Origin of the sequence: Lentzea sp. NPDC051213, from assembly GCF_044455585.1 — a bacterium.
Classification (GTDB): domain Bacteria; phylum Actinomycetota; class Actinomycetes; order Mycobacteriales; family Pseudonocardiaceae; genus Lentzea.
The window spans coordinates 719384-941345 of sequence record NZ_JBITEX010000002.1 but is presented as its reverse complement, the minus strand read 5'-3'; the positions used below and the strand labels follow the sequence as shown (position 1 = coordinate 941345).

The window sequence follows — 221962 nt, the reverse complement described above, 5'->3', positions numbered from 1 at the left end:
TCCGCGTAGCCGAGCCGGTCGAGGGCAGATTCGATGGCGTTCCAGGCGGTCTGCCCCAGACCGCAGATGGACGAGTCCCGCATGACCTGGCCGACCTCCCGCAGCAGCTGGAGATCGTGAGCGCTCGTGCTCAACGGGCGCTTGCCCACCAACCGGTGCAGCGCCTCCTCCTGGCGCACGGTGCCGATCCGGCACGGCACGCACTGCCCGCACGACTCGTCGCGGAAGAAGGCCGCGATGCGCAACAGGAAGCTGCCCAGATCCGCCGTGTCGTCCAGCACCAGCACGACACCGGAGCCGAGCGTGGTGCCGGCGGCCCGCGCGTCTTCCAGGGTGAGCGGCAGGTCGAGCTCGTCCGGGCGGACGAACCCGCCTGCCGCCCCGCCGAGCAGTACCGCTCGCAGCTCCCGGCCTGGCGGCACGCCACCCGCCAGATCGAGGAGTTCCCCGAGCGTGGTGCCGAACCGCACCTCGTACACGCCCGGACGACTCACATTTCCCGACAGGCAGAACAGCTTCGATCCGGTGGACGCCTCGGTGCCGACGCGGGTGTAGGCCTCGCAGCCCTCGGTGAGGATCACCGGCACGTTGACGAGCGTCTCCACGTTGTTGACCACGGTCGGCTTGCCGAAGAGCCCCTTCTCCACCGGGAACGGCGGCTTCGACCGCGGCTCGCCGCGGAAGCCCTCGATGGAGTTGAAGATCGCCGTTTCCTCGCCGCAGATGTACGCACCGGCGCCGCGGCGGATCTCGATGTCGAACGAGAAGCCCTCGTGGCCCATGATGTTCTGGCCGAGGAAGCCTCGTTCGTGGGCTTTCGCGATCGCGCTGCGCAGCAGGTGCAGCGCCAGCGGGTACTCACCGCGCAGGTAGAGGTAGCCGCGCGAACACCCGGCGGCGAACCCGGCGATCGTCATCGACTCGATGACGGAGAACGGGTCGCCCTCCATCAGCAGCCGGTCCTTGAACGTGCCGGGCTCGCTCTCGTCCGCGTTGCACACCAGGTAATGCGGCCCGACGGGCTGGCGGGCGGTCGCGTCCCACTTGCGTCCCGTCGGGAACGCCGCGCCACCGCGACCCATCAGCTTCGCGTCGGTGACCTCCCGGATCACCCCGGCCGGCCCGAGCAGCAGAGCCGTCCGCAGCGCCGCGTAGCCGCCGGTGGCCCGGTAGTCGTCGAGACTTTCCGGATCCACCACGCCCACCCGCTTCAGCAGCCGCAGGCCGGGGGCACCGGCCTGCGGCACCTCTGCCCGCCCACCGTCCACAGGGGAGGGACCAGCGGCCGCCACCGCGATCACCTCACCGGCGTGGGTGGGCGCCAGGAGCTGCTCCTTCGCCACCTCCCCCGCTTCGAACGCCAGGGCGGCAGGAGCCTTCTCGCACACCCCGAGACAGGGGCTGCGCAGCCAGCCGCTCTTCGCACCGGCCGGCCCGAGCTCGTCGGTGAGCCGGTCGCACAACGCCTTCGCGCCGTTGACCTGGCAGGCCAGGTCGACGCAGACGTGCACGACCTTCGCCGGGCGTTCGGTGAGCGAGAACAGCGAGTAGAAGCTCGCCACCCCGTACGCCTCGGCCGGTGGGATGTGCAGCACGCGGCAGATGTGGTTCAGCGCGCCCTGGCTGATCCAGCCGACCCGGTCGTTGACCGCGTGCAGGGCGGGCAGCAGCTGGTCGCGGCCCATGCCGGTGAACAGGTCGACGACAACGCGTTCAGCTTCGGTGGGATCGACGTCGAGGAGCTTGAGATCCAAGTCAGCTCACCGCCCCGGAAGCAGGCACAGGGATCTTCTCGATGCGGATCGCAGCCGCCTTGTACTCGGCCGTACCCGCGATCGGGCAGGTCGCCTCGATCGTGATGATGTTGACGTCGATCTCGTCCGGGAAGTGGAACGTCATGAACACCAGCCCCGGCGTGAGCCCGTCGTCGATCCGCACCGGCGCCTGGATCTGCCCGCGCCTGGACGTGATCTGGACTTCCTCACCGGCACGCACCCCGAGCGCTGCCGCGTCCTGCGGGCACAGGTCGAGCGTCTCACCCATGCGCAGCGGCGACTCGAACCCGGCGGACTGCACGCCGGTGTTGTAGGAGTCGAGCCGGCGCCCGGTCGTGAGCCGGAACGGGAACTCCTCGGTCAGCTCGTCGACGGGCGGGCTGTGCGGCACCGGGGAGAACGTGGCGGGCATGCCGCGCTTCACCGGGTCGTCCTCCCACAACCTCCCGTGCAGGAAGCTGGGTTCGAGGGAGTCCTCGCTGGGGCACGGCCACTGGATGCCGCCGAGCTCCTCAAGTCGTTGATAGGTCATGCCGGTGTGGATCGGCGACAGGCTGCGCAGCTCGTCCCACACGTCCTCGCCGGTCTTGTGCTGCCAGTCGGCGCCGAGCCTGGTGGCGATCTCGCCCATGATCTCGATGTCGTCGCGCGCGCCCTCGGGCGGCGTGAGAGCTTTGCGCACCCGCTGAACCCGGCGCTCGCTGTTGGTGAAGGTGCCATCGGTTTCGCACCACGCTGCCGCGGCAGGCAGCACGACGTGCGCGAGCTGCGCGGTCTTGGTGAGGAAGATGTCCTGCACCACCACGTGGTCCAAGTTGGACAGTCGTTTGATCGTGTGCTCGCAGTCGGCCTCGGACTGCACCGGATTCTCACCGATGATGTACACGGTGGTCATGTCACCGCGTTCCATCGCCTCCAGCATCTGGGTGAGGTTCCAGCCCTTCTGGGCCTTGAAGTTCGAGCCCCACGCCTCGTTGAACTTCTTCGCGACGTTCGGGTCCGTGATGTCCTGGAAGCCGGGCAACCGGTCGGGGATGGCGCCCATGTCGCCACCACCCTGCACGTTGTTCTGGCCGCGCAACGGGTTCAGCCCCGCGCCGTAGCGCCCGACCTGACCGGTCAGCAGCGACAGGTTGATGAGGCTCAGCACGTTGTTGGTGCCGTTGTGGTGCTCGGTGATGCCGAGCGTCCAGCTGAGCTGGCCGCGGTCCGCCTTGGCGTAGGCGTGCGCGAGCTCGCGGATCAACTCGGCCGGCACGCCGGTCTCCAGTTCGGCGACCGGCAGCGTCCACGGCTCGACGGCCTTGACGAACTCCTGGAAGCCCTCGGTCGCGCGCTCCACGAACGACATGTTCGTGAGGTTGGAGGCGATGATCTCGCGGGCGATGGCGTGGGCCAGCGGGATGTCGGTGCCGACGTTGAGGCGCAACCACCTGTGCGCCCACTTGCCGGTGCTCGTCAGCCGCGGGTCGACGACGTACAGCTTCGCGCCCTTGTGCACGGCCTTCAGCACGTGCTGGAAGAAGATGGGGTGCGCTTCCCGCGCGTTCGACCCCCACAGCACGATCAGGTCGGCGTCCTCGATCTCCTTGTAGGAGGAGGTACCGCCACCACTGCCGAACACCTTGGCCAGACCCGCCACACTCGGCGCGTGGCACGTGCGGTTGCACGAGTCGACGTTGTTCGTCCCGATCACCGCGCGGGTGAACTTCTGGGCCATGTAGTTCATCTCGTTGGTGGCCCTGGCGCAGGAGAACATGCCGAACGCGTCCGGGCCGCCTGCCTTGACGTTGCGTGCGAAGCCTTCGGCTGCCTTGTCCAGGGCCTCGTCCCAGGTGGCTGGACGAAGGATGCCTGCGTCGCGCACCAACGGCTGGGTCAGCCGGACGTAGGGCTCGGTCTTCTTCCGCCTGCTCATCACGACACCTCCTGGGTCCATACTGTATGCAATCTGCGGTATGCGCTAGCCCCAGTTGTGGTTTCTTGACGACGCGACTCGGTCTCAGCCCTTGGCCAGGGACTCGGCGAAGATCGGCACCACGGAGGTGAGCTGCGCCAGCGCGGCGTCCTGACTCCGGCCGGACGCCGTCACGGTCGCCAGAAGCGTGCCCCGCGCCAGAACCGCGTGACAGGACCACGGAACCAGCGCGGGGTCGTTGTTCGCCTCGCAGTACGCGTACGACTCGTCGACGCCTTCCGGCCGCACGAGCGACACGTCCGGAACCACCGTCCGGAGGGGAGAAACGCCACCAGGGCTGTACGACGTGCAAAGACGAGACCACCGCTGCACCGTCGTCAGCAGCACCGCGGCCGGGAGGTCTGACATGGCGTGCACCCGTTCGAACAGGTCCACCCCACCCGCCCAGGCCCGGCTCCGCGAGACCGACGTGCCGCTGTCGACGCGCAGGTCGTGGCTGCCGCAGGCGGTGCGGACGATCTCCTGCTCATATCCCGGCTCGCTGTCGTCGCCAGGATAGTTCCGCTCCACCCTGCCACCGAGGGCGTCGAAGGCACCGGCCGGAGCCAGGGCCTTCTTGGCACGCAGATCCAGGTCCGCGGGCGAGGGCGGTGCCGTCGAGCTGGTAGTGGGCGGCGGAGCGGCGGCCGGTTGCGCACCGGTGCACGAGGCGGTCAGCACGGCCACGGCCACGGCAAAGATCCTGATGTTCACGTCGCTCCCCCAGAGCCGAACGTGCCCGTTGCGCGGGCATCCCCGCCGAGTCAACCACTCCCGCACGCCGGGCACGTCCACCACTCGACGTTCGCGGTCAGCCCCGGACGGCGTACGAGTGCGCGCCCGTGCCCGCCAGCTTGCCGCCGTCCACGATCAGATACTCGTCGCGGATCGGCGTGCCGGCGAAGAACGACTCCAGGATCTCCCTGGTACCGGCGGCATATCGGGCCTGCGCCGACAGCGAACTGCCCGAGATGTGCGGGGTCATGCCGTGGTTCGGCATCGTCCGCCACGGGTGGTCGGCGGGCGCGGGCTGCGGGAACCACACGTCGCCCGCGTACCCGGCCAGACGACCGCTCTGCAGGGCGCGGACGACGGCGTCCCGGTCTGCGATGCGGGCGCGGGCGGTGTTGATGAGGTAGGCGCCGCGCTTCATCGTGGCGAGCAGCTCGTCGTCGAACAGGCCCTCGGTCTCCGGGTGCAGTGGCGCGTTGATGGTGACGACGTCGCAGTGCGGCACCATGTCCGCGGCCGATTCGTGGAACGTCAACCCGAGTTCCTGCTCCACCTCGCGGGGCAGCCGGTGCCGGTCGGTGTAGTGCAGGTGCACGTCGAACGGCGCCAGGCGCTTCAGCACGGCCAACCCGATCCGCCCCGCGGCGACAGTGCCGACGTGCATGCCCTCGACGTCGTAGGAGCGGGCGACGCAGTCGGCGATGTTCCAACCGCCGTTGAGCACGGTCTGGTGCGAGGGCACGAAGTTGCGGACCAGATTGAGGATCGACATCACCACGTGCTCGGCGACGCTGATGCTGTTGCAGTACGTCACTTCGGCGACCGTGACGCCGTGCTGGATGGCCGCGTCGAGGTCGACGTGGTCCGAGCCGATGCCCGCGGTCAGGGCGAGCTTCAGGCGCGGCGCGCGGGCGAAGCGTTCGGCCGTCAGGTAGGCGGGCCAGAAGGGTTGGGAGATCACGACGTCCGCGTCGGCCAGCTCGCGGTCGAACTCGGAGTTCGCGGAGTCCTTGTCGGAGGTCACGACCAGCTCGTGGCCCTGGGACTCCAAGAATTTCCGCAGACCCAGCTCGCCGGACACGCTGCCGAGCAGCTGTCCGGGGGTGAAGTCCACCGAGGACGGGGTGGGCAGGGTCTGGCCGCCGGGGTAACCGGCGAGCGCGGGCAGGTCGTCGCGGGCGTAGGTCGCCGGGTAGCCGGTCACCGGGTCGTCGTAGAGAACGCAGAGAATCTTCATGCCCTCCAGCATCGGAGCGACGGACCCTCGGCGTCCAAGCGAAAGTTCCTATGCCGTCATAGGTCGCGTCTATCAAGATGCTTGTGCAGCATGCGATCCAGCTCGCCGCGCACGTCGAGGCCGCGCGTGAGACCTAGCATCGCCCTCGCCAGCATGGAGACCTGTTCGCCGGTGACCAGCCCGATCTGCGGCACGCGCCGGGGGTCCTCGATCCGCACCACCCGCATGCCCTCGGGCGTACCGAACATCTGCAACCAGGCGTGGGCGATGACGCTCGACCACTTGCGGGTCGCCACATGTGCGTACAAAGTCGCCACGGTGTCGGCCTCGATCACCGGCACGGGCTGCACGCCGGAGTCCGCGAAGATGCCGTCCAGGATCCGGCGGTTGCGCATCTTCGAGGTCAGCAAGCAGAGAGGCAGCGCGGCCACGTCCGCCCACCGCGCCACCGGGCGGGAGGCGATCTCCTCGTCGGCGGGCGTGAGCAACACGTAACGTTCCTCGTACAGGGGCACGGCACGGTCCGAGCTGTCCACATAGGTCATCGCGATGTCGAGCTCGAACTCGTCCAGCCCTCGCACGATCTCCCGCGACGACAACGACTCCAGCGTGATGCGGACGTGCGGGTAACGCTCACAGAACGGCGTGGTCAGCAACGGAGCGGTGGGCAGCGCCGTGGGGATCGCGCCGATCCGCAGGATGCCGGACAACGACTCGCGCATGCGCGACAGGTCCTGCTGCAGCGCATCGCGGTCCGCGAGCATGCGATGCGCCCACAGCAGGACCCGCTCCCCCTCTGGCGTCAGCGACTCGAACCGCCGGCCACGGGACACGATCGGCACCCCGAGCTCGCGTTCGAGCTTGCTGATCGCCGCCGACAACGACGGCTGGGACACGTGACAGGCCTCCGCGGCGCGGGCGAAGTGGCGTTCGCGCGCGAGGGCGACCAGGTACTCCAGCTGCCGCAGCAACAACTCAGGACACCATCGACGTGCGCGAGAGCAGGTCGATCGCCGCGTAGACGTGCCGCAACGTCGGTGCCGGCACGCGGGTCAGCTCGGCGATCTCCACCACCGCGCCGATGATCGCGTCGATCTCCAGCCGTTTGCCGGCCTCGAGGTCCTGCAGCATCGACGTCTTGTGGTGCCCGACCCGCCGGGCGCCGTCGATGCGCTTGTCGATGGAGATCTGCGGATCACACCCCGCGGCACGCGCGATCGTCAGCGTCTCGGCCATCATCTGCGCCACCAGATCGCGGCTGTCGTCGTGCTCGCAGATCTCCACCATCGTCGCGCGAGTCAGGGCGCTCAACGGGTTGAACGCCACGTTGCCCATCAGCTTGATCCAGATGTCCTCGCGGACGTCCTTCTCCACCGGGCACTTCAGCCCGCCCGCGATCATCGCCTCGCTCAGCGCGACGCACCGCGGTGAGATGCTGCGGTCGGGCTCACCGATCGAGAACCGGGTGCCCTCCAGGTGCCTGATCACGCCCGGCGACTCGATCTCCGTCGAGCAGTAGACGACACAGCCGATCGCCCGCTCCATGGGCAGCACAGCCGTCACCGACCCGCCGGGATCCACGGCCTCGATCCGTTGCCCCTCAAGAGGATGTCCGGTCATGCCGTGGAAGTACCACCACGGGATCCCGTTCTGCGCCGCGATCACCGCGGTGTCCGGCCCCAGCAACGGGGCCAGCAGATCACCCGAGGACGCGTAGGAGTACGCCTTCAGGCCGAGGAAAACGTAGTCGACCTCGCCGACCTCGGCAGGATCGTCGGTCGCATGTGGATGCGCGGTGAAATCACCACGAGGGCTCAGCACCCGCACGCCGTGCTCCTGCAGTGCGGCGAGATGGGCTCCACGCGCGATCAGGTGGACTTCCACGCCCGCGCGATGCAAGGCCGCACCGACATAGGCACCGATCGCTCCGGCTCCGAGAACAGCGATCTTCATGGTCACGCCCCGCCCTGCTTGGTCAGACACAGGCACAATTGCATACAGTATACGGACAACACGACGAATCCTCTAGAAGTGCTTTTTGCATACCAAAAGCTGTATTCTGTCCGGCATGACCTCTTTGCCCAGTGGCCGCCGGGCCGCCCGCGGCCCGCTCAGCGCCGCGGCGAGCCGCCGGGTCGAACGGCCGGCACCGCTGCGACAGGCCGTCTACGACGCCTTGCTCGAGCTGATCGTCAACCGCACCCTCGCCCCCGGCCAGCACCTGGTCGAGGCCGAGCTCGCCGAGTACCTGGGCGTGAGCAGGCAGCCGGTGCGCGAGGCCCTGCAGCGGCTCCAGACCGACGGCTGGGTCGACCTGCGCCCCGCCCAGGGCGCCTTCGTGCACACCCCGACCGAGGAGGAGGCCGACCAGCTGCTCGCCGTGCGCAGCGTGCTGGAGACCTACTCCGCCAAGCTCGCCGCCGAGCACGCCACCTCGGTGGACATCAAGCAGCTGCAGAAGCTGCAGAAGGCCGGCCTGGCCGCGCTGGCGGCCTCCGACGTGGATCGCCTGGTCGAGGCGAACGCCGACCTGCACGCGGCCATCGCGTCGATGGGCCGCAACAAGGTCCTCGCCGAGATGATCGGCCTCGTCGACCGCCGGGTCCGCTGGTACTACACCCCGATCGCCCGCCCGCGCAGCCGCGACTCGTGGAACGAGCACGCCGAACTGATCGCGGCCATCGCCGATCGTGACGCAGAGCGAGCAGGCGAGGTCATGCACCGTCACGCGGAGCAGACCCGGCAGACCTACCACGACCGCAAGACCGAAGTGTCTACGCAGAGCGACTGAGACGTTACGCTCAGATCACCCGAATTCGGTCATTTGGTGCCACACGGGTGATCCGCGACACGATGCTCGTGGATTGCATACAAAACGCAGTATTCTGGATTGCAGCAAGGCAGGGGTCAACGAGGACCCGGAGTGGGTATCCCGTGACCTGAGACGTAGCCGCAGCCTTGCCACTCCCGTGCGACAGTGCTGAACGCGCCTGTGGGGCTTCAGCACGCCTCGGGAGCGACCATCGACAGGGAGAGAAGGAAGACCATGTCCCGCTGGACGAACATCGCGCGCGCTCTCACCGAGTCGCGCCAGGGCTTTTCCGCCGACGGCCGCACGCTCGGCCTCGGACTGGCCACCGCGCTGCACGAGCAGCGCAAGGACGCCGAGGCCGTCGCGGCCGTGGCCCAGACGCTCCGCAAGGACGCCGAAGGCCACACGATTCACGGCTGATTGTCCTTCACCGGAGCGTCCTCGCTCCTTTGTGCACTCTCCGCTCCCTCCACGGCGGAACGGGCGGCCCGCCGGGAGGTGTGCAGGCTCCACACGGTGGTGATCGCGAGCGTCACCATGATCACCCCGAGGGACACCGTGATCGGGATCTCCGGAGCCCACGAGACACCGTGGTGGTGCATCGCCTCGAAGATGAGCTTGAGGCCGATGAACGCGAGCACCACCGCGAGCCCCTTGCTCAGGTGCACCAGGCGATCCAGGAGACCGCCCACCAGGAAGAAGAGCTGGCGCAGGCCCATCAACGCGAACGCGTTGGCGGTCAGCACCAGGTACGGCTCCTTGGTGAGCCCGAAGATCGCCGGAATGGAGTCGACCGCGAACAGCAGGTCCGTGGTGCCGACCGCGACCATGACGATCAGCATCGGCGTCACGACACGACGGCCGTCGACGCGCGTCGTCAACGCGGCGCCGTGGTAGGTCGTCGTCGCCGGCACGACCTTCTTCACCGCGCGCAACGCGGCGTTCTCGGAGAACTCGGCCTCCTCGGTCTCCTCCTGCCGCAACAGCTTCCACGCGGTGTAGATCAGGAAGGCACCGAAGAGGTAGAACAGCCAGTCGAACCGTGAGATCGCCTGTGCGCCCAGGGCGATGAACACGGCTCGCAGCAACAACGCCAGGATGATGCCGACGATGAGCACCTTTTGCCGGTACTCCCGCGGCACCGCGAACCTGGCCATGATCAGCACGAACACGAACAGGTTGTCGACGCTCAGCGAGTACTCGGTGATCCAGCCGGCGAAGAACTCGCCGCCGTGCTGCGGACCGGCCAGCCAGGTGATGCCGAGTCCGAAGAGGACGGCCAGGCCGACGTAGAACACCACCCAGTACAACGACTCGCGGAACGACGGCTCGTGTGGTTTGCGCGCCACCAGGTAGAAGTCGAACGCGATCACCGCGGCGATCCCGCCCATGGTCGCGATCCACACCCAGACGGGCAGATCCAACATCCTTGGCTCCTTCGGCGGAAGGGAAGGTCAGCGGGCGGCGGCGGCACGCAACCGCAGGGCGATGCGTTCGTGCAGCCACAGGAAACCGATGGCCCAGCCGAGGCTCACGATCCCTTGGTAGGCGAGGAAACCGGCCAGGTCCGGGGGCAGCCGCACCTGGCCGGTGAGCACAAGGCTCACGGTGGTCTCGTGCACCAGCCTGGCCAGTGGGAACGCCACCAGCCAGTAGAGCGCCACCGGAGCGAACCGCCCGGCAGGGAGCCGGCCTGCCGCAACCAGCAGGCTGAAACCGCCGCCGAGCGCGCCCAGCGGCAGGCCGAGCGCGACCATCGTCACGAGTGCCCACCCCAGTGGCTGGCCGACGAGTGCGGCCAGCGCTCCCGCGATGAGTCCGGCGGCGAGACCGACGAATGCGCCAGGAATTGCTTCTCGGATCTGCATCTCAGCCCACCACCACGCCGAACTTGACGAGACTGAAGAACAGCATGCCCAGGTAGAACACCGCGCCGAAACCGATGATGACGTTCGTGATCAGCTTGGGGCGGATGGGTTTGGGCAGCATCCGGTTGTTCACCAGGAGCAGCACCACGCAGTAGGCGCCCATGGCGAACGTCGACAGGAACGCGAGCACGTCCAGGATCGCTCCCGGTCCGTCGGCCGGTCCGAACAGCAGGATCAGGATGCCGAAGGTGATGACGCCCCACAGGAATCCCGCGTAGAGGTGCGACATCCGGAACTTCTTGGCGCCGGGCACGAAGTGGTAGGTCATGTCCGCCTGGCCGCGCGAGAACGAGTCGAACAGACCCAGCGTGGCGTTCAGGCCGATCAACGCGATGAACCCGAGGAACACCCCGCCGAGCACTGGTCCGCCCGCGGACGCGAAGGCGTCCGACATGGCGTTCAGCGCCGCTTCGCGTTCACCAGACTCGATCAGCGCCTTGACGTCCGGTGAGGTCCGGCTGGCCGACTGCGCGAGGACCGTGAAGGAAACCGTGACGAGCATCGTGATGCCCCAGAACAACAGCAGGGCGTCGAACGTGACCCAGCGCCGCCAGCCCTTCCACTTGGCCAGCTCCGCCTTGTCCTCGGTGTCGAACATGAAGCCGCGGGCCGGCATCTTCTCTTCCTCGCCCGCGTGCCGCAACCCGCGCACCTTCGGGATGTGCGCGCCCATTCCGGCGCCGCTGTCGCGCAGGTGCAGCGTGTACCACATCTGCTGCATGCCGGACGGGCCCGCGAACGCGATCGAGCCGACGATGATCGGGAACCACTCCGGCGACAGGGCCTGGGCCGGGAAGTACCCGAACTGGAACATGCCCGTCACCGTGCTGGTCAGGTCGTCCCACGTGCCGACCATCGCGGCGACGACCGCCGTGCTCACGACGAGCAGTCCGATGAGGATGGACAGCAGGTTCTCGAGCAGGTTGTAGATGACCTTGGCCAGGCTGAACAGCACCCCGACCAGGATCAGGCCGACACACGCCGACACCGTCCAGGGTATGCCGGTGATCTTTTCCAGGGCCGCCGCCCCGGCGGAGAGATGACCCGGCCAGATGTAGACGAGTATCGCAACGACGAAGAAGAACCACATGATCGGCTTGAACACGCGTGCGGCGCCGAAGAAGATGCTCTCCCCCGTCGCCATCGCGTACCTCGCCATCTCGAGCATGACGACGGCCTGCAGCGTCACGCCGATCAGGAAGAGCCACCTGATGTCCGGTCCGAAGACCAGCACCAGGCGCGGCCACATGTAGGACTCGCCCATACCCACGCCAAGAGCCACCAGGAACACCGTGGGACCGAGCAGGTGAATCGACGGTGGCGCGTCGGGCAGTTTCCTGATGGGCATCGCTTCCAGCTTGCCCGCGGGCCAGACACGCTCCTTCTCAGGAGGTGTGCTGACATCTGTGCGGGCAGCCAGATTTGGATCATCCACGATTAACGACCTCCAGAGGACCGGCTGTCTTCGTTGACCTCCCTGGCGGGTTCGCGACCACTGGCGTGGTGCGGTCGCGGACGGGCCATCTCTCCCTTTTGGAGCAAACTCCCCGCGTCAGCCCAGGAGTCCGGCGGAGCGTGCCCACCGGTACTTCGCGCCCAGTACTGCGACAGGTTTCTCCGTTGTGTACGGATACGCAACCACCCCGTTCCGATACAGGTACTCGCTGGCCTCCTCCACCTGCACGTCGCCGGCGAGCGAGGCGACGATCGGTTTGTGGATGCCGTGCGCCCGGTACTCCTCCACGACGTCGACCACGAGCTTCGCGAACACCATCGGTGGCGTGACGATGGTGTGCCAGTAGCCCAGGATCAGCGAGTGGATGCGATCGTCCGCGAGACCGAGCGCGATCGTGTTCCGGTACGTGGACGGCGGTTCCCCGCCGGTGATGTCGACCGGGTTGCCCGCCGCGCCGAACGGCGGGATGAACTTCCGGAACGCCGCGTCCAGATCGCCCGGAATCTCCATGAGGCTCAACCCGTTGTCCACACAGGCATCCGAGAGCAGCACGCCCGAGCCGCCCGCGCCGGTGATGATGACGACGTTCTCGCCCTTCGGCGTCGCCAGCAGCGGGATGCCGCGCGCGTACTCCAGCAGGTCGTTCAGGCCGGGTGCGCGGATCACGCCGCTCTGCCTGAGGATGTCGTCGTAGACCCGGTCGTTGCCGGCCAGTGCGCCGGTGTGCGAGCTGGCCGCTTTGGCGCCCTGGTCGGTTCGTCCCGCCTTGAGCACCACGACCGGTTTCTTGGCGGAGACCCGCTTTGCCGTGTCCGCGAAGGAACGACCGTCCTTGAGGTCTTCCAGGTGCATCGCGACGAGCTGGGTGTTCGGGTCCTGCTCGAAGAACGTGAGCAGGTCGTCCTCGTCGATGTCCGCCTTGTTGCCGACGCCGACGATCGCGGAGACTCCCATGCCGGCGGAACGGCTGAATCCGAGGATCGCCATGCCGATTCCGCCACTTTGCGACGAGAGCGCGACACCGCCCTTGACGTCGTACGGCGTGCAGAACGTGGCTGAGAGGTTCTCCGGCGTGTAGTAGTAGCCGTAGATGTTCGGGCCGAGGATTCGGACGCCGTGCTTGCGCGCGATCGTGACGATCTCGTCCTGCAGCTCCTGGTTGCCCGTTTCACCGAAGCCGGACGGGATCATGATCGCGCCGGCGGCGCCCTTCTTGCCGACCTCTTCCAAGGCTTGGGGTACGAACTTGGCCGGGATCGCGAACACCGCGACGTCGACGTCTCCCGGCACGTCGGCGATGCTCGCGAACGCCTTGCGGTCGAGGATCTCGTCGGCCTTGGGGTTGATCGGGTAGATCTCGCCCTGGAAGCCGCCGTTGACGAGGTTCTTCATCACCGAGTTGCCGATCTTGCCCTCCTCGTTGGAGGCACCGATCACGGCGACGGCGGCCGGCTTCATGATCCGGTTCATCGAGGCGAGGATCTCGTCCTGGGTGAACCGGTGCGGCTCCTTGCCCGCGTTCTCGTCCACCAGGATCCGGACGTCGACCGCGGTCGCTCCGGAAGGCGTGGCGAGCACCGGGTTGAGGTCGACCTCGGCGAGCTGCGGGAAGTCCGTGACCAGATCGGACACCCGGCTGATCAGGTCGGCGAGCTTGTGCGTGTCGACGGCCGCCGCGCCACGCACCCCGCGCAGGATCTCCGCGGCCGCGATGCCGTTGACCATCGAGAGCGCCTCGCTCGCACTGGTCGGCGCTAGCCGGAACGTGACGTCCTTGAGCACCTCGACCAGGATCCCGCCGAGGCCGAACGCGACGATCTTGCCGAACGTCTCGTCCGTGGTGGCGCCGACGATGACCTCGTGGACCTCGTTGCCGGTCGGCAGCTGCTGCTGGACCTGGACGCCGGTGATCTCCGCGTCGGCCTTGTAGTTCTTGGCGTTGTGGATGATCGTGCGGTAGCCGTCGGCGACCTCGGTCGAGTTCTTCAGGCCCACCAGCACGCCGCCGGCCTCGGTCTTGTGCAGGATGTCCGGCGAGACGATCTTGAGGACGACCGGGTAGCCGATCTCCTCGGCGAACGCGACAGCGCCCTCCGACGACTTCGCCAGCGCCTCGGCCGGTGTCGCGATCCCGTAGGCGTCGCAGACCCGCTTGCCCTCCGGCGCGGTGAGCGACGACCGTCCCTCCGCCCGCACCTTCGCGAGTACGTTCTCGACCGCGGCGCGGTCGTAGCCGTTGTCCGGCATGAGCTTTCGTCTCCCTAGAGGTTCAGATGACGCCGGCGGTGCGGAGTTCGGCCAGTCGTTCGGTGCTGTAGCCCAGTTCGCCGAGCACCTCGTCGTTGTGCTCGCCGAGCAACGGCGGCCGCTGCACCTCGACCGGGGAGTCGGAGAGCTTGAGCGGGCTGCCGACCGTCTTGAACGAGCCGCGTTCGGGGTGCTCGACCTCGACCACCGTCTCCAGGGCGGCGAGCGTCTCGTCCTCGATGATCTCCTTTGTGGACAGAATGGGTCCGCACGGGATGTTGTGGGCGTTGAGCTTGTCCATCACCTCCCACTTGGTGTGCTTCTCCGTCCACTCCTCGATCAGCGCGAAAGCCTTGTCCAGCTTGTTGAGCCGCACCTCCGGCGTGGCCCAGGCCGGGTCCTCGGCGAGCTCCGGCTTGCCGAGCAGCTCGGTCAGCGGCTTCCACCCAGGCGGCTGGATGATCACGTAGATGTAGTCGTTCGGGCCGCCGGGGGCACAGCGCACCGCCCAGCCGGGCTGGCCACCTCCGGATGCGTTGCCGGAGCGGGGAACCTCGTCCCCGAACTGCTCGTTCGGGTACTCCCCGAGCGGCCCGTGGGTGAGCCGCTGCTGGTCGCGCAGCTTCACCCGGCACAGGTTGAGCACGGCGTCCTGCATCGCGACCTGGACCCGTTGCCCACGGCCGGTGTTCGTGCGCTGGTACAGCGCGGCCAGGATCGCGGCGACGAGGTGGATGCCGGTACCGGAGTCGCCGATCTGCGCGCCGGTGGCGAGCGGCGGGCCTTCCTCGAACCCGGTCGTGCTCATCGAGCCGCCCATGGCCTGCGCGATCACCTCGTAGGCCTTGAAGTCGGCGTAGCGGCCGGGGCCGAAGCCCTTGATGGACGCGTAGATCAGCCGCTCGTTGAGCTCGTGCAGCTTCTCCCACGGGTAGCCGAACCTGTCGACGACGCCGGGACCGAAGTTCTCCACGAGCACGTCGACGTCGCCGATGAGCTTCTCGAAGATCTCCTTGCCTTCAGGAGCCTTCATGTTGAGCGTGATGCTCCGCTTGTTGCAGTTGAGCATCGTGAAGTAGAGACTGTCCACTTCGGGCAGATCGCGCAGCTGGCCGCGGGTGATGTCGCCCCGTCCCGGCGTTTCCAGCTTGATGACGTCCGCACCCAGCCAGGCGAGCAGCTGGGTCGACGAGGGTCCGGACTGCACGTGCGTCATGTCGAGGACCTTGACGCCCTCCAAAGCCTTTGTCATGGCGCTCCACCTACTTGTACATCGTCTGGTTCATGGTTCCGGGCGCGTACACATCGGGATCGATCCACACGTTGATCAACGAGGGCTTGCCGGACTCGCGGGCGCGCTGCAGCGCCGGGCCGATGTCCTTGGGGTCGCGCACTTCCTCGCCGTAACCGCCGAGCATCTTGGCGAACTGGTCGTACTTCACGTCGCCGAGCGTGTTGCCGACGCGCTCGCGCTCCAGGCCGTACTTGGCGGCCTGGCCGTAACGGATCTGGTTCATCGACGAGTTGTTGCCGACGATGCCGACGAACGGCAGGTTGTAGCGGACGAGGGTCTCGAAGTCCCAGCCGGTGAGGCTGAAGGCGCCGTCACCGAACAGGGCGACGACCTCCTTGTCCGGCCTGGCCAGTTTCGCGGCCAGCACGAACGGGATGCCGACGCCGAGTGTCCCGAGTGGACCTGGATCCATCCAGTGGCCCGGCGATTTGGGCTGCACGACCTGGCCGGAGAAGGTGACGACGTCGCCGCCGTCGCCGATGTAGATGGAGTCCTCGGTGAGGAAGTCGTTGATCTCGCTCACGAGGCGGTACGGGTGGATCGGCATGTCCTCGGAACGCAGGTGCTCCGCGCGCTTCTGCCGGGACTGCTCCTCGACCGCCTGGAGTTCTTCCAGCCACACCTTGCGGCCCATCGCGCCGTTGTCCTCACGGCCGGACGCCGCCTGGGTGACGCTGGAGAGCACGAGGTCCGCGTCGCCGACGATGCCGAGGTCGACGTCGCGGTTCTTGCCGACCGTGCGGTAGTCGAGGTCGATCTGGACGACCGTCGCGTTCGGGGAAAGCCTGCGGCCGTAGCCCATCCGGAAGTCGAACGGGGTACCGACGATGACGATCACGTCGGCGTTGTCGAAGGCGTAGCGGCGCGACAGCTGGAAGTGGTGCGGGTCGCCGGGAGGCAGGGTGCCGCGCCCGGCGCCGTTCATGTAGGCGGGGATGTTGAGGGTGCGAACGAGCTCGATCGCGGAGTCCGTGGCCCGTGTCGTCCACACCTGGCTGCCCAGCAGGATCGCGGGCTTCTTGGCGTGCACCAACAGGTCCGCGAGCTTCTCGATGTCCGCCGGGTCGCCGACGCTGCGGGTGGACGCGCGGTAGTGGCCCGCCGCGGGGATGCGCGCCGTGCTGAGCGGCACCCTGGCGTCCAGGACGTCGCGCGGGATCTCCAGGAACGACGGGCCGGGTGCGCCGGCGTTCGCCTCGCGGAACGCCATCGACACCATGTCCGCGATGCGGGCGGTGTGCGGGACGTTCGCGGCGAACTTGGTGATCGGCGTCATCATGTCGACGTGCGGCAGGTCCTGCAGCGAGCCCATCTTGTGCTGGCTCAACGCTCCCTGGCCGCCGATCAGCAGCATCGGGCTCTCCGCGCGGAAGGCGTTCGCGACGCCCGTGACGGCGTCGGTGGTGCCCGGGCCGGCGGTCACGACGGCACAGCCGGGCTTGCCGGTGATGCGGGCGTAGCCGTCCGCGGCGTGCGCGGCTACTTGTTCGTGTCGTACGTCGACGACGGCGATGCCCTCGTCCACGCAGCCGTCGTAGATGTCGATGATGTGCCCGCCGCACAGCGTGAAGATGGTGTCGACGCCCTCGGCTTTGAGCGCCTTGGCCACCAGGTGGCCTCCAGAAATCGACTCCGGCTCCGCGGAACTCGTCATCGGCGATCAGCTCCCCTTGGCGCTCGACTGTAGATTGCATACCGTATGAGGTAGGCATATCGTTACTCCGCTACCAACCGGATGTCCAGTGATGGCCGCAAGTTTTCGGCGAGAGGACGTAGACGGTGGATCTTTTCGAACACGAGGCGCGGGACCTCTTCGAGCGGTACGGGGTCCCCGTTCCGCGTGGTCTCGTGGCGGACACTCCTGAATCCGCGCGCGAGGCGGCCGCGAAACTGGGGGGGACCGTCGTGGTGAAGGCTCAGGTGAAGACCGGCGGGCGCGGCAAGGCGGGCGGCGTGAAGCTCGCTTCGACGCCTGACGAAGCAGAGTCGGTGGCCCGCGCCATCCTGGGGATGGACATCAAGGGCCACACCGTGCACAAGGTGCTGGTCACCGAGGCGACCGAGATCGCAGAGGAGTACTACCTGTCGTTCCTGCTCGATCGCGCCAATCGGACGTTCATCAGCATGGCGTCGGCCACGGGTGGCATGGAGATCGAGGAGATGACGGACTCCATCACCCGGACGCCAGCTTCGGCCTTCGACGCATCAGCAGTGTTTTCACCGGAGGCCGCTGGAGAAGTCGCCGCCGCCGCTTCCGCTCTGTGGAAGGTCTTCGTTTCCGAGGACTGCACGCTGGTCGAGGTGAATCCGTTGGCCCGCACGAAGTCCGGCCGGATCGTGGCGCTGGACGGCAAGGTGACGCTGGACGACAACGCGGCGTTCCGGCACTCCCGTCCGGCCGCCGGTGCCGAGGGCGACCCGCTGGAGGTGCGGGCGGCCGAGAAGGGCCTCAACTACGTCAAGCTCGACGGCACCGTCGGTGTCATCGGCAACGGCGCGGGCCTCGTCATGTCCACATTGGACGTCGTGGCGCTGGCCGGGGCCGCGCCCGCGAACTTCCTCGACATCGGCGGCGGCGCCTCGGCCCAGGTGATGGCCGACGGGCTCGACGTCATCCTGTCCGACCCGTCGGTGCGCAGCGTGTTCGTGAACGTGTTCGGCGGCATCACCGCGTGCGACGCGGTGGCCAACGGAATCGTGCAAGCGCTGGGGATGCTGGGCGACCGCGCCGACAAGCCGCTGGTCGTCCGCCTCGACGGCAACAACGCCGAGGCCGGCCTGCGCATCCTCGACGACGCACGACACCCGCTGATCACCGTGGCGCACACGATGGACGACGCGGCCGGCCGTGCCGCCGCGCTCGCCGGCGCCGGTAAGGAGTCCTGATGGCGATCTTCCTCGACGAGCACAGCCGCGTGATCGTGCAGGGCATGACCGGGTCGGAGGGCGCCAAGCACACCCGCCGCATGCTGGCGGCGGGCACACGGGTCGTCGGCGGCGTCAACGCGCGCAAGGCGGGTACGTCGGTGGACTTCGACGACGTGACGCTGCCGGTGTTCGGCACGGTCGCCGAGGCGATGGCGGAGACCGGCGCGACCGTGTCGGTGCTCTTCGTCCCGCCCGCCTTCACGAAGGACGCCGTGATCGAGGCGGTGGACGCGGGCATCGGCCTGGCGGTGGTGATCACCGAAGGCGTGCCGGTGCACGACACGGCCCAGTTCTGGGCGCACGCGGCCACCAAGTCGACAACGCGGATCATCGGCCCCAACTGCCCCGGCATCATCAGCCCCGGCAAGTCCAACGCGGGCATCATCCCCGCGGACATCACCAAACCCGGCTCGATCGGGCTGGTGTCGAAGTCCGGCACGCTGACCTACCAGCTGATGCACGAGCTGAAGGACTTCGGCTTCACCACGTGCGTGGGTATCGGCGGCGACCCGATCGTCGGCACCACGCACATCGACGCGATCGCGGCGTTCGAGGCCGATCCGGAGACCGAGCTGATCGTGATGATCGGCGAGATCGGGGGCGACGCCGAGGAGCGGGCGGCCGAGTTCGTCCGGGATAACGTATCCAAACCGGTCGTGGGTTACGTCGCCGGCTTCACCGCGCCCGAGGGCAAGACGATGGGCCACGCGGGCGCCATCGTCTCGGGTTCCTCGGGCACGGCGGAGGCCAAGAAGCAGGCCATGGAGGCGGTCGGCATCAGGGTGGGCAAGACGCCGTCGGAGACCGCCGCGCTGGCCAGGGCGATCCTCACCTCGTAGCGGTGTCGCGCCGGTTCGTGCCGGTTCGTGTCGACTGCTACCGCCGACGCGAACCGGCTCGTCACGAGGCTTTCGCGGTGGGGAGCTTCGCCGAGCCGGTCTGGGCCTGCTCGCCGATGACCGACATGGCCTGCTTCACGACCTTCAGCACGGCCGAGGCACCCTCGACGAGCTTGATCAGGTTCTCCCCGCTGGCCAGCAGCTCGCCCAGTTTGGCGGCGATCTGCATCCCGCAGTCGACGGCGATCTGTACACACTGCGGGATGGCCACGGCGATGCTCTGCCCGAACGTCGCCGGTGCCGCCGCGATCGCCTGCGTCATGATCGGCACGATCTTGCCGATCGCCTCGGTGATCAGCCGGGTGACCTCGGCGACGACCTGGGCCACCACCTCGCCGGCCTTGATCATCGCGGTCGCGTTGGTCAGCGCGGTCTCGGCGACCGACAGCACCCCGTCGACGAGTTCCTTGCCGGTCTTGGCGTAGTCGGCCGCGCTCTCGCCGGACCAGCCGCTGGTCTCGCTTTTCGCCTTGTCCCGGTAGTTGTCCGCGAGGGTGGTCGCGTCCTTGCCCGCCTTCTCGAACTCACCGGCGCCGTTCTGAACGCCGTCCGGGTTGCCCTTCAGCTGGTTCAGCGGCTCTTCGAGGAACGAGATCATCGGCGTGAGGAAGCCGACGCCGGCGTTGTCCAGTGCCTGCAGCGGTTTCCCGTTCGGGCCGAGCTGGTCGAGCCCTGCCTTCGGGGTGCCGGCGAGGTCCTGGGACAGCCACTCGTCACCGGCGATGGCCTTGGTGGCGGTGCGCAGTTCGTTGAGCAGGGCGTTGATCGTGCCCGCGTCGGTCGCGGTGGTCATCGGGCGGCCCCGGTGAGGTTCGCGACGTTGTCGTCGTCGGTGCGCTGGTACAGGTCCGCCGTCTGCTTCATGCCCTCGCTCACTTTGTCCATAGTGGACGCGACGTGGGCGAAGGCGTCCAAGGTCTCCTTCATGGCGCCACCGAGGCCCGCCGTGAGGAACTGGGCGAAGTCGCCGAGCGTGTTCTGGCCGAGCTGGTCGGGCAGCCGCGTGCCCGTGTTCGCGAGCTGGTCGGCGTACCCGGCGAGGGTCGTCGCGTGCCCGCGCAGCTGCTCGTGGTCGACGGTGAACGTCATCGCACGGCCTCCGGCAGGTGTTTCGTGACCTGGTGCAGGGCATCGCTCTCGCCCAGATAGGCCGCCATCACCTCGGTCATCCGCGCGCTCGCCAGCCGTTGCGCCTCCCGTGCGGTGCCGACGATCAGCATCGCGAGCGTGTCCACGTCGAGCTTGCGCGCCGCCGGCGTCAGCGCGACGTCGCCGAGGACGCCAGCCGCGTTGACCGTCACAGTCACCTCACCGCGCGGCGACGTCGCGCTCGCCCCGACCTCGGCCAGGCTCGCACTCGCGCTCCGCGCACTGTATGCAGCCCGTTCGAGCCGCTCCTGGTAGTCCGCCAGCCACTGTGCTGGATCCACTTCTCCCCCTCTGCTCATGCTCGCGCCTGTGCGGCGAGCTCTCCGATCGCGCGCACCAGATCGTTGTGCCGCAACGGATTGACGCTGACCCAGCCGTCGTTCGTGTTCACCCTGACCCGCCCGCTCGTGCTGTCCAACCAGGACACCTCCGTGCGCTGGCCGTTCCTGATCAGCCCGGCCTGGCCCTGCCCGGTGAAGTCCAGCTGGGTGAACCGCGCGCCGGGTTCGAGCGTGATCGGCATGATCTGCGCGGGCTTCAGTTCAGGAATCAACGCCACGAGCTCGTCGCCGACCGTCTCGGCGTCGACGTACGTCACCCAGACCGTGCCCTCCGCGGACTGACGGCATACAACCGCCGCGTCCCCGCAGACCATCGCGACCGCGCCCACCGTCCCCGTCACGACGAGGTCGACCGCACTGCGGTGCTCGCGCAAAGCCACGACGAGTTCGGCGGCCATGCCGACCGGCCCGTGACTCTCAGCAAGCCCACGTGTATGCAATCCGTGGCCCGCCTCGGCGAGCAGGGCGGCCCGATCACCGGCTCGGGCGCCGAACGAGGGCACCCGCAGCGGGAACGGCCAGCGCACTCCCGCATGAGTGGCGAGCAGGTCCATCTCCACGAGGTCGAACGCGACCCCGGCCTCGATGGTGGTCATCGCGGCCTGGCCTGCTCGTCGGCGTCGAGATAGGTCGTCTTGATCTCGGCCAGCATCTGCTGGAACGCCCGCACCTCGCGCTCGGCCGCACCCACCTCGCCAGCCAGCCCCGACGCACCCTTCTGCAGGCGCTGCGAGAGATCCTGGGCGGGCGGCGCGGTACCGAGCGGCGGCAGGCGTTCGGCAAGCCGGCTCGCGGTCGCCACCAGGTCACCGGTCAACTCGGCCAGCCTGGTCAACGTCCTGATCCGGTCGTGCAACTCTTCCGGCGCGACCTCGTAGCCGTTCATGCCTGCACCTCCTCACCGATGACCGCCGGCGACACCCGCTCGTCCACCACGAACAGCCCGTGGTCGAGCGTCGGCATCTGGTTCTCGTGCGGTTGGTCGTCGTCCTTGCGCCCGGCACCTGCCGGTGGCGGCATCGCCCCGGCCTGCGCGGTTGATCGGGAGTGGGTGTCGGTGGTGAGCGGACCGGTCACGGTGAGCCCGCCGTGCTGGCTCAGGACGACACCGGTGCGCATGCCCGGGGTGAGCGCGGCCTGGCTACCTCCGGCCGGGGCCGAGCCGCCGACGAGGCGTTGCCACGGAACGCCGCCGGAGGTCCTCGCCGCGGGCGAGGCGGCGCGGGCCGGTGGTGGCGCGGCGGCCACCGCGCGGGTCCCAGGCGGGGCGGGCTGCGTGGTGGTCTGCCGGGTGGACTGCGGCGCGGCGCCGCGGGCGTCGTCGATCAGGCGGCCGCTGCCGTTCAGGCTGGACTCGTAGGTCTGCATCGTGCGCACGGCCTGGTCCTTCTGCTGGTCGGCCGAGGCGGCACCGAAGTAGAAGCTGAAGCCCGGCGTGAACGTCGAGGGCATGGCCGGCGCACTCGGCAGCGCCAACGATCCGGGTGCCGACGGCAGTGCGAACGGCGCCCCGGCGGGGGCGGTCGGCAGCGTGAACGGCGCGGGCGGCGCCGAGAACAGCCCACCGTTCGGCGCCGTCGGCATGCCAGGCGCGGGTGGCAGTGCGAACGGCGCGGCAGCAGGTGCCGTTGACGGCGCGAACTGCGCATCCGCAGGCACCGTCGACTGCCCGAACAGCCCGCCGACACGTCCGGGCGGCTGTGTATACGGCCCATCGGCAGGCGTCACGGGCGGCACAAACGACCCGTCGCCAGGCGCCATCGGCGGCACGAACGGCCCGCCTGCGGGTCCCGGGGGCGCGAACGGCCCGCCCGCAGGTCCCATCGACGGCGCAAACGACCCAGCAGGCGCCATCGGCGGCGCAAACGGCCCGTCGGCAGGTCCCGTCGGCGGTGCGAGCAGTCCGTCGGCAGGTCCCGTCGGCGGCCCAAACGGCCCGCCCGCAGGTGCCATCGACGGCACGAGCGGCCCGCCCGCAGGCCCCGGCGGCGACACAAACGCCCCACCAGCAGGCGCCGCCGGTGCCCCAGCCCCCGCCGGCAAGCCCGCGAACGCAGGCAAAGTCGGTCCCCCAGGCGGCGGTGGCGGCATCGCCGCCCGCGCCTCCGCCAGCGCATCGGCCGCGTCCTGCGCCGCCCGCTGCCCCGCCGCGGCCAGCGCGCTGATCTTCTCGATCCGCTCGGCCAGCGCCGTGAGCCGGCTGGCGGCCTCCTCGGCCGCAGCGCCGTGCCAGCTAGAAAGCAACGCCGCGCGCTGTTCGCGGAGCACCTCGGCATGCGTGTCCAGGGCGGCGCGGTGGCGGGTCCACTCGTCGGCGACCGTGCTCACGTCCCCGACATCGGCGTTCTGCCACAGCATGCGGTGCAGTTCCTCGTGGCTGTACGCCTCCCAGTTGATCTCGTGCGGCGGCGGTGATTCGTTGCCTGACACGCTTGCGTTCCCTCCCTCGTCCGGCGAGGCAAACGATCACAGCCGGGCCAAACGAAGGACAGGCCAGACGACCGGCCACATCTGGCCGGTCACCCTGATCAGGACAAACGCTCGAAGTATTCCTGCAACCGGGCGTGCCGAAATTGGTAGACCGCCCCCGCCCGCCGCAGCACTCCACGCCGGTAGGCGTCGTCCAGGAACGCCGGCAGGCCCCACGGCAGGCGTCCGGTCAGCGGCAGCCACACCCGCGCGAACACCACCCACTGGCCCCACGCGGTCAGGCTCAGCACGTAGGCCAGCCCGCCGCCGATGCCGCCGACGAGCCCCAGCGACAACGCCGTTGTCGGGCTCCACACGACCTCGAACCGCAGCGCCGTCAGCCCACCGGCGACCACTCCCGTGGCCGCCGCGACGAAGACCGCGAAGACCGGCACGAACAGTGCGACCAACCCGAGCACGTGGCGCCGGTTGGCCTCGATCAGACCGCCTGGACTGCCCGCCGAGCGCACATCGAGCGGCGCCTCCATGGCGGCGACCAGTGCGAAGACGAGTCCGGCGCCGAGCCCGAAGACGAGGGCGAACACGCCGATGTCGACCAGCACTCCTGCCGTCATCCGGGCACCCGGCGTGACCAGCCAGAACGCGAGCGCCCGCACCAGCCCGTAGGCACCGCCGATCGCACCGCCGAACAACAACCCGAGCCCGCCGCGCGGCCACACCCGCCGCCCTGCCCGTGTATGCAATCGGATCCGGGTCCGCACCGGCTCCAGCGGCGCCGAACGAACTGCATACAAGTGCGTCAGCCCGGACAGCGCGCCCGTCACCAGCCCGATCATCACCGCGAACACCAGTCCCCGCGCGGTGAGCGCCCCGACCAGGAGGGACTCGACCAGCAGGTCCGCCGCCCCGACCGTGACCCCGACGCCCAGCCCGATGATCGACGCGCGCCGCCGGGACGAGGTGCCGAGCTGCCACCACGCCAGGTCGTGCGTGCCGAGCGCAGACAGGTGACCGGCCAGGTACCCGAGCCACGGACGCACCTGCTCGAACGAGGTGCCGTACACCGCCGGCACGAACGAGGCGAGCAGGTGCCGTTCGATCTCGTCAGCCGTGTCGAACGACAGGAGCTCCAACGGATCGTGGTCAGGCGTGTCGCTGTAGATCCGCCGCGCGAGAGCCACCATCAACGGCGTGGTCAGCACGCGCGCGAGCGCCCCGCCGTTGCGCACCTCGTCGAGCACCGGCTTCCAGACGTTGCCGCCCGGCCCGGTCTTGCGCGTGGTCCGCGGCAGGTAGTCCGCCAGGTCGTCATCCGAAAGATCCGCCAGCACGCACGCAGCAGCGGAGGTGAGCACGTCCGTGCCCGCGACAGCATCCCGGTACTCGTCCACCCGACTCGTGAGCAGCAACGGCAGAGTGGTGGTGTTCAACGCGTTGAGCGCCGACCGATGCAGCCCACGAGCGATCTCGTCGAACCCGTCCAGCACCGGCAGGATCCGCTGAGCGTCGACCAGGGCCGCCGCCAACGTCCCGACGCCACCAGGACCGGGAGCCCCGAGGAACGGGTGATCACGGATCAGCTGCGCGGCGAGCCAGTCCCGCAGACCCACCCGGCCGGGATGCCACGAACCCACGCCGAAGATCACCGGCACCGGGTCCCGAACGTCCCGCGCCGCCAGCAGGTCCAGCACGAACCGCGTGGTCAGCACCGTCTTGCCGGACCCGGCCCTGCCGAGCACCACCAGCCGCCGCGACGCGACCCGCCGGTACACCTCGACGACCTGGTCCAGCCGCCCGGCGAGGTCGCACTCACCACCGATGTTGACCCAGGCGTCCTGCAACGACGAAGGCGCCGCGTCCCACCGGACCGGCAACGGCACCGGGTCGTGGATCTGCCGCTGCTCCTCCTCGCGCCGCCACCGCGCCTCGACGGCGACCTTCAACGTCTCCGCCGCCTCGGCCAGCGGGTCGAACCGCACCAAGTCCGATGAAGCTGGCTCAACAGGCACCGGCTCGTCCCGCCCGGCAGCGGCGAACAGCTCGGCCCGCTCGGCCCCGGTCAACTCCAACGCGTCGGCCAGCGACCGCACGGTGCCGATCCGCGGGTCGGTTCGCTCCCCCGTCTCCAGCCCGCGCACGGTGCGAATGCCGACAGCGGCACGCTGAGCGAGGGCCTCCTGGCTCCACCCCGCCCGCTGCCGCCACTCACGCAGCAGCATGCCGAACCGGCCGCTCACGCCGCCCCCTCGTCCCCCGGTGATCCACACCTTAGCGAGCGGCGTTCACTGCACGGATCCGGCGGGAGGGGGAAGATCGGGAATGTGCTGACCGAGTGGCTTCACACCGTCCCACCGCTGCTGGTCTACGTCGTCGTAGGCCTGGTGGTCGGCATCGAGAGCGTCGGGATCCCGTTGCCGGGCGAGGTAGTTCTGGTCACCGCGGCGCTGATGGCCTCGCACCACGACGGCATCTCACCGATCATCGTCGGCGTGGTCGCCTCCGCCGGCGCGATCATCGGCGACAGCATCGGTTACGCGCTGGGCAAGCGGTTCGGGCCCCGCGTCTTCACGTGGGCGGAGGACAGGTTCCCGAGGCACTTCGACGCGAGCAAGATCGGCCGCGCCCAGGCGCTGTTCGAACGCTACGGCGCCTGGGCGGTGTTCTTCGGCCGGTTCGTGGCGTTGCTGCGGATCCTGTCCGGACCGCTCGCCGCCACGATGGGTATGCATTATGGAAAGTTCCTCGCGGCCAACGCGGCGGGCGGCATCGCGTGGGCCGGTGGTACGACGGCGGCGGTGTATTTCGTAGGCGAAGCCGCGGAGCGCTACCTCGCCGAGTTCTCCTGGATCGCCCTGCTCGTCGTGCTGGTGGCGGTGATCGGGTTCAGCGTCCGAGGCCTGCTCCGCCGTTCACACCGATGACCTGCGCGGTGATGTGGCCGGCCTCGACCGAGGTCAGGAACGTCACCGCCACCGCGATGTCCGCCGGGGTGCCCGCGCGGCCGTTCGCGGGGTTGCCGACGAGCTTCTTGCGCCGCTCCTCGCTCAGCGTGCCGCCGAAGAACTCGGTGTCCTCGGTGACGCCGGGCGAGACCACGTTGACCGTGATCCCCCGCCCGCCCACCGCGAACGCCAGATCCGCGGTCCACGCCTCGACCGCCGCCTTGGCCGCGCCGTAGGCACCCGAACCACGCCGGCCCGCGATCGAGCCGATGGTGACCACGCGGGCGTTGTCGGCCAGCCGCGGCTCCAGCGCGGTCGTCACGAGCACGGCGCTGATCACGTTGGACTCGTAGTTCGCGAGCCACAGGTTCCGCACGTCGGCCAGGTTCTCCGGCGCGGGCAGGCGGCGGGTCATGTTGCCGCCCGCGTTGTTGACGAGAACGTCCACCTGGGACGGCAGGTCGCTCAGCGCGGCCTCGACCGAGTCGGGATCCGCCGCGTCGAACACCACCGCCCGCGCGCCGACCTCCGCGGCCGCCGCCTTCAGGACGTCCTCGCGCCGGCCCGTGATCACCACGTCCAGACCCTGCTCCACGAGCCGGGCCGCCACCGCCTTGCCGATGCCCGTGCCGCCGCCGGTCACCACTGCTGTTCGCGTCATGCGATCTTTGATAACAGCCGGATACCCGCAGGTCGATCGGCCTGTTAGCCCATCGGGGTTCACGTGTGTGACTAGGCTGCTCAGACCAGACTGACTGGGGAGAAAACCATGGCGACACACGTTCTCGAAACCGACAATGCAGCCATCACGTACGACGTCCACGGCGAGGGCGGCCGCCCGTTGATGATGATCGGCCAGCCGATGGACGCGAGCGGCTTCGTGGCACTGCGCGCGCAGTTCCCGGACCGCACCGTGATCACCTACGACCCGCGCGGACTCGGCCGCAGCACCCGTTCCGACGGCCGCACCGACAACTCACCCGAAACGCAGGCCGGCGACGTGCACGCGGTGATCGGGGCGGTCGGTGGCCCGGTCGACCTGTTCGCCTCGAGCGGCGGCGCGGTCACCGCCCTCGAACTCGTCGCGGCCTACCCGGACGACGTGGTCACGCTGGTCGCGCACGAGCCGCCGCTGATCGACGTGCTGCCCGACGCCGAGGCGGCCCGCCGCGCCCGCGACGGGTTCATCGACGCCTACTACGCCAAGGGATCCGGCGCGGGCATGGCGCAGTTCCTGGTCATGTCGAGCTGGCAGGGCGAGTACACCGACGAGTACTTCGCGCTCCCTCCCGCCGATCCCGCGCAGTTCGGCATGCCTGCCGACGACGACGGCAAGCGCGACGACCCGTTGCTCTCCCGCCGTTCGCTGGCGATCACCGACTACCAGCCGCGGGTGGACGCGCTCGCCGCCGCGCCGACGCGCGTGATCATCGCGGTGGGCGAGGAGTCGATGACGGTGTTCACCGGCCGCACGGCCTTCGCAACGGCCAAGCTGCTCGGGCAGGACGCGACGGTGTTCCCCAGCCACCACGGCGGTTTCCTCGACGGCACGTTCGGCTACGCGGGCAAGCCGGAGGAGTTCGGCGTCAGGCTCCGCGAGGTGCTCGGCTGAGTTGATCCTGGCGTTGCCGCTCGGCGAGCGGCAACGCCACTACCTCAGGAAGGCCTCGATCACCTCGGCCACGCGCAGCCCGCTCGCGAAGTCCGCCAGGTCGCGCGGGTGTTCTCCGCGCACGGCCTGAGCGAACAGCGTGAGCCGCGCGGAGTCGGAACCGGTCTGCTCCAGCGCGACCGGCTCCCAGGCGCCACCGTCCGAAGTGGACAGTTTCGCCCACTGGTCCAGCCGCAGCGACCGTTCGGTGCCCCAGGCCGTCCACTCGTAGATCTCGGGCCCGGCCAGCCCGGAGAACGCGGACACGTGCACCGGCACGTCACCGCCGCGCAGCACACCACGCGCGGCCACCTCGGCCGCACCGGCCTCCGGGAAGTCCGACGACACCGACTCCACCGTCAGCGGCCCGAGGAACCGGTCTGTGAGGTATACAAAATGCGACAGCACTTCGCGGACGAACCCGCCCTGCTCGGCCCGCGCGAGCCACGCCGCGTCCGCCTGGAACGCCCGCGGCCACACCGGGAACTGCAGCCTGATCTCCACGCCGCGCAGCTCGCCCAGCTCGGGCAGCCGGCGTTCGATCTCCAGCGTCGCGGCCATGTCCGAGAGCGCGAAGTTCACCGCGTTCGGACGGTCCTGCGCGGCCTTGACCATCGCACGGGCCTCGTCGAGGTCGACCGCGAGGGGCTTCTCGCAGAACACCGCCTTGCCCGCGTCCAGCGCCCTGATCACCAGCTCGGCGTGCGAGGCGGGCGGGGTGGAGATGTATACAGCATCCACCTCGGCCAGCACGTCGTCGAGCGACGTGACGACCGGGATGCCGAGCGTGCGGGGTACGACGTCGACGCCGGCGACCACGGTGTAGCCGGGATGTGCCTGCGCCGCCGTCAGCATCCGGGTGCCCATGGCGCCCAGGCCGACGACGGCGAGGCGAATCGGATCAGCGATCATGCGCCTATTCTGCAGGTGCCCACGCGCGGGACAGTTTGACCCGCGCGCCGGTCTGCAGCAGCGACCCGGAGTAGAGGCGCGAGGCGACCAGCAGCATCGCCACGACGGTCGCCGCGAGGATGCCGAGCGAGACCAGCGCCTCCCACGGCTGCGCCTGCTGGGCGAACAACCGCACCGGCATCGCGACCCCCGCCGTGAACGGCACGTACGACAGCACGCTGAGCACCGCGGGGTTCTCGAAGAAGAACTGCACGCCGAAGTACGGCCCCATCACCGCGAGCATCACCAGGCCCATCGTCGAGCCGAGGTCCTCCTGCCGGCTGACCAGCGCGCCCGCGACCGCCCACATCGACGAGACCAGCACGAACCCGAGCATCAGGAACGGCACGAACCAGCCCAGCGCGGGCGCCACCACTGCCAGCAGCTCGGACTGCCCGGCGACCCGCAGCGCGATCGGTGCGGTGAGCGCCAGCACCGCGACCTGGCCCAGCGTGAGGATCACGTGCCCGAGGATCTTGCCGGCGAGCAGGGCCCGCACCGGCACGGTCGAGACCAGGATCTCGACGATCCGGGTCTGCTTCTCGGTCACGGTGCTCTGCGCGATCGCCGCGCCGCCCATGCCGAACATCAGGAAGATCAGCCCGAACACCAGCACCGTGACGAACCGCTGATCGGAGCTGACGGCCGAGGCCTCCAGCAGCTCCACCGGCGGCGCGGCGACCAGCTGCGAGATCACGTCACCGGGCGGGTCGTTGAGCGCGAGAACCTTGATCCCGCTGCCGTCCGGCACGATCGCGGCCGCGACGTCGTCGGACCTGACCAGCTCCGCCGCGGTGGCGACGTCGGCGACCTCGCGGACGTCGAGCTTCTTGCCCTGCACCACCTGCACGGCCGAGCCGACCGCCGCGACCTTCGGGTCGTCGCCGCCGAACACCGTCGGCAGGACGGTCAGCGCGAAGAGGCCGACGATCGTGGCGAGGAACCCGATCCAGAACCCCTTGGTGGAGACGAAGGTCTTCATCTCCCGTTCGGCGACGAGCCACGTCGCCTGGGCGAAGGATGCCCGTGCCATGTCAGATCACTTCCTTGAAGATCTCGTCGAGCGTCGGCACCACCGGCGTGAACGACCTGACGTCGCCGCGTTTCACCGCTTCGGCGAGCACCTGCTGTGGTTGTGCCTCGAACACCGCGCGCGGGCCGTCGAGCTCCAGGATCGTCGTGCCGGGCACGTCCCTGACCCAGCCCGCGTCCTCGGCGACGACGATCTCGTAGCGAGACGTCGCGTGCCGGCCGCGCAGCTCCTCCCGGGATCCGCTGGCCGCGATCCGTCCTTTTGAGATGATCACGACGTCGTCGCAGAGCCGTTCCACGATCGCGAGCTGGTGGCTCGAGAACAGCACCGGCACCCCGCTCGCGGCCCGCTTGCGCAACACGTCCAGCACGGTCTCGACGGCGATCGGGTCGAGGCCGGAGAACGGCTCGTCGAGGATCAGCACGTCCGGGTCGTGCACCAGCGCGGCCGCGATCTGCACGCGCTGCTGGTTGCCCAGCGACAACGCCTCCAGCCGGTCGTCGGCCCGGTCGGTCAGCTCCAGGTCTGCGAGCAGCTCGTCGGCGTTGCGCTGCGCGATCGTCCGGTCGACGCCGTGCAACCGCGCGAGCCAGGTGATCTGCTCGCGCACCTTCATCTTCGGGTAGAGCCCGCGTTCCTCCGGCATGTAGCCGAAGTCCGGCCGCCGCTGCGGCGTGATCTCCTGCCCCTGCCAGCTCACCGTGCCCCCGTGCGCGGCGAGCACCCCCAGCACGATCCGCATCGTGGTCGTCTTGCCCGATCCGTTGGCCCCCAGGAAGCCCGTCATGCGGCCGGGCCGCACGTCGAAGCTCACCTCGTCGAGCACCCGGTGGTCGCCGAAGCTCCGGCTGATCCCCGTCACCGTCAACATGGGAGGAACGCTAGGCGGGTTCGTTCAAGATCGCGTCCACCGCGCGGCATCATCCGCGCGGAGGACTCCTTACGGGCTAACGCGCTCCGGCCGTGACGCCGAGGCGGTGCCCTCCTGTGTAGACGTTCATCGAGGTGCCCCTGAGGAACCCGACCAGCGTCACGCCCATCTCCTCGGCCAGGTCCGCAGCCAGCGACGACGGCGCGGACACCGCCGTGAGCACCGGAATCCCGGCCATGACCGCCTTCTGCACCAGCTCGAACGACGCCCTGCCGCTCACCATCAGCACGGTGCTCGTCAGCGGCAGCCGCCCGGCGCGGGTGGCCCAGCCGACGACCTTGTCCACGGCGTTGTGCCGGCCGACGTCCTCGCGCAGGCACAGCAACGAGCCGTTCGCGTCGAACAGCCCGGCCGCGTGCAGCCCGCCGGTCCGGTCGAAGACCCGTTGCGCGGCACGGAGTTTCGTCGGGAACTCGGTGATCAGGCGTGGATCGAGCCTGATCGGGTCGGCCGCGACCGACCAGGTCGCGGTGGTGCGCACGGCATCCAGGCTCGCTTTGCCGCACAGGCCGCACGAGGACGTCGTGTAGAAGTTGCGCTCGATCGACGGGTCGGGCGGCGCGACTCCCGGCGCGAGGCCGACGTCCAGCACGTTGTAGGTGTTGCCGCCGTCGGCCGTGGCGCCCGCGCAGTAGCGGATGGAGGCGATGTCGGACGGGGTGCGCACGACGCCTTCGCTGACCAGGAATCCCGCGGCGAGGTCGAAGTCGTCACCCGGCGTACGCATGGTGACGGCGAGGGACTTGCCCCGCACGCGAATCTCCAGCGGTTCCTCGACCGCCAGCGTGTCCGGCCGCACGGTCACCGCGTCGTCCACCACGCGCGCCACTCGCCGCCTGCTCGTCACTCGTCCCATCGCCGGCCTCCTTGCAGATCGCGACGCACTCGTCGAGCAGGCGCCGCAACACCTCGTCCCCGGTCATCGCCCGCACCGCCCTGGCCACCGCCCAGTTGCGCGGCCACCACCAGGGCACGGCGATCCCGGCCCTGCGCACACAATGCCTGACGAGCCGATGCGTGACCGGTGCCATCTCGGTCCCGATCACCTTGACAGCGAACGGGAGCAGCTTGCTCCGACCGTCCCTTGTGGACTGATCGTTGACGCACCGCGCCACGCACGCCAGCACCGGATGCACGCAGGCGGGCCGGTCCGACCACACCTCGCCCGCGAGGACCGACGTCAGCTCCATCAGGCAACAGCCGTCCGCGGGCGTCTGGTGCCAGCCCGCCGACAGCTCCGGCACCCGGTTCACAGGCGCGGCCTCCCCGGCTGGGAGAGGTGCGCGGTGAGCACCGCACCCGCCAGCCCGAGCACCCCGGCCGCGATGAACGCGAACGCGGGCCCTTGCGACGCGAGGACGATCGCCGCGATGAGCGCGCCCGCCGCCTTCGCGGTGTAGAGCACGCCGAAGTTCTGCGCGCCGTTCGTCTCACCGAAGTACTCCCTGGTGACACCGACCAGCAACGAGTAGCAGCACCCCGTGCCCAGGCCGGCGAGCGTGGCGCCGACGAGCAGGCCCGTGACGTTCTGGGAGTACAGCAACACGAACTGCGCCAGCCCGCCGGTCGCGAGCGTCCAGGTGAGCGCCTTGCGGCGGCCGACCCGGTCCGAGATCCACCCGACGAGCACCCGCCCGATCCCGGTGGCCGTGGCGAGCACCGCCAGCGCGACCGCGCCGAGCACGTTGTCGTTGGTGAACAACGGCAGATACGCCAGGTCGTAGAGCGAGACGGCGGCCGCGAACGCCACACCCCCGTACAGCCACCAGAACGTGCCGCACCGCATGGCTTCCTGCGTCTTGAACTCCTTGAGCGCGAACCGGTTCGGCACCCGCGCCCGATCCAGCGCCCACTCTCTCGGCTGGATGTGCGGCGGCCACCAGTGTTCGGGCGGATCCTTCATCAGGGCACCGGCGACGGCGACCACCACGGTGATCGCGATCGCCGCCTGCGTGAGGAACCCGCCGAGATCGCTTCCGGTCAGGAACCCGGCGGCGAGCACGAACGGCACCGACCCGTACGCGAACGCGCCGCTGACGAACGCGACCTTCCTGGTGACGCGCTCCGGGTACCACCGGACGATCGTGCCCAGACACGTCGCGTAGATCAGGCCCGCGCCGATGCCGCCCAGCACCGAATAGCCGACGAGCTGCCCCTGCCCGAGCGTCAGGAGCCCGCTGCCGCACAGGATCGCGCCGATCCACATGGCCCCGGTGGCAGTGAGCCTCTGCTGGTCGCGCAGCCAAGCGGCCGGAAAGGCCGTGCCCGCCTGGCATACAGTCCACAACGCGAGCGCCCAGAACAACTCCGTGACACTCCACCGGTCGTCGAGGTGGGGAATCAACGCGCCGAACCCGTACTGCCCGATCCCGGCCGCGAGCATCGCCGCCCAGGCCGCCCAGAGAACGGCGCGGCGCGACCGCCCCGACACCTCGACGTCGGTCTCGCCCACCCGGTAGAGCCTGCCGACGTGATCACGTACGTAAGTCGCGACTGGCATGCCCTTCACCCCGTCCTGAGGATTGCATACAGTATGAGGTAGGCTATACCACGGGAGCCCGGATGAAAATGCTGTCGAACATGCCCTGGACGCTGGCCCGCCGGACGGCGCGGGAGGCAGCCAAGCCGCTGGAGGCCGTCGAGCTCGCGTTGGGGGACGCGGTGGGGCTGGCGCTGGCCTCGGGCGTGCGGGCCCTGGCGTCGCAGCCGACGTGTGACACGTCGGCGATGGACGGCTTCGCGGTCGCGGGGGCCGAGCCCTGGGAGATCGTGGGGCGGGTAGCGGCCGGGGATCCGGTGCCTGGGGTGCGGCTGGGGGCCGGTGAGGCGTTCGGGGTGGCTACCGGGGCTCCGGTGCCGGGCGGGGCGGACTCGGTGATCCCGGTCGAGCTGTGCTCGGTGGAGGGTGGCGCGCTCTACGACTGCCATCCCAGCGGCAGCCAGTGTCAACACGCCGCCGGTCAACACGCCGCCGATCAGCACCCCGCCGGTCAACACCCCGCCGGTCAACACCCCGCCGGTCAACACCCCGCCGGTCAACACCCCGCAGATCAACACCCCGCCGGTCAACACCCCGCAGATCAACACGCCGCCGGTCAACACCCCGCCGGTCAACACCCCGCCGGTCAACACCCCGCCGGTCAACACCCCGCCGGTCAACACCCCGCCGGTCAACACGCCGCCGGTCGGCACTCCACAGGTCAGCAGCCCGCCGCCCGCCACCCCGGCAAACACATCCGCCGCCGCGGCGAGGACTGGACCGCAGGCGACGAGCTAGTCCCCTCCGGCACCCTCGTCTCCCCCGCCGTCATAGGCCTGGCCGCCGGCGCCGGCCACGACACCCTCCTCGTCCACCGCCGCCCCCGCGTGGCCGTGATCGTGACCGGCGACGAACTCCTCCACGCCGGCCCACCCCACCCAGGCCGGGTCCGCGACGCCATCGGCCCGATGCTCCCCGGCCTGCTCACCGGAGCCGACCTGCTCGGCACCACCCACCTGCGCGACGACCCGGCAGCCCTCGCCGACGCACTGACCTTCGACCAGGCCGACGTCCTCGTCACGTGCGGCGCCACCTCGGTCGGCCCGGCCGACCACCTCCGCCGCGTCCTCGCCGAACTCGGCGCCGAGATCCTGGTCAGCGGTGTCGCCTGCCGTCCTGGCCATCCCCAGCTGCTCGCCGTCCTGCCCGACGGCCGCTGCGTCGTCGGCCTGCCCGGCAACCCGTTCGCCGCCCTCGCCGCGGTCCTGACCCTGCTGCGGCCACTGCTCGAGACTCTCGGCGGCCACACCGTCCGCCCGGCACGAACCGCGTGGCTGGGCGATGTCGGCGCGCATCCCCGGGACACCCGCCTGGTGCCGGTGGCCACGGCCGGCGGCGAGGCCGTGCCCGTCGGCCACGACAAGCCTGGCTCGCTGTGGGGCGCCGCCCTCGCCGACGCGCTGGCGGTCGTGCCGCCCGGCCATCAGGGCGGTGAGGTGGAGCTGCTCACGTTCGCGAGCGCCAGCTGACCTTCGACGAACCCGTGGAAGGGGCGTCCTTCACCAAGGTCCGCACCGGCAGACCGAGGAACGAGCTGAACCGCGCTGTGTGCTCCGCGAGCCGATCGACGTCGAAGCCCGGCAACGGCCGCAGCTCCACGTCCACCGAGGTCTTCTTCATGACGCGCTTCCACAGCCCGGCGATCTGGCCGTCCTCGATGATCGTCGCGTAGAACATGCCGTTGTACGTGGAGATCGGGATCTCGTCGTACCGGGTGAAGTACGCGCCGCGGTCTTTGTATCCAATCACCAGCTCGTCGTAGGCGGGCAGCACGAACGCGCCCGAACCCGGTGAGAGGTCGGGCGGCAGCCAGTACTCCTTGCCGTCGAACGTCTCCCGCACGAACGAGCCCTTCACCGGATCGAAACCCCGCGTGGCCTCGCGAATGCCGATGCCGGCCCAGTTCGCGAAGTCCGCCACCGTCGCCGGGCCGTGGCTGCCGAAGAACCGTGACGCCAGAAGGGACAGCGCTTCCTCGGGGGCCATCGAGCGCTGGTCAGGTGCCCATTCGTCCAGCAGCACGAAGGTCTGTTCCTTGCCCCGCGGCGGACCTGGCACCACCAGGCCCTCCTGGGCGAGGTGGATGAACGTGAAGTAGCTCTGCTGCCGGTCGTCCGGGATGCCCACCTGAGCCATCAGCTCGATCATCTCGCGCCGGGTCAGGCATCCGCCGCCGCTCAACGCGGACACGAACGTCTTGCGCGCCAACGACATCAGCTCGGGCGTCATGCGGTGGTACGCCCAGGCCTTGGGGGTGAGCCTCGCCAGGTCGCGGGTGCCGAACAGGTCGAGCATCCACCGGACGTCCTCGGCCAGGACGTAGTGGATGGTGCCGCGCATCAGCCAGGTCCGGATCACCCGCCCGGACCGCAGCGCCTCCTCGATGTCGGCGATCCCGCACGACGCGGTGCGCAGGCCCAGTGCCCACAGCGACTGGCCGTAGTCCTGGGCCTGCACGGCGCCGAGCGAGCGGACGACGTCCTCGGCCGATGCCAGCTGCCCGATGTTGCCGAGGCGCAGCGCCGCGATGTCCATCGGGCCAGTCTGGCCGAGCGCACTCCAGCCGCGCTCAAGCGGGCCAGCCGGTGTAGCCCTCCGCCAGGTAGCGCGAGCCCGCCTCCGACCCGACCACCGACGACAGTTCGCCGAGCTGGCGCCGCACGTCGAAGTCGGTCGCGCCGGGCAGGGCGTGCAGCATCGTGGTCATCCAGTACGAGAAGTGCTGGGCTTTCCACACGCGGTCCAGCGCGCGCGGGCCGTACTCGTCGAGCGCGTCGCGGTCGTTCTTGAGCAGCGCGCGTTCGATGGCCTCGGCGAGCACGCGCACGTCGGCCAGCGCCAGGTTGAGGCCCTTCGCGCCGGTGGGCGGCACGGTGTGGGCGGCGTCGCCGGCCAGCAGCAGGTTGCCGAACCGCATGGGTTCCGCGACGAACGACCGGAAGCGCAGCACGGTCTTCTCGGTGATCGGACCCTCGTTCAGGCTGAAGCCGTCCGGGCCGGCCACGCGCGCCTGCAGTTCCTCCCAGATCTGGTCGGCGGACCAGTCGGCCGGGTCGGCGGAAGGATCGCACTGGAAATACATGCGCTGGTGCGTCTCGGTGCGCTGGCTGATCAACGCGAACCCACGCGGCGAATGTGTATACACCAGCTCGGGGGCGCTGCGCGGGGCCTCGGTGATGATGCCGAACCAGGCGAAGGGGTACTCCCGGAAGCTGTGCGTGCGCACGGATTCCGGTACCTGGACCCGGCAGATCGAACGCGAGCCGTCCGCACCCACGAGCAGGTCGCAGCGCACCTCCTGCGCCACCCCCGAGCTGTCGGTGAACCGGATGGCGGGCTCGGTGATGTCGACCGACGTGTCGGAGACGCCGAACCGGACGTCGCCGCCGTCGCGCTCCCGTGCGTCGGCCAGGTCGACGAAGACGTCGGTCTGCGGATAGAGCCACACCGATTCGCCCACCAACGCGCGGAAATCGATGCGGTGGCTCTCGCCGCCGAACCTCAGGTCGATGCCTTCGTGCGGGTGCCCGTCGCGCAGTACACGGCCGGACACGCCGGTGTCGACGAGCAGCCGTGCGCTGTCGGCCTCGAGGATGCCGGCGCGCACGGTGTTCTCGATCTCCGAACGGGTCCGGCAGTCGACGACCACGCTGTCGATTCCGTTGAGGGACAACAGGTGCGAGAGCATCAGTCCGGCCGGTCCCGCGCCGACGATGCCGACCTGGGTGCGTGTCATGCCAGCTCCTTCAGCGGAACGTCCAGCAGGGCTTGAAGGTCAGCGAACGAGATGCCGTGCATATCGCGTACAACCACGCCGTCGTCAGTGATCAGGAACGTCGCGAGGTCTGCATACACTCGCGTGACGCAGCGCAGGCCGGTGAGCGGATACGTGCATTCCGGCAGCAGCTTGGATTTTCCGTCGCGGGTCAGCAGGTTCATCATCACGAAGACCTGCTTCGCGCCGACCGCGAGGTCCATCGCGCCGCCGACGGCCGGGATCGCGTCCGGGGATCCGCTGTGCCAGTTCGCGAGATCTCCCCGCGCCGACACCTGGTACGCGCCCATAACGCATACATCCAGGTGGCCGCCGCGCATCATCGCGAACGAGTCGGCGTGGTGGAAGTAGGACGCACCGGGCAGTTCGGTGACCGGGACCTTGCCCGCGTTGATCAGGTCGAGGTCGATATCGGACCCGTGGGCCTGCGGCCCCATCCCGAGCATGCCGTTCTCGGTATGCAGTATTACGCCGCTGTCCGGCGCCAGGTGGTCCGCGACCTCGGTCGGCTGCCCGATGCCGAGGTTCACGAACGCGCCGCGCGGGATGTCGGCGGCGACGAGCTTGGCGAGGGTCTGCCGGTCGATCATGCCGCACGTCCGATGTGGACGATCCGGTTGACGTAGATGCACGGTGTCACCACGTTTTCCGGGTCGATCTCCCCGAGCTCCTCGACCTGCGCGACGGTCGTGGTAGCCGCCGCGGCCATGATCGGCCCGAAGTTGCGGCCCGTCTTGCGGTAGACGAGGTTGCCGTGCGCGTCCGCCCGGTGTGCCCTGATCAGCGCGAGGTCGGCCGTGATCGGATACTCCATGACGTATCCCTTGCCGTCGATCACACGGGTCTCCTTGCCCTCCGCCAGCATCGTCCCGTAGCCGGTGGGCGTGAAGAACGCCCCGATGCCCGCACCGCCGGCGCGGATCCGTTCGGCGAGATTGCCCTGTGGCACCAGGTCCAGCTCGATCCGTCCCGCCCGGTACGCCTCGTCGAAGTGCCGCGAGTCGGCCTGCCGCGGGTACGAGCACACGATCTTGGCGACCCGGCCCTCCCGGATCAGCGCCGCGATGCCGTTCTCCCCGGAGCCCGCGTTGTTGCTCACCACGGTGAGCTCCTTCGCCCCGCTGCCGAGCAACGCCTCGATCAGCTGCACAGGCTCACCCGCGGGGCCGAACCCGCCGATCAGCACGGTCGCCCCGTCCGGTGTGTCCGCCACGGCCTGCCGCGCGGTGTCGTGCACGATCACGCTTCCTCCCGAAGCACCTGACGCGCCACCGAGAACGCGTGGTTCGCCGACGGCACACCGCAGTAGATGGCGCTCTGCAAGATCACTTCACCGATCTCCGCCTCGCTCAGCCCGTTCCGGCGCGCGGCGGCGACGTGCAGCTTCAGCTCGTCCCAGTGGCCGCGCGCGATCAACGCGGTGAGCGTGATGGCACTGCGCATCCGCCGGTCCAGCCCAGGCCGCGTCCACACCTCGCCCCACGCGTAGCGCGTGATGAACTCCTGGAAGTCGTGCGTGAACTCGTCCGGCACCACGCGATCCACGTGCGCGTCGCCGAGCACCTCTCGGCGCACCTTCATGCCGTCGTCGTAGGACACTGCGTCTCCTTGAGCACCTGAGCCAGCACGAGGGCCACCGCGGCCGGATTCTCAGCGGGCGGCAGGTGCCCGCACCCGCTCAGCACCCGATCGGCGTTGTCCGGCGGCACCACCACGTCGTGCTCGCCGATGAGCACGTGCACCGGCCTGACCGGCGGCCCGGCCTCGAACCCCGCCAACGCCTCGCAGGCCAACGCATACGACTCCTGGTCGGCATCGGCCAGCGACCGCAACAACGCCCCGGCGACCCGCGGCGCCCGTTCCACGAAGCCCGGCGCGAACCACCGCTGAGACGATCCCTCGACCATCACCGGCGTACCGGCGCGGCGCACGAGCGCGGCCCGCTCGCGCCACATCTCCGGCACCCCGATCCGCGGTGCCGCGCCGATGCACACGTGCGATCCGAACGGACTCCCGGCGCGCGACGCCAACTCGAACCCGACCGCGCCGCCGAACGACACCCCGGCGTAGCCGATCGGCCTGTCGCCGGCCAGTGCCGCGACGCGTTCGACCAGCTCGTCCGCGATGCCCGCCACCGTGAAAGGCCTGCTCGCCGGGTAGCCGGCGCCGTGGCCGGGCAGGTCCCAGCCGATCACCTCGAACCCGCCGCCGAGCACCATCGCGCAGTCCCGCCACAGCAGGGCGACCGATGTGCCGAGCGAGGGGCCGACCACCAGCAGCCGTTCCGAGAACTCCGACCCCGCCAGGCGGGTCAGGCTGAGCTCGATCGCCATTTCTTGTCAGACCCCCTTGAGATGATTGGAGTGGGGACCTCGGTCTCCCCCCGGAGGGGGCGAATCGGGATCGATTCCGCGCCACCGCCGCAGCGCCTCGTCCACGAAGCAGCCGGCCGCGCCGAGATACCGCCCCGGATTCGCCCGGCCGCCGCTCTCGGCCAGCAACTCCTCAGCCGCCTCAGCCGCCCGCCGCGCCATCACGTCGGCGTGCACCTCGAGCCCCTCGACCAGCTCAGCGGCCTGCGACGCCGCCACCGCCGCCAGCTCCAGCAGCCCGCGCAGCGCCGGCCATTCCGCGTGCCAGGCCCCGTCCGGCCGCTCGTCGACGGCCCGCGCGGCACACAGATGTAGCTGCGCGCCGAGCTGCGGAGCCTGCAGCGCGGCGCTGTTCACCAGCACCGACAGCACCGGGTTCCGCTTGTTCGGCATGGTCGACGACCCGCCGCGCCCCGGCACCGCGCCTTCGCGGACCTCGCCGATCTCCGGCCGTCCCAGCGTGAGCAGGTCCGCGGCCATCACGCCGAGCGCGTCACAGGTCCGCACCAGTGCGTCGCCGAGCCGTGTGATCGGCGCGCGGTACGTGTGCCACGGCAGGCCCGGCCACACCAGATCGAGTGACTGGGCGAACGACGACGCGGCGGCGAGCGGATCCACCAGCTCGGCGGCCCTGGCCAGCGTGCCCGCCGCTCCTCCGCACTGCACCGGCAGGATGCGCGACAACGCCGTCAACTCGTCAACGGCGTCCAGCACGCCCACCAGCCACCGCGCGGCCTTCAGGCCGAAGGTGATCGGCACCGCGAACTGCGTCAGCGTGCGCCCGGCCATCACGCTGGACCGGTGCTCGCCGGCAAGCCGGGCCAGCGCGGCGGCGACGCGGCGCAGGTCGTCCAGAATCTGCGTCAAAGCCTTGCGCGCCACCAGCATCAGGGCGGTGTCGAGCACGTCCTGACTGGTCAGTCCAGTGTGGACCGGACCGGCGACCTTAGCGCGCAACGCCGAGACGAGCGGCAGCACCGGGTTGCCCGCGGCCTCGATCTCCGCCGGGTCCAGCGACGGTTCCCAGGAGCCCAGCGACACCTCGGTGCCCAGCACGCGCGCCCACGCGACCTCCACCTCCAGCATCGCGCGGACCAGCGCGGCCTCGGAGACGAGGCCGGCGGCGCGGTGCGCTCCGGGAAGCACGGTCAGGTCCTCGGGAACTGGAGGAACACCGTCTCGGACGGCCCCTGCAGGTGGATGTCGAAGCGCAGCCGGCCGTCCGGTTCGCGGGTGGCCACCAGACCGTCCACGGCGCCGTCGGCCTCCGGCAGGTAGATGCGCGTGAACAGCCGGTCGAGCAGGCCGCGCGCGAACACCGTGACCGCGAAGAACGGCAGGCCCGGCTCGACCGTGCTGAACCAGTAGCGCCCGGCGCGGTCGGTGCACGAGCGTCCCCAGCCGGTGAAGGCCGCGCCGCCCCGCCGCAACGACCCGCCGACCACCGGCACGACACCGGACGGGTCGGCCTGGCGGATCTCGATCATCGCGTCCGGCACCGCTTCGCCCGCGCCGTCGTAGACGTATCCGTGCAGCACAACGGATCCGGCCGCACCGAACGGCACCAGCTCGCAGTCGCCCGGATAGGCCATCGCGTGGTGGAAGAACGGGCCGACGGTCTGCCCCGGAGTGGTGTCAGTCATCGGACGGCTCCAGGTAGGTCGCGTGGCTGCCGGTCAGCACGATGTCCCAGCGGTATCCGAGCAACCATTCGTGCTCGGACAGCGAGTGGTCGTAGCTGGCGATCAACCGGGACAGCGCGGCCGGGTCGCTGATCGACTGGGCGATCGGGTCCAGGGCCATCAGCTGGTCGCCGGGGAAGTACATCTGGGTGATCAGGCGCTGGGTGAAGTCCGTGCCGAACAACGAGAAGTGGATGTGCGCGGGCCGCCAGGCGTTCTGGTGGTTGCGCCACGGGTAGGGGCCCGGCTTGATCGACGTGAACGAGTACCAGCCGTCGTTGTCGGTCAGGCAGCGGCCGACGCCGGTGAAGTTCGGGTCGAGCGGGGCCGGGTGCTGGTCGCCCTGGTGCGTGTAGCGGCCCGCCGCGTTGGCCTGCCAGAGCTCCACGAGCTGGTTGCGCACCGGCCGGCCGTCGCCGTCGGTCACGCGGCCGCGCACGCGGATGCGTTCGCCGATCGGCTCGCCGCCGCGCTGCACGGTCAGGTCGGCCTCGACCTCGGCGACGTCGGAGTGGCCGAAGACCGGGGCGAGCAGCTCGGCGCCCTCCGGGTCGACGCGCTGGAGCTCCTTGGTCGGGTGGCGCAGCAACGAGCTGCGGTACGGCGGGAAGTCCAGCAGCGGCGCACCCACCGGTTTGTCGGCCTGGATCTTCGCGATCTCGTCGCTGATCTCTTGCTGGCTGGTCGTCACGTGATCAGACGCTAGGGAGGCGGACCCGGCGACGTCGACGGTAGCCTTCCACTGAGTGGAAGGTTGAACCCGATGGCTGGTAATACTTCGGTTCCGGGCGCCACGGTGGTGGCGCGCACCGTCGCCTTGCTGACGGCGTTCGACGAGCAGCACCCGAGGCTCACGCTCACCGAACTCAGCCAGCGCGCCGACCTGCCGCTCACGACCGCATACCGCCTGGTCACCGAGCTCACCAAGGCGGGAGCGCTGGCCCGCACCCCGACCGGTTACGTCGTCGGGCAACGACTCTGGCAGCTCGGCACCCTCGCACCCGTGCAGACCGACCTGACCAGGCTCGCGTCCCCGTTCCTGCACGACTTCTACGCGGGCACCCTCGCCACGGTGCACATGGCGGTCCGCGACGGCCTGAAGGTGCTCTACCTCGACCGCATCTCCGGCCAGCGTTCGGTGCCGGTGGTGAGCGAGATCGGCACCCGCCTGCCGCTGCACCCGACGGGCGTCGGCAAGGTGCTGCTGGCGCACGCACCCGAAGCGGTGCAACGAAAAGCGCTCTCACAACTCGAGCGGGTCACGGCGTACACGATCACCCAGCCCGCCCAGCTGAAGGCGCAGCTCGACCGCGTCCTCGTGGACGGCTACGCCACCACGTACGAGGAGATGACGCTGGGCGCGTGCAGCGTGGCCGTGCCGATCCTGCGCGGCGGCACCGAGGTCGTGGCGGCCCTCGGCATCGTGGTGCCGTCCCTCAAACGGGACAAGGCGCGCCTGATCTCCGCGCTCCAGGTCGCGGCGCACGGCATCGGCCGGAGCTTGACCCGATCCGGTGACATCACTGGCAGGAGATAATGAAAACCAGTACCAGTTAGAGCGTTGTCTCCGACCGAAAGGTGTCAACGCATGTCGCTCAACGTCCCAGCCGCCCTCCTCGACCGCGCCGAGCAGGGCCCGGTCTCCGACGCCGAGTTCGTGGCCTGCGTCCGCGACTCACTGCCCTACGCCTGGCAGGTGGTCAGCGGCGTGGTCGCGGACCTCGACGGCGACTTCGCCGACCACGAGGTCCCGCCGCCCAGCGAGACCGAACGCGGCCAGCTGCTGCGGGCATTCGCGTCCGACGCCATCCGCGGCGGACTGGAGCGGCACTTCGGCGTGAAGCTGGCGTTCCAGAACTGCCACCGGGTCGCCGCGTTCCGGCCGGCGGCGGTCGACAGCGACCGGTACCGCGCCTTCGTGTCGCCGCGTGGCCAGCTGCTCAACCAGAGCCCGGAGCTGCGGAACTGCTGAGTTGACGCAGCCGAGACGACCGCTCATATTGGACCTATGCCAAGGCCCAGTGTGCGGGAGCAGATCGTCGACGCCGCGTTCGAGCAGTTCCACCGGCACGGCTACAACGCGTGCGGCGTCAAGCTCATCACCGACAGCGCCGGCGTGCCGAAGGGGTCGTTCTACAACCACTTCGACAGCAAGGAAGCGCTCGCCCTCGTCGTGATGGACCGCTACGGCGAGACGCGTCATCTCGACGAGCTCGCCAACACGAAGGTCGCCCCGCTGACCCGGCTGCGCAACCACTTCGAGGCACTCGCGAAGGACATCGTCGAGTACGGCTACGAACGTGGCTGCGTGTACGGGAACTTCAGCAACGAGGCCGCCGACCACATCCCCGCCATCCGCGAGGGCGTGGCGGCGGCCTTCGACTTCTGGGCGGAGGCCGTGGAGAAAGCGATCCGCGAGGCCCAGGCCGACCGCTCGCTGACCTCCACCCAGGACCCGGAGACCCTGAGCCGGTTCCTGATCAACGCGTGGGAAGGCGCCATCGTCGGCGAGCGCGCGGCCAAGTCCGGCGAGTCCTTCGCGGCGTTCTTCACGCTCGCGTTCGAGGTGGTCCTGCGCTGAGATCCCGCACTGAGATCCTGCACTGAATCGGTCAATATGACCGGTCGTCTCATACCTCTTGACCACTTCCAAGACGACCGGTCATATTGGTTTCATGAGCGAGATCCAGCCCCGTTTCCGCACCATCGACGGCCTCTCCATCCGGTACGCCGAGAGCGCGCCCGGCAAGCCCGACGCGTTGCTGCTCAGCCCGTGGCCCGAGAGCCTGTACGCCTACGACGCGACCTGGTCGCAGCTGGCCGAGCACGCCCACCTGGTGGCGGTCGACCTGCCCGGCTTCGGTCACTCCGAGCTCCGCGAGGAGCTGCTGTCCCCCAGCGCGATGGGCGGGTTCATCGTGCGCATCGCCGACGAGTTCGGCCTGACGAATCCGCACGTCGTCGGCCCGGACATCGGCACCAGCGCGTCCCTGTTCGCCGCCGCGGCCCACCCGGACCGGTTCCGCAGCATCGTGATCGGCAGCGGCGGGTCGTCGGTGCCGGTCAACCTGGGCAGCCCGCTGCACGAGTGGGTGCACGACGAGGACCTCGCGCCGTACCGGGTGTTGGGCCCCAAGGACATCGTGAACGTCGCGATGCGCGGCATCCAGGGCTACGAGCTGCCCGACGTGGTGAGGCAGGACTACCTCGCCGCCTACCAGGGGCAGCGGTTCGTCGAGCAGATGGCCTACGTCCGCGCCTACCCGGCCGAACTGCCGGTGCTGAGCGAGCTGCTGAAGGACATCACCACGCCGGTCCAGTTGATCGCCGGCAAGCTCGACGCCTTCGTGCCGGTGGCCAACGCCGAGTACCTGCACGAGCGGCTGCCGAACAGCAGGCTCGACGTGGTCGACGTCGGCCACTTCACCTGGGAAGAGGACGCGGACTCCTTCGCCCGCATCGTCACCGAGTGGTGGCGGGCGAACTGAGCGCCTACTCGGTCCTGCAGGCCGCGCCGTTCAGGGTGAACGAGGACGGCGCGGCGGTGGTGCCGCGAGCCGAGCCGTTGAAGCCGAGCGACACAGAGCCATCGGGCACGATCAGCGCGGTGTAGCCGGCGTTGGTGACGGTCACGTCCGCACCGTTCTGCGAGTGCGTCGCGTTCCACATCTGCGTCACCGTCTCGCCGTTCCCGAACCTCCAGCGCAACGTCCAGCCGTCGATCAGCACGCCGCTGACGTTGCGCACGACCACGTCGGCCTGGAACGCGCCGGGCCACTGGCTGGTGACCCGGTAGCCGACCGCGCACGGCGGCGGAGGCGGTGCCGGCGTGGACGCGGGCTTGCTGGTGCTGGTCACGGGAGGTGCGGGAGTGCTGGTCGCGGTCGGGCAGTCCTGCGCCCACAGTCCGCGTTTCGCCTGCGACGCCTCGGTTTCGGCCTCGGTCAACGGGCCGCCGTCGACGCCCTCGGTGCGCAGCACGCCGTTGCGGACCGCCAGCAACGCGAAGTCGGTGCCGTCCGCGAGCATCAGGACGATCTCGCCGGGGGTGATGCTGCTGACCCGCACTTCCTTGTCCAGCAACGTCTTCGAGGCGAAGTCGAGCGCCGCGGCGGCCGCGCAGGAGCTCGGCGCGGCGACCAGCGAGATGCGGGCTTTCGTGCCGTCCGCCAGCTCGACGGTGCGGCCGTCGAGCACTGCCCGCACCTTCGTCGCCGGCTCCCGTTCGACCGGCGTGGACACCCGCAGCGGCGGCGAGGGCGTCGCCGCGCGCTCGCTCGTGCACGCGGTCGCGAGAAGGGTCAACAGCACCAACAAGTGCTTCCGTGCTGCCATTGGACGACCGTATCGCCGGTGGCAGTGTATGCAATCGACCGTTCGGAGTTGATCAACTCCAGCGTTCAGAGGCTGTAGTCGGTGGAATACCACCGATTCGGCCGCATCCGCAGCGTCACGTTCGGGGAGCCCTCGATCGAGGCCAGGAACTCGGACGGGTCGTCGAGGTAGCGGCTCGCCATCCGCTCCAGCTCCTCCTGAGTCGACGGCGCCACCGCCACGACCGGCCCGGACACGCTGACGTACCGGTAGGGCGGCGTCTCCACCTGCACCGCGAGGCTGAACTCGCCGGCGGCGTCGAGCAGCTTGCCCTTGAGCGACTCCGGCGCGGTCTGCACGACGACCTCACCACCGGGCGTGTAGTCGTACCAGACCGGCACGGCCAGCGGCGGGCCTTCCTGCCGGGCGATCGCGATCACGCCCACGTGCTGCTCCGACAGGAACTTCTCGCGTTGCTCCGTGCTCATCGTCGGCATCGTCTCTCCTCGTCGTCCGGCAACGGGATCAACCTGATCCCGATCAAGGACATTCCCTGGGCGGTCCAAGACGGGCCACGGCGCCGCGCCGTGTGCGAGCGTGGGGAGGCCACAGTCATCGTTGACCGGCAGGTCGCCTGCCGTTCACCGGCCCGTGGTGATCAACGGAAAGGATCACGACGTTCCCCTTCCCCTGCCGATGGAGGTTTCCCGTGCACACCCTGCAACCGCACTGGACTCGTCGCATGCTCGCAGCTCTGGCCATCGTCGCGTCCGTGTTCGGCGTGACGACGGTCGTCGCACCCGCGGCCGATGCCACTGTCTACAACTCCTGCACGCAGTTCCGCTGTACCGCGGCCCGTGACGCCAGGTCGATCTGGGCGTCGAAGGGCTACCCGGCCACGCGCGGCTGGAACAGCTGGCCGAACGGCCAGTGCAACTTCGCGGGCGGCACCTTCCAGAACCGCGAGGGCCAGCTGCCTGCCGGCCACCGCTACCAGGAGTTCGACGTCTACCCGCGTGCCTGCAACGCTTCCCGGGACGCGTACCGGATCGTGGTGGACCGCACCGCCAACACGGCGTACTTCTCGCCGGACCACTACGTCAACTTCTACCGGCTCTAAAGGCTCACCCGGCGCTGCGGTCGATCCACGACCGCAGCGCCCACCAGGTGTGCAAGGTGGTCAGCACGTGCGAGCGCCGCGCGTCCGGTGTCTCGCCGAGGTCGACGTCGGTCAGCTCCACCAGCCGGTCCAGCCGGTACCGCACGGTGTTCGTGTGGATGTGCAACGCCGAGGCCGTCGCGCTGAGCCGGCCGCCGTTGTCCAGGTAGCACAACGCCGTCGCGACCATCTCGTGGTGGAACGTGCTCTTCGCTTCGAGCTGGCCCAGCAGCGAGTCGGCCAGGGTCGCGGCCAGTGCCGGGAACGCCGCGAGAGCGGTCTCACCGGCGAGGTCGGTGAGCAGCCGCACGCCCAGCGCACCGCCGGACGACGCGACCGTCAGCGCCTGCGCACACAGTGAATACATGGTGCGCAACGACTTCAGCGCCGTCGCGGGCGACACCACGAGCAGGTCGTCCGACCAGGACGGCGGCAGGTGCGTCAGCCCGGCCAGCCGCCCCTCCACCAGCCCGTACACGCCGCCGAACGGATGCAGCCGCTGTTCCAGCGTCCGCGCGTGGCTCGGATCGGTCACCCCGGAGACGACGCAGTGGTAGCGGCCGTCGGGACGCAGGCCCGCGCGGGTCAGCTCCGCGGCGTCCGGGAAGTCGCCTGACACCAGCAACCTGCGCAGCACCTGGGCGTTGAGATCGCGGGCCGTGCGCGAGAGCTGCACCTCGGCGGTGTGATAGCCGCTGATGATGTGCCGTTCGACCGCGCCGACGTAGTGGTCCAGGTCGATCATGAAGTCGAGGATCGTGCCGTCGTCGACTCCCAGCGACCGCGCCAGTTCCACGCTCGCCCGGATCAGCTCGGTGCGGCCCGCGTGGACACCGCGCAGCAGTCCCGCCATGGACACGCCCTGTGCGGCACGGTCGGCGCCCAGCGCGAGCGCGGCGGAGAAGTCGCCGTCGTCGGGCGTACCGCCGCGTTCGAGGTGGGAAATGCCTTCGCTGAGCAGGAACGCGATGTGTCTGCGGTTCTCCTCCGCCGGCAGCCGCGCGACCTCCGGCGAGTTGCCGCGCGCGGCCTCGACGACCCGCTCGACCACCTTGTCGTCGGCAGCGACGGCTTCGAGCACCTGCCGGACCATCGCGGACATCCGCGGCACAGCGCCTCCTGCCAAACCGGGCCGATTCGGTTGTGTGACGGCCACAACACTGCCGTCTGCGCTTGGTGGCGGGACCCTATCCCCCACTCGGCGGTTCCTGGTTACCTCGTCCTATACGCGAGAGTAATTCGCGTTGGCATCACCTTCAACGAGGAAGGCCCCCTGCGATGTCTGACCGGAACATCACCCGCCGCAACCTCCTGGCCGCGAGCGGCGCCATCGCCGCGACCGCCACGCTGGGGCAGACCCTCGTAGGAGCGGCGCCGAGAGTCGACGCGGACGTCATCGTCATCGGCCACGGACTCGCCGGGCTCGTCGCGACCTCCGAGCTCGCCGCGGCCGGCCGGAAAGTGCTGCTGCTCGACCAGGAACCCGAGGCGAGCCTGGGCGGCCAGGCGTTCTGGTCGCTGGGAGGCCTGTTCTTCATCAACTCCGACGAGCAGCGGACCGCGGGCATCAAGGACTCCCTGGAACTGGCGCGCGCCGACTGGTTCAACACCGCCGGGTTCGACCGCGGCGTCAACGATCCGCTGGGCGAGGACTACTGGGCCGCCAAGTGGGCCGAGGCGTACCTGAACTTCGCCGCCGGCGAGAAGCGCTCGTGGCTGCACGGCCTGGGTGTGCGGTGGGTGCCGATCGTCGGCTGGGCGGAGCGCGGCGGGCAGCTCGCCGACGGGCCCGGTAACTCGGTGCCGCGCTTCCACATGACGCTGGGCACCGGGCCGGGCGTCATGGAGCCGTTCGAGAAGAAGGTCCGCGACGGGGTCCGCGACGGCAAGGTCACCTTCAAGTTCCGGCACCAGGTCGACGGCCTCATCGTCAGCAACGGCGCCGTCACGGGTGTGCGCGGCACCGTCCTTGAACCCAGCACCGCCAAGCGCGGCACGCCCAGCTCCCGCACCAAGGTCGGCGACTTCGAGCTGTTCGCGCCGATGGTCGTCGTGACGTCGGGCGGCATCGGCGCCAACCACGACCTGGTGCGGCGCAACTGGCCTGCCCGCCTCGGCCCCGCACCGCGGCGGCTGGTCACCGGTGTGCCCGCGCACGTCGACGGCCGCATGCTCGCGATCAGCGAACTGGCCGGCGCGCGGCTCGTCAACCGCGACCGCATGTGGCACTACACCGAGGGCATGATCAACCACACGCCGATCTGGCCGGATCACGGCATCCGCGTGCTGGCCGCGCCGTCGTCGCTGTGGCTCGACGCGCGCGGACGCCGGTTCCCCAACCCCGGCATCCCGTCGCTGGACACGCTCGGCACCCTGGAGCTGATCGGCAAGTCCGGTTACGACTACTCGTGGTTCGTCCTGAACAAGAAGATCATCGACAAGGAGTTCGTGCTCTCCGGGTCCGAGCAGAACCCGGAGATCACCAGGAAGGACCTCGCCGCCTACATCGCGATGCGGCTGTTCAACAGCACGCCGCCGCCGGTGAAGGCGTTCATGGACAAGGGTGTCGACTTCGTCATCAAGAACAACCTGCCGGACCTCGTGGCGGGGATGAACCAGCTCACCGGCCAGAACCTGATCAACCTCGACGAACTGCGCCGGCAGATCACCATCCGCGACCAGCAGACCGAAAACCCCTTCACCAAGGACATGCAGGTGATGGGGATCCGGAACTCGCTGGCCTACAGCGGGGACAGCCTCGCCCGCACGGCCGGGTTGCACAAACTGCTCGACTCCGGTTCCGGCCCGCTGATCGCGATCAGGATGAACATCCTGACCCGCAAGACGCTGGGCGGCCTGCAGACCGACCTGGCCGGCCGGGTGCTCGGCTCGAACGGCCAACCGATCCAGGGCCTGTACGCGGCGGGCGAGGTCGCCGGGTTCGGTGGCGGCGGCGTGCACGGATATCGCGCGCTGGAAGGCACGTTCCTCGGTGGGTGCCTGTTCTCCGGACGGGCGGCCGGACGAGCGGCCGCCGCCGAGAGCGCCTAGCGGCCCAGGAGCGTCGAGAGGACCTGGTGCAGCTCCGCGCCGGGGTCTGCGGTCGCCCCTGTCGACCGCCAGGCCACGAACCGGTCGGGGCGCACCAGTACGGCGCCCCGGTCAGTGATCCCGCGGTGCCGCACCCACGCCGAACGCGGGTCCAGGTGATCCCCGTCGGCGTGGCCGATCCGGACCGCGTCGACCGGCACGTTCAGGTTCGCGGCGGCCTTCGCCGCCGCCGTGAGCCAGTCGTGGCCCTGCTCGCCCGCGATGAGCAGGAACCGGCCGGGGCGCACGAGGTCCATGAGCGGGACGCCGTCGTCCAGCCAGGCGTGGGGCAACGGGTGTCCCGGTCGCGTTCCCGGTTGGTAGAGCCGGATCGGGTCGGGGTTGTGCGGGGCTTCGGTGCCGTCACCGATCACGGCCGAGGACTCGTAGGTGTAGCCGTACTCGATGTTGTGCTCGTCGAACTCCATCGACTGGCCGGCGACCGCCCTTCTCGCGTCCTCGCTGCGCTCATCCCAGACCTGGCGCAGCGCCTGCCAGTTCTCCTCGGCGGTCTGTTCGGGGCTGATGCCGAGTGAGTGGGTGGTCACGAGGTGGTTGACGGCGTTCTCGACGGACCGCTGCACGTTGCGTGCGGTGGTGGGCTTGCGTTCCGGTTCGTAGGTGTCCAGGAGTTCCTCGCCGGATTGTCCATTGAGGACGGCGGCGAGTTTCCACGCGAGGTTGTGCGCGTCCTGCACGGCCGAGTTCAGGCCGAGGCCGCCGGTGGGCGGGTGGCGGTGCGCGGCGTCGCCGAGCAGGAAGACCCGGCCGTCGCGGAACCTGTCCGCCACCACGCCTTCCAACGTCCAACGCGTGATCATGTGGATCTCGTAGGCGTCGATGCCCAGTGCTTTCCGCATGTCCGACTCGACCGCGGCGTCGTCGAGCGCACGGTCGTCGTCGGCTAGGTAGTTGAGGTGGAAGATCCACTCCTCGGAGTCCGGCCCCCACCTCTCCGGGCCGGCCGGCGCGAGGACGCCGCCGACTCCCAGTTGCGGCAGGCACAGCCAGCGGATCAGCACCTCGGGATCGCGGGCCCACCCGGACAGGTCGGCGCTGAAGTGCACGGTCACCACCCTGGCGACATCGCGGTGGCCTTCCATGGCGACGCCGATCGACGGCCCGACCGTGCGCCCGCCGTCGCAGCCGAGCAGGTACCGGCTGCGGACCTGGTACTCCGCACCGGTGTCCTTGTCCAGGATCGTGGCCGTGACGCCGTCGGAGTCCTGGCTGATCGCGGTCACGTCGTGGTTGAACCGGACGCGGCCGGGTGCGAGTTCCTCCGCGCGTTGCCGGAGCAGGGGTTCCAGGCGGATCTGCGGCAGGTTCGACGGCAGGCACGCGCTGGCCGCCGCCCACGCCGGGTTCCGGCCGCCGGCGCCCCAGCACTCGATCTTGCCGAACTCGCGGCCGAAGTCCGGGTCGTCGCCGCGAAGTCCGGCGTACCAGGCGGAGTGCGACATCTGGTGCGGTGGCGTGCCGCGCTCGTAGACGGCGTCCGCGACACCGAGGTCGCGGAAGATCTCCATCGTGCGCTGGTTGAGGTAGTGCGCCTTGGGCAGCGCGCTCGTGTCCGGGCGCGCGTTCACCAGGAGCGTGTCGACGCCGAGCTGGGACAGCAGCGCCGACACGGTGAGTCCGGCGCCGCCGCCTCCGACGATCAGCACATCCGTCATGACGTTCCTTTCAGGCGCGGGAACAACGCCTCGGAGTTGCCGCGGTCGATCGCGGACCGCAGCGCCGGGTCGAGTGGGTACTGCTCGTACTGGCCGTTGATGAACCCGACCGCGATCGGCGGCGCGAACGGGAAGTCGCTGCCGTAGGTGATGTGCGCGGGGTCGGCGACCTCGAGCAGGCTCGGCAGTGCGGCGGGCGTCGCCGAGAGCGCGATGTCGTAGTAGAACCGCTTGAGCACGCCGAGATCAGGTGGCAGCTGCTGCTTCACCATCGTCAGCAGGACGCGGTAGGCGATGTACGGCACGAACCCACCGGCGTGCGCGAGGATGAACCTGATGTTCTCGTACCGGTTCATCGCGCCGGACAGGATCAGGCTGACCGCGGTGCGCGTGGTGTCGAGCAGGAAGTCCGCGGTGAACGAGGGGATGCCGGGTACCGGTGGCGCCGGGAGCTCGCCGGGGTGGATGAAGACCACGGCGTTGCGTTCGTGCAGGTACTCCAGCAACGGCTGGAAAGCCTCGTCGCCGAGGTAGCGGCCCTCGTAGTTGGCCAGCAGCACGATTCCGTCTGCTTTGAGCGTGTCCAGTGCGTACGCGGCCTCCTCGATCGCACTGTCCACATCGGGCATCGGGAGCGTGGCGAAGAAGCCGAACCGGGTGTGCAGGCCGGCGCAGTACTCGTTGATCTCCCTGGCCCACTTGCGGGCCTCGTCGACGTTGCCGAAGTACACGCCGGGCGTGGACAGCGACAGGATGCCGGTCTGGATGCCGTGACCGTCCATGAACTCCAGGGCGGCGGATTCCGACCAATCGGGGACCTCGATGCCGCCGGGGCGGATGTCCTTGTCGCGCAACCACTGCGCGTACTGGGGCGGGATCAGGTGCTGGTGCGTGTCGATGCGGTTCACAGAGCCACCAAGTATCCGATGACGAGCAGCGCGCACACGACGGCCGGTGCGAGCTGTTGGGGTTTGTCCTTGTTGCGTACGTGCGTGATCACGGCGCCGGCCAGCAGAAGCAGCAGGCCGGCTCCGGCGAGGCCGCCGAGGAGTGGGTGGGCGAGGCCGAGCAGGACGCCCGCCGCACCGGCCAGTTCGAGTGCGCCGATGCCGCGATAGGCGTTGACTGAGAACCCGGCGTGCGTGGCCAGCTCACGCATCTGGGGCAGGGCAAGGACCTTCGCCACCCCGAGCAGGACGAAGACGAGAGCGACCAGGATGGCTAGCGTGACGGTCATTTGATCCTCCAGGCAACGGCGTACTCGTCCAGAACGCGCTTCGCGTCCTCTTCAGCCAGCACGACGATCGCGCCGTCCTCGACCACCACGTCCACGTCGAGTTCCGCGAACGCCCGGCGCGTCGCGTCGGCCCTCAACTCCAGCTTCGAGGGCTTGCCGATCGCGGTCAGTGGCAACGCGTCGAGCACCACGACCTCCTTGGGCGCGGCCACCCGTTCGGGCACCCGCTCCCCCGCCCACGCGAGCAGTTCGTCCGGGGTGGCTTCGACGCCGAGCGTCACGTAGGCGACCGGCACCTCGCCCGCGTGCGGGTCCGGACGGCCGACCGCGCTGGCCGCCGTGACGGCGGGGTGGCTGAGCAGCGCGTCCTCGATGACCGCGGGGTCGATGTTGTGGCCGCCGCGCAGGATGAGGTCCTTGGCGCGCCCCGAAAGCCGGATGAACCCGTCGTCGTCGACCGCGGCAAGATCGCCGGTGTCGAGCCACTCTCCTGGCTCGTCCAGTCCGCCAGGACTCTTCACGTAGCCCGCGAACACGGTCGGTCCGCTGATGGCCAGCACGCCGTCCCGCACCTTCACCTGCTGGTACGGCAGGCGTTGCCCGACCGAGCCGGGCCTCGGCGTGCCTGGGAAGCTGCGGGCGGTGGCACAGGTGGCCTCGGTCAGGCCGTAGCCCTCGACCAGCGGCACACCGGTGTGCGTCTCGAACGCGTTGCGAACGGCGGGCGGCAGCGGTGCGGCGCCGACCATCGCGAACCGCAGGCTGCTGATGTCCGCGTTCACCGGACACTGCGCCAGCACCGAGTAGACCGTGGGCACCGCGCTCATCGTCGTGATCCGGTAGTGCTCGACGATCCGCCAGAACTCGCCGTACAGCGCGGGTTCGCGGTAGCCGAGCGGACCCGACCACACCACGTGCTGGCCCTTGAACAGCGGCGTCAGCAACGTGACGATGAGCGCGTTCACGTGGAACAACGGCAGGCCCGCGAACAACACGGAGTCCTCGTCCAGCAGCTCGCTCGCGGCGAGCATCCACGCGTTGGCGACCTCGTTGGCGTGGGTGTGCGCGGCCAGCTTCGGGGCTCCGGTGGTGCCGCCGGTGTGGAAGAACGCCGCCAGGTCTTCGCTCCCCGGCAGTTCACCGTCGTATGTGGACGGTGCGTCGCCGCTCAGATCCGGTACGCGGGCCCCAGAACGCGCGAGCAGTTCGCGCACGTGCTCAGGTGACAGGGCCGGGTTGATCGGCATCGCGATGCCGACGAGCTGGGCAGCGAGGATCGCCGGGATCATCTCCGTGCGGTCGGCCGACATCAGCGCGATCGCGTCATCGCGCTGAAAACCTTGGTCGCGCAACAGGTTCGCGTACCGGTGGACCTGGCGGAGCAGCTCGGCGAACGTCCAGGTCACCGGCTCCGGCAGAATCGTGATCGCCCGGCGGTGCGGCCACAGGTCAGCGGCCCGCTTCAGCAACGCGTAGGTGCTCGCGGGCAGGCCGCGGTCGGCCAGTGGAACGACTTCGATCGCCGGGAGGTCGTCGGGGGACGCGTAGCGCGGCCACAACGTGCTCATACCTTCACCACCGTGCGCTGGCGGCCGAGGTCGAGCTTGCCGTCGTCGGTGGCGATCGCGATCTCGACGACGTCGCCGTCCTTCAGGTACTTCGGGTTCTTCGCCTGCGTCTTGAAGAACATCCGCCACTTGGTCGCGGCCGGCAGCAGCGACGCGATCATTTCGACGGGCTTCGGCGGCGCGCTCAACGCCGTCCCGACGGGAGTCCCGGTGAGCACGAGGTCACCCGGATCGAGCCGCTGGAACCGGGTCAGCCCGCGCAACGCCTCCGCCGGCGGGTAGATCATGTCGTCGGCGGTCATGTCCTGGCGCAGTTCGCCGTTGACCCACAACCGCAATCGCAGCTCTGCGAACCGGTCGAACTCTCCGGCGTCGAGCAGCACCAGCACGGGGCCGGTCGGCGTGAACGTCGGGTACGACTTCGACTCGTAGAACTGCGTTTTCGGCAGCTGGAGATCGCGCGCCGACACGTCGTTGGTGATCACCAGCCCGGCGATCTGGTTGTCCTCGCCGATCACCAGGCCGATCTCGGCCTCGTAGTCGAGCAGCCGCACGTGCGGCGGCCGCACGATGTCGTCGTCCGGGCCGCTGATCGAGCCGGACGACTTGCGGAAGAACGTCAGCGGCACGGTCGACGGGTTCATGCCCGCGTCTCGGACGTGCGAGACGTAGTTGGTCATCTGTGCGATGACCCGGCACGGCGCGGTGATCGGCGACAACAGCGTCAACCCGTCTACCGGAACCGGGTCGCCGACGGTCGTCAGCGGGCCGGTCAGCAGTTCTCCCGTGGTGCGGGCGGTCGTGTCGACCTTCCTCGCGCCGTCCGGGGTCGCGACCCACCAGGCGTCGGCGGTGCGCAGGATGGAGGTGCTCATGAGACAGCCGCTTTCAGCATGCCGCGCAGGCGATGCAGGTCGAATTCGTTGTCCTCGCGCAGGCCGTTCGCCACGATGATCAGCTCCGCGGGACGGACGCCGAGGAAGTCCTTGGTGGCGGGCGGTCCCCACTGGGCGAGGCCGGACGCGGTCATCGGCGCCCAGCCGGGTTCGAGCGTGCAGTCGAACAGGTCGCCGTCGCTGAAGTGCTCGACCAGGAAGCCGTCCGGGTCGCGCCAGTAGTCGAACAGCTGGCTGCCCAGGATGTGCCGGCCGATGCCCCACGAGCGCCGATAACCGTGGTCCTGCAGGTACTCCCCGCCCGCGGCGAGCGCGTCGAGGTCGGCGACCTGGTAGGCCGAGTGCACGTACCGGTTCGCCGGGCCGAGGGTGAGCGCCAGCGTGTGGTGGTCGGACGCGGTGCCGCCGCGGTCGCAGCGGATGAAGCTCATGATCGGCCCGCGCTCGCGTTGTCCCGGGTAGAACAGGAAGTCGCTGACGATCAAGCCGAGGTGCCGCAGGTACCAGTCGAGCGTCTCGCGGTACCGGGTGGTCTGGATGACGACGTGCCCGAGCCGCTGCACCCGCGCCGGTTCGCGCTTCGGCCGTTGCAGAGCGTTGACCCGGCTCTCACCGTGGCCGGCGTTGATGGTCAGCGGTGTCTGCGAGGGCAACGCGGGCAGGTCGTGCATCTCCGCCACAACCTTGACCGGCAGCCCGCTCGGGTCGATCAGCGTCGCACCGACCCCGCCGAGGCTGTCCGGGAGCCTGTCGACGCTCACACCAGCGGCGTTGGCGACGCGCAGCACGTCGCGGCCATCGGCGGCGCGGAACGCGGGGCCCAGGAACCGCTCGCGCGGGCCCTTGCGGATCAGCACGCACGGCGCGCCCGGATCCGTGCCCCGCAGGTGCAGCTCGCCGGACGTGCGCAGTGCCGTGACGAACCCGAACGCGGTCGCGAACTCCTCGGCTTTGCGCAGGTCAGGCTTGGTGAACTCGAGCCAGGCCAGGTCGTGCGCCTTGATGATCGGATCGCGGGCCCGGCCGGGGTGCTCACCGGAGAGCGCGCCCTGCTCGCTGTGCAGGCCGGCGTGCGGATCGCTCATCACCACTCCCTTCTGACGAAATCATCAGTTACGAACTCATCGTCAGTCAAGCAGATTCTGAGGATTACGTCAGTTGTGACGTTCGGCTAGTCTGTCCGGGTGACCGAGAACCGCCTGGAGCGCCGCAAGGCCCGCACCCGCGCCGCGCTGGTCCGCGCGGCGCAGGAGTTCATCGCGGACGGAAAGCTCAACGCCCCGATCCTGGAGATCACCCAGAGCGCGGACGTCGGGATGGGCTCGTTCTACAACCACTTCCAGACCAAGGAAGAGCTGTTCCACGCGGCACTGGAGGACGCCCTGGACACGTTCGGCCAGGTGCTCGACAGCCTCACCGGCGACCTCGACGACACCGCGCACGTGTTCGCGCAGAGCTTCCGGCTGACCGGCCGTCTGCACCGGCGCCTGCCGGAGCTCAGCAAGGTGTTGCTGCACAACGGTTTCGAGCTGACCAGGTCAGGCAAGGGCCTAGCCCCGCGCGCGCGGCGCGACATCGAGTCCGCACTCGCCGCCGGTCGTTTCACCGTGGCGGACCCGGAGCTGGCGCTCACCATCGTCGCCGGGTCGGTGCTCGCGCTCGGTCAGCTGCTGCACGCGCAGCCCGACCGTGACGACGCGGCGGCGACCGACCAGATCGCCGAGGACCTGTTGCGGATGCTGGGAGTTCCGGCCGACGAGGCCCGTGACATCAGCCGTCGCGCGCTGCCCTCGGTCGCCGGCTCGGACGTGGCATAGCCCACTCTGCCAAGGGAATCTCCCGGGGTGGCCCGCCGTTGTACAGAACGGTCGGTGCGGTCCGCGTCCCCCGGGCCTCACCTAACTGCCTTCGCGGAGTTCCGTTCGGCTGGAGCCGCGTCGAGCCCCTCGCCGAGAGGCGACCGCCGCGCCGACCCCTTTGCTCGCCTCCGGTCGTGTCCTACTCCCCCGCGGCCACGGCTGGAGGCCGCCTCACTGCGCTAGTGCGGCGAGCACTCGCCGCACCGGTCCGTCCCGGACATGCACCCACGAAACCGTTGCGTGCCAACCGGGAGTGCCGCGCGACCGGCGCTCGACGCGTTCGCGCTGCAGCACTTCCTCGGAGCAGACGCATTCCGCCCCGACGAAGACGCCCCCAAGCCGTCCGGAGAGCTCACGCCAGCGATCGCGCGTCTCACGCCGAGCCCGGTCGCGTCGATCCCGAGCTGGACGTGACGAGCCAGGAACGCGCTCAGGTTCAGCTCTGCCAGCGGAACCGCGTTCTCGTCGGTCAGCACGCCGAACGGCACCAGCACTCCGAGCAGCCAGTCCATCGAGAAGATCGGCGCACGGAGGTGCCGGGCCAGCGACTCCGCGAGCGTGCTCTTGCCGGTGCCCGGAACGCCCGCGACCAGCACGACCTTCGGGCACCCTGCCGCCGGTTCCAGCCGCAGGTACCCCCGATAGGCGCGATCAGCGATCTCCGCTGGGCTCTCCATCACTCACACATCGATGTGCGCGCCCAGCAACACGGTCCGCTGCTTGGGCAGGCCGAAGTGCTCGGCCGCATCCGCCGTGATGTACGACGTGGCGATGAACAGCCGCTTGCGCCACCCCGCCATCGTCGGCGACGTCCCGCGCTGCAGCTCGATCTTCGACAGGAAGTACCGCGCCTGATCGAGGTTCAGCTCGCCCTCGGTCTGCGCGGGGTCGAGCAGGGCGAGCGCGGCCGGCACGTCCGGCGTCTCCATGTACCCGAAGCGCGCGGTCACGTGGACGATGCCGTCGTCGCCGTACCCGAGCTCGTCGACCTCCACCCGCCGGTCGGCCGGCACGCGTGGCACCGGTTCGGTTTCGATGGACACGATCACCACGCGTTCGTGCAGCACTCGGTTGTGCTCGACGTTCGCGCGCATAGCCAACGGCGCGGTTTCCTTGCCTCGGTTGAGGAACACCGCCGTGCCCGGCACGCGGGTGAGCGACTGGCCGCGCACTTCCTCGATGAACGCGTGCAGCGAACCCTCGGCCTCGCGGCGGGCCTTGGTCACGATCGCGCGGCCGCGTTGCCAGGTCGTCATGACCGTGAACGCGGTGAGGCCGATCAGCAGCGGCAGCCACGCGCCGTGCAGCAGCTTGGTCAGGTTCGCCGCGAGGAACAGCAGGTCGACGCCCAGGAGCACGACGCAGCCGAGGCCGATCGCCCACGACGGGGCGCCGAACTTCCATCGTGCGACGAACAGGAACAGCGCCGTGGTGATCGTGATCGTGCCGGTGACGGCCATGCCGAACGCGAAGGCCAGCGCCGCCGACGTGCGGAACGCGAACACCAGGGTGAGCACCGAGACCATCAGCAGCCAGTTGATCCACGGCACGTAGATCTGGCCGATGGTCGACTCCGACGTGTGCGCGATGCGCAGGCGCGGCAGGTAGCCGAGTTGCGCCGCCTGCGAGGCCACCGAGTACGCGCCGGTGATCACCGCCTGCGAGGCGATGACGGTGGCCGCCGTGGCCAGCACGACCATCGGCCAGCGGCCCCATTCCGGTACGAGCAGGAAGAAGGGGCCGCTGATGTTCGCCTGGTCCTCCAGGATCAGCGCGCCCTGGCCCAGGTAGCTGAGCACGCACGCCGGGAACACCAGGAACAGCCAGCCGCGCGCGATCGCCGGACGGCCGAAGTGGCCCATGTCGGCGTACAGCGCCTCGGCGCCGGTGACCGCCAGCACGACCGCGGCCAGTGCGAAGAACGCGATGCCGAAGTGTCCGAACAGGAAGCCGAGCGCGTAGGTCGGCGACAGGGCCTTGAGGATCTCCGGGTGGCTCGCGATCCCGCCGATGCCGACCGCGCCGATCGTCGCGAACCACAGGATCATCACCGGTCCGAACAGCCGTCCGACGACCGCGGTTCCCCTGCGCTGCACCAGGAACAAGCCCACGATGATCACGGCGGTGATCGGCACGACGAACCGCTCCAGCTCCGGCTGGACGACCTTGAGGCCCTCCACGGCGGACAGCACGGAGATGGCCGGCGTGATCATGCTGTCGCCGAAGAACAGGGCGGCACCGAAGATGCCCAGCGCGGCCAGCGTCGCCGCGGCCTTGCGGCCCTGCTTCGCCTTCCACCTGCGCAGCAACGTGACGAGGGCGATGATGCCGCCCTCGCCGTCGTTGTTCACGCGCATCGCCAGCAGCACGTAGGTGATGGTCACGATGATCATGACCGACCAGAAGATCAGCGACACGATCCCGTACACGTTGGCGACGCTGACCGGAACCGGGTGCGGGTCGGCCGGGTTGAACACCGTCTGGATCGTGTAGATCGGGCTGGTGCCGATGTCGCCGAACACGACGCCGAGCGCGCCGACGATCACCGCCAGCCGGACGGTGTCGTGCGCGAGCTTCTGCCGGGACGGGACGTCCGCGGTCTGTTCTTCGGCCACGAGCGACCCCCTTCACGCGTGCTGCCCGCAAGATAGTCGCGACCGGGGGCTGCCGCTGAGCACTTCCGAGTGATCTTTACGCGTTCCTTACGCCGCAGGTCACCGGACTGACGTTTGACATACCCATACCCCCTAGGGGTATAAATGGGGCGTGCCCACCGCTCCCCCGGCGTTACCAGCCGGCCGCGCGGTGGCCGGAGAAGGAGCGAGACATGCACGGCTACGCCGGGAACAAGGACGCCCACCTGCGCCGCCTCCGCCGGATCGAGGGGCAGGTCCGCGGTCTGCAGCGGATGATCGAGAACGACGAGTACTGCATCGACGTGCTCACCCAGATCTCCGCGGCCACCAGGGCGTTGCAGGCGGTCTCACTCGGGTTGCTCGACGAGCACCTGAAGCACTGCGTGAGCCAGGCCATCACCGAGGGCGGCACCACGGCCGACGCGAAGATCGCGGAGGCCAGTGACGCCATCGCCCGCCTGGTTCGCTCCTGAACCGCGAGGAGAAGCGATGAAGACCGGATACAAGATCGTCCTGTACGGCGTGGCGCTCGCCGTCGTCTTCGGCGGCACCTGGGCCGTCGGCGCCATCGCCGGGCCCGCCCCGGAGCCGGTGGAGAAGCCCATGGCGCACAACGAACACCAAGCCGAACCGGTGGGCGTGCCGCCAGGACTGTCCGTTTCGGAGAACGGCTACACGTTGCAGCTGCACGAGAACGAGTCGATCGGCTTCCACATCAGCGGACCGGACGGGAAGCCGGTCACGAAGTTCGCCGTGGAGCACGAGAAGCGGCTGCACCTGATCGTGGTGCGCCGCGACGGTTCCGGCTTCCGGCACGTCCACCCTGAGATGGCGGCGGACGGCATGTGGTCGATACCGCTCACCCTCTCCGAAGCCGGCAGCTACCGGGTGTTCGCCGACTTCAAGCCGGAGAACGGGCCGAAGACGACGCTCGGCGCCGACGTCCAGGTGGCAGGTGACTACCAGCCCAAGCAGTACGCCGGCAGCCGCACGTTCACCGTCGACGGCTACGAGGTGACCCTCGACGGCGAGCTCACCGCGGGCAGTGCGTCGACCGTCACCATCGGCATCTCGAAGGACGGCAAGCCCGTCACCGACCTGCAGAACTACCTGGGCGCGAAGGGACATCTGGTCGCGCTGCGCGCCGCCGACCTCGCATACCTGCACGTGCACCCCGAGGAGAGCGACCAGGTGAAGTTCGCGGTGCAGGTGCCGACGACCGGGACCTACCGGCTGTTCCTGGACTTCCAGCACGAGGGCACGGTCCGCACAGCCGAGTTCACGCTCACCACCGGGGAGGCCGGCCATGGCCACTGACACCAGGAACCTGGAGATCTCGATCGGCGGCATGACCTGCGCCTCCTGCGCCGCCCGGATCGAACGCAAGCTCAACAAGCTCGAAGGCGTCGAGGCGTCGGTCAACTACGCCACGGAGAAGGCCCGCATCAGCTACGCCGGCGACCTCACGCCCGCCGACCTGGTGAAGGTCGTCGAGGACACCGGCTACACCGCCGAACTCCCCGCTCCCCCGGCGCAGACTCCGGAAGCAGACCCGACGGCGACCCTGCGGCAGCGGCTGATCACCGCGACCGTGCTGGCGGTGCCGGTGATCGCGCTCGCGATGATCCCGGCGCTGCAGTTCACCTACTGGCAGTGGCTGTCCCTCGTGCTCGCCGGTCCGGTCGTCACGTACGCGGCGTGGCCGTTCCACAAGGCGGCGTGGACGAACCTCCGGCACGGCGCCGCCACGATGGACACGCTGATCTCCATCGGCGTGGGCGCGGCGTTCCTGTGGTCGCTCTACGCCCTGTTCCTCGGCACCGCCGGAACGCCTGGCATGACGCACGGGTTCACGTTCACCATCGAGCGGATGGCCGGAACCGGCAACATCTACCTCGAGGTCGCCGCGGGCGTCACGACGTTCATCCTCGCCGGCCGGTACTTCGAGGCCAGGTCCAAGCGCCGCGCGGGTGCGGCACTCCAAGCGCTGCTGGAACTCGGCGCGAAGGACGTCGCCGTGCTGCGCGACGGGCGAGAGGTCCGCATCCCGACCGACGAGCTGCGCGTCGGCGACCGGTTCGTGGTGCGGCCGGGCGAGAAGATCGCCACCGACGGCGTCGTCGAGGAGGGCAGCTCAGCTGTCGACGCGAGCATGCTCACCGGCGAGTCCGTGCCGGTCGAGGTGCGGGCGGGCGACCCGGTCGCCGGCGCCACGGTCAACGCGGGCGGGCGGCTCGTCGTGCGGGCCACCCGGATCGGGTCGGACACGCAGCTCGCACAGATGGCGAAGCTGGTCGAGCAGGCGCAGAACGGCAAGGCCGAGGTGCAGCGGCTGGCAGACCGGATCTCCGCGGTGTTCGTGCCCATCGTGATCGCGCTGGCCGTGGGCACACTGGGGTTCTGGCTCGGCACGGGCGGCGGCGCCGGTGCGGCGTTCACCGCGGCGGTGGCGGTGCTGATCATCGCCTGCCCGTGCGCGCTCGGCCTGGCCACCCCGACCGCGCTGCTCGTCGGCACCGGGCGGGGCGCCCAGCTCGGCATCCTGATCAAGGGGCCGGAGGTGCTGGAGTCGACCCGGCGCGTCGACACGGTCGTGCTCGACAAGACCGGGACCGTGACCACCGGGCAGATGAGTCTGGTCAGCGTGCACACCACCGAGGACGAGGACGAGGTCCTGCGGCTGGCCGGTGCGCTCGAGCACGCCTCGGAGCACCCGATCGCGCGGGCCATCGTGGCAGCCGCGGGCGAGGTGCCGGCCGTCGAGGGGTTCCAGAACGTCGAAGGACTCGGCGTCCAGGGCGTGGTCGACGGCCACACGGTGCTCGTCGGCCGCGAACGGCTGCTCACCGACTGGAGCATCCACCTCGACCCGGCACTCACCGAGGCCAAGACCGCGGCCGAACGGCAAGGCCGCACGGCGGTGCTGGTCGCCTGGGACGGCAAGGCCCGCGCCGTCCTGGTCGTGGCGGACACGGTGAAGCCGACGTCACGCGAGGCGATCGAGGGCCTGCGCGCGCTCGGGCTGCGTCCGGTGCTGCTGACCGGTGACAACGAGGCCGCGGCCCGCGCGGTGGCCGCCGAGGTCGGCATCGACGAGGTCATCGCCGAGGTGCTGCCGGCCGACAAGGTCGACGTCGTGAAGCGCCTGCAGGACGAGGGCCGCGTGGTGGCGATGGTCGGCGACGGCGTGAACGACGCGGCCGCGCTCGCCCAGGCCGACCTGGGCCTCGCGATGGGCACCGGGACGGACGTGGCGATCGAGGCGAGCGACCTGACGCTGGTGGGCGGTGACCTGCGGGCCGCCGTGGACGCCATCCGGTTGTCGCGGCGCACGCTCAGCACGATCAAGGGCAACCTGTTCTGGGCGTTCGCCTACAACATCGCCGCCCTGCCGCTCGCCGCGCTCGGCCTGCTCAACCCGATGATCGCGGGCGCCGCGATGGCGTTCTCGTCGGTGTTCGTGGTGAGCAACAGCCTGCGGTTGCGGAGTTTCCGCTGAATCGGCCACCGGCTTACCGGGATTCCACAGCAGGTAGGGCCCTGTGAGAGCGTTCCCGCTCCGATCCGGGCACAGTGCTGGGAAGTCCGTTCCAGACGGGAGGCACCACGATGAACCGTTGTGTGTACTGCGGGGGCGTGCCCTGGCACTGAGCAACCCGTGAGGCCGCTGGTCACAGCGGCCTCACGGCCCGTTTCGTAGCCTCGGCGCATCAAGGTCCGATGTGAAGGAGCGGGTGTGCCGAGGTTTGTGCTGGTCGTGGCGTTGCTGGCGGCGCTCGCCGCGTGCACCTCGACCCCGCCTCCCGCCGCCCCGGCACCGACGACGCCCAGCAGCACCGCCCCGCCGGCCGAGCAGGTCTACGTGTCGATCGGCGACTCCTACGCCACCGGCTTCGGGCCCAACGGCACTGGCGAGAGCTTCGCCCACCTCGTGGCGAAGCAGGAGAAGCTCAAGCTCATCAACTTCGCCTGCAACGGCGCCACCTCGGCCGACCTCGCCACGAAGCCGGCGTGCGGCCAGGACGCGGGCGGCAAGACCCAGGTCGACGCGGCCGTCGAAGCGCTCAAGGGCAACAAGACCGGCCTGGTCACGCTGGTGATCGGCGGCAACGACCTCGCGCCGTGCGCCCTGGCCCAGGACCCGCTGCAGTGCGCGACCAGGACCGTCGCCGACATCAGGACCAACGTCGCCGCCACGCTCACCAGGCTGCGGGAAGCCGCGCCGGACGTGCAGATCATCGGGCTCACCTACCCGGACATCTTCCTGGGCGCGTGGGTGAACCCGTCGTTCCCGAACGGCAAGAACATCGCCAGGCTGTCGGTCTCGATGTTCCAGGACTTCAACGCCACGATCACCGCCGAGTACGCGAAGTTCGGCGCGAAGTTCGCCGACGTCACCCAGACCACCGGCGGCTACGCGGCGCTGACCGACCTCACCCAGGACCCGAAGTACGGCCAGATCCCGGCCTCGGTCGCGAAGGTCTGCACGCTCACCTACTTCTGCGATCGCAGCGACGTCCACGCCACCCCCGCGGGCCACCAGGCGATCGCGGACGCCGTCACCGCGGCGGGTCGATGATCACACCAGCCTCACGGGCGTTCTCCTATGCTCGTGGCGTGCGGAGGTTTGTGCTGGTCCTGGCCTCTGCGGTCACGCTGCTGGCCGCGTGTTCCCCGAGTGCGGCTCCGCACGGCGACACGACAACAGAGGCCGAGCAGCGGCTGTACGTGTCGGTCGGCGACTCCTACGCGACCGCGGCCGGACCGAACGGCACCGGCGAAAGCTTCGCCCAGATCGTCGCCCGGCAATCCGGTCTCCAGCTGGTCAACCTCGCCTGCAACGGCGCCACCTCCGCGGACCTCCTGTCCGGTGAAGCCTGCGAACCGGATGCCGGCGGCAGGCCCCAGGTCGACGAGGCCGTCGACACGTTGCGCTCCGGCCAGGTCGGCCTGGTCACGATGGTGATCGGCAGCAACGACCTGCTCGAACCGTGTGCGGTGGCCGAGGTCCCCTTCGACTGCGCCACCTCGGCGATCGCCGACACCAGGACGAACATCGCCACCGCGCTCACCAGGTTCCGCGAGGTGGCGCCGAACGTGCAGATCGTCGGGCTGAGCTACCCGGACGTGTTCCTCGGCGCGTGGGTGAACCCCGCACACCCCAACGGTGAGGACCTCGCCCGCACGTCCGTCCCGCTGTACGAGGACTTCAACCGCGAGATCGCCGCCGAGTACGCGAAGTTCGGCGCGAAGTTCGTCGACCTCACCGACATGACCGGTGGCTACAGGGCGCTGACCGAGCTGACCGAGGACCCGAAGTACGGCCGCATCCCGGCCTCGGTCGCCGAGGTGTGCACGTTCACCTACTACTGCGACGACACCGACGTGCACCCCACGCCGGCCGGCCACCAGGCGATCGCGGACGCCGTCATCGCGGCAGGTCGCGAAACTCCGCCCGCACAGTCGTCCCCTGCCCCGCCGACGAGCGAACGGTGAGCCGCCCACCCGCGGCCGCCACTCGGTCGTCCAGCCCGCGCACCTCGCAGGCCTCGGCGTGCTTGGCCGCGTTGGTGAGCGCTTCCGCCACCACGAAGTAGCAGGTGCGTTCCGCGACAGGCGAGAGCCGGTCGGATGGGAGGTCCTCGAGCACCGCGGGCACGGCGGACCGTTCCACCAGCGACTGCAGCGCCGGGGGTCTCCAGAGTTCGCCGTTTCCGGTCGCGGAACTACGAGGCCGACCCGCGAACCAGAAGCAGGGTTGTCCCCGTATCGCCGCATCCGGTGCACCCGAAAGACTCTGTCGTGCGGCTGCTCCGGATGCGAGGCTCACGGGCGTTCCCACCGCGAGGAAGTGTCCGATGACCGTGCTGCCGCAAAGCACAGACGCCCTGCACCGGCTCAGTGACGCCGTCGACGGGTTCCTGCGCAGTGACAGGGAGTTCGACCTCCGCGACCCCGCCGCGCACATGCTCGTCGGCGGCCGCTTCCGCACGCTCGGCGCCCAGATCGGCGCCAGCGCGTTCGCGGGCGTGCCGGACGAGGACATCGCCGCACTCGTCCATCCCGCGCGGTCGGCGTGCCCACGATCGCCGTTGATGCGCAACGAGCAGGAGTGGGCGCGCGGCTACCCCAGCGACTACGAGCTCACCGAGCACGTCATGGCCCAGGCCAACGACGTCGAGCCCGGCACGCTCGCCTGGCACGTCGAGGCGAACCTGCAAGCCTCGGCGATCACCCAGCAGCACCGCAACCGCGTCCTGCACCAGGCCAGGCTGATCGGCGACGTGCTCACCGCACCGCGCAACGGCCCGCGCGCGGTGCTGCTGATCGCCTCAGGCGCGGCGGCCGACGTGCGCCTGATCCCACCGGGCAGCCTGCGGCCCGGCGACCGGTTCGTGCTCAACGACGTCGACCCGGACGCGTTGGCGCTGGCCCGCAAGCACCTCGGCCAGCTGAACGACGCCACGACCGTGGTCGCCGGCAACGTGTTCCGCGCGCTCGGCCGGCTCGCCGAACTCGGGCCGTTCGACCTCGTGCTCGCCGGCGGCCTGTACGACTACCTCAACGACCGCGCGGCGGTGCGGCTGACCGAGGCCGTGCTGAGGACGCTCTGCCGGCCAGGTGGCACGTTCCACTTCTCTGCCATCGCGGCCGGCAATCCGTTCCGGTGGTCGATGGAGTACCTCCTGGACTGGTCGCTGATCGAACGCGACGAGGCCGCGGTCCGCGCGCTCCTGCCCGGTCAGGAGGTGTCGATCGGCCGCGAGCAGACCGGGCTGGCGCTGCTCACGCACGTCCGGACCAGGCGGGCCTGACCGAGCCCTTCACCAGCAGCCACACCGCGAGCACCATTTCGTTGACCGCCAGCGGCACGAACAGCGCGCCCGCTTGCGTCTGTGTGACGACGTCGAGCAGCACGAGCACGGCACCGACCAGATACGGCACCACGGCGATGAGCCCCCACACCGAGATCCAGCGCGGCACCAGCTTCGACCGGAACAGCAGGAAGTTCAGCAGCACCACGCTCAGACAGAAGTAGATCGCGCTGGCGTGACCCCACACCTCGAAGTGCTGCAACGCCATGGCGGCCGGCATCAGCAGAACGACTTCCATCGTCCTGGCGACGACGTACGCCATGGCGAGGCCTTCGCCGTGTTGTTTGAGTACCGGGAACAACGCCGGTGCGATCATCGCGATCGCCACGGCCATGAGGAACACGAACATGCCTCTGGTGGTGCCTTGGGTGGTCGCGCTGACCACTCCCGCGGCCGTTGCGATGATGAAGAGGGAACCAACAACCCGTGCTGTCATAGCGCTGAGGCTGGCCGATGCCGGTGTGCGTCCGGTGTGCGTGTGGTGTGTGAGAATTCGCAGGTGAGGATCGCTTTGCTCGGTGGTGTCCGCGCCACCACCGACGACGGCGCGGTGCTCGACATCGGCTCGCCGAGGTCGCAGACGGTGCTGGCGGCGCTCGCGTTGTCGCCGGGAACGCCGCTGCCGGTGTCGCGCCTGATCGACCTCGTGTGGGGTGACTCGCCGCCTGCTGCCGCGCCGAAAGCCCTGCAATGGCACGTGGCTCAGCTGCGGAAGTCCCTTGGTTTCGAGGCGATCGCACGGGTTGGCGAGGCTTATCGGCTCGACGTTCCGGCCGACTCGGTCGATGTGGCGCGGTTTAGCCGTCACGTGCGTGAGGGGGATGCGGCGGCCGCCGTTGCGTCGTGGGGCGAGCCGCTCGCGGGGCTGTCCGCGCCGGGGTTGGCGGCGGCTGTCGCCGGGCTCACCGAGGAGTGGCTGGGCGCGGTCGAGTTGGACTTCTCGCGTCGTGTTGCGGCGGATCCGCGCTCTGTTGTTGGTGGGCTGTCATCGTTCGTGGAGTCGCATCCCACCCGTGAAGGGTTGGCGGCGCTACTCATGACGGCGCTGTACCGGACCGGTCGGCAGGCCGACGCGGTGGCTGTGTACCAACGGGTTCGGCAGCACCTGGTGGAGGAACTCGGGATCGAGCCGGGGCCGGGACTGCGCGCCGCCCTCGAACAGGTCCTCGCCCAGCCGGAGGTTCCGGCGCGGGCGCTGATCGGCCGCACCGCCCTGCTTGCCGTGATCACCTCGGCGTTGCGGCGGTCTCCGGTGGTGACGCTGGTGGGGCCGGGCGGGATCGGCAAGACGCGGCTGGTGCAGGAGTGTGGTGGCGTGCTGGTCTCGCTGGCGGAGATCACGTCGTCCGCCGATGTGCCCCGGGCCGTCGCGGATGCGCTGGGGATCGTCGAACGGCCAGGGCTGACGGTGGCGCAGGCGGTCTGCGCGGCTCGGCCTTCGTTGCTGGTGCTGGACAACTGCGAGCACGTGCTGGAAGGGGCGGCGGCGTTCGCGGCCGCGGTCTGCGATTCGGTGCAGGTGCTGGCCACCTCGCGCGAGCGGCTTTCCGTTGCCGATGAGCAGGTCGTGGTGGTGGAGCCGCTCGACCTCGCGGCGAGTGCGGAGCTGTTCGACGTCCGTGCGCGCGCTGCCGATGCCACGTACGTGCCCGATGCTGCTGTGCCGGAGATCTGCCGGCGGCTCGACGGCATCCCGCTGGCGATCGAGCTGGCCGCCGCGCGGGTGCGCAGTCATCGGCCCGCGGAGTTGCTGACCCGGCTCGACAGCGGGGTGCGGCGCACAGGGTCGGCGCGGCATCGGACGGTGCGGGCGGCGATCCAGTGGTCGTACGACCTGGTGAGCCCGGCCGAGCAGGCGCTGTTCCTGCGGCTTTCGGTCTTCGCGGCCCCGTTCGACCTGAGTGCGGTGGCGGAGGATCACCTGCTCGGGGATCTGGTCGAGCGGTCGATGGTCGCTGTCCACGATGGACCGTTCGGGCGGCGGTTCCGGTTGCTGGAGCCGATGCGGCAGTTCGCCGCGGAACGGCTGGGTGATCGGGCGGAGGCCTGCTCGCTGCACGCGTCGTGGTGCCTGGGCCAGGTTTCGCTCATTCGTTCGCTGCTCACGGGGCCTGGCGAGGTCGAGGGGGTGGCGCGGCTCGCCGAGTTGTGGCCGAATCTGCGGGCGGCGGTTCAGTGGGCTGTCGAGCGCGAGGACGTGCTCTTGGCTGATGCGTTGATCCGGCCGGTGGTGACGGAGCTGGCGTTGCGGGGGCGGCGGGAGATCGGCGACTGGGCCTCGCAGCTTCTCGCCGTGGGAACACACCACACACACGCACGCGCCGGGGTTCCCCCAAAATCAACACTAGCAAGTGGGTCTGACAGTTTTGGGCAGCGCGAGGCGGTCGAGCACGAAGCGGGCGTGCGCGAGGCGGGCGTGCGCGAGGCGGGCGAGCACGAAGCGGGCGAGCACGAAGCGGGCGTGCGCGAGGCGGGCGAGCACGAAGCGGGCGTGCTCGAAGCGGGCGAGCACGAAGCGGGCGAGCACGAAGCGGGCGAGCGCGAACCAGGCGTGCTCGCGTTCTGGCTGGTCTGGGTCGCGGAACGCAACATCCAGAGCTCGACGCCGGAGGCACTGCCCGAAACGCCCGACCACCCGTTGGCCCGGTACGCCCGCGCGTACGCGTCCGGCGACGGCGAAACCCTCCACCGTTGCCTCCCGGAGGCACTGTCCGATGTGGACGACCCGTACCTCAGGGCCTTCCTGGAGCTGATGCCAGCCGGCACGCTCCTCGGCATCGGCAAGTTCGCGCACGTCGACCAGACAGTCGCCGAACTCGCGGAGAAGTACCGGCAGGAAGGCCCGCCCACCCTGCTGCACTGGACGTTGCAGACGCTCGGCTACTCCGCGATGTTCCAGGGCCGCGACCCCGGCCCGTTCTTCGACGAGGCGGCCGACGTCGAGCTCCCGCCCGGCACGTTGTCGGCCAACAAGACGGCCGCGGCCAGGGCGGCGTTCCGCAAGGGCCAGAAGGAGAAGGCGTTCGAGCTGCTCGAAGCGCACATCGACGAGCTGCTCGAGACGGGCAACGTGGTCGCGGCCAGCGTCGTCGCGGTCGAGTTCATCGCGGTCACCAAGGCCGACCAGCCGGACGAGGCCGCCCGCGTGCTCGGCTATCTCCAGCACGCCAACGATTTCGGCGCACTCGCCGCTCAACGACTCGTCAGCGGCGTCACCACGACGGCAGCGGGGATGGACGACCGCGAGGCGTTGGTCTACATGCGCCGAACCCTCAGCGCAGCCCGTGCGCGATCCGGGTCACGAAGGCCGCCAGCCGGTCTGGCGTGAACTTCTCGGGTTCGGTCAGCACCAGGCGGCCGGCCATTTCCGCCAGTGCCAGCATCGTGTGGCCCAGCAGGCTCGAGTCCAGGTCGTCGAGGCGGTCCAGCTCCTTCAGGCCGAGCGCGGCCAGGTCCTCGATCTGGGCCAGCACGCCCGCGCGCACGAGCTCGACCTGGTCGCGGAACTCGTGCGGGGTGCCTTCCGGCGGGAGCAGCACCAGGCGCCAGCGGTCGGGCGCCTCGACGACGGCGTGCACGAAGACGCGGACCGCGTCGGCGAAGGCGTCGTCCGGGGAGCGGGTGGCGAAGTCGGTCGGGAGTGCGGCGAGGACCTGTTCGGTGGCACGGGCGGCCTCGCGGTCGAGCAGGGCGCTGATCAGGTCGGCCCGGTTGGCGAACAGGTCGTAGAGGACCGGCTTGGTGACCTCGGCCTGCTTGGCGACCGATTCCATGGTCACCGTGTCGAAGCCGGCCGGGATCAGGCTCAGGGCCGCGTCCAGCAGCTGCTCACGCCGCTGTTCGGGTGGCAGGCGGCGGGCGTACTTCCTGCGCGTTGTGCTCACGGGTCCATATTGCTACGGTGGCGTAGCTTTCACAAAGCTACGCGGGCGTAAATTTGTTGGAGGTGGGCGATGGAGCCGGACAACCTCGTGCTGCAGCCACGTGCCGTGCAGTTCGACTGGTCGACCCTGCCGATGCACTGGGTCCCGGACGAGCCGGTGACCACGCACGTCATGAACGTCCTGCACCTGCTGTTGCCCGAGGGCGAGCGGTGGTTCGTGCGGACGTTCCAGCAGGCGGTGCCGCTGATCGAGGACGACACGTTGCGTGAGGACGTGCTCGGGTTCATCGGGCAGGAGGCGATGCACGCCGAGGCGCACAGCGAGGTGCTCGACCACCTGCTCGCCAACGGCCTGGACCCGCGACCGTTCACGCGGCAGATGGAGCACGTGTTCCGGCGCATCCTCGGCCCGAAGCCGGGGCTCAGCGCGGCGCAGGCCCACGAGCAGCTGGTCGAACGGGTCGCGATCGTCGCCGCCATCGAGCACTTCACGGCGTACCTGGGTGACTGGATGCTGAACGCCGACGCGCTCGACCGGGCGGGCATCCACCCGGTGATGCTCGATCTGCTGCGCTGGCACGCGGCCGAGGAGGTCGAGCACCGCAGCGTGGCCTACGACCTGATGTGTCACCTCGACCGCCGGTACGTCCGCCGCGCGCGCACGATGCTCCTGGTCGCGCCGGTGCTGTTCTGGCTGTGGGTGCGCGGCGCGGTGTTCATGGTCAAGTCCGACCGGACGACGTTGGTGCGGCTGACCTGGCGGGAGGCGAGGCGGGCCGGGCGGCGCGGGTTGCTGCCGCCGCTGCCGGACATCTTCCGGGCGTTCCTGCGGTACTTCCACCCCGCCTACCACCCCAAGCAGGAGGGGTCGACGTCGCAGGCCGTGGCCTACCTGGCGTCCTCCCCCGCCGCTCGCGAGGCCCACTGATGCTGCGCGGGCTGACCAGGATCGGCAACTTCTACGACGCCGCGGTCCTCCGGTTCGGCGGCAGGGCGCGGCCCGGTGCCGCCCGGGATGCGTTGTGGCTCAACGTCGTCGAACGCTCCGAAGTGGCCGATGGCGTCGTGAGCCTCCGATTCGGCGGGACGACGCTGCCCCCGTGGCAACCCGGCTGTCACCTCGACCTGCACCTGCCGTCCGGCCTCAGACGCCAGTACTCGCTGTGCGGAGACCCCGCCGACACCACGTACCGGATCGCGGTGCGCGAGGTCGGCGCCGGCTCGCGCGAGGTGCAGGCGTTGCGGGTGGGCGACCGGATCCAGGTGCGCGGGCCGCGCAACGCGTTCCCGTTCGCCGGGATCGGGCCGATCACGTTCGTGGCAGGCGGGATCGGGATCACGCCCATCCTGCCGATGGTGCACGCGGCCCAGCGCGCCGGCCTGGACTGGCGACTCGTCTACTGCGGGCGGTCGATGGCCGCGATGCCGTTCCTGGACGAGCTGCCGGTCGGCCGCGTCGACGTGCGGATCGGCCGCGGCGGGCCACTGCTGGAGGGCGCCGCACCGCACGGTGCGGTCTATTGCTGCGGTCCGGCGTCGATGCTCGAACAGGTGCGGGCCGAGTTCTCTTCGCGGTGGCTGCACTTCGAGCGGTTCAGCCCGCCGCCGATCGTCGACGGCCGCCCGTTCACGGTCGAACTGCGCCGCAGCGGGGTATCCCTCGACGTGCCCGCCGACCGCTCGGCGCTGGACGTGATCAGGGACTTCCGGCCGTCGGTCGCCTACTCGTGCCGGCAGGGGTTCTGCGGCACGTGCGACGTCGGCGGCGTGCGGATCTGCGTGGACCGGCCCACCGGTGACCGACTCGTCCTGGAGGAACTGTGAAGGTGCGTTCCGGAGAAGTCGACCTCGCCGTGCAGGTGCGCGGCACGTCCGGGCCGACCGTGGTCCTGGTGCACGGGTATCCCGACACGCACATCGTCTGGGACCGCGTGGCCGCCTTGCTGGAGAAGGACTTCCGCGTCATCACCTACGACGTGCGCGGGGCCGGCGAGTCGACCGCTCCCTCCACTGAGGACGGTTACCGGCTCGAACACCTGGCGAACGACCTGTTCGCGGTGATCGACGCGGTCAGCCCGGACGAGCCGGTGCACCTCGTCGGGCACGACTGGGGCTCGATCCAGGCCTGGGAGGCCGTGACGACGCCCGGCGCGCGGATCGCGACGTTCACCTCGATCTCCGGGCCGTGCCTGGACCACATGGGCCACTGGTCACGCCGCCGGATGACCACCGCGCACCTCAAGCAGTTCGTCCGGTCCTGGTACATCGGCGCGTTCCAGCTGCCGGTGCTGGCCCCGCTGTTCTGGCGCCTGTACCTGGCCCGCCGCTGGGGAGCCGTGCTGCACCGCCTGGAGGGCATCAGGGTCACGCCTGCGCGCACGATCGCGTCGGACGCGGTGAACGGGATCTCGTTGTACCGCGCCAACATCCGGCAGGTCATGCGCTCGCCACGGCAGCGCCTCGCGCCCATGCCGGTCCAGGTGATCCAGCCGACCCGCGACAACTACATCCGCACGGAACCGCTCGACCTCGAACGCTGGGTGCCCTCGTTGCGGCGGCGCCGGATCGCGGCAGGGCACTGGGCACCGCTCAGCCACCCCGCGCAACTCACCCGGATGATCAGCGAGTTCATCGCGGACACCACCACGCCGCGCGAGCTGGTCGTGATCACCGGCGGCGGCAGCGGAATCGGCAGGGCGACCGCCGTCGCGTTCGCCAAGGCGGGCGCGCGGGTCGTCGTGTCCGATGTGGACTTCGCCGCGGCGAAGGAGACGGCGGATCTGGTGGACGGCCACGCCTACGAGGTCGATGTCCGCGACGAGGAAGCGGTGCGAGCGTGGGCACGGCAGGTCGCCGACGAGCACGGCGTGCCCGACGTGGTCGTGAACAACGCCGGGATCGGCCACTCCGGGTCGTTCCTGTCGACGTCCACCGAACAGTGGCAGCGGGTGCTCGACGTCAACCTGTGGGGTGTCGTGCACGGCTGCCGGGCGTTCGGCGAGCTGATGGTCGACCGCGGCGAGGGCGGCCACATCGTGAACCTGTCGTCGGCGGCGGCCTACCTGCCGTCGAAGATCCTCTCCGCGTACGCCACCAGCAAGGCAGCGGTGTTCATGCTCTCGGACTGCCTGCGGGCCGAACTCGCACCGCACGCCATCGGCGTCAGCGCGATCTGCCCCGGGCTGGTCAACACGAACATCACCGCGACCACCACGTTCTCCGGCGTCAGCGCCGACGAGGAGCGCCGCAAGCAGAACCGGGCGTCGCGCATCTACGCCCGGCGCGGCTTCGGCCCCGAGGGAGTGGCCACCGAGATCGTGCGTGCGGTGCGCCGCAACCGGGCGGTCGTGCCGGTGACCGTGGAGGCCAAGGCGGCACGGCTCGCAAGCCGTGCCGCGCCAGGATTGTTGCGGGCGTTCGCGAAACTAGACGTCGGCTAGCTGGCCGCCGAACGCGGCGGCCAGGCGGAGCCAGGGCGCGGCCTCGTCGGGCCGTCCCTGCCGCTCCAGCGTGCGGCCGAGCAGCAGGTGCGCGTAGTGCTCGACCGGGTCGCGGTCGACGATCACGCGCAGCTGCGCCTCGGCCCTGCCCAGCTGGGCGGAGTGGTAGTAGGCGCGGGCGAGCAGGAGGCAGAGGTCCGTCTGGAACGGCACTTCCGCCACGACCTCGGCGAGCAGTTGCGCAGCCTTGATGTAGTCCTTGGCCTCGAACAGCAGCTGTGCCCGCTCCCACCTCTCGGCGGTCGTCTCGACGTGGCCTGCGTCGAACAGGTGCGTCGCGGTGACCCAGCGGTCCGCCGCGACCTCGCCGTTCGGCTGGTAGTCGGTGAAGTTGTCCCTCATGAAACCTCCTTCCGGACGCGTACAACGTCATCCGGCAGCAGGTATTCCCCTGGGGCGATCAGCGCAGATTCTCGCTGAAAGGGTGGTCCTGCCAGAGCAGCCGGGAAGCCTCCTCCGGGTACGCGGTCACCTCGTCGACGGTGTCGAAGACGCGGGTCAGACGGTCGGCGGTGTAAGCGGGCCAGCCGGGATCGCCGTCGGTCGCGAACGCCGTCCACGCGCCGCGCATGCGGTCGGACACTTCCGTCGCCTCGGCCGTCACCTCCCCGATCAGCAACGAGGGCTGCCCGCGGTCCAGGTTGCCGAACACCAGTGGCACGTCCAGGCCGTGACAGGCGCCCAGCACGCCGCCGATGCCGGGTGCCTGCCAGGCCAGCACGTACAGGTGCGCCCTGCCGCCCGCCGCGACCTGGGCCTGCGCGAGCGCGAGCGTCGGCATGCGGAACACCCAGTCCGAGCAGACCAGCTCGTAGAGCTCGTCCGGGCCCGCCTCCGGGAAGGCCTCCCGGTACCGGCGGGCGCCGTCCGGGCGTGGCGCGAGGAGGTCCAGCGCGGTCGCCGCCTGCTCCTCGGTCACCTCGCCGAGGCTGCCGTCCACGAACATGGTGAGGATTCGTTGCTCGTCACGGGTGTGGCCGAGGATCAGGTCGATGTCCTTCGCCGCACCGTCCGCCAGCGCCTGCCACGGGTTGACCGGCAGCACATCGCCGTCCACGACCGGCGCGAACAGGATCATCCGGTGCGCGACCTGGGCACAGCGATCACGAAACGCCGCGATCTTCGCCATGATCTCGTCGCCCACGGCCGGCAGCAGCTCCGGGTCCACAGTGGACAGCTCTTCCGGCCGCACGCCCAGTTCGGCGGCGCAGGCGGCAGCGATGTCCGCGGCCAGTTCGGGCGCGAAGAACGGGCCGGGCACGCTGCTCGCGATCGCGCGGTGGAAGAGCCCCTTGGCCCGCGGCATGGCCAGCAGGGCAGCGACCGAGCCGGCGCCCGCGGACTGGCCGAAGATCGTGACGCGCCCCGGATCGCCGCCGAACGCGGCGATGTTGTCGCGCACCCATTCCAGGGCCGCGACCTGGTCGAGCAGGCCGCGGTTCGGCGGCGCGCCGGGCACGAGCGCGAAGCCCTCGATGCCCACCCGGTAGTTGAACGTCACCACGACCACGCCGTCCTGAGCGAGGCGCACGCCGTCGTACTCGGGCAGGCCCGACATGCCGAAGGTGTAGCCGCCGCCCTGGATCCACACCATGACCGGCAGGTTCGCGGCGAGATCCGGCGACCAGACGTTCACGGTCAGCCAGTCGTCGCCGCCGGCACCGATCCCGTCCATGCCGAACAGGCTGGGCTGCGGCGGTGGCGGGCCGAACTCCGTCGTCACCCGCACGCCGTCCCACGCCGGCGCCGGTCGCGGTGCGGCGAAACGCAGTGCGCCGACCGGCGGCGCCGCGAACGGGATGCCGCGGAACACCGCCACACCGGATTCCTTGGTGCCCAGAACCATTCCGCTGGTGACACGAACCATGTGCGGATCCTTGCCGCACAACCAGGTCGAGCGCCACACAATTAACGCTAGGCGGTGACGACGACCTTCGCGCGGGCGTGCTCGCTCTCCACGTGCCGGATCGCGTCGGGCGCGCCGGTCAGCGGGTAGGTCCGCTCGATCACCGGCACCAGCGCGCCGGACTCGGCGAGCTCCCGCAGCGCGGCGAGGTTCTCCTTGCTGGGCTTGGCTTCCAGCACGACGAGCCGCTGCCGCGCGAACGAGCCGAGCAGCTTGCCCTGGATGATCAGCCGGTACGGCCCGAACAGCGCACCGCCGGTGAAGCTGCCGCCGCCGGACAGCACCAGCGTGCCGTCCGGGGTGAGCACGCCGCGCAACGAGCTCATCGACCTGTTGCCCACCAGGTCGAAGACGAGGTCGTAGCGCTCCGGGCCCTGGGTGAAGTCCGCGGTCTTGTAATCGATGACGTGGTCCGCGCCGACCGACCGCACCTGCTCGACGTTGCGCGTGCTGCACACGCCCGTCACGATCGCCTTGCGCGCCTTGGCGATCTGCACCGCCATCAGGCCGACGCCGCCGGACGCGCCGTTGATCAGCACCTTCTGCCCGGCCTGCAGATCACGCAGCCCCATCCAGGCCGTGTTGCCCGCCAACGGCAACGTCGCCGCCTGCTCGAACGTCAGGTTCGCCGGCTTGGCCTCCACCAGGTGCGCGGGCACGCGAACGTACTCCGCGAACGCACCCTCGACCTCGCCGAACACCTCCGCGCCCGCCTCGAGCCCGGTCACGCCGGGCCCGACAGCCTCCACCACGCCCGCGAAGTCGAGGCCGCGGATACGGGTCCTGGGGCCCCGCAGCCCCAGGAACAACCGGGCGAAGTACGGGTCGCCCCGCATGATGTGCCAGTCGGCGGCGTTCACCGACGAGGCCCGCACCCGCACCAGCACCTCACCCGCGGCCGGCACCGGCCGGTCGACCTCTCGCAGCTCCAGCACGTCCGCCGAGCCGTATCTGTCCTGCACGATCGCCTTCATCGCGGCCTCCCTCGCCTGCCGAGGAAGGTAAGCCGCACCAGGGGTTTCCCACATCGGGGACGCCCCCTAGGGACTACACCGGAAGCTGTTCGCCCGTCTGCTCCTTCACCAGGTACTCGGCGTACCAGTCGGGCCAGTTCTCGTCGTACACACCGCCGTTGCGCTTCTCGTGCTCGCCGTGGGCCAGCGCGGCCCGCCGCAACGCCGCCGCCAGGTCGGCGATCGAGGCGTAGGACGTGTCGTCGGCGTCGACGCGGCCCGGCAGGCGGGTCGTGACCTCCTGCAGGATCCACGTGTTGCCGTCGGGGTCGCTGAACTCCGCGCGGGAGAAGTAGCTGCGGCGCTCGGGGTCCACGCCTTCGACAGGACCGTCCGGGCCGCCGTGGTAGACCGGGCCGACCTTCACGCCCTCGGCGAGCAAAGCCTCGTGGGCCTCCACGACGTCCGAGACGATCAGGAAGTGCCGCCCCGAACCGGGTTCGGCGGACGTGACGCCCTCGCCGAAGTGGATGGACGCGTGGGAGCCGTACGGGGTGAACTGCACGACCCACGGCGGGGTGACGTCGAGCCGCCAGCCGAGCCGGCTGTAGAACTCCTTGGCACGCTCCACATCGGTGACCGGGATGACGGTGACCTCGAGCTTCATGTCGATCTCTTCGAGCTTCTTCACTTCTGGTTCCTTTGCGCGTCGAGCTCACGGAGGCCGTTGAGGAAGGCCTCGGAGAAGGTGGGGAACGGCTGGATGACGTCGAGCAGCACGGACAGCGGGACCCTGGCGCGGATCGCCACGGTGGCCTGCTGGAGCCACTCGCCTGCCTCGGGCCCGATGGCGTAGGCACCGGTGAGGTGCTCGCCGTCGGAGACGAGGGTGAGGAAGCCGGGTCGCGTGTCGTACTCACGGGTGTAGGTCGCCGTGCGCGCGACACCGGACAGGTGCACGGTCGCGGTGTATTCGCCTTCTGCCGCACCGACTGCGGCGACCTGCGGATCCGTGAACACGACCCGCGGCACCGCGTCGTAGTTGACCTCGGCGGGCTTGCCGAGGATGTTCGCGGCGGCGACCCGGCCCTGGTACTTGCCGACGTGGGTCAGGTTCCACTGGCCGGTCACGTCGCCGACCGCCCAGATGCCCTCAGAGACGTTCATCCGCGCGTCGGTCACGATGCCGCGCGGATTCGGTTCGATGTCAACGGTTTCGAGCCCGATGCCCTCGACCCGCGGGCGCCGGCCGGTGGCGACGAGGAGCTTGTCGCCGCGCAGCTGGGTGCCGTCCGGGAGGTCGAGCACGTACTCGTCGTTCTCGAACCGTGCGGCCGTGGCGTGTGCGCCGAGGCGCAGGTCCACGCCGTCCCCGGTCAGCGCCTCGCCGAGCGCGCGGCCGACCGCCTCCGGTTCGCGGGGCAGCACCCGGTCGGCGCCGTCGACCAGCACGACCGAGGCGCCGAGCCTGGTGAACGCCTGCGCCATCTCGACGCCGGTCGGTCCGCCGCCCAGGATCAGCAGCCGGCCTGGGATCTCCTTCACCCCGGTGGCCTCGCGGTTCGTCCACACGCCCGGCAGGTCGTGCAGGCCAGGGATCGGCGGGATGACCGCCTCCGAACCGGTGGCGATCACGATGTGGTCAGCCGTGTAGATCTGGTCGCCGACCGCGACGGTGCCAGGACCGGCGATCTTGCCGTCGCCCCGCAGCACGTCGATTCCGGTGTCCCGGGCCCACTTCTCGGCACCCGCGTCGTCGTAGGACGACACCATGAAGTCGCGGTACGCCAGCACAGCCGCGGCGTCCACCTCACCGGTGATCGCCTCACGGGCGCCCGGCACCTCACGAGCCGCGGCCACGGCCTCACCGGCACGCAGCAACGTCTTGGACGGGATGCACGCCCAGAACGTGCACTCGCCGCCGAGCAGTTCGCGCTCGACCAGCGCCACGCGTAGCCCGCCGTCGGCGACGGCCGCGGCGAAGTGCTCGCCCGGCGATCCACCGCCGATGACGATGACGTCGTACTGACTCATCACACACGTCCCGGAAGGCGCGTGGTGACCTCCTGCAGAACCCAGCCGTTGCCGTCCGGGTCGCTGAACGAGGCGAACGACGAGTACGTACGGCGCTCGGGGTCGGGGCCCTCGACCCGCCCGGCGGTGCCCGCGTGGTGGAACACGCCGGTCTTGTCGTGGAAGACCTCGCTGACCTCCACGCCACGTTCCGCGAGGTCCGCACGGGCGGCCACGACGTCGTCGACGATCAGGTGCAGGCCCTGCGTGCTGCCCGGCTCCGCGTCGGTGACGCCGCTGCCGAAGATGATCGACGCGGGCGAACCGGGCGGGGTGAGCTGCACCAGCCGGTAGCCCTCGTCGTCGGCGAACTCGGCGTCGAAGCGCCAGCCCAGCGCCCGGTAGAAGTGCACGGACCGGTCGACGTCGCTGACCGGGATCACAGCCACTTCCAGCTTGTAGTCCATGGTGTTCAACTCCTTCGGTTCGGTACCGCAAGAGTCGTCCCGCCAGGGTGTCGCTCGAACCCGTGGAACACCCTGGTCGCCCACTGGTGCGTAGGCTCGTGCCCGTGTCGGACGATCTCCTGGGCAGACGCACCGAGGGCGAAACGCTGGACCAGCTCCTCACGCAGGCGCGGGCGGGTAGCGGCCAGGTGCTGGTCCTGCGGGGAGAGGCCGGGATCGGCAAGACGGCGCTGCTCGACCACGTGTCCTCGCGGGCCTCGGGGTTCCGGGTCACGCGGGCCGCGGGCGTGGAGTCCGAGAGCGCGTTCCCCTACGCGGGCCTGCACCAGCTGTGCGTGCCGTTCCTCGACCGGCTGGACCGGCTGCCCGCCCCGCAACGGGAGGCGCTCGGCACCGCGTTCGGCATGGCCACCGGGCCCCGGCCGACCCGGTTCATGGTCGGCCTGGCGGTGCTGACGCTGTTCGCCGAGGTCGCCGACGAGCAGCCGCTGGTGTGCCTGGTCGACGACGCGCAGTGGCTCGACTCGATGTCGGCCGCGGTACTCGGGTTCGTCGCCCGCCGGTTGCTCGCGGAACGGATCGCGCTGGTCTTCGTGCTGCGCGAGGGCAACGACTACCTCGACGGCCTGCCCGAGCTGTTCGTGCGCGGCCTGGACGACGCGGACGCGCGCTCGTTGCTCGACTCGGTGATCAAGGGACCGGTGGACGGCCGGGTGCGCGACCGGATCGTCGCCGAGGCCCGCGGCAACCCGCTGGCGCTGCTGGAACTGCCCCGCGCGTGGACCACCGCCGAACTGGCCGACGGCCTCGACGCCGGGCCGCTGGTCAGCCGCATCGAGCAGAGCTTCGCCCGTCAGATCGAGCCGCTGCCCGCCGACACCCGCCTGCTCATGCTGACCGCCGCCGCCGAACCGCTCGGTGACGCGACGCTGCTGTGGCGCGCGGCCGGGCTGCTCGGGCTCGGCGCGGACCCGGCCGCAGCGGCGCTGGGCACCGGCCTGATCGACTTCGGGGCACGCGTGCAGTTCCGCCACCCGCTGGTGCGCTCCGCCGTCTACCGGTCGGCGGCCGCGGTGGACCGGCAGCGGGTGCACCGGGCGCTGGCCGACGCGACCGACCCGGCCATCGACCCGGACCGCCGCGCGTGGCACCGGGCCCACGGCACCACCTCCCCCGACGAGGAGGTCGCCGCCGACCTGGAGACCTCGGCTTCGCGCGCTCAGGCTCGTGGCGGACTGCTCGCCGCCGCGGCGTTCCTCGAACAGGCCGCGGTGCTCACCCCCGAACCCGCCCTCCGTGCCCAGCGCGAACTGGCCGCCGCACGGGCCAAGCGCGACGCCGGTGCGCTGGAGGCGTCGCTGCGGCTGCTGTCCGCGGTGGAGGCCGGCCCGCCCGACGACCGGCGCGGCGCCGAGATCGAGTACCTGCGCGGGCACATCGCGTTCGACCAGCGCCGGGTCGCCGAAGCGGCACCACTGCTGTTCAGCGCCGCCCGCCGGTTCGCGCCGATCGACGCGGACCAGGCCCGCGAGACGCACCTGGAAGCGCTCTCCGCCGCGATCTGGGCCGGCAGGTCCCTCACCGAGGCCGCCCGCACCGCTCCCCCGCCGCGCACCCCGCCGTGCGCGATCGACCTCGTGCTCGCCGCACTCACCACCCGGATCACCTCCGGCTACGCGGCGGCCGCACCGCACATGACCCGTGCACTGGACGAGGTGCGTGCGCTGAAGGTCGGCGCGGAGGACATCAGCCGCCTGCCGTGGCTCTTCGGCAATCGCGCGGGCGGCATCGTCGCGAGCGAGATGTGGGACTTCGACACCCGCCGCGCCTTCGCCCAGCAACAGGTGAAGCTGGCGCGTGACGCCGGTGCGCTGGTGCAGTTGCAGTTCGCGCTGAACTTCTTGGCGGACAACGAACTTCTCGCCGGTGAACCGGCCGCGGCGCAGGCGCTGATCGAGGAGGACCGGCGGATCTCCGAGGTCACCGGCACACCACCGGTCGAGTACGCCGTGCTGCTGCAGGCCGCCTACCGCGGCGAAGACCTCGCCACCGCAACGGCACGCGACGCCCGTGCGGCAGGCCAGGGACGGCTCGCCACCATCGCCGACTGGACCGCCGCGATCCTCCACAACGGACTGGGCCGCCACGACCTCGCCCGCGACACCGCGCTGCGCGTGTTCGAAGAGGACACTCTCGTCTACGGCTGCCTGATCGCCTCCGAACTGGCGGAGGCCGCGTCCCGTACCGGCGACACCGACCTGGTCGCCAAGGCGTTGCAACGCTCGACGGCGTGGGTCGACACCGACTGGTCGCTGGGCGTCAGGGCGAGGCTGCGGGCGTTGAACGGGGAGGTTTCAGGATTTCGCGAGTCGATCGACTCGTTCAGCCGCACGGCGCTCAAGACCGAGCTGGCCCGCGCGCACCTGCTGTACGGCGAGTGGCTGCGCCGGGAGGGCCAACGCGTCGAGGCCCGTGACCACCTGCGCACCGCCCACGAGATGTTGCTGGCCGCGGGCATGACCACGTTCGCCGACCGCGCTCAGCGGGAGCTGCTCGCGACCGGTGAGACCGCCCGCAAGCGCACCGCCGAACCGACCGACGAGCTGACCGCGCAGGAGTACCAGATCGCCCGGCTGGCCCGCGAGGGCTACTCGAACCCGGAGATCGGCACTCGGCTGTTCATCAGCCCTCGTACCGTGGAATGGCACCTGCGCAAGGTTTTCGGGAAGCTCAGCGTCACCTCGCGACGGCAGTTGCGGGACGCGACGTTCTGATCGCCGCCGGCCGTTTCCGGGCAGCAAGCCGAAGCGACGCAACGATGATCGCGAGGATCAGCACGCTGCTGATCGTCAGCGCGGACCAGCCGGCGACCTCCCAGCCGGGGAAGCGCAGACCGGCGGCCCAGCGGACGCCGATGTTGCCGAGCACTGCGATCGGGAACGTGAACACCCAGTACTGCGTGCTGAACGGCAGCTTCAGGTAGTCCCGCACGAAGAACAGCTGCACCAGCAACATGAACAGCGTCACGCCGCCGAGCGCGGCCTGCAGGTCGTCGACGGCGCCACCGGTGATCGCGAACCACGCGACGCTCGCGGTGCCGGGCGGCGAGAGCAGGATCGAGAGCACGGGCTTGAACGGCAGCGGGAGTTCCGTGCCGAAGAACAACCGGGACGTGATCACGGCGCCGAGCAGCAGCCAGAAGAAGATGCCGATGCCGAACACCGCCACGGCCGCGCGGTGTTCGCCGACGCTCACGAAGCCGATGGCGCCGATGAACGCGCCCGCGGTCACCGGGAGGAAGTAGCCGGGGTGCATGGCGTTCTGGTCCAGCGGGTGCTTGAGCCAGTGCGCGAACAGGGCGGCGGCGTTGAGCGCCAGGCCCGCCACGGCGGTCCAGATCAGCCACGGGGCGAGGCCGCCCAGGACCGGTGCGTAGTGGGCGATCAGCAGGATCGCGATCACCGGGAGGTAGGCGGTCAGCGGCCCGAGCAGCGGGTGGCGCAGGTCGAGGCGGAAACCACCGGTACCGGGCCGGACCGTGCCGGCGAGGTAGGTGAGCGTGAACGCCGCGAACACCAGGGTGGAGGCGCCGAACGCGATCTCGGCGGGCCACGGTGGTGCGCCGAGCAGGCGGGCGGCGGCGGTCCAGGCGCCGCCGAGCCCGGCCAGGCCGAGCGGGATGGAGAACAGGCTGATCGGGAGCGCCCAGCTCGGGGCCTTGATCGCGAGAGTCGTCGTCATGCGAACAAAGGTCCGTCATGGCCGCCCCCGCTCGCGCCAGGGAAACACCCTGGTGCAACGCAAAGGCACCGGCGCGGGAGAGTGGGGCGCCGGTGCCGTCTTACTGCGGCGCGGTTCAGTTACCTGCGGCCAGCCAGTCCTTCAGGCTGGTCTGCTGCAGCTGCGCGCCGTCGTTCGGCACGAGCTGCTTGCCGGTCAGGAGCGTGCCGAAGTACTTGGCATCCGGGTCGCTGACGACCTCGCGCTCGTCGTTGCGCGCGCCGAGCACCGTGCGGATCCACCCGTCCAGGGTGAACTCCTCCGGCCCGCCGATCTCCAGCACGCCGTTGACCGGCCCGGTCGCCGCGGTGCGGCCGACGACCGCCGCCACGTCCGACGCCGCGATCGGCTGCACGCCGCCGTGGGGCAGGTGCACCACGCCGCCCTGATCTGCGGAGTCGGCGATGGAACCCGCGAACTCGAAGAACTGGGTGGCGCGGATGATCGAGTAGGTCAGGCCGGACTCGGCGATCAGCTTCTCCTGGGCGACCTTCGCCCGCAGGTAGCCGGAGTCGGGCAGCTCGTCGGTGCCGACGATCGACAGCGCGACGTAGTGGCCGACGCCCGCCTCCTTCGCGGCCTCGGTCAGGTTGGTCGTGGCGGTCGTGAAGAAGCTCATGACGTCGTCGTCCGCGAACGACGGCGAGTTCGACACGTCGACGAGCACGTCGGCGCCCTGCAAGACCTCCTTGACGCCCTCACCGGTCACCGTGTTCACGCCGCTGTTCGGCGACGCGGGCACGGCGTCGTGGCCGTGCTCACCGAGCCGCTTCACGACCTGGCTGCCGATCAACCCGGTGCCGCCGATGACAACGATCCTCATGGGTCCGTCCCTCTCGTGAGCCCGCCCGGTGCGGGTGTTCACGAGCTAAGACAGGACAGCCCCCGCCGTTGTGACAGGCCTACTCGAACGCGGTCAGCTTTTCCGGGTTGACCAGCCACATCACCTGGTCGATGCCGCCCTCGGAGGCCGTCACGGTGATGATCGCGAAGGTGCCCTCGTCCTTGCGCAGCCTGACCGCGGTGAGGCCGTTCGCCTCGACGAACGAGGCCTCGGCACCGGCCCAGAACGACGGCGCCCAGCCCGAGATGATCTTGGCCAGGTTCTGCGCGCCGAACAGCGGGCGACCCGCGGCCCTGATGGCACCGTTGCTGTCGGAGTAGCTCACCACGTCCTCGGCGAACAGCTTCTCCAGCGCGGCCAGGTCACCGGCCTGCGCGGCCGCCACGAACGCCTCCAGCAACTTGCGCTGGTCCGCACGTCCGACCGGGGCCTTGCGCTCGTCGGCGAGGTGCTTGCGCGCCCGGCTGACCAGCTGCCGGGTCGCGACCTCGCTGGCCTGCACGATCTCGGCGATCTCCCGGTAGGGGTAGTCGAACGCCTCGCGCAGCACGTACGCGGCCCGCTCGGTCGGGGTCAGCTTCTCCAGCAGCATCAGCACCGCCAGCTCCAGCACCGCGCCCTGCTCGGCGCCGACCTGCGGGTCGGCCTTCGTGTCCACCGGTTCCGGCAGCCACGGCCCGACGTAGGTCTCGCGGCGGGCCCGCGCGGACTGGCTCTCGTTGATCGCGAGCCGGGTGATGGCCGTGGCCAGGTACGCCTCGGGGTTGTGCACGGCGTCGCGGTCGGCCAGCTGCCAGCGCAGCCAGACCTCCTGCACGAGGTCCTCGGCGTCCGCCACGCTGCCGGTCATGCGGTAGGCGATGCCGAACAGTCTCGGCCGGGCCGCCCCGAACGCCGACTCGGCCTGCTCGAGCGTCGTCATGGCGCAGCTCCCCTCGTCCTGACCGTTCCCTCGTCCTGACCGCAACGTTAGCGCCGTCCGGGCAAGGCGTGGATGTGGCGCCCCGCACTGTGCTGGTTCACGAGTAACCCGTACATGAGCGGTGTTGCCCCCCAGAGGGAAGCGCTGGCCGCGCAGCAACCGACCGGCCACATAGGACCAAGTGCGAGACTGGCCGCGTGACCAACGAACGAATCGGCCCTCCTCTCAAGGCAGGCGAACGCGAGACGTTGCGAGCGTTCCTCGACTTCCACCGCGCCACCCTCGCGATGAAGTGCGAGGGGCTGTCCGACGACGACCTGCGCCGCCGCTCGATGCCCCCGTCCACGCTGACGCTGCTCGGCCTGGTCCGGCACATGGCCGAGGTCGAGCGCACCTGGTTCCGCAAGGTCATCAACGGCGAGGACATCCCGCTGGTGTGGTCGGACGAGAACGACTACCAGGTCGCCTACGACGCCGCGGACTCCACGCGCGGTGAAGCGTTCGTGGCGTGGCAGCACGAGGTCGAGCACGCGCGCCGCATCGAGCGGGAGGCCGAGTCGCTCGACGTCACGGGCCACCAGCCGCGCTGGGGCGAGGAGGTGTCGCTGCGCCTGGTCATGCACCACCTCTGCCACGAGTACGCGCGGCACAACGGCCACGCGGACTTCCTCCGCGAGGGCATCGACGGCGTCACAGGGGCGTGAGGCTCCGCTGCGCCGCCGCCACCACGGCCGGGTCCCGCAGCTGCCGGTTCAGGGCGAGCAGGTCGTCGAGCTCGTCGTCGAGGTTCGACGCGGCCGACCACGCGGAGGTCTCCGCCGGGTGCAGCGCCGGCGGTGAGGCCAGGCCGATCCGCAGCACGCAGGCGTCCAGGGCCAGCGGCTCGGTGACGCCGGCCTCCTCGAGGTTCATGCCGGCGTAGGCACGCGTGTCCGGCGAGACGCGGCCGGCCAGTTCCAGCTGGGCGTCGCGGATCTCCACGGTCCGCCGGTACAACCGCAGTTCCAGCGACCCGCCCGCGAACCAGCGCGGCGGGTGCTGCAACACCACCGTCGGCACGGCCTCGACCAGCTCCGTCCACAACGGACGGAGCCGGCGATAGCCGCGCAGGCGCCGCATCCACCGCACCGCGCTCATGCCGGCCTGGGTCAGGCCGCCCAGCACCACGAGCAGCACGCCGAGGAACATCGCGAGCTCGGTGATCCTGCCGTAGGTCCGGTACTGGGTGCCCTGCGGCACGAACCCGAACCCGTACGCGATCACGTACCAGTACCGGCAGCCCGCGTAGACGATGAGTGACAGGAAACCCAGCCACAGCAGGAAGAGCGCCACCCGCAGCGGGCCGCGGGCCTGGTGCCGCCACAGCGGGTGAAGCAGCACCGCACCGGCTGCCACGCCGACGAACATGCAGGTGATGTTCACCAGGTGGTAGATGATCGTCGCGGGGTGCGTCGGGTGCCAGTAGGCGAAGTCCGGCGAGTTCAGGTCCCTCGGGACGATCAGGAACATGGCGACCATCACGACCACGACGCCGGCCAGGACGGCGTTCGCCACCCGCACGAACCGGACGTTCGAGCCGACGATCAACCCGAACCGCAGCAGGAAGGCGATGGCCCCGAGGGTCGACACGTTCGCGATCAGGATGGCCAGGTCGGGTACGCCGATGAACTGGTCTAGCGCGTACCGCACCTGACGCACGACGATCGTGGCCGAGGTGGCGAGGCACAGGAACGCGAGCGCCACCGCCCTGCCCTGCGGGGAGCGGCCGACGACGCGGACGCGGAAGAGGACGAATCCCCAGACGACGACGAGCACGGCGAACACGACGCCCGGAAGCTCGACTGACGAAAACCTGGTCACCGCTATCCGTTCTCGGAAGGACCGAACACGTCGTGCAGCACGCCGAGCGCACCGTCCGGGCGCGACGGCGCGACGCTCCAGCCCGCGCGCTCGCGGATCAGCGCGGCGACCATCTCCGCCTCCTGCTCCTCCGGCGTCGAATAGCGGGCGCGCATGAGCACGCTGCGCACCATGTTCGGGTCGAGGTCGCCGAGCAACGCCGTCAGGCCGTTGTCGTCATTGGCCAGCGTGTGGTCGCACAGCATGTGGCCGATCTCGTGCAGGATGATGTTCTGCTGGTGCAACGCACTGGCGCCCCGCGCGTGGAAGATGTGGTCGGCCCTGGCCGTCGACACCCACAGGCCGCACGGCAGGTCCGCGGCCCCCGTGTACTGCAGCGGGTGGAGGTGGAGCTCACGCCCGCGACTGGCGGACACCTGTGCGCACAACGCCTCGATGGAGAACGGCTTCGGCACCTCGAAACCCGCGAGCCGGTCCTGGGACCGTCTGCGCAGCCGCCGCCACTGTCTCACGGCTGATCTTGTTCCCCGCCTGGTTCCTCCACCTCGTCGGGGGCGGGCGGCAGGCCCTCGATCGACCGCGCGTGCTGGACCATGCCCAGCACCGCCTTGATGCTCCCCGGGGACAGGCCGGACGCACGCAACGCCAGGGAGCGCACACCGCTGTCGCGCAACGCGACCAGCAACTCCAGCTGGTCGTCGATGCCGCTGTTGTCGTCGTCCAGGAAATAGGACGTCGGCACCCCGAAGAACTGCGCGAGCCCTTCCAGGTGCCGTTTCGTGGGATTGTCACGCAGCCCTTTGCGCAACTGCCACACGTACGTGTGCGAGATCGAGATGCCTTGCTCGCGAATCGTGCCGGCGACCTCTTCGTAGGTGTACTCGCGCTGGCCTCCTGGCCGCACGGCCTTGAAAAGCCGATCCAGCCGTTCGGCCAGCGAGGCCGGTTGCTCCCCCTGCGCTACCACGCCGTGAATCCTAGTTGACGGTCGTCACACCTCATCAGCTTGACCGGTCGTTCGCGTGTCCGCGAAGCCCGCCGCGTTCGGCGGCATGTCCGCCTCGGCCAGGCTCACGCCCATGTCCGGCACCACCCCGAAATGCGTGATCTGCCGACCGGCGCCCAGCTCGGTCAGCCAGTTCGCCGCCGTGCGGAACCGCCCGTACGGCAGGTCCATCAGGTGGTAGCCCCGCGTCACGGCCTTGGCCGGGAGACTCGTCAGCGGCACGCCCAGCGGGTTCGCCACCGCCTGCCAGCCGCCCAGGTCCACGACGAAGCCGAGGTCCTTGTGCCGGTACTCGTGGACCGTGCCGTGGCCGAGCGAGGCGGCGATGTTGATCGCGGCGGTCCTGCCCTGGCGTTCGGCGTGCTGAGCGGTCATGGCGGTGATCTCGCCGGGCCGCACCAGGTCCGGCACCGCCGCCGCGTCACCGGCCGCCCACACGTTCTCGCACACCTTCAGCTGCGTGCCGGTGTTGAGCCGGCCGTTGGTCACGGGCATGTTCAGCGTGCTGACCAGCGGATCCGGCCGCACGCCCACGCACCACACGACGGTGCGGGTCTGGATCTCGGTGCCGTCGGACAGCCGGGCGCAGGTGGGGGTCATCGACTCCAGGCTGGTCTCGAGCCTGACCTCCGCGCCGCGCCGCTCCAGGACCTTCTGCGTAGGCCCCGACAACCGCGGGTCGAGGCCCGGCAGCACGCGGGGCGCGACGTCGACGAGGATCCACCGCGGTGGCACGTCCCGCAGGCCCGGCAGGTGCCGCCACGCGTCCTGGGTCAGCAGCTGCGTCTGGGCGAGCACCTCGGTACCCGTGTAACCCGCGCCCACCACCACGAACGTGCACCGCGCGCGGCGTTCCTCGGGATCGTCGGCCTGGTCGGCCAGCTCCAGCTGCCGCAGCGCGTGGTCACGCAGGTGGATCGCCTCGGCGACGGTGCGGAAACCCTTGGCGTACTGGGCCACGCCCGGAATCGACAGCAGCCGGGTGACGCTGCCGGACGTGATCAGCAACCGGTCGTAGGACATCGTTCTCGAACGGCCCTCGACGTCGGTCACCTGCACGCACTTCTGGTCGAGCGCGATGTCCGTGGCCGCGCCCAGCACGATTTTGGTGCGCTTCAACGTGTTCCGCAGCGGCACGGCGACGCGGCGCGGGTCGAGCACGCCGCCCGCGACCTCCGGCAGCAGCGGGATGTAGAGCATGTAGTCGGACGGGTTGACGGCGACCAGCTCGGCCGCGTCGGGTGGCAGCTTGCGTTCCAGCTTGCGCAGACAGTGGAATCCGGCGAACCCGGTGCCGATCACCAGGACCCGCGGCCGAGTGGACATCTGTCCTCCCTGAACCGTCAGTAGAAGCCTTCGCGGCGCGCCGGGCCGTGGTGCCCGAGATCGGCGCTGATCCGTTCCGCGGCGTCGAGCAGCAATGGCACCACATCGCGCCGCAGCGCCTCAACAGATGACCGCCCGACCGAGGTGGACGACGCGAGCGAGGCGACCACCTCGCCGGTCCGGTCGCGCACGGGCGCGGACACCGAGAGCAGGCCGATCTCCAGCTCCTCCGCGACGATGGACCACCCGTCCGCACGAACCTGCCGCAGCACGCCGCGGAACGCCTCGACGTCCGTCACCGTGTGCCTGGTCAACGCTGGCAGCCCGCCCGCGATGATCTCCTCCACCACGACGTCCGGCGCCCACGCCAGCAGCACCCGCCCCATCGACGTCGCGAACGCGGGGATGCGGGTGCCGATCGACACGTTGATGCTCATGATCCGCCGCACCGGCACGCGCGCCACGTAGACGGCGTCGCGTCCGTCCAGCGCCGCGAGCGACGCCGACTCACCCGTCTGCACGGACAGCTCCAGCAGGTGCGGCTGCGCGATCTCGATCATCGCGTGCGACGCCGAGTAGTGCTGCCCGATGCTGAGCACCCGAGGCGTCAGCGACCAGCGGCTGCCCTCGTTGCGCACGTACCCGAGCCGTTGCAGCGTCAGGAGAATCCGCCGGACGGCAGGCCGCGACAGCCCGGTGGCCGCGGCCAGTTCCGCCAGGTTCGGGTTGACCCGGTCCTCGTCGAACGCCAGCAGCACCGCGAACCCGCGCTCGATGCTCTGGATGAAGTCGCGCTCATCCGGCCCGGCCGCCATCGCCCCTGCTTTCCGCACCAGGTCACGTTGACAGTCCAACGAGACCCAGGCACCCTCAAGTAACCGCATCGCGTACAGCGTGTACGCACAGCGTACACGTGACGAGGAGAGTCCATGCGTGACGCCGTCATCTGCGAGCCCATCCGCACGCCGGTGGGCCGCTACAACGGTGCCATCAAGGAGCGCACCGCCCAGGAGCTCGGCGCGATCGTCGTCCGCGAGCTGATGCGCCGCGCCGGACTGGATCCGTGCGATGTGGACGACCTGGTGCTCGGCCACAGCTACCCCACGATGGACGCGCCGGCGATCGGCCGGGTCGTCGCGCTCGACGCGGGCCTGGGCGTCGGCGTGCCGGGCGTGCAGCTGGACCGCCGCTGCGGCTCCGGCCTGCAGGCGGTGATCACCGCGGCGATGGCCGTGCAGACCGGCGCACAGGACCTGGTGCTCGCGGGCGGCGTCGAGAGCATGTCGAACGCGGGCGTGGAGGCCCTCGCCCGCGGGCGCGTCACGGCAGGAGGCCTGAACTACCCGGTGCCGGGCGGCATGCTGGAGACCGCCGAGAACCTGCGCCGCGAGTACGGCATCTCGCGCGCCGAGCAGGACGAACTCGCGCTGCGCAGCCACGAGCGCGCCGTCGCCGCCCAGACCTCCGGCCGATTCGCCGACGAACTGGTTCCGGTCGGCTCCTTCGTGGCGGACGAACACCCGCGGCCCGGCTCGACGCTGGAGAAGCTCGCGTCGCTCAAGACCGTGATGGACGTCGAGGGCGCCACCGTCACCGCGGGCAACGCGAGCGGCCAGAACGACGGCGCCGCGCTCTGCGTCGTCACGCACCCCGAGCGTGCCGCCGCGCTGGGCCTGCGCCCGCTGGCACGGCTCGTGTCGTGGGCCACGGCCGGTGTCGAGCCGGCCAGGATGGGCATCGGCCCGGTGCCGTCGTCCGCGCGGGCGTTGCAGATCGCTGGCCTGAAGCTGGACGACCTGGACCTGATCGAGCTCAACGAGGCGTTCGCCGCGCAGGTGCTCGCCGTGACGCGGGAGTGGGGCCTCACCGACCACGACCGCCTCAACGTCAACGGTTCCGGCATCGCGCTCGGCCACCCCGTCGGCGCCACCGGCGCGCGGATCCTCGCCACGATGCTGCGCGAACTGGACCGGCGCGACGGCAGGTATGCGCTGGAGACGATGTGCATCGGCGGCGGCCAGGGGCTCGCTGCCGTCTTCGAGCGGGCGTCATGAACAAGGTCGTGGCCTCCGCGCAGGAGGCGGTGTCCGATGTGGACTCCGGCAGCACCGTCGCGGTCGGCGGGTTCGGGCTGTGCGGTGTGCCGACGGTGCTCATCAACGCCTTGTACGACAAGGGTGCCGACGAGCTGGGCATCGTGTCGAACAACTGCGGCGCCATGGACCAGGGCCTCGCGGTGTTGCTGGCGGCCGGCCGGATCGCCCGCGTCACCGGCTCGTACATCGGGCAGAACAAGGAGTTCGCGCGGCAGTACCTCGCGGGCGAGATCGAGGTGGAGCTGATCCCCCAGGGCACCCTCGCCGAACGCCTGCGCGCGGGCGGCACCGGCATCCCGGCGTTCTACACGCCGGCCGGTGTCGGCACGCTCGTCGCGGACGGCGGCCTGCCGTGGCGCTACCACCCGGACGGCACGGTCGCGATCGCCTCGCCGCCCAAGGAGGTGCGTGAGTTCGACGGCGGGCAGTACGTGCTGGAACACGGCATCCGCACCGACTTCGCGCTGGTGCGGGCGGCCAGAGCGGACCGGTTCGGGAACCTGGTGTTCGCGAAGTCGGCCCGCAACTTCAACCCGCTCGCCGCGATGGCGGGGCGGGTCACCATCGCCGAGGCCGAGGAGCTCGTCGACGTCATCGACCCCGACGAGGTGCACCTGCCCGGCATCTTCGTGCAACGGGTCGTCGAGCTCACGGCGTCGCAGGCCACCGACAAGGGCGTGGAGTTCAGGACGGTGCGCGATGTGGAGTCGTGACGAGATGGCCGCCCGCGCGGCCCTGGAACTGCGCGACGGCGAGTACGTCAACCTGGGCATCGGCGTGCCGACCCTCATCCCGAACCACCTGCCGCCCGGCGTCGAGGTGGTCCTGGAGTCCGAGAACGGCATCCTCGGCGTCGGCCCCTACCCGCACGACGACGAGGTCGACCCCGACCTGATCAACGCGGGCAAGGAGACCGTGACCGTGCTGGCGGGCGCGTCGTACTTCGACTCGGCGCTGTCGTTCGGCATGATCCGCGGCGGCCACGTCGACGTGGCCGTGCTCGGCGCGATGCAGGTGTCGGCCGCCGGCGACCTCGCGAACTGGGCGGTGCCCGGCAAGCTCGTCACCGGCATCGGCGGCGCGATGGACCTGGTGCACGGCGCGCGCCGGGTGATCGTCGTGATGACGCACAACGCCAAGGACGGCGGCCCCAAGCTCGTCGAGGAGTGCTCGCTCCCGTTGACCGGCAAGGGATGCGTGGACCGGGTGATCACCGACCTCGGCGTGTTCGACGTGACACCGGACGGCCTGCGGCTCGTCGAGCTCGCACCGGGCGTGGACCTCGAGACCGTGCGGGAACGCACCGAGGCCCGATTTACCGCCGCCTAACCGCCGGGCGCCACCGTGGGGCATGCGCAAAGCAATGTTGATCCTCCCCGCGGTGGCGCTCTCGGTGCTCGCCACCGCCACGAGCGCCCACGCCGAGCAGGCGCCCGGCTGTTCCCGCACCGTGCAGATCGGCTCCACCGGGTACATCAAGAAGAACGACGTGACCATCGCGTCGGTCAAGCAGTTCATCGGCTGTGACAGGAACTGGGCCTACACCTACGTCTGGGACTCGCTCGCCAACAAGCCGGGCAGCTTCAGCTCGAGTGCCGCCATGTGGTTCGACGGTGCGATGAACCACGCGAGCAACGTCAACGGGCACAACAAGCAGCACGTCTGGTCCGAGGGCACCAAGACGCTCGACAAGTGCACCAGGGCGTACGGCGAAGTGTGGGGCATCGATCCCGGCAGCACCCCCGTGTACTGGGGCCGGTCCAGCGAACGCTGCTAGCAGCCCTAGTGTGATCGGTATGGGGCTGCGGTTGTCGGTGCTGGACACCTCTCCGGTCGTGCAGGGATCGACGCCGCGACAAGCGCTGCTCAACACCGTCGACCTCGCGGAACTGGCGGAGGAGCTCGGCTTTCACCGGTACTGGGTACCGGAGCACCACGGCATGCGCGGAGTCGCCAGTTCCTCCCCCGCCGTGCTCGTCGGGCACCTGGCGACCGCCACCCGGCGCCTGCGCGTCGGGTCGGGCGGGGTGCTGCTGCCCAACCACCCGCCGCTCGTGGTGGCCGAGCAGTTCGGCACGCTCGCCGCGCTGCACCCCGGCCGGATCGACCTCGGCATCGGCCGCGCGCCGGGCGGGGCGCCACACGTGGTCGCCCACCTGCGCCGGACCGAGCGGCCGTACCGCGAACAGCTCGAAGAACTCCAGGCGTTGCTCGATCCCGGCGACACCACCGCGGTGCCGGTCAAGGGCGGCAACGTGCCGGAGCTGTGGCTGCTCGGCTCGTCCCCCGCCACCGCGACCCTGGCGGCCGACCTGGGCGTGCCCTTCGCGTTCGCCCGGCACCTCAGCCCCGGCCAGACCGCCAAGGCCGACCTGGTCAGCGTCGCGGTGATCGCCGCGGAGGACGACGAGCGGGCCGAGTGGCTGGCCGGGCCGATCCGGGCGAAGGTGCGCAGCCGCCGGGAGGGCAGGCGGATCCTGTTGCCCAGCCCGCACGACGTGGAACCCGGCCCCGACGACGGCCGCGTGCTGGTCGGCGGGCCGGAGACGATCACGCGCAAGCTCCAGGCGGTGCTCGACGAGACCGCCACCGGGGAGCTGATGATCACCTCGCCCATCTACCACCACGCGGACCGCCGCCGTAGCTACGAGCTCGTCGCGTCGATCGCTACCGGGTTGCGGCCCGCTGGTACAGCGGAGCAGTGATCTTCCAGCTGAACTGCGCTCCGCCGAGGTGCCGCACGCACTGACCGATCGGGCACCAGTTGCCGGCCGCGTCGATGTTGAAGCTCTGGATGTTCACGCCCACCACCGCGCCGTTGCTGATCCTCGGGCCGCCGCTGGAGCCGCCGCCCATGTCGCACGGCACACCCCAGACGTTCTCGGGCCCCTGCCCTTCGGGATGGCCGGGGTTGAGGGCCGGGGTGCCCCAGCACTGCGCCAGCCGCTGCCCGGTGAACTCCGGCCGGCCCTGGTGGCCCGGCTGCTGCGCCGCGCGGGGATAGCCGTACTCGTAGGCCGGCTGGTCAGCCTGCCTGCCGAACGCGATGTGCTCGCCCGCCCAGGAAGGCTTGTCCAGCACCAGGAACGCCTGGTCGTACTCGGACTGCTGGTCGTCGGTGATCCAGGTCTGGTTCACCACGACCGAGCGCACCACGTGCTCGCCGAACGGCCGGGCACCGTCGCGGAAGCCGGGCACGAACAGCAGCTTCGAGTGCCACCTGGGGTCGAACCCGGCGAGGTTCGCGGTGTGGACGCAATGCCCGCCGGTCACCGCGGTGCGCCGGTTGGCGCTCACCACGAGCGTCGCGGTGCAGCTGGAGTCCTCGCCGTCGCGGTCGACGAAGAACAACCGGCCGATGGTCTTGCTGCTGGTGGGGCCGGGTGCGCCGTCCGGTCCGTCCTTCGGCGGCGTGCCGGGCTCCGACGGGCCGGTCGGCATCGCCGCGATCCGTTCCGGTGTCCAGTAGGCCGCCACGCCGTTCGTGTCGATATCGTGCACGACCACATCGGATTTGGCCGCTGCCACGCCGGGGACGGCGAGGACCAGCAGCACGACCACGCTGAGTATTCGCATGCCGCGACCGTGGCAGTCAGTTGTGCGGATCTTGTGCGGATGACGTCCTCATCCCGTGCGGCGGCGCCCCGGATGACTATCTTGCGGTGCATGGGCATGTGCGTTCTGGTGGCCGAGGACAACGTGATGCAGGCCGACATGCTCGGGAGATACCTGCGCCAGGAGGGCTACCGGGTGCGGATCGTCCACGACGGCGGCGCCGCGCTCGACGAGGTCCGCCGCGACCCGCCGGACCTGCTCATCCTCGACGTCATGATGCCCGGAGTGGACGGTCTGGGTGTCGTTCGCCTGCTGCGCAACGAGTCGGACATCCCGGTGCTCATGCTCACGGCGAAGTCCACTGAGGACGATCTGCTGCACGGCCTCGATCTGGGCGCCGACGACTACGTGACCAAGCCGTACAGCCCGCGCGAGCTGATGGCTCGCGTGCGCACGCTGCTGCGGCGCGTCCAGCGGACCGGCACGAACTCCGGCATCGTCCTCGGCGACCTGGCGATCGACCCCGACCGGCACGAGGTGCACGTGCACGGCGACCAGGTCGAGTGCACGGCGTCGGAGTTCCGGATCCTGCACACGCTGGCGGCGAGCCCCGGCCGGGTGTTCAGCCGCGCGCAGCTGCTCAGCGCGGTGCACGGGCTGGACGGGTACATCACCGCGCGCACCATCGACGCGCACGTGATGAACCTGCGCAAGAAGATCGAGGCACAGCCGCGCAGGCCCGCGTACCTGCTGACCGTGCACGGCGTCGGCTACAAGCTGGTGGACGGGTCCGGTGCATAGCGTCCTGGCGCGGCTGCTGGCCGCGTCGGTGCTCGTCGCGATCTGCTCCATCACCGCGACCGCGTGGCTCGCCGCACAGAGCACGTCGACGTCGATCAAGCAGGAGCTCGGTGCCGCGCTGGCCGGTGACGCCGCGACCTACCGCGCCCTGGTCACGTTCGCCGTCGAGCACCGCGACTGGACCGGCGTCGCGCTGGAGCCCGGCAAGCGCCGCCTGATCCTCACCACGGCCGACCGCAAGGTCATCGCCGACACCGGCACCGACCTCGATCCGCGCGAGCTGCCGGCCATCCCGTCCTCGGTGATCAACCCGCTGGAGCTCGACCTCGCCCAGGCCCCGGACTCGCCCGCCGACCGGATCGACGGCAGGATCAGCGGCCCGTTCCGGCTGAGCGACGAGGAGAAAGCGGGGCTGGCCGAGGACTGGCGGCTCTACACGATGCGCTGCCGCGGCCCGGCCCCCGCCGAGCAGCTGCGGACGACGTCGTGGGGCCGGCCGATCGTCAACGTGGACAGGACGAGCGCCCAGGCGACGACGGAGGCCTGTCAGGGGGCCGAGCAGCGGCTGAGCACGCTCACCCCTGCCGAGTCCGCCGCGTTCAACCAGCTCAAAGACCTCGTGAACGCCTGTCTGCGCGAGCGCGGGCTACCGGCCGAGTCCATCAAGCTGAACGAGTCGTGGCAGCCCATCGGCACCAATGCCGACTGTCTGGCGAGCGCACGCCGGACGCAGCTGCAGCCGTTCGTGGCGCCACCCGCGCTGCTGTTCGTCACGGATGCCGCGGGAAAGACCACGCAGGCCACGGTGGTGCGGTTCGACGTCGGGCGCATCGTGCTCGTCGCCGCGATCGTGCTGGTGCTGACCGTCGGGGTGAGCCTGGTGGTGGCGCTGCGGATGACCAGGCCGTTGCGCACGCTCACCGCGGCCGCCGAGCGGATGCGGCACGGCGCGGACGACGCCCAGGTCGACGTCAGGTCCCGCAGCGAGATCGGGCAGCTCGCGCGGGCGTTCAACGCCATGGCCGCACAGCGCGCCCGCACCGACGCCCAGCGCAAGGCCATGACCAGCGACATCTCGCACGAGCTGCGCAACCCGCTCGGCACGATCCGCAGCTGGCTCGAGGGTGCGCGCGACGGCGTGGTCGAGCTGGACCGCACGACGCTGACCGCGTTGCTCGACGAAGCGCTGGTGTTGCAGCACCTCATCGACGACCTCCAGGACCTCGCGCTCGCCGACGCGGGCGAGCTGCGGTTGCACCCGTCGGAGGTGGACCTGCGGGACCTGTTCGACCAGCTCGTCGCCGCGCATCCCGGGGTGGTCGCGGAAGGCGGCGGTACGGTGCACGCCGATCCCGTGCGGCTGCGGCAGATCCTCACCAACCTGATCACGAACGCGCTGCGGCACACCCCGCCCGGCGGCACGGTCCGGATCTCCGCGCAGGGCGGCCGGATCACGGTGAGCGACACCGGTTCCGGCATCGCCGCGGAGGATCTGCCGCACGTGTTCGACCGGTTCTGGCGCGCGGACCGCTCGCGCACCCGTGACACCGGTGGCAGCGGGCTGGGGCTCGCGATCGTGCACGCCCTGGTGACCGCGCACGGCGGAACGATCACCGTGGAAAGCACCGTTGGTGTCGGCACCGCGTTCACGATCACGCTGACGTAAGGGGCACAGCGGCCGCACATTTTCCTCACAACCGCTCGGCAGCATCGCCCCCATGAATCCCAAGCTGTTGATCGGCGCTGCCGTGCTGCTGCTCTCCGCGTGCGGCCAAGCGGCGCCTCCGGCATCGAACGTCGTCACGCTGCAGTCCTCCAGCGCGGGTGCGCCGACGACTGCTCCCTCCACGAACACCGAGCAACCACGGCGCCGCATGGACATGACCGAAGAGGAGACGAACCGCCTCTTCGAAGCCCACACGGCGTGCCTCAAGGAGCAGGACCCGAACGGCACTCCGAAGCCGGGCCCGGCCGGCGGCGGACGGTTCAGCGACGAGGCCTGGAAGGCGTGCGCGTTGAAGTGGCCGCTGCCGCCGTGGGAGATGGATTCCCACAACCCGGCGTTCGCGGACAACTGGCACAAGAACGTCCAGTGCCTCAACAACCGCGGTTTGAAGGTCATCGAGACCGAGCCGGGCAGCTGGACCTACGACGGCCAGCCGACCATGCCGGAGGAGCAGCAGCGCAAGGTCGAGAAGGAGTGCGAACAGGAAGTCTTCGGCGGAGGGCGCAAGTGAGGCGGTGGCTTGTCGCCGGGGTGGTCGCGGTGATCGTGACCGGTGGGGTGCTGGCGTTCACCTGGACCCGCCCCGCGCCCGCCCAGCCCGAACAACCACCGGCACCGCACACGGTGGCGGTGGTGAAAACCGACCTCACCGACACCAAGGAGTTCAAGGCCACGCTGGGCTTCGGTGCCGCCCAGGAGGTGACCGGACGGCGGGCCGGCACCCTCACCTGGCTCCCGGCGCCGGGGTCGGCGGTCGATCGCGGCCAGCCGGTGTACAAAGTGGACAACCGGCCGGTGTGGCTGTTCTTCGGCGACACCCCGTTGTGGCGCAAGCTCGACGCGCCAGGCCTGAAGGGCCCGGACGTGAAGATCGTGAAGGACAACCTGGCGGCGCTCGGCTACAAACTCGGCGGCGCGGCCGACGAACTCACACCGGCCACCATCGACGCCGTCAAGCGCTGGCAGAAGGCCGAGAAGGTCGACCAGTCCGGTGCCGTTGAAGCGGGCGATGTCGTGGTGCTGAACGGAAAACTGCGCGTCGAGTCGGTCACGGCGAAGCTGTCGGCGTCCGGCGAAGGGCCGCTGATGACGGTGACCGCCACCGGCAAGGCGGTCGCAGCCTCGGTCGAGGCGCGGCAGGCCGAAGTGTTCACCAAGGACTTGAAGGTCATCGTCGTCCTGCCGAACGGCACCGAGACCGCGGGGATCGTGCGTTCGGTCAGCACCGAGGTCAAGACGGAGAAGGACGGCAACGGCCAGGACACCCCGGTGGTCGCGGTCGACATCGGGCTGGAGGGTGACCCCGGCTCGTTCGACTCCGGCCCGGTGCGCGTCCGGCTCACGACGACCGCGCGGCCCGGCGTGCTGGCCGTGCCGGTGACGGCGTTGCTGGCGTTGCGCGAGGGCGGCTACGCCGTCCAGACCGCCACCGGGCAACTCGTCGCGGTGAAGACCGGCCTGTTCGCGGGCGGGCTCGTCGAGATCAGCGGCGGCGGCGTCACCGAGGGCATGCAGGTGGTGACGACGTCGTGACGCCGGTGCTGCAGATCTCCCACGCTGTCAAGGAATACGCCGGCGGCGTGCGTGCTTTGGACGGCGTCTCGCTGACGTTGCACGCGGGCGAGGCCGTGGCGATCGTCGGGCCGTCCGGGTCCGGCAAGTCGACGCTGCTCAACCTGCTCGGCACCCTGGACCGGCCGTCCAGCGGCACGGTGACGCTGGACGGCCACGACATCGCCGCGCTGTCCGACCGGCAGCTGTCGGCGTTGCGCGGCAGGCGGATCGGGTTCGTGTTCCAGCAGTTCCACCTGGCCGACGGGCTCACCGCGCTCGACAACGTCGCCACCGGCCTGCTGTACGCGGGCACGCCGCGCAAGTGGCGAGCGGCGATGGCCACCGAGGCGCTGGAACGCGTCGGGCTGGGCCACCGGCTGAAGCATCGGCCCCATGAACTCTCGGGTGGCGAACGCCAGCGCGTCGCGATCGCCCGCGCCGTCGTGAACCGGCCCGCGCTGGTGCTGGCCGACGAACCGACCGGGGCGCTGGACACCGCGAACGGGCGGGCCGTGCTGGACCTGCTGCTCGACCTGAACCAGGAAGGGACGACCCTCGCGGTGATCACCCACGATCGTGAGGTCGCCGCGCGGCTGCCGCGTCAGGTGGAGATCAGGGACGGCCGCATCCGGTCCGAGGTGATGGTGTGAGCATCAAGCCCGCCAGGCTGAGCCCTGCCGACCTGCTCCTGCTCGGCCTCTCGCCGCTCCGCACCAGGCCGCTGCGCGCCGTCCTCTCCGCCCTGGGCATCTCCATCGGCATCGCCACCCTCGTCGTGGTCACCGGCATCCCGGCCTCCAGCCGAGCCGCCCTGATGGAGGAGTTCGCGCAACTGGGCACCAACCTCCTGCGCGCCGAAGCCGCCACCGGCACCAACGACGAACCCGCGTCACTCCCGCCGGACTCCGTGGCGATGGTGTCGAGGATCGGCCCCGCCGAGCAGGTCAGCGCCGTGGCGAACACCCACGCCGTGATCCGCCGTTCCGACCGCATCTCCGACGCCGAAACGTCCGGCCTCACCGTGCTGGCCTCGTCGCTGGACCTCCTTCACACGCTCAACGGCCGCGTCCACGACGGCGTGTTCCTCAACGAGGCCACCGAGAAGTTCCCCACCGTCGTGCTCGGCCACATCGCCGCGACCCGGCTCGGCATCACCGCGCCCGGCACCCAGGTGCGGATCAACGACAGGTGGTTCACGGTGATCGGGATCCTCGCTCCCCTGCCGCTCGCGCCGGAGATCGAGCGATCCGCGCTGGTCGGGTGGGACGCGGCGAAGCAGGACCTCGGCTTCGACCAGCGGCCGACGGTGCTCTACCTGCGCGCGCAGGAGGCGGCGATCGACGACGTGCGCGCGGTGCTGCCCCCGACCGTCTACCCGCAGCAGCCGTCGCAGGTGCGGGTCAGCCGGCCGGCCGACGCCCTCACCGCCAAGCGGCTCACCGAGAACACCTTCTCGGCGCTGATGCTCGGATTGGCCGGGGTGGCGCTGCTGGTCGGCGGCATCGGGGTGGCGAACACGATGGTGATCTCCGTGCTGGAACGCAAACGCGAGATCGGGCTGCGCAGGGCGCTGGGGGCCAACCGCGGGCAGGTGCGCACGCAGTTCCTGACCGAGTCGGTCGTGCTGTGCCTGCTCGGAGGGGTGGCCGGGGTGCTGCTGGGGCTGCTCGGCACGGCCGGTTACGCCACCGCGCACGGCTGGCCCGCGGTGATCCCGGTCGAGATGGTGCTGGCCGGGCTCGGCGCCGCCGTCGCCACCGGCGTCGTCGCGGGGGTCTACCCGGCGGTGCGCGCGTCACGCCTCACCCCGACCGAAGCGCTCGCCGCTCCCTAGAAATCGTGCTCGAATGTCGAGTTCCAGGGGCCTCGTTCGTCCTCGGAACGACGACTGGAGGGCATCGATGCACTACATGTTCCTGATCTACAACTGCGAGGACCGCCCGAAGCCCGGTGATGCGGCGTTCGACGACATCCTCGCGCGGGTGAACGCGTTCGCCGACGAGTGCCGCCGACGAGGTGTGTTCGTGGCCGGTGACCCGCTCAAACCGGTCAGCACCGCGACCACGGTCAGGGTGCGCGAGGGCAAGCCCATGCTGACCGACGGCCCGTTCGCCGAGACCCACGAGCACCTCGGCGGGTACTACCTGCTGAACTGCCGCGATCTCGACGAGGCGCTGGAGCTCGCGGCGATGTGCCCGCAGGCGCACGTCGGCTCGATCGAGGTGCGCCCGGTCGATCACATCCCCGGCCTGAACCACGGGGTGGCATGAGCGACCTCGCGTCGGCCGCGGTCGAACGGGTGTACCGCGAGCACCGGAGCCGGATGCTCGCGGCACTCGTGCGGGCGCTCGGCGACTTCGAGCTGGCCGAGGACGCGCTGCAGGAGGCGTGCTCGCAGGCGTTGCGCCGATGGCCGCGCTCGCAGGTGCCGGACGACCCGTTCGCGTGGCTGCTCACCGTGGCCCGCAACCACGCGCTCGACCGGCTCCGGCACACGAAGATGGCCCGCGCCAAGTTGGAACCGCCGCCGGACGTGGTCACGATGACCGAGAAGCAACTGGTAGATCTCGGCGACGAGCGGCTGAGCCTGATCTTCACGTGCTGCCACCCCGCACTCGCCGAGGAGGCGCGGGTGGCGCTCACCCTGCAGGCGGTCGCGGGGTTCACGGCGGCCCAGATCGCCCGGTCGTTCCTGGTCGCGGAACCCGCGCTGGCCCAGCGCCTGGTGCGGGCCAAGCGCAAGATCCGCGATGCGGGCATCACGTTCGAGGTGCCCGCGGACCACCTGCTGCCCGAACGGCTGTCCGGCGTCCTCGCGGTGATCTACCTGATCTTCACGAGGGGCTACACGACGGCGGACACCGGGCTGCGGCTGGAGGCGCTGCGGCTCGGCAAGCTCGTCGCGACCCTGATGCCGGACGAACCGGAGGCGCACGGGCTGGTGGCGTTGCTGCTGCTGCACAACTCGCGCAGCGCCGCCCGGCTGACGGCGGAAGGCGATCTCGTGCTGCTCGAAGACCAGGACCGCACACTCTGGAACGCCGACGAGATCTCCGAGGGCCTGACGCTGCTGGACCGCGCACTGCGCTTCGGCTCGCCGGGCCCGTACGTGCTGCACGCCGCGATCGCCGCGCTGCACGTGCAGGATCCGGTCGACTGGGTCCGCGTCGCCGCTCTCTACGCCGAACTCCTGGCGGTGGCACCGACTCCGGTGGTCGAGCTCAACCACGCGGTCGCCGTGGCCATGACCGACGGTCCGGCCGCTGGCCTGAAGCTGATCGACGGCATCGAGGGCCTCGACTCGTACCACCTGTGGCACTCCGCGCGTGCCGACCTGTTGCGCCGCCTGGACCGGCGCACCGAAGCCGTTGCCGCGTACCGGCGTGCGCACGAACTGGCGGTCAGCCCGGCCGATCGCCGTTTCCTCGCCGCCCGCCTGCGTTCCGTGGAGGGGTAAAGACATGCGACTCACCGTGCTCGACCGAGGCCACCGGCTGCACGCGCGGCTGTTCTTCGGCTTCACCGAACTCGTCTCGCGGGTGCCGATGTCGGACGTGCCGAAGACCCTGTTGTACCGCCCGGACTTCTTCGGTGCGGTGTTCCTGGATCTGAGCGCGAAGGCGATGCGCGGCCCGTCGTTCTGGACGGCGGGCGAACGCGAGTACATCGCGATGCGCACCGCCGAGCGGCTGCAGTGCCCGTACTGCGCCACGACGCACACCGAGCTGGTCCAGATCGCCGGCGATCCCGCCCCGCTGCGCCCGGAGCTCACCGCCGTGCTCACGTTCCTCGACGACCTGACGCCGCCGGACGTGCCGGCCGGCGCGGTGGTCGAGGCGTTGCACGTCAGCGTGATCTGGCAGGTCGTGAACCGGCTCGCGAACGCGTTCGGGTTCGAGCTGCTGCCCGGCCAGCTGGAGTCCGGCACCCGCTCGCTGCACCGGTTCGGCTACCGCTTCCCCGGCTTCCTCACCGGTCCCGGCGAAGGCACCCTCGCCGAACTCCGCCACGCGGTGCTGGAAGCACCCGCCCGCACCCCCGCGGAACTCCGGCAGGCCGCCGCTGCCGGTGATGTCTGGGGTTCGTACGCGGCAACGGTTCGCACCGCCTCACACCGCATCACCGACGCGGACTTCGCCCGGTTGAAGGAGGAGCACGCGGAAGACGAGATCTTCGAAGTCACCGTGGCCGCCGCCGTCGGCGCCGCACTGGACCACTTCGACACCGCCCACAAAATTCTCGCGCGTTGATGTCGAGTTCCGGCCCCCTCGATCGCTCCTTGTGTGACAGCAGGACAACCGAAGGAGCGATCGAGATGTCCGGACAGGTCAACTGGTTCGAACTGCCCGCCGACGACACCGCGCGGGCGAGGGCTTTCTACGCCGGAGTGTTCGGCTGGGACACCAGCCCGATGGGCGAGGACTACCACGTGGTCACCAACGGCGCGTCCGGTGCCATCGCGGCCAGGGACGCCCAGCTCACCCAGCCGCGCATCTACTTCCACACGGCCGACATCGACGCGTCCGTGCGCCGGGTCACCGAGCTGGGCGGCAAGAGCGACGACGTGCAGACCGTGCCGGACGTCGGCCGCATCGCGCACTGCTCCGACGACCAGGGCACGCCGTTCAGCCTTTACGAACCGCGGGGCTGACAGAGCGTTAGCATCTGGGCATGGCGGACATCGGCGTGCTCTCCGCGCACCTGCTCTCGGGGTTCCAGAAGGAGCTGTTCACGCGGCTCGCCGAGGTGGGTCACGGTGAGATGCGGCCACGCCACGGCGCCGTCATGGCCTACATCGCGCCCGCCGGTACCCGCGCGAGCGAGCTTTCCGAGCGGTCCGGCCAGCACAAGCAGGTCGTGGGCACGCTGATCGACGAGCTCGAACGCCTCGGCTACGTGAGCAGGCAGCCGGACCCGGCGGACCGGCGGGCGAAGCTGGTCGTGCCCACCGAACTCGGCCGCGACCAGATGCTGCAGGCCGCGAAGATCATCGCCGAGATCGAGGACGGGTTCGCCCGCCGGGTCGGGACCGAGAAGTTCAGCGCGTTCAAGGAAGTGTTCGCGGAGATCGCCCGCACGTATGGCTAGAGGGCGATCTCCGCGCGGTGCGCGGTCAGGAAGTCCTTGAGCGTCAACCAAGTCGGCACGATCTCCCGCGTCTGCGCGGTGTCGCGCCGGCTCAGGATGTGCTCGTCGAACTCCGCGTAGTACTGGAACATGTTGGCCAGTTCGACCGCCGCCGGAAAGCCGAGCGCGCGGAAGTCGTTGTGCGACAACGGCTCGTACGAGACCTCCTCGCCCAGCACCGCGGTGAACGCCGCGGCCACCTCGTGCCCGGTCAGGTGCTCGGTGCCGAGCCCGATCGTCTGCCCGATGGTCTGCGACGGCCGCTTCAGCACGCTCACGATCGCCTTGCCGATGTCCTCACCGGCGATTCCGGAGATCTTGCTGGCCCCCATCGGCAACGACAGCGCCAGCGTGCCGTCGGGCCGGCGGTGTGGCGCGAGATCACGCAGCAAGTTGTTCCAGTAGAACGACATCCGCACGTAGGTCGTCGGCAGGCCGGCCTGCTCGAACAACGCGTCGGCCTCGCCGCCCTTCACGTCGAAGTGCGGCACCTTGTACTTCTCGTCGAGCGTGGGCATGCGGTCGTCGTCCAGCGAGATCACCTCGCGGGTGTCCTCCAGCGTCGACCACACGACGTGCCGCAACCCGGCCGCCGCGGCCACGAGGTTCGTGACCTCCTCCAGCTCCTTGGCCGCCGACATGTGCGTGAAGAACGGCGTCACGAGGTACGCGGCGTAAGCCCCGTCGAACGCCTTCCGCAGGCTGTCGACGTCGTAGAGGTCGGCCGCCACGACCTCGGCCCCCAGCGAGGCCAGCTCCTCGGCGGCCTCGGACGAGACTGAACGGGTCAGGGCGCGCACCGCGAACTCCCCGTCGGCCAGCAACGCCCGTGCTACCGCCCCGCCCTGCGCGCCGGTAGCACCCACCACAGCAACGATCTTCTTCTCGGTCATGCCCCGAACTATATAGTCACCACTCAGTGACTATCAACTTGAGTGACCAAAACGACTCCGCGCCTCCTCGATCTCGTCCAGGTACCGCGTCGTCCAGGCGCACATCGCGTCCACGGTCGCCCGCAACGCCTGCCCCGGTTCGGTGAGCGTGTAGTCGACGCGTGGCGGCACGGTGGGGTGCACGACGCGGGAGACGAGGCCGTTGCGCTCCAGCAACCGCAGGTTCTGGGTCAGCATCTTGTGACTGATGCCGTCGACCTCGGTCTTCAGCGAGGTGAACCGCTTCGTCTCGTCGCCGATCGCCTCGATGATCAGCAGCGCCCACTTGTTGGCGATGTCGGAGAAGATCTCGCGCGCCAGCGAGTCCGCGCGCCCGATGTCCCCGCTGAGCTGCTTGCTCACCTTTTGGTTCCCCACTCACGAAAAAGTGCGTTCTTCCAGGTCAAGACTCACTCTCCTACGGTTACCCAGTAACTACAAGAGAGGAAGCCATGATCACGCTCATCAACCCGGACGGCCTGCCGGAGATCGACGTCTACCACCAGGTGGCGGTGGCGACCGGGACGAAGACGATCTACGTCGCCGGCCAGGTCGACTGGGACGCCGCGCCGGACCTCACCACCCAGGTCGAACGGGCCTACGTGAACGTGCACACCGCGCTCAAGGCGGCCGGGGCGACGTTCGCGGACCTGGTGAAGTTGACCGTGTACGTCGTGGGCTGGACGCCGGACAAGATGCCGCAACTGCTCGACGGCATCGCGAAGGCGGCGGCACGCGTGGGCGAGACGCCGCGGTCGCCCGCCTCGATGATCGGCGTCGCCACGCTGGACGTGCCGGAGCACCTGGTCGAGATCGAGGCCATCGCCGTCATCGACTGACTTACCGCCGGGCTCACCAGAGTCTCAGCGGAACTCCACGAGCCCTTCGACCAGCGCGATGGTCACGGTGGAACGCCCGGCCGGACTGTGCCGGGCGGGCCCGTACTCCGGCAGCAGGGTCTTGTTCGCCTTCACGCTCGAGTCGTAGCCGCGAACGTGCTGGGCGCACTTGCACTGGTGGTCCAGCGGAACGGGGCACGCGAAGGCCGACCGCAGCCGGTCGACGTCCTCGGTCACCAGGATCGACGACCAGACCATGGTGTCGTCCTCCTCGCCGAACACCACGAAGTCGTCGTAGCTGAACGACCGCAGCTCGCCGACGTCGCAGGCCGCGCAGAACAGCACTCGCGTGTAGTCGTGCATGCGCTCGTACGGCCCGCGCTCCTTGATCCCGACGACGATCTCCTGTTCGCCCTTGCAGATCAGGCAGTTGTCCGACGGCACGTGCCGCTTGCTCATTGGCGCATGCTAATCAACAGCGCGAGCCCCGCAGACAGCGCGATCACCACGCCCACCACGAGCTGGTTGAGCCACACGGCCGCGCTGCCACCGTCTCCGGCCCGCAATGCCACGATGATCAGCCACGCGGCCAGGACGATCGTGATCGGCCGCACCAGCGGCACGTCCAGCGGCGCCATCGCCCGCACCATGCCGATCAGCATGATGACGACGGCCAGTCCCATGGACAGCCAATAGGGCCGGAAAGCGTGTAAAGACGCGCTGAAGTGCAGGACTGGTGGCGCCGCGATCAGCCACACGCCGGCCAGAAACGCGGCGACACCGGCCCTGCTCTCCGCAGTCCGTCCGTGTAGATCCCCCACGCGAGTAATTCTCACCTCTCCACGGCCTTCGGGGAACACTTCATTCGTCTCGGAATGCCTTCATGTTTCTGAGCAACAGATAGGTGTCCTGCAGTTGCGCGGAGTCGCCGAGCGACCGGTAGATGCCCCACTTCGGGTGCGCCTGGTCACCGCCGAGCCACGTGTCGAAACCGGACCGCGACGCGTTGACCACGGTGGTGGCACCGTCTTTGAGCGAGTAGCGCAGCCTGCCGGAGTCGGCGACCTTGATCTCGATCTCCACGTCGATCCACCTGTTGCGCAACGGCGCGAGCGGCGTGCTGCCGAGTTTCGCCTGTCCCGCACCGAACAGCCGCATCTCGACGGTTTCGGCCGAGCCGGAGCGGAACAGCGACATGGTCACCACCGGCGAGGCGGCCGCGGTGTGTTTGACCTGGAAGATGTGCGTGAAGCTGGTCGTGCCCTTCAACGACGCGGGAACGTACATCTGGTAGTCGAAGCGCCAGGTCTCGCTCTTCTTCATGTCCTGACGGCTGCCGTTCTGCTGGATCGCGCGAACCTCGTTGCGCTGCCGGTCCGATCCGTCCCGGTCGACCCTGTGCATCACGAACCGGTACTGGTCCTGCTCGGCGAAGATGTGCGTGGCGGACGGGTGCGAGTTCGCGCGGTCGTCCTCGATGCCGACGAACGCCCTGAGCCCGTCCACGCCCGGATTCGCGGCCCATTTCTGCTTGAACGCGCTGGCCCCCACATCGGTGCTTCTCACATCCGCGGACGCGACTCCGGCCACGAACGGTGTCGCCGCGATGGCGAGCCCTGCTCGCATCGCCGTGCGGCGGTTGAGCGACTCCATGACTTCCTCCTCGAACCAGGGCGGCGGTTCGAGGCAGCGGTGCCCACCACGATCTGCGACCGGGCTTCGGCGTGTCAAGGCCTCACGTTCGTGGAGGAACCGTGCAGATCCGGTGAAGGTGTTGCGGGGGAACGAGAACCACCGGATCGATCGGTTCTACCGTCGGGCATGGACACCGTGGACGTGCTCGTCGTCGGCGCCGGGCTCGCCGGGCTCAACACCGCGCGGCTGCTCGCGGACGCGGGCCTCGACGTGGCCGTGTGCGAACGCCGGACCAGCGTCGGCACCGGCATCCGCACCACCGGCATCTTCGTCCGGCGCACCCTCGACGACTACGACCTGCCGCACCTCGGACCGGCGGTGCGGCGCGTGCTGCTCTACCCGCCCTCCCACCGGAATCCGGTCGAGCTGGTGAGCGGCCGCGACGAGTTCCGGGTCGGCGACATGGCCGGGATCTACGCCCAGGCCGTCGAGGACGCCAGAAGAGCCGGTGCCCACGTCCAGCTCAACGCCGGCTACCCGGCGAAGTCGACGAAGGCCCGCTTCACGATCGGCGCCGACGGTGCCCGCTCGACGGTCGCGCGCAGGCTCGGCCTCGACGTCAACCGGCACCTGATCACCGGCATCGAGGAGGTTTACCCGGTCGCCACGGGCTCGACGCCGACGTTCCACTGCGTCGTCGACCCGCGGCTCGCGCCCGGCTACATCGCGTGGGTCATCGACGACGGCGAGCACTCGCACGTCGGGCTGGCAGGCCGCGCCGACCGGTTCACCGCGCCACTTCCCCAGCTGCTGCAACGGTTCCGCGACAGCTTCCCGGCCCCCGCACCGGCCGGACCCGTGCAACGCCGCGGCGGGCCGATCCCGGTCGGCGGGCTGCTGCGCCGGATCGTGTGCCAGGAGGGTCTACTGGTCGGCGACGCGGCGGGCGCGGTCTCCCCGCTCACCGCGGGCGGGCTCGACCCGTGCCTGCGGATGTCCGAGCTGGCCGCCTCGGTCACCTTCGACTACCTGCGCAGCGGCAACAGGTACGTGCTGGAGCACTACGACGGCGCGGCGATGCGGCGCCGCTACCGCATCCGGTCGCTGATGCGGCGCGGTCTGTCGATGATCCGGGAGCCGGGGCTCGCCGAGCTGGCGTTCAGCGGGCTGCGCACACCGCTCGGCAAAGCACTCGCGGCCCGCATTCTGTTCACCTAGGACGATTCGGCAACGCGCTTGAGGGCGGCGTTCTCGGCCTCCATGCCGTCGCGCATCGCCTTGCCCATCATCTTGTCCGCTCCCCCGGACAGCACGCCGTCGATCAGCAGCTCGTTGGTGACGAGCACGGTGCCGTCGGGCTGCGCGGTGAGGGTGCGGCAGCGCTGGCCGTAGACGAACCACGAGTTCCAGCCGGCGTCCTTCCAGCAGAACTTCTGTCCTGGCACGCCGTTCAGGACGGTGTGCGTCGCGGCCATGGTGACCGAGCCGAGGACCACGTCCACCTTCACCTCGTCCCCCGGTGCCGTGCCGCCGGAGGCCTTGGTGACCCACGGGTTCCAGCGCGCGTAGCCCGGCAGGTCGGTCAGCAGCCCGTAGATCCGCTCCTGCGGCGCCGAGATGACCGTGCCGGCGCGGTAGACCACCGAGTGCTCACCGGGCTCTCTGGGGTCGAGCGGAGCACCACTGACCAGGACCGCGAGCACCAGACCGGCTACCAACACGTGATCACCTCGAGAAGATCCACCGGGACGCAGACGTGAAGAAAATACGCGTTCGCGTCCCGGTGGACATCGGCCGATCAGGCGGTCAGCAACCTCAGCCCGTAAACACGCAGAATCTCGTTAACGGGCTGGAACCACGTGCGGCCACCGCTGGAGCAGTTGCCGTAGCCGCCGGACGTCACGCCCTGCGCCTGGTCACCGGTGATGAACGAGCCACCGGAGTCGCCGCCTTCCGCGCACACGCTCGTCCCGACCATCTCGTAGACCGCGCCCTGCTGGTAGTTGACGGTCTCGTTGCGGCCCTGGATCACGCCGCAATGCCAGTGCGTGGTCGAACCGGACCGGCACACCGACGTGCCGGGCGGCGCCTCCCACGAACCGCGCACCAGCGCGTCGCTCACCTGGCCCCAGCCGAGCACGACGGGCACGTTCCACCAGCCACCACCGGTGCGCACCCAGCCGTAGTCGTTGGTGGGGAACGACGATCCGACGAACTCGCCCTGCCACGAGCGGTCCCAGCCGTAGACGTGCCAGGCGCCGACGTTGCAGTGCCCGGCGGTGACGTAGCCGCCGTGCACGGAGAAGCCGATCGAGCACCGCACGTTGCCGGTGTAGAACGGGTCGCCGCCGACGGTGCCCGCCACGAACGTCCGCGGGCGCTGCACACCCTCGGTGTTGACGACAACGTCCTTGGGCAGTCCCGAAACATCGGCACCCGGCAGGGCGTCGACGACCACGGCACCGCGCTGGACGTCGACCCGCCACCCGGCGACGTCCGCGGACACCGAACCGGCCTTCGACAGCACGTCGATGCCGGTCTTCACCGCGTTCAGCGACGCGAGAGTCCGCGTCCGGAGCACCGGTTCGGCACCCGCGGCGCGCACGGCGTCGACCCGCGCCGGGTCGGTCACCGCCACGCGCAGCTTGCCGTCGGCGTACCAGCTGCCGCCGTACGCGCCTCCCGCCGCCGCCTCGGCCGCCGGTGCGATCTTCAGCGCCACCTTCTCCTGGCGAATCCTGGTCAGCGCCTGCGCGGCGCTGATCCCGAAATCACGGCTCATCGCGTCGACCACCTCGGGCGAGGCCGCCGCGGCCGGGACGACGATCGTGCTGAGCATGAGAGCGGACACGGAAACAAGACGTAACAACATCTTTCCTCCTAAGGTGCCCAGGGTGCGGAGACAGCCCAGCTCACGTCTTCGGGGTACGAGGCAGGGTTGTCGTAGGTGTGCGCGCCGCCGTTCGAGGCGACCCAGACCTCCTCCGAGTAGTGCCGGATGTTCGTGCCGAGCTCGTTGACCGACTCCAGCCGCACGCCGTTCGTGCCCGGCTGGGCGCAGAACGTCGCGTCGCGGCGGAACAGGTCGCTGTTCTCGTTCCCGCTCAGCCGCACGCGGAAGTCCGAGTGCCGCAGGTAGTTGCCGGGGAAGTTGCGGGACTCGAGCGAGTAGCAGGTCGGGTCGGCGAGCCCGCGCCGGACCACGAACGTCGAGTCCGCCTTCAGCAGGCCGTCGCTCCCGCTGCTCACGACGTCCGTGCGGGCCAGCCCCGCGCGGTGCCGCAGGTAGCGGTCGCTGAAGCCCGGCGTGGTCACCCGGAACGAGCGTGCCTGGTCCAGCGGCAGGTCGGCGCCGCTGCGCCACAACGCCGTGCCGATCGCCCACGTCGTGTCCGCGGCGAAGGACGTCGGCGTGTCCCAGGGGTTCTGGCCGCCGGAGCGCGCCAGGTAGACGTTGTCGCTGAAGTGCCGGATGTAGTTGCCGGGCATGTTGTACGACTCCAGCGCCGTGCCGCCCGCGCCTTCTCGCGGGCAGAAGGTGGCCTCGCTGGCGAACTGGCCGGTGCCGTTGTTCGGGTCCTTGCGGATGCGCGTGTCGCTGTGCCGCAGGAACTCCCCGGGGAAGTTCCGCGACTCGAACGACACGCAGGCGGCGGTGGCAAGGCCGGGCCGGACGCGGAAGGTGGCGTCCAGCCGCGCCAGATCCGTGCCGATCAGGTCGGTGCGGGTGAGGCCGTTCTGGTGCCTCAGGTAGCGGTCGGTGTAGCCGCTCGTGGTGACATTCAAGGAAACCAGCTCGTCCACACCCACCGCGGTGCCGCGAGCGATCGCGAGCACCTTCTGGTTGATCTCCCGCACCCGTGCCTCGTTCATCTTCAGCACGTGGCGGTCGTAGGTGTAGAAGCCGTTGATCTCGTTCTCCACGTCGTACGGCTCGGTGTAGATCGACGCGGACAGCCCGCGGGTGTGCACCAGCCGGGCGGTCTGCTTCACGATCTCCACGTACCGGTTCGTCAGCGAGAGCTCGTCCGGGTACAGCGCGCCGTAGGCGAATCCGTTGCCCGGCTCGTATTCGTGACCGACGACTCTGCGCCCGAGACCGCCGAACTCGCCGAGCATCGCGACCCTGTTGTTGTCCGGCAGGCGGTTGGCCATCGTGATCTGGTAGGCGTGGTCGTCGATCACGTCGCCGTTGCCGGGATCCGGATCCGAGACGCAGCAGTTGGAGCCGGAGTTGTGGTTGACGAGCCGGGTGTTGTCGATCGAGCGGACCAGGTCGACGATCCGGCCGGCCTCGTACTCGCCCCAGCCCTCGTTGAACGGCACCCACTGCACGATCGAGGTGATGCCCTTGAGCTGGTCCAGGATCCGGCGCAGCTCGGACTCGAAGTTGGTGTGCCCGTTCGGGACCTCGTCGACGGCGTCCAGGGACGGCATGTCCTGCCAGACCATCAGCCCGAGCCGGTCGGCGTGGTAGAACCAGCGCGCCGGTTCGACCTTGATGTGCTTGCGGACCATGTTGAACCCCAGTGCTTTCTGGCGTTCGAGGTCCCACCGCAGCGCCTCGTCGGTCGGCGCGGTGTAGATGCCGTCCGGCCAGTAGCCCTGGTCGAGCGTGCCTAGCTGGAAGACGAACTTCCCGTTCAGCAACGGCCTCATGACGCCGCCGACCATCGCCTTGCCCAGCGAGCGCATGCCGAAGTAGCCGGTCACGGCGTCCCCGCCGGCCATCGTCACCCGCAGGTCGTAGAGGAACGGGTCGTCGGGCGACCACAGCCGCGCGTTCGGCACCGGGATCCGCAGATGGGTGCCGGTCGGGCCGGACCGCGAGCCGACGACCTGGCCGCCGCGCAGCACCTCGGCGGTGACCGTCTGGCCGGCGGTGCCCTGCACGACCAGGTCGAGCACGCCAGCGGGGACGTCCGGGGTGGTGTCGAGACGCGTGATGTGCGCGCTCTGCACGGGTTCCAGCCACACCGTCTGCCAGATGCCGGACGAGGCCGTGTAGAAGATGCCGCCGGGGTTGCGGCGTTGTTTGCCGACCGGATAGCGGCTGCCGTCGATCGGCGAGTGGACGCCGACGATGATCTCGTTCGCGCCCGCCTGCAGCGCGGAGGTGATGTCGAACGAGAACGCGTCGAAGCCGCCGGTGTGGGTGCCGACCTGCCTGCCGTTGACCCAGACCCGCGTCTCCCAGGTGACGGCACCGAAGTTGAGCTTCACCGCGCGGCCGTTCCAAGTGGACGGAACGGTGAACGTGCGGCGGTAGAACATGTTGTCCTCGTGCCGTTTGATCCCCGACAGCGCGGACTCGATCGGGTAAGGCACGAGGACGCCTTCGGCCAGCGGCCTGCCGAAGGGCGGGCTGTTGAGGTTCGGTGCGCCCGCGAACTCCCAGGCACCGTTGAGGTTCTGCCACTCGCTGCGCACGAGCTGCGGCCGCGGATATTCGGGCAGGGCGTTGCTCGGTGACACCTGACTGGTCCAAGGTGTCGACAGCGGCGGGGTCTTCGGGACCCACTCGGCCGCGTGCGCGGCCGGCGTGACCGTCGCCGCGATGAGGATTCCTGCCAGTACGCCCAGGACGCGTCTGGTCATGGTGCTCCTATCTTCGGAGTATTCGTTGCAGGACGACCACGATCAGCAGGAACACTCCGCTCACCACCGACTGGTAGTTGCTGTCGAGCGTGCCGATCTGGTTGATCACGTTCTGGATGACCTTGATCAGGCCGACCCCGATCACGGTGCCGAGGATCGTGCCCATGCCACCGGTCAGCAGGGTGCCGCCGATGACCACGACCGAGATGGCGTCGAGCTCGGTGCCGACACCGATGACCGTCACGCCGGACTGCAGGTACGCCGCGGTCAGAGCGCCCGCGAGACCGGCCAGCGTGCCGCTCATCGTGTAGACCAGGATCTTGGTCTTGGCGACCGGGACGCCCATCAGGATCGCCGACTGCTCCGCGCCGCCGGCGGCGAACACGTTCTGCCCGAAGCTGGTGCGGTTCAGAATCATCCCCCCGAGCAGGCACAACACGGCCGCGATGAAGACCGGGTAACCGAAGCCTGCCACGGTTCCGCGGCCAAGTTCGACGAATGCGCTATCTGGTGCGATCTGGTAGGTGTCGGCGCCTTCGTCGGTGATGGCGAGCAGGAGTCCTCTGGCGAACAGCAGTGACGCGAGGGTGACGATGAACGGCGCCATGTTCGTGCGGGCGATAAGCAGGCCGTTGATCAGCCCGATCGCGCCGCAGACGGCCAGCGGGAGCGCGAGCGCCGCCACGAATCCGTACTGCGAGGCCCAGGCCGCCAGCACGCCGCCGAGGGCGTACAGGGAGCCCACGGACAGGTCGATGCCACCGGTGATGATCACGAACGTCATGCCGAGCGCGATCACCGCGAGGAACGAGCCCTGCAGGGCCAGGTCGCGCAGGTTGTCGAGGCTGCCGAACCGGGGGAAGACCAGCCACGACACCGCCACCATCAGCACGAGTGCGACGGCGGCGCCCTGTCGTTGCAGGACCTTGGTTCGTTGGACCTGAAGGGTCATCGGCGTTCCCGTGCGACGTAGACGGCGGCGATGATGATCGCGGCCTGGATCATCTGTGCGATCGAGTCGGGCAGGTTGTGCTTGATCAGCGTGGCGCGGACGAGCTGCATGAGCACCACGCCCATGACCGTGCCGAGCACCCGCACCTTGCCGCCGGTCAGCGGGGTGCCGCCGACGACCACGGCGGTGATCGCGGACAGCTCCATGAGCAGGCCGATGTCGGCGGGATCGCTGGCGGCGAGCCTGGACGTGGCCAGGACGCCGGCGACCGCCGCGAGCACGCCGCAGATCGCGTAGACGCCGATCAGCACCCGGTTGACCGGCAGCCCGGCGAGGGTGGCCGCCCTGCGGTTGCCGCCGATCGCGACCAGCTGACGGCCGAACGTGGTGCGGTTGGTGAGGGCCGCGACCGCGATCGCCAGCAGGCCGGCGATCAGCACGCTGACCGGGATGCCGAGCACGTCGCCGGTGCCGAGATCGAGGAAGGCCGGGTCGTGGAGCTGGACGAGCTGGCCGTTCGCGATGACCAGCGCCAGGCCGCGGCCCGCCACGAGCAGCGCGAGCGTCGCGACGATCGGCTGGATGCCCACCTTGGCGACGAGGAACCCGTTGAACGCACCTGCCACGAGACCGGCCGCGAGCGCGATCAGGATCGCGGGCAGCGCACCGGCGCCGAGGTAGAGCGGGATGATCGCGGCGGCCATCGCCATCACGGCGCCGACGGAGAGGTCGACGCCTTCGGTGCCGATGACCAGCGCCATGCCGAGGGCGACGATCAGGACGGGCGCGGCCTGGACGAGCTGGGTGGTGAAGTTGCCCAGCGTCAGGAAGTTGGCCGTGAACAGGACGTTGAAGAGCAGCAGGGTGCCCACGGCGACGTAGACACCGTTGTCCTGCAGCCAGCGGGTTCTAGTGGCGGTCAGCGTCATCCGTCACCTCCGCGGCGATCGCGGCGAGCACGTGCTCGCGGGTGAGCTCGGCGCCCTCCAGCTCCCCCGCGACCTCCCCGTCCCGCAGCACGATGAGCCGGTCCGCGCCGTCGAGCAGCTCGTCGAGCTCGGAGCTGATCAGCAGCACCGCGAGGCCCTCCTTGGCGAGTTCGTCGATCAGCGCCTGCACCTCCGCCTTGGCGCCGACGTCGATGCCGCGCGTCGGTTCGTCGAGCAGGAGGATCTTCGGTTCGGTGCAAAGCCAGCGGGCCAGCAGCACCTTTTGCTGGTTGCCGCCGGACAGTTCTGCGACCTTCTGCTCCGGGCTGGAGACCTTGATGCGCAGCCGTTTGACGAACGTGTCGACGATCCGGTCCTGACGCGCCTTGCTGGTGATGCCGAACCGGCTCAGCCTCGGCAGCGCGGCCAGCACGATGTTCTCCCGCACCGACAGGTTCGGGATGATGCCCTCGGTCTTGCGGTCCTCCGCCAGCATGCTGATGCCCGCTTTGGTGGCCGCCTTCACGTTGTGCGGCACGGGTTTGCCCGCGACGAGCACCGTGCCGTGGTCGAGCGGGAGCGCGCCGATGATCGCTTTCGCGGTCTCGGTGCGGCCGGAGCCGAGCAGGCCGGCGAGGCCCACGACCTCGCCCGGCCTGATAGTCACGTCGATGCCTTTGATGCGCGGCTTGCTGGTGAGGCCTTTTGCTTCGAGCACCGGTTCCTTGCCGGTGTGGTGGTTCTCGCCGAACGCGGTCACGCCGTGGGACCGGATGTCGTTGACGCTGCGGCCGAGCATCAGCGACACCAGCTCGATGCGCGGGAGGTCCTTCAGAGGTCCTGTGTGGACGTTCCTGCCGTCCCTGAGGACCGTGACCCGGTCGCAGATCCGGTACAGCTCGTCCATGCGGTGGCTGACGTAGATGATCGCGATGCCCGCCTCGTGGAGGTTCCTGACGACACCGAGCAGCGTCTCGACCTCACGCGGTTCGAGCGACGAGGTCGGTTCGTCCATGATCACGACGTCCGCGTCCGCCTCGACCGCCCTGGCCAGCGCGACCATCTGCTGCTCGCCGACCGCGAGTGTCCCGAGTGGACTGCGGACATCTGTCTTGATGCCGTAGTTCCGCAGGAGTTCCGCGGCGTCGGCGTCGCGGCGGGCGCGGTCGATCAGGCCGAGCCGGGTGCGCGGCTCGCGGCCGAGGAACAGGTTGGCGGCCACGCTGAGCAGTGGGACGAGGTTGACCTCCTGGTAGATCGTCGAGATGTGGCCGTTGCGCGTGATCTGGCCGTGGTCGGGCGTGTGGATGCCGGTCAGCACCTTGATCAGCGTCGACTTGCCGGCGCCGTTCTCGCCCACCAGCGCGTGGATCTCACCGGGGTTCAGGGTGAAGTCCACGTCGTCCAGTGCCCGCACGCCGGCGAAGGTCTTCGTGACGCCGGCGACCTCGATGACAGGCTCAGTAGGCATTGCTGAGCTTCTGCGCGGCGTTCGTGCTGTTGTACTCGTCGTCGGAGATCACGATGGTCGGCGCGATCTCGTCACCCTTGGCGAACTTCTCCAGGGTGTCGAACGCGAGCGGCCCGAACCGCGGGTTCGACTCGATCACCGCGGTGTAACTGCCGTCCGCGACCAGCTGCACGGCGTTGCGCGTGCCGTCGACGGACACGATCTTGACGTCCTTGCCCGGCGCCTTGCCGGCGGCCTTGAGCGCGGTGACGGCGCCGAGCCCCATCTCGTCGTTCTCGGCGTAGACGGCGGTGATGTCCGGGTTGCTCTGGATGAGCTGCTCCATCACCGACTGCCCCTTGGACCTGTCGAACTCGCCGGTCTGCTCCGCGACGACGGTGAGCCCGGTGCCGGCGATGCCGTCCTTGAAGCCCTTGGTCCGGTCGACCGTGACGTTGTTGCCCGACGAGCCGAGCAGGATCGCGACCTTCCCGCTGCCGCCGGTCGCGGTGAGCATCTGCTTCGCGGCCCGGCGCCCCTGCTCGACGAAGTCGGAGCCGATGAACGTCAGGTAGTCGGTGCAGGCCTGCGACGACACCTTGCGGTCGATGGTGACGACGGGGACCTGCTTGGCCTTCGCCGCGTCGAACGCGGGCTGCAGCCCGTCGGAGTTCAACGGCGCCACGATCAGCAGTTTCGCCCCGCGGTCCAGCAACGACTTGATGTCGCTGATCTGCTTGTTGAGGTCGCTCTGCGCGTTCGTGACCAGCAGTTCCGCACCCCGCTTGGCCGCCTCGTCCTTGATCGACTGCGTCTCGGCGATGCGGAAGGGGTTGGCCTCCTTCTCCGACTGGGAGAAGCCGACCGTCGCGCCCTTGACGTCGACCTGCGGATACCCGGTCTTGGCGCGCGGGCAGCCGGGACCGGAGCTCTGCTGCTGAGCGGCACTGGCCGCGGGCCCGCCACTGGTCGTGGTCGGCTGGCTCTCTCTCGCGGTGCAGCCGGTGACAAGCAGGGCGGCAACGGCGATGAGCAGGATGCGAGACATCGTTGGCTCCTACACGGGGCTGTGCGTGGACGCGCTCTCAGGTCTAGATTTGCATCGTTGTTCCAACGATGTAAAGACCGAGAAGTCGTCCCGGCACTTTTCCCGGTACTTTTCTGGAGGCTGTGTGGCCACGCTCAAGGACGTCGCCCGCCTGGCGGGCGTCTCGGTGAAGACCGTCTCGAACGTGGTCAACGGCTACTCGTTCGTCAAACCGGACAACCGCCGCCGCGTAGAGGAGGCCCTGGCCGCCACCGGCTACCGCCCGAACCTGGGCGCCCGCAACCTGCGCCGCGGCCGCACCGGCTTCATCGCCCTGGTCCTGCCCGAGCTCTCCATCCCGTACTTCGCCGAACTGGCCGGCCTGGTCATCGCCGCCGCCCAGGAGCACGAGTGGAACGTGCTGATCGAGCAGACCTTCGGCACCCTGCCAGGCGAACGCCTGGCGTTGGCCTCACTGGGCCCGCACCTGGTGGACGCCGCGATCCTGAGCCCGGAAGCGCTGCAGGAAAGCGACTTCGACCTGCCCGTCCCCGCGGTCCTGCTGGGCGAGCACGCCATCGAGGTACCGATCTCACGCGTGGGCATCGACAACGTGCAGGCCTCGGTAGCCGCCGTCCAGCACCTGATCTCCCTGGGCCGCACCCGAATAGCCGCGATCGGCGCGCACCCCCACCGCGGCACGGCGGCCCTACGCCTGGAGGGCTACCGCGCGGCCCTGTCGTCAGCCGGCCTGCCGTTCGAGCAGGAACTGGTGATCCCGGCCCTGAACTACCACCGCGCGGACGGCGCCGCCGCGATGAAGGCCCTGCTGGACATGAAGAACCCGCCCGACGCCGTCTTCTGCTTCAACGACCTGCTGGCCATCGGCGCGATGCGTGCCGCGGGCGAACGGTTCGTGCGCGTGCCCCGCGACCTGGCCATTGTGGGGTTCGACAACAACGAGGAGAGCGCCTACAGCTCTCCTTCCCTTACCACCGTGGCACCGGACAAGGCCGCCATCGCCCATGCTGCCGTCGACCTGCTGCACCGGCATGTCGTCTCTCCTGATCTTGCTCGGGAGGATTTGGAGACGCCGTTCTCGTTGCAGGTTCGGGAGAGCACGGTTACCAGGTGAGGTTCGGCCCTCGCTCCCGCTACGGCCGCGCGTACGCCTCGTAGGCCACCCGGTCGAACAGCACGAACCGCACCAGCTCCACCGGCGCATCCACCACCGCGGCCCGCGCGATCGCCGCCGCCGACTCGACCGGCCACCGGTAGATGCCGGTCGAGATCGCCGGGAACGCCACGCTCGTCGCCCCGAGTTCGGCCGCGACCCGCAGCGAGTTGTGGTGGCAGTCGGCGAGGAGTGCCGAGCGGTCCTCGGTGTCCGACCACACCGGGCCGACGGTGTGCACGACCCATCGTGCCGGCAGGCGGCCGGCCGTCGTGGCCACCGCCTGGCCTGTCTTGAGGCCACCGCCGTAGTGGCCCGCCCGCAGCTTGCGGCATTCGGCGAGGATCTCCGGGCCGCCCTTGCGGTGGATCGCGCCGTCGACGCCACCGCCGCCGAGCAGTGAGGAGTTCGCGGCGTTCACGATGACGTCGACGTGCTGCTCGGTGATGTCGCCCAGGACGTACTCGATGGTGGCCACGCCCTCGATTGGATCACGCCCGCCGGCCGGTGACCACGCACGCCAGCCTGCGACCACCCCGGCAAGCCTCAGGACGCGGTCACGACAGCGGACAGGTCGCCACATCCAACGGCCGAGCCAGAGTCGCGGACCGAGGCGGCGCCACCCCGTCCAACCACCCCTCCAGAGCCACAAAAGCCGAACGATGACAAGGAGCCAACGGCCGCAACCGATCCGGATAGGCATCGACCAGCCCATCCACGTGCGTCCCCTGCTCAACCCGGTAGTACCGATGCAGCCGACCAGGCGTCATAGCGGCATACACATCAGAGTCACGGCTGATCGGCAACAACACGTCATACGTGCCGTGCACAGTCATCAACGGCCGCTTCAACTTGCCTGTCAAGGCGATAGACGCAAGAGCAGGCCCAGCGATGCGACGTCGCGCGGCATACGAGTAGTCGGCGTCGCACACAGGCGTGCCCGAAGCGCAGAACGGGATACCGGCCTCCAGTGGGCCGTCGAAGCCGGGGTCGAGTTCCTCGCGATAGATCCGCTGGGTGAGGTCCCAGTAGTAGCGGTAGTGGTAGTCCCACAGGAACTCCGTGCCCGCGGGGAAGCCGGCCGCGACCATCTCGGCGTGCGCGGCAGCCGAACCGGCCAGGTAGGCCGGGTACGCGCGCAGTGCGGGAGGCAGGAACGTCAGGGCGTGCGGGCCGTTGACCGTCCACAGTGTCCCCTCCCAGTCCACGCCGCCGTCGTACAGGTGCGCGCGGTTCTCCAGTTGCCAGCGGACCAGGTAGCCGCCGTTGGAGATGCCGGTCGCGATCGTGCGGTGGGGCGGGCGGCCGTAGCGTTGGGCAGCAACGGATCGGGCCGCGATGGTCAGCTGGGTGAAGCGGCGGTTCCACTCCTCGATGGCGCGGCCGTCGCGGTAGAACTGCACGCCGGTGTTGCCCTTGTCGGTGGCGGCGAAGGCGTAGCCGCGGGAGAGCACCCAGTCGGAGATCGCGCGGTCGTTCGCGTACTGCTCGCGGACGCCCGGTGAGCCCGTCACGACCAGGCCGCCGTTCCAGCGGTCGGGCAGGCGCAGCACGAACTGCGAGTCGTGCTGCCAGCCGTGGTTGGTGTTGGTCGACGACGTGTCCGGGAAGTAGCCGTCGATCTGGATGCCGGGGACGGCGGCCGGCAACGGCAGCGCGGCGCTGGTCAGGCCTGCCCAGTCGGCCTGGTCGGTGTGGCCGGTCGCGAGGAGGCCGGGGGTGGTGAGGTCGGCCAGGCGGGTGAGTTGCTGGTGTTCGGCGCCCGGCACGGTCACCGCGGCGGTGGGCGGAGTCAACGCGAGTACGAGTACCAGCGGGAGCAACATAGCTGGTCAAGCTAGTGATCGCGGCGCCTCGGCGACATGGTCGCGTCCCACACAAGGCCTGCTTTGAACGTGGTGAAACCGAACAGGTCCAGCACGCGGCGGACCTGCGGCTGGGTGCGGCGCAGGTCGAAGGACTTGCCGTTGTAGTGCGCGGCGCACAGCAGGAGCAGCAGGCTGCGCAGGCCGCTCGCGGACAGGAAGGTCACCTCGGCCAGGTCGATCGACACGCGGTTGGTGGCCGTGTCGGTGACGCCGGGCAGCACGGCGGCGAAGAACAGGTCGCACGTCGTCACGTCCATCTCACCGCGGCAGGTGGCCACGAACTGGGTGCCCGTGCGCTGCGTCCGCACGGCGAACGGGCTGGTCTCACAGGCGGTCATCGGGGACCTCACATCGGAGAGAGGGGCTTCACTTCACCGCACCCGCGAGGGCGGGCGATAGCAGCGGAAACGAACGCGCGACCGGGAAAACGAAGCGCCTCAGCCTGACCGCAGGGTTTGCGACGGCGACACGCCGTAGGCGTCCCGGTAGTGGGCGGCGAACACACTCGGACGGGCGTAACCCCAACGGGCGGCGATGGTGGTGACGGAGCCGTTCGCTGCCCTCAGATCGGCGTCGGCGCAAGAGATGCGCACGCGTCGGAGGTAGGCCATGGGCGTCGTGTCCAGGTGGCGGCGGAACGCGAGTTGTGTCGCACGGATGGACACGCGTGCGGCGTGCGCGATGTCGGCGGCGGTGATGTCCCTCGCGGCGTTGTCCTCGATGAACCTGATCGCCCGCCGCAGGGCCTGAGGATGGGCGTCACGCCGATCCCGCGGCGTCTCGTCCGACGAGTCGTTCGGGAACGTCGCGAGTGTGGTCGCCACCAGCAGGCGCGTCGCGTTGGCCACCACCAGTGGACAGTCCTCGAAGACCGCCAGCACCTCGTCACGAAGGTGTATGCACGTCGACCGCCATGCGGCAGCGGCACGCGGTGACACGGGGCGGCACCCACCGAAGCGCACACCGGCGGCGACCTCGCCGATCACCGCCTGGCTGAGCACGATCAGCGAAGTCTGGGGGTCGTAGATCGCGGCCTCGAACGGACGATCCGGCGGGGCGCTGAGGAACGCGTCGCCGGGCAGCACGAACCGATCCTCGCCGTCCGAGCTGTACCGGATCCGCCCGGACTCCAGGTAGCCGAACACGTAGTTGCCCAACGGTTCGGCGGTCGCCTGCAGTCCGATGCGGCCCTCGAACCTGTCGAACCGGACCGGGCCGAGCATGCGCGAGGTCATCCGCATCATCGACCCGTTCATGCCGCCGTCGATGCGGATCCGGCTGTACGCGGCGCTGAAGACCTCGTGTGCCGCATCCAGGTCCATCACTTCGACGACCCGCTCCACCTTCTGCACTTTCCTCGCCCGGCCAGGCGGTGTCCATCGACAGAACGGGCGTCGCCGTACCGTCCTCTGGCACCGTGGAACGCATGCCATTTCACACCGACGAGGCCGCGCTGCGATGGGCCTCTCAGGACTACGGCGACCTGGTCCACCACCGGCCCGCCGCGGTCCTGCGTCCGGTGGACGAGACCGAGATCTGCGCCGCGATGGGCGAGAACGTCGTGCCACGCGGCGCCGGTCACTCCACCGGCGGGCAGGCCCAGGCTCCTGGCGGCGTGGTGGTCGACATGACCGTGTTCCGCACCGTCCACGAGGTCCGCGCCGACCGCGTGATCGTCGACGCGGGCGCGCGGTGGAGCGACGTGCTCCGCGCGACCCTCCCCCGTGGGCTGACCCCGCCCGTGCTCACCGACTACCTGGAGCTGACCGTCGGCGGCACCCTCTCGGTCGGCGGGCTGGGCGGCGCCAGCCAGCACCACGGCGCGCAGACCGACAACGTCCTCGCGCTCGAGGTCGTGACGCCCTCCGGGGCACTCGTCACCTGCACGCCGCACCACAACAGTCAGGTCTTCGACGCGGTGAGGGCGGGGCGAGGCCGCCACGGCATCATCACCCGTGCCACGCTCAAGCTGGTGCCGGCGCCCGAAACCGTGACGTGGCACAGGCTCTGCTACGGCTCCGTCGAGCAACTCGTTGCCGACCAACGACTTCTCGTCACGGCAGGCTCGTTCGACTACCTGGAGGGGCAGCTCAAGTTCCGCGACGGACGCCGGGTCGCCGAGCTCGAGGCCGTCAGCTTCACCACCGCGAGCCTCGTCGGCCTGAACCACGACGAGGCCGAGACCCGGACGACGAGCTACTGGGACTTCGTGAACCGGCTCACCACGGGCGAACCCCTCATCAGGGCGGCCGGGCTCTGGGACGCACCACACCCCTGGTGCAACCTGCTCCTGCCCGATCACGCCGTCGAAGACGTGCTGCGTCACCTGGAAGGCGAAGGCCCGGAGCTCTACGGCGACTTCGGGCTGGTGCTCGCCTATCCGCTGCGCGCCGACCGCCTCACCACGCCGAGGTTGCAGCTCCCCGAGGGCGAGCGGATCTTCCTCGTGGCCGCCCTGCGCTACGCCGCCAGGGACAGCCCCGCCACGGTCAAAGCCATGCAGGAAGCCAACAACGCGCTGATCGAGCAAGCGGGCGGAACGCTCTACCTGGAACCCTTGTAGAGCCCTCCGCCCGCTACCGGCTCAGACCCGGACCAGCGTCGCCAGGGCCGCCTGCCCCTGCTGGTTCGGGTGGAACACGGCCTCCGGACCCTCCTGGCCCGGCGCCAGCGCGTCGAACCCGCGCAGGAACGGCGTGCCCGCCTCGCAGAGCGCGTGACCGGCGAAGGTCTCGGGCTTCGAGAACGGGCTGGCGTAGGTGACGGAGATACCCTTGCGGTGCGCAGCGGTCACCGCGGACTTCAGGGTGGCGTCGAGACCGTCGGCCACCTTGTTGCCCTCGCGGCGTTCCGCGGCGGTGAGGATGCCGGCACCGCACACCGGGTCGAGCGGCGCGCCGGGAGGGTTGTCCGAAGTGGACACCTGGCGGCCGTAGCCCACCAGGACGATGCGCGCGTCCGGGCTGCGCTTGTCGATCTCGGTGAGCAGGGCGGTGACGTTGCTGCCCATCTGGGGCAGTCTGGCCAGGATCGCCTCGGTCGGCGCACCCGTGCAGTCGGCCTGGAGGCACATGCCGCCGTAGGTCGCGTAGTCGATGTCGTTGGTGCCCACGGTGAGCAGCACGAGGCTGGTGTCCCGCTTCAGGGCGTCCAACTGGGCCGGCCGGTCCTTGAACGGGCGGGACAGGTCGGCGGTGGCGGCACCGCTGCAGCTCACGTTCGCGAACGAGCCGAGACCGCCCGCGGCGCGCAGCCGGGCGGCGACCACCTCGCCGTAGGAGTTGTTGCTGCGCCAGCAGTTGCCGGCGGTTCCGTCTTGATAGGCGCCCGCTCCCGTGCCGGACGCGTAGGAGTCGCCGAGCACCACGAGCGAAGTGGGACACGCGGCACTCGCCGCGGAAGCGCTCCCAAGAACAGCGAGAACAGCAGTGAGGACAACAATTGTTCTTTTCACAGAACCCCCGATGGTGATGTTGCTACCCCGCCATCCTGCACCAGCGAAGTGCGGCCGGGAGTGGAACGGACCGGAAAGGCAGGTTGTCTGCGCGATGGGCGATAGCCTGTCTCACATGGGGACCGCGCTGGTGATCGTCGACATGCAGGACGTGCTCATTCCGGTGGTGTGGCGCGGCCCGCAGCTCGCCGGCCGGATCGGCGCACGCGCGAACCGGCTCCTGAGCACCGCGATCCATCCTGGAGGAACGATTCAGGTGCGTCCCCCGGCCGGCATCTTCGCCTGAAATTCAACAAAAGCCCCTGACGGAGCGTCAGACGGATGGCACGATCCGCCGAACGGTTCGTCTCTAGGGGGAACATGAGAACGTCAGGCAGAACCTGGCGCGGCGCCGGGGCACTCGTCGCCGCGCTCATCGCCGGCCTCGTGGTGGCACCAGGTACCGCGAACGCCGCCCAGCAGCCCAGCTGGGCGACGCTGAGCCCGGCCAAGTGGGTCACCACCGACTCCAAGCAGCCGTACAGGTCGATCACCACCGGAGACGCCCGCGTCGGCGCCTGGCGGGACGACAAGCACCACATCGGCAAGTCCTACTTCACGTTCGACCTCACGCGGTTCAAGGGCACGCAGCTGTTCACGGCTTCGCTGCGCACGCCGGAGAAGACCGCGAACGACTGCACCAAGCCGCGCGCCACGCAGCTGTGGGTCGTGAAGCCGCAGGACAAGATCACCTGGGCGCACCAGCCGCGGGAGATCACGAAGGTCGCACCCAACCCGAACGAGGACTGCGTCTCGCCGTGGGTGACCTGGAACGTCGTCGAGCCCATCAAGAAGGCTCTTGAGCAAGGCAAGACGTCCGTCACTTTCGCGCTGCGCATTGAAGAGCGGTTCCAGGGGAAGGTCGAGTACGGCCGCACGTACGACCCCGCCGCGGTGCTCAGCACCACGTACAACACTCCGCCGGGCGTCCCCACGGATCTGGCGATCGAGAACAGCACGTGCGACGGCAAGCCGATCTACTTCTACGACCGGCAACCGGCGGTCCGCGCGATCGTGCATGACGCCGACGGCACCTACGGGCTCGAGGGAAGGCTCGCGTTCTGGCCGGTGGACAAGCCGGAGCAGCGCAAGGAGACCGAGCCGCAGTGGGCCGGTGGCGGCTACGTGAACGGCTGGTTCCCCGCGGGCATGGTCCAGGACGGCGGCACCTACGCGTTCGCCGCCCGCACGGAGGACGGCTTCGCCAACTCCGACTGGTCCGCGCCGTGCCAGTTCACCGCCGACCTCACCCCACCGGCCACCGCGCCGGGGATCTCCTCCACCACCTACAGGGAGAACGGTGGCCCACCCGGTGACGGCGGTGAGGGCCTGCCGGGTGACTTCACCTTCGACGCCAAGGGCGACCAGGACATCATCGCGTTCGAGTACGAGGGAATCGGCACCGGCTACGGCCGGATCGACGCGGACGCGCCTGGCGGCAAGGCCACGATCACCATCACGCCGACCACCGACGGTCCCGTCTCCATCTCGGCCAGGGGCATCGACCGGGCCGGTCACCGATCGCCGGGCAGGGACTACCGGTTCTGGGTGCGCACGACCGCGCCGTTCATGACGAACCCGAGCTTCGACATCGGGGTCCCGCGCGAGGTCGTGTTCACCGCGAACCAGGACGGCGCCGCCCGGTTCGTCTACCAGATCGACGACGGCCAGGAGCAGACGCTGCCGGTCGGCGAGGATCGCAAGGGCAGCACGACGCTCGTGTTCTCCGACCAGAACAAGGACCGGTACGACCTCAAGGTCTGGACCGTCACCGGCAACGGGACCAGGTCCGGCGTCGCGGAACGCACGATCTCCGTCACGATGTTCGAACCGTGGGTCGAGGTCGATCCGTGGGACGGGATCGTCGGCGAAGCGCGCACAGTCTCCGTGACGCCGAACCGTCGTCAAGGTGTCGTGGCGTACGTGTACAAACTCGGCAACGAGCCCGAGAAGCAGTTGCCCGCCAACGCGGACGGCTCGCTGACGTTCGAGTACACGCCCATCCAGAAGGGCGACCTCTCCCTGCGGGTGGCCAGCGTCAACGCCGCGGGCGCCCGTTCCGGCTGGGGCATCGGCGAGTTGACCGCCGAGGCACCGGCGCCTGACGTGACCAGCAGCGACTACAAGTTCGAGCCGTCCGGTGCACCCGGCCAGTCCGGCACGTTCACGTTCTCGTCGCCGCGGCTGCCGCTCGTGTCGTACCGGTACAGGTTCGACAGCGACGCGTGGCAGACCACCACGGGCACGCAGGTCCAGTGGACGCCGAAGAGTCCTGGCGTGCACTACCTGAGCGTGATCGGGGTGACCGAGCACGGCGTGGAGACCGAACAGCGGATCTACCAGTTCCAGGTGAAACCGTTGCCGCCCACCGTGGTCAGCCCGCAGTTCCCGGACGGCGGCCCGGTGACCGCCCGGCCGAACGAGCCGATGGAGTTCATCGTGACGCCGGCGCTGCCCGGTTCGCACGAGGTGCTGTGGACGGCCACGTTCGGCGAGCCGCAGGTCGTGCCGGTCGGCGCGGACGGCAAGGCGCGGTTCACCTACACCGTGCAAAGCGCGTCGTCGTTCACGCTCAGCGTGTCGAGCAGGACGCCGGACGGCCTGTCGTCCGGCAACTTCCAGCGCGGTTACTTCGTGCCGCAAGGATGAGTGAGTGGCCCGCCGGCGAACACCGGCGGGCCACCCGCACTCACACCGCCGCCAGCACCGAGGAGATCTCCTCCAGCAACGCGGTCTTGCGCGGGTTCGGCAGGAACGAGGCCAGCACGGCGTTCTCGGCCAGCCGCGCGACCTCCGAGTGGGTGAGGTCCAACGCCGACGCCACCGCCAGATACTCACCTTCCAGCGTGGCACGGAAGAACGGCGGGTCATCGGTGTTCAGCGTGACGACCACACCGGCGTCGAGCATCTGCCGCACCGGATGCGCCTCGATCGAAGCCACCTGCCGCGTGCGCACGTTCGACGTCGGGCACACCTCCAGCGGAATTCCCTTCTGCACCAGGTGTTCCACCAGCGCGGGGTCCTCGACGCAGCTCGTCCCGTGCCCGATCCGCTCGGCGCGCAGGTCCCGCACCGCCGACCAGATCGTCTCCGGGCCGCTCGTCTCCCCCGCGTGCGGCACGCAATGCAAGCCCGCATCCCTTGCGGCGTCGAAGAAAGGCGCGAACTGCGCGCGCCCGATGCCGACTTCGGGCCCGGCGAGCCCGAAGGAGACCAACCCCTCCGGCCGCTCGGTCAGCGCGAACGCCAGCGTGTCGCGCGCCGCCTCCAGACCCTTCTCCCCCGGGATGTCGAAGCACCACGCCAGTTCGACGCCCATGCCCGCGGCCACCTCACGGCCGGAGGTGAGCCCGGCGAGGACCTCGTCCCCCGGCATGCCGTCGGTGATGTGGTTGTACGGCGTCACGGTGACCTCGGCGTAGCGGACGTTCTGCCGCGCCAGCTCGGTGGCCAGCCCGACGACGAGCGTGTGGATGTCGTCGCGGTCCTTCAACATCGACTGCACCGCCCAGTAGACCTTCAGGAAGTGGTCGAAGTCCCGGAACGTGTAGAAGCGCTCCAGTTCAGCCCGGTCGGTCGGCACCCCGGCCTCGGGATGACGGCGGGCGAGGGTGAGCACGGTGTCGATGCCGGCCGAGCCGACGAGGTGGACGTGCAGCTCCACTTTGGGCAGGGCGTGAACGAACGATCGCATGGCAAAGCTCCCCGGAAGATGAGGTGAAGGGTGTCGGCGGGAACGGCGGGCGACTCAGGGAGCGAGGTCGCCGCGTTCGGTGTCAGCGCCGTAGAGCGGCAGCTTGAAGTCCGGCACGATCTTCAACCTAGCAGCCCGGCGGGTGCCGCCACAGGCAAAATCCGGATGCGGCACCGCCCGGCCCGGCGTTAGCGTGCGGGCTCGTGACCGCCGAAGACGTCCTGGAGATCCTCGCCGCGCTGCGGGGCACCGACGTCTGGATCGGCGGCGGCTGGGGCGTTGACGCCCTGGTGGGCAGGCAAACACGGCCGCACGACGACCTCGACCTCATGCACCGCGAGGAGCAGGAGCCTCGGGTCGTCGAGACGCTGGCCGCGCTGGGTTTCGCCGAGACCCTGTCGTGGCGGCCGGTGCGCTTCGTGCTCGCGGACGCGGCCAGGGAGATCGATCTGCACCCCTTGCGGTTCGCCGTGGACGGCAGCGCCGAGCAGTCCTCGCTGACTCCCGGTGAGCCGTTCCGCTACCCGGCGTCGTGCTTCGTGACCGGCACGATCCTCGGCACCGAGGTGCCCTGCCTGTCGGCTGAGCAGCAGGTGTACTTCCACCAGGGCTACGAGCCGCGCGAGCGCGACCTGCACGACCTCGCGCAGCTCAGAAAACTCGGTGGCGGCCGGGTCTAGCGTCAAACGACGTGAAGGGATTCAACCCGAGCTTCAGCCAGGAAACCGCCAGCACCTACGACAACTCACCCCGCGGCGACGAGGCCGAGACCGTGCGGTTCCTCGCCGGGTTCGGCACGACAGCCCTGGAGTTCGCCATCGGCACCGGCCGCATCGCGCTGCCGCTGACCGCCGACGGCGTCACCGTCGACGGCATCGAACTCTCCCCCGACATGGTCGCCCGCCTGCGCGAAAAGCCCGGCGGCGGCGACATCGACGTCACCATGGGCGACATGTCCCGCGCCGGCACCGGCCGCACGTACGACCTGGTCTACCTGGTGTACAACACGATCACGAACCTGCTCACCCAGGACGACCAGGTGCGCTGCTTCGAGAACGCGGCGCGGCACCTCGCGCCCGGCGGCGTGTTCGTGATCGAGGTCGGACTGCCCAGCTGGGCGGCGCGGCAGCGGCACCAGTTCATCGACGTGGAGACGCTGGAGGTCGACCACGTCGGGTTCGACGTGAACCGGTACGACCCGGTCACCCAGATGCTCGACGAGAACCACGTGCACATCGGCGTGGACGGGATCCGGTTCAGCCCGATCCGGCAGCGGCTGAGCTACCCGTCCGAGTTCGATCTCATGGCGCGGATCGCGGGGCTGCGGCTGCGCGACCGCTGGGGAGGCTGGACCCGCGAGCCGTTCACCGCGGACAGCACGCGGCACGTCAGCGTGTACGAAGTCGCCGCGTAACGTTCTTGGACGAACTCCGAGTTCCTCTGTGTCCATTGAGGGCGGCACGGAGGAGGCGATCATGATCGCAGTCGTTCCGGTGCGGTACGCGGCCACGGACAGCGTCTGGTCGCGCGAACACTTCGAGAACTGGATGCGGCCGGGGCTGGAATTCAGCATGGGCGACTACTGGTGGCGGTCGTCGCGCGGACTCTTCGACGTCAGCAGCCAGGTGTACGACCCGGTGGACATCCCCGACCCCGGCGTGGTGGCCATCGACAAGCGGGCCGATCTGCACTCCGCCGTCGTGAAGGCGGCCGTGCAGGTCGACTGGGTGCACACGGACATCCTGCTGATCTGGCTCGCCCGGCCGACCGGGTGGTGGGGCGGCGGCACCGTGTTCGTGCCGATTCCCGGTGGCGAGAAAGAGATCTACGTGACCGTGGTCGACTCGATCACGCCGTTCGACGTGGCCTGCCAGGAGGTGGGGCACAGCTACGGCCTCGACCACGAGTTCGGCGCCGACGGCACGTCCGACTACGGATCGCCGTACTCCACGATGAGCGCCCGCCTCTACGGCGGGATCCCGGCCAGCTTCATCCGCGACGCGAAGGCCGCGCTGCCCGACGGCGGCCCGAACATGCAACCTCCGCACGTGAACGATCCAGCGAACCGCATCGTCGGGCCGAATCTGCCCGCCGCGCAGCTCTACCGGGAGCCCGCGTTCCGCGACAGCTCGTCCGTCGTGAACGTCAGGGAGACGCCGGCGAAGGTGCGGCTGTACGCGATCGACTACACGACACCAGGATCCGGCAAGCCCGTGTTGATCGCTGTGCCGTCACACAAGCGCGACGGCCGGATGTTCTTCGTGGAGCTGCGGCGACGACGCGGGTACGACGACGCGATCCTGACCGAAGGTCTGGTCGTGCACTCGCGCAACCCCGACGGCCGGATCCGGTACGAGGGCGTGATGCGGCTGGCGCGCGGCGATTGGGCCTGTCCCGTCGGTGATTTCGCGCTGCGGCTGACCTCTGTGGACGCCGAGTTCGTCGACGTGGAGGTGCGCGCCGGGTCGGTGATCTCGTTCCCGATCCGCGGTGTGCTGCTCGCCGGCGGGTTCCGCACCCAGCACCAGCTCAACACCATGTCGCACGAGGACATGCGCAACACGCTGATCGTCGTGATGACCTCGCTCAGCAACCAGGACGACTACCAGCGCTACGACAACGACACGCTCGCCGGTATGGGAGCCGCGATGGTCTTCCTGCGCCGCAATGGTTTACGTGATGACGCCGCGTTGAAGCAGATGTCCGCCGATGACCAGCGCAACGTGCTCATCGTCGAACTCGGCGCGCAGACCGGCGTGGGACGCGAGCTGCAGGGGTTCACCAACCTGCAGCTCGTCCAGATCGGACTGGGCAGCGACCTCGCCGTCCGTGGCCGGCGTCCCGGCTCGACCTCGTTCTACGGCCGCGGGGTGCTGCTGGCCGGCCGGTTCCGCACCCAGCACCAGCTCAACACCATGTCCCGCGACGACATGCGCAACACGCTGATCGTCGTGATGACCTCGCTCAGCAACCAGAACAACTACCAGGCCTACAACGACGCGGACCTCGCCGGTGCCGGCGCGGTCATGGTGTTCCTGCGGGAGACCGGAATCCGCGACGACGCCGCGTTGAAGAAGATGTCGGCCGACGACCAGCGCAACGTGCTGATCGTCGAGCTCGACGCCCAAACCGGCCGCGGCCGGAGGCTGCAGGGGCTCAGCAACCTCGACCTGGTGCTGACAGGACTAGGCGTGGAACGCGTCTAGCGCTTCGGCCTTGATCTGCTCGAACTGGGCGCCCATCGCCGCCGACAGGGCCTGGGCGCCGGACAACGGGCGCACCATCACGGTGAACTCGTCGATCAGCCCGTCCTCGTCGAGGTGCAGGAAGTCGCAGCCCTGGATCTCCTTGCCGCCCACCTCGGCGCGGAAGACCAGGGCGTGGTTCCGGCCGTCCGCGATCTCGCGTTCGTAGCGGAAGTTCTCGAACACCCGCATCACGCCACGCAGGATCGCGGCGGTCAGGGGCTTGCCGGGGTACGGCGCGAACGCGACCGGGCTGGTGAACACCACGTTGTCGGCCAGGCAGGCCGCCATCGCGTCGGCGTCCTGTGCTTCCACGGCTGCTCGGAAGGCCTTCATCCCGCACCTCAGATACTCAACTTGTTGACTAGGTCGATGCACCGTAGCCTGCGCGTATGTCTCTGCGCAACGCCGTGATGGCCGCACTGCTCGACGGCGCGGCGTCCGGCTACGACCTGGCCAAGTCGTTCGACGCCTCGGTCGCCAACTTCTGGATGTGCACGCCGCAGCAGCTCTACCGGGAGCTCGACCGGATGGCGGCCGACGGCCTCATCGAGGCGCGCACGGTCGAGCAGGAGCGCCGGCCGAACAAGCGGCTGTTCTCGCTGACCGCGCAAGGCTTGGCGTCTCTCAAGGACTTCACCGCCGAACCGCACAAGCCCACCGCCATCCGCGACGAGCTGATGGTGGCGGTGATGGCCGCGGACGCCGGCGACGTCGAGGCGGTCAAAGCCTCACTGCAGGAACGAAAACAGTGGGCCGAGGCCAAGATCGCCCGGTACGAGCGGCTCAGGGCCAAACTCCTCGGCGGCAGGACCGAGGACGAGTTCCTCGCGGAGGCCGACCGGGTCGGGCCGTACCTGACTCTGTTGCGCGGCTTGTCGTTCGAACGGGACAACGTGCGGTGGTGCGCGCGGTGTCTCACCGTCCTGGAGCGGCGTGGTGCGCGCCTCGACGCGCCCACGTGAGGTTGAATCGGGTTCATGAACGGCATTTCGTTGTTGCAGGAGGCTCTCAGCGCACCCGCGGAAGAGGCGCGCAACCGGTTCGCGGGGCGGCTCAACGGATACCTGGAGGGATCCGACGTCGTGCACGCCGTGCGGATGCAGGGCTGGCTCGGGCTCGACGTACCGGGCCCCGGCTGTCACGTCGGCACCGGCAGCTGGGACTTCACCCGGTTCAAGGCGACCACCTCGCCCGTGACGTGCGGCCGGTGCCGCAGCGCGGGACTGCTCACCAGTTCGTTCACCGGCGGCCCACACCAGCAGACCCTTGACCTGGACGGAATCTAAAGCACGACAGTGGGCGACCACCGCGTGCAGGCAGAACGCCCGAGGAACCGCTTCTTGCAGGCTTCCAGAGCGAAGCCGAACTTGTGCGTCGGATCGATGCCCCGCAACGTGAAACGGCGCGCCGCCACCTCGACGCCCGGCCGCGGCCGGGTGCGTTCCTCCCACCACTGGACGTTGAAGGCGTCCGCGTCCGGTGCACTCCACTCGATGGTCAGCGTGTCCGCCGTGCGTTCCACGGAGATCACGCACGGCCGGTCCGGCAGGCAGTCACCGATCTTGCTGACCGGCGAGTAGGCCGTGCCGACGACGGCGACCGCGTCGCGGACGCCGTTCCCGTACCCGAACGCGGCCACGTGTCCGTGTTCGAGGTTCAGGAACCACATCTGGCCGTCTTGGCGCGGGTAGTCGATCGGCGCGCCCAGTTCTCCCAGCCGCGCGTGCCACGCCCGCGCCAGCCCGTCCGCGATGATCATCGTGCCCAGGCCGGGGACGTCGTAGAGGTGGTCCCGCGACTCCCGGTTGCCGACCGGGGTGTGCCGCAACCCGGTCAGATCGACCGCGGTGTCCGCCAGCGCGCACTCCGACATGCCGTGCAGGTACTCGCGCACCGCGTCGTCCACCACCACCGGCTGACAGGTCACCTGCCGCCGCGACTCGACCACGGCCGCCTGCACGATCATCGTCACCAGCAGGCCGGCCACGCTCACGAACGCGACCGCGCGCACCGCCATCCACGCCCGTGAACGCCGGGGTGGTGGTGGACCGATCTGCACGGCCAGCTTGCGCGCACACCGCGTCTGCCACCACGCCGAAGCTGCCAGCACCGGCAACGCCATCAGCAACGCGTAGTGCACCATCACGCTCTCGTCCTTGCCCTCGAGCGCGACGACCAGCACGGACGCACAACCCAGCACGGCCACAGCGCCGAGCATCAGCACGCGGGTCAGGCGCCACCACCACGGTGCGGCCAGCACCTGGTGCGACCACTCGCGGGCCACCGCCATCACGTCCGGCGACGCCTGGAGCCGCAGCGCCGCGCGGCGCGCCCGGAAGCCGAGCTGCCACCAGGCGACCTGCGCGCCGACGATCTGGCTCAGTCTCATATCTCCGGTCACATAGCCGCACAGAACCGCGCGAAGCCACCGTTAGAGCGGTTTTGTTCCGTTAAAAGGAATCTTTCTTGCCGAACCGCGCAATTCACCCGGACCATCGGCGTTGATGCGCGCACGACACCCGGCCCCGATGACCCTGATCCTCGTCCTGCGGTGGGCGGCGTTCGGGTGGATGTCGTTCGTCGCCGCCTTCGGCGGCCAGATCGTGCACAGCGGGCTGGGCGCGGCCGTGCTCGCCGTGGTCTTCGTCTGGACGCTGGTGGTCACGCTGACCCCGCAGCGCAGGGGTACGGCCGCGATCGACCTGGGGCTGGCCGCCGCGACCATCGTGGTGGGCGGGTTCGTGGAGCCGGCGGGCCGGGTGCTCACCGCGCACCCGTCGTTCGCCGGGATCTACCCGACGGCGGCGGTGGCAGCGTGGGCGGTGATCCACGGGGTGCGCGGCGGGTTCGCCGCCGGTGCATTGCTGGCCGCGGTGGTGCCGCTGCAGTACTACTTCAACGGCGTGACGCCGGTCAGCCTGTTGCACCTGGAGACACTGGCCCTGCTCGGCACGATGCTGTCCTACCCCCTGATCGGCGCCGTCGTCGGGATCGTCACGGGGCAACTGCTCCGGCTGACCGCGCTGGCCGATCACGGTGCCCGGCTGGAGGAACGCGACCGGCTCGCCGCCGAGATCCACGACGACGTGCTGCAACGCCTGGCCGCCATCCGCCGTGACCTGCCCGACGCCGCCGTCCGGGCCGCACTCGAACGCCAGGAACGCAAACTGCGCCGCATCCACCTCGACGAGGACATCCCGGCCGAGGAGTGCTCGCTGGCGGACGAGCTCGATCGGCTCGTCGAGGAGTTCCCGGACGTGCCGGTGCGCATCGCGTCAACGGGCCGTGCGCCGATGCCACGCCCGACCGTCAGCGCCGTCATCGCGGCGGTGCGCGAGACGTTGACGAACGTCCGCAATCACGCGCAGGCCGGCCAGGCGTGGATCGCGGTGCTGGAGGACGCGGACGGCGTGCTGGTCACCGTGCGGGACAACGGGATCGGCTTCGACTTCGACGAGGCCGCGCTGACCGAACGCGGGCGGCTCGGGCTGTCGCTGAGCGTCAAGGCCCGCGTCGAGAACGTCGGAGGAAGCGTGAAAGTCAAGTCCCGCAAGGGGCGTGGCACCGAGGTGGAGATGTGGCTGCCCAGCGGGACATGACACAGCGGGACATGACCGGGAAACTGAGAGTGATCATCGTCGAGGACCACCCGGTGACCCGCGACGGCATCCGAGCCTGCGTCGAGCGGGACGGCCGCGCGGTCGTCGTCGGCGAAGCGGGATCCGTTGCGGCGGCGAGAGAACTGGCCGCACTGGAACCGGACGTCGCGCTGGTCGACCTAGGTCTGGAGGACGGCGACGGGCGGGTCGTGATCGCGGCGCTCCCGCCCGCCACCCGGATCATCGTCATGTCGCAGGCCCCCGTCGGCGCCGTCGTCGAGGCCATCCGCGCCGGTGCCCACGGGTATCTCGACAAAGGGTCGACCGCTGATCAGGTCGTAGAGGCCGTGCATGCCGTGCTGGCGGGGCCGGTGCTGCCGCCCGAGGTCGCGGCGCTGGTCATCGGCGCGTTCCAGCGCGGCGAACTCACGCCACGCGAGCAGGAGGTCCTGCGGGCTCTCGCCAAGGGGTACGACAACCGGGAGATCGCCGTCGATCTCGGCATCTCCATCCGCACGATCAACCGTCATCTCGAGAACATTCGCGCCAAGCTCGGCACCCACCGGCGTTCTGAGCTGATCCGCTATGGCCGCGAACGGTTCCCCCAACCGTAGGCTTCATGACCTAGATCCTCTGGGGCCGCCCCGAGATCGACCAGATCCGGTCCTGCCCACCCCGATGTGGGTGCGGTTACCCACACGCCTCGCGGTTTCGCGTGCCCATGCCGGTCAGCGCGGCCATCCCGAGCCGCTCGTAGTACGGCCGCAACGACTCGTCGCACGTCAGGTCCACCGAGTACAGGTGCGCAGCCTCGGCCAGGACCCGCCGCATCAGCTCGGTCCCGATCCCCTGCCCCTGGAACTCCGGCCGGACCTCCAGCCACGGGACGAACGCGGTGAGCACCCCGTCGCTGATCATGTTCACGAACCCGGCGACCACACCGTCCGACCAGGCGATCACCACCCGGTAGCTGCCGCGCAGCACGGCCAGGTGCTGTGCGGCCGACGGTGGCGCCGGCCAGTCCACGAAGAACCCGGCGAGATCGGCTTCCGAGAGCGCGCTGACGTCGGTGGTGTACGAGATCACGCGAGCAGCATCTCAGCTGGTGAACCCCGTGGCCGTTAATTTCGTAGCAATCATTTCGCCTGTTCCAGCAGTTAAGCTCCCCCGCGTGACCCTGCCGACAGCACCCCTGCGCCGTGCGCGCTGTGCTGCTGTCGGCGTCGTCAACGGGACGCTGGCCGTGCTCGCGCACTCGAGCGCCGACGGCGGCTTACCCGACTCCGGGCTGGTCTTCTCGCTCGTCGCGCTGCTGACGTGGGCGACCACCGGGTTCGCCCGGCGCGAGCTCACCGCCGGCCGGATGCTCGTGCTGATCGGCGGCGGCCAGCTCGCGATGCACCTCATGGTGTCGCTCGCCGCGTCACGGCACGAGCACGACCCGTCACGCATGGTCGCCTCGCACGTCGTGGCCACCGCTTTGGCCGTGATCGTGCTCACCGTCGCGGAACGCACGGTTCTCGCGCTGGCCCGCGCGGTCGCGTCGGTCCTGCCCAGCAAGCTCACTCCCCTGCCCGCCACGGCTCCCCTGGTCGTCGCCACGCCGAGCCGCGTGCCGGCCCTGATCGTCTTCCTGGACGTGCTGTCGTGGCGCGGTCCTCCGGCTGAACAGGTCTGAAACCCCCTCACAGGGCCGCCTCCCCGCGGCTCTGCACCTGTTCACGCCCATTGGAGTCGTGCCATGACCACCACAGCCACTCCGCCACGCACATCCTTCGCGTGGCGGGGACTCTTCCTGCGCCTGCACTTCTACGCCGGCGTCCTCGTCGGCCCGTTCGTCCTCGTCGCCGCGCTGACCGGCGTGCTCTACGCCCTCACCCCTCAGCTGGAGTCCTGGGTCTACTCCGACCAGCTCCGTGTTCCTGCTTCCGCACAACAACTTCCGCTCAGCAAGCAGGTCGACGCCGCGCTGGCGACCTCACCTCAGGGCACGCTGGTCGCGGTCCGGCCGGCGCCCGAACCCGGCGCCACCACCCGCGTGCTGTTCTCCGAGGAGGCACTCGGCGAGTCCGAGCGCCGGGCCGTCTTCGTCGATCCCGGCACCGGCCGCGTCACCGGTGATCTCGTCGTCTACGGGTCGAGCGGCGTGCTGCCGTTGCGCACGACCCTGGACCAGCTGCACCGCAACCTGATGCTCGGCGAACCGGGCCGCCTCTACAGCGAGCTCGCGGCCTCCTGGCTGACGGTGATCGCCCTCGGCGGCCTCGTCCTGTGGATCTCCAGGCCCCGCAACAGCAAGCGCATCCGCACGCACGGACTGATCGGCGTGTGGGTGCTCGCCGGCGCGTTGTTCCTGTCCGCCACCGGCCTCACGTGGTCGGCCTACGCCGGCGAGAACGTCGCCACCCTGCGCCAGACGCTGGGCTGGACCACGCCGTCGCTGAAGCTCCCCGGCGGCAGCGGTGATCACGGCGACCACGGAGAGCACACCCCGACCGGCAACGGCCACAGCGACGTCGACACCGTGCTCGCCACGGCCCGCGCGTCCGGCATCGACGCCAAGGGGATCGAGATCGGCCTGCCGACGGCGCCCGGCGGGGCCTGGAAAGTCGCCGAGATCGAGAAGGGCCTGCCCACGCAGGTCGACTCGGTGGCCGTGCAGGACGGTGCCGTGGTCGGCTCGGTGAGGTTCGCCGACTACCCGCTGGCGGCGAAGCTGACCAGGTGGGGCATCGACGCGCACATGGGCGTGCTGTTCGGCTGGCCCAACCAGCTCCTCCTGCTGCTGCTCGGCGGCGGGCTGGTGACGCTGGTCGTGCTCGGCTACCGGATGTGGTGGCGGCGCAGGCCCACCCGCGGGTTCGGCCGCCCGACGCCGCGCGGTCAGTGGCGCAAGGCCCCGCCGGCCGCGCTGGCCGGGCTCGGGGTCGGTGCGCTCGTGGTCGGCTGGTTCGTGCCGTTGCTCGGGATCAGCCTGGTGGTGTTCCTGGCGGTCGACGCGGTGCTCGGCCGGCGGGCGAACCAGGCCGCTGCGGCGGAATGAGCTGAACCGGCGGTGTGGCGCGCGGGCCGCGCGCCACACCGTCCACAGTGGACTACTTGCCTCACCTGGACATTTACGGCATATTTACGCCCAGGTGAGCCGGGAAGTCTGGTCGGCCCGCACGTCACACCCAGGTGGCGGCGGACAGCCGACGAGGGGTGCGCCGATGCCACTCATTCCCCACGCCATGCCTCTGATCGACGATCCCCAGGTCCTGCACGCGCTGGCCGCACGCTGGCGCCGCGCCCGGACGTTGCTGCTGTTCTCCGCCGGTGTGCTGCCCATCGCGATCGGCCTGGTCTGCATCGTGCTCGCCGGGATCACCTCGGCCGGGCAGCGGATCATGCCGTGGTGGTCGGCGATTCCGGCCGTCGCCGCGGCGGCGTGCGCGTGGGCCTTGCTGACCTGGTTGCGCCGCAACGGGCTGACCGACCCGTACTCGTGGCTGCCCGCCACCACCCTCATGACCGGAGCCCAGCTGGTGCTCGGCGTCCTGCCGGGCTCCGGCATCGCGCTGCGGCTGAGCCCCGGCGCGGCCATCGCCGTGAAGGCGTTGTGCGCGGCCGGAGTGCTCGGTGCCGGTTCGGCGTGCTCACTCGCCCGGCTCGCGCGGCGCTCGCTGCTCACTGCCCCGATCATCGAGCTCGGCTCGACCGCGTTCCCGCTCGTCCTGGCGGGCCGCGGCTCGCGGGTGATGATCGGCACCGACCGCGTCGACTGGACCACGAGGCACCACGGCGCACGGCTCGACACCGGCGTGGCCTTCTCACACATCCACAGCGTGACGACCCAGGCGAACGCGATCGTGCTGCACACCGCGGCCGGCTCGTGGCAGGTACCCGTGCCCGACCCGGCGACCGCGCAGGCCCTGCTGCGCCGCCGGCTCGCGTGGTGGCACAAGCGCCACACCGCCGCCGCCGAACGCGAACGCCGCCGCTACCTCGATCTGGTCAAGCTCCTCGCGGCGGTCAGCGGCGAGGCCACCCGCGGCGGCGTCACCGTCACCGTGGACGCGAACGGCGTAACGACGGGCATCGCGCTCAGCCCCGCCGTGCGCGATCTCGAATCCGAGGTCCTCGCGGCACATCTGATGGCGTGCCTCGAGAAGGCACGGGCCGATGCGCGTAAGCAGGTGCAGGACCTCGTCCTCGACCACTCCGCCGTGGACGACGACCTGATCGGGGACGCGCTGGCGACGGCGTGACCGCTCGGCGAAAGCCAGCCACAAGTCGGTTGCCCGCCGCCGCCGGCGATGCCTACGTTCTGCCTCGGCAGTACATCGGGAAGATGGGGGCGATTGTGCGCAGACGTGACTTCTTCGCCGCGGCGGCCGGGGTCGCCGCCGTGGTGGCCAATCCCGCGAGTGCGCTCGCGGCGACCGAACAGCGGCCGGGCGCCTCGCTCCCGCCGGACCTCGACCTCGGGGATTTCCCGGTCGTGGCAAGGGTTCGGGCGCGCAAGGCACTGGAACACCTCAAGGTGCTGAGCGAGAAGATCGGGCCGCGGATCGGCGGCACCGCCTCCGAGCACCGGGCCCGCGACTACCTCGTCCGTGAGCTCAAGTCCCTGCGGTACCAGGTGACGACGCAGCCGTTCACCGTGCCGGACAAGTACCTCGCCGACATCAACGGCCAGTGGCAGGCCGGCGCCTCGCGGTTCGGGGCCCTGGGCGTGACGGTCAAGGCGCCGTTCGTGGAGGTCACCGACGGCCAGCTGCCCGACCTCACCGGCAAGATCGCGTTCTACGTCAACGCCCCCGCCGGGTCCGCGCCGACGCACGCGGCGATCGAACGCGGCGCCGTGGCGGTGATCCTCGGCCGGATCTCCGCCACCGCCAGCAAGTCCAGCGCGTTCTCCCCCGCACTCGACCGCAACGTCACCGTGCCGGTCATCGGCCTCGCGCAGGTGCACACCGAGAAGCTGCGCGCCCAGGGCTCGGGTGAGCTCACGATCAGCACCACCCACCACCCGAACCTGACGTCCTACAACGTGATCGCGGAACGGCCGGCGACCTTCCCGTGGCGGGACAGCGGGGTCGTGATGGTCTCCGCGCACTACGACAGCGTGCCTGGTTCACCGGGCGCCAACGACGACGGCAGCGGCACCGTGCTGTGCCTGGAACTCGCGCGCGTGCTCCGGTACCTGCCGACGCACAAGGCGATCCGGTTCGCGTTGTGGGGCTCGGAGGAACAGGGCCTGCTCGGCTCCCGGTACTACGTCTCACAGCTCCCGCCGGAGGAGATCGCGCGCATCAAGGGCGTGTTCCAGAACGACATGGTCGCCACCAGCCACGACCCGGCGACGGCGTACTGGCTGCTGTCCGTGGACGGCGTCGAGAACGCGACCACCAGCCAGGTGCGAGCCGCGGCGCAACGACTCGGCTACGACCCGCGCGTGCACGGACCGGTGGCGCGCGGATCGAGCGACCACGTGCCGTTCCACGAGAAGGGCATGGCGTCGGCGAACTTCAGCTGGCGCGGCGAAGGCGGCCCGCACCTGCTGGAGCCGATCTACCACACGCCCGAGGACACGATCAGGGACAACATCAGCCTGGAGCGCCTGCAGGTCTCGCTGGAGCTGATCGGCAGCGCCGCCTACCGACTGGCTGCTCAGCGATAGACGTACTTGATCGAATTGAGCCAAACGAGTGACGTAGGGGTCACGACTGAGTCGCCGCCGCGGAATCGCCGTGGCGGCGACCTAGTGTGCCCGTGTGTCCCGTCGTCAAGCCGTCATCGTCGGCAGCCTCCACTCCGGCCGGTTGCTCGAACCGCCGCCCCAGCAACCGGATCTCGCGGAGTCGGCCTGTGAGGAGATGGGGGCGGCGCTGGCCGCCGCCGGCTGGGACATCGTGGTCTTCTCCGACAACGTGGCTTTCATCGAACAGGCGGTCGTGCGCGGGTACCTGGCCGCGGCCGAGAAGCGTAAACGCCACGGCGGCAAGGTGATCATCCGCGCGCCGCGGCGGCAGATGAGCAAGATCGCGCTCGACAGCCCGCTAGTCGAGTACCAGCCCGACGCCAGCGACGAGTGGGAGGTCTCGTTCTACCGGTCGCTGTTCTCCGCCGACGGCCTGGTGCTGATGGGCGGCGGCCGATCCACCCGCATCGCGGGGATCCTCGCCCTGACGAACGGCATTCCCCTCGTGCCGCTCGCGACCTTCGGCGGCAGCGCGGCGTCGGTCTGGTCGAAGATGAAGACGCTCGACCACGGGGTCTCCGACGAGGACGTCGCGGTGCTGGGACGCAAGTGGGGACCGAAGTCGGCCCACGACGTCGTCGCCGTCCTCGGCCGCCAGCACGACGACCGCGGCAAGCCGGGCGAACCCGACCGGGCAGCGCGGCGGCGCAAGCTCTTCGGCACCCTCACCGCGGCGCTGTCGGTGCTGCTCGCCGCGTCGACGCTCGTGCTCGCCCACCTCTGGCGGCAACCGCTGGCGGCGCTGACGTTGATCGTCACCGGTCCGATGCTCGCCTCGGTCGCAGGGGCGCTGTTGCGCGACTCGTACGCCGGCGCGGACGACGAGGTGCGGGCCGCGGTGCGGGGCCTGGGTGCGGGGTTCACCTCGATGGCGCTGTACATCGCCTCGCAGCTGCTGGCGGCGCCGGGCCTCATCGACGAACTCGACGCGCGGCAACTGCTCTGGTTGCTGCTCCCGCTCGGCATCGTGGCGGGGCTGACCTACGAGACCGTCTACGCGAAGGTGCGCAAGGCCCAGATCACCAACGTCTCCGCGCTGACCCAGCCGGGCGCCGGGCCCTGACCGCTCTCGAACACGGGCGTCAGATCGCGGCCCGGATGGCCCGTTCGAACCCCTCGACGTGCTCACGGGCGAGCCGGGCAGCCCGGTCCGCGTCCCCGGCCACGATCGCCTCGATCAACGGCGAGTGCTCCTCGACGTGACTCGCCATGTCGTCGAGCCGGTCGAGGAACAGGCACCAGATCCGGGTCGCCAGGTTGTCGTAGCGGACCAGCGTGTCCTCCAGGTACGGGTTGTGCGTCGCCGCGTACACCGCCCGGTGCACCAGCAGGTCGAGGTGCATGAGCTCGGCCGAACCCCGCGCCTTCCCCAGCTCGCCGACGAGCCCGGTCATCGCCGCGCGGTCCGCCGCCGTGGCCCGGCGCGCCGCCTGGGCGGCCGCGAGCGGTTCCAGCTCCAGGCGCACCTCGGAGACGTGGGCGAGGTCGGTGATGTTCACGTCGGTGGCGAACGTGCCGCGCCGCGGGTAGGCCGCGATCAGCCGCTCGTACTGCAGCCGCTTGAGGGCCTCGCGGACCGGGGTGCGGCCCACGCCGAGCGACTGCGCCAGCTGCTCCTCGTTGATCGGCGCGCCGGGCCGGATCTCCAGCATGACGAGCTGGTCGCGGATGCTGCGGTACGCCCGCTCAGCCAGGGACAGCTCCCCCTCCAGGGCCTCCGCCACGGTCTCCATCTGGCCCCCTTGACCTCTCCGACTTGCTTGAATACCTTAGCGCAAAGGTTGATATATCAGTTGCACAGCACTTGTCCAGCAGTCCCCGCACCTGCAGGGAGATCCGCATGACGACGCTGCCGGAGCACCCGGACTTCCTGTGGCGCAACCCCGAGCCCAAGGGGTCCTACGACGTCGTCGTCATCGGCGCCGGCGGCCACGGCCTGGCCACCGCCTACTACCTCGCCTCGAAACACGGCATCACGAACGTCGCGGTGCTGGAGAAGGGCTGGCTGGCCGGCGGCAACATGGCCCGCAACACCACGATCATCCGCTCGAACTACCTGTGGGACGAGAGCGCGGCGATCTACGAGCACGCGCTGAAGCTGTGGGAGGGCCTGCCGGAGGAGCTCGGCTACGACTTCCTCTTCAGCCAGCGCGGCGTCCTCAACCTCGCGCACAACCTGCAGGACGTCCGCGAAGGCGTGCGCCGCGTCAACGCCAACCGCCTCAACGGGGTCGACGCGGAGTGGCTGGAGCCCGAGCAGATCGCGGAGATCTGCCCCATCATCAACCTCTCGCCGCGCACCCGGTATCCGGTGCTCGGCGGCACCTTTCAGCCGCGGGCGGGCATCGCCAAGCACGACCACGTCGCCTGGGCACTGGCCCGGCGCGCCGACGAGCTCGGCGTGGACCTCATCCAGGGCTGCGAGGTCACCGGTTTCGTCAAGGACGGCAACAGGGTCGTCGGGGTCGAGACCAGCCGCGGCCGCATCCTCGCCGGCCGGGTCGGGCTCGCCGCCGCCGGGCACAGCAGCGTGCTGGCCGAACGGGCGGGCTTCCGGTTGCCGGTGCAGTCGCATCCGTTGCAGGCACTGGTGTCCGAGCTGAACGAGCCGGTGCACCCCACCGTGGTCATGTCGAACCACGTGCACGTCTACGTCTCCCAGGCGCACAAGGGCGAACTGGTGATGGGCGCGGGCGTCGACTCCTACAACGGCTACGGCCAGCGCGGCTCGTTCCACGTGATCGAGCACCAGATGGCGGCGGCCGTGGAGCTGTTCCCGATCTTCGCCCGCGCGCACGTGCTGCGGACCTGGGGCGGCATCGTCGACGTCACGCCGGACGCCTCGCCGATCATCGGCACCACCCCGGTGGAGAACCTCTACGTCAACTGCGGCTGGGGCACCGGCGGCTTCAAGGCCACCCCGTCCGCCGGCTGGACGTTCGCGCACACCCTCGCGACCGGCGAGCCGCACCCGCTCAACGCCCCCTTCTCCCTCGACCGCTTCAGGACGGGCGCGCTGATCGACGAGCACGGCGCCGCGGCCGTGGCCCACTGACCCCCGGAACAGGACGAGCCGTGCTGCTGATCAGCTGCCCCTGGTGCGGGCCACGCAACGAGACCGAGTTCCGCTACGGCGGCCAGGCCCACGTCGCCTACCCCTCCTCCCCCGCCGAGCTCGACGACCAGAGCTGGGCCGAGTACGTCTTCTACCGCGAGAACCCCAAGGGGCCCTTCGCCGAGCGGTGGATGCACGGCATCGGCTGCCGCCGCTGGTTCAACGTCCTGCGTGACACCGTCAGCTACGAGGTCCTCGCCGTGTACAAGGCAGGCGAACCACGCCCGGAGGTCGACCGATGAGCAGGCTGCCCCGGGGAGGCCGGGTCGACCGCGGCACCACGCTGCGGTTCACCGTGGACGGACGCGAGCTCACCGGGCATCCCGGTGACACCGTCGCGTCGGCGATGCTCGCGAACGGGATCATCGAGGTCGCGCCGTCGATCTACCGCGACCGCCCGCGCGGCATCGTCGCCGCGGGAGTCGAGGAACCCAACGCGTTGCTGCAGGTCGACGGCCCGTGTTCGGAGGGCATGCTGCCCGCGACGACGGTGGAGCTGTACGACGGGTTGTCCGCGAAGACGTTGTCCGGCAAGGGCAACCTCGATCCGACGCCCGACCCGGCCAGCTACGACAAGAAGTACGTGCACACCGACGTGCTGGTCATCGGCGGTGGCCCGGCCGGACTCGCGGCCGCGGCTGCCGCCTCCACGTCCGGTGCCCGCGTGCTCCTCGTCGACGACCAGCCGGAACTCAGCGGACCGTTCGACCCCGCACCGGACACCGTGGTGCTGACCCGAACCACGGCGTTCGGCTCGTACGACGACAACTACGTGCTGGCACTGGAGCGGCGCACCGACCACCTCGGCGCCGCGGCACCGGAAGGTGTTTCGCGCCAACGGTTGTGGCACATCCGCGCCCGTCAGGTCGTGCTGGCGACCGGTGCCCACGAACGCCCGCTGGTCTTCGCGGGCAACGACCGGCCGGGCGTGATGCTCGCCGGAGCCGTGCGGACCTACCTCAACCGCTACGGCGTGGCCGCGGGTTCCCAGGTCGTGGTCAGCACGACCAACGACAGCGCCTACGACACCGTCGCCGACCTCCAGGCCGCCGGGATCGAGGTCGCCGCGGTCGTGGACGCGCGTCCCGACCTGTCCGCGCGGGCCGCCGAGGCCGAGGCGCGGGTGCTGCTGGGCAGCGCGGTGATCGGCACCGAGGGCGACGAGCGGATCACCGGTGTCACCGTGGCCAGGCTCGACGGCGGCCGGCTGGAGTCGTTCGAATGCGACCTGCTGGCGGTCTCCGGCGGGTGGAGCCCGGTCGTCCACCTGCACAGTCAACGGCAGGGAAAGCTGCGCTGGGACGAGGATCTCGTCGGGTTCGTGCCCGATGGCACCGTGCGCAACCAGCAGATCATCGGTGCCGCGCGAGGCACGTACGACCACGAAGCCTGCATCGCGGAAGGCGCGCACGCGGGAGCGCGCGCCGCCACCGACGCCGGCTTCCCCATTCCCGTGCCGCCGGTCAAGGACGTTCAGCCGGGCGTGACGCGCGCCCTGTGGCTCGTGCCCGCGGCCGGCTCGTGGGACACGCACTTCGTGGACCTGCAACGAGATGTGACCGTCGCGGACGTCTGGCGGTCCACCGGCGCCGGCATGCTCAACGTCGAGCACGTCAAGCGCTACACCTCCCTCGGCACGGCCAACGACCAGGGCAAGACCTCCGGTGTCAACGCGATCGGCGTGATCGCGGCGGCACTGGGCGGGAGTGTCGGCGAGATCGGCACCACGACCTACCGCGCGCCCTACACGCCGGTGGCGTTCGCGGCGCTGGCCGGGCGCGAGCGCGGCGACCTGTTCGACCCCGAGCGCACGACCTCGATCCACCCCTGGCACGTCGAGCACGGCGCGCTCTTCGAGGACGTCGGGCAGTGGAAGCGCCCGTGGTACTTCCCGCGGCCGGGCGAGGACATCGATGCGGCCGTGGCCCGCGAGTGCCGCGCGGCCCGCGAAGGCGTGGCGTTCATGGACGCCTCCACCCTCGGCAAGATCGAGATCTGGGGCGCGGACGCCGGTGAGTTCCTCAACCGCATCTACACCAACGCTTTCAAGAAGCTCAAGCCCGGCCACGCGCGCTACGGCGTGATGTGCAAGCCGGACGGCATGATCTTCGACGACGGCGTGACCCTGCGCCTCGACGAGAACCGCTTCTTCCTCACCACGACGACCGGTGGCGCCGCCGGAGTGCTGGACTGGCTCGAGGAGTGGCTGCAGACCGAGTGGCCGGAGCTCGACGTGCACTGCACCTCGGTGACGGAGCAGTGGGCGACGATCGCCGTCGTCGGCCCGCGTTCCCGTGACGTCGTCTCGGTGCTGGCACCCGATGTCGACCTGACCGCGGAAGCGTTCCCGTTCATGACCTTCCGCGAGACCACGCTCGCCTCCGGTGTCCCCGCACGCATCTGCCGGATCTCGTTCTCCGGCGAGCTGGCCTACGAGATCAACGTGTCCGGCTGGCACGGCCTCGCCGTCTGGGAGCAGGTGTACGAGGCCGGGAGGCCGCACGACATCACCCCGTACGGCACCGAGACCATGCACGTCCTGCGCGCGGAGAAGGGCTACGTCATCGTCGGCCAGGACACCGACGGCACCGTGACCCCGCACGACGCCGGCATGTCCTGGGCGGTCTCCAAGCAGAAGGACTTCGTGGGCAACCGGTCGTTCTCACGCGCCGACACTGCCCGCAAGGACCGCAAGCAACTGGTCAGCCTGCTGCCGTCCGACCGCAGCACCCGGTTGCCGGAGGGCACCCAGATCATCGCGCCGGGCGTGCCCCTCGACGCCGTCCCGGTGCCGATGCTCGGCCACGTGACCTCCAGCTATCACAGCGTGGCCCTGGAACGTCCCTTCGCGCTGGCGCTCGTCGCCGGCGGGCAGGCGAGGATCGGGGAGACCCTGCTCGCCCACGTCGGCGACGACCTCGTCCCGGTCCAGGTGGCCGACCTCGATCTCTACGATCCGGAAGGGAGCAGGCGAGATGGCTGACCTGCGCCGCAGCCCGCTGGCCCACCTGACCGAGCAGCTGCGTGCCGCCGGCCTGGCCGAGCTGCCCTTCCGCACCATGGTGAACCTGCGCGTCGATCCCGCCTCCGACACGGCCACTCGCGTGGAGAAGGCGCTGGGCGCCCAGCTCCCCCGGCAGTGCGGCCAGACCGCGGAGTCCGGCTCCCGCACCGCTTTCTGGCTCGGCCCGGACGAGTGGCTCGTGCTGGCCGAGGACGCCGCGGTGATCACCGAGTTGCAGGAGGCACTCGGCGGCGAACCGGGGTCCGTTGTGGACGTTTCCGCGAACCGCACGATCGTGGAGATCAGCGGCCCGTTCGCCCGGGAGGCGCTGGAGAAGGGCTGCCCGCTGGACCTGCACCCGCGGGAGTTCGGCCCGGGCAAGGCGATCTCCACGACGGTCGGGCCCGTTCCGGTGCTGCTGTGGCAGGTCGACGACACCCCTTCGTACCGGCTGTTCCCGCGGTCCTCCTTCGCCGACTACCTGGCCCGCTGGCTGATCGACGCGATGACCGAATTCCGCCACCGCTGACACCGTGCGCGTGATATCTACTCGCTCGTGATCGAGCGAGTGAGCCGCGAGGACACGTGGCACCGCGAGTACGACAAGTGCGGCCATCCGACCCAGGCGTCCCGGGTGATCCGCATCCAGTTCGACGTCGTCGAAGAGTTGCGGGACAAGCCACGCGACACCTGGCCGCAGCGCGACTCGTTGCCGACCGCCCTGCAGTACCTGGCCGAGACGTTCGACGAGTGCGAGTGGTACGACCTGGCCAGGCGCACGCACTACGAGGAACTCGAGCACCGCCGGCAAGCCGGCCAGCCCAACGGCGTGCTGCGGGTCCTGAAAGCATTGCGGACCAATCTTTTCCGCCAGGAGCTGTACGAGGAAGCACTGCCGATCGCGCAGGAGGAGTACGACCTCGCGAAGGAGCTCAGCGACCACGACGGCGCTCACTCGGCCAAGTACTGGCTGACCGCGCTCCTCGGCAAGCTCGGCAGGCACGAAGAGGCCGCCCGCAACGCCGGTGAGGCGGTGGCCGAGAGACTCGCGTACAGACCGTCCAAAAAGGATCGTTCGGCCGGACACCAGCTCGCCCACTGCCACCTCGAGTACGCCCACCGCCTCACCACGATCGGCGAGTACGCGCAGGCGGTGGCCGCGACGGAGGACGCCGCCGCGTTCTGGCGAGAGCACTCCTGGGACGAGGCCGTGCGGCTCTACGAGGTGCTCGACGAGCTGAGCTCACTCCAGTTGCGCCTCGGCCGGCTCGAAGAGTCCCGCGCGTCGCACGCCGAGGCCGTGGCCGCGATCAGGCAGCGCGCGGAACGGCGGGGCGAACCCGAGTTCCTAGGCCACCTCGCCGGTGTGCTCAACAACCACGGCAACCGGCTGCACGACCTGGGACTCGACCAGGAGGCGGTCGAGGCGGCCCAGGAGTCGGTCGACCGGTACCGGGTGATCGCCGGCAACGCCGAGGGCCGGGCCGTGGTCATGAAGATGGAGCTCCGGCTGTCCCTGGTGCTGACGAGCCTCGGTACCCGGCTGCACGGCGTCGGCCGCCTCGACGAGGCGCTCGCGGCCAACAGCGAGGCCATCGCCCTCGCCACCAAGCACGCCGATCGCGGCATCGGCCGGGCAGAGCTGGCGCGGGCGTGGACCAACCGGGCCAGCGCGCTGATAACGAAGCGGTCCTACGCCGAAGCCGCGGAGGCTGCGGCGAACGCTCTCAAGGTGTGCGCGACGCCGACCGGCAAAGCCATGGCACGCAACACCTTCGCCCTGGCCTCGGCCCACCTTCGCCAGTACGACGTCGCGCTGGAGGCCTCGCTGCAGTCGCTTGCCGAGTATCGGGAGTGGTACGCCGATGACCCCTACGAGTACGCCCCGCTGCTCGCCGACGTTCTCACCGACCACGCGCTGATCCGGGCTTACCGGGCCGAACGCGCCGAGGCCGAGGCCGCGATCACCGAATCCCTGGCCCTGCACCAGGAACTCGCCGCCACCAATCCCGCCCGCTACCAGCGCGAACTCGACCGCGCCCGCGCCGTTGCCGCTCAGCTCTAGTGACCGCAAGCGAAAGGGCGCCGCACGAGTGCGACGCCCTTTCTCACGCTGAGATCACTTACCGCTGCGGTACGCCGTCCAGGCGCTCTGCATGCGGGTGTTCTGGCCAGGCGTGAACTGGTTGTAGCAAGAGTCGTACGAGTAGTCCATGTAGTTGTGGATCGGGTCCAGGCCCGCCCGCGAGCAGGAGTCGCGGCCGGCCGGGCAGCCCGAGGTGGAGCTGCCCTGGGCGGGGGTGTCCGCGACCTCGTCGTTGGTCGCGGTGCAGCCGCCCTGGAAGGTGTGCCAGAGGCCCATCCAGTGCCCGACCTCGTGGGTGACCGTCTTGCCGAGGTTGAAGTTCACCTCGGAACCGCCGGGAACGGTGGCGTAGTCGACCACGACGCCGTCCATCTTCTTGTCACCCGCGTACCAGCTCGGGAACGTCGCGAACCCGAAGCCGTCGATGTCGGCGAACCACACGTTGAGCGTCGCCGCCGTGCCGACGCGGGTGGCGGTCTTGATCGAGCGCTCGGTGGAAGCGCTGTCGAAGCCGCCGTTGAACCACGTGTTGTTCGTGTGGCGCTTGGTCTCCTGCAGCACGAACTTGAAGCCCGTCTGCGCCGCCGCACTCGACTCCGCGCCGGCGAAGCCGTCGTTGAGGACCTTGAGCTGCTTGGTGAGCGTGGCGTCGGAGATCGCGCCCTTGCCGGACGTGGTGGTGACGACGTGGAAGACCACGTTGATCGTGCCACCCGCCATCGTGCTGAACTCGCCGAGCGACCTGTTCATCGCGATCTTCTTGCGCAGGTCGGCGTTCATCTCGGCAGCCTGGGCGTCGGAGATCTCGTTGCGCTCGTGGCCCGCCGAACCGGGCTTGCCGCGCGCCGCCGAGTGCTCCTCGGCGTGCGAGTCGACGCATTCGGCAGCGGCGTTGACCGCGGTAGCGGGAGCGCCGCCGAGCAGGGTGATCGCGCCCGCGGCGAGCAGGCCGGCCGTGAAGGCCGCGCGGACGCGCTTTTTCGTTTGGGACATTGAGCTTTCCTCCATGCAGGGTGGAGGAATAGTGACTCAGGAATCGTCCTTTGTGGATCTTGACGTATTCACACAATACGAACGTCGTGGGCCGGAAGGCCGCTCCACCACCGGGCGTAGCGCCGGTAGATCTGCCTTTCCCGCTGGTCAAGGAGCTTTCGCAACCCTGCGACCTCCTCCGCGAGACCGTCCCACTGGTCCTCACTGAGTGCGTGGAACGCAGTCACCTCAATGCCGTCGTCCTCGGCCGGACGCCAGACCCCTGCCACATGACCGTCAACCAGAAGTGTCGGCAATGTGTCGCCGTTGTTTCGGATCACGAGCTTGCGGTACTCGGCCGGAATGATCCGGCTGCGGTCGGCGTAGGCCAGCAACGTGCTGTCCCACATGGCCATCAGCCGCGGCGGCGCCGGGGTGTCCTCGTCCGGGATTGTCCGGTTCGGGACGTCGTAGTAGCCGCCGGTCTCGACCACGTCCAGCAGCTCCAGGGCCTCCCGGATCGAGCCGCGGGGCAGCATGGTGAACTGGTTGATGTCCGGAACGGTCGCCGGGCCGAACCCGGTGAGGTAGCGGCGGATGAGTTCGGCCAGCGACGCCATCCGGTCGCGCGGCTCGAACACCTTGCTCTGGAACGACAGCCGCGGCCCGTACGCCCACGGCCCGCCGGTCGGCACCCGCACCAGCGGCGCGTACGACGCCAGCGCCCACCAGATGCCCGGCTCGCCCACGTCACCGACGTGGCTGTGCAGCAACGCCTCCAGCTCCGGCTTCGTCCTCGGTTCCGCCGCGAACTCCACCATGTGCGCGAGCACCTCGTCGGCCCGCTCGATGGACAGGCCCATGGCCTTGAACCGCTTGTCGTGCAGCCGCGACGCGCGCAACGCGGGCAGCATCGCGTGGTGGAACACCTCGTGGTCGGCGGCCGTCACCGCGTGCAGCGTGATGCGCATCAACGACGCCTTGCGCAGCGCGCCGCTCGCGAACGCCTCGTCCAGCGATGCCGGGTCGAAGCTCCGCATCCGGTTCCACAAGGCGATGTACGGCGACGCCGGCTCCTGCGCCTGGATCGCGACGATCCGGTCCACCGCGGTCAGCAGGTCCACCGGTTCGCGCCGCAGCAACATCTGCCGGTCGAGGGTGGCGCGGTTGAGCTGACGCGCGGTGAAGGCCATGCCGGTGATCCTGCGCTACCGCAGCTTCGACGGCCACCAGATTCGGCCACCGATGTCCACCGACAGCGCCGGCACGAGCAACGACCGCACCAGCAACGTGTCCAGCAGCACGCCGAACGCCACGATGAACGCGATCTGCGTCAGGAACAGGATCGGCAGCACGGCGAGCGCGGCGAACGTCGCCGCCAGCACCACACCGGCCGACGTGATCACGCCACCGGTCAGGCTGAGGCCTCGCACCGTGCCCTCGACCGTGCCCAGCCGCCGGGTCTCCTCGCGGACCCTGGTCATCAGGAAGATGTTGTAGTCGATGCCAAGCGCCACCAGGAACACGAACCCGAACAGCGGCACCACCGGGTCAGAGCCGGGGAAGCCGAAGACGTGGTTGAACGCCAGCGCCGACACCCCCATCGTGGCCGCGAACGACAGCACCACCGTGGCGATGAGCAACAGGGGCGCGAGCAGCGACCTGAGCAGCAGCGCCAGCACCAGGAAGATCACCACCAGCACGATCGGGATGATCAGCAACCTGTCGTGCTCGGACGTCGTCCTCGTGTCCAGCAAGGTCGCCGTCTGCCCGCCGACCTGGGCATCCGCGCCCTCGACGCCGTGCACGGCCGCGCGTATCCGTTGCACGGTCGCGACCGCGGCGTCGGAGTCCGGCGCGTCCTTCAGCGTGGCCTCGACGCGGACCAGGCCGTCCGCCGTGCCGGTCGGCCGCACGTCGGCGACACCGTCCACCTTGGACCTCTGCAGGACCTCCGCGGTCTTGCCCTCGGCGGCGATGATGACCGTCGGTGAGCCGCTGCCGCCGGGGAAGTGCCTCGACAGCACCTCCTGCCCCGCGACGGACTCGACCTCGGTCAGGAACACGTCGGACTGCGCGGTGCCGGAAGCCTTGAGCTGCGGCAGGAACGCGACCCCGACGAGCAGCACGAGCGTCGTGACGATCCAGATCGCGCGCGGCCTGCGGCGCACCAGGTCCGCCGTGCGGCCCCACAGCCCGCTCGTCTCCGGGTGCGGCGAGCCGAGCTTCGGTGCGAACGGCCAGAACGCACCGCGCCCCAGCAACGCCAAGACCGCCGGCAGGAACGTCATCGTCGTGAGCAGCGCGGCACCGATGCCGATGGCCGCGACCGGCCCGAGCCCCTTGTTCGAGTCGAGGTCGCTGAACAGCAGGCACAGCACGCCGAGGATCACCGTGCCCGCGGACGCCGCGATGGGTTCGATCGTGCCGCGCCACGCCGTGCGGATGGCCGTGTACCTCTCCTGGGTGTCACGGAGTTCCTCGCGGAATCTCGACACCAGCAGCAACGCGTAGTCCGTCGCCGCGCCGAACACGAGGATCGAGAGAATGCCCTGGCTCTGGCCGTTCAACGCGAGCACGTCGTTCTTGGCCAGCAGGTACACGACGAAGCTGGCGAGCCCCAGCCCGAACACCGCCGACATCAGCACGACGATCGGCAGCAGCGGACTGCGGTAGACCACGAGCAGGATCAACGCGACCACCGCGCCCGCGACGAGCAGCAGCAACCCGTCGATGCCGCCGAACGCCTCGACGAGGTCCGCGATCTGCGCGGCCGGGCCGGTGACCAGCACCGTCAGGCCAGGTGGCGCGCCGCGGGTGCCGTCGCGGAGTGCGAGAACCGAGTCCCGGACCTCCTTGGCCGGATCGAGCAGCACGACGAGCTGAGCTGCCTGGTCGTCGTTCGGCGCGGGGATGACCGGCGACGCCTGGAAGCCCTTGCCCCGGTCGGCGAGGAACTTCCTGTCCTGCTCGGTCAGCCCGCCCTGCCGTTCGACCACGACGATCGCCGGGATCGCGCCGGTGCGCTGGAACTTCCGCTGCAGCTCCGCCACCTGCGTGGACTCGGCGGAGTTGGGCAGGAACGCGCTGCTGTCGTTCTCCGAGACCTCGGACAGCTTGCCGGCGTACGGCCCGGTGAAGCCGCCCAGCGCGAGCCACCCGACGAGCAGGACCCCGGCCAGGACTCTCATCAGCAACTCTTTCGATCGCCGAATGTTTCGATCGCCGAACTGTATGCTGGCTCCGTGAGCGAGGCAAGCGACTACGACCTGAGCATGCTCATCCGCGCGTTGGTGATGGAGTCGAACCAGTTCCTCGACATCTTCAGCGCAGCCCACGAGCTGCACCCGACGGACATGACGGCGCTGAACCTGATCATGACGGCCCGCTCCCCCATGACACCGGGATCGCTGGCGAAGGCGCTGAACCTGAGCGCCTCCGCCACGACCTCCGTACTGGACCGGCTGGAACGGGCGGGGCACGTCGGCCGCGACCGCAGCCCGGACGACCGCCGGCGCGTCGAACTGCGGGTGTTCACCACCGCGACCGCGCTGACCGCGACGTTCTTCCAGCCGCTGGCCCGCGAGTTCGCCGCGGTCTGGCAGGACCTGAGTCCCGAGGACCGTCAGGTCGTGGCCCGGTTCCTCACGACGACGACCGCGGCGACGGCTCGGGTGCGCGCAGCGGTGACCTCACCGACCACCGGGTGATTCCAGCCTTCCCGGCGGCAGCGTCCGCCCGCACACGACGAGCAGGAGGTCCTGGGCGAGGCCGCGCACCGGCCTGCCCTCGCCGAACGTCCAGTCCAGGTCCGTTGCCTCGAGCCGCTTGCCTTCGAGGTCCGCGCCGAAGTACTTGACGTTGCTCGGCTTCATCCCGTCGAGCACCAGCCGGAGCCGTTCGTGCGGCACCCTGCGGTCCAGGCCGAGCGCCACCGTGATGTCCAGGCCGTGGATGACGTCGTGCGAGAGCGCACCGGCAGGCCCGCCGCCGGGCGGCGTCCACGGGTGCTCGGCGTTGGCCCGGAGCACGCTGACCAGGTCGTTCGAGGACAGCGTGGCGGCATCCCTGCGAGCCATCCGGTCGGACGCGTGGTTGAACCTGCCGCCCGACTTGAGGATCTCCAGCAGCACCCGCCCGCCCTTCGAGCGGAACGGCAAGGTGGTGTGCGCGACGACCTCCCTGACCCGCCAGCCCTCGCACAACGAGGGCGCGTCCCACTGTTCTTCGGTGAGCCCAGCGAGAAGTTCTGCCTGGTCACGTCGTTCCGCCGCCACCGCGTCGCGAATGTCTTCGGTCATGCCCGTACCTACGGATCAGCCGACGAAAACTCATCGGTCCCAGTAGGGTCGAGGTCGTGATCGAGACGCTGGAGCCGTTCCGGATCGAGCTGACCGGCTACTGCTACCGCATGCTCGGCTCCGGCTTCGAGGCCGAGGACGCCGTGCAGGAGACGCTCGTGCGGGCGTGGAAGGCGTTCGACAGCTTCGACTCGCAGCGGGCGTCGTTGCGCACGTGGCTCTACCGCATCGCTACCAACATCTGCATCGACATGCTGCGCAGCGCCCAGCGGCGCGCGCTGGCGATCGACCTGCGACCGGCCGGCGGGGACTTCGGCGCCCCCTTGCCCGAAAGCACTTTCGTGCAGCCGGTACCGGACCACAAAGTGCTGCCCGAGGACCAGGCGATCCGCAGGGAGACCATCAGGCTGGCGTTCGTGGCCGCGCTCCAGCACCTGCCGCCCAAGCAGCGGGTCGTGCTGATCCTGCGCGACGTGCTGGCGTGGCAGGCATCCGAGGTGGCCACGCTGCTGGACATCTCGGTCGCGTCGGCCAACAGCGCGTTGCAACGGGCGCGGGCCTCGATGCAGGCCGTCGACCCCGGCGAACCGCTCAACCCGGCGGATCCGACCCAGAAAGCGCTGCTCAGCCGCTACTGCGAGGCGTTCGAGCGGCACGACGTGCGCACGCTCGTGGCTCTGTTGCACGAGGACGCCACGATGTCGATGCCGCCATTCAGCTGGTGGCTGCGCGGTCGTGCGCAGCTCGCCATGGCGCTGCAGGACCCGAACGCGTCGTGCAAGGGCGCGTGGCTGGTTCCGGTGAAGGCCAACGCCTCCCCCGCGTACTGGCAGATGCGGCCCGGCCTGGACCGGCCGTTCGGGCTGGTGTTCCTCGACGTGCGCGGTGGCCTCGTCATGGGCAGCACGACGTTCCTGAACGTCGGCGAACTCCTGCCGATCTTCGGCTCGCCGGCCACCCAGAAGCTCTGAACTCCGCCCATGATCCGGATCATGCCGTCGGACCAGGTGCCGTGGGAGGACGTCGCGGCGATCTTCGACGGGTCCGAGCCCGGCAAGTGCCACTGCCAGCGCTACAAGGTGAAGGGCTGGATGTGGCGCGACTCGACGTTCGACGAGCGCTACGCCGCACACGAGTCGCAGTCGGCCCGCGGCAGCGGCCTGGTGGCCTACGTGCACGATGAGCCCGCCGGCTGGGTCGCGGTCGAACCCCGGTGCGACTACGCGAAGTTGCTCGACATGCCCATCCCGTGGAAGGGCCGTGCCGAGGACAAGGACGACGACGGCGTCTGGGCCGTGACGTGTTTCGTGGTGCGCAAGGGATTCCGGCGGCAGGGCCTCACCTACGAGCTCGCCGCGGCGACCGTCTCGCACGCCCGCGAGAACGGGGCACGGGCGGTCGAGGCGTATCCGATGATCGCCGCGCCCGGCCAGAACGTCACCTGGGGCGAGCTGCACGTCGGCGCCCGCCAGGTGTTCGAGGAGGCCGGGTTCACACAGGTCACCCACCCGACCAAACGGCGATTCGTGATGAGGGTCGACTTCTGATGGGCTTCTTCGAGGAGATCGCGATCCCGACCGACCGGCTCGACTTCCCCGCGCTCGCCGCGGGCGACGGGCCGATCGTCGTGTGCTGGCACGGCTTTCCCGACCACCCGGCCTCGTTCGGCCCGCTCGCCGAACGCCTCGTCGCCGCGGGCCGCCGAGTGGTCGTACCGTTCCTGCGCGGCCACCACCCGTCCACACTGGACCGACTGCCGTTCGGTGACGGCCTGACCCTCGCGGCCGACGCCGCCGCCGTGAACGCGGCCCTGTCGGACGAGCCGCTGGACGTGATCGGCCACGACATCGGCGCCGGTGTCGCCGGACGGCTCGCGGCCATCCGGCCCGACCTGGTCCGCCGCTTCATCACGATGTCCGTGCCGCCGCCCGCCGCGTTGCGCACGATCTTCGACGATCCCGCGCAGCAGCAACGGTTCTTCTACCTGTTCCTGTTCCAGCTCCCCGGCGTCGCGGAGAGCCTGCTCAACGACACGTTGATCGCGTACCTGTGGCGCACCTGGTCGCCGGGCCTCGAGGTGCCGCAGTACGTGCGGGACATGTATGCGGATCCGGCGCTGCGGGCCAACGCTCTCAGGCTGTACCGGGCGAACTTCGACCGCACACTGCACGATCCCGCGCTGGCCGATCTGGCGAGGATCTCCGAGAAACCGGCGTCCATCCCGATGCTGGTGCTCGCGGGCGCCGAGGACGGGTGCATCACGCCGGACAAATACGCCGACGCCGCCACGGGTCTCGCCCCCGGCTCGCGGGTCGAGATCGTGGCGGACGCCGGCCACTTCCTGCAGTTAGACCGCCCCGACGAGGTCGCGGCGCTGGCGCTTGACTGGTTGCGCTGACTTGCGGATCCGGCCCCAGGGCTTGAACACGGACAGGATGTAGGCGAACAGCAGCAGCGTCGGCGCGACGACGACCGGGTGCATCAGATCGGACGGGATCGCCGCAGTCGGGTCGCCCGCCATCATCCGCGCGCCGATCCGCGCCGCCTCCTCGACTCCCGGCCGCAGCGAGAACGCGATCAGGAGCGACATGCCGACGTTCATGAACAGCTTGATCGCCACCCACCAGTACTTCACCAGCCCGTACTTGCTGCCGAGACCCAGCACGACGCCGGAGATCATGCAGACGACGCTGGCACCGAACATCGGCCAGATCGCGAACAGGTCGATCGCCCGGACGGCGATCCCCGCGGTGTCGACGTCGTTTGTGGACAGTGCGACCACGACGAGGATCCCCAGCGCGAGATCGATGCCGAGCCACGCCGCCGCCGACAGGACGTGCACGAGCAGCACAGCCTTGCGGGCACGGCCGCTGAGCTTGCGGGTGGTAGTCATCGCGGTGCACTCCCTCTCTCGTGGTGTCACATCCCATGCTCGCCACGAGGAGGGCCCGCATCATCCGCTCACGCTCTGATCTCGCGTACGTCAGTTTGCGTACATTCGTCAGCGTGGAGCGGATCTTGGCCGAGGCGGGCCTCACCAGCGCGCGCACCAGCCCGTTGGGCGGCGGCACGTACAACCGGGTGTTGCGGGTGAGCGCGGACCAGGGCGAGTTCGTGCTCAAGCTGTCGCCCGCCGGCCAACCGGGACTGACCTATGAGCGCGACCTCCTGCGCACCGAGGCGTTGTTCTGCACGCTGGGAGCCCCGATCGCACCGGTACCGGAGGTCGTGCACACCAACTTCTCCGCGAACGGTGACGCCCTCCTGACGACCTGCCTGCCCGGCCGGCCTCTCCACGGCCGGACCGACGTCGACCGCCCGCTGGTCCGCCGTCAGCTCGGCACCACCGCCGCCGCCCTGCACGAGGTGACCGGCCCCGGCTTCGGCTATCCCCAGCTGGGCCTGCACCCGACGTGGACCGCCGCGTTCTTCGCGATGTTCGACGCCGTCCTGGCCGACGCCCGGCGCTACGGCGTCACGCTGCCCGCCCCCGGCCTCGCCCGTCACGCGGCCGCGTTCGACGAGGTGACCCGGCCCGCGCTGGTCCACTTCGACCTGTGGGACGGCAACATCCTCACCGATTCCGGCCTGACCGGTCTGGTCGACGGCGAGCGCGCGTTCTGGGGCGACCCGGTGGCGGAGTTCGTGTCACTGGCCCTGTTCGGCTCCATCGAGTCCGACTCGGACTTCCTGGCGGCCTACGGGTTCGAGTTCACCGACTCGGCCCGCGTCCGGCTGGCCGCCTACCAGGCCTACCTCTACTCGATCATGCTCACCGAACGGGTGCCGCGCGGCAGCACCGATCCCGCGATGGAACGCCTGATCACCGATGCGCTGGCCGCCGCGCTGGCCGTTCTCGCCTGAGCACCGCTCGTGATCTGGGAAGCTGGACGGGTGCGCGTGGCATTGCTGGGGCCGACCGAGGTGGTGGCCGAGGACGGCACACCGGTCGACATCGGTGGTGCCAGGGTTCGCATGCTCCTGGCCCGCCTGGCGCTCGATCCCGGCCGGCCCGTCGCGACCGGCACGCTCGTCGACGACCTGTGGGGTGAGCAGCCGCCCGCCGACGCGACGAACGCGTTGCAGTCACTGGTGTCGCGGCTGCGCAAGGTGTGCCCGGCGGTGACGCTGGAGCCCGGCGGGTACCGGCTCGGGATAGCGCCGGACGACGTCGACGTGTTCCGGTTCGAGCGGCTGCGGGCGGCCGGGCGGCTCGCCGAGGCGCTCGCGTTGTGGCGCGGCGAGGCGCTGGCCGACGTGCGGGAAGCGCCGTTCGCCCAGGTGGCCGCCGCCCGCTTGGACGAGGCGCGGCTCACCGCCGAGGAGGACCGGTTCGCGAGCGGTGAACTCGATGTCGCCGCGCTGACCGCGATGCACGAGAAGCATCCGCTGCGGGAACGGACGGCCGGCCTGCTCATGCGGGCGTTGTGCGCGCGGGGCAGGCAGTCGGAGGCGCTGCACGTGTACGCGGAGGTGCGGCGGCGGCTCGGCGACGAGCTGGGCGTCGATCCGTCGGCCGAGCTGCAGGACGTGCACCTCGCGGCGGTGCGCGGCGAGCTGGGGCCACGGGTCGTGGTCGACCGTTTGCCGGTGCGGCTCACCAGCTTCGTCGGGCGTGACGACGAAATGGTGCAGGTGGCTGGGCTGCTCACCGAGGCACGGCTGGTGACTCTGGTCGGGCCGGGTGGGGCGGGCAAGACGCGGCTGGCCACCGAGGTCGCGGCCAGGCATCACCTGCACGGCAAGGGGCGGGTGTGGTTCGCACCGCTGGCCGGTCTGCGGGCGGCGGAGGATCTCGCCGGTGCGGTGCTCGGCGCGTTCGACCTGAGCTTCGGTGATCCGATGCGGCGGACCGGCGACGCGATGGGACGGATCGTCGAGGTGCTGGCGGCCGGAGAATCGTTGCTGGTGCTGGACAACTGCGAGCACCTGGTCGAGGCGGCGGCCGAGTTCGCCGGTGCGTTGCTGCGCCGCGTGCCGAACCTGCGGGTGCTCGCGACGAGCCGTGAACCGCTCGCGATCGACGGGGAGTCGTTGTGCCCGGTCGGGCCACTGGCCGTGCCCAACGGGCAGGCGGACGTGGCCGGGTTCGGTGCGGTGCGGCTGTTCCTCGATCGTGCGAGTGCGGTGAAGCCGGGGTTCCGGCTCGACGAGTCCACTGTGGAGGATGTACGGCAGATCTGCCGCCGGCTCGACGGCATGCCGCTCGCGCTGGAGCTCGCGGCGGCGCGGCTGCGGTCGATGACGGTCCGCCAGATCACCGAGCGCCTCGACGACAGGTTCCGGTTGCTCACCTCAGGCAGCCGGACCGCCCTACCGCGGCAACGGACGCTGCGCGCGGTCGTCGAGTGGAGCTGGGACCTGCTGACCGAGCCGGAACGGGAGCTGGCGCGGCGGCTCGCGGTGTTCCCGGCGGGCGCCGACCTCGCCGCGATCGAGCACGTCTGCCACGAGGACGCGCTGTACGTGCTCACCTCGCTGGTCGAGAAGTCCATTGTGGATGTCACGGACCAGGAGGAGCCCAGGTACCGGATGCTGGAGACGATCCGGGTCTACGCGGCCGAGCAGCTCGACACCTCCGGCGAGCGTGCCGCGATGACCGAGCGGTTCCGCCGGTACTACCGCGATCTGGCCGGTCAGTGGGAGCCGCTCACCCGCACCGCCCGGCAGCTCGAGGCGATCACGGTCTTCGAGAACGAGAACGACAACATGGTGTCCGCCCTGCGCGGTGCGATCGACGACGGCGACGCCGACCTGGCGGCGGGCCTGCTCGGGGGCATGTTCTGGTACTGGATGGTGAAGGGCGACAACGACCGCGCGGCGATCTCGGTGCGGGACGTGCTCGCGCTCGGCGACCAGCTCCCCGAGGACCTCTTCGCCTCGTTCCGGGTGATGCAGCTGATCATGAGCGCGGTGCCGGGCCTGCCGAACACGGCCGAGGCGGCCGCCGTCATCGAGGACTGCGTGCGCACCGGCGCCGACCAGAAGTACGCGTCGCTGGCGATCGCGTTGCCGATGCTGGCGTTCCTCAGCCAGAACCCCGGGCTGGCGCGCCGCGAGGTCGAGCGGGCGGCCAGGAGCGACGACCCGTGGGCACGAGCCGCGTCGAGCTGGGCGATGAGCTTCATCCTGGTCGACGAGGGCGATCTCGACGCCGCCGAAGTCGCCCGTGACCGCGCGTACGAGCAGTTCGTGGCCACCGGTGACAGGTGGGGTTCGGCGATGACGCTCGGCATGAAGGCCGCGTTCGTCTCGCACACCGGCGACAACCGCGCGGCGATCGAGCTGTACCAGCGAGGCCTCGACGTAGCGCTGGAACTGCGCTCGCAGGACGACGCGGTGCAGCAGCACTGGCGGCTCGCGGTCGAGTACGCCCGGCTCGGCGACCACGCCGCGGCCGAACGGGAGGTGGCCCTGGCCGAGCAGTACGTCCAGGCCATCGGCAACGACCAGATGACGATCCTCATCGGCTACGCCAAGGCCGAGGTCGTGCTGCGCGCGGGCCGCGTCGCCGAGGCACGAGAGCTGAACACCCGGTTCAGGCAGGCGGCCACGAAGTCCTCGGTGCTCGCCTCGTTCGTCACGGAGTGGTCGGCGGTGCTGGAAGCGCGCATCGCGATCGCCGAGGCCGACCACGCCGAGGCCGAGGCCCGCGTCGCCACGGCGATCGGGACGACGTCGGACCGCGGCGACATGCCGGACCTGGCGACGGTGACGGAGCTGCTCGCCCAGGTCCGGCACGCCCAGGGCCGCGACGACGCGGCCCGCCGGTTGCTGGCGCTCGCCCAGGTGACCCGCGGCCGGATCGACCTGGGCGACCCCGGCGTGCGGCAGCTCGTCGCCGAGATCGGCGAGCCCGAGTCGTTGCCGCTGACCAAATCCGAAGCACTGCGGGAGATCCGCAGCGAGGCGGGCGTCAAGTCCTGACGCCCGCCTCCATTCACACTCGCTTGCGGTAGGCCCACATCGCCGCCGGGAAGAACACCGCGACCGCGGCGACCATCCAGATCAGCGAACCGGTGAGCGGCCCGGCGATCGGGCCGCCGTTGAGCAGGCCGCGCAACGCGTCCGCCATCAGCGTGACCGGGCTGATGTCCGCCCACGCCTTCAGCCAGCCGGGCATGGTCGAGGTGCCGACGAACACGTTGCTGCCGAACGTCAACGGCATGATCAGCACGAACATCAGGCCCTGCACCGCCTGCGGTGTCTTGAGCAGCATCCCGACGAACACCGACGCCCAGCAGAAGCACAGGGCGAAGACCAGCCCCAGGCCGATCGCGATCACGAGCTCCACCGGTCCGGTCTGCACCCGGAACCCCATGATCGTGGCGACGACCAGCAGCACCAGGATGCACACCAGGTACCGCACGACGTCGGCCAGCACGGCCCCGATCAACGGTGCCGACCGCGCGATCGGCATGGAGCGGAACCTGTCGAACACGCCCTTCGAGGCGTCCGTGTTCAGCTGCACGCCCGCGGTCATGCTGCCCTGCAGGAGGTTCATCACCATGATGCCGGGCACGAGCATCTGCAGGTAGGCGTCGGTGTCGCCGGCCAGCGCCCCACCGAACAGATAGGTGAAGATCACCAGGAAGATGATCGGCGCCAGCGTGACGTCCATCAGCTGCTCGGGGTTCTTGCGGATCTTGAGGATGCCGCGCCACGCCAGCGTCAAGCCGTGCCTGGCACCCCGGTCCAACGCGATCATGCTCATGCCAGGCTCCCCTCGGTCTGCTTGCCGGTCAGCGCGAGGAACACCTCGTCGAGCGACGGCAGCCGCAGCGCCAGCTCGTCCGCGGTGATCCCGGCCTCGTCGAGCTTGCGGACCAATGTGGACAGCAACACCGGATCGTTGACCGGTGCGGTCAGCAGCCCGGTGTCCTCGTTGCGGGCCGGCCGGACCCCGGTGAGGTCACCGAGAATCCGTTGCACCACGTCGAGATCGCGGGCCGACGTCGGCCGCACCTGCAGCGTCTGCCCGCCGACGCGCCGCTTCAGCTCGTCCGGCCTCCCCTCGGCCACCACCCGGCCGTGGTCGAACACCGTGATCGTGTCCGCGAGCTGGTCGGCCTCCTCCAGGTACTGCGTGGTGAGCAGCACGGTCACGCCGTTCGCGGCGAGCTTGCGGACGACCGCCCACACCTCGTTGCGCGCGTGCGGATCCAGCCCGGTGGTCGGCTCGTCCAGGTAGAGCACGGACGGGTTGCCGACGAGGCTCGCGGCGAGGTCGAGCCGGCGCCGCATGCCTCCCGAGTACGTCCTGGCGGCCCGTCCCGCGGCGTCGGTCAGCTCGAACTGCTCCAGCAGCGCGGCCGCCTTGGCCCGCGCACCCGCCCGTGAGTGGTCGAGCAGCCTGGCCAGCAGCACCAGGTTCTCCGTGCCCGACAGATCCTCGTCGACCGACGCGTACTGCCCGGTCAGCCCGATCAGCGACCGCACCGCCCTGGGTTCCTTCACCACGTCGTGGCCCCCCACCGTGGCGTGTCCCGCGTCCGGGCGCAGCAACGTGGCCAGCACCCGCACCGCCGTGGTCTTGCCCGCGCCGTTCGGCCCGAGCACCCCCACGACCTTCCCCTCCGGCACCTCGAGGTCCACCCCGTCGAGGGCTTTGGTCTCCCCGTAGTGCTTGACCAGGCCTTCAGCCCTGATCGCCAGCGACATCGTTCGGTCCTCCCTGTGTCGGGAGGACTGTGCGCCGCCGCGCTGACAGGACGCGCACAGCGCGCTGTCAGCCGCTGTCAGGCCTGCCAGGGTGTGCCGTCACGTTGTGCGCGGTGATCTCCTCACCGCAGCAACGGCACGCGAGGTACGCGTCGACCGGCTTCCCGCACGTGCCGTGTTCGAGCACGAACGGCGGGCCGTCGGGGTCCGGCACGTACCTGTCGCCCCACTGCATGAGGACCACGATCGCGGGGAACAGCTCGATGCCCGCCTGGGTGAGGCGGTACTCGTCGCGGTCCTCCGCGTACGGCACGCGGTGCAGCAGCCCGGCGTCCACAAGCGACTTGAGCCGGGCGGACAACGTCGGGCGCGGGATGGTCAGGTTGCGGACGAACTGGCCGTACCGCCGCACGCCGAAGAAGGCCTCGCGCAGGATGAGCAGCGTCCACTTCTCCCCCACGAGGTCCAGCGCGCGCCCAACGGACTCGCCGCGAAACCGGCGGTCGAGGGCCTGTATCGGAGTCCTGTTCGATGAGAGTCGCGCCTGAGGCCCGGCTATCGCGGACACGGACTTCGATACAGGCCCTCGGGACTCGGTCATCGGCTTCCCTTCGTCAGCAGTGGGGAGAGCGTAGTCAGCAGCCGCCGGCCGGCCGGATCCTCCGCCGTCGCCGGCACCAGGCCGACGTGGCCGGCACCGGCGTCGAGGTACGCCTGCACGCGGCCGGCGACGTCGGCCGCCGAGCCGATCGCGCCGACGGCTTCGAGGACCGAGACCGGGATGTCCCGCGCCAGTTCGGACCGGGGTGTGCCGGCCCTGGCACGCGCGACGAGCTCGCCGTGGCCGAGCGCGGTGAACATCTCGCCGTAGCCGGGCGGGGCGAGGTACACCGCGAGCTGCGAACGCAACTGCCGCAGCGTGTCCGGGCCCGGTTCGAGAGCGGCGGGGATCCAGACGGCGATCGGCGGCGGCACGCGGGCCAGCTCGGCGAGCTCCGCGCGGACACGCGTGACGTGGTCGGTGCTGACCAGGTTCAGCACCACCTCGTCGGCTTCCTCGGCGGCCACGCGCGTCATGCCGGGCCCGAAGGCCGCGACGGCGATCGAGGTGCCGGGAACCGGTTGCTGCAGCCGGAACCCGGCCACCCGGTTGCCGTTCATGAGGGCTCGGGTGTCGCGGACGGTCTGGCGCATGCGGCGCACGGGTTCCCAGGGGCGGCCGTGCCACTCGGTCACGATGCGCGGGCTGGACGCACCCAGCGCGAGGCTCGCCCGGCGTCCGGTGGTGGCGACCACTGTGGACAGTCCCAGCGCGAGCGCCACCGGGCTGCGCACGCCGGCCGCGAGCGGGCCGATCTTGAGCGAGATGCCGGAGGTGCGCAGGCCCGCGGCGGTGGCCAGGGCGAACGCGTCGAACGTCGCCATCTCGCCGATCCAGAGGGTGCTGAAGCCTGTGTCGTCGGCGGCCACCGCGATGTCGAGGGCTTCCGATGGTGGGCGGTCCAGCCAGAACGGGGTCACCACGCCGATCGAGCTCATCGCGACTCCGTTCGGGCGGTGCGGCCGGGCAGCACATCGCAGGGCGGAACAGCGCTCACAGCTGCTCTGTCTGCGCGGCCAGGCCGAGCAGCACCTTGCCCGGCAACTCGAACGACGCCGCGTTGACCTGAAAATGCGCCGTCGCCGTGTGCGCGTCCCGGAACCGGCGCTGGATCGCAGCCCCGTCGTAGATCGCACCCCCACCGGCGAGGTCGTACAACGAGGCCACGACCTGCTTGGCGGTGCGCGTGGCGTGGGTGGCGGCCAACCGCAGCGCCGCCCGCGACGACACCGGCACCGGCGTGGAGTCCTGCGCGGCCTGCCAGGCCTGCCCGACGGCCTCGTAGAAGAACGCCCGAGCAGCCCGCAACGACGCCTCCGCCTCGGCCACCGCGGCCTGCGTCGACGTCCGTTCGGCCAAGGTCCGGCTCGACCCCAGCGGGCTGCGATGCGTTGCCAGCGCGACGAAGTCGTCCAGCGCGCCGAACGCGTTGCCCATCGCGGCCGCCGCCACCGACAGCGCGAAGAATCCGAACACCGGGAAGCGGTACAGGGCCGCAACATCCCCCACCGGACCGTCCAAAACGGACAGGATCCGGTGCGAGGGCACGAACACGTCGCGGGCCACCGAGTCGTGGCTGCCGGTGCCGCGCAGCCCGGTCGTGTGCCAGGTGTCCAGCACCTCCAGCGAGGACTTCGGCAACGCGGCCACCCGCAGCGCGCCGCTGTCGTGCACGAACCCGGCGAACAACCAGTCGGCGTGCCCGATCCCGGAGCAGAACGACCACTGCCCGGACAGCACCACGCCGCCGTCCACCGACGTGCCGCGCCCCTTCGGCGCCCACACCCCCGAGGCCACCGACCGCGGGTCGCCGAACACCTCCTGGGCGCCCTCGGCAGGCAGGTAGGCGCCGAGCAGGCCGCTCGTGGCCGCGATCGACACACACCACCCCGCCGAGGCATCCCCTCGGGCGATCGCTTCGGCCGCAGCCAGCGTGGTGGCCGGCGGCGTTTCGCTCCCGCCGAGGGACCTCGGGACGCCGAGCCCGAACAGGCCCTGGTCGCGGATCGCGTCCAGCAGTTCGGGGGCGAGCGCGCGGGCCGCCTCCGTCTTGGGTGCGAGCTCGCGGGCCAGGTCGGCCACTGTCTGCGCGGCATCCAGCACGGTTCCTCCTGGTTCAGATTTCTTACCGGTTCAGTTTCCTTACCGTAGCCGGACGGCCTGACCGCGCGCAAGCAAAAGGGGCCCCACCAGCCGGTGGGGCCCCAGTTCAGACAGAAGCTCAGGCGAACGGCGCCTTGTCGATGCCGCACGTCCGTTGCGTGGGCAGGACACCGGTGAACAGGTAGTCCCGCTTCACCTTCTCCGTGCAGGTGCTGCGCACGTACATGGAGGTGTGCCCGTAGCCCTCGACCGTGAGGAAGCCCGTGCGGGCCATCTCGGCCGCGCCGTCCCGCGCACCGTGCAGCGGAGTCGACGGGTCGAACCTGCTGTTGATGAACAGGATCGGCGCCGACGTCCAGCGGTTCCACGGGCCGGTGTAGCGGTCGTCGTCACGGCCCTGCCAGAACGCGCAGGCCATCATGTCGAACACCACGGCACGACCCCAGTACGGCACGCGCTCGTCCTCGCTCTTGCCGTACTTGCTGTACACGGCGGCATCGCGCGGGAAGTTGCTGTCGGAGCACTGGATCGCGTTGAACGCCTCGAAGCGGTTGGTGATGTAGTCGGCCGACTTCGCGAGCGACGCCGGCGCCTCCCACACGCCCTGCAGCACCCGTGCGGTGTCCTGCCAGGTGTCCGGCTGCGCCAGCGCGTCCCAGACGGTGCTGATCAGCGTGACGCGGTCGAACCGGCCATCCGGTGTGGTGACCGGGGATGCCGTCACCTTGGCCACCAGGTCCGCCCACTTCTTCTTCAGGTCACCGCCCGCGAACGCACACTTCGCGCCCGGTGCCGCGCACTGACTCAGGAACTGGTCGAACGTCTCCGCGACGCCCCGCGGCACGTCCTGGCGCGTGTCCAGCGGCACGGTCGTGCCCTGGTCGCCGTGCCCGGTGGCGTTGCCGATGAAGTCCAGCGCGCCGTCGAACGCGAGCGCGCGCACCTTGTCCGGGAACAGGTTCGCGTAGATCGCGCCGAGGTGCGTGCCGTACGAGATGCCGTGGTACGTCAGCTTCTTGTCGCCGACGGCCTTGCGCAGCAGGTCGAGATCACGCGCCGTGTTCGCGGACGAGACGTGGTCCAGCAGGTCGCCGGACTTCTGCTCGCACCGTCGCACGAACTCCCGATAGCTGTCGTAGAAGGCGGGTTCCTGCGCCGCGGTGTCGGGATACACCGGGATGGAGTTCAGGAACTGCTGCTGTTCCTCAACGCTGTCGAAGCACCGCACGGCCGCGGAACGGCCGATGCCGCGCTGGTCCCACGACACGATGTCGAACCGGGCCCGCAGCTCGGACGAGAACAGCCACTCCCACTTGCCCCGCGCCCGCAGCCGGTCGACGCCGGACGAGCCGGGCCCGCCGAAGTTCACGAACAGCGACCCGATCCGCTTGGCCGGGTCGGTCGCGGGCAGGCGGATCATCGCGAGATCGATCTTCTGCCCGACCGGCTGGTCGTAGTCGAGCGGCACCTTCGCGGTCGTGCACTGGAAGCCGTCCTGGCAGTCCTGCCAGCTCAGCGCGGGCGTTTCCGCCACAGGTTCGGCGAGGGCGGCGGGCGCCAGACCCACGAGCAGCGCCGCCGTGACCAATATCGATTTCAATTCTTCTCCCCAGAGAGTTCTCGATCAAGGAGACGCTAGCGCTACCCGATCGGTTGCTTCCGGGGATCCCTTCAGCCCAGTGCGTGGGTGGCCGTCGCCCCTCCGTCGACGACGAACTCCCCGCCGGTGCAGTACCCGCTTTCGTCACTGGCCAGGAAGAGCACGACGTTCGCGACGTCCTCGGGCTGACCCACCCTGCGCAGCGCCACCTTCTTGCCGATCGGCGAGATGTCGACCGCCCGGCCCAGGGTCTCGCTCACCATCGGGGTGTTGATGGCGCCGGGGTGCACGGAGTTCACGCGGATGCCGTGCTGGCCGAGCTCCATGGCGGCGACCTTGGTCATGCCGCGGATCGCGAACTTGCTCGCCGTGTAGGCGACGAGGTACGGCATCCCGCCGAGGCCCTCGACCGACGACACGTTCACGATCGAGCCGCCGCCCGCCCGCTTCATCGACTCCACGACCGAGCGCATGCCGAGGAACGTGCCGACCTGGTTGATGCCGATCACCCGCTGGTAGTCGGCGAGGGTCGTGTCGGCGAGCGCCGAGAAGTGCAGGATGCCGGCGTTGTTCACGAGCACGGTGATGTCGCCGAGCGTCTCCACCGTGTACGCGACGGCCTCCGCCCACTCGTCCTCCGACGACACGTCCAGGTGGCAGTACTCGGCGCCGAGCTCGGCCGCCAGTTCCTTGCCCTGGTCGTCGAGCACGTCGGTGAGCATGACGCGCGCGCCCTCCGCCACGAACCGGCGTGCCGCGGCCTCGCCCTGACCACGAGCCGCCCCGGTGATCAGGGCGACCTTTCCGGTGAGCCGCATCTACATCAGCTCGTCGGTCAGCGGCATCATCACGGTCTTGAGCTCGGTGTAGGCCTCGTACGCGCTCTGCCCGCCCTCACGGCCGAGGCCGGACTGCTTGAAACCGCCGAACGGCACGTGCGGCTCGAGCTGGAACCCGTTGATGCCCACCATTCCGACGCGCAACGCCTTCGAGACGCGGAACGCGCGGCGGACGTCGTTCGTGTAGATGCCCGCGCCCAGGCCGTACTCGGTGTCGTTGGCGATGCGGATGGCTTCTTCCTCGTCGTCGAACGGCACGACGCTCAGCACGGGGCCGAAGATCTCGTCACGAGCGATCGCCATGTCGTTGCTGACGTCGGCGAAAATCGTTGGCGCGACGAAGTTTCCGGACGACAGGTCGCCCTCGAGCCGGGTGCCGCCGGTGACCAGGCGGGCGCCCTCCTCCTGGCCGCGCTCGATGTAGCCGAGCACACGTTCGAGCTGCTTCTGGTTGATCAACGGGCTGGCCAGCACGGCGGGGTCGAACGGGTCGCCGAACGTCACCGCGCTCGCGAGCATCGACGCCATCGAGACGAACTCGTCCTGCACGTCCCGCTGTACCAGCGCCCGTGTGTGCGCGACGCACGCCTGGCCGGACAGGCCCATCGTGACCATGCCCATGCAGGTCATCGCGGCCAGGCCGACGTTCTGGGCGTCCGCGAACACCAGCGCGGGCGATTTCCCGCCCAGTTCCAGCGACACCCGCTTCATCGTGCCCGCGGAGGCCTCGACGATGCGCCGGCCGACCGCGCGGCTGCCGGTGAAGCTGATCTTGTCGACCAGCGGATGGGTGATCAGGGCCTCGCCGGTCGGGTTGCCGGGGCCGGTGACGAGGTTGACCACGCCTTCTGGCAGGCCGGCCTCGAGCAGCAGCTCCACCATGCGGATCACGCAGAACGACGCGTACTCCGACGGCTTCACCACGACCGTGCACCCCGCGGCCAGCGCGGGCGCGAGCTTCTGGGCGAAGAGCACGAACGGTGCGTTCCACGGCAGGACCGCCGCGACCACGCCGACCGGTTCGCGGAAGGTCATCGCCAGGTGGTCGCCGCCCTGGTACGGCGGCAGGGTCTGACCGCCGACCTTGTCGATCCACCCGGCGTGGTGGTCGAAGATGTCGGCCGCGATGCCCACCGAGGTGGCGTAGATCTGGCCGAACGACAGCGGTACGCCGTTGTCCAGCGCCTGCAGTCCGCGCAGCTCGTCTGCGTTCTCCCGCAACAGGTCGCCGTACCTGCGCAGCACCTTGATGCGCTCGCCGGCGCGGCTGCGCGGCCACGGTCCCTCGTCGAACGCCTTGCGGGCGGCACGCACGGCGGCGTCCACGTCCTGGACCGACGCGACACCGAAGCTGCCGATCTCCTCGGCCGTCGCGGGGTGCCTGTGTGTCCACGTTTCGCCCGCCTCGCGGAACTCCCCGCCGATGAGCAGCCGGCCGTCCTTCAGACCGAGCGACTCGCGGTGCGGTTGGACGGTGAGCGTCACAGCTCCTCCTACAGGCCCATCGTTTCGGTACAGGAGAAAGTCCTTTGTGGATCGCGGTCGGCGAAGTACCCGTCCAGGTCACCGATAGCGTCGAACCGGTGTTCCACGGTGGGTGGCGCCATCAGCGCGACCATGCCGCCGTGCACGACGAAGACCTGGCCGCTGATCTTGTCGGCCGGCGGGCTCGCCAGGTACGCCACGAACTTCGCCACGTGCTCGGGCGCCAGCGGATCGGTGCCGTCCGGGGCGTCGCCGAAGACGTGCGCGGTCATCCCCGTGCGCGCACGGGGGCAGATGGCGTTGGCCCGCACGCCGTATCTCCCGGTGCCACGAGCCGTCGCGACCGTCAGCGCGGCGATGCCCGCCTTGGCCGCCGCGTAGTTCGCCTGGCCTTCCGAGCCGAGCAGGAACGCCTCCGACGAGGTGTTGATCACGCGCCCGTACACCGGTTCGCCGGTGGCCTTCGACTGCTGCCGCCACAACGAGACAGCGTTGCGCGACAACAGGAAGTGGCCGCGCAGATGCACCCGCATCACGAGGTCCCAGTCCTCGTCGCTCATGTTGAACAACATCCGGTCGCGCAGCACTCCGGCGTTGTTGACGACGACGTGCAGCCCACCGAACTGTTCGACGGCCGCGGTGACGAGGGCGTCCGCGGTGCTCCGCTCCCCCACATCACCCTCGACCACGACGCACTTCGCGCCCAGTTCCTCGATCTCGGCCGCAGCGGCGTCGGCCGCGCCCGGCAGATCGTTGAGGACGAGCGAGGCGCCGGCCCGCGCCAGCTCCACCGCCTCCGCCCGGCCGAGTCCAGCACCCGCGCCGGTGACGACGGCGACCTTCCCCGAAAGGTCCACAACAGACTCCCTGCTCATGGCCGAGGTACTCGTCGCACACTAGAATCTGTTCCTGTTTGTGACAAGGCCCATCAGCGTGAGAGGCGTAGCGCCCCTTTCGGGCACGACGCGACGGCACGTTCGGCCAGCGCCTCCTCGTCACCGGGCACATCACCCTCCCGGATCTGCAGAACCTCGTCGTCGTCAAGGTCAAACACCTCAGGCAGGATTGACATGCACACACCGTGCGCCTCACACAGCGAGGGATCGACGTCGACCTTCACAGCGGCCTCCTGACATCAGGTAGAACTTGTTCTAGAGTACTGCCCATGCGCATCGGTTTCACGCCCGAACAGGAGCAGTTGCGCCAGGAGGTGCGGGCGTACTTCGCCGCGCTCATGACGCCGGAACGCCGGGCAAGCCTCGCCGGAGGCAGCGACTACGGCGACGCTGAGGCGTACAAGGACACCGTCCGCCAGATGGGGCTGGACGGCTGGCTCACCATCGGCTGGCCGGAGGAGTACGGCGGCCGCGCCCGCCCGATGATCGAGCAGCTCATCTTCCTGGACGAGGCGTCGGCAGCCGGTGCGCCGGTGCCGTTCCTGACGCTGAACTCCATCGGGCCGACGATCATGGCCTACGGCACCCCCGAGCAAAAGGCGCACTACCTGCCGAAGATCGCGAGCGGGGAGATCCACTTCGCCATCGGCTACTCCGAACCCGAGGCGGGCACCGACCTGGCAGGGCTGCGCACGCGGGCCGTTCGCGACGGCGGCGACTACGTCATCAACGGCCAGAAGATGTGGACGAGCCTCATCCAGTACGCGGACTACGTCTGGCTGGCCTGCCGCACCGACCAGGAGTCACAGCGGCACCGAGGTCTGAGCATCATCATCGTGCCGACCACCGACCCCGGTTTCTCCTGGACGCCGGTGCCGACGATGTCCGGGCCGACCACCAGCGCGACCTTCTACGACAACGTGCGCGTCCCGGCCGCGAACCTCATCGGCGAGGAGCACAAGGGCTGGAAGCTCATCACCAACCAGCTCAACCACGAGCGCGTCGCGCTGTGCTCGGCCGCGCCGTTGCAGACCGCGCTGCGCGAAGTTCGTCAATGGGCGCAGGAAACCGGCGCGATCTCGCACGAGTGGGTGCGGCTGCACCTCGCCCGCGTGCACGCGAAGACCGAGTTCCTCAAGCTGATCAACTGGCGCATCGCGTCCGGCGGGGACGAGGCGCCCTCACCCGCCGAGGCCTCCGCCACCAAGGTGTTCGGCACGGAGTTCGCCACCGAGGGCTACCGGCTGCTGATGGAGGTGCTGGGCGCCAACGGAATCGTGCGCACGGGCTCGCCAGGAGCGCTGTTGCACGGCCGGGTGGAACGCATGCACCGCTCGTCGCTGATCCTCACGTTCGGCGGCGGCACCAACGAGATCCAGCGGGACATCATCGCGCGAGTGGGCCTGGGATTGCCCGCAGTGCCTCGATAAGACTGCCTCGATAACGGAGAAGACATGGACTTCACGCTGACCGAGGCGCAACGCGAACTCGCCGCGCTGACCCGCAAGATCCTCGAGTCGTCGGACTCGCCGTGGCTCGACCTGGTCAAGTCCGGGGTCGTGCCGGAGCAGCCCGACGAGTTCGGTGTGCTCGAACAATGCGCCGTGCTGGTCGAACTGGGCCGCGCGGTCGCTACCGTGCCCTACCTGCCGACCATGGTCGCCTCGACGGCGCTGGCCGAGTTCGGGACGCCAGAACAACGTTCTCGCTGGCTGACGGCGGGAACCCAGCTGTCCGTCGCACTCGCGGAGGACACCGCGGGCGCGAAGACGACGGTGCCGTTCGCGTCGACCTCGGCCGCATTCCTGGTGTCACAGGGCGCAGAGGTGTTCCTCGTCGAGGCCGACTCGCTCGCCATCACGCCGCAGCACCTCGTCGACGACTCGGACGCCGGCTCGTTCGAGTTCACCTCGGGCGAGCTCGTGCCCGGCCTGTCACCGGAGTGGCTCATCACCCGGTACACCCTGGGGCTGTGCGCTTTCCAGCTCGGCGTCACCGAACGCGCGTTGGAGCTGACCGCGGAGTACGCCAAGACCCGCGTCCAGTTCGAGCGGCCGATCGGCAGCTTCCAGGCCGTGGCGCAACGGCTCGCTGATGCGTACATCGACGTCGCGGCGATCCGGTTGACGCTGTGGCAGGCCGCCTGGCGCCTCGCCGAGGGTCTGGACGCCGAGGCCGAGGTGGCGACGGCGAAGTTCTGGGCCGCCGACGCCGGGCACCGCGTGGCGCACACCGCCGTGCACGTGCACGGCGGCACCGGCATCGACATGAGCCACGAGGTGCACCGCTACTTCACCGCCGCGAAGCGGGCGGAGTTCGAGCTGGGCGGGGCGACCGCCCAGCTCCTGAAACTCAGCGCGGCACTCTGATCAGCCGCACCAGAACCAGCGTGCCGGGCGGGAGTCGGTGTCGAAGTAAGTGCCGATCAGCGCACCCTCGTCGGTGACGTCGGTGTAGTAGGCGGTGGCGAACACGGGCAGCTTCTCGGAGTCCACGGGGTAACGAATGCCCCACTGCCACAGCGTCGCGACCTTGTCGACGAATCCGAACACCACGTGGCCGCTCGACGTCCTGCCCCCAGGCCACGTCCCGCCCTCCCAGGTGGCGACCTGCTGTCCGTCGAGGTTCCACTCCGCAATGCCTGCCGGGGAGGAGTGCAGCACCCTGTCGTTGTCGAAGACCATGAACTGCTTGCCGCCGGCCAGTTCCGTCCGCTGCCCGCTCGCGACGTCGACCACGAACCCCGAGGAGCCCGAGATCAGCACCATCCTGCCGTCGTCGCTGATGCCGACGACCGGCCCGGAGGGCGGGAAGGTCCGCGCAGGTCCGCTGTTCGGCCACAGGACGGGCTTCCGGCTGCCCGGCGTGTCGGTCTGCCACACCTCGCCGACCACGTCGCCCTGGTTGTTGACAGCTTTCGCCTGCGAGTTGTGGCCGTCCGGCGTCTCCAGCATCTCGTAGGCACCGTCGCGGTAGCGGAAGGCCAGCGTCCGATGCTCGAGCAGGCGCTCCTGACGACCGACGACGACCCCGCTGTTGTTCACGTCCTTGGGACGGACCGCGATCCACTCCGAGCCCGACGGAGCCATCACCGTCAGCTCGCCGTTGTCCCACACCAACCCGCTCTCGACGTGCGTGCTCTCACCGATGTGGGATTCCCCGACGATGAACCGGCTGTTCTCGCTGCTGCCGCTGGTCCTGGCGAATATCGAGCCGTCCGGTACCGGCAGGTCGTGCGCGATCCACCGGCACGGGTCGGCCGCGACGGCCTGCGGTGCCCCGACCGTCGACGCGAGCACCATCCCTGCAACGAGCAGGCCGAACACACGTCTTCGCTGCATGTTTCCCCCTTTGAGCCCCAGGTGGAAACACAATAACGAGTCAGCGCAGCTTGTTCAGCCTTTCGACGGTGTCCCCGAACTCCCGGATGAGGTCCGCCAGCACGTCCGCGACCGGGCGCACCTCGTTCATCCGCCCGACCACCTGGCCGACCGGCATCGACACCACCGACGGGTCCTCGGAACGGGCGATGCGCAGGTGCGCCTCGCTGACCAGGATGTTCTGCAACGGCATCGGCAGCGGTTCGGGCGCGCTCTCCTCGGCCCACGCCTCGGTCCACCGCGTCTTCAACAGTCGGGCCGGTTTGCCGGTGTAGACGCGGGTGCGGACGGTGTCGCTCGAACCGGCGGCGAGCAACGCGCGTTGCGTGCCGGAGTTCCCGAGCGTGTATTCGGCGGTGGTGAGCCAGTACGAGCCCATCCACACCCCGTCGGCGCCCAACGCCAGTGCCGCGGCGGCCTGGCGGCCGGAGCCGATGCCGCCGGCCGCGAGCACCGGGACGTCGACCGCGTCGACGATCTCCGGCACGAGCACCATCGTGGCCACCTCGCCGGTGTGCCCGCCGGCTTCGTATCCCTGCGCCACCACGATGTCCACGCCGTTGGCCACGTGCCTGCGGGCGTGCTCGGCCTTGCCCGCGAGGGCAGCCACCGGAACTCCCTTCGCGTGCACCTGTTCGATGACATCGGCGGGTGGCGAGCCCAGCGCGTTCGCGATGAGCCGGATCGGGTGCTCCAGCGCCACGTCGACGTGCGAACGCGCGACCGAGTGCAGCCAGCCGAGAACGCCCTCGCCGCCCTCGCCGTCGGGCAGCGGGGGTACGCCGAGCTTCTGCAGGGTCCGCTGCACGAAGTCCTTGTGGCCCTGCGGGATGAGCTTGTCCAGATCGATCTGGGTGCCCTCGGCCGGCACCTTCGCGGGCATGACGATGTCGACACCGTAAGGCTTGCCGTCGGTGTTCTCGTCCATCCACGTCAGCGCGCGGTCGAGGTCCTCCGCGTCGTTGAACCGCACGCACCCCAGCACCCCGAAGCCGCCGGCCCGGCTGATCGCCGCCGCCACGTGCTCCGACGGCGTGAAGCCGAAGACCGGGTGCTCGATGCCGAACCGCTCACACAGGCTGGTGCGCATGGTCCTCCACGTGGCGCCGCGCCCACTGGTAGTCGGGTTTGCCGCTCGGGGTCCTGCCGATCTCGCCGACCAGCCAGAGCGACCGGGGCACCTTGTACCCCGCGAGCGTCTCGCGCACGTGCGCGTCCAGTTCGGACAGTTGCGGGGTCGCGCCTTCCCGTGGCTGCACCAGCGCGCCGACCCGTTGCCCGAGCAGGTCGTCCGGCACGCCGATGACGAGCGCGTCGAACACGTCCGGGTGGGACTTGAGCGCCGCCTCGACCTCCTCCGGGAACACCTTCTCGCCACCGGTGTTGACGCACGTGTTGCCTCGGCCGAGCAGCGTGATGTCGCCGTCGGCCTCGAACCGGGCGTAGTCGCCAGGCACCGTGTAGCGCTTGCCGTCGACCTCGACGAACATCCGCGCGGTCTTCTCGGGGTCCTTGTAGTACCCGAGCGGGATGTGGCCGCCGCGGGCCAGCTTGCCGACGACACCGGGCTGCGGTTCGAGCCTGTTGCCGTCGTCGTCGATGACGATGGTGTCCTCGTTCAGCTTCACCTTGGTGCCGTCGGTCTTCACCATCTCCTTCGGCACCGCGCCGATGCCGGTGGACCCGGTCTCGCTCGACCCGATCGACTCCAGCAGCGTCGTGTGCGGAAGGTGCTCGTGGTACTGCTTCTTCACGGTGTAGGAGAACAACGCGGCACTGCTGTTGAGGATGTACAACGACGACCCGTCGTACTCGCCGCGCTGGAACTCCTCGATCAACGGCCGGCCCATCGCGTCGCCGGTGATCACCGCGACCTGCACCTTCTCCTGCCCGATGACCCGCCAGATCTCCGCGGGGTCGAACTTCGGCACCAGCACCACCGTGCTGCCGCTGAACAACGCGCCGAGCACGGCCCACTGCGCGGCGCCGTGGATCAACGGCGGCAGGCAGAGCCGGACCAGCCCGTAGTCCTTGCCGGACTTGGCCTGCTGCCACTCGTCCTGGATGCGTTCGCCGGTCACGAAGTCGATGCCGCCGCCGAGCGTGCGCCACACGTCCTCGTGGCGCCACATCACGCCCTTCGGCATGCCGGTGGTGCCGCCGGTGAAGAGGATGTACATGTCGTCGCCGCTGCGCGGCGCGAAGTCCCGGTCCCCGGACTCCTCCGCGAGCGCCGTCTCGTAGTCGGCGCCGGCGAACTCCTCTTCAGACTCGTCGTCGATGACGACGGTGTGCAGCGGAACGCCTACCTCCGCGACCAACGGTGCATACCGCCGTTCGTGCACGAGGGCGACCAGATCCGCCTCACCGAACAAGTACTGCAACTCGTTCTTGGTGTATCGATAGTTCACGTTGATGGCCACCGCACGCAGCTTGTAGACCGCGAGCATCGCCTCGACGAGCTCGATCGAGTTGCGTGCGTAGAGCCCGACGTGCTGTCCCGCTGTCACGCCGTTCTTTGCCAGATGATGAGCCAGTTTGTTGGCTCGCGAGTCAAGTTCGGCGTAGGTGACCCGGCGGTCACCGCACACGAGCGCGGTCCGGTCGGGCACCGTGTCTGCGGCGTGTTCAACGAGGTCTGCGACGTTGAGGGCCATGTCCGTCAAAGTAGAACGTGTTACTGTTCTGGACAATCCCCCGTGCGGTCAGACTCGATCCAGGAGGCGCGCGAATGACGACCACGACAGAACCACACGCGTTGGTGGACTTGGTCGGCAACGTTCTGGTCGTCACGATGAACCGGCCCGAGGTCCGCAACGCGTTGTCCGGCCCGATGATGGCCATCATGCGCGAGGCGTGGGACCGCGTCGACTCGGATCCAGACGTGCGGGTGTGCATCCTGACCGGCGCGGGCGGGTCGTTCTGCGCGGGCGCGGACCTGAAAGCGATGACCACCAACCACCCCAGCGAGACCTCGGGTTCGTACGACTTCTCCATCATCGAACCCCTCCTCAAAGGTCGTCGATTGACGAAACCGCTCATCGCCGCTGTGGAAGGTCCAGCGGTGGCAGGCGGCACGGAAATCCTGCAGGCGACCGACATCCGCGTAGCCGGCGAGAGCGCACGGTTCGGCGTCTCGGAGGCCCGCTGGGGCCTGTTCCCCCTCGGCGGCTCGGCGGTGCGGTTGCCCCGGCAGATCCCGTACACCGTGGCGGCCGACCTGCTGCTGACCGGACGGCACATCAGGGCCGCCGAGGCCAAGGAGATCGGCCTGATCGGCCACGTCGTGCCGGACGGCCAGGCGCTGACCAAAGCTCTCGAACTGGCCGAGCTGATCACCGCCAACGGTCCGCTGGCCGTGCAGGCGATCCTGCGCACCATGCGGGAGACCGAGGCCATGCACGAGAACGAGGCGTTCAAAGTAGACGCTCGGCTCGGCATGGAGGTGTTCCGCAGCGAGGACGCGAAGGAAGGTCCTCGCGCGTTCGCCGAAAAGCGGAAGCCGGAGTTCCGAGGCCGCTGATCCCGGCTGTCCTCCGGCATCCCGCAGGAATGCGCCCCGGCTGGCCAGGCGCGGATCAACTGCCCCGCCGAGTGCGGCAAACCGCCGGCGGACTGACCGACCGAACTCATGCGGCGTGGAGCGGGTTCCGTCGTGGTCTTCGCTGCGGGTCGATGAAGGCGGGCGGCCGGAACATCGGCACCCCACCGATCATCTGGACTTGCCAGTCGGAGTGATGGAGCAGGTCGTGGTGTCTGCGACAGAGAAGTACGAGGTTCTTGACGTTGGTCTCTCCTCCTTCGGCCCACGACTTGATGTGGTGCGCTTCGCAGTGACTGGGCGGTCTGGTGCAGCCGGGATGCGCGCAGCCACGGTCCCGGGCGACGAGGATTCGACGTAGTCCGGCGTTGATGGCCCGGGTCTTCCGACCAACGTCGTGGATCTGGGAGCGGGAGCCGAGCAGCATCGGGATCACCCCGGCGTCACAGGCGATCTTGCGGACCTGCCGCATCGGGAGGCGTTCACCGTTGTCCAACCGGGCAGCACCGATACCGGCCCGGAGCTTGTCGTAGTCGACCGTCACCGTGAGCTGGACGCGTTCACCGCCGTGGCAGTGCTTGCGGAAACCGGGATGCCGCTCGGCACGCAGAGCGAGGTCGACGACGTCACAGAACGCGTCACCTTCCCGTTCCGGCGCGAACCGCAGATCCTCGGGTTCGGGTTTGGCCAGCGGGTCGATCAACGCGTCCAGCTTCGCCCCGGTCTCAGCATCGAGATCGGCGAACAACTGATACCGGCCGCCCTGCCACTTCCGCCGCAGCACATTGCGCGGCTGCACCGGCTCGGGCTCGGGGCCGTCCTGGTCGATCCGGTAGGCCAGCTCCCTGCAGAACACCTTGACAGAGCGGGGTTCATACTGCCGCGCGTACTCCACGACATAGGTCTCCGCCGCAGCAGGCAACCCCGCCATGGCTTCAGCGAGCACGTCGACGTGGTCTTCGGACAACTCGCCCGCCGCCATCGCAGCCGCAACACCGGGCAACGTCGGCTCGATCACGGAGCCGGTAGGCGTGACGGTAGGACAGAGCGCCTGCGCCTGCTTGAGCTTGCGACGAGTGGTCTTCGGATCCCAGCGAAGCACATGCTTGAACACTTCGACGAGATCCTTGTACCCCAACGTTTCCGCCGCACCCTGCTGATCGAGCGCACCGACAATCGTCAACACCTGATGCTGAAGCTGTTGCAGCGCACGGACTTTCCGCTTGAGCTCATCGAGGAGCTCAAGCGGAGAAGCGAGTCCTAGCACTGCCACTGTCATGCGTCCATTGTGGCATGAACATCTGTTCGAACTCCACTCACGAACGGGTGAAACTCCCAGGTCAGACAGCATATGGCGCCGTGTGCACAGTTCTCTCTAGACAACGCAACACGCGCCTATGAACCAGCGCTAGATGTCGTTGGCCGCGATGTACCCAAAGGTCATGGCCGGCCCGATCGTCGACCCAGCCCCGGCATAACTCCGCCCCATCACGGCAGAGCTGACGTTCCCCGCCGCATACAGCCCAGAAATCACCGAACCATCAGGCCGAAGCACCCGAGCACGAGCGTCGGTAACCATGCCACCCTTCGTCCCAAGATCACCGGGCACGATCTTGAACGCGTAGTACGGCGCAGCCCACAACGGCGCCAGGCAAGAGTTCGGAATGACGGCAGGATCGGTGTAGTAGTGGTCGTAGGCGCTGTCACCACGCTTGAAGTCGGTGTCCTTACCCGAAAAAGCCTGCCCGTTGAACCGGCTGACAGTGGCGCGCAACGCAGAACCAGGCACGCCGATCGCGGAAGCGAGGCCGTCGAGCGACCAGTTCTTCACCACCGCACCGGACTGGTACCACGCGTCAGGCAGCGGCAACGTCGGTGCGATGTCGGCGAACAGGTACCTGTTGCGGTAGTTCTGGTCGACGATCAGCCACGCCGGAATGCACGGCGACGTCGGGTTCTTGTCGTACATCGTGTGCACGACGTCGCTGTATGGCGCGGCCTCGTTGACGAACCGCTGGCCCGCCGCGTTGATCATCAGGCCGCCCGGCAGGGTGCGCTCGGCCAGGCAGAAGTACGGCGCGCCGGGCACCGGGATCGCGGGGCCCCACCAGGCGTCGTCCATCAGGTCGAACGCGGCACCTAGTCGCTGGCCCGCGCGGTGGCCGTCGCCGGTGTTCTCCTTGGCGCCGACGGTCCAGGCGGTGCCGATCGGCTGCTGTTGGTACTGGGCGCGCATGGCCGCGTTGTGCTCGAAGCCGCCGGAGCCCATGATCACGCCACGGCGCGCGCGGACCAGGCCGCGTGAGGTCAGGACTCCCCTGACGGCGCCGTTCTCCACGTGCAGTTCTTCCAGGCCGGTGTTCAGCCACACCGGTACGCCGGCCCGCATCAGGCCCGCTCGCAACCCGCCGGCCAGCGCCTGGCCCATCGTCAGCGGCTTCTGGCCCGCCAGCGCGGCGGCTGTTCCCCGTGCCAACGCGGCGGCTGCGGTGGCAGCACCCTTCGCGTTGACCAACGCCAGGGCCAGCCACTTGTAGTCCGCGCCGAAGATGACCATGCCCGGCGGGGTGGCGAGGTACGGCGCGTTCAGGCGAGCCAGCTCAGCGCCGAGGATGTTGCCGTCCAACTGGTCCGGCTCGACCGACCGGCCCCGCGCGATGCCGCCGGGGTACTCCGGGTAGTAGTCGCTGTAGCCGTCCATGTACCGGAAGCGCAACGGGCTGTTCCGCGTCACGAACGACATCATCTGCGGCCCGTGCGCCAGGTACGCCTGCTGCCGCACGGCCGGGATGTCACCGACGACGGCCGCGAGGTACTGCGCCGCCTTCGCCGGTGTGTCCGGGACGCCGGCGCCCAGGATGACCTCGTTGTTGGGGATCCAGATCGCGGCGCCGGACCGGGCCGCCGAACCGCCGTAGGTCGGTGCCTTCTCCAGCACCACGCAGCTCAGGCCGCGTTTGGCCGCGGTCAGGGCGGCGGTCATGCCGGCCGCGCCCGCACCGACCACCACGACGTCGAACTCACCGAGCCGGTCCGCCGAGGCGGGGGACCTGGTGACGAGTCCCGAGGCCAGTGCGAGACCGGCTCCGGCGAGCACCTGGCGGCGGTTCAGGGTCATGGGGTCACTCCCGACATCGTCTTGCGGTGGTCCCAGCTGGCCGTCCGGTGCGGACGGAAGATCACGGCGACGCGCCGCGACATCGCTTTCCGCAGGGCTTCGCGGGCCGCGTCGTCGTCGCCGACCTCGCCGAAGTTGCGCGCCACCACGGCGTCCACGACCGGGGCGAGATCGGTGAACTCGGTGACGCCCTCCATGTGCACGCCGCGCAGCTGGTCATAGGTCTCCCCCGCCTCGGCCAGCACGCTGCAGCGCGGATCACGACGCAGGTTGACGATCTTCTGCGACTTGCGGTCGGTGCAGAACACGATCTCGCCGTCCAGCACGGCGAACCACATCGGCGCGAGGTGCGGCAGCCCGGTGCGGCCGATGGTCGCGACGATCAACGTCTTCTGGCCGTCCAGGAACGTCTCGATCTCGGCCGGCGTCATCTTGATCAGGTCACGCACGGTCACGCAGCTTCCGCTTGTAGAGCTTGCCGTTGGGGTCGCGCGGCAGTTCGGCCAGGTACTCGATGGTCCTGGGCAGCTTGAACTTCGCGAGCCTCGTACGAGCGAACTCCAGCAGCTCCTCCGTCAGGGCGGCACCAGCTTCAACGCCGTCGACCGGCTGCACGACCGCCTTGATCTCCTCGCCCCAGTCCGGGTGCGGCACGCCGAACACCGCCACGTCGGCGACCTTGGGATGACACACCAGCTCACCCTCGATCTCCGCCGGGTAGATGTTCACGCCACCAGAGATGATCATGTCGTTCTTCCGGTCGCACAAGAACAAGTAGCCGTCTTCATCCAGATAGCCGATGTCCTGGAGCGTGAACAGCCTGCCGACGCGGGCGGCGCGGGTCTTCTCGGCGTCCTTGTGGTACTCGAAGGTCGCGTCGCCCATCCGCATGTAGACGAGGCCGCGTTCGCCGACGGGCAGCTCGGTGCCGTCCTCGCCCAGGATCTTGATCTCCGACGTCGGCCACGGCAGGCCGACCGATCCCGGCTTGTCGAGCCATTCCTGTGCGGTGATCGCCGTGCCGCCGCCCTCGGTGGCGGCGTAGTACTCGATCACGACCGGGCCCCACCAGTCGAGCATCCTGCGCTTGACCTCCAGCGGGCACGGCGCGGCGCCGTGGATCATCGCCCGCAGCGACGACAGGTCGTACTTGGCCTTCACGTCGTCGGGCAGCGCGAGCAACCGGTGGAACTGCGTCGGCACCATGTGGCTGTGCGTGACCCGGTAGCGCTCGATCAGCCGCAGCATCTCCTCCGGCGCCCAGTGGTCCATCAGCACGGCGGTGTGCCCGAGCTGGATCGAGATGACCACGAAGTTGAGCACCGCGGTGTGATAGAGCGGTGACCCGCACACGTGCACGTGGCCGTCATGCGGCTTGATCCCGAAGATGCCGAAGAACCACGCGGCCGACGGCGGCACGACATCCGGGTCGGCGCCGGTCAACGGCCTGCGCACGCCCTTGGGCCGTCCGGTGGTGCCGGAGGTGTAGAGCATCGGCGACCCGGCCGTGCGACGGTCCGGCCTGCCCTCCTCGCCGTCGCCCAGCCGGGTCAGCGGCTGGAAGCCCGCGATGTCGCCCACCGCGAACCGCGCCTCGGAAGGCAGGCCGATCGAGGCTTCCGTTGCCGCAGCGGCGAATCGTTCGTGCGCCACGAACGCCTTGGCGCCGCTGTCCTGCACGAGGTACGCGACCTCGGCCCCGGTCAGGTGCCAGTTGGCCATCACGACGTAGAGGCCGGTCTGGTAGGCGGCGAAGTACACCGCGACCAGGTCGGCGCTGTTGGGCAGCATCAGCACGATGCTGTCGCCGGGTTCCAGCCCCAGGGACCGGAACCCGCGCCCGTAGCGGTCGGCGGCCGCCGCCAGCTCTCGGTAGGTGATCTCTCGACCGCTCGGATCGACCAGTGCGGTCAGGTCCGGCTGATCGGCAGCGATGTTCCAGAGTCCTGTCACCACCCCCTCAAAGTAGAACGCGTTTCACCTACTGACAAGCCTCAGAGACGGCCTTGATCGAAGCCACGTCACGGCAGCCGACGAGCAGCATGGTGACGCCCGCTTTCTCCCAGCGGCCGATCTCCTCGCGCACGTGTTCCGCCGTGCCGACGATGCTGATCTCGGCCACCAGCTCGTCCGGAACCGCCTGGGCCGCCTCGTCCTTGCGGCCGGCGAGGAACAACCGGCCGATGTCCGCCACCGCCTCGCCGTATCCCATGCGGGTGAAGACCTCGGCGTGGAAGTTCATCCCGGGCGCACCCATTCCGCCGATGTACAAAGCGACGAAAGGCTTCAGCATGGCCCTGACCGGCGCCGGATCGTCCGTCACGACGACCTGGCAGGTGGCCGCGACCTCGAAGGTCTCCCTGCTGCGGCCCGACTTGGCGAACCCCTCGGCCAGCCATTCCTCGTACATGCCGGAAAGCCGCGGCGCGTAGTAGATGGCGAGCCACCCGTCCGCGATCTCCGAGGTCAGCGCGACGTTCTTCGGTCCCTCGGCACCGAGCCAGATCGGCAGGTCGGCGCGCAGCGGGTGTGTGATGGGCTTGAGCGGCTTGCCGAGCCCGAGCTCGCCGGGACCCCGGTAGGGCAACGGGTAGTGCGGACCGTCGTTGACCACCGGCGCCTCGCGGGCCAGCACCTGACGCAGGATCGACACGTATTCCCTGGTCCTGGCCAGGGGTTTGGCGAACGGCCGGCCGTACCAGCCCTCCACGACCTGCGGCCCGGACACACCGAGGCCGAGCACGAACCGGCCGCCGGACAGGTGGTCCAGCGTGAGCGCGTGCATGGCACAGGCCGCCGGTGTGCGGGCCGACATCTGCACCACGGAGGTGCCGAGCCGGACGCGATCAGTCGCGGATCCCCACCAGGCCAGCGGGGTGAACGCGTCCGAGCCCCACGCCTCGGCGGCGAACACCGCGTCGAATCCTGATTCCTCCGCCGCCGCCACGAGTTCGGCGGCGTTCGTGGGCGGCCCAGCGCCCCAGTACCCGAGCTGCAGACCGAGCTTCATGCACCCATCTTGCCACCATTTCGAGAACCTGTTTCACTTTGATCTGTGACTCGGCCGCTGAGTGCTCCGCTCGACGTGGGCTTCGACTACACGCGCTCCCTCGGCCCGACGCTGGGCCGTTTCCTCACGGATCTGCGCCGCCGGAAGGTGACGGGGATCCGCGGTTCCGACGGCCGTGTGCACGTGCCGCCGCTCGAGTACGACCCCGTGACGGCGGAGAAGCTGTCCGAGTTCGTGGACGTGGCGTCGACCGGCGTGGTGCGCGGCTGGTCGTGGATCCCCGAACCGCTCGAGGGGCAACCGCTCGACCGGCCCTTCGCGTGGGCGCTCATCCAACTCGACGGCGCGGACACCTCGTTGCTGCACGCCGTGGACGCCGGTTCGCCGGACCGGATGTCGACGGGCGCGCGGGTGCGGGTGCGATGGCGCGCCGAGCGAGCCGGTGCCATCACGGACATCGAGTACTTCGAGATCTCCGACGAACCCGGCGAGCCCCCGGCAGACGCGGAAGCCGTCACGATGGTGACCACGCCGGTGAACCTGCATTACACGCATTCCGCGTCGCCGACCGAGGACCCGTTCCTGCGCGGCCTCATGGAGGGGCGGCTGATCGCCCAGCGCTGCCCGGTGTGCGAGAAGGTCTACTTCCCGCCGCGGCCCGCCTGCCCCACCGACGGCGTGCCGACGACGGACCAGATCGAGCTGTCCGACCACGGCACCATCACCACGTTCTGCGTCGTCAACGTGCCCTTCCTCGGCCAGCGGATCCCGCCGCCGTACGTGTCGGCCTACGTGCTGCTGGACGGCGCGGACATCCCGTTCCTGCACCTGCTGCTCGGCGTCGCGCCGGAGGACGTGCGGATGGGCATGCGCGTCGAGGCGGTGTGGAAGCCGCGCGAGGAGTGGGGCCCGACGATGCAGAACATCGATCACTTCAAGCCTTCCGGCGAGCCGGACGCGCCGTTCGACTCCTACTCCCAGCACCTGTGAGGCGCGCATGCGTGACGTTGCGGTAGTCGGTTTCGCGCAGACGCCGTGCGTGCGCGAAACCGACGGCACCACCAACGGTGTCGAGATGCTGGTGCCGATCTTCCAGGAGGTGCTCGGCGGACTCGGGCTCACCAAGGCCGACATCGGGTTCTGGTGCTCCGGTTCCTCGGACTACCTGGCGGGACGGGCTTTCTCGTTCGTCTCCGCCGTCGACGCGATCGGTGCGTTCCCACCGGTCGCGGAGTCGCACGTCGAGATGGACGCCGCGTGGGCCTTGTACGAGGCCTGGGTGAAGCTGCAGTGCGGCGAGATCGACACGGCGCTGGTCTACGGCTTCGGCAAGTCGTCGGCGGGTCAGCTCCGCCGTGTCATGGCGATGCAGCTCGACCCCTACGTCGTCACGCCGCTGTGGCCGGATTCGCTTGGTCTGGCCGGAATCCAGGCGCGCATGGGCATCGAGAGCGGCCTTTGGGACGAGCGGGACATGGCTTCAGTGGCCGTGCGGAGTCGTGCCGCAGCGATGTCGAACCCGCTGGCGCAGCTGTCCGGGACCTACGACGTCGACGAGTTGCTGGCTTCGGACTACGTGGCGGATCCGTTGCGGCGGCACGACTGCGCGCCGATCACCGATGGCGCGGCGACGATCGTGCTGGCGGCGGGTGACCGTGCGCGGGATCTGTGCGATCGGCCGGCGTGGATCACCGGGTTCGAGCACCGGGTCGACTCGCCGTCGTTCGGCGCCCGTGACCTCACCACTTCTCCGTCGGCTGTAGCCGCGGGCAAGGCGGCCGGTGCCGACGGCGTCGAGGTGGCGGAACTGCACGCGCCGTTCAGCCACCAGGAGATCCTGCTGCGCCAGGCACTCGGGCTCGGCGACATCGTGATCAACCCGTCCGGCGGCGTGCTGGCCGGCAACCCGATGTTCGCGGCCGGGCTGGCCCGCATCGGTGAGGCCGCGCGCCGCGTGCACGACGGATCAGCCTCGAAGGTGCTCGGTCACGCCACGAGCGGGCCGTTGCTCCAACAGAACCTCGTCTGCGTCATGGAAGGACGGGAGTAGATGCGACCGGCAGCAGTGGTCGGCACCGGCCAGACGCACCACGCCGCGAAACGCCTCGACGTGTCGATGGCGGGCCTGTGCCGCGAGGCGATCGACCGGGCGATGGCCGACGCCGGGGTGGACTGGCCGGACATCGACGCCGTGGTCCTGGGCAAGGCGCCAGACCTGTTCGAGGGCGTCATGATGCCCGAACTCTTCCTCGCCGACGCCCTGGGCGCGGTCGGGAAACCGTTGCTGCGCGTGCACACCGCGGGCTCGGTCGGTGGCAGCACCGGGAACGTAGCGGCCTCGCTCGTCCAGTCCGGTGTGCACAAGCGCGTGCTGGCCGTGGCGTTCGAGAAGCAGTCCGAGTCGAACGCGATGTGGGCTTTGTCCGTTCCGACGCCGTTCACCATGCCGGTGCACGCCGGCGCGGGCGGCTACTTCGCGCCGCACGTGCGCTCCTACATCCGCCGCGCGGGCGCTCCCGAGCACGTGGGCGCGATGGTGGCCGCCAAGGACCGCCGCAACGGGGCTCGGAATCCCTACGCGCACCTGAAACAGCCGGACATCACGGTGGAGTCGGTGCAGGCCTCGCAGATGCTGTGGGACCCGATCCGGTACGACGAGACCTGTCCTTCGTCGGACGGCGCATGCGCAGTCATCATTTCGTCCGAGCCCACCTCGGGCCGGGCCGCGTGGATCCGGGCGACCGCGATGCGCACCGAGCCCACCACGTTCGCCGGACGCGACCAGGTCAACCCGCAGGCCGGCCAGGACGCCGCCCGCGCGTTGTGGAAGCAGGCCGGGATCACCGACCCGCTGTCCGAAGTGGACGCCGCCGAGATCTACGTGCCGTTCTCGTGGTTCGAGCCGATGTGGCTCGAGAACCTCGGGTTCACCGAGATCGGCCAGGGCTGGAAGCTCACGGAGGCGGGCGAGACCGAGATCGGCGGCCGGCTGCCGGTGAACCCGAGCGGCGGCGTGCTGTCGTCGAACCCGATCGGCGCCTCCGGGTTGCTGCGGTACGCCGAGGCAGCGATGCAGGTCATGGGCACCGCCGGGGAGCACCAGGTCGACGGCGCGCGGGTCGCGCTCGGCCACGCGTACGGCGGTGGATCGCAGTTCTTCGCCATGTGGGTCGTCGGATCGGAGAAGCCATGAAGTTCACCGTCGGCATCGCCATGAGCCCGCTCGACCAGCTGACCGAGTTGGCCCAGTGCGCCGAGGAGTGCGGCTACGCGTCCATCGCGCTGCCGGACTCGTTGTTCTTCTCGGAGAAGGTCTCCGCGGACTACCCGTACACGCCCGACGGCTCACGGATGTGGAACGCCGAGACCCCGTGGGTGGACCCGTTCGTCGCCGCCGCGGCCATGGGTGCGGTGACATCGCGGATCCACTTCTACACCCAGGTCCTGAAACTGGGCTCCCGCAACCCGTTGCTGCTGGCCCGCCAGGTCGGCTCGGTGGCGCACCTGACCGGCAACCGGTTCGGTCTCGGCGTCGGGCTCGGCTGGTCGCCGGAGGAGTTCGAGTGGTGCGGTGCGCCGTACAAGAACCGCGGGCCGCGCGTCGACGAGATGATCGACATTCTGAAGCTCGTGCTGGGCGGCGGAATGGTCGAGTACCACGGTGACTACTTCGACTTCGACCGGTTGCAGATGTCTCCGGCACCCACCTCGCCGGTGCCGTTCTACGTCGGCGGCCACTCCCCCGCCGCCTTGAAGCGCGCTGCCAGGGTCGGTGACGGCTGGACGTCCGCGATGATCAAGTACGCGGACCTGAGGTCGGTGATCGAGCAGCTCAAGGATCTCGGCGCGTTCGAGCGCCCGTTCGAGATCCAGGCCGTGTGCATCGACCGGTTCGGGCTCGACGGCTACCGGCAGCTCGACGAGATCGGTGTGACGGACGTGATCGTGGTGCCGTGGCTGTTCTACGGCGTCGGGTTCGACGGAAGCCTGCAGGCCAAGAAGGACGGACTTCGGCGTTTCGCCGACGAAGTGCTGGGAGAGTTCGCATGACCGCGGTCAGCTGGACGGCATCGAAGACGGAGACCCCGGCGCGCGTGGCGTCGTGGAAGTCGATGGACGCCGTGTCACGTGGCGCGAAGGACGAGTGGCTGGCGTTGTTCGCCGAGGACGCCGTGGTGGAGGACCCGGTCGGCCCGTCCATGTTCGACGCCGAAGGCAAGGGCCACCACGGCAAGGAGGCCATCGCCGCGTTCTGGGACCTCGCGATCGCCAACGTGGAACGGTTCGAGTTCGCCATGCACGACTCGTTCGCGGCGGGGTCGGAATGCGCGAACATCGGCACGATCTCGGCGTTCCTGCCCGGCGGCGCGCGCGTCGACACCGAGGGCGTGTTCGTCTACAACGTCGGCGAAGACGGGCTCATCAAGTCGATGCGCGCGTTCTGGGAGACAGAACGCGCGCTCGCGACCCTTCGTACTCCGTAGCTACCTGTTGATGGTGAACGTGGACGTCGTGTTCCTGACGTCCACGGCGTTGTCCTTGAGCCGCAGTCCCTCGAACGTCACCGAGCCGATCGCCGGGCCCTGTCCGGGTTCGGGGAACTCGTTGGCCCACAGCCCGAAGCCGGACTTGGCCTCGAACGCGTCACCGCTGAGCTTCGCACCGGTGATCGACACGTTGGTGAACTTCGTGTCGGTGATGGTGTTCGCGGGCTGGCCGTTGACGTAGTTGGTCTGGAACATGATCCCGCTGTAGGTCGGGTCCACGATGTCGAGATCGCTGACGCGGATGGCCTGGAACTTGTTCGTCGCGGAGAACAGCCACAGCGCCGGGAACGTCTGCGCGCCCCAGAAGTGCCCGCCCGACCGGACGATCGAGATCCCCTTCAGGGTGGTCGGTGCCGGACCGAAGTCCTTCATCGTCACGCCGAAGCTCAGCGAGCTGATGGTGCCGCCGGAACCGGCCAGGACATCGGCGACGTAGATGTCGCGGAAGGTGTTGTCCTGACCGCCGTACACCGCGATGCCCGCCGCGCGCCACGGCGTCAGGGCCGTGAGGTGCTCGAACAGGTTGTTCTTCTGGTCGCCGTCGTTGAGGTCGGCGGCCGCCCACAACGCGAAGCTGTCGTCACCGGTGGTGCGTGCCTCGTTGTTGACCACGTGGTTGTTCGAGCTGCCGTTGGTGAAGTTCACCGCGTCGGCGAACGTGTTGCGGAACCTGGAGTCGCGCACGGTGGTGTTCTGCACGTTCGTGCCCCAGATGCCGACCACGGTGTGCTCGACCCACAGGTTGTCGAACGTCAGGCCGGACACGTTCTCGAGGTCGAACACCTTGCCGGGGCCGTCGATCCGCGTGGTGTAGTTGCCGAAGTAGGCGAACCCGCGGAACGTGGAGCCGCTCGCGGAGCCGTCCACGGTGAAGCCCGCGTCGGTGTTGTCCGGGCCGACCGCACGGAACCTGGTGAACCACGGCCCGGCGCCGACGACCTGCACGGCGGTGCCGGACACGTCGAGCTTGCCCGTGTTCTCGTAGTCACCGGCGGGCAGGTAGACGCCGACGAGCTTGCCGGTGATGTCCTTGCGCACCTTGTCGAGCGCTGCCTGCACGGCGGCGTGGCTGGTGCCGTCCGGGGTGGTGTAGCGCGCCGGGTCGGGGTTGGCGACCGGGGCGACCTGCTCGAAACTCACGAAGTCGATGGCGTAGGTCGACGTGTTCGCGGCGCTCTTCTGCAGCTTGATCTTGCTGCCCGCCGGCACGGTGGTGCCGAGCAGCACGTTGGCCTCGTCGTAGATGTGCCGCGCCGGGCCGAGTGCGGGGTCGTTCTGCGGGCCCCACTCCGGTCCGTAGAGCCAGGCGTACTTCGACGTCAGGTCGATCGCCTTGAGGAACCGGCCGTTGACGAAGACGTCCACTGTGGACTGCGTGCCGCCGCCGGTCGGCGCGTCCGGCAGCGAGAACCGGGTGACGAGCGAGTTGGTGGCCCGCTTCGTGGTGAACTCGACGGAGCTGCCGGTCGTGTTCAGCGTGACCGCCTTGCGGCCGGACGCCTCACCCGCGAGATCGCCGATAGTGCGGTTCGGGCCGACGACGGCGGCACCGCCGCCGAGCTTGCCGTCCTCGGCCTCGACCGTCTCGTACGGCAGGCTCGCGCCGCGGCCTGCGTACAGGTCGGTGGTGCTGGTGTTGTTGTCCCGGTTGGCTTTCGCCTCGTCGGCGTCCGGCAGGACCACCGTGCGGACGACGTACTTGCCGTTGGCCTTCACCAGCCAGGACCCGAGGTCGAGCGGCTTCGCCGTGCCACCGGCGGCGATGCGGCCGGTCTGCAGGCCGTAGAACTTGGTGAGCAGGGCTCCGGTGTGGGCATCGGTCACGGTCGACTCGATGACGCGCACATGAGCGGCCGTGGCCTGCGTGCCCTGGTTCTTGACGACGACCGAGAACTTCACCCTGTCGCCCGCCTGGGGGCTGTCCGGCGTCCGGGTCACCTGTTCGGCGACGAGGTCGGGGCCTGCCAGCCGGCCGACGGTGAACTGGCTCGTCAGCCCGTTGTTCGACTCGCTCGTCTCGAAGATCACGCCCGCTTCGTCGACCTTGGCGACGACCTGGTGCGCACCCGCCGGGTACTTGCCGATCTTCGCGGACACCGTCGCCGATGCGCCTGCCGCGAGAGCTCCGACCTGGGTGGTGGCGACCTTGCGGCGGTCGACGTAGAAGCTGACGTTGGTGGCGGCGCTCGACGCGAGCGCGCCGGTGTTCGTGATCGTCGCGTTGGCGGTGATGTCGTCGCCGGTCACCGGGCTCGCCGGCGTGGTCGTGGTGGCGGCGACCGTCAGGTCCGGGTTGGGTGCGGCCACGCCGAGGATCTGGAGGTCCGAGATCTGCGCGCCGCCTGCCCCGGTGTTCGCGGTGATCGTCAGCCGCACGTCGGCGACCTTCGCGGTGAGCGGGATCGTCACTCTGTTGCCGGTGGCGGGGTCGAACCCGTACGGCGTCGCCGCGACCAGGCTGGTGAACTCGGTGGCGGACTGCTCACGCCCGAGCACCTCCACGGTCTGCGTGCGTGGTCCCCACTCCATCGCGGGATTCACCCGCAGCACGATCGAGTTGAGGTCCGCGTTGGCGCCGAGCGCGACGGTGAGCAGGTTCGGGAAGGTGTCCGCCCCCGCCTCCCAATAGGTGGTGGGGTCGTCGTCGATCGCCTTGGCCGCGGTGAAGTTCCCGGTCGTCGAGGACGCGGTGATCTGCTTGCCGGTGGCCAGGTTCTCCTCACCGGGCGCGGCGGAGGCGGATCCGGGCAGTCCTGCCGGTAACAGCGCCGCGACCAGCAGCGCCACTGCCAGTCTTGAACGGGGTCGGCTCCGGGCCATGACGAACACCTCTCCTGAGCGGGCTGTCAACTATTACCGGGAAATGATCCGGTTTCTGCGTTCTGAAGTTGATTTCTTGCGGTCCCAGAACCTACCCCCACCACGCCCGGAAACCGCTACCACGTCTCGACAGGTGATCACTTGCAAGGGAATCGACAGCATGCGCCACGGCCGTTGCGGAACCGGGCGGGAGCGCTATACGGTCGAAACTAGAACAGGTTGCAGTTTTGGGCTGCGGGCCGACCGAGGAGCGGACATGGCGAAAAAGGCTTCGCGTGGCGATCAGGCCGACTACGTGGTCGTCGGGTCGGGCAGCTCGGGGGCCGCGATCGCGGGCCGGCTGGCGCAGTCGGGCGCGAGCGTCATCGTGCTCGAAGCCGGGAAGACCGACGAGAAGCTCATGGTCAAAAAGCCCGGGATGATCGGCCCCATGCACTCGGTTCCCCAGCTCAAGGCGCTTTTCGACTGGGGCTACTACTCGGTGCCGCAGAAGCACGCCCTCGACCGCAGGATGCCGGTGCCGCGCGGCAAGGTGGTCGGCGGGTCCAGCTCCATCAACGGCATGGTCTACGTCCGCGGCAACCGCGCCAACTTCGACTCCTGGGCCGCGGAGGGCAACGAGGGCTGGGACGCGGACAGCGTGAACGCCGCCTACAAGCGGATGGAGGACTTCGAGGACGGCGAGAACACGTTCCGGGGCGCGGGCGGACCGATCCGGATCACCCGCATCAAGAGCCCGGAAGAGGGATCACTGCAGTTCCTCCACGCCACCGCCGACGCGACCGGCTGCAAGATCCTCGACGACTACAACGCCGAGTCGCAGGAGGGCGTCAGCCGGATGCAGCAGAACGCCGCCGACGGCCTGCGCTACAGCGCCTCGCGCGGCTACCTCCACCACCTCGCACCCCCGACGCTGGAGCTGCAGTCCGGGGTGCTGGCGAAGAAGGTGCTCATCGAGAACGGCCGCGCGGTCGGCGTCGAGGTCGTGGACGCCGACGGCACGCAGCGCACGGTCCGCGCCGGCAAGGAGGTCATCCTCTCGGCCGGGTTCGTCGGATCCGCGCAGCTGCTCATGCTCTCCGGCGTCGGCCACGCCGAGCACCTGAGGGAACACGGTATCGAGGTCGTCGCGGACCTGCCGGTCGGTGACAACCTGCACGACCACATGTTCCACGCGCTGACTTTCCACGTGTCGTCGAGCAAGCACAAAGGCGCGGCGCCGTACTTCGCGCGCGGGCTGGCCAAAGAGCTGATCAGGCCCGGCAGCACGTTCCTCGCGAACTCGGTCTTTGAAGCCGTCGCGTTCCTCAAGACGTCCCAGGCCGGCGCGATCCCCGATCTCCAGCTGCACCTGCTGCCGTGGGCGTACGTGACGCCCAACCAGGACGCGCCGATCCGGCACGACGTCGACAAGCGGCCCTCGCTCACCGTGCTGACGACGTTGATCTACCCGAAGAGCCGCGGCACGTTGCGGCTCGCCTCAGCCGACCCCACTGCGGCACCACTCATCGACCCGCAGTACCTCGCCGACCCTGCCGACCTCGAGGTCCTCGCCGAGGGCTCGGAGATCGCCCGCGAGATCTTCGCGTCGAGCGCCTTCAACGGCTCGGTCAAGGCGGAGCTCCACCCCGGCAAGCAGTTGCGGGGCCAGGATTTGCGCGACGCGATCCTCAACCGCGCGACGTCGGTCTACCACGGTGTCGGCACCTGCCGGATGGGTGTCGACGACCTCGCGGTCGTCGGCCCCGACCTCAAGGTCCGCGGCGTCGAGGCGCTGCGGGTCTGCGACGCCTCGATCATGCCGTCGATCACCGGTGGCAACACCAACGCGCCCGCCATCATGATCGGCGAGATGGGCGCGCAGTTCGTTCTCGCGGACAGCTGACGGATTACGCGTACTGGACCCGGAACTCCTTGATCCCGTTGAGCCAGCCGGACCGCAACCGCCGCGGTTCGGCGGCCTGGCGGATGTCCGGCATGTGGTCCGCGATCGCGTTGAAGATCAGGTCGATCTCCAGCCTGGCCAGGTTCGCACCGATGCAGAAGTGCGCGCCGCTGCCGCCGAAGCCCAGGTGCGGGTTGGGGTCGCGGGTGATGTCGAACCGCTCGGGGTTCTCGAACACCTCCTCGTCGAAGTTCGCCGACGAGTAGAAGACCCCGACCCGCTGGCCTTTCTTGATCTCGACACCGCTCAGCGAGGTGTCCTGGGTCGCGGTCCGCTGGAAGACGACGACCGGTGTGGCCCACCGGACGATCTCGTCGGCGGCCGTCGCCGGGCGTTCGGCCTTGAAGCGCTCCCACTGCTCCGGGTGGTCGAAGAACGCCTTCATGCCGTGCGTGATGGCGTTGCGGGTCGTCTCGTTGCCCGCGACGGCCAGCAGCAGCACGAAGAACCCGAACTCCTCCGAGGCGAGGCCGGCACCGTCCACATCGGCCTGGACGAGCTTGGTGACGATGTCCTCGCGCGGGCACTTGCGGCGGTCCTCCGCCATGTTCCAGGAGTAGCCGAGCAGTTCGGTGGCCGCGGCCATCGGGTCGCCGTCGAACTCCGGGTCGTCGTAGGAGATCATCTGGTTGGACCAGTCGAAGATCTTGCGGCGGTCGTCCTGCGGGATGCCGATGAGCTCCGCGATGGCCTGCAGGGGAAGCTCGCACGCGACGTCGGTGACGAAGTTGCCGTGCCCCTTGGCCAGCGCTTCCGCCACGATCAGCTCGGCCCTGGTGTTCAGGGCCTCGCGCAGCGCGTTGATCGCCCTCGGGGTGAACCCGCGGGAGATGATGCCGCGCAGCTTGGTGTGCGCCGGTGGGTCCATGTTCAGCAGGAGCAGCCGCTGCATCTCGATGCGGTCGCGGGTCATGTCGTCGGCGAACCGGATGATCGCCGTGTTCTCCCAGCTGGAGTAGAGGTCGCTGTTGCGCGAGACCTCCTTGACGTCGGCGTGTTTGCTCACCACCCAGAAGCCGTCGTCGTTGAACCCGCCCCTGCCGACCGGGTGGGAGTTCCACCAGATCGGCGCGGTCTGCCGCAACTCCGCGAACTCCTCGAGCGGCAGGCGCTCCGCGTACATGTCAGGGTCGGTGAAGTCGAAACCCTCCGGGATGACGCCCACGAGCACCTCCTAGATGGAACGCGTTCTATCCGATTCAAACACGGTTGCTCCTTGTGTTGAAGCCCCCATGCGGCCAATCTGGTGAAGCACAGGAACGTGTTCTAGTTTCTTCGCAGAGGAGGCTCGCGTGGGCAGTCCGGTGATCGTGGGAGCTGTGCGCACGCCCATCGGCAGGCGCAACGGCTGGCTGTCGGGGCTGCACGCCGCCGAGCTCCTCGGTGCGGCACAACAAGGTCTTCTTGACCGAACCGCTGTTGATCCGTCCACTGTCGAACAAGTCATCGGCGGCACGGTGACGCAGGCGGGCGAACAGTCCAACAACATCACCAGAACCGCGTGGCTGCACGCGGGCCTGCCGCACACGACCGGCTGCACGACCATCGACTGCCAGTGCGGCTCCGCCCAGCAGTCCACGCACCTCATCGCGGGCCTGATCGCGACCGGGGCGATCTCGTGCGGCATCGCCTGCGGGGTCGAGGCGATGAGCCGCGTCCCGATGCGCAGCAACGTCGGCGAGACAGGCAAGCCCCGCCCCGACTCGTGGACCATCGACCTGCCGAACCAGTTCGTGGCCGCCGAACGCGTGGCTCTGAGGCGCGGCATCGGGCGCGAGGAGGTCGACCGCTTCGGCGTCCAGTCTCAGACGCGGGCGCGGGCGGCGTGGGCGGCGGGCCGGTACACCGCAGAGGTCGTGCCGGTGAAGGTCGGCGAGTCGCTGGTGGACACCGACCAGGGGCTGCGCGAGACCAGCCTCGAAGCGCTGGCCGCGCTGAAGCCCGTCGTGCCCGACGGCGTGCACACCGCGGGCACGTCGTCACAGATCTCCGACGGGGCCTCAGCCGTGATGGTCGTCGACTCGGAGTTCGCGCGGGCGCACGGGTTGCGGCCGCGGGCCCGGATCGTGACGCAGTGCCTGGTCGGGTCGGACCCCTACTACCACCTGGACGGGCCCGTCGACGCCACCGCGCGGTTGCTGGAGCGCAGCGGGATGAAGGTCGGGGACATCGACCTGTTCGAGGTCAACGAGGCGTTCGCTTCCGTTGTGCTGTCGTGGGCCTCGGTGCATCGGCCGAACCACGACCGGGTCAACGTGAACGGTGGCGCCATCGCTCTGGGCCATCCCGTTGGGTCCACCGGCACGCGGTTGATCACCACCGCGTTGCACGAGTTGGAGCGCCGGGATGCCACGACCGCGCTGATCACGATGTGTGCTGGTGGGGCGTTGGCTAGCGGGACGATCATCGAGCGGATCTGAGCACCGGCACTGTCAGACCCTCCTGAGACGATTGGAGTGGGGGGCTCCGGCCCCCTGGAGGGGCCTCCAATCCGGATCGATTCCGCGCGCCTCAGCGCCGTAGACCGGGACCGGGTGGTGGTCCGCGCGCCTCCAGCGCCGTACACCGGCACCGGCCGGCGATCCGCGCGACTCAGGCGCCGCACACCGGCACCGGATGGCGATCCGCGCGCGCCTCAGGCGCCGCACACCGGCACCGGATGGCGATCCGCGCGACTCAGGCGCCGCACACCGGCACCGGATGGTGGCCCGCGCGCCTCAAGCGCCGCACACCGGCACCGGATGGTGGCCCGCGCGCGCCTCAGGCGCCGTACACCGGCACCGGCCGGTGATCCGCAACCAGCTCGCGCACCACCGGCCCCAGCTCCGCCGGCTCCCACCGCGCGCCCTTGTCGATCTCCCGCCCGCGCTGCCACCCCTGCGCCAGGCAGATCCGGCCACCGTCCACCTCGAACAGCGCGCCGGTGACGTCCGCCGACTCCGCGCTACCCAGCCACACCACGAGCGGCGAGATGTTCTCCGGCGCCATCGCGTCGAACCCGTCGGAGGGTGCGGCCATCGACTCGGCGAAGGTCTGTTCGGTCATCCGGGTTCGCGCGGCCGGGGCGATCGCGTTCACCGTCACGCCGTAGCGGGCCAGTTCGGCCGCCGCCACGAGCGTCATCGCGGCGATCCCCGCCTTGGCCGCCGAGTAGTTCGCCTGACCCACGCTGCCGAACAGGCCGGCGCCGGACGATGTGTTGATCACTCGCCCGGAGACCGTGCCGCCCGCCTTGTGCACGGCCCGCCAGTGCGCGGCGGCGTGGTGCAGGGGCGCGAAGTGGCCCTTGAGGTGCACGCGCACGACCTCGTCCCACTCGTCCTCGCCGCAGCTCACCAGCATCCGGTCGCGCACGATGCCCGCGTTGTTCACCAGCACGTCCAGGCCGCCGAACGCCGATACCGCCGCGTCGACCACCCGTGCGGCACCGGCCCACGTGCCCACGTCGTCGGTGTTCACGATCGCCCGCGGGCCGATCAGCGCCGCGACCTCCGAGGCCGGCCCCACAGAAAGATCGTTCACGACCACCCGTGCGCCCGCGGCGGCGAAGGCCAGTGCGTGGGCACGGCCGATGCCGCGGCCCGCACCGGTGACGATCACGACCCGGTCCTCGCACAACTTCATGACGACTCCCCCTCGGTGTTGGCTGCGGCGAGGAACGCGGGCACCTCTCCCCCGCCGTGCACCGGCAGGGTGGCGCCGGTGACGTAAGAGGCCAGCGGTGAGGCGAGGAAGACCGCGCACGCGCCGACCTCGTCCGGCGACGCGAGCCTGCCCAGTGGCACGGTTCGCGCGACGGCCTCGATGCCGGCCGAGTCGCCGTAGTGCAGGTGGGACTGCTCGGTGAGCACCATGCCGACGGCCAGCGCGTTGACCCGCACCTTGGGTGCCCACTCGACGGCCAGCGACGCGGTGAGGTTGTCCAGGCCGGCCTTCGCGGCGCCGTAGGCCGCGGTGCCGGGTGACGGACGGCGGCCGCTGACGCTGCTCACCATCACGATCGAGCCGCCGGACGGCTGTTCCCGCATCACGGCGTACGCCGCCTGCGACACCAGCAGGGGCGCCAGCAGGTTCAGCTCCACGATCTTCTGGTGGAACCGCGGGGAGGCCTTGTCCGCCAACGCGAACGGCGCGCCACCGGCGTTGTTCACCACGACGTCCAGCCGGCCGTGATCGGCGACGATCCTGGACACGAGTTCGCCTACCTGGTCGGCGTCACGGACATCGCAGGGCAGGAAGGACGCGCCCGGCACCTCGGCGGGTCGCCGGGCGCAGGTCACGACGACCGCCCCGGCCCGCTGGAACGCGCGGGTGATCCCGAGGCCGACGCCCCGCACGCCGCCCGTCACGAGGACGACTGCTCCGTCGAGGTCGAGTTCCACTGGCACCTACCCCGGTCGCTTCGGCACTGGTAAGTTACCAAGCAATCGCTTGGTTCGGAAGGCGGCTCCATGGGAATCTCCAGCAGCCACACCGAAAACGGCATCATCGAAGTCACGATCGACTTTCCTCCCGTCAACGCCATACCGGCGCGCGGGTGGTTCGAACTGGCCGAGACCATCACCTACGCGGGTGAGGATCCGGAGGCCAGGGTCGTGATCTTGCGGGCCGAGAACCGCGGCTTCTGCGCGGGCGTCGACCTGAAGGAGATCCAGCGCTCCACCGGCCACGACGCGATCATCGCGGCGAACCGTGGCTGCGCCAAGGCCTTCAGCGCCGTGTACGACTGCGCGGTGCCGGTCATCGCCGCGGTGCAGGGCTTCTGCCTCGGTGGCGGCATCGGCCTGGTCGGCAACGCGGACGTGATCGTCGCGTCCGACGACGCGACCTTCGGGCTGCCCGAGGTCGACCGCGGCGCGCTCGGCGCCGCCACGCACCTGGCCCGGCTGGTGCCGCAGCACCTGATGCGCACGCTCTACTACACGGCCCGCAACGTCAGCGCGCAAACGTTGCACCACCACGGCAGCGTCTTCGAGGTCGTGCCGCGCGAGCAGCTCGACGACACCGCGCGCGAGCTGGCGAAAGAGATCGCGAAGAAGGACCCGATGGTGATCCGCCGGGCCAAGGAGGCGATCAACGGCATCGACCCGCAGCGCGTGCACACGAGCTACCGCTACGAGCAGGGCTTCACCTTCGAGCTGAACCTCGCCGGCGTGGCGGACCACGCGCGGCAGGCCTTCCTGGACGGAAACCATGCGCGACAAGCGAATGACGGCTGACGAGGTCGCCGGCGAGATCAAGGACGGCATGACCGTCGGCATCGGCGGCTGGGGCTCACGGCGCAAGCCGATGGCCCTGGTCGAGGCGATCCGGCGGACCGGGGTCAAGGACCTGACCGTCGTGAGTTACGGCGGCCCGGACGTCGGGCTGCTGTGCGCGGCGGGCAAGGTCCGCAAGCTGGTCTACGGTTTCGTCTCGCTCGACACCATCCCGTACGACCCGTGGTTCAAGCGGGCCAGGGAGACCGGCGCGATCGAGGTGCTGGAACTCGACGAGGGCATGTTCCAGACCGGACTCAGGGCCGCCGCCCACCGGCTGCCGTTCCTGCCGATCAGGGCAGGCCTCGGCTCGGACGTGCTCACGTTCGCCCCGGAGCTCAAGACCGTCCGATCGCCCTACGACGACGGCGAAGAGCTGGTCGCCATGCCCGCCTTGAAACTCGACGTCGCGCTGGTGCACCTAAACCGGGCGGACAGGCACGGCAACGCCCAGTACCTCGGCCCGGACCCGTACTTCGACGACCTGTTCTGCCTGGCCGCCGACCGGCGCTATCTCTCGTGCGAGCAGATCGTCGAGACGTTCGAGGGACCGCCACAGTCCTTGCTGCTCAACCGGATGATGGTCGACGGCGTCGTGGAAGCACCGGGCGGCGCGGGGTTCACGAGCTGCGTCCCCGACTACCCGCGCGACGAAGCCCGACAGCGCGAGTACGCCGAAGCGGCCGCTGACCTGGAGAAATGGGCCGACTTCGAGAAGAGGCTGCTGGCATGAGCGACATCACGCGGGCCGAAATCTGCGTCACCGCCTGCGCCGATCTCTTCGCCGGCGCGGGCGAGACGCTGGCGAGCCCCATGGGCCTCATCCCGATGCTGGGCGCGAAACTCGCCCGCCTCACCACCGAACCGGACCTGCTGCTGAGCGATGGCGAGGCCTACCTCCTCACGCCGGAGTCCACTGTGGAGGGATGGCTGCCGTACCGGGCGGTGTTCGACGTCGTCGCGCACGGCCGCCGGCACGTCGTCATGGGCGCGAACCAGGTCGACAGGTTCGGCAACCAGAACATCTCCTGCATCGGCGACCACGCGAAACCGACGAGGCAGCTGTTCGGATTCCGCGGCGCGCCCGGCAACACGATCAACCACCGCACCAGCTACTGGGTGCCGCGGCACAGCCCGCGCGTGCTCGTGGACGCCGTCGACGTGATCTCCGGCGTCGGCTACGACCACGCCGTCGGCCCGTTTCACGACATCCACCAGGTCGTCACGAACCTCGCCGTGCTCGACTTCACCACCCCCGGCCGCTCGATGCGCCTGGTCTCCACCCACCCCGGTGTCTCGGTCGACGAGGTGCAGAAGCAGACGTCATTCCCGCTCGTGGCGGACAACGTCACCGAGACCAGGCTCCCGACCGACGAGGAGCTGAAGCTGATCCGCACGCTGCTCGATCCGGATGCCAAGCGGGACAAGGAAGTCCCCTCATGAGAACCGCGCTGACCGACCTGGTCGGCGTCAAGCACCCGGTGGTGCAGACCGGAATGGGCTGGGTCGCCGGACCTCGGCTGGTTTCCGCGACCGCCGAGGCTGGCGGGCTGGGCATCCTCGCCTCCGCCACCATGACCTACGCCGAACTCGAAGCGGCCATCAAGGAAACCCGTACCCGCACGTCCCAGCCGTTCGGCGTGAACCTCCGCGCCGACGCCCAGGACGCACCGGAACGCGTCGACCTGATCATTCGCGAACAGGTGAAAGTCGCCTCCTTCGCGCTGGCCCCGAAACCCGACATGATCGCCAAGCTGAACGACGCCGGAGTGGTGGTCATCCCGTCGATCGGCGCGGCCAGGCACGCCGAGAAGGTCGCCAAGTGGGGCGCTCACGCGGTGATCGTCCAGGGCGGCGAGGGCGGCGGTCACACCGGCGGCGTGGCAACGACCCTGCTGCTCCCCAGCGTGCTGGACGCCGTCGACATCCCGGTGATCGCGGCAGGCGGCTTCTTCGACGGCAGAGGCCTGGCCGCGGCACTCGCGTACGGCGCGGCCGGAATCGCGATGGGCACCAGGTTCCTGCTCACCCAAGAGAGCACGGTGCCGGACGCGGTCAAACAGGCTTACCTGCAACGGGATCTGAACGGCACGGTCGTGACCACGCGCGTCGACGGCCTGCCCCACCGCGTCCTGCGCACCGACCTGGTCGACCACCTCGAAAAGTCCGGCAAACTCAGCAGCCTCACCAGAGCGATCACGAACGCGGCCAGGTTCCGGCAGCACACCGGACTCTCGTGGCGCGCGATGATCCGCGAAGGCCTCGCCATGAAGCACGGCAAGGACCTCAGCTGGTCCCAGGTGATCATGGCTGCGAACACGCCGATGCTGCTGCGCGCCGGCCTGGTCGAGGGCAGGACCGACGCGGGCGTGCTCGCGTCGGGTCAGGTCGCCGGAATGCTCAGCGACCTGCCCACGTGCGGAGAACTCATCGAGAGCATCGTCAAGGATGCCGAAGACATAATTGACCGGCTCAAAGACGTTCGATGATCGTCACGTTGGCCTGACCGCCGCCCTCGCACATCGTCTGCAACCCATACCGGCCGCCGGAACGCTCCAGCTCGTGCAGCAACGTGGTGAACAGCTTGGTGCCGGTCGCGCCGATCGGGTGGCCGAGCGCGAGCGCTCCCCCGTTGACGTTCACCCGCCCCAGATCCACCTTGAGCTCCTTCGCCCAGGCCAGCGCGACGGACGCGAACGCCTCGTTGATCTCGAACAGGTCGATGTCAGAGAGGCTCATCCCGGCCCGCTCCAACGCGTAACGGGTGGCGCGGATCGGCGCGGTGAGCATGTAAATCGGGTCGGAGCCGCGAGCGGACATGTGGTGCACCCGTGCCCGAGGCGTCAGCTTGTGTTCGCGCACCGCCTGTTCCGACACGACGAGAACCGCCGAGGCGCCGTCGGAGATCTGGCTCGACAGGGCCGCCGTCGTCCGTCCACCCGGCCGCAACGGTTGCAGCGCCGCCATCTTCTCGGCACTGGTGTCGGGCCGCGGGCACTCGTCGTGCGCGAGCCCGTCGACCGGCGCGATCTCCCGGTCGAACCGGCCTTCCTTGATCGCGGTGATCGCCCGCAGATGGCTCTGCAGCGCGTACTCCTCCATCTCGCGGCGCGACAGGTCCCACCGCACGGCGATCAGGTCGGCCGCGCGGAACTGGGAGACCTCCTCGTCGCCGTAGCGGTGCTGCCAGCCCTCGCAGCCGGCGTACGGGCTCACCGTCATCGCCGAACCGATCGGCACCTGCGACATGTTCTGCACGCCGCCCGCGACCACGACGTCGGCTGTGCCGCTCATCACCGCCTGCGCCGCGAAGTGCAGCGCCTGCTGGCTCGACCCGCACTGCCGGTCGACCGTCACGCCCGGCACCTGCTCGGGGAATCCTGCGGCGAGCCACGACGTCCTGGCGATGTCGCCCGCCTGCGGGCCGACCGTGTCCACGCATCCGAAGATCACGTCGTCCACGTCGGTCGGGTCGACGTCGACGCGGTTGAGCAACGCGGTGATCACGTGCGCGCCGAGATCGGCGGGATGCACCTTGCTGAGCTCGCCGCCGCGCCGCCCCGCAGGAGTTCGCACAGCTTCGATGATGTACGCCTCGGCCACGAAGGCCCTCCCTTTTACGTCTTGCTCCTCCGCCGCCCGGTGGCGATGCCGTCGAGCAGGATTGCGAGATACTGGTCGGCCACCGCATCGGCGGACAACCCGCCATCGGGCCGGTACCACCGCACGGCCACCCACACCGTGTCGCGGATGAACCGGTAGGCCAGGTCCACGTCGAGATCGGCGCGGAACACGCCCGCGCCCATGCCGTCCTCGAGCAGCACCGTCCAGAGCTTGCGGAACTCCACGTTGCGGTCGTCCAGGTAGGAGAACCGCTCCAGCCCCATCAGGTGCTTGGACTCGTTCTGGTAGATCGCGACCTCGGCGTGCCTGGTGTCGATCGCCTCGAACGACGCCACGACCAGCGCCTTCAGCGTCTGCTTCGGCTCCAGACCGGCGCCGACGATCTCCTGGTAGCGCGCGAACAGCTCGTCGAGGAAGGTCCGCAGGATCTCGTCGACCATCGACTCCTTCGAGTCGAAGTGGTGGTAGAGGCTGCCGGACAGGATGCCCGCCGCGTCCGCGATGTCGCGCACGGTCGTCTGCCCGTACCCGCGCTCGGCGAACATCTTCGCCGCCAACGCGAGCAACTCCTGCCTCCGGCCACTCATCGTTCGTTCCTTCCTCACGGGTGCTGGCTGCTCACCGACACGACCTCGCCCGTCAGGTACGACGAGTAGTCGCTGGCGAGGAACACGATCACATTCGCGACCTCCCACGGCTCGGCGGCGCGCCCGAAAGCCTCACGGGACGCCAGCTCGGTCAGCAACTCCTCACTGGTGACCTTGGTCAAGAACGGGTGCGCCGCCAAGCTCGGGGCGACCGCGTTCACCCGGATGCCGTGCTCGGCCACGTCCATCGCGGCGCATCTCGTGAGCGCCATGACCCCTGCTTTCGCCGCCGCGTAATGGGCTTGGCCTCGTTGAGCACGCCAGCCGATGACGCTGGAGTTGTTAACGACAACACCGCTTCGCTGGGCGACCATTTGGCGCAACACGGCCCTGGTGCAGCGGAACGTGCCGTTCAACGTCACGTCCAGCACCCGCGACCACTCGTCGTCGGTCATGTCCAGCACGGACTTCTCGCCGCCGAGGCCGGCGTTGTTGACCATCACGTCGATCCGGCCGTACCGCTCGACCGTGGTGTCGACGAGTTCCTGCACCTGCTGCTCGTTGGTGACGTCGCAAACGATCGCGTGGTCCGAGCCGAGCGCCTCGTGGGTCTCCTTCAACCGGCGCTCGTGCCAGTCGCTGATGATCACCGTCGCGCCCTCTTCGAGGCAGCGCTTCGCGGTCGCCGAGCCGATGCCGGTGCCCGCCGCGGCCGTCACGACGACGACCTTGTCCTTGAGCAGATCGTGGCCGTTCATCGCGGCAGCCCCAGGATCCGGTGGGCGATGATCTCGCGCTGGATCTCGTCCGACCCGCCGTAGATCGTCTCGGCCCGGCTGAACAGGAACATGCGCTGCCACTCGTTGCCGTCGATCATCGACTCGGGGCCGAGCGAGTCCATCGCGAGCTCACCGAGCCTGCGGTGCCAGCCCGCCCAGAACAGCTTCAGCACGGACGCCTCCGGTCCTGGCTCGTCGTTCAGCGTGCGCAACGTGTGTGAGCGCATGACGTGCAGTTCGATCCACGCCCTGGTGAGCCGTTCGTCGGCGGGGGCCGCGGCCATGATCGCGTCGAGCTGCCGGCGGAAGCTCACCTGGTGGCCGAGCATCGCGGTGCCGCGTTCGAACCCCAGCGTCGCCATCGCGATCTTCCAGCCCTCGCCGGGCTGGCCCACGACGTTCTCCTTCGCCGTGACCGCGCCGTCGAAGAAGACCTCGTTGAACTCGGACGTGCCGGTCAGCTGGCGGATCGGCCGCACCTCGACGCCCGGCTGGTTCATCGGCACGAGCAGGTACGAGAGGCCCTGATGCCGTTGCGAACCCGGTTCGGTGCGGCACAGGACGAAGATCCAGTCCGAGTAGTGGGCGTTCGACGTCCAGATCTTCTGGCCGGTGATCACCCACCGGTCGCCTTCGAGTCTGGCCTTGGTCTGGACGTTCGCCAAGTCGGAGCCCGCGCCCGGTTCGGAGTAGCCCTGGCACCACAGCTCGTCCAGCGCGCGAATCCTGGGCAGGAAACGTTCCTTCTGCTCGGGCGTGCCGAAGGCGATGAGCGTCGGGCCGAGTAGTCCCTCACCCACGATGTCGACCTTGGCCGGCGCGTCCGCCTCCGCGTACTCCTCGTGGAAGACGACCTGTTCCTCGACGCTGCGTTCGCCGGGCCAGCCGAGGCACGTCCACCCGTGCGCCGCCAGGTGCCGGTGCCACCGCAGCCTGCCCTCGAACGCCTCGTGCTCGCGGCCGGGTCCACCCAGGCCGCGCAGCTCAGCGAACTCACCGACGAGGTTGGCGGACAACCATTCCCGCACCTCGCGCCGGAAGGACTCCATAGGCCATACTCTAACCTACCAAGCACTTGCTTTGGAGGGGCGTTGTGGCCGACGATCCAAGCAGGCAAACGGTTTCAGCCGTGCTCGACCGGGCTGCTGCTTCGTACATCGACGCGGAGGCGTTGGTGGACGGGGAGGTCAGGCTCACCTTCGCCGAGCTGCGCGCGGCGGCGGAGAACGCGGCACGGGCGCTCGCCGGAACGGGTGTCCGGCCGGGCGACCGGGTCGCGTTGTGCGCGCCGAACAGCCATCACTGGGTGATCGCGGCACTCGGTGCGTTGCGCGCGGGCGCGGCACTGGTGCCGATCAACACCAGGTTCACCGCCGCGGAGACGCTCGACGTGCTCCAGCGCAGCGGCGCGCGGGCGTTCATCGTCGAGGGCGAGTTCCTCGGCCGTGATCGGCTGGCCGAGCTGCAGGGTGCCGACCTGCCGCCGGTCGTCGTGCGGCTGCCTGCCTCGTGGGTCGGGTCGGACGTGGACCTGCCGGAGATCGCTCCGGATCAGCTCTCCGACATCCTGTACACGTCCGGCACGACCGGGCGCAGCAAGGGCGCGATGAGCGCGCACCGGCAGTCGCTCGGGGTCGCTTCGGCGTGGGCAGCCTGTGGCGAGTTGTCGGCTGCCGACCGGTACCTGATCGTCAACCCGTTCTTCCACAGCTTCGGCTACAAGGCCGGGATCCTGGTCTGCCTGCTGACCGGCGCGACGATGGTGCCGCAGCCGGTGTTCGACGTGGTCGAGACGATGCGGCTGATCGAGCGGGAACGGATCACCGTGCTGCCCGGTCCGCCGACGATCTTCCAGTCGATGCTGGATCACCCCGATCGCGGCTCGTTCGACCTGTCGAGCCTGCGCCTCGCGGTGACCGGCGGGGCGGTCGTGCCCGTGGCGCTGGTCGAGCGGATGCAGTCGGAGCTCTCGTTCTCGACCGTGCTCACCGCGTACGGCCTGACCGAGGCCGTGGTCGCGACGATGTGCCGTCCTGATGACTCGCCGGAGACCGTCGCGCACACGTGCGGGCGGGCGGCCGCCGGGTTCGAGCTCCGCCTGGGCGAGCAGGACGAGGTGCTGCTGCGCGGCCCGAACGTGATGCTCGGCTATCTCGACGATCCGGCCGCCACGGCCGCTGCTGTTGATGCCGACGGCTGGCTGCACACCGGTGACGTCGGCCGGATCGACGAGAGCGGCTGTCTCTCGATCACCGACCGGCTCAAGGACATGTACATCTGCGGCGGGTTCAACGTCTACCCGGCCGAGGTCGAGCAGGCGCTCGCGCGGCTGCCGGGGGTTGCGGAGTCGGCGGTGGTCGGCGCGTTCGACTCACGGCTCGGCGAGGTGGGGGTGGCGCACGTGGTGACGTTGCCTGGCTTCGAGCTGACCGAGTCCGGGGTGATCGAGTTCTGCCGTTCTCGCTTGGCGAACTACAAGGTGCCGCGGGCTGTCGAGTTTCTTCCCGCGCTGCCCCGCAACGCCGGCGGCAAAGTCCTCAAGAACCTGCTGCGTAAGGAGAACGCGTGACTGTCGAGTACGAGCGGCGCGGCTCGGTCGCCGTCGTGACGATGAACCGGCCGGAGTACCGCAACGCGCAGAACTCGGCGATGACCTACGCGCTGGACGAGGCCTTCACGCGTGCCGTCGATGACGACGAGGTCTCCGTGATCGTGCTGGCCGGCGCGGGCGACCACTTCTCGGCGGGCCACGACATCGGCTCGCCCGGCCGGGACGTGGACGTGTCGTTCGAGCGCAAGGCCGTGCTGTGGTGGGACCACGTCGACAAGCCCGGCGGTGATCTCCGGTTCGCCCGCGAGATGGAGGTCTACCTCGGGATGTGCCGCCGCTGGCGGGAGATCCCCAAGCCGATGATCGCGATGGTGCAGGGCGCGTGCGTCGCGGGCGGCCTGATGCTCGCCTGGGTGTGCGACCTGATCGTGGCGGCCGAGGACGCGTTCTTCGCCGATCCCGTGGTGCGCATGGGGATTCCGGGCGTCGAGTACTTCGCGCACCCGTGGGTGCTCGGCCCGCGTGCCGCGAAGGAGGTGCTGTTCACCGGCGACCGCTTCTCCGCCCAGCGCGCCTACGAGTGGGGCATGGTCTCGCGGGTCGTTCCTCTTGCCGAGCTGGAAACTTCCACCTTCCAGCTGGCGTCGCGGATCTCGCAGATGCCGAGGTTTGGACTGGCGCTGGCCAAAAAGGCGGTCAACCAGTCCGAGGACCTGATGGGCATGCGGGCCGGCATGGACTCCGTCTTCGGCCTGCACCACTTCGCGCACGCCCACAACGCAGAGGTGAGCACGGACGCGTTGGCGGGCATGGACGCCCGTGCGATGAAGAAGGCGTCGGGCTGATGGACCTCTCGCTGGACGCGGCGACCTTGGAGTTCCGGGCTTCCGTGCGTTCGTGGCTGGCCACTCACGTTCGCCCGCTGTCCTCAATGGACACTCCTGCGGGCTTCGAGGAGCACCGCTCGTGGGAGCGCCTGCTCTGTGAAGCCCGGCTTTCGGTGGTCTCGTGGCCCGCCGAGTTCGGCGGCAGGGACGCTTCCCTGTTGCAGTGGCTGGTGTTCGAGGAGGAGTACCACGCGGCGGGCGCACCGGGCAGGGTGTCGCAGAACGGCATCTTCCTGCTGGCGCCGACCCTGTTCGCGCACGGCACCCCCGAGCAGCAGTCGCGGTTGCTGCCGGCGATGGCACGCGGCGACGAGGTGTGGGCCCAGGCGTGGTCGGAGCCGGAGGCCGGGTCGGACCTGGCGTCGTTGCGCAGCACCGCCGTGCGGTGTGATGGCGGCTGGTTGTTGCGCGGCCAGAAGACCTGGAGCTCGCGGGCGGCGTTCGCGGACCGGGCGTTCGGCCTGTTCCGCACCGGTGGCGAGCGTCATCGGGGGCTGACGTACTTCCTGTTCGACCTGCGTTCCGCCGGCGTGACCGTGCGCCCGATCGACCAGCTCGACGGCGAGCCCGGTTTCGCCGAGATCTTCCTCGACGACGTCTTCGTACCGGACCAGGACGTGGTGGGCGACGTCGGCGACGGCTGGCGGGTCGCGATGAGCACGGCGGGCAGCGAACGCGGCCTGACGTTGCGCAGCCCCGGCCGCTTCGTGGCCGCCGCCGCCCGCCTGGTGGAGCTGTACCGCAAGAACCCCGATCCGGCGCTGCGGGACCGGGTCGTCGACGCGTGGATCGGCGCCCAGGCCTACCGCCTGCACACCTACGGCGCGCTCGCTTCACCGCCCTCCGGCCCGCAGGCCAGCGTCACCAAGGTGTTCTGGTCCGAACTGGACGTGGCCCTGCACGAGACCGCGCTCGACCTGCTCGGCGAGGTCGCCCCCGGCTGGCGGGACGGCTGGCTGTTCTCGCTCGCCGGCCCGATCTACGCCGGTACCAACGAGATCCAGCGCAACGTGATCGCCGAACGACTCCTGGGGCTGCCGCGATGATGTTCACGCTCTCGTCGGAGCAGACCGATTTCGCCTTGGTCCTGCACTCGTTCCTGGAGGCGGGGCGGCGTGATCTCGCAGAGCTCGGGGTGGAGGAGGTGACCGATCCGGTCGACCTCGTGGTGGTGTTCGAGGAGTTGGGGCATCACGCGGTGCCGGGGCCGTTGATCGAGTCGCTGGCGGTGGTGCCTGCGCTGCTTGGGGAGGCCGGGGCCGAGGCGGGCTCGCACGCCGTGGCGGTGGCGCCCTCGTCCGCCGTGCCGTCGTCCACAGTGCCGTCGTCCGCAACGCCCTCGCCCGCCGCGCCCCCGTCTGCCCTGCCCACGTCCGCAGCGCCTTCGGCCGCGGCACCCTCGTCCGCCGCGCCTACGTCCGCCGCGCCTCCATCCGCAGTGCCGAGCCGCTCCCGCGGCGCGACCTCGTCCGTGGCGTTCCTCCCGCAGATGCCCCACGCCCTCGAAGCCGACCGCTACCTCCTGGTCGACGGCGACACCGTCCACGAAGCCCTGCCCGTGGTCTCGGTGTCCTCGGTGGACCCGTCCAGGACGCTGTTCGAACTGGCCCCCGGACCCGTAGTCGCGACCGGCGTGCCCGCCACCCGCGCGTTCGACCTGGGCGTCCTGGTGTGCGCGGCGCAACTGCTGGGCCTCGGCCGCGCGATGCTGGAGATGACCACCGCCCACGCCCTGGCCCGCACCCAGTTCGGCAAGCCCATCGGCTCCTTCCAGGCGGTCAAGCACCACCTCGCGAACGCGTTGATCGGCCTGGAACTAGCGAGGCCGCTGATCTTCGGCGCCGCGGTGACCATGACCTCCCGCGACGTCTCGGCGGCCAAGGTCGCCACCGCCGACGCCGCCTGGGCCGCCGCGCGCACCGCGCTGCAGGTGCACGGCGCGATCGGCTACACCGCCGAGCACGACCTCGGCCGATTCCTGTTGCAGACCCGCGCCCTGCGCACCGCGTGGGGCAGCCCGTCGATGCACCGAACGCGCGTGCTGGAGGCGTTGTGACGCCGGAGCAACTCGCACTGCGCGACGCCGTCCGCAGTCTCCTCGAGAAGCACTCCGACGTCCGTGCGGCGATCGAGACACCGGACGGCTACGACAAGGACCTCTGGGCCCGGCTCTGCGACATCGGCGTGCTGCCGGTGCCCGAGGAGTACGGCGGATCAGGCGCGAGCCTGGCCGAAACCCACATCGCCCTCGAAGAACTGGGCCGCACCCTCACGCCCGCTCCCCTGCTGTCGTCGACGCTGGCCACCCAGGCATTGCTGGCCACGGGGAACGCCGAGGCGTGTCAACGGTTGCTGCCGCGCATCGCGGCCGGGGCGGTGGCCACCGTCGTCTGGCCGTGGGATTCCGCGGAGCGGACCCTGGACGGCACCTTCCGGTACGTCCTCGACGGCGACCTGGCCGAAATCCTCCTGGTGGTCGCCGATTCCTCGCTGTACGAGGTAGATCCGCACCAACCGGGCGTGACCCGCGAGCACACACCGACGATGGACCTGACCCGCCGCCTCGCCACCATCCGCCTGGACGGCGCGTCCGGCATCCGGCTCGGCTCCTCGTCATCGCAACTCCGGGACATCGCGTGCGCAGCGCTGGCCGCGGAACAGGTCGGCGCCGCCGCCCGCGCACTGGAACTCACCGTCGAATACACGAAGACCCGCGTGCAGTTCGGCCGCCCGATCGGCTCGTTCCAGGCGCTCAAGCACCGGATGGCCGACCTCCACGTGCTCGTGGAGACCGCGAGGTCGGCGGCACAGGCCGTCACCGACGAGGTGTCCGCGGCGGTCGCGAAGGTGTACTGCTCGGAGGCGTTCTTCAAGGTCGCCGCGGAGATGGTCCAGCTGCATGGCGGGATCGCGATCACCTGGGAGCACGACGCGCACCTGTATCTCAAGCGGGCGCACGGTAGTGCGCAGCTGTTCGGCAGCCCCCAGGAACACATCACCCGGCTCAGCCGTTCCGTCCATAGTTGATCATTTCGGTGTCTAGACTCCGGATCCGTGGACGAACGAATCCTGGATCCGGATGGCGCCCGCGAGCGGCTGGCCGCGTGGAAGGGCCGGATCGACAAGCTGGCCGCCGACACCAAGTCCATGAGCGACCAGTTGCAGGGATTGCAGATCGTCGCGAACGACCCCGATGGGATGGCCGCGGTCACGATCGACTCGACTGGCTCGATGGTGGCGCTGAAGCTCACCGATCGAATCACGCGAGTGACGCCGGAGACCGTAGCGTCGGTGATCATGTCGACGCTCGGTGCCGCGCGCCGACAGCTGGCCGAGTAGTCGCAGGAGATCTCGGCCCGTACAAAAAAGAAGTGATCCCCATGGATGTGAAGACCTACGCGACGGTCACCGACCTGTGTGCGCGGCTCGCGGGCCGGTTGGAAGACGACACCCTGCGGTCGGTGCGCGAGGACTACTTCGGTGGCGAGCCCGCGCAGGCCGAGGCGACGCTCCTGCTGAGCATGGCGTACGAGAACATCGGTCTCACGCAGGAGGAGCACGACCTCATCCAGTCCACATTGGATGATCCGGCCAGTCCCGACCTGGCCGCGGTGCCGATCATCGCCGAGGTGCCGCCGCTGCCCTACCGCTTCAGCGCCACCGCACCCGCGGGCGCGCCCGACCCGGCCAAGGCCGACATCGTGCTGTCCGCCGATGCCGCGCGGCACGGTGGACGCCGCCTGCGCCGCGCCTGGCGGGAAGCGCTCGACGGCGCGCCGGACGGGTCGAAGTGGGTGTACGTGCTGCAGGTGGCCGAGGGCGCCAACCTGCTCGGCGCGTTCGCCGGGCTCTCCGGGCGGCTGTGGGTGGTGCTGCAGGAGAAGTGGCCGCTGGAGGTCGTGGTCGAGGGAAAGCTGCTGCCGCCCTACCAGGCCGCCGCCGTGACCGTGGCGCCGCAGATCTGGAGCGTCTAGCCGCCTGACCCGGCATCCCGCAGGATGCGCCGGAACGTCGGGCACTCGAGGTGGCTGGGCGCCGAACACGCCGCCGCGTGCCGCAGCCCGTCGCGCATCACGGTCAGCCTGGTGATCGTCGTGTCCAGTTCGTCCGCCTTGCCGGCGAGCATCGCCCGGTCCAGGCGCGGGCGGCCGTCCTCGGCGAACATCTGGGCGATCTCGTCGAGGGTGAAGCCGGCCGCGCGGCCGACGGTGATCAGCGCCAGGCGTTCGAAGACTGTCTCGTCGAAGACGCGGGTGAGGCCGCGCCTGCCCACCGACCCCACCAGGCCGCGCTCCTCGTAGTAGCGCAGGGTCGACGCGGGCACGCCGGAGCGCCGCACCACCTCGCCGATACTCATCTCGTGCACGACACTTGACCTCAAGCCGACTTGAAGTAGGACGGTGTGAGCATGACACCAGAGGTCAACAGCGAACAGGCCGCCATGTGGAACGGCGCGGGCGGGCACGGCTGGGCCGCGTCACGCGACATGGTCGACCTGATCCTCAAGCCGTTCGAGGACGTGCTCGTGGCGGCGGCGCGCGCGAAACCACGTCGCCAGGTGCTCGACGTCGGCTGCGGTACCGGGGGCGTGACCAGGGCGATCGCGGCGGCGCTCGGTGACGTTCCGTGCCTCGGCGTGGACATCTCCGGGCCGCAGATCGACGTGGCGGAGCGGACCGCGAACGTGCGGTTCGTGCAGGCCGACGCGCAGGTGCACGCGTTCGAGCCCGAGTTCGACCTGATCGTCTCGCGGTTCGGGGTCATGTTCTTCGACGACTCGGTCGCGGCGTTCCGGAACCTCCGCGCGGCCACGACACCGGGTGGCGAACTCCACGTCGTCGTCTGGCGGGGCGATGAGGACAACCCGTTCATGACGACCGCGCAACGCGCCGTCGAGCCGCTGATGCCCGAGCTGCCTCCGGTCGACTCCGGTGGGCCGGGGCCGTTCGCGCTCGCCGAACCGGACCAGACGCGCAAGATGCTCGAAGACGCCGGCTGGACCGGGATCGGCCTGGAAAAGCTCGACCTGACCTGCTCGATGCCCGTGGACGTGCTGCCGCAGTACCTGACGATGCTCGGGCCGGTCGGCCGGGCACTCCAAGGGATGGAGGAGCACCGGCGGGCCGAGGCTCTCGGCACCGCCCTGAAGGCCTTCGACTCGTTCGTGCACGGCGACGAGGTCCGCTTCCCCACCGGTGCTTGGGTGGTCACCGCGTCAGCTCCACTCTGACTGGCGCTGCCAGGTCATGAGGTTGTCCAGCACCTCGCCGGACCACCCGCGGGAGTCCAGCTCGGCGTGCACGGCGTAGCGGCCGCGGTAGAACAGCAGCGGCTGCGCGTCGCGCACCTCGCCGAGCTCCACGACGGAGCCGATGACGATGTGGTGGTCGCCTGCGTCGTGCACCACCGACACCTGGCAGTCGACCCACGTGAGCGCGCCGTCGAGCGCCGGCGCGCCGGTCGGTGACGGGGTCCACGTGACGCCGGCGAACTTGTCCACGCCGGCCCTGCCGAACACGGTCGACACCTCGCGCTGGTCCTCCGCCAGCACGTTCACGCAGAACGAGCCCGCCGAGGACATCGCCGCCCAGCTGCCCGAAGTCCGTTGTGGACAGAACAGCACCAGCGGCGGATCGAGCGACAAGGCGGCGAACGCCTGGCAGGCGAAGCCGACCGGCCCGGACGGCGACATGCCGGTCACCACCGTCACGCCGGTGCAGAAGTGCCCCAGCACCGACCGGAACCTGGCGGCTACTTCTGGTGTCCCACGCTGAAGTCGTGTCCCCACAGGCTCACCGCCGTGCTCTCGCGTGCGATCCACTCCTCATCGGACACCTGCCGCCCTTCGCAACCGAACTCGACGTCGAACCCGCCGGGCGTCTTCATGTAGAACGACAGCATCAGGTCGTTGACGTGCCTGCCGAGCGTGGCCGACATCGGTACATTGCGCCGCATCGCCCGGTCCAGCGTCAGGCCGACGTCGTCGGTGTTCTCCACCTCGACCATGAGGTGCACGATCCCGCTCGGCGTCGGCATCGGCAGGAACGCCAGGCTGTGGTGGCGCGGATTGCAGCCGAAGAACCGCAGCCACGCCGGCGGGCCGTCCGCCGGGCGGCCGACGAACTGCGGTGGCAGCCGCATCGAGTCGCGCAGCCGGAACCCCAGGACGTCGCGGTAGAAGTGCAGCGCGGCTTCATCGTCCGAAGTGGACAGCACGACGTGCCCGAGGCCCTGCTCCTCCGTCACGAACCGGTGCCCGTACGGAGACACCACCCGCCGATGTTCCAAGGCGGCGCCGTGGAACACCTCCAGGGTGTTGCCGGACGGGTCCTCGAACCGGATCAGGCCGTTCACCCGCCGCTCGGCCAGGTCCTCGGCGGTGCCGGAAACGACCGCGACACCGGCCGACGCCAGGCGCTTGGCCACCTCGTCCAGCTCGGCCTCGGTCGCGACCTCCCAGCCGGAGGCCTGCAACCGATCGGCGTCCCCGGGCACGATCACCAACCGCGCCGGGAAGTCGTCCATCCGCAGGTACAGCGCGCCCTCGACGGAACCCTTGCCCTCCACCATCCCGAGGACCTTCAGGCCGAACTCGCGCCACCGGCCCATGTCGGTGGCCTCGATCCGGAGATAGGCCAGTGACCGGATACCCATCACGCCTCCGTGAGAAAGTCGATGGCGAGCCGGTTGAACTCGTCGAACTTCTCCAGCTGCGCCCAGTGTCCGCACCCGCCGAACACGTGCAGCTGCGCACGCGGGATCAGTTTCAACCCCAGCAGCGCGCCGTCCAGCGGGTTCACCCGGTCCTCGCGGCCCCACACCAGCAGCACGCGTTGGCGTAACTTGTAAGCCTCGCGCCACAACATGCCCTGCTCGAAGTCCGGGCCGGCGAACGACTTGCCCAAAGCAGCCATGGCCCGCAACGACTCCGGCTTCGAGGCCGCCTCGAACCGTTCGTCGATCAGCTCGTCGGTGATCAGCGACTGGTCGAACACCATGATCCGCAGGAACTCCTCGATCTTCTCCCGCGTCGGTGTGCGGGCGAACGCGCTGAGCTTGCGCACGCCCTCGGTCGGATCCGGCGAGAAGACGTTGAGCGACAACCCACCCGGTCCCATCAGGATGAGCCGCCCCGCCCGTTTCCCGTAGTCCAGCGCGAACCGGACCGCGGTGCCGCCACCCAGGGAGTTGCCCAGGATGTGAGCCCTCTCCAGGCCCAACTCGTCGAACAGGTCGTTCAACGCCCGTGCCGCGAAGGTGAAGTACTGGTCGTGCTCGGCGGGTTTGTCCGACTGGCCGTAGCCGGGCAGGTCCACCGCCAGCACGCGGAACGACTTCGCGAACACCGGGATGTTGCGCCCGAAGTTGCTCATCGCCGACGCACCAGGCCCGCCGCCGTGCAGCAGGACCAGCGTCTCGGCGTGGTCGGTGCCCGCCTCGTGGTAGTGCAGTCGCACGCTCATGAAAGCTCCCTCAGAACAGCCCGTCGCGGACCTGGATGCCGAGCTCGTTCTTGCCGTACAGGACAAGCACGCGCTCCGGGTCGTTGGCCGCGTGCACCCGTGCGGCGTGCGCGTCGCGCCAGAACCGCGGCAACGGCAGACCGGCGTTGATGGCCTTGCCGCCCGCGCTCTCGAAGAGCCGGTCGATCGCCGAGATCGCCCGCGCGCTGCCGAGCACCTGGTCCCGCCGGGCCCGCAGGCGCAGGTCGATCGGGATCTTCGTGCCGGCGACGGCGTGCTCCCACTCGTCGTTGATGTCCTTCTCCAGCTGCCACCACGCGGTGTCGATGTCGTTGGCCGCCGTGGCGATCCGCACCTGGGCGAACGGGTCGTCGACGGACTTCTCGCCCAGGTAGGCGGCCCGGACGCGCTCACGGGTCGCGCCGACGTGCAGGTCGTACGCGCCGGCCGCCATGCCGATCATCGGCGCCGTGATCGCGTACGGGTGGATCGTGCCGTACGGCATGCGGAACAACGGGCCGGGATTGACGTCCTGGCCAGGGCAGATGCACCGCGCGGTGTGCAGCATGCTCAACGTCCGGTGTTCCGGCACGAACACGTCGGAGACCACGATGTCGTTGCTGCCCGTACCGCGCAGGCCGACCGTGTCCCAGACGTCGTTGATCGTGTAGTCCGCGATCGGCAGCAGGAACGTTCGGAAGTCGACGGGCTTGCCCTCGTCGTTCATCACCAGGCCGCCGAGCAGCACCCACGTGGCGTGGTCGCAGCCGGACGAGAAGCTCCACTTGCCGCTGAACCGGAACCCGCCGTCCACCGGAGTCGCGCGGCCCGTCGGCGCGTAGGAGGACGAGATGCGGGTGTCCTGGTCCTCGCCGAACACCTCGTCCTGGGCCTGCACGTCGAACAACCCGACGTGCCAGGGATGCACACCCAGCACGGACGCGACCCAGCCGGTGGAGCCGCACGCGCTCGCGATCAGCTTCACGGCCTCGTAGAACGCCAGCGGGTGCGTCTCGAACCCGCCGTACCGCACGGATTGCAGCATCCGGAAGAACCCGGTCTCCTGCAACGCCTTCACCGACTCCGACGGCACCTTGCGCAGTTCCTCCGCCTCCTGCGCGCGATCACGCAGAGCAGGCAGCAGATCCCGCACCTTGCCGAGGATTTCCTCGCTCATCGGACTTTCTCCCTGCTCAGCTCCAGTGCGATGTCGATCAGCTGGTCCTCTTGCCCGCCGACGAGCCTTCGCTCGCCGGCGCGGATGAGGATCTGCGCGCCGGACACGCCGTAGCGTTGCGCCTGCGTGTACGCGTGTTTGAGGAAGCTGGAGTAGACGCCCGCATAGCCCATCATCAGCGCCATCCGGTCCAGCAGGCACTCGTCGGGCATGACGGGCCGGACGACGTCCTCGGCCGCGTCGACGATCTTGAAGAAGTCCACACCGGTCACGAAGCCGAGCTTGTCGCACACCCCGACGAACGCTTCCAACGGCGTGTTCCCCGCCCCTGCCCCGAATCCGCGCACGCTGCCGTCGATCTGCTGCGCCCCGGCGCGCACGGCGGCGACCGAGTTCGCCACGCTCAGCCCGAGGTTCTCGTGCCCGTGGAACCCGACCTGCGCGTCGTCTCCCAGCTCGGCGACCAGCGCGGCCACCCGGTCCGAGACCTGTTCCAGCACCAGGGCTCCGGCCGAGTCGACGACGTACACGCACTGGCAGCCCGCGTCGGCCATGATCCGCGCCTGTTTCGCCAGGACCTCTGGCGGCTGCGAATGCGCCATCATCAGGAACCCGACGGTCTCCAGCCCGCGATCGCGAGCGAGTGCGAAGTGCTGCACGGAGACGTCCGCCTCGGTGCAGTGCGTGGCGATCCTCACGATCGACGCCCCGTTGTCCTGCGACACCAGGATGTCGTCCTTCACCCCGACGCCGGGCAGCATCAGCACCGCGATCTTCGCCTGCTTCGCGGTGGCGACCGCGACCTTGATCAGCTCCTGCTCCGGGGTGAGGCTGAAGCCGTAGTTGAACGACGACCCGCCCAGCCCGTCGCCGTGCGTCACCTCGATCACCGGCACACCGGCGCCGTCCAGCGCGGCCACGATCTCGCGCACGTCCTCGGACGTGAACTGGTGCCGCTTGTGGTGCGAGCCGTCACGCAGTGACGTGTCGGTCAACCGCAACATTCGCGATCTCCTCCCCCACCTTGGTCGCCGCGGCCGTCATGATGTCGAGGTTCCCGGCGTAGTTCGGCAGGAAGTCACCCGCACCCTCGACCTCCACGAAGATCGACACGCGGCCGTTGTCGTACTGCGGTTCGCTCAACAACCGGAAACCCGGCACGTACGAGCGGATGTCCGTCTCCATGCGCGCGATCGAGTCCGTGATCGGGTCCGGATCCGCGCCGGGAGGGATCGCGCAGAAGATCGTGTCCCGCATGATCATCGGCGGGTCGGCCGGGTTGAGCACGATGATCGCCTTGCCGCGGCCTGCTCCCCCGATCGCCTCGATCCCGTGGCTCGTGGTGCGGGTGAACTCGTCGATGTTCGCCCGCGTGCCCGGTCCCGCCGACACCGAGGCCACGCTGGCGACGATCTCCGCGTACGACACCGGAACGACCCGCGACACGGCGTACACCATGGGAATCGTCGCCTGGCCGCCGCAGGTGATCAGGTTGATGTTGGGAGCGTCCTGGTGCTCGCCGAGGTTCACCGGCGGCACCACGTACGGCCCGATCGCCGCCGGTGTCAGGTCGATCGCCCGGATCCCGGCCTCCGCGTAGCGCGGCGCGTTCGCCCGGTGCACCGCCGCGGACGTCGCCTCGAACACGATGTCCGGCAGCTCGTCCTGACGCAGCAACCACTCCGCGCCGTCGACCGAGACCTCAAGGCCCAGCGACGCCGCGCGTTTCAGACCCTCGCTGGCGGGGTCGATGCCCACCATCCAGCGGGGTTCCAGCACCGGCGAGCGCAGGAGCTTGTAGAGCAGGTCGGTGCCGATGTTGCCGGAGCCGACGATGGCCGCCTTCACCCAGTCACCTCATTCGAATTTCAGGTCAACGGAGCCGAGTCCGGCGAACTCGGCGTGGAACTCGTCGCCCGGCCGCGCGTCGATGGCCCGCGTGCACGAGCCGGGCAGCACGATGTCGCCGGCCAGCAGCCGGACGCCGAAGCCGGCGACCTTCGAAGCGAGCCACGCCACCGCGATCGCCGGATCACCCAGCACCGCGTCGCCACGGCCTTCGGCGACCACCTCGCCGTTGCGGCGCAACGTCGCCGCGACCGCGCCGATGTCCAGTTCGGACGGACGCACCCGCTCGGAGCCCAGCATGAACCCCGCCGACGACGCGTTGTCCGCGATGGTGTCCTGCAGGCCGATCTTCCAGTCGACGATCCGGCTGTCGATCAGCTCGATGGCCGGCGCGACGAACTCGGTCGCCTCCAGCACGTCCTCGACCGTGCAGCCCTCACCGGGCAGGTCACGGGCGAGCAGGAACGCGATCTCCACCTCGACCCGCGGGTACAGGTACGCCGACGCGTCCGCGGTTCCGGCCAGCTGCATGTCGTCGAGCAGGTGGCCGTAGTCCGGCTCGTCGACGCCCATCATCTGCTGCATCGCGAGCGACGACAGGCCGACCTTGTGGCCGATGACGTCCCTGTTGCGGTGCCGGACGTTGAGCAGCTGGATCTCGTACGCGTCGACCACGTCGATGTCGGGATACAGCTCCACCAGCGGCTTGATCGGCACGCGGTCACGCTCCGCCACGCGCAGCAGCTCGGCGGCCGCCTCCCTGGACTGGATCGTCAGCACCTGGCCTCCTTCGCGACGTACTGCCCGGCACGGCGGCCCGAGAAGACGCAGTCGGCGAGCGCGAGCCCGCTGACGTAGGACTCCGAGCACACCCCGACCGCTGACCGCCCCGCGGCGTACAGGCCGGGAACCCCTTGCACCTGACCGGTTTCCTCGTCGACGACGAGTCCGCCGAGGGTCAGCGTCGGGCACGGATAACCGAAACCCGCCCGCACCGAGACGTTGATCAACGAGTAGGGCGGCGTCCCGAACGCTTCGGGCACCCCGATTCCTGCCTTGGCGGCCACTTCCTCGATCGTCGGCGCACTCACCAGCCCGCGGTTCAGGAAGTACCGGACCTGCCAGCGTTGGAACGGCGCCGTCTGGGTCCTGACCTGGGCCTGTGCCACCCGCCGGATGTCGTCGTCGATCAGCAGCCACGCCTTGCCGCCGCGCTCGACGATCGCGTCCCCGATGGCCGCGCCGTACCGGGTCGGATCCCCGAACCGCCGGCCCTCGACGTCGACCAGCACCCCGCGTTGCAACGCGCTGGGCGGCGTGACGAATCGCCACAACGAGATCTTGTCCAGCCGCGCGGTCTTGCCACCGGCGGCGACGCCGAGCCGGATCCCGGTGCCGTCATCGCCGGGGGTGCCGAGTGCGAGACCGCCGCGGTAGGCGGGAGCGTTCTCGTGGACCATCGCCCGATCGGCGATGAACCCACCCGCTGAGATCACCACACCCCGTCGCGCAGTCACCACCACCGGCCGTCCGAACCGCCGCTCCACCCACGCTGCCAGCCGGAACAGCCTCCTGCCCAGCGGCGGGTAGTAGAGCCACGGCTTCGCGCCGGCCTTCGACAACGCCCCGTGCACGGCCCTCGGAACGCCCGTCAACGTGCGGCAACGCACGCCGGTCACCCGTCCGTCGGTCGTGATCAGCTCTTCGGCGCGGGTCTGCGGCACGATCCTCGCGCCCGCACGCCGGGCCGCCTCGGCCAAACGAGCGAAAAGAGCCTTGCCCGAGGCGCCTTTCGCCCTGGTCCGGTGCCCGCGCGGGGCCGGGTCGGGAAAGGCGTCCTCACTGCCGGACTGGTACAGGTAGTAGTCGTCGGTCGGGTAGGAAGTCTTGAACGGGCACACGCTCGACGAGAACGGGACGCCCTGGTCCTCCAGCCAGGCCAGCATCTTGGCGCTGTCCTCGCAGAACCTCCGCAGCGTCGCCTCGGACACCGCGTCCCGGACCTCGTGCTTCAGGTAGGCGAACATCGCCTCCGCGGAATCGGCGACGCCGGCCTCGACCTGCTGCCGCGTCCCACCGCCCGCATACACCACTCCACCCGAGAGAGCGGTAGCGCCGCCGCCACCGAACCGGTCCAGCACCACCACGGACGCGCCCGCCGCCGCGGCCTCGATGGCGGCGCACGCGCCGGCAGCACCGAAACCGATGACGACCACGTCCGCGGAGACGTCCACGCTTAACCCTCCCGAAACGTGTTCTCGGTGAGTCGACTTGCCTGGAACTCCTACACCATAGCGCCAAAGCGCCTCAGAACTATAACCTGTTCTAGTCTGAGCTTCCGGGAGGTGCGATGTACGACGTGATCGTCGTCGGCAGTGGTGCGGCAGGCATGACAGCCGCGCTCTGCACCGCTCAACAAGGCCTGCGGACACTGGTCATCGAGAAGGCCGAGCACTTCGGCGGCTCGACCGCGCGGTCCGGCGGCGGCATCTGGGTGCCGAACAACGCCGTGCTCGCCGCGGCCGGCCGGCCCGACTCGCCCGAGCAGGCCGCCGCCTACCTGGAGCACATCGCCGGAGACGTACCGGCGGATCTGCGGCAGGCTTTCCTGGACGCCGGGCCCGCGATGCTCGCCTTCGTCTGCGCCCACACGCCGCTGAAGTTCCGCTGGGTCCCCGAGTACGCCGACTACTACCCCGAGGCGCCCGGCGGGCAGCCACGCGGGCGTTCGATCGAGCCCATGCCGTTCAACACGAACCGCCTCGGCGACGAGCTCAACGACCTCGAACCGCCGTACGTGCCCACGCCGGCGGGCATCATCATCACCCAGACCGACTACCGCTGGCTGACCCTGATCACCCGGCACCCGCGCGGCATCCTCACCGCCGCCAAGGTCTTCGCCCGCCGGTTCCTGCCGGGCAGGCGCCTCACCATGGGCCAGGCGCTGGCCGCCGGACTGCGGGCCGGGCTGAAGGAGGTGGGGGCCGAGGTTCGCCTCGGCACCGCGCTGACCGACCTGCACTTCGAGAACGGCCGGGTCGCCGGCGTGGTCGCCGGCGACAAGATCATCCTGGCGAACCACGTCGTGCTCGCGGCCGGCGGGTTCGAGCACAACGAACGGATGCGCAAGCAGCACCAGGACATCGGCACGGAGTGGACGGTCGGCGCGAAGGCCAACACCGGCGACGGCATCGAGGCAGGTCAGCGGGCCGGTGCGGCCGTCGGGCTGATGGACGACGCGTGGTGGGGCCCGTCGGTCCCGTTGCCGCGCGGCCCGTTCTTCCTGCTCGCGGAACGCTCGCTGCCCGGATCCCTGCTGGTCGACGGCACCGGACGCCGGTTCGTCAACGAGTCGGCGCCCTACATCGACGTGGTGAACGCGATGACCGGGAAGACGTGGCTCGTGTTCGACAACACCTACCGCGGCCGCTACCCGTTCTGCGGCATCCCACCGCGCCGCCCACTCCCCCGGCGCTGGCGGGATGCCGTGCTCACCGCCCCGAGCCTGGAGGAACTGGCCCAGGAAGCCGATCTGCCGGATCTCCTGGAGACGGTCCGGCGGTTCAACACGCTGTCCGTCGACGGCAACGACCTCGACTTCCACCGCGGCGACAGCGCGTACGACCGCTACTACGGCGATCCGCGCAACCACCCGAACCCGAACCTCGGGCCGCTGACCACCGGCCCGTTCTACGCGGTGAAGATCGTGCCGGGCGACCTCGGTACCAAGGGCGGCCTGCGCACCGACACCCGCGCGCGGGTGCTGCGCGAGGACGGTTCGGTGATCGAAGGCCTGTACGCGGCGGGCAACACCAGCGCTTCGGTCATGGGCCACACCTACGCGGGAGCGGGCGCCACCCTCGGACCGGCGATGACGTTCGGTTATCTCGCCGGCCTCGACATCTCTGGAGGGACACGATGACGCAGGACAGCGTGCGAACGATCGAGACCGGCGCACCTCCAGCGCGGTTCGCGCGCGGCTGGCACTGCCTCGGCCTCGCCTCACACTTCCGCGACGGCAAACCGCACCCGATCGAGGCGTTCGGCACCAAGCTCGTGGTGTTCGCGACGGAGGACGGCAAGATCAACGTGCTCGACGGGTACTGCCGGCACATGGGCGGCGACCTCACCCAGGGCACGATCAAGGGCAACAACATCGCCTGCCCGTTCCACGACTGGCGCTGGGCGGGCAACGGCAAGTGCGTCGACATCCCTTACGCCAAGCGGGTTCCGTTGCGGGCCCGCACCCGGTCGTGGATCACGCTCGAGGAGAACAAGCAGCTCTTCGTGTGGAACGACCCGCAGGGCAACCCGCCGCCGGAGCACGTCACGATCCCGCGCATCGAGTCCGCGTTCAGCAGCGAGTGGAGCAACTGGACCTGGGACTCGGTCGTGATCGAGGGCGCGAACTGCCGCGAGATCATCGACAACGTCGTGGACATGGCGCACTTCTTCTACATCCACTTCGCGTTCCCGACGTTCTTCAAGAACGTGATGGAGGGCCACGTCGCCTCGCAGTACCTGACCACGCGGGGACGGCCGGACGTCGCGATGGGCTCGAACTACACCGGTGACGTGGAAGTGCGCTCGGAGGCCGCGTACTACGGGCCGTCCTACATGATCGACTACCTGTGGAACGACTACAAGGGCCTCGAGATCGAGACGGTGCTGATCAACTGCCACTACCCGATCACGCCGAACTCGTTCAAGCTCCAGTGGGGCGCGATCGTGAAGAAGCTGCCCGGTGTCGACGACGTGCACGCCGACAAGATCGCCGCCAAGTTCGCGCGCGGCATCGGTGTGGGGTTCCTGCAGGACGTGAACATCTGGCAGAACAAGTCGCGGATCGACAACCCGTTGCTGTGCGAGGAGGACGGGCCGGTCTACCAGCTGCGGCGCTGGTACGAGCAGTTCTACGTCGACGTGGAGGACGTCTCCGACGACATGGTGCGGCGCTTCGAGTTCGAGGTCGACACGAGCCGTGCGGTCGAGGTGTGGGAGAAGGAGGTCGCCGAGAATCTCGCACGCCAGGAGACCGCGACATGAGTGAGCGCGACGAGTTCCTGGTCGGCGGGATGCGGCCGGTCCGGTGCGACTGCGGAAACCAGGTGCTGGTCAAGAAGAACAGCCCGCAGCACACCAGCGTGCAGTGGCTGTGCGACACGAGTTCCTGTCCCGAGTTGGGCGGGCCGCGGTCGGCGTTCCTGCCGGGCTGCCTGCGGCTGCGGGACAGCATCGAGAAGGCCGTGCGGGACGGGACGCTGGAGGTCGCCGATGGCTGAGGTGCACCGGCTCAAGGTCGACGCCGTGATCGAGGAGACCGAGGACGCGCGCTCGTTCGTGTTGTCGGGGGCGGACTTCGCTCCACGACCCGGACAGTTCCTGACCGTGCGGGCGGGTGACGTGGCGCGCTGCTACTCCCTGTCCAGCGCGCCGGGTGAGCCGTTGAAGATCACGGTCAAGCGCACGCCGGACGGGTACGGCTCGCACTGGATGTGCTCCGAGGTGCAAGCCGGCACCGAACTGGACGTGCTGGCACCGGCCGGGGTGTTCACGCCGGCATCGCTGGACGGTTCGCTGCTGGCGTTCGCAGCGGGCAGCGGGATCACACCGGTCATGTCGATCATCAGAGCCGTGCTGACCCAGGGTTCCGGCCGGGTGTTCCTGGTGTACGCCAACCGCGACGAGTCCTCGGTGATCTTCGCGCGCGAGCTGGACGAGCTGGTTCGAGCGCATCCGGAACGGCTGACCGTCGTGCACTGGCTCGAGTCGGTGCAGGGGTTGCCGCATGTGGGCGCGTTGCGCGCGTTCGTCCGGACGTGTGACGAGGCGTTCGTGTGCGGGCCGGCGCCGTTCATGGAGGCCGCCCGCAAGGCGCTGCACGGCGTTCCGG

222 protein-coding genes (2 of these 222 cut by a window edge) are annotated in these 221962 nt (G+C 69.7%); 97 read left to right on the top strand and 125 right to left on the bottom strand.

Annotated features, from left to right (window positions below):
* The 6 genes from ACIA8G_RS11140 to ACIA8G_RS11115 all read right to left on the bottom strand — a co-directional run.
* Positions 1–1754: the 5' portion of an NAD(P)H-dependent oxidoreductase subunit E gene (locus ACIA8G_RS11140; RefSeq protein WP_396418215.1), read on the bottom strand. It extends 16 nt beyond the left edge of the window; 1754 of the gene's 1770 nt are visible here — the first part of the coding sequence; the start codon lies at positions 1752–1754; the stop codon falls past the left edge of the window.
* 1 nt (position 1755) lies between these two features.
* A complete protein-coding gene (locus tag ACIA8G_RS11135) occupies positions 1756–3693 on the bottom strand; it encodes a molybdopterin oxidoreductase family protein (RefSeq protein WP_396418214.1) in 1938 nt (645 codons plus the stop codon).
* Positions 3694–3777: 84 nt separating this feature from the next.
* Positions 3778–4446 carry a hypothetical protein gene (locus ACIA8G_RS11130; RefSeq protein ID WP_396418213.1) on the bottom strand — a complete coding sequence of 223 codons (669 nt, stop codon included), beginning with the start codon at positions 4444–4446 and terminating at the stop codon, positions 3778–3780.
* A gap of 97 nt (positions 4447–4543) precedes the next feature.
* Positions 4544–5701: an NAD-dependent formate dehydrogenase gene (locus tag ACIA8G_RS11125; protein ID WP_396418212.1), complete on the bottom strand. Its 1158-nt coding sequence runs from the start codon at positions 5699–5701 to the stop codon at positions 4544–4546.
* 56 nt (positions 5702–5757) lie between these two features.
* Complete coding sequence (locus tag ACIA8G_RS11120) at positions 5758–6675, bottom strand: LysR family transcriptional regulator (RefSeq protein ID WP_396418211.1); 918 nt, start codon at positions 6673–6675, stop codon at positions 5758–5760.
* Between the two features lies 1 nt (position 6676).
* Positions 6677–7654: a 2-dehydropantoate 2-reductase gene (locus ACIA8G_RS11115; RefSeq protein ID WP_396418210.1), complete on the bottom strand. Its 978-nt coding sequence runs from the start codon at positions 7652–7654 to the stop codon at positions 6677–6679.
* 115 nt (positions 7655–7769) lie between these two features.
* On the opposite strand from ACIA8G_RS11115, the gene ACIA8G_RS11110 reads away from it, so the two are divergent.
* Both ACIA8G_RS11110 and ACIA8G_RS11105 read left to right on the top strand, forming a co-directional pair.
* Positions 7770–8492 carry a GntR family transcriptional regulator gene (locus ACIA8G_RS11110; protein WP_396418209.1) on the top strand — a complete coding sequence of 241 codons (723 nt, stop codon included), beginning with the start codon at positions 7770–7772 and terminating at the stop codon, positions 8490–8492.
* Positions 8493–8747: 255 nt separating this feature from the next.
* On the top strand, positions 8748–8933 hold the full coding sequence (locus ACIA8G_RS11105; protein WP_396418208.1) for a hypothetical protein: 186 nt from the start codon (positions 8748–8750) through the stop codon (positions 8931–8933).
* On the opposite strand, the gene ACIA8G_RS11100 is transcribed toward ACIA8G_RS11105, so the two are convergent.
* From ACIA8G_RS11100 to ACIA8G_RS11075, 6 genes are all read right to left on the bottom strand, one after another.
* Positions 8924–9937, bottom strand: coding sequence for a TerC family protein (locus ACIA8G_RS11100; protein ID WP_396418691.1), 1014 nt, complete (start codon positions 9935–9937; stop codon positions 8924–8926). The genes ACIA8G_RS11105 and ACIA8G_RS11100 overlap by 10 nt on opposite strands.
* Positions 9938–9967: 30 nt before the next feature.
* A complete protein-coding gene (locus ACIA8G_RS11095) occupies positions 9968–10381 on the bottom strand; it encodes a hypothetical protein (protein WP_396418207.1) in 414 nt (137 codons plus the stop codon).
* Between the two features lies 1 nt (position 10382).
* Positions 10383–11789, bottom strand: coding sequence for an Nramp family divalent metal transporter (locus tag ACIA8G_RS11090; protein WP_396418206.1), 1407 nt, complete (start codon positions 11787–11789; stop codon positions 10383–10385).
* A 204-nt stretch (positions 11790–11993) separates the two neighbouring features.
* Positions 11994–14144 (bottom strand): acetate--CoA ligase family protein, encoded by a 2151-nt coding sequence (locus tag ACIA8G_RS11085; protein ID WP_396418205.1) that lies wholly within the window; start codon positions 14142–14144, stop codon positions 11994–11996.
* Positions 14145–14166: 22 nt separating this feature from the next.
* Positions 14167–15396 (bottom strand): formyl-CoA transferase, encoded by a 1230-nt coding sequence (gene frc, locus ACIA8G_RS11080; protein ID WP_396418204.1) that lies wholly within the window; start codon positions 15394–15396, stop codon positions 14167–14169.
* A 10-nt stretch (positions 15397–15406) separates the two neighbouring features.
* Positions 15407–17092, bottom strand: a complete 1686-nt coding sequence (locus ACIA8G_RS11075) for a thiamine pyrophosphate-binding protein (protein WP_396418203.1) — start codon at positions 17090–17092, stop codon at positions 15407–15409.
* Between the two features lie 125 nt (positions 17093–17217).
* On the opposite strand from ACIA8G_RS11075, the gene sucC reads away from it, so the two are divergent.
* Both sucC and sucD read left to right on the top strand, forming a co-directional pair.
* On the top strand, positions 17218–18324 hold the full coding sequence (sucC, locus tag ACIA8G_RS11070) for an ADP-forming succinate--CoA ligase subunit beta (protein ID WP_396418202.1): 1107 nt from the start codon (positions 17218–17220) through the stop codon (positions 18322–18324).
* Positions 18324–19205 (top strand): succinate--CoA ligase subunit alpha, encoded by an 882-nt coding sequence (gene sucD / locus ACIA8G_RS11065; RefSeq protein WP_396418201.1) that lies wholly within the window; start codon positions 18324–18326, stop codon positions 19203–19205. Before sucC ends, sucD begins: the two co-directional genes overlap by 1 nt.
* A 61-nt stretch (positions 19206–19266) precedes the next feature.
* Here the strand turns inward: sucD and ACIA8G_RS11060 are convergent, their stop codons facing one another.
* The 7 genes from ACIA8G_RS11060 to ACIA8G_RS11030 form a co-directional block, all read right to left on the bottom strand.
* The gene (locus tag ACIA8G_RS11060; RefSeq protein ID WP_396418200.1) at positions 19267–20058 is read right to left on the bottom strand and encodes a hypothetical protein; all 792 of its coding nucleotides are present in this window, start codon (positions 20056–20058) and stop codon (positions 19267–19269) included.
* Complete coding sequence (locus ACIA8G_RS11055) at positions 20055–20354, bottom strand: type VII secretion target (RefSeq protein WP_396418199.1); 300 nt, start codon at positions 20352–20354, stop codon at positions 20055–20057. Before ACIA8G_RS11055 ends, ACIA8G_RS11060 begins: the two co-directional genes overlap by 4 nt.
* Entirely contained in the window at positions 20351–20695 is a 345-nt protein-coding gene (locus ACIA8G_RS11050; RefSeq protein WP_396418198.1) for a YbaB/EbfC family nucleoid-associated protein, read from the bottom strand. Before ACIA8G_RS11050 ends, ACIA8G_RS11055 begins: the two co-directional genes overlap by 4 nt.
* Positions 20696–20709: 14 nt before the next feature.
* The gene (locus ACIA8G_RS11045) at positions 20710–21351 is read right to left on the bottom strand and encodes an ESX secretion-associated protein EspG (protein WP_396418197.1); all 642 of its coding nucleotides are present in this window, start codon (positions 21349–21351) and stop codon (positions 20710–20712) included.
* Positions 21348–21641 carry a hypothetical protein gene (locus tag ACIA8G_RS11040; RefSeq protein WP_396418196.1) on the bottom strand — a complete coding sequence of 98 codons (294 nt, stop codon included), beginning with the start codon at positions 21639–21641 and terminating at the stop codon, positions 21348–21350. Before ACIA8G_RS11040 ends, ACIA8G_RS11045 begins: the two co-directional genes overlap by 4 nt.
* On the bottom strand, positions 21638–23185 hold the full coding sequence (locus ACIA8G_RS11035) for a hypothetical protein (RefSeq protein WP_396418195.1): 1548 nt from the start codon (positions 23183–23185) through the stop codon (positions 21638–21640). The genes ACIA8G_RS11040 and ACIA8G_RS11035 overlap by 4 nt, the downstream gene beginning before the upstream one ends.
* Positions 23186–23283: 98 nt before the next feature.
* Positions 23284–25422, bottom strand: coding sequence for a helix-turn-helix domain-containing protein (locus ACIA8G_RS11030; RefSeq protein WP_396418194.1), 2139 nt, complete (start codon positions 25420–25422; stop codon positions 23284–23286).
* Positions 25423–25506: 84 nt separating this feature from the next.
* Here ACIA8G_RS11030 and ACIA8G_RS11025 point away from each other — a divergent pair, with 84 nt between their 5' ends.
* Positions 25507–26106 carry a DedA family protein gene (locus ACIA8G_RS11025; protein WP_396418193.1) on the top strand — a complete coding sequence of 200 codons (600 nt, stop codon included), beginning with the start codon at positions 25507–25509 and terminating at the stop codon, positions 26104–26106.
* Here the strand turns inward: ACIA8G_RS11025 and ACIA8G_RS11020 are convergent.
* Positions 26069–26788, bottom strand: coding sequence for an SDR family oxidoreductase (locus tag ACIA8G_RS11020; RefSeq protein ID WP_396418191.1), 720 nt, complete (start codon positions 26786–26788; stop codon positions 26069–26071). The two genes, ACIA8G_RS11025 and ACIA8G_RS11020, sit on opposite strands and share 38 nt — an antisense overlap.
* A gap of 108 nt (positions 26789–26896) precedes the next feature.
* Between ACIA8G_RS11020 and ACIA8G_RS11015 the strand changes: the two genes are divergently transcribed.
* On the top strand, positions 26897–27739 hold the full coding sequence (locus ACIA8G_RS11015; RefSeq protein ID WP_396418190.1) for an alpha/beta fold hydrolase: 843 nt from the start codon (positions 26897–26899) through the stop codon (positions 27737–27739).
* 39 nt (positions 27740–27778) lie between these two features.
* Here ACIA8G_RS11015 and ACIA8G_RS11010 read toward each other — a convergent pair whose 3' ends face one another.
* The 5 genes from ACIA8G_RS11010 to ACIA8G_RS10990 form a co-directional block, all read right to left on the bottom strand.
* Positions 27779–28690: a Gfo/Idh/MocA family protein gene (locus ACIA8G_RS11010; RefSeq protein WP_396418189.1), complete on the bottom strand. Its 912-nt coding sequence runs from the start codon at positions 28688–28690 to the stop codon at positions 27779–27781.
* Between the two features lie 4 nt (positions 28691–28694).
* Complete coding sequence (locus ACIA8G_RS11005) at positions 28695–29762, bottom strand: ABC transporter permease (protein WP_396418187.1); 1068 nt, start codon at positions 29760–29762, stop codon at positions 28695–28697.
* 1 nt (position 29763) lies between these two features.
* Complete coding sequence (locus ACIA8G_RS11000) at positions 29764–30633, bottom strand: ABC transporter ATP-binding protein (protein ID WP_396418186.1); 870 nt, start codon at positions 30631–30633, stop codon at positions 29764–29766.
* A 76-nt stretch (positions 30634–30709) separates the two neighbouring features.
* On the bottom strand, positions 30710–31549 hold the full coding sequence (gene fdhD, locus ACIA8G_RS10995; RefSeq protein ID WP_396418185.1) for a formate dehydrogenase accessory sulfurtransferase FdhD: 840 nt from the start codon (positions 31547–31549) through the stop codon (positions 30710–30712).
* A gap of 393 nt (positions 31550–31942) precedes the next feature.
* Positions 31943–33193 carry an MFS transporter gene (locus ACIA8G_RS10990; RefSeq protein ID WP_396418184.1) on the bottom strand — a complete coding sequence of 417 codons (1251 nt, stop codon included), beginning with the start codon at positions 33191–33193 and terminating at the stop codon, positions 31943–31945.
* A gap of 62 nt (positions 33194–33255) precedes the next feature.
* Between ACIA8G_RS10990 and ACIA8G_RS10985 the strand changes: the two genes are divergently transcribed.
* Entirely contained in the window at positions 33256–34701 is a 1446-nt protein-coding gene (locus ACIA8G_RS10985; RefSeq protein WP_396418183.1) for a molybdopterin-binding protein, read from the top strand.
* Here the strand turns inward: ACIA8G_RS10985 and ACIA8G_RS10980 are convergent.
* Genes ACIA8G_RS10980 through pcaH form a run of 9 tightly spaced genes read right to left on the bottom strand, consistent with a single transcriptional unit; the run spans position 34679 to position 41752 of the window.
* A complete protein-coding gene (locus ACIA8G_RS10980) occupies positions 34679–35767 on the bottom strand; it encodes a winged helix DNA-binding domain-containing protein (protein ID WP_396418182.1) in 1089 nt (362 codons plus the stop codon). The two genes, ACIA8G_RS10985 and ACIA8G_RS10980, sit on opposite strands and share 23 nt — an antisense overlap.
* Before the next feature lie 34 nt (positions 35768–35801).
* Positions 35802–36968: a 4-hydroxybenzoate 3-monooxygenase gene (locus ACIA8G_RS10975; protein ID WP_396418181.1), complete on the bottom strand. Its 1167-nt coding sequence runs from the start codon at positions 36966–36968 to the stop codon at positions 35802–35804.
* Positions 36965–37597: a 3-oxoacid CoA-transferase subunit B gene (locus ACIA8G_RS10970; protein ID WP_396418180.1), complete on the bottom strand. Its 633-nt coding sequence runs from the start codon at positions 37595–37597 to the stop codon at positions 36965–36967. Before ACIA8G_RS10970 ends, ACIA8G_RS10975 begins: the two co-directional genes overlap by 4 nt.
* Positions 37594–38250 carry a 3-oxoacid CoA-transferase subunit A gene (locus tag ACIA8G_RS10965; RefSeq protein ID WP_396418179.1) on the bottom strand — a complete coding sequence of 219 codons (657 nt, stop codon included), beginning with the start codon at positions 38248–38250 and terminating at the stop codon, positions 37594–37596. Before ACIA8G_RS10965 ends, ACIA8G_RS10970 begins: the two co-directional genes overlap by 4 nt.
* Positions 38247–38588 (bottom strand): carboxymuconolactone decarboxylase family protein, encoded by a 342-nt coding sequence (locus ACIA8G_RS10960; RefSeq protein ID WP_396418690.1) that lies wholly within the window; start codon positions 38586–38588, stop codon positions 38247–38249. Before ACIA8G_RS10960 ends, ACIA8G_RS10965 begins: the two co-directional genes overlap by 4 nt.
* Complete coding sequence (locus ACIA8G_RS10955) at positions 38585–39340, bottom strand: alpha/beta fold hydrolase (protein WP_396418178.1); 756 nt, start codon at positions 39338–39340, stop codon at positions 38585–38587. Before ACIA8G_RS10955 ends, ACIA8G_RS10960 begins: the two co-directional genes overlap by 4 nt.
* Positions 39341–39346: 6 nt before the next feature.
* Positions 39347–40525, bottom strand: coding sequence for a lyase family protein (locus ACIA8G_RS10950; RefSeq protein WP_396418177.1), 1179 nt, complete (start codon positions 40523–40525; stop codon positions 39347–39349).
* 2 nt (positions 40526–40527) lie between these two features.
* Entirely contained in the window at positions 40528–41022 is a 495-nt protein-coding gene (locus ACIA8G_RS10945; protein WP_396418176.1) for a protocatechuate 3,4-dioxygenase subunit alpha, read from the bottom strand.
* Positions 41015–41752 (bottom strand): protocatechuate 3,4-dioxygenase subunit beta, encoded by a 738-nt coding sequence (gene pcaH / locus ACIA8G_RS10940; RefSeq protein WP_396418175.1) that lies wholly within the window; start codon positions 41750–41752, stop codon positions 41015–41017. The genes ACIA8G_RS10945 and pcaH overlap by 8 nt, the downstream gene beginning before the upstream one ends.
* Positions 41753–41824: 72 nt before the next feature.
* On the opposite strand from pcaH, the gene ACIA8G_RS10935 reads away from it, so the two are divergent.
* The 4 genes from ACIA8G_RS10935 to ACIA8G_RS10920 all read left to right on the top strand — a co-directional run bounded on the left by ACIA8G_RS10935 (position 41825) and on the right by ACIA8G_RS10920 (position 44549).
* A complete protein-coding gene (locus tag ACIA8G_RS10935) occupies positions 41825–42598 on the top strand; it encodes an IclR family transcriptional regulator (protein WP_396418174.1) in 774 nt (257 codons plus the stop codon).
* A 51-nt stretch (positions 42599–42649) separates the two neighbouring features.
* Entirely contained in the window at positions 42650–43033 is a 384-nt protein-coding gene (locus tag ACIA8G_RS10930; RefSeq protein WP_396418173.1) for an SCO5389 family protein, read from the top strand.
* A 36-nt stretch (positions 43034–43069) separates the two neighbouring features.
* The gene (locus ACIA8G_RS10925) at positions 43070–43642 is read left to right on the top strand and encodes a TetR/AcrR family transcriptional regulator (protein WP_396418172.1); all 573 of its coding nucleotides are present in this window, start codon (positions 43070–43072) and stop codon (positions 43640–43642) included.
* Between the two features lie 94 nt (positions 43643–43736).
* Positions 43737–44549 carry an alpha/beta fold hydrolase gene (locus ACIA8G_RS10920; protein ID WP_396418171.1) on the top strand — a complete coding sequence of 271 codons (813 nt, stop codon included), beginning with the start codon at positions 43737–43739 and terminating at the stop codon, positions 44547–44549.
* Positions 44550–44553: 4 nt separating this feature from the next.
* On the opposite strand, the gene ACIA8G_RS10915 is transcribed toward ACIA8G_RS10920, so the two are convergent.
* Together ACIA8G_RS10915 and ACIA8G_RS10910 are read right to left on the bottom strand one after the other, a co-directional pair.
* Positions 44554–45396: a cellulose binding domain-containing protein gene (locus tag ACIA8G_RS10915; protein WP_396418170.1), complete on the bottom strand. Its 843-nt coding sequence runs from the start codon at positions 45394–45396 to the stop codon at positions 44554–44556.
* A gap of 65 nt (positions 45397–45461) precedes the next feature.
* Positions 45462–45863, bottom strand: coding sequence for a pyridoxamine 5'-phosphate oxidase family protein (locus tag ACIA8G_RS10910; RefSeq protein WP_396418169.1), 402 nt, complete (start codon positions 45861–45863; stop codon positions 45462–45464).
* A gap of 254 nt (positions 45864–46117) precedes the next feature.
* Between ACIA8G_RS10910 and ACIA8G_RS10905 the strand changes: the two genes are divergently transcribed.
* Positions 46118–46495: a ribonuclease domain-containing protein gene (locus tag ACIA8G_RS10905; protein WP_396418168.1), complete on the top strand. Its 378-nt coding sequence runs from the start codon at positions 46118–46120 to the stop codon at positions 46493–46495.
* Between the two features lie 4 nt (positions 46496–46499).
* On the opposite strand, the gene ACIA8G_RS10900 is transcribed toward ACIA8G_RS10905, so the two are convergent.
* Positions 46500–47636 carry a PucR family transcriptional regulator gene (locus ACIA8G_RS10900; RefSeq protein WP_396418689.1) on the bottom strand — a complete coding sequence of 379 codons (1137 nt, stop codon included), beginning with the start codon at positions 47634–47636 and terminating at the stop codon, positions 46500–46502.
* Between the two features lie 176 nt (positions 47637–47812).
* Between ACIA8G_RS10900 and ACIA8G_RS10895 the strand changes: the two genes are divergently transcribed.
* Entirely contained in the window at positions 47813–49585 is a 1773-nt protein-coding gene (locus ACIA8G_RS10895; protein ID WP_396418167.1) for an FAD-binding dehydrogenase, read from the top strand.
* Here the strand turns inward: ACIA8G_RS10895 and ACIA8G_RS10890 are convergent.
* The 6 genes from ACIA8G_RS10890 to ACIA8G_RS10865 are packed head-to-tail and all read right to left on the bottom strand — an operon-like array spanning position 49582 to position 56086.
* The gene (locus tag ACIA8G_RS10890) at positions 49582–51300 is read right to left on the bottom strand and encodes an FAD-dependent monooxygenase (RefSeq protein ID WP_396418166.1); all 1719 of its coding nucleotides are present in this window, start codon (positions 51298–51300) and stop codon (positions 49582–49584) included. The genes ACIA8G_RS10895 and ACIA8G_RS10890 overlap by 4 nt on opposite strands.
* Entirely contained in the window at positions 51297–52208 is a 912-nt protein-coding gene (locus ACIA8G_RS10885; RefSeq protein ID WP_396418165.1) for an amidohydrolase family protein, read from the bottom strand. Before ACIA8G_RS10885 ends, ACIA8G_RS10890 begins: the two co-directional genes overlap by 4 nt.
* Positions 52205–52537: a DoxX family protein gene (locus ACIA8G_RS10880; RefSeq protein WP_396418164.1), complete on the bottom strand. Its 333-nt coding sequence runs from the start codon at positions 52535–52537 to the stop codon at positions 52205–52207. The genes ACIA8G_RS10885 and ACIA8G_RS10880 overlap by 4 nt, the downstream gene beginning before the upstream one ends.
* The gene (locus ACIA8G_RS10875) at positions 52534–54105 is read right to left on the bottom strand and encodes an AMP-binding protein (RefSeq protein WP_396418163.1); all 1572 of its coding nucleotides are present in this window, start codon (positions 54103–54105) and stop codon (positions 52534–52536) included. The genes ACIA8G_RS10880 and ACIA8G_RS10875 overlap by 4 nt, the downstream gene beginning before the upstream one ends.
* Positions 54102–54980, bottom strand: a complete 879-nt coding sequence (locus ACIA8G_RS10870) for a fumarylacetoacetate hydrolase family protein (RefSeq protein WP_396418162.1) — start codon at positions 54978–54980, stop codon at positions 54102–54104. The genes ACIA8G_RS10875 and ACIA8G_RS10870 overlap by 4 nt, the downstream gene beginning before the upstream one ends.
* Positions 54977–56086 (bottom strand): VOC family protein, encoded by a 1110-nt coding sequence (locus ACIA8G_RS10865; RefSeq protein ID WP_396418161.1) that lies wholly within the window; start codon positions 56084–56086, stop codon positions 54977–54979. The genes ACIA8G_RS10870 and ACIA8G_RS10865 overlap by 4 nt, the downstream gene beginning before the upstream one ends.
* Before the next feature lie 99 nt (positions 56087–56185).
* Here ACIA8G_RS10865 and ACIA8G_RS10860 point away from each other — a divergent pair, with 99 nt between their 5' ends.
* Complete coding sequence (locus ACIA8G_RS10860; protein WP_396418160.1) at positions 56186–56818, top strand: TetR/AcrR family transcriptional regulator; 633 nt, start codon at positions 56186–56188, stop codon at positions 56816–56818.
* A 221-nt stretch (positions 56819–57039) separates the two neighbouring features.
* Here the strand turns inward: ACIA8G_RS10860 and ACIA8G_RS10855 are convergent, their stop codons facing one another.
* The gene (locus ACIA8G_RS10855; RefSeq protein ID WP_396418159.1) at positions 57040–57537 is read right to left on the bottom strand and encodes an AAA family ATPase; all 498 of its coding nucleotides are present in this window, start codon (positions 57535–57537) and stop codon (positions 57040–57042) included.
* Between the two features lie 3 nt (positions 57538–57540).
* Complete coding sequence (locus ACIA8G_RS10850; RefSeq protein ID WP_396418158.1) at positions 57541–59475, bottom strand: potassium transporter Kup; 1935 nt, start codon at positions 59473–59475, stop codon at positions 57541–57543.
* A gap of 212 nt (positions 59476–59687) precedes the next feature.
* On the opposite strand from ACIA8G_RS10850, the gene ACIA8G_RS10845 reads away from it, so the two are divergent.
* The 5 genes from ACIA8G_RS10845 to ACIA8G_RS10825 all read left to right on the top strand — a co-directional run bounded on the left by ACIA8G_RS10845 (position 59688) and on the right by ACIA8G_RS10825 (position 64992).
* Positions 59688–59969, top strand: a complete 282-nt coding sequence (locus tag ACIA8G_RS10845; RefSeq protein ID WP_396418157.1) for a metal-sensitive transcriptional regulator — start codon at positions 59688–59690, stop codon at positions 59967–59969.
* Positions 59970–59985: 16 nt separating this feature from the next.
* A complete protein-coding gene (locus tag ACIA8G_RS10840; RefSeq protein ID WP_396418156.1) occupies positions 59986–60813 on the top strand; it encodes a hypothetical protein in 828 nt (275 codons plus the stop codon).
* Positions 60803–62995: a heavy metal translocating P-type ATPase gene (locus ACIA8G_RS10835; protein WP_396418155.1), complete on the top strand. Its 2193-nt coding sequence runs from the start codon at positions 60803–60805 to the stop codon at positions 62993–62995. The genes ACIA8G_RS10840 and ACIA8G_RS10835 overlap by 11 nt, the downstream gene beginning before the upstream one ends.
* Positions 62996–63232: 237 nt before the next feature.
* The gene (locus ACIA8G_RS10830; RefSeq protein WP_396418154.1) at positions 63233–64075 is read left to right on the top strand and encodes an SGNH/GDSL hydrolase family protein; all 843 of its coding nucleotides are present in this window, start codon (positions 63233–63235) and stop codon (positions 64073–64075) included.
* Positions 64076–64113: 38 nt separating this feature from the next.
* Positions 64114–64992 carry an SGNH/GDSL hydrolase family protein gene (locus ACIA8G_RS10825; protein WP_396418153.1) on the top strand — a complete coding sequence of 293 codons (879 nt, stop codon included), beginning with the start codon at positions 64114–64116 and terminating at the stop codon, positions 64990–64992.
* Here ACIA8G_RS10825 and ACIA8G_RS10820 read toward each other — a convergent pair.
* Entirely contained in the window at positions 64925–65170 is a 246-nt protein-coding gene (locus ACIA8G_RS10820; RefSeq protein ID WP_396418152.1) for a hypothetical protein, read from the bottom strand. The two genes, ACIA8G_RS10825 and ACIA8G_RS10820, sit on opposite strands and share 68 nt — an antisense overlap.
* Positions 65171–65354: 184 nt before the next feature.
* Here ACIA8G_RS10820 and ACIA8G_RS10815 point away from each other — a divergent pair, with 184 nt between their 5' ends.
* Positions 65355–66311, top strand: a complete 957-nt coding sequence (locus tag ACIA8G_RS10815; RefSeq protein WP_396418151.1) for a class I SAM-dependent methyltransferase — start codon at positions 65355–65357, stop codon at positions 66309–66311.
* Here the strand turns inward: ACIA8G_RS10815 and ACIA8G_RS10810 are convergent.
* Complete coding sequence (locus tag ACIA8G_RS10810; RefSeq protein WP_396418150.1) at positions 66283–66807, bottom strand: DUF4386 domain-containing protein; 525 nt, start codon at positions 66805–66807, stop codon at positions 66283–66285. The genes ACIA8G_RS10815 and ACIA8G_RS10810 overlap by 29 nt on opposite strands.
* A gap of 63 nt (positions 66808–66870) precedes the next feature.
* Here ACIA8G_RS10810 and ACIA8G_RS10805 point away from each other — a divergent pair, with 63 nt between their 5' ends.
* Entirely contained in the window at positions 66871–69699 is a 2829-nt protein-coding gene (locus tag ACIA8G_RS10805; protein WP_396418149.1) for a BTAD domain-containing putative transcriptional regulator, read from the top strand.
* On the opposite strand, the gene ACIA8G_RS10800 is transcribed toward ACIA8G_RS10805, so the two are convergent.
* Positions 69644–70255: a TetR/AcrR family transcriptional regulator gene (locus tag ACIA8G_RS10800; RefSeq protein ID WP_396418148.1), complete on the bottom strand. Its 612-nt coding sequence runs from the start codon at positions 70253–70255 to the stop codon at positions 69644–69646. The genes ACIA8G_RS10805 and ACIA8G_RS10800 overlap by 56 nt on opposite strands.
* Before the next feature lie 69 nt (positions 70256–70324).
* Here ACIA8G_RS10800 and ACIA8G_RS10795 point away from each other — a divergent pair, with 69 nt between their 5' ends.
* Genes ACIA8G_RS10795 through ACIA8G_RS10785 form a run of 3 tightly spaced genes read left to right on the top strand, consistent with a single transcriptional unit; the run spans position 70325 to position 73694 of the window.
* Positions 70325–71182 carry a metal-dependent hydrolase gene (locus ACIA8G_RS10795; protein WP_396418147.1) on the top strand — a complete coding sequence of 286 codons (858 nt, stop codon included), beginning with the start codon at positions 70325–70327 and terminating at the stop codon, positions 71180–71182.
* The gene (locus tag ACIA8G_RS10790; protein WP_396418146.1) at positions 71182–72078 is read left to right on the top strand and encodes a PDR/VanB family oxidoreductase; all 897 of its coding nucleotides are present in this window, start codon (positions 71182–71184) and stop codon (positions 72076–72078) included. The genes ACIA8G_RS10795 and ACIA8G_RS10790 overlap by 1 nt, the downstream gene beginning before the upstream one ends.
* A gap of 2 nt (positions 72079–72080) precedes the next feature.
* Positions 72081–73694 (top strand): SDR family oxidoreductase, encoded by a 1614-nt coding sequence (locus ACIA8G_RS10785; protein ID WP_396418145.1) that lies wholly within the window; start codon positions 72081–72083, stop codon positions 73692–73694.
* Here ACIA8G_RS10785 and ACIA8G_RS10780 read toward each other — a convergent pair.
* The 6 genes from ACIA8G_RS10780 to ACIA8G_RS10755 all read right to left on the bottom strand — a co-directional run bounded on the left by ACIA8G_RS10780 (position 73680) and on the right by ACIA8G_RS10755 (position 79093).
* Complete coding sequence (locus tag ACIA8G_RS10780; protein ID WP_396418144.1) at positions 73680–74096, bottom strand: tetratricopeptide repeat protein; 417 nt, start codon at positions 74094–74096, stop codon at positions 73680–73682. The two genes, ACIA8G_RS10785 and ACIA8G_RS10780, sit on opposite strands and share 15 nt — an antisense overlap.
* 58 nt (positions 74097–74154) lie before the next feature.
* A complete protein-coding gene (locus ACIA8G_RS10775) occupies positions 74155–75621 on the bottom strand; it encodes a carboxylesterase/lipase family protein (RefSeq protein ID WP_396418143.1) in 1467 nt (488 codons plus the stop codon).
* 47 nt (positions 75622–75668) lie between these two features.
* Positions 75669–76634 (bottom strand): NAD(P)-dependent alcohol dehydrogenase, encoded by a 966-nt coding sequence (locus ACIA8G_RS10770; protein WP_396418142.1) that lies wholly within the window; start codon positions 76632–76634, stop codon positions 75669–75671.
* A gap of 73 nt (positions 76635–76707) precedes the next feature.
* Positions 76708–77304 (bottom strand): VOC family protein, encoded by a 597-nt coding sequence (locus ACIA8G_RS10765; protein WP_396418141.1) that lies wholly within the window; start codon positions 77302–77304, stop codon positions 76708–76710.
* Positions 77301–78647, bottom strand: coding sequence for a dihydrolipoyl dehydrogenase family protein (locus ACIA8G_RS10760; protein ID WP_396418140.1), 1347 nt, complete (start codon positions 78645–78647; stop codon positions 77301–77303). The genes ACIA8G_RS10765 and ACIA8G_RS10760 overlap by 4 nt, the downstream gene beginning before the upstream one ends.
* Positions 78647–79093 (bottom strand): VOC family protein, encoded by a 447-nt coding sequence (locus ACIA8G_RS10755; protein ID WP_396418138.1) that lies wholly within the window; start codon positions 79091–79093, stop codon positions 78647–78649. Before ACIA8G_RS10755 ends, ACIA8G_RS10760 begins: the two co-directional genes overlap by 1 nt.
* Positions 79094–79197: 104 nt before the next feature.
* On the opposite strand from ACIA8G_RS10755, the gene ACIA8G_RS10750 reads away from it, so the two are divergent.
* Entirely contained in the window at positions 79198–81867 is a 2670-nt protein-coding gene (locus ACIA8G_RS10750) for an AAA family ATPase (protein ID WP_396418137.1), read from the top strand.
* Here the strand turns inward: ACIA8G_RS10750 and ACIA8G_RS10745 are convergent.
* From ACIA8G_RS10745 to ACIA8G_RS10735, 3 genes are all read right to left on the bottom strand, one after another.
* Positions 81830–82834, bottom strand: a complete 1005-nt coding sequence (locus ACIA8G_RS10745) for a hypothetical protein (protein WP_396418136.1) — start codon at positions 82832–82834, stop codon at positions 81830–81832. The genes ACIA8G_RS10750 and ACIA8G_RS10745 overlap by 38 nt on opposite strands.
* 115 nt (positions 82835–82949) lie before the next feature.
* A complete protein-coding gene (locus ACIA8G_RS10740) occupies positions 82950–83696 on the bottom strand; it encodes an SDR family oxidoreductase (protein ID WP_396418135.1) in 747 nt (248 codons plus the stop codon).
* Between the two features lie 79 nt (positions 83697–83775).
* On the bottom strand, positions 83776–84639 hold the full coding sequence (locus tag ACIA8G_RS10735) for an RNA polymerase sigma-70 factor (protein WP_396418134.1): 864 nt from the start codon (positions 84637–84639) through the stop codon (positions 83776–83778).
* A gap of 197 nt (positions 84640–84836) precedes the next feature.
* On the opposite strand from ACIA8G_RS10735, the gene ACIA8G_RS10730 reads away from it, so the two are divergent.
* A complete protein-coding gene (locus ACIA8G_RS10730) occupies positions 84837–85343 on the top strand; it encodes a DinB family protein (protein ID WP_396418133.1) in 507 nt (168 codons plus the stop codon).
* Here ACIA8G_RS10730 and ACIA8G_RS10725 read toward each other — a convergent pair.
* Genes ACIA8G_RS10725 through ACIA8G_RS10705 form a run of 5 tightly spaced genes read right to left on the bottom strand, consistent with a single transcriptional unit; the run spans position 85330 to position 89646 of the window.
* On the bottom strand, positions 85330–86499 hold the full coding sequence (locus tag ACIA8G_RS10725; RefSeq protein ID WP_396418132.1) for an MAB_1171c family putative transporter: 1170 nt from the start codon (positions 86497–86499) through the stop codon (positions 85330–85332). The genes ACIA8G_RS10730 and ACIA8G_RS10725 overlap by 14 nt on opposite strands.
* A gap of 2 nt (positions 86500–86501) precedes the next feature.
* A complete protein-coding gene (locus ACIA8G_RS10720) occupies positions 86502–87011 on the bottom strand; it encodes a hypothetical protein (protein ID WP_396418131.1) in 510 nt (169 codons plus the stop codon).
* Positions 87008–87466 carry an XRE family transcriptional regulator gene (locus tag ACIA8G_RS10715; protein ID WP_396418130.1) on the bottom strand — a complete coding sequence of 153 codons (459 nt, stop codon included), beginning with the start codon at positions 87464–87466 and terminating at the stop codon, positions 87008–87010. The genes ACIA8G_RS10720 and ACIA8G_RS10715 overlap by 4 nt, the downstream gene beginning before the upstream one ends.
* Positions 87467–87490: 24 nt before the next feature.
* Positions 87491–88831: an NAD(P)/FAD-dependent oxidoreductase gene (locus tag ACIA8G_RS10710; protein WP_396418129.1), complete on the bottom strand. Its 1341-nt coding sequence runs from the start codon at positions 88829–88831 to the stop codon at positions 87491–87493.
* A 17-nt stretch (positions 88832–88848) separates the two neighbouring features.
* Positions 88849–89646 carry an IclR family transcriptional regulator C-terminal domain-containing protein gene (locus ACIA8G_RS10705; protein WP_396418688.1) on the bottom strand — a complete coding sequence of 266 codons (798 nt, stop codon included), beginning with the start codon at positions 89644–89646 and terminating at the stop codon, positions 88849–88851.
* Positions 89647–89760: 114 nt separating this feature from the next.
* On the opposite strand from ACIA8G_RS10705, the gene ACIA8G_RS10700 reads away from it, so the two are divergent.
* From ACIA8G_RS10700 to ACIA8G_RS10680, 5 genes are read left to right on the top strand one after another with little or no spacing between them, the layout of a single operon-like run.
* Positions 89761–90885: an acetyl-CoA C-acetyltransferase gene (locus tag ACIA8G_RS10700; RefSeq protein WP_396418128.1), complete on the top strand. Its 1125-nt coding sequence runs from the start codon at positions 89761–89763 to the stop codon at positions 90883–90885.
* Positions 90882–91640, top strand: coding sequence for a CoA transferase subunit A (locus ACIA8G_RS10695; RefSeq protein WP_396418127.1), 759 nt, complete (start codon positions 90882–90884; stop codon positions 91638–91640). Before ACIA8G_RS10700 ends, ACIA8G_RS10695 begins: the two co-directional genes overlap by 4 nt.
* Positions 91627–92256, top strand: coding sequence for a CoA transferase subunit B (locus ACIA8G_RS10690; protein ID WP_396418126.1), 630 nt, complete (start codon positions 91627–91629; stop codon positions 92254–92256). The genes ACIA8G_RS10695 and ACIA8G_RS10690 overlap by 14 nt, the downstream gene beginning before the upstream one ends.
* Before the next feature lie 22 nt (positions 92257–92278).
* Entirely contained in the window at positions 92279–92704 is a 426-nt protein-coding gene (locus ACIA8G_RS10685; RefSeq protein WP_396418125.1) for a hypothetical protein, read from the top strand.
* Between the two features lie 19 nt (positions 92705–92723).
* The gene (locus ACIA8G_RS10680) at positions 92724–93632 is read left to right on the top strand and encodes an LLM class flavin-dependent oxidoreductase (RefSeq protein ID WP_396418124.1); all 909 of its coding nucleotides are present in this window, start codon (positions 92724–92726) and stop codon (positions 93630–93632) included.
* Here the strand turns inward: ACIA8G_RS10680 and ACIA8G_RS10675 are convergent.
* The gene (locus ACIA8G_RS10675) at positions 93595–94503 is read right to left on the bottom strand and encodes a trypsin-like serine peptidase (RefSeq protein ID WP_396418123.1); all 909 of its coding nucleotides are present in this window, start codon (positions 94501–94503) and stop codon (positions 93595–93597) included. The two genes, ACIA8G_RS10680 and ACIA8G_RS10675, sit on opposite strands and share 38 nt — an antisense overlap.
* Positions 94504–94599: 96 nt before the next feature.
* Between ACIA8G_RS10675 and ACIA8G_RS10670 the strand changes: the two genes are divergently transcribed.
* The 11 genes from ACIA8G_RS10670 (at position 94600) to ACIA8G_RS10620 (ending at position 103651) form a co-directional block, all read left to right on the top strand.
* Positions 94600–95283: a response regulator transcription factor gene (locus ACIA8G_RS10670; RefSeq protein ID WP_396418687.1), complete on the top strand. Its 684-nt coding sequence runs from the start codon at positions 94600–94602 to the stop codon at positions 95281–95283.
* Complete coding sequence (locus ACIA8G_RS10665; RefSeq protein WP_396418121.1) at positions 95276–96949, top strand: sensor histidine kinase; 1674 nt, start codon at positions 95276–95278, stop codon at positions 96947–96949. The genes ACIA8G_RS10670 and ACIA8G_RS10665 overlap by 8 nt, the downstream gene beginning before the upstream one ends.
* Before the next feature lie 52 nt (positions 96950–97001).
* A complete protein-coding gene (locus tag ACIA8G_RS10660; protein ID WP_396418120.1) occupies positions 97002–97520 on the top strand; it encodes a hypothetical protein in 519 nt (172 codons plus the stop codon).
* Positions 97517–98542: a peptidoglycan-binding protein gene (locus tag ACIA8G_RS10655; RefSeq protein ID WP_396418119.1), complete on the top strand. Its 1026-nt coding sequence runs from the start codon at positions 97517–97519 to the stop codon at positions 98540–98542. The genes ACIA8G_RS10660 and ACIA8G_RS10655 overlap by 4 nt, the downstream gene beginning before the upstream one ends.
* A complete protein-coding gene (locus ACIA8G_RS10650) occupies positions 98539–99213 on the top strand; it encodes an ABC transporter ATP-binding protein (RefSeq protein ID WP_396418118.1) in 675 nt (224 codons plus the stop codon). The genes ACIA8G_RS10655 and ACIA8G_RS10650 overlap by 4 nt, the downstream gene beginning before the upstream one ends.
* Positions 99214–99215: 2 nt before the next feature.
* Positions 99216–100397 (top strand): ABC transporter permease, encoded by a 1182-nt coding sequence (locus ACIA8G_RS10645; RefSeq protein WP_396418686.1) that lies wholly within the window; start codon positions 99216–99218, stop codon positions 100395–100397.
* Positions 100398–100464: 67 nt separating this feature from the next.
* The gene (locus ACIA8G_RS10640; protein WP_396418117.1) at positions 100465–100833 is read left to right on the top strand and encodes a YciI family protein; all 369 of its coding nucleotides are present in this window, start codon (positions 100465–100467) and stop codon (positions 100831–100833) included.
* Positions 100830–102020 carry an RNA polymerase sigma factor gene (locus ACIA8G_RS10635; protein WP_396418116.1) on the top strand — a complete coding sequence of 397 codons (1191 nt, stop codon included), beginning with the start codon at positions 100830–100832 and terminating at the stop codon, positions 102018–102020. Before ACIA8G_RS10640 ends, ACIA8G_RS10635 begins: the two co-directional genes overlap by 4 nt.
* Before the next feature lie 4 nt (positions 102021–102024).
* Complete coding sequence (locus tag ACIA8G_RS10630; RefSeq protein WP_396418114.1) at positions 102025–102813, top strand: hypothetical protein; 789 nt, start codon at positions 102025–102027, stop codon at positions 102811–102813.
* A gap of 65 nt (positions 102814–102878) precedes the next feature.
* Complete coding sequence (locus ACIA8G_RS10625; protein WP_396418113.1) at positions 102879–103214, top strand: VOC family protein; 336 nt, start codon at positions 102879–102881, stop codon at positions 103212–103214.
* 20 nt (positions 103215–103234) lie between these two features.
* Positions 103235–103651 carry a MarR family winged helix-turn-helix transcriptional regulator gene (locus ACIA8G_RS10620; RefSeq protein WP_396418112.1) on the top strand — a complete coding sequence of 139 codons (417 nt, stop codon included), beginning with the start codon at positions 103235–103237 and terminating at the stop codon, positions 103649–103651.
* On the opposite strand, the gene ACIA8G_RS10615 is transcribed toward ACIA8G_RS10620, so the two are convergent.
* Positions 103648–104583, bottom strand: a complete 936-nt coding sequence (locus ACIA8G_RS10615; RefSeq protein WP_396418111.1) for an NmrA/HSCARG family protein — start codon at positions 104581–104583, stop codon at positions 103648–103650. The genes ACIA8G_RS10620 and ACIA8G_RS10615 overlap by 4 nt on opposite strands.
* 33 nt (positions 104584–104616) lie before the next feature.
* On the bottom strand, positions 104617–104985 hold the full coding sequence (locus ACIA8G_RS10610) for a winged helix-turn-helix transcriptional regulator (protein WP_396418110.1): 369 nt from the start codon (positions 104983–104985) through the stop codon (positions 104617–104619).
* 89 nt (positions 104986–105074) lie between these two features.
* Between ACIA8G_RS10610 and ACIA8G_RS10605 the strand changes: the two genes are divergently transcribed.
* Entirely contained in the window at positions 105075–105461 is a 387-nt protein-coding gene (locus ACIA8G_RS10605) for a RidA family protein (protein WP_396418109.1), read from the top strand.
* 24 nt (positions 105462–105485) lie between these two features.
* Here the strand turns inward: ACIA8G_RS10605 and ACIA8G_RS10600 are convergent, their stop codons facing one another.
* The 3 genes from ACIA8G_RS10600 to ACIA8G_RS10590 are packed head-to-tail and all read right to left on the bottom strand — an operon-like array spanning position 105486 to position 107114.
* Positions 105486–105920, bottom strand: a complete 435-nt coding sequence (locus tag ACIA8G_RS10600) for a hypothetical protein (RefSeq protein WP_396418108.1) — start codon at positions 105918–105920, stop codon at positions 105486–105488.
* A complete protein-coding gene (locus tag ACIA8G_RS10595; RefSeq protein ID WP_396418107.1) occupies positions 105917–106282 on the bottom strand; it encodes a hypothetical protein in 366 nt (121 codons plus the stop codon). The genes ACIA8G_RS10600 and ACIA8G_RS10595 overlap by 4 nt, the downstream gene beginning before the upstream one ends.
* A gap of 40 nt (positions 106283–106322) precedes the next feature.
* On the bottom strand, positions 106323–107114 hold the full coding sequence (locus tag ACIA8G_RS10590; protein ID WP_396418106.1) for a Tat pathway signal sequence domain protein: 792 nt from the start codon (positions 107112–107114) through the stop codon (positions 106323–106325).
* A 168-nt stretch (positions 107115–107282) separates the two neighbouring features.
* Here ACIA8G_RS10590 and ACIA8G_RS10585 point away from each other — a divergent pair, with 168 nt between their 5' ends.
* Positions 107283–108314 (top strand): FAD-dependent oxidoreductase, encoded by a 1032-nt coding sequence (locus tag ACIA8G_RS10585; protein ID WP_396418105.1) that lies wholly within the window; start codon positions 107283–107285, stop codon positions 108312–108314.
* Here ACIA8G_RS10585 and ACIA8G_RS10580 read toward each other — a convergent pair.
* From ACIA8G_RS10580 to ACIA8G_RS10550, 7 genes are all read right to left on the bottom strand, one after another.
* The gene (locus tag ACIA8G_RS10580) at positions 108311–108817 is read right to left on the bottom strand and encodes an SRPBCC domain-containing protein (RefSeq protein ID WP_396418103.1); all 507 of its coding nucleotides are present in this window, start codon (positions 108815–108817) and stop codon (positions 108311–108313) included. The genes ACIA8G_RS10585 and ACIA8G_RS10580 overlap by 4 nt on opposite strands.
* Positions 108818–108894: 77 nt before the next feature.
* Positions 108895–109968, bottom strand: coding sequence for a S1 family peptidase (locus ACIA8G_RS10575; protein WP_396418102.1), 1074 nt, complete (start codon positions 109966–109968; stop codon positions 108895–108897).
* 8 nt (positions 109969–109976) lie between these two features.
* Positions 109977–112694 (bottom strand): AbfB domain-containing protein, encoded by a 2718-nt coding sequence (locus ACIA8G_RS10570; RefSeq protein ID WP_396418101.1) that lies wholly within the window; start codon positions 112692–112694, stop codon positions 109977–109979.
* A 7-nt stretch (positions 112695–112701) separates the two neighbouring features.
* Positions 112702–113646 carry an ABC transporter permease gene (locus tag ACIA8G_RS10565; protein ID WP_396418100.1) on the bottom strand — a complete coding sequence of 315 codons (945 nt, stop codon included), beginning with the start codon at positions 113644–113646 and terminating at the stop codon, positions 112702–112704.
* Positions 113643–114575 carry an ABC transporter permease gene (locus ACIA8G_RS10560; RefSeq protein ID WP_396418099.1) on the bottom strand — a complete coding sequence of 311 codons (933 nt, stop codon included), beginning with the start codon at positions 114573–114575 and terminating at the stop codon, positions 113643–113645. The genes ACIA8G_RS10565 and ACIA8G_RS10560 overlap by 4 nt, the downstream gene beginning before the upstream one ends.
* Entirely contained in the window at positions 114556–116046 is a 1491-nt protein-coding gene (locus ACIA8G_RS10555; protein ID WP_396418098.1) for a sugar ABC transporter ATP-binding protein, read from the bottom strand. The genes ACIA8G_RS10560 and ACIA8G_RS10555 overlap by 20 nt, the downstream gene beginning before the upstream one ends.
* On the bottom strand, positions 116036–117073 hold the full coding sequence (locus ACIA8G_RS10550) for an ABC transporter substrate-binding protein (RefSeq protein WP_396418097.1): 1038 nt from the start codon (positions 117071–117073) through the stop codon (positions 116036–116038). Before ACIA8G_RS10550 ends, ACIA8G_RS10555 begins: the two co-directional genes overlap by 11 nt.
* A 124-nt stretch (positions 117074–117197) precedes the next feature.
* On the opposite strand from ACIA8G_RS10550, the gene ACIA8G_RS10545 reads away from it, so the two are divergent.
* A complete protein-coding gene (locus tag ACIA8G_RS10545; protein WP_396418096.1) occupies positions 117198–118187 on the top strand; it encodes a LacI family DNA-binding transcriptional regulator in 990 nt (329 codons plus the stop codon).
* A gap of 19 nt (positions 118188–118206) precedes the next feature.
* On the opposite strand, the gene ACIA8G_RS10540 is transcribed toward ACIA8G_RS10545, so the two are convergent.
* From ACIA8G_RS10540 to ACIA8G_RS10525, 4 genes are all read right to left on the bottom strand, one after another.
* On the bottom strand, positions 118207–118704 hold the full coding sequence (locus ACIA8G_RS10540) for an O-acetyl-ADP-ribose deacetylase (protein ID WP_396418094.1): 498 nt from the start codon (positions 118702–118704) through the stop codon (positions 118207–118209).
* A 79-nt stretch (positions 118705–118783) separates the two neighbouring features.
* Entirely contained in the window at positions 118784–120052 is a 1269-nt protein-coding gene (locus ACIA8G_RS10535) for a tannase/feruloyl esterase family alpha/beta hydrolase (protein ID WP_396418093.1), read from the bottom strand.
* Positions 120053–120063: 11 nt separating this feature from the next.
* Positions 120064–120432, bottom strand: a complete 369-nt coding sequence (locus ACIA8G_RS10530) for an STAS domain-containing protein (RefSeq protein ID WP_396418092.1) — start codon at positions 120430–120432, stop codon at positions 120064–120066.
* A gap of 99 nt (positions 120433–120531) precedes the next feature.
* The gene (locus ACIA8G_RS10525) at positions 120532–121437 is read right to left on the bottom strand and encodes an AraC family transcriptional regulator (RefSeq protein WP_396418091.1); all 906 of its coding nucleotides are present in this window, start codon (positions 121435–121437) and stop codon (positions 120532–120534) included.
* Positions 121438–121520: 83 nt separating this feature from the next.
* Between ACIA8G_RS10525 and ACIA8G_RS10520 the strand changes: the two genes are divergently transcribed.
* Entirely contained in the window at positions 121521–122657 is a 1137-nt protein-coding gene (locus tag ACIA8G_RS10520) for an FAD-binding protein (RefSeq protein WP_396418090.1), read from the top strand.
* A 21-nt stretch (positions 122658–122678) separates the two neighbouring features.
* On the opposite strand, the gene ACIA8G_RS10515 is transcribed toward ACIA8G_RS10520, so the two are convergent.
* A complete protein-coding gene (locus tag ACIA8G_RS10515) occupies positions 122679–123461 on the bottom strand; it encodes an SGNH/GDSL hydrolase family protein (RefSeq protein ID WP_396418089.1) in 783 nt (260 codons plus the stop codon).
* A gap of 202 nt (positions 123462–123663) precedes the next feature.
* Here ACIA8G_RS10515 and ACIA8G_RS10510 point away from each other — a divergent pair, with 202 nt between their 5' ends.
* Together ACIA8G_RS10510 and ACIA8G_RS10505 are read left to right on the top strand one after the other, a co-directional pair.
* A complete protein-coding gene (locus ACIA8G_RS10510) occupies positions 123664–123834 on the top strand; it encodes a hypothetical protein (protein ID WP_396418088.1) in 171 nt (56 codons plus the stop codon).
* A 74-nt stretch (positions 123835–123908) separates the two neighbouring features.
* Complete coding sequence (locus tag ACIA8G_RS10505) at positions 123909–126236, top strand: hypothetical protein (RefSeq protein ID WP_396418087.1); 2328 nt, start codon at positions 123909–123911, stop codon at positions 126234–126236.
* A gap of 40 nt (positions 126237–126276) precedes the next feature.
* Here the strand turns inward: ACIA8G_RS10505 and add are convergent, their stop codons facing one another.
* Positions 126277–127281 carry an adenosine deaminase gene (gene add / locus ACIA8G_RS10500; RefSeq protein ID WP_396418086.1) on the bottom strand — a complete coding sequence of 335 codons (1005 nt, stop codon included), beginning with the start codon at positions 127279–127281 and terminating at the stop codon, positions 126277–126279.
* Positions 127282–127484: 203 nt separating this feature from the next.
* Between add and ACIA8G_RS10495 the strand changes: the two genes are divergently transcribed.
* The 3 genes from ACIA8G_RS10495 (at position 127485) to ACIA8G_RS10485 (ending at position 130487) form a co-directional block, all read left to right on the top strand.
* Positions 127485–127961 (top strand): nucleotidyltransferase domain-containing protein, encoded by a 477-nt coding sequence (locus ACIA8G_RS10495; RefSeq protein WP_396418085.1) that lies wholly within the window; start codon positions 127485–127487, stop codon positions 127959–127961.
* An 11-nt stretch (positions 127962–127972) separates the two neighbouring features.
* Positions 127973–128695, top strand: coding sequence for a class I SAM-dependent DNA methyltransferase (locus ACIA8G_RS10490; RefSeq protein WP_396418084.1), 723 nt, complete (start codon positions 127973–127975; stop codon positions 128693–128695).
* Between the two features lie 61 nt (positions 128696–128756).
* On the top strand, positions 128757–130487 hold the full coding sequence (locus ACIA8G_RS10485) for a hypothetical protein (RefSeq protein WP_396418083.1): 1731 nt from the start codon (positions 128757–128759) through the stop codon (positions 130485–130487).
* On the opposite strand, the gene ACIA8G_RS10480 is transcribed toward ACIA8G_RS10485, so the two are convergent.
* A complete protein-coding gene (locus tag ACIA8G_RS10480) occupies positions 130467–130862 on the bottom strand; it encodes a nuclear transport factor 2 family protein (protein WP_396418081.1) in 396 nt (131 codons plus the stop codon). The genes ACIA8G_RS10485 and ACIA8G_RS10480 overlap by 21 nt on opposite strands.
* Before the next feature lie 56 nt (positions 130863–130918).
* Between ACIA8G_RS10480 and ACIA8G_RS10475 the strand changes: the two genes are divergently transcribed.
* Entirely contained in the window at positions 130919–131491 is a 573-nt protein-coding gene (locus ACIA8G_RS10475) for a PadR family transcriptional regulator (protein ID WP_396418080.1), read from the top strand.
* 15 nt (positions 131492–131506) lie between these two features.
* Positions 131507–131815 (top strand): hypothetical protein, encoded by a 309-nt coding sequence (locus ACIA8G_RS10470; RefSeq protein ID WP_396418079.1) that lies wholly within the window; start codon positions 131507–131509, stop codon positions 131813–131815.
* On the opposite strand, the gene ACIA8G_RS10465 is transcribed toward ACIA8G_RS10470, so the two are convergent.
* Positions 131812–132918, bottom strand: coding sequence for a hypothetical protein (locus tag ACIA8G_RS10465; RefSeq protein WP_396418078.1), 1107 nt, complete (start codon positions 132916–132918; stop codon positions 131812–131814). The genes ACIA8G_RS10470 and ACIA8G_RS10465 overlap by 4 nt on opposite strands.
* Positions 132919–133033: 115 nt before the next feature.
* Here ACIA8G_RS10465 and ACIA8G_RS10460 point away from each other — a divergent pair, with 115 nt between their 5' ends.
* Both ACIA8G_RS10460 and ACIA8G_RS10455 read left to right on the top strand, forming a co-directional pair.
* Positions 133034–134128: a sensor histidine kinase gene (locus ACIA8G_RS10460; RefSeq protein WP_396418077.1), complete on the top strand. Its 1095-nt coding sequence runs from the start codon at positions 133034–133036 to the stop codon at positions 134126–134128.
* An 11-nt stretch (positions 134129–134139) separates the two neighbouring features.
* Positions 134140–134742 carry a LuxR C-terminal-related transcriptional regulator gene (locus ACIA8G_RS10455; protein ID WP_396418076.1) on the top strand — a complete coding sequence of 201 codons (603 nt, stop codon included), beginning with the start codon at positions 134140–134142 and terminating at the stop codon, positions 134740–134742.
* A gap of 76 nt (positions 134743–134818) precedes the next feature.
* Here ACIA8G_RS10455 and ACIA8G_RS10450 read toward each other — a convergent pair whose 3' ends face one another.
* Positions 134819–135214 carry a GNAT family N-acetyltransferase gene (locus ACIA8G_RS10450; RefSeq protein ID WP_396418075.1) on the bottom strand — a complete coding sequence of 132 codons (396 nt, stop codon included), beginning with the start codon at positions 135212–135214 and terminating at the stop codon, positions 134819–134821.
* 85 nt (positions 135215–135299) lie between these two features.
* On the opposite strand from ACIA8G_RS10450, the gene ACIA8G_RS10445 reads away from it, so the two are divergent.
* The 5 genes from ACIA8G_RS10445 to ACIA8G_RS10425 all read left to right on the top strand — a co-directional run bounded on the left by ACIA8G_RS10445 (position 135300) and on the right by ACIA8G_RS10425 (position 140934).
* Positions 135300–135806: a hypothetical protein gene (locus ACIA8G_RS10445; RefSeq protein WP_396418074.1), complete on the top strand. Its 507-nt coding sequence runs from the start codon at positions 135300–135302 to the stop codon at positions 135804–135806.
* 63 nt (positions 135807–135869) lie between these two features.
* Positions 135870–137171, top strand: a complete 1302-nt coding sequence (locus tag ACIA8G_RS10440) for a PepSY-associated TM helix domain-containing protein (protein ID WP_396418073.1) — start codon at positions 135870–135872, stop codon at positions 137169–137171.
* A gap of 166 nt (positions 137172–137337) precedes the next feature.
* Positions 137338–138375 (top strand): YbaB/EbfC family nucleoid-associated protein, encoded by a 1038-nt coding sequence (locus tag ACIA8G_RS10435; RefSeq protein ID WP_396418072.1) that lies wholly within the window; start codon positions 137338–137340, stop codon positions 138373–138375.
* A gap of 83 nt (positions 138376–138458) precedes the next feature.
* Positions 138459–139790, top strand: coding sequence for a M28 family peptidase (locus ACIA8G_RS10430; RefSeq protein ID WP_396418071.1), 1332 nt, complete (start codon positions 138459–138461; stop codon positions 139788–139790).
* A 94-nt stretch (positions 139791–139884) separates the two neighbouring features.
* Entirely contained in the window at positions 139885–140934 is a 1050-nt protein-coding gene (locus ACIA8G_RS10425; RefSeq protein ID WP_396418070.1) for a hypothetical protein, read from the top strand.
* Positions 140935–140953: 19 nt separating this feature from the next.
* On the opposite strand, the gene ACIA8G_RS10420 is transcribed toward ACIA8G_RS10425, so the two are convergent.
* Complete coding sequence (locus ACIA8G_RS10420) at positions 140954–141604, bottom strand: GntR family transcriptional regulator (protein ID WP_396418069.1); 651 nt, start codon at positions 141602–141604, stop codon at positions 140954–140956.
* A 107-nt stretch (positions 141605–141711) separates the two neighbouring features.
* On the opposite strand from ACIA8G_RS10420, the gene ACIA8G_RS10415 reads away from it, so the two are divergent.
* The 5 genes from ACIA8G_RS10415 to ACIA8G_RS10395 are packed head-to-tail and all read left to right on the top strand — an operon-like array spanning position 141712 to position 148055.
* Entirely contained in the window at positions 141712–142926 is a 1215-nt protein-coding gene (locus tag ACIA8G_RS10415; protein ID WP_396418068.1) for a sarcosine oxidase subunit beta family protein, read from the top strand.
* Positions 142927–142946: 20 nt separating this feature from the next.
* Entirely contained in the window at positions 142947–143228 is a 282-nt protein-coding gene (locus tag ACIA8G_RS10410; RefSeq protein ID WP_396418067.1) for a sarcosine oxidase subunit delta, read from the top strand.
* Positions 143225–145969 (top strand): 2Fe-2S iron-sulfur cluster-binding protein, encoded by a 2745-nt coding sequence (locus ACIA8G_RS10405; protein ID WP_396418066.1) that lies wholly within the window; start codon positions 143225–143227, stop codon positions 145967–145969. The genes ACIA8G_RS10410 and ACIA8G_RS10405 overlap by 4 nt, the downstream gene beginning before the upstream one ends.
* Entirely contained in the window at positions 145962–146519 is a 558-nt protein-coding gene (locus ACIA8G_RS10400; RefSeq protein WP_396418065.1) for a sarcosine oxidase subunit gamma, read from the top strand. The genes ACIA8G_RS10405 and ACIA8G_RS10400 overlap by 8 nt, the downstream gene beginning before the upstream one ends.
* A 27-nt stretch (positions 146520–146546) precedes the next feature.
* Positions 146547–148055, top strand: coding sequence for a hypothetical protein (locus ACIA8G_RS10395; RefSeq protein ID WP_396418064.1), 1509 nt, complete (start codon positions 146547–146549; stop codon positions 148053–148055).
* A 54-nt stretch (positions 148056–148109) separates the two neighbouring features.
* Here ACIA8G_RS10395 and ACIA8G_RS10390 read toward each other — a convergent pair whose 3' ends face one another.
* The 3 genes from ACIA8G_RS10390 to ACIA8G_RS10380 form a co-directional block, all read right to left on the bottom strand.
* The gene (locus tag ACIA8G_RS10390; RefSeq protein ID WP_396418063.1) at positions 148110–149069 is read right to left on the bottom strand and encodes a zinc metalloprotease; all 960 of its coding nucleotides are present in this window, start codon (positions 149067–149069) and stop codon (positions 148110–148112) included.
* Between the two features lie 68 nt (positions 149070–149137).
* The gene (locus ACIA8G_RS10385) at positions 149138–150241 is read right to left on the bottom strand and encodes a winged helix DNA-binding domain-containing protein (protein WP_396418062.1); all 1104 of its coding nucleotides are present in this window, start codon (positions 150239–150241) and stop codon (positions 149138–149140) included.
* A gap of 15 nt (positions 150242–150256) precedes the next feature.
* On the bottom strand, positions 150257–152239 hold the full coding sequence (locus ACIA8G_RS10380; protein WP_396418061.1) for an MMPL family transporter: 1983 nt from the start codon (positions 152237–152239) through the stop codon (positions 150257–150259).
* A 54-nt stretch (positions 152240–152293) separates the two neighbouring features.
* On the opposite strand from ACIA8G_RS10380, the gene ACIA8G_RS10375 reads away from it, so the two are divergent.
* Positions 152294–152758, top strand: a complete 465-nt coding sequence (locus ACIA8G_RS10375) for a MarR family winged helix-turn-helix transcriptional regulator (protein WP_396418060.1) — start codon at positions 152294–152296, stop codon at positions 152756–152758.
* Here the strand turns inward: ACIA8G_RS10375 and ACIA8G_RS10370 are convergent.
* Positions 152741–153349 carry a maleylpyruvate isomerase family mycothiol-dependent enzyme gene (locus tag ACIA8G_RS10370; protein ID WP_396418059.1) on the bottom strand — a complete coding sequence of 203 codons (609 nt, stop codon included), beginning with the start codon at positions 153347–153349 and terminating at the stop codon, positions 152741–152743. The genes ACIA8G_RS10375 and ACIA8G_RS10370 overlap by 18 nt on opposite strands.
* Positions 153350–153405: 56 nt before the next feature.
* Here ACIA8G_RS10370 and ACIA8G_RS10365 point away from each other — a divergent pair, with 56 nt between their 5' ends.
* The 3 genes from ACIA8G_RS10365 to ACIA8G_RS10355 are packed head-to-tail and all read left to right on the top strand — an operon-like array spanning position 153406 to position 155747.
* Positions 153406–154320, top strand: coding sequence for a sigma-70 family RNA polymerase sigma factor (locus ACIA8G_RS10365; protein ID WP_396418057.1), 915 nt, complete (start codon positions 153406–153408; stop codon positions 154318–154320).
* Between the two features lie 9 nt (positions 154321–154329).
* Complete coding sequence (locus tag ACIA8G_RS10360) at positions 154330–154896, top strand: GNAT family N-acetyltransferase (protein ID WP_396418056.1); 567 nt, start codon at positions 154330–154332, stop codon at positions 154894–154896.
* Positions 154896–155747 carry an alpha/beta fold hydrolase gene (locus ACIA8G_RS10355; protein WP_396418055.1) on the top strand — a complete coding sequence of 284 codons (852 nt, stop codon included), beginning with the start codon at positions 154896–154898 and terminating at the stop codon, positions 155745–155747. Before ACIA8G_RS10360 ends, ACIA8G_RS10355 begins: the two co-directional genes overlap by 1 nt.
* Here the strand turns inward: ACIA8G_RS10355 and ACIA8G_RS10350 are convergent.
* Positions 155697–156242: a hypothetical protein gene (locus tag ACIA8G_RS10350; protein WP_396418054.1), complete on the bottom strand. Its 546-nt coding sequence runs from the start codon at positions 156240–156242 to the stop codon at positions 155697–155699. The two genes, ACIA8G_RS10355 and ACIA8G_RS10350, sit on opposite strands and share 51 nt — an antisense overlap.
* 113 nt (positions 156243–156355) lie before the next feature.
* Here ACIA8G_RS10350 and ACIA8G_RS10345 point away from each other — a divergent pair, with 113 nt between their 5' ends.
* Both ACIA8G_RS10345 and ACIA8G_RS10340 read left to right on the top strand, forming a co-directional pair.
* Positions 156356–157213: a phosphotransferase gene (locus ACIA8G_RS10345; protein WP_396418053.1), complete on the top strand. Its 858-nt coding sequence runs from the start codon at positions 156356–156358 to the stop codon at positions 157211–157213.
* Positions 157214–157222: 9 nt separating this feature from the next.
* A complete protein-coding gene (locus ACIA8G_RS10340) occupies positions 157223–160276 on the top strand; it encodes a BTAD domain-containing putative transcriptional regulator (RefSeq protein WP_396418052.1) in 3054 nt (1017 codons plus the stop codon).
* Positions 160277–160289: 13 nt separating this feature from the next.
* Here ACIA8G_RS10340 and ACIA8G_RS10335 read toward each other — a convergent pair whose 3' ends face one another.
* The 10 genes from ACIA8G_RS10335 to ACIA8G_RS10290 all read right to left on the bottom strand — a co-directional run bounded on the left by ACIA8G_RS10335 (position 160290) and on the right by ACIA8G_RS10290 (position 169758).
* Positions 160290–161063, bottom strand: a complete 774-nt coding sequence (locus ACIA8G_RS10335; protein WP_396418051.1) for an ABC transporter permease — start codon at positions 161061–161063, stop codon at positions 160290–160292.
* A complete protein-coding gene (locus ACIA8G_RS10330; protein ID WP_396418050.1) occupies positions 161060–162010 on the bottom strand; it encodes an ATP-binding cassette domain-containing protein in 951 nt (316 codons plus the stop codon). Before ACIA8G_RS10330 ends, ACIA8G_RS10335 begins: the two co-directional genes overlap by 4 nt.
* A gap of 67 nt (positions 162011–162077) precedes the next feature.
* Complete coding sequence (locus ACIA8G_RS10325; RefSeq protein WP_396418049.1) at positions 162078–162470, bottom strand: winged helix-turn-helix transcriptional regulator; 393 nt, start codon at positions 162468–162470, stop codon at positions 162078–162080.
* A gap of 137 nt (positions 162471–162607) precedes the next feature.
* A complete protein-coding gene (locus ACIA8G_RS10320) occupies positions 162608–163549 on the bottom strand; it encodes an LLM class F420-dependent oxidoreductase (protein WP_396418048.1) in 942 nt (313 codons plus the stop codon).
* 55 nt (positions 163550–163604) lie between these two features.
* Positions 163605–164714 carry an acyl-CoA dehydrogenase family protein gene (locus ACIA8G_RS10315; RefSeq protein ID WP_396418047.1) on the bottom strand — a complete coding sequence of 370 codons (1110 nt, stop codon included), beginning with the start codon at positions 164712–164714 and terminating at the stop codon, positions 163605–163607.
* A gap of 118 nt (positions 164715–164832) precedes the next feature.
* A complete protein-coding gene (locus tag ACIA8G_RS10310; protein ID WP_396418046.1) occupies positions 164833–166314 on the bottom strand; it encodes an alpha/beta fold hydrolase in 1482 nt (493 codons plus the stop codon).
* 71 nt (positions 166315–166385) lie between these two features.
* Positions 166386–167132, bottom strand: coding sequence for a glucose 1-dehydrogenase (locus tag ACIA8G_RS10305; protein ID WP_396418045.1), 747 nt, complete (start codon positions 167130–167132; stop codon positions 166386–166388).
* Positions 167133–168638: an aldehyde dehydrogenase family protein gene (locus tag ACIA8G_RS10300; protein ID WP_396418044.1), complete on the bottom strand. Its 1506-nt coding sequence runs from the start codon at positions 168636–168638 to the stop codon at positions 167133–167135. It lies immediately after the preceding gene.
* A gap of 8 nt (positions 168639–168646) precedes the next feature.
* Positions 168647–169495, bottom strand: a complete 849-nt coding sequence (locus ACIA8G_RS10295; protein ID WP_396418043.1) for a 3-oxoacyl-ACP reductase — start codon at positions 169493–169495, stop codon at positions 168647–168649.
* A gap of 71 nt (positions 169496–169566) precedes the next feature.
* The gene (locus ACIA8G_RS10290; protein ID WP_396418042.1) at positions 169567–169758 is read right to left on the bottom strand and encodes a ferredoxin; all 192 of its coding nucleotides are present in this window, start codon (positions 169756–169758) and stop codon (positions 169567–169569) included.
* 45 nt (positions 169759–169803) lie between these two features.
* Between ACIA8G_RS10290 and ACIA8G_RS10285 the strand changes: the two genes are divergently transcribed.
* Together ACIA8G_RS10285 and ACIA8G_RS10280 are read left to right on the top strand one after the other, a co-directional pair.
* Positions 169804–170964, top strand: a complete 1161-nt coding sequence (locus tag ACIA8G_RS10285; protein ID WP_396418041.1) for an acyl-CoA dehydrogenase family protein — start codon at positions 169804–169806, stop codon at positions 170962–170964.
* A gap of 24 nt (positions 170965–170988) precedes the next feature.
* Positions 170989–171903, top strand: a complete 915-nt coding sequence (locus ACIA8G_RS10280) for an acyl-CoA dehydrogenase family protein (RefSeq protein WP_396418040.1) — start codon at positions 170989–170991, stop codon at positions 171901–171903.
* Here ACIA8G_RS10280 and ACIA8G_RS10275 read toward each other — a convergent pair whose 3' ends face one another.
* The 3 genes from ACIA8G_RS10275 to ACIA8G_RS10265 are packed head-to-tail and all read right to left on the bottom strand — an operon-like array spanning position 171904 to position 175571.
* Positions 171904–172875 (bottom strand): hypothetical protein, encoded by a 972-nt coding sequence (locus tag ACIA8G_RS10275; protein WP_396418039.1) that lies wholly within the window; start codon positions 172873–172875, stop codon positions 171904–171906. It abuts the gene before it with no gap.
* Positions 172876–172915: 40 nt separating this feature from the next.
* Positions 172916–174004, bottom strand: coding sequence for an NAD(P)H-dependent flavin oxidoreductase (locus ACIA8G_RS10270; protein ID WP_396418038.1), 1089 nt, complete (start codon positions 174002–174004; stop codon positions 172916–172918).
* On the bottom strand, positions 173985–175571 hold the full coding sequence (locus ACIA8G_RS10265) for an acyl-CoA synthetase (protein ID WP_396418037.1): 1587 nt from the start codon (positions 175569–175571) through the stop codon (positions 173985–173987). Before ACIA8G_RS10265 ends, ACIA8G_RS10270 begins: the two co-directional genes overlap by 20 nt.
* A gap of 74 nt (positions 175572–175645) precedes the next feature.
* On the opposite strand from ACIA8G_RS10265, the gene ACIA8G_RS10260 reads away from it, so the two are divergent.
* A complete protein-coding gene (locus ACIA8G_RS10260) occupies positions 175646–176437 on the top strand; it encodes a crotonase/enoyl-CoA hydratase family protein (RefSeq protein WP_396418036.1) in 792 nt (263 codons plus the stop codon).
* Between the two features lie 106 nt (positions 176438–176543).
* On the opposite strand, the gene ACIA8G_RS10255 is transcribed toward ACIA8G_RS10260, so the two are convergent.
* The 5 genes from ACIA8G_RS10255 to ACIA8G_RS10235 all read right to left on the bottom strand — a co-directional run bounded on the left by ACIA8G_RS10255 (position 176544) and on the right by ACIA8G_RS10235 (position 182583).
* Positions 176544–177734, bottom strand: a complete 1191-nt coding sequence (locus ACIA8G_RS10255) for a DUF222 domain-containing protein (protein ID WP_396418035.1) — start codon at positions 177732–177734, stop codon at positions 176544–176546.
* A gap of 129 nt (positions 177735–177863) precedes the next feature.
* The gene (gene kstD, locus ACIA8G_RS10250; protein WP_396418034.1) at positions 177864–179573 is read right to left on the bottom strand and encodes a 3-oxosteroid 1-dehydrogenase; all 1710 of its coding nucleotides are present in this window, start codon (positions 179571–179573) and stop codon (positions 177864–177866) included.
* Entirely contained in the window at positions 179570–180022 is a 453-nt protein-coding gene (locus tag ACIA8G_RS10245) for a pyridoxamine 5'-phosphate oxidase family protein (RefSeq protein ID WP_396418033.1), read from the bottom strand. Before ACIA8G_RS10245 ends, kstD begins: the two co-directional genes overlap by 4 nt.
* Positions 180015–181529 carry an acyl-CoA synthetase gene (locus ACIA8G_RS10240; protein ID WP_396418032.1) on the bottom strand — a complete coding sequence of 505 codons (1515 nt, stop codon included), beginning with the start codon at positions 181527–181529 and terminating at the stop codon, positions 180015–180017. The genes ACIA8G_RS10245 and ACIA8G_RS10240 overlap by 8 nt, the downstream gene beginning before the upstream one ends.
* Before the next feature lie 25 nt (positions 181530–181554).
* A complete protein-coding gene (locus ACIA8G_RS10235; protein WP_396418031.1) occupies positions 181555–182583 on the bottom strand; it encodes an LLM class F420-dependent oxidoreductase in 1029 nt (342 codons plus the stop codon).
* A gap of 45 nt (positions 182584–182628) precedes the next feature.
* Between ACIA8G_RS10235 and ACIA8G_RS10230 the strand changes: the two genes are divergently transcribed.
* The 5 genes from ACIA8G_RS10230 to ACIA8G_RS10210 are packed head-to-tail and all read left to right on the top strand — an operon-like array spanning position 182629 to position 187067.
* Positions 182629–183573 carry a Zn-ribbon domain-containing OB-fold protein gene (locus ACIA8G_RS10230; protein ID WP_396418030.1) on the top strand — a complete coding sequence of 315 codons (945 nt, stop codon included), beginning with the start codon at positions 182629–182631 and terminating at the stop codon, positions 183571–183573.
* 7 nt (positions 183574–183580) lie between these two features.
* Positions 183581–184633 carry a thiolase domain-containing protein gene (locus ACIA8G_RS10225; protein WP_396418029.1) on the top strand — a complete coding sequence of 351 codons (1053 nt, stop codon included), beginning with the start codon at positions 183581–183583 and terminating at the stop codon, positions 184631–184633.
* Complete coding sequence (locus ACIA8G_RS10220; RefSeq protein WP_396418028.1) at positions 184634–185776, top strand: thiolase domain-containing protein; 1143 nt, start codon at positions 184634–184636, stop codon at positions 185774–185776.
* Positions 185773–186633: a TIGR03619 family F420-dependent LLM class oxidoreductase gene (locus tag ACIA8G_RS10215; protein WP_396418027.1), complete on the top strand. Its 861-nt coding sequence runs from the start codon at positions 185773–185775 to the stop codon at positions 186631–186633. Before ACIA8G_RS10220 ends, ACIA8G_RS10215 begins: the two co-directional genes overlap by 4 nt.
* On the top strand, positions 186630–187067 hold the full coding sequence (locus ACIA8G_RS10210; RefSeq protein WP_396418026.1) for a nuclear transport factor 2 family protein: 438 nt from the start codon (positions 186630–186632) through the stop codon (positions 187065–187067). Before ACIA8G_RS10215 ends, ACIA8G_RS10210 begins: the two co-directional genes overlap by 4 nt.
* On the opposite strand, the gene ACIA8G_RS10205 is transcribed toward ACIA8G_RS10210, so the two are convergent.
* Positions 187068–189950: a CARDB domain-containing protein gene (locus tag ACIA8G_RS10205; RefSeq protein ID WP_396418025.1), complete on the bottom strand. Its 2883-nt coding sequence runs from the start codon at positions 189948–189950 to the stop codon at positions 187068–187070.
* A 256-nt stretch (positions 189951–190206) separates the two neighbouring features.
* Here ACIA8G_RS10205 and ACIA8G_RS10200 point away from each other — a divergent pair, with 256 nt between their 5' ends.
* Positions 190207–191835: a GMC family oxidoreductase gene (locus ACIA8G_RS10200; RefSeq protein WP_396418024.1), complete on the top strand. Its 1629-nt coding sequence runs from the start codon at positions 190207–190209 to the stop codon at positions 191833–191835.
* Positions 191836–191839: 4 nt separating this feature from the next.
* Here the strand turns inward: ACIA8G_RS10200 and ACIA8G_RS10195 are convergent, their stop codons facing one another.
* The gene (locus tag ACIA8G_RS10195) at positions 191840–193018 is read right to left on the bottom strand and encodes a cytochrome P450 (RefSeq protein WP_396418685.1); all 1179 of its coding nucleotides are present in this window, start codon (positions 193016–193018) and stop codon (positions 191840–191842) included.
* A 169-nt stretch (positions 193019–193187) separates the two neighbouring features.
* Here ACIA8G_RS10195 and ACIA8G_RS10190 point away from each other — a divergent pair, with 169 nt between their 5' ends.
* Positions 193188–194315 carry a steroid 3-ketoacyl-CoA thiolase gene (locus ACIA8G_RS10190; protein ID WP_396418023.1) on the top strand — a complete coding sequence of 376 codons (1128 nt, stop codon included), beginning with the start codon at positions 193188–193190 and terminating at the stop codon, positions 194313–194315.
* Between the two features lie 340 nt (positions 194316–194655).
* On the opposite strand, the gene ACIA8G_RS10185 is transcribed toward ACIA8G_RS10190, so the two are convergent.
* Together ACIA8G_RS10185 and ACIA8G_RS10180 are read right to left on the bottom strand one after the other, a co-directional pair.
* Positions 194656–195519, bottom strand: a complete 864-nt coding sequence (locus tag ACIA8G_RS10185) for an SDR family oxidoreductase (RefSeq protein ID WP_396418022.1) — start codon at positions 195517–195519, stop codon at positions 194656–194658.
* On the bottom strand, positions 195516–196283 hold the full coding sequence (locus ACIA8G_RS10180; protein WP_396418021.1) for an SDR family oxidoreductase: 768 nt from the start codon (positions 196281–196283) through the stop codon (positions 195516–195518). The genes ACIA8G_RS10185 and ACIA8G_RS10180 overlap by 4 nt, the downstream gene beginning before the upstream one ends.
* A gap of 63 nt (positions 196284–196346) precedes the next feature.
* Here ACIA8G_RS10180 and ACIA8G_RS10175 point away from each other — a divergent pair, with 63 nt between their 5' ends.
* Genes ACIA8G_RS10175 through ACIA8G_RS10160 form a run of 4 tightly spaced genes read left to right on the top strand, consistent with a single transcriptional unit; the run spans position 196347 to position 199642 of the window.
* Positions 196347–197114, top strand: coding sequence for an enoyl-CoA hydratase family protein (locus ACIA8G_RS10175; protein ID WP_396418020.1), 768 nt, complete (start codon positions 196347–196349; stop codon positions 197112–197114).
* Positions 197089–197886 carry a CoA transferase subunit A gene (locus ACIA8G_RS10170; protein WP_396418019.1) on the top strand — a complete coding sequence of 266 codons (798 nt, stop codon included), beginning with the start codon at positions 197089–197091 and terminating at the stop codon, positions 197884–197886. The genes ACIA8G_RS10175 and ACIA8G_RS10170 overlap by 26 nt, the downstream gene beginning before the upstream one ends.
* Positions 197883–198596: a CoA-transferase subunit beta gene (locus ACIA8G_RS10165; protein WP_396418018.1), complete on the top strand. Its 714-nt coding sequence runs from the start codon at positions 197883–197885 to the stop codon at positions 198594–198596. Before ACIA8G_RS10170 ends, ACIA8G_RS10165 begins: the two co-directional genes overlap by 4 nt.
* Positions 198593–199642 carry an NAD(P)H-dependent flavin oxidoreductase gene (locus ACIA8G_RS10160; protein ID WP_396418017.1) on the top strand — a complete coding sequence of 350 codons (1050 nt, stop codon included), beginning with the start codon at positions 198593–198595 and terminating at the stop codon, positions 199640–199642. Before ACIA8G_RS10165 ends, ACIA8G_RS10160 begins: the two co-directional genes overlap by 4 nt.
* Here ACIA8G_RS10160 and ACIA8G_RS10155 read toward each other — a convergent pair.
* The 4 genes from ACIA8G_RS10155 to ACIA8G_RS10140 are packed head-to-tail and all read right to left on the bottom strand — an operon-like array spanning position 199626 to position 203192.
* Complete coding sequence (locus tag ACIA8G_RS10155) at positions 199626–200756, bottom strand: acetyl-CoA C-acetyltransferase (RefSeq protein WP_396418016.1); 1131 nt, start codon at positions 200754–200756, stop codon at positions 199626–199628. The two genes, ACIA8G_RS10160 and ACIA8G_RS10155, sit on opposite strands and share 17 nt — an antisense overlap.
* Before the next feature lie 14 nt (positions 200757–200770).
* Entirely contained in the window at positions 200771–201364 is a 594-nt protein-coding gene (locus ACIA8G_RS10150) for a TetR/AcrR family transcriptional regulator (protein ID WP_396418015.1), read from the bottom strand.
* Positions 201365–201378: 14 nt separating this feature from the next.
* The gene (locus ACIA8G_RS10145; protein ID WP_396418014.1) at positions 201379–202122 is read right to left on the bottom strand and encodes an SDR family oxidoreductase; all 744 of its coding nucleotides are present in this window, start codon (positions 202120–202122) and stop codon (positions 201379–201381) included.
* Positions 202119–203192: an acyl-CoA dehydrogenase family protein gene (locus ACIA8G_RS10140; RefSeq protein ID WP_396418013.1), complete on the bottom strand. Its 1074-nt coding sequence runs from the start codon at positions 203190–203192 to the stop codon at positions 202119–202121. The genes ACIA8G_RS10145 and ACIA8G_RS10140 overlap by 4 nt, the downstream gene beginning before the upstream one ends.
* Before the next feature lie 44 nt (positions 203193–203236).
* Here ACIA8G_RS10140 and ACIA8G_RS10135 point away from each other — a divergent pair, with 44 nt between their 5' ends.
* Genes ACIA8G_RS10135 through ACIA8G_RS10105 form a run of 7 tightly spaced genes read left to right on the top strand, consistent with a single transcriptional unit; the run spans position 203237 to position 209555 of the window.
* Positions 203237–204712, top strand: coding sequence for a FadD3 family acyl-CoA ligase (locus ACIA8G_RS10135; protein WP_396418012.1), 1476 nt, complete (start codon positions 203237–203239; stop codon positions 204710–204712).
* Positions 204709–205539, top strand: a complete 831-nt coding sequence (locus ACIA8G_RS10130) for an enoyl-CoA hydratase (RefSeq protein WP_396418011.1) — start codon at positions 204709–204711, stop codon at positions 205537–205539. The genes ACIA8G_RS10135 and ACIA8G_RS10130 overlap by 4 nt, the downstream gene beginning before the upstream one ends.
* A complete protein-coding gene (locus tag ACIA8G_RS10125) occupies positions 205539–206627 on the top strand; it encodes an acyl-CoA dehydrogenase family protein (RefSeq protein WP_396418010.1) in 1089 nt (362 codons plus the stop codon). Before ACIA8G_RS10130 ends, ACIA8G_RS10125 begins: the two co-directional genes overlap by 1 nt.
* On the top strand, positions 206624–207637 hold the full coding sequence (locus ACIA8G_RS10120) for an acyl-CoA dehydrogenase family protein (RefSeq protein WP_396418009.1): 1014 nt from the start codon (positions 206624–206626) through the stop codon (positions 207635–207637). Before ACIA8G_RS10125 ends, ACIA8G_RS10120 begins: the two co-directional genes overlap by 4 nt.
* Positions 207634–208608: an acyl-CoA dehydrogenase family protein gene (locus ACIA8G_RS10115; RefSeq protein ID WP_396418008.1), complete on the top strand. Its 975-nt coding sequence runs from the start codon at positions 207634–207636 to the stop codon at positions 208606–208608. Before ACIA8G_RS10120 ends, ACIA8G_RS10115 begins: the two co-directional genes overlap by 4 nt.
* A gap of 27 nt (positions 208609–208635) precedes the next feature.
* Positions 208636–208920 (top strand): hypothetical protein, encoded by a 285-nt coding sequence (locus ACIA8G_RS10110; RefSeq protein ID WP_396418007.1) that lies wholly within the window; start codon positions 208636–208638, stop codon positions 208918–208920.
* Positions 208921–208961: 41 nt separating this feature from the next.
* Complete coding sequence (locus ACIA8G_RS10105; RefSeq protein WP_396418006.1) at positions 208962–209555, top strand: hypothetical protein; 594 nt, start codon at positions 208962–208964, stop codon at positions 209553–209555.
* On the opposite strand, the gene ACIA8G_RS10100 is transcribed toward ACIA8G_RS10105, so the two are convergent.
* Positions 209552–209938 carry a helix-turn-helix domain-containing protein gene (locus ACIA8G_RS10100; protein WP_396418684.1) on the bottom strand — a complete coding sequence of 129 codons (387 nt, stop codon included), beginning with the start codon at positions 209936–209938 and terminating at the stop codon, positions 209552–209554. The genes ACIA8G_RS10105 and ACIA8G_RS10100 overlap by 4 nt on opposite strands.
* 51 nt (positions 209939–209989) lie before the next feature.
* Between ACIA8G_RS10100 and ACIA8G_RS10095 the strand changes: the two genes are divergently transcribed.
* The gene (locus tag ACIA8G_RS10095) at positions 209990–210811 is read left to right on the top strand and encodes a class I SAM-dependent methyltransferase (RefSeq protein ID WP_396418005.1); all 822 of its coding nucleotides are present in this window, start codon (positions 209990–209992) and stop codon (positions 210809–210811) included.
* On the opposite strand, the gene hsaB is transcribed toward ACIA8G_RS10095, so the two are convergent.
* Genes hsaB through ACIA8G_RS10055 form a run of 8 tightly spaced genes read right to left on the bottom strand, consistent with a single transcriptional unit; the run spans position 210797 to position 218303 of the window.
* Complete coding sequence (gene hsaB / locus ACIA8G_RS10090) at positions 210797–211315, bottom strand: 3-hydroxy-9,10-secoandrosta-1,3,5(10)-triene-9,17-dione monooxygenase reductase subunit (protein ID WP_396418004.1); 519 nt, start codon at positions 211313–211315, stop codon at positions 210797–210799. The genes ACIA8G_RS10095 and hsaB overlap by 15 nt on opposite strands.
* Positions 211316–211332: 17 nt before the next feature.
* Complete coding sequence (gene hsaC, locus ACIA8G_RS10085) at positions 211333–212235, bottom strand: iron-dependent extradiol dioxygenase HsaC (RefSeq protein WP_396418003.1); 903 nt, start codon at positions 212233–212235, stop codon at positions 211333–211335.
* A complete protein-coding gene (gene hsaD / locus ACIA8G_RS10080) occupies positions 212235–213044 on the bottom strand; it encodes a 4,5:9,10-diseco-3-hydroxy-5,9,17-trioxoandrosta-1(10),2-diene-4-oate hydrolase (RefSeq protein WP_396418002.1) in 810 nt (269 codons plus the stop codon). The genes hsaC and hsaD overlap by 1 nt, the downstream gene beginning before the upstream one ends.
* 10 nt (positions 213045–213054) lie before the next feature.
* Positions 213055–214221 (bottom strand): 3-hydroxy-9,10-secoandrosta-1,3,5(10)-triene-9,17-dione monooxygenase oxygenase subunit, encoded by a 1167-nt coding sequence (hsaA, locus tag ACIA8G_RS10075; RefSeq protein ID WP_396418001.1) that lies wholly within the window; start codon positions 214219–214221, stop codon positions 213055–213057.
* The gene (dmpG, locus tag ACIA8G_RS10070; protein ID WP_396418000.1) at positions 214218–215225 is read right to left on the bottom strand and encodes a 4-hydroxy-2-oxovalerate aldolase; all 1008 of its coding nucleotides are present in this window, start codon (positions 215223–215225) and stop codon (positions 214218–214220) included. The genes hsaA and dmpG overlap by 4 nt, the downstream gene beginning before the upstream one ends.
* Entirely contained in the window at positions 215194–216069 is an 876-nt protein-coding gene (locus tag ACIA8G_RS10065) for an acetaldehyde dehydrogenase (acetylating) (RefSeq protein ID WP_396417999.1), read from the bottom strand. Before ACIA8G_RS10065 ends, dmpG begins: the two co-directional genes overlap by 32 nt.
* 9 nt (positions 216070–216078) lie before the next feature.
* Positions 216079–216849, bottom strand: coding sequence for a 2-keto-4-pentenoate hydratase (locus tag ACIA8G_RS10060; RefSeq protein ID WP_396417998.1), 771 nt, complete (start codon positions 216847–216849; stop codon positions 216079–216081).
* Positions 216843–218303, bottom strand: a complete 1461-nt coding sequence (locus ACIA8G_RS10055; RefSeq protein WP_396417997.1) for an FAD-binding protein — start codon at positions 218301–218303, stop codon at positions 216843–216845. Before ACIA8G_RS10055 ends, ACIA8G_RS10060 begins: the two co-directional genes overlap by 7 nt.
* A gap of 116 nt (positions 218304–218419) precedes the next feature.
* On the opposite strand from ACIA8G_RS10055, the gene ACIA8G_RS10050 reads away from it, so the two are divergent.
* The 4 genes in view from ACIA8G_RS10050 to ACIA8G_RS10035 are tightly spaced (each overlapping or abutting the next) and all read left to right on the top strand, a layout consistent with a single transcriptional unit that may run on beyond the window.
* Positions 218420–219991 (top strand): FAD-dependent oxidoreductase, encoded by a 1572-nt coding sequence (locus ACIA8G_RS10050; RefSeq protein ID WP_396417996.1) that lies wholly within the window; start codon positions 218420–218422, stop codon positions 219989–219991.
* Positions 219988–221115, top strand: coding sequence for a Rieske 2Fe-2S domain-containing protein (locus tag ACIA8G_RS10045; RefSeq protein ID WP_396417995.1), 1128 nt, complete (start codon positions 219988–219990; stop codon positions 221113–221115). The genes ACIA8G_RS10050 and ACIA8G_RS10045 overlap by 4 nt, the downstream gene beginning before the upstream one ends.
* The gene (locus ACIA8G_RS10040; RefSeq protein WP_396417994.1) at positions 221112–221351 is read left to right on the top strand and encodes a hypothetical protein; all 240 of its coding nucleotides are present in this window, start codon (positions 221112–221114) and stop codon (positions 221349–221351) included. The genes ACIA8G_RS10045 and ACIA8G_RS10040 overlap by 4 nt, the downstream gene beginning before the upstream one ends.
* On the top strand, positions 221344–221962 hold the 5' portion of the coding sequence (locus ACIA8G_RS10035; protein WP_396417993.1) for a 2Fe-2S iron-sulfur cluster-binding protein. It continues 353 nt past the right edge of the window; only the first 619 of its 972 coding nucleotides appear in the window; it begins with the start codon at positions 221344–221346; the stop codon falls past the right edge of the window. The genes ACIA8G_RS10040 and ACIA8G_RS10035 overlap by 8 nt, the downstream gene beginning before the upstream one ends.

What these genes read in the sequence shown, in the direction of transcription:
- ACIA8G_RS11135 (WP_396418214.1), bottom strand. Translation starts at nt 3,693, where the DNA reads ATGAGCAGGCGGAAGAAGACCGAGCCCTACGTCCGGCTGACCCAGCCG.
- ACIA8G_RS11125 (WP_396418212.1), bottom strand. Translation starts at nt 5,701, where the DNA reads ATGAAGATTCTCTGCGTTCTCTACGACGACCCGGTGACCGGCTACCCG.
- ACIA8G_RS11115 (WP_396418210.1), bottom strand. Translation starts at nt 7,654, where the DNA reads ATGAAGATCGCTGTTCTCGGAGCCGGAGCGATCGGTGCCTATGTCGGT.
- ACIA8G_RS11110 (WP_396418209.1), top strand. Translation starts at nt 7,770, where the DNA reads ATGACCTCTTTGCCCAGTGGCCGCCGGGCCGCCCGCGGCCCGCTCAGC.
- ACIA8G_RS11105 (WP_396418208.1), top strand. Translation starts at nt 8,748, where the DNA reads ATGTCCCGCTGGACGAACATCGCGCGCGCTCTCACCGAGTCGCGCCAG.
- ACIA8G_RS11095 (WP_396418207.1), bottom strand. Translation starts at nt 10,381, where the DNA reads ATGCAGATCCGAGAAGCAATTCCTGGCGCATTCGTCGGTCTCGCCGCC.
- ACIA8G_RS11090 (WP_396418206.1), bottom strand. Translation starts at nt 11,789, where the DNA reads ATGCCCATCAGGAAACTGCCCGACGCGCCACCGTCGATTCACCTGCTC.
- ACIA8G_RS11085 (WP_396418205.1), bottom strand. Translation starts at nt 14,144, where the DNA reads ATGCCGGACAACGGCTACGACCGCGCCGCGGTCGAGAACGTACTCGCG.
- frc (WP_396418204.1), bottom strand. Translation starts at nt 15,396, where the DNA reads ATGACAAAGGCTTTGGAGGGCGTCAAGGTCCTCGACATGACGCACGTG.
- ACIA8G_RS11075 (WP_396418203.1), bottom strand. Translation starts at nt 17,092, where the DNA reads ATGACGAGTTCCGCGGAGCCGGAGTCGATTTCTGGAGGCCACCTGGTG.
- sucD (WP_396418201.1), top strand. Translation starts at nt 18,324, where the DNA reads ATGGCGATCTTCCTCGACGAGCACAGCCGCGTGATCGTGCAGGGCATG.
- ACIA8G_RS11060 (WP_396418200.1), bottom strand. Translation starts at nt 20,058, where the DNA reads ATGACCACCGCGACCGACGCGGGCACGATCAACGCCCTGCTCAACGAA.
- ACIA8G_RS11055 (WP_396418199.1), bottom strand. Translation starts at nt 20,354, where the DNA reads ATGACGTTCACCGTCGACCACGAGCAGCTGCGCGGGCACGCGACGACC.
- ACIA8G_RS11045 (WP_396418197.1), bottom strand. Translation starts at nt 21,351, where the DNA reads ATGACCACCATCGAGGCCGGGGTCGCGTTCGACCTCGTGGAGATGGAC.
- ACIA8G_RS11040 (WP_396418196.1), bottom strand. Translation starts at nt 21,641, where the DNA reads ATGAACGGCTACGAGGTCGCGCCGGAAGAGTTGCACGACCGGATCAGG.
- ACIA8G_RS11020 (WP_396418191.1), bottom strand. Translation starts at nt 26,788, where the DNA reads ATGACGCGAACAGCAGTGGTGACCGGCGGCGGCACGGGCATCGGCAAG.
- ACIA8G_RS11015 (WP_396418190.1), top strand. Translation starts at nt 26,897, where the DNA reads ATGGCGACACACGTTCTCGAAACCGACAATGCAGCCATCACGTACGAC.
- ACIA8G_RS11010 (WP_396418189.1), bottom strand. Translation starts at nt 28,690, where the DNA reads ATGATCGCTGATCCGATTCGCCTCGCCGTCGTCGGCCTGGGCGCCATG.
- ACIA8G_RS11005 (WP_396418187.1), bottom strand. Translation starts at nt 29,762, where the DNA reads ATGGCACGGGCATCCTTCGCCCAGGCGACGTGGCTCGTCGCCGAACGG.
- ACIA8G_RS11000 (WP_396418186.1), bottom strand. Translation starts at nt 30,633, where the DNA reads ATGTTGACGGTGACGGGGATCAGCCGGAGCTTCGGCGACCACCGGGTG.
- fdhD (WP_396418185.1), bottom strand. Translation starts at nt 31,549, where the DNA reads ATGGGACGAGTGACGAGCAGGCGGCGAGTGGCGCGCGTGGTGGACGAC.
- ACIA8G_RS10990 (WP_396418184.1), bottom strand. Translation starts at nt 33,193, where the DNA reads ATGCCAGTCGCGACTTACGTACGTGATCACGTCGGCAGGCTCTACCGG.
- ACIA8G_RS10985 (WP_396418183.1), top strand. Translation starts at nt 33,256, where the DNA reads ATGAAAATGCTGTCGAACATGCCCTGGACGCTGGCCCGCCGGACGGCG.
- ACIA8G_RS10980 (WP_396418182.1), bottom strand. Translation starts at nt 35,767, where the DNA reads ATGGACATCGCGGCGCTGCGCCTCGGCAACATCGGGCAGCTGGCATCG.
- ACIA8G_RS10975 (WP_396418181.1), bottom strand. Translation starts at nt 36,968, where the DNA reads ATGACACGCACCCAGGTCGGCATCGTCGGCGCGGGACCGGCCGGACTG.
- ACIA8G_RS10970 (WP_396418180.1), bottom strand. Translation starts at nt 37,597, where the DNA reads ATGATCGACCGGCAGACCCTCGCCAAGCTCGTCGCCGCCGACATCCCG.
- ACIA8G_RS10960 (WP_396418690.1), bottom strand. Translation starts at nt 38,588, where the DNA reads ATGAAGGTGCGCCGAGAGGTGCTCGGCGACGCGCACGTGGATCGCGTG.
- ACIA8G_RS10955 (WP_396418178.1), bottom strand. Translation starts at nt 39,340, where the DNA reads ATGGCGATCGAGCTCAGCCTGACCCGCCTGGCGGGGTCGGAGTTCTCG.
- ACIA8G_RS10945 (WP_396418176.1), bottom strand. Translation starts at nt 41,022, where the DNA reads ATGACTGACACCACTCCGGGGCAGACCGTCGGCCCGTTCTTCCACCAC.
- ACIA8G_RS10935 (WP_396418174.1), top strand. Translation starts at nt 41,825, where the DNA reads ATGGCTGGTAATACTTCGGTTCCGGGCGCCACGGTGGTGGCGCGCACC.
- ACIA8G_RS10930 (WP_396418173.1), top strand. Translation starts at nt 42,650, where the DNA reads ATGTCGCTCAACGTCCCAGCCGCCCTCCTCGACCGCGCCGAGCAGGGC.
- ACIA8G_RS10925 (WP_396418172.1), top strand. Translation starts at nt 43,070, where the DNA reads ATGCCAAGGCCCAGTGTGCGGGAGCAGATCGTCGACGCCGCGTTCGAG.
- ACIA8G_RS10920 (WP_396418171.1), top strand. Translation starts at nt 43,737, where the DNA reads ATGAGCGAGATCCAGCCCCGTTTCCGCACCATCGACGGCCTCTCCATC.
- ACIA8G_RS10915 (WP_396418170.1), bottom strand. Translation starts at nt 45,396, where the DNA reads ATGGCAGCACGGAAGCACTTGTTGGTGCTGTTGACCCTTCTCGCGACC.
- ACIA8G_RS10910 (WP_396418169.1), bottom strand. Translation starts at nt 45,863, where the DNA reads ATGAGCACGGAGCAACGCGAGAAGTTCCTGTCGGAGCAGCACGTGGGC.
- ACIA8G_RS10905 (WP_396418168.1), top strand. Translation starts at nt 46,118, where the DNA reads ATGCTCGCAGCTCTGGCCATCGTCGCGTCCGTGTTCGGCGTGACGACG.
- ACIA8G_RS10900 (WP_396418689.1), bottom strand. Translation starts at nt 47,636, where the DNA reads ATGTCCGCGATGGTCCGGCAGGTGCTCGAAGCCGTCGCTGCCGACGAC.
- ACIA8G_RS10895 (WP_396418167.1), top strand. Translation starts at nt 47,813, where the DNA reads ATGTCTGACCGGAACATCACCCGCCGCAACCTCCTGGCCGCGAGCGGC.
- ACIA8G_RS10890 (WP_396418166.1), bottom strand. Translation starts at nt 51,300, where the DNA reads ATGACGGATGTGCTGATCGTCGGAGGCGGCGGCGCCGGACTCACCGTG.
- ACIA8G_RS10880 (WP_396418164.1), bottom strand. Translation starts at nt 52,537, where the DNA reads ATGACCGTCACGCTAGCCATCCTGGTCGCTCTCGTCTTCGTCCTGCTC.
- ACIA8G_RS10875 (WP_396418163.1), bottom strand. Translation starts at nt 54,105, where the DNA reads ATGAGCACGTTGTGGCCGCGCTACGCGTCCCCCGACGACCTCCCGGCG.
- ACIA8G_RS10870 (WP_396418162.1), bottom strand. Translation starts at nt 54,980, where the DNA reads ATGAGCACCTCCATCCTGCGCACCGCCGACGCCTGGTGGGTCGCGACC.
- ACIA8G_RS10865 (WP_396418161.1), bottom strand. Translation starts at nt 56,086, where the DNA reads ATGAGCGATCCGCACGCCGGCCTGCACAGCGAGCAGGGCGCGCTCTCC.
- ACIA8G_RS10855 (WP_396418159.1), bottom strand. Translation starts at nt 57,537, where the DNA reads ATGGAGAGCCCAGCGGAGATCGCTGATCGCGCCTATCGGGGGTACCTG.
- ACIA8G_RS10845 (WP_396418157.1), top strand. Translation starts at nt 59,688, where the DNA reads ATGCACGGCTACGCCGGGAACAAGGACGCCCACCTGCGCCGCCTCCGC.
- ACIA8G_RS10840 (WP_396418156.1), top strand. Translation starts at nt 59,986, where the DNA reads ATGAAGACCGGATACAAGATCGTCCTGTACGGCGTGGCGCTCGCCGTC.
- ACIA8G_RS10835 (WP_396418155.1), top strand. Translation starts at nt 60,803, where the DNA reads ATGGCCACTGACACCAGGAACCTGGAGATCTCGATCGGCGGCATGACC.
- ACIA8G_RS10815 (WP_396418151.1), top strand. Translation starts at nt 65,355, where the DNA reads ATGACCGTGCTGCCGCAAAGCACAGACGCCCTGCACCGGCTCAGTGAC.
- ACIA8G_RS10810 (WP_396418150.1), bottom strand. Translation starts at nt 66,807, where the DNA reads ATGACAGCACGGGTTGTTGGTTCCCTCTTCATCATCGCAACGGCCGCG.
- ACIA8G_RS10795 (WP_396418147.1), top strand. Translation starts at nt 70,325, where the DNA reads ATGGAGCCGGACAACCTCGTGCTGCAGCCACGTGCCGTGCAGTTCGAC.
- ACIA8G_RS10790 (WP_396418146.1), top strand. Translation starts at nt 71,182, where the DNA reads ATGCTGCGCGGGCTGACCAGGATCGGCAACTTCTACGACGCCGCGGTC.
- ACIA8G_RS10780 (WP_396418144.1), bottom strand. Translation starts at nt 74,096, where the DNA reads ATGAGGGACAACTTCACCGACTACCAGCCGAACGGCGAGGTCGCGGCG.
- ACIA8G_RS10775 (WP_396418143.1), bottom strand. Translation starts at nt 75,621, where the DNA reads ATGGTTCGTGTCACCAGCGGAATGGTTCTGGGCACCAAGGAATCCGGT.
- ACIA8G_RS10770 (WP_396418142.1), bottom strand. Translation starts at nt 76,634, where the DNA reads ATGAAGGCGATCGTGCAGGACAGATACGGCTCGGCGGACGTGCTGGAG.
- ACIA8G_RS10760 (WP_396418140.1), bottom strand. Translation starts at nt 78,647, where the DNA reads ATGAGTCAGTACGACGTCATCGTCATCGGCGGTGGATCGCCGGGCGAG.
- ACIA8G_RS10755 (WP_396418138.1), bottom strand. Translation starts at nt 79,093, where the DNA reads ATGGACTACAAGCTGGAAGTGGCTGTGATCCCGGTCAGCGACGTCGAC.
- ACIA8G_RS10745 (WP_396418136.1), bottom strand. Translation starts at nt 82,834, where the DNA reads ATGACGACGACTCTCGCGATCAAGGCCCCGAGCTGGGCGCTCCCGATC.
- ACIA8G_RS10740 (WP_396418135.1), bottom strand. Translation starts at nt 83,696, where the DNA reads ATGAGGATCGTTGTCATCGGCGGCACCGGGTTGATCGGCAGCCAGGTC.
- ACIA8G_RS10735 (WP_396418134.1), bottom strand. Translation starts at nt 84,639, where the DNA reads ATGACGACGCTCGAGCAGGCCGAGTCGGCGTTCGGGGCGGCCCGGCCG.
- ACIA8G_RS10710 (WP_396418129.1), bottom strand. Translation starts at nt 88,831, where the DNA reads ATGTCCACTCGGCCGCGGGTCCTGGTGATCGGCACCGGGTTCGCCGGA.
- ACIA8G_RS10705 (WP_396418688.1), bottom strand. Translation starts at nt 89,646, where the DNA reads ATGGCGGCCGGGCCGGATGAGCGCGACTTCATCCAGAGCATCGAGCGC.
- ACIA8G_RS10700 (WP_396418128.1), top strand. Translation starts at nt 89,761, where the DNA reads ATGCGTGACGCCGTCATCTGCGAGCCCATCCGCACGCCGGTGGGCCGC.
- ACIA8G_RS10695 (WP_396418127.1), top strand. Translation starts at nt 90,882, where the DNA reads ATGAACAAGGTCGTGGCCTCCGCGCAGGAGGCGGTGTCCGATGTGGAC.
- ACIA8G_RS10690 (WP_396418126.1), top strand. Translation starts at nt 91,627, where the DNA reads ATGTGGAGTCGTGACGAGATGGCCGCCCGCGCGGCCCTGGAACTGCGC.
- ACIA8G_RS10685 (WP_396418125.1), top strand. Translation starts at nt 92,279, where the DNA reads ATGCGCAAAGCAATGTTGATCCTCCCCGCGGTGGCGCTCTCGGTGCTC.
- ACIA8G_RS10680 (WP_396418124.1), top strand. Translation starts at nt 92,724, where the DNA reads ATGGGGCTGCGGTTGTCGGTGCTGGACACCTCTCCGGTCGTGCAGGGA.
- ACIA8G_RS10675 (WP_396418123.1), bottom strand. Translation starts at nt 94,503, where the DNA reads ATGCGAATACTCAGCGTGGTCGTGCTGCTGGTCCTCGCCGTCCCCGGC.
- ACIA8G_RS10670 (WP_396418687.1), top strand. Translation starts at nt 94,600, where the DNA reads ATGTGCGTTCTGGTGGCCGAGGACAACGTGATGCAGGCCGACATGCTC.
- ACIA8G_RS10660 (WP_396418120.1), top strand. Translation starts at nt 97,002, where the DNA reads ATGAATCCCAAGCTGTTGATCGGCGCTGCCGTGCTGCTGCTCTCCGCG.
- ACIA8G_RS10640 (WP_396418117.1), top strand. Translation starts at nt 100,465, where the DNA reads ATGCACTACATGTTCCTGATCTACAACTGCGAGGACCGCCCGAAGCCC.
- ACIA8G_RS10635 (WP_396418116.1), top strand. Translation starts at nt 100,830, where the DNA reads ATGAGCGACCTCGCGTCGGCCGCGGTCGAACGGGTGTACCGCGAGCAC.
- ACIA8G_RS10630 (WP_396418114.1), top strand. Translation starts at nt 102,025, where the DNA reads ATGCGACTCACCGTGCTCGACCGAGGCCACCGGCTGCACGCGCGGCTG.
- ACIA8G_RS10625 (WP_396418113.1), top strand. Translation starts at nt 102,879, where the DNA reads ATGTCCGGACAGGTCAACTGGTTCGAACTGCCCGCCGACGACACCGCG.
- ACIA8G_RS10620 (WP_396418112.1), top strand. Translation starts at nt 103,235, where the DNA reads ATGGCGGACATCGGCGTGCTCTCCGCGCACCTGCTCTCGGGGTTCCAG.
- ACIA8G_RS10615 (WP_396418111.1), bottom strand. Translation starts at nt 104,583, where the DNA reads ATGACCGAGAAGAAGATCGTTGCTGTGGTGGGTGCTACCGGCGCGCAG.
- ACIA8G_RS10605 (WP_396418109.1), top strand. Translation starts at nt 105,075, where the DNA reads ATGATCACGCTCATCAACCCGGACGGCCTGCCGGAGATCGACGTCTAC.
- ACIA8G_RS10600 (WP_396418108.1), bottom strand. Translation starts at nt 105,920, where the DNA reads ATGAGCAAGCGGCACGTGCCGTCGGACAACTGCCTGATCTGCAAGGGC.
- ACIA8G_RS10590 (WP_396418106.1), bottom strand. Translation starts at nt 107,114, where the DNA reads ATGGAGTCGCTCAACCGCCGCACGGCGATGCGAGCAGGGCTCGCCATC.
- ACIA8G_RS10585 (WP_396418105.1), top strand. Translation starts at nt 107,283, where the DNA reads ATGGACACCGTGGACGTGCTCGTCGTCGGCGCCGGGCTCGCCGGGCTC.
- ACIA8G_RS10575 (WP_396418102.1), bottom strand. Translation starts at nt 109,968, where the DNA reads ATGTTGTTACGTCTTGTTTCCGTGTCCGCTCTCATGCTCAGCACGATC.
- ACIA8G_RS10570 (WP_396418101.1), bottom strand. Translation starts at nt 112,694, where the DNA reads ATGACCAGACGCGTCCTGGGCGTACTGGCAGGAATCCTCATCGCGGCG.
- ACIA8G_RS10565 (WP_396418100.1), bottom strand. Translation starts at nt 113,646, where the DNA reads ATGACCCTTCAGGTCCAACGAACCAAGGTCCTGCAACGACAGGGCGCC.
- ACIA8G_RS10560 (WP_396418099.1), bottom strand. Translation starts at nt 114,575, where the DNA reads ATGACGCTGACCGCCACTAGAACCCGCTGGCTGCAGGACAACGGTGTC.
- ACIA8G_RS10555 (WP_396418098.1), bottom strand. Translation starts at nt 116,046, where the DNA reads ATGCCTACTGAGCCTGTCATCGAGGTCGCCGGCGTCACGAAGACCTTC.
- ACIA8G_RS10550 (WP_396418097.1), bottom strand. Translation starts at nt 117,073, where the DNA reads ATGTCTCGCATCCTGCTCATCGCCGTTGCCGCCCTGCTTGTCACCGGC.
- ACIA8G_RS10535 (WP_396418093.1), bottom strand. Translation starts at nt 120,052, where the DNA reads ATGTTGCTCCCGCTGGTACTCGTACTCGCGTTGACTCCGCCCACCGCC.
- ACIA8G_RS10530 (WP_396418092.1), bottom strand. Translation starts at nt 120,432, where the DNA reads ATGACCGCCTGTGAGACCAGCCCGTTCGCCGTGCGGACGCAGCGCACG.
- ACIA8G_RS10520 (WP_396418090.1), top strand. Translation starts at nt 121,521, where the DNA reads ATGCCATTTCACACCGACGAGGCCGCGCTGCGATGGGCCTCTCAGGAC.
- ACIA8G_RS10510 (WP_396418088.1), top strand. Translation starts at nt 123,664, where the DNA reads ATGGGGACCGCGCTGGTGATCGTCGACATGCAGGACGTGCTCATTCCG.
- ACIA8G_RS10505 (WP_396418087.1), top strand. Translation starts at nt 123,909, where the DNA reads ATGAGAACGTCAGGCAGAACCTGGCGCGGCGCCGGGGCACTCGTCGCC.
- add (WP_396418086.1), bottom strand. Translation starts at nt 127,281, where the DNA reads ATGCGATCGTTCGTTCACGCCCTGCCCAAAGTGGAGCTGCACGTCCAC.
- ACIA8G_RS10485 (WP_396418083.1), top strand. Translation starts at nt 128,757, where the DNA reads ATGATCGCAGTCGTTCCGGTGCGGTACGCGGCCACGGACAGCGTCTGG.
- ACIA8G_RS10480 (WP_396418081.1), bottom strand. Translation starts at nt 130,862, where the DNA reads ATGAAGGCCTTCCGAGCAGCCGTGGAAGCACAGGACGCCGACGCGATG.
- ACIA8G_RS10475 (WP_396418080.1), top strand. Translation starts at nt 130,919, where the DNA reads ATGTCTCTGCGCAACGCCGTGATGGCCGCACTGCTCGACGGCGCGGCG.
- ACIA8G_RS10470 (WP_396418079.1), top strand. Translation starts at nt 131,507, where the DNA reads ATGAACGGCATTTCGTTGTTGCAGGAGGCTCTCAGCGCACCCGCGGAA.
- ACIA8G_RS10465 (WP_396418078.1), bottom strand. Translation starts at nt 132,918, where the DNA reads ATGAGACTGAGCCAGATCGTCGGCGCGCAGGTCGCCTGGTGGCAGCTC.
- ACIA8G_RS10460 (WP_396418077.1), top strand. Translation starts at nt 133,034, where the DNA reads ATGCGCGCACGACACCCGGCCCCGATGACCCTGATCCTCGTCCTGCGG.
- ACIA8G_RS10455 (WP_396418076.1), top strand. Translation starts at nt 134,140, where the DNA reads ATGACCGGGAAACTGAGAGTGATCATCGTCGAGGACCACCCGGTGACC.
- ACIA8G_RS10440 (WP_396418073.1), top strand. Translation starts at nt 135,870, where the DNA reads ATGACCACCACAGCCACTCCGCCACGCACATCCTTCGCGTGGCGGGGA.
- ACIA8G_RS10435 (WP_396418072.1), top strand. Translation starts at nt 137,338, where the DNA reads ATGCCACTCATTCCCCACGCCATGCCTCTGATCGACGATCCCCAGGTC.
- ACIA8G_RS10430 (WP_396418071.1), top strand. Translation starts at nt 138,459, where the DNA reads ATGGGGGCGATTGTGCGCAGACGTGACTTCTTCGCCGCGGCGGCCGGG.
- ACIA8G_RS10420 (WP_396418069.1), bottom strand. Translation starts at nt 141,604, where the DNA reads ATGGAGACCGTGGCGGAGGCCCTGGAGGGGGAGCTGTCCCTGGCTGAG.
- ACIA8G_RS10415 (WP_396418068.1), top strand. Translation starts at nt 141,712, where the DNA reads ATGACGACGCTGCCGGAGCACCCGGACTTCCTGTGGCGCAACCCCGAG.
- ACIA8G_RS10405 (WP_396418066.1), top strand. Translation starts at nt 143,225, where the DNA reads ATGAGCAGGCTGCCCCGGGGAGGCCGGGTCGACCGCGGCACCACGCTG.
- ACIA8G_RS10400 (WP_396418065.1), top strand. Translation starts at nt 145,962, where the DNA reads ATGGCTGACCTGCGCCGCAGCCCGCTGGCCCACCTGACCGAGCAGCTG.
- ACIA8G_RS10390 (WP_396418063.1), bottom strand. Translation starts at nt 149,069, where the DNA reads ATGTCCCAAACGAAAAAGCGCGTCCGCGCGGCCTTCACGGCCGGCCTG.
- ACIA8G_RS10385 (WP_396418062.1), bottom strand. Translation starts at nt 150,241, where the DNA reads ATGGCCTTCACCGCGCGTCAGCTCAACCGCGCCACCCTCGACCGGCAG.
- ACIA8G_RS10380 (WP_396418061.1), bottom strand. Translation starts at nt 152,239, where the DNA reads ATGAGAGTCCTGGCCGGGGTCCTGCTCGTCGGGTGGCTCGCGCTGGGC.
- ACIA8G_RS10370 (WP_396418059.1), bottom strand. Translation starts at nt 153,349, where the DNA reads ATGACCGAAGACATTCGCGACGCGGTGGCGGCGGAACGACGTGACCAG.
- ACIA8G_RS10360 (WP_396418056.1), top strand. Translation starts at nt 154,330, where the DNA reads ATGATCCGGATCATGCCGTCGGACCAGGTGCCGTGGGAGGACGTCGCG.
- ACIA8G_RS10355 (WP_396418055.1), top strand. Translation starts at nt 154,896, where the DNA reads ATGGGCTTCTTCGAGGAGATCGCGATCCCGACCGACCGGCTCGACTTC.
- ACIA8G_RS10350 (WP_396418054.1), bottom strand. Translation starts at nt 156,242, where the DNA reads ATGACTACCACCCGCAAGCTCAGCGGCCGTGCCCGCAAGGCTGTGCTG.
- ACIA8G_RS10335 (WP_396418051.1), bottom strand. Translation starts at nt 161,063, where the DNA reads ATGAGCATGATCGCGTTGGACCGGGGTGCCAGGCACGGCTTGACGCTG.
- ACIA8G_RS10330 (WP_396418050.1), bottom strand. Translation starts at nt 162,010, where the DNA reads ATGTCGCTGGCGATCAGGGCTGAAGGCCTGGTCAAGCACTACGGGGAG.
- ACIA8G_RS10320 (WP_396418048.1), bottom strand. Translation starts at nt 163,549, where the DNA reads ATGAGCTCGATCGGCGTGGTGACCCCGTTCTGGCTGGACCGCCCACCA.
- ACIA8G_RS10305 (WP_396418045.1), bottom strand. Translation starts at nt 167,132, where the DNA reads ATGCGGCTCACCGGAAAGGTCGCCCTGATCACCGGGGCGGCTCGTGGT.
- ACIA8G_RS10285 (WP_396418041.1), top strand. Translation starts at nt 169,804, where the DNA reads ATGCGCATCGGTTTCACGCCCGAACAGGAGCAGTTGCGCCAGGAGGTG.
- ACIA8G_RS10280 (WP_396418040.1), top strand. Translation starts at nt 170,989, where the DNA reads ATGGACTTCACGCTGACCGAGGCGCAACGCGAACTCGCCGCGCTGACC.
- ACIA8G_RS10275 (WP_396418039.1), bottom strand. Translation starts at nt 172,875, where the DNA reads ATGCAGCGAAGACGTGTGTTCGGCCTGCTCGTTGCAGGGATGGTGCTC.
- ACIA8G_RS10270 (WP_396418038.1), bottom strand. Translation starts at nt 174,004, where the DNA reads ATGCGCACCAGCCTGTGTGAGCGGTTCGGCATCGAGCACCCGGTCTTC.
- ACIA8G_RS10265 (WP_396418037.1), bottom strand. Translation starts at nt 175,571, where the DNA reads ATGGCCCTCAACGTCGCAGACCTCGTTGAACACGCCGCAGACACGGTG.
- ACIA8G_RS10260 (WP_396418036.1), top strand. Translation starts at nt 175,646, where the DNA reads ATGACGACCACGACAGAACCACACGCGTTGGTGGACTTGGTCGGCAAC.
- ACIA8G_RS10255 (WP_396418035.1), bottom strand. Translation starts at nt 177,734, where the DNA reads ATGACAGTGGCAGTGCTAGGACTCGCTTCTCCGCTTGAGCTCCTCGAT.
- kstD (WP_396418034.1), bottom strand. Translation starts at nt 179,573, where the DNA reads ATGACCCTGAACCGCCGCCAGGTGCTCGCCGGAGCCGGTCTCGCACTG.
- ACIA8G_RS10235 (WP_396418031.1), bottom strand. Translation starts at nt 182,583, where the DNA reads ATGAAGCTCGGTCTGCAGCTCGGGTACTGGGGCGCTGGGCCGCCCACG.
- ACIA8G_RS10225 (WP_396418029.1), top strand. Translation starts at nt 183,581, where the DNA reads ATGCGTGACGTTGCGGTAGTCGGTTTCGCGCAGACGCCGTGCGTGCGC.
- ACIA8G_RS10220 (WP_396418028.1), top strand. Translation starts at nt 184,634, where the DNA reads ATGCGACCGGCAGCAGTGGTCGGCACCGGCCAGACGCACCACGCCGCG.
- ACIA8G_RS10215 (WP_396418027.1), top strand. Translation starts at nt 185,773, where the DNA reads ATGAAGTTCACCGTCGGCATCGCCATGAGCCCGCTCGACCAGCTGACC.
- ACIA8G_RS10210 (WP_396418026.1), top strand. Translation starts at nt 186,630, where the DNA reads ATGACCGCGGTCAGCTGGACGGCATCGAAGACGGAGACCCCGGCGCGC.
- ACIA8G_RS10205 (WP_396418025.1), bottom strand. Translation starts at nt 189,950, where the DNA reads ATGGCCCGGAGCCGACCCCGTTCAAGACTGGCAGTGGCGCTGCTGGTC.
- ACIA8G_RS10200 (WP_396418024.1), top strand. Translation starts at nt 190,207, where the DNA reads ATGGCGAAAAAGGCTTCGCGTGGCGATCAGGCCGACTACGTGGTCGTC.
- ACIA8G_RS10195 (WP_396418685.1), bottom strand. Translation starts at nt 193,018, where the DNA reads ATGTACGCGGAGCGCCTGCCGCTCGAGGAGTTCGCGGAGTTGCGGCAG.
- ACIA8G_RS10185 (WP_396418022.1), bottom strand. Translation starts at nt 195,519, where the DNA reads ATGAAGTTGTGCGAGGACCGGGTCGTGATCGTCACCGGTGCGGGCCGC.
- ACIA8G_RS10175 (WP_396418020.1), top strand. Translation starts at nt 196,347, where the DNA reads ATGGGAATCTCCAGCAGCCACACCGAAAACGGCATCATCGAAGTCACG.
- ACIA8G_RS10170 (WP_396418019.1), top strand. Translation starts at nt 197,089, where the DNA reads ATGCGCGACAAGCGAATGACGGCTGACGAGGTCGCCGGCGAGATCAAG.
- ACIA8G_RS10165 (WP_396418018.1), top strand. Translation starts at nt 197,883, where the DNA reads ATGAGCGACATCACGCGGGCCGAAATCTGCGTCACCGCCTGCGCCGAT.
- ACIA8G_RS10160 (WP_396418017.1), top strand. Translation starts at nt 198,593, where the DNA reads ATGAGAACCGCGCTGACCGACCTGGTCGGCGTCAAGCACCCGGTGGTG.
- ACIA8G_RS10150 (WP_396418015.1), bottom strand. Translation starts at nt 201,364, where the DNA reads ATGAGTGGCCGGAGGCAGGAGTTGCTCGCGTTGGCGGCGAAGATGTTC.
- ACIA8G_RS10145 (WP_396418014.1), bottom strand. Translation starts at nt 202,122, where the DNA reads ATGAACGGCCACGATCTGCTCAAGGACAAGGTCGTCGTCGTGACGGCC.
- ACIA8G_RS10140 (WP_396418013.1), bottom strand. Translation starts at nt 203,192, where the DNA reads ATGGAGTCCTTCCGGCGCGAGGTGCGGGAATGGTTGTCCGCCAACCTC.
- ACIA8G_RS10125 (WP_396418010.1), top strand. Translation starts at nt 205,539, where the DNA reads ATGGACCTCTCGCTGGACGCGGCGACCTTGGAGTTCCGGGCTTCCGTG.
- ACIA8G_RS10120 (WP_396418009.1), top strand. Translation starts at nt 206,624, where the DNA reads ATGATGTTCACGCTCTCGTCGGAGCAGACCGATTTCGCCTTGGTCCTG.
- ACIA8G_RS10105 (WP_396418006.1), top strand. Translation starts at nt 208,962, where the DNA reads ATGGATGTGAAGACCTACGCGACGGTCACCGACCTGTGTGCGCGGCTC.
- ACIA8G_RS10100 (WP_396418684.1), bottom strand. Translation starts at nt 209,938, where the DNA reads ATGAGTATCGGCGAGGTGGTGCGGCGCTCCGGCGTGCCCGCGTCGACC.
- ACIA8G_RS10095 (WP_396418005.1), top strand. Translation starts at nt 209,990, where the DNA reads ATGACACCAGAGGTCAACAGCGAACAGGCCGCCATGTGGAACGGCGCG.
- hsaC (WP_396418003.1), bottom strand. Translation starts at nt 212,235, where the DNA reads ATGGGTATCCGGTCACTGGCCTATCTCCGGATCGAGGCCACCGACATG.
- hsaD (WP_396418002.1), bottom strand. Translation starts at nt 213,044, where the DNA reads ATGAGCGTGCGACTGCACTACCACGAGGCGGGCACCGACCACGCCGAG.
- hsaA (WP_396418001.1), bottom strand. Translation starts at nt 214,221, where the DNA reads ATGAGCGAGGAAATCCTCGGCAAGGTGCGGGATCTGCTGCCTGCTCTG.
- dmpG (WP_396418000.1), bottom strand. Translation starts at nt 215,225, where the DNA reads ATGTTGCGGTTGACCGACACGTCACTGCGTGACGGCTCGCACCACAAG.
- ACIA8G_RS10050 (WP_396417996.1), top strand. Translation starts at nt 218,420, where the DNA reads ATGTACGACGTGATCGTCGTCGGCAGTGGTGCGGCAGGCATGACAGCC.
- ACIA8G_RS10045 (WP_396417995.1), top strand. Translation starts at nt 219,988, where the DNA reads ATGACGCAGGACAGCGTGCGAACGATCGAGACCGGCGCACCTCCAGCG.
- ACIA8G_RS10040 (WP_396417994.1), top strand. Translation starts at nt 221,112, where the DNA reads ATGAGTGAGCGCGACGAGTTCCTGGTCGGCGGGATGCGGCCGGTCCGG.